162 protein-coding genes, 4 tRNA genes, 1 pseudogene and 2 riboswitches (2 of these 169 only partly in view) are annotated in these 230,686 nt (G+C 62.3%); of the genes and pseudogenes, 88 read left to right on the forward strand and 79 right to left on the reverse strand.

Annotated elements, in window-relative coordinates:
- The 10 genes from J4862_RS00240 to J4862_RS00285 form a co-directional block, all read left to right on the forward strand.
- Window positions 1–2,037, forward strand: partial view of a polysaccharide biosynthesis tyrosine autokinase gene (locus tag J4862_RS00240; RefSeq protein WP_211788749.1) — the 3' portion only. It extends 369 nt beyond the left edge of the window; 2,037 of the gene's 2,406 nt are visible here — the last part of the coding sequence; the start codon falls outside the window, past its left edge; its stop codon occupies window positions 2,035–2,037.
- Between the two features lie 30 nt (window positions 2,038–2,067).
- Window positions 2,068–3,048, forward strand: coding sequence for a glycosyltransferase family 2 protein (locus J4862_RS00245; RefSeq protein ID WP_211788750.1), 981 nt, complete (start codon window positions 2,068–2,070; stop codon window positions 3,046–3,048).
- 16 nt (window positions 3,049–3,064) lie between these two features.
- Window positions 3,065–3,946: a hypothetical protein gene (locus J4862_RS00250; RefSeq protein ID WP_211788751.1), complete on the forward strand. Its 882-nt coding sequence runs from the start codon at window positions 3,065–3,067 to the stop codon at window positions 3,944–3,946.
- A complete protein-coding gene (locus J4862_RS00255) occupies window positions 3,947–4,441 on the forward strand; it encodes a S24/S26 family peptidase (RefSeq protein WP_211788752.1) in 495 nt (164 codons plus the stop codon). It begins immediately after the preceding gene.
- Window positions 4,442–4,975: 534 nt separating this feature from the next.
- Window positions 4,976–5,194, forward strand: a complete 219-nt coding sequence (gene xseB, locus J4862_RS00260) for an exodeoxyribonuclease VII small subunit (protein ID WP_211788753.1) — start codon at window positions 4,976–4,978, stop codon at window positions 5,192–5,194.
- Window positions 5,187–5,864: a 2-C-methyl-D-erythritol 4-phosphate cytidylyltransferase gene (locus tag J4862_RS00265; RefSeq protein WP_211788754.1), complete on the forward strand. Its 678-nt coding sequence runs from the start codon at window positions 5,187–5,189 to the stop codon at window positions 5,862–5,864. The genes xseB and J4862_RS00265 overlap by 8 nt, the downstream gene beginning before the upstream one ends.
- A 24-nt stretch (window positions 5,865–5,888) precedes the next feature.
- A complete protein-coding gene (gene recG, locus J4862_RS00270; protein ID WP_211788755.1) occupies window positions 5,889–7,982 on the forward strand; it encodes an ATP-dependent DNA helicase RecG in 2,094 nt (697 codons plus the stop codon).
- A 218-nt stretch (window positions 7,983–8,200) separates the two neighbouring features.
- Entirely contained in the window at window positions 8,201–10,003 is a 1,803-nt protein-coding gene (typA, locus tag J4862_RS00275; RefSeq protein ID WP_211788756.1) for a translational GTPase TypA, read from the forward strand.
- A 170-nt stretch (window positions 10,004–10,173) separates the two neighbouring features.
- On the forward strand, window positions 10,174–11,382 hold the full coding sequence (locus J4862_RS00280) for a dicarboxylate/amino acid:cation symporter (protein ID WP_211788757.1): 1,209 nt from the start codon (window positions 10,174–10,176) through the stop codon (window positions 11,380–11,382).
- Complete coding sequence (locus J4862_RS00285; RefSeq protein WP_211788758.1) at window positions 11,375–12,115, forward strand: HAD family phosphatase; 741 nt, start codon at window positions 11,375–11,377, stop codon at window positions 12,113–12,115. Before J4862_RS00280 ends, J4862_RS00285 begins: the two co-directional genes overlap by 8 nt.
- 91 nt (window positions 12,116–12,206) lie before the next feature.
- Here J4862_RS00285 and J4862_RS00290 read toward each other — a convergent pair whose 3' ends face one another.
- From J4862_RS00290 to J4862_RS00310, 5 genes are all read right to left on the reverse strand, one after another.
- Window positions 12,207–14,453 (reverse strand): nitric-oxide reductase large subunit, encoded by a 2,247-nt coding sequence (locus tag J4862_RS00290; RefSeq protein WP_211788759.1) that lies wholly within the window; start codon window positions 14,451–14,453, stop codon window positions 12,207–12,209.
- Between the two features lie 116 nt (window positions 14,454–14,569).
- Complete coding sequence (locus tag J4862_RS00295) at window positions 14,570–17,158, reverse strand: glycoside hydrolase family 2 protein (protein WP_211788760.1); 2,589 nt, start codon at window positions 17,156–17,158, stop codon at window positions 14,570–14,572.
- A 541-nt stretch (window positions 17,159–17,699) separates the two neighbouring features.
- Entirely contained in the window at window positions 17,700–19,277 is a 1,578-nt protein-coding gene (locus J4862_RS00300; RefSeq protein WP_211788761.1) for an NAD(P)/FAD-dependent oxidoreductase, read from the reverse strand.
- Complete coding sequence (locus J4862_RS00305) at window positions 19,277–19,906, reverse strand: DedA family protein (protein ID WP_211788762.1); 630 nt, start codon at window positions 19,904–19,906, stop codon at window positions 19,277–19,279. Before J4862_RS00305 ends, J4862_RS00300 begins: the two co-directional genes overlap by 1 nt.
- A gap of 9 nt (window positions 19,907–19,915) precedes the next feature.
- The gene (locus tag J4862_RS00310) at window positions 19,916–21,634 is read right to left on the reverse strand and encodes a glutamine--tRNA ligase/YqeY domain fusion protein (protein ID WP_211788763.1); all 1,719 of its coding nucleotides are present in this window, start codon (window positions 21,632–21,634) and stop codon (window positions 19,916–19,918) included.
- 487 nt (window positions 21,635–22,121) lie between these two features.
- Here J4862_RS00310 and J4862_RS00315 point away from each other — a divergent pair, with 487 nt between their 5' ends.
- From J4862_RS00315 to J4862_RS00385, 15 genes are all read left to right on the forward strand, one after another.
- Window positions 22,122–22,418, forward strand: coding sequence for a hypothetical protein (locus J4862_RS00315; protein WP_211788764.1), 297 nt, complete (start codon window positions 22,122–22,124; stop codon window positions 22,416–22,418).
- A gap of 62 nt (window positions 22,419–22,480) precedes the next feature.
- Window positions 22,481–22,822 carry a cell division protein ZapA gene (locus tag J4862_RS00320; RefSeq protein ID WP_211788765.1) on the forward strand — a complete coding sequence of 114 codons (342 nt, stop codon included), beginning with the start codon at window positions 22,481–22,483 and terminating at the stop codon, window positions 22,820–22,822.
- 169 nt (window positions 22,823–22,991) lie between these two features.
- The gene (gene rny / locus J4862_RS00325) at window positions 22,992–24,527 is read left to right on the forward strand and encodes a ribonuclease Y (protein WP_371742413.1); all 1,536 of its coding nucleotides are present in this window, start codon (window positions 22,992–22,994) and stop codon (window positions 24,525–24,527) included.
- Between the two features lie 112 nt (window positions 24,528–24,639).
- Complete coding sequence (sufB, locus tag J4862_RS00330; RefSeq protein WP_211788766.1) at window positions 24,640–26,085, forward strand: Fe-S cluster assembly protein SufB; 1,446 nt, start codon at window positions 24,640–24,642, stop codon at window positions 26,083–26,085.
- 44 nt (window positions 26,086–26,129) lie between these two features.
- A complete protein-coding gene (gene sufC / locus J4862_RS00335; protein WP_211788767.1) occupies window positions 26,130–26,891 on the forward strand; it encodes a Fe-S cluster assembly ATPase SufC in 762 nt (253 codons plus the stop codon).
- Window positions 26,892–26,901: 10 nt separating this feature from the next.
- Window positions 26,902–28,116 carry a SufD family Fe-S cluster assembly protein gene (locus J4862_RS00340; RefSeq protein ID WP_211788768.1) on the forward strand — a complete coding sequence of 405 codons (1,215 nt, stop codon included), beginning with the start codon at window positions 26,902–26,904 and terminating at the stop codon, window positions 28,114–28,116.
- Between the two features lie 593 nt (window positions 28,117–28,709).
- The gene (locus tag J4862_RS00345) at window positions 28,710–29,363 is read left to right on the forward strand and encodes a phosphatidylserine decarboxylase family protein (protein ID WP_211788769.1); all 654 of its coding nucleotides are present in this window, start codon (window positions 28,710–28,712) and stop codon (window positions 29,361–29,363) included.
- 12 nt (window positions 29,364–29,375) lie between these two features.
- Window positions 29,376–30,065: a phosphatidylcholine/phosphatidylserine synthase gene (locus J4862_RS00350; RefSeq protein WP_211788770.1), complete on the forward strand. Its 690-nt coding sequence runs from the start codon at window positions 29,376–29,378 to the stop codon at window positions 30,063–30,065.
- Between the two features lie 94 nt (window positions 30,066–30,159).
- Window positions 30,160–30,468: a DUF4834 family protein gene (locus tag J4862_RS00355; protein WP_211788771.1), complete on the forward strand. Its 309-nt coding sequence runs from the start codon at window positions 30,160–30,162 to the stop codon at window positions 30,466–30,468.
- A gap of 290 nt (window positions 30,469–30,758) precedes the next feature.
- A complete protein-coding gene (locus J4862_RS00360) occupies window positions 30,759–31,559 on the forward strand; it encodes a glycogen/starch synthase (protein WP_211788772.1) in 801 nt (266 codons plus the stop codon).
- 14 nt (window positions 31,560–31,573) lie between these two features.
- On the forward strand, window positions 31,574–33,004 hold the full coding sequence (locus J4862_RS00365) for a DUF4270 family protein (protein WP_211788773.1): 1,431 nt from the start codon (window positions 31,574–31,576) through the stop codon (window positions 33,002–33,004).
- 97 nt (window positions 33,005–33,101) lie between these two features.
- On the forward strand, window positions 33,102–34,373 hold the full coding sequence (locus J4862_RS00370) for an MFS transporter (protein ID WP_211788774.1): 1,272 nt from the start codon (window positions 33,102–33,104) through the stop codon (window positions 34,371–34,373).
- 39 nt (window positions 34,374–34,412) lie between these two features.
- Window positions 34,413–35,555: a glycosyltransferase family 1 protein gene (locus J4862_RS00375; protein ID WP_211788775.1), complete on the forward strand. Its 1,143-nt coding sequence runs from the start codon at window positions 34,413–34,415 to the stop codon at window positions 35,553–35,555.
- Window positions 35,556–35,627: 72 nt separating this feature from the next.
- Window positions 35,628–36,704: an acyltransferase gene (locus J4862_RS00380; protein ID WP_211788776.1), complete on the forward strand. Its 1,077-nt coding sequence runs from the start codon at window positions 35,628–35,630 to the stop codon at window positions 36,702–36,704.
- A gap of 234 nt (window positions 36,705–36,938) precedes the next feature.
- Window positions 36,939–38,060 carry a glycosyltransferase family 4 protein gene (locus J4862_RS00385; protein WP_211788777.1) on the forward strand — a complete coding sequence of 374 codons (1,122 nt, stop codon included), beginning with the start codon at window positions 36,939–36,941 and terminating at the stop codon, window positions 38,058–38,060.
- A 229-nt stretch (window positions 38,061–38,289) separates the two neighbouring features.
- On the opposite strand, the gene J4862_RS00390 is transcribed toward J4862_RS00385, so the two are convergent.
- Window positions 38,290–38,796 carry a hypothetical protein gene (locus J4862_RS00390; RefSeq protein ID WP_211788778.1) on the reverse strand — a complete coding sequence of 169 codons (507 nt, stop codon included), beginning with the start codon at window positions 38,794–38,796 and terminating at the stop codon, window positions 38,290–38,292.
- Window positions 38,797–39,083: 287 nt separating this feature from the next.
- Here J4862_RS00390 and J4862_RS00395 point away from each other — a divergent pair, with 287 nt between their 5' ends.
- From J4862_RS00395 to J4862_RS00520, 26 genes are all read left to right on the forward strand, one after another.
- Window positions 39,084–40,421, forward strand: coding sequence for an FAD-dependent oxidoreductase (locus J4862_RS00395; RefSeq protein ID WP_211788779.1), 1,338 nt, complete (start codon window positions 39,084–39,086; stop codon window positions 40,419–40,421).
- Window positions 40,422–40,996: 575 nt separating this feature from the next.
- Window positions 40,997–41,893, forward strand: a complete 897-nt coding sequence (locus J4862_RS00400) for a hypothetical protein (protein WP_211788780.1) — start codon at window positions 40,997–40,999, stop codon at window positions 41,891–41,893.
- A gap of 40 nt (window positions 41,894–41,933) precedes the next feature.
- The gene (locus tag J4862_RS00405; RefSeq protein ID WP_211788781.1) at window positions 41,934–42,290 is read left to right on the forward strand and encodes a hypothetical protein; all 357 of its coding nucleotides are present in this window, start codon (window positions 41,934–41,936) and stop codon (window positions 42,288–42,290) included.
- 15 nt (window positions 42,291–42,305) lie between these two features.
- Window positions 42,306–43,010, forward strand: coding sequence for a PQQ-like beta-propeller repeat protein (locus tag J4862_RS00410; RefSeq protein WP_211788782.1), 705 nt, complete (start codon window positions 42,306–42,308; stop codon window positions 43,008–43,010).
- A gap of 151 nt (window positions 43,011–43,161) precedes the next feature.
- Window positions 43,162–43,373: riboswitch (cobalamin riboswitch) on the forward strand.
- A gap of 206 nt (window positions 43,374–43,579) precedes the next feature.
- Window positions 43,580–44,752 (forward strand): ABC transporter substrate-binding protein, encoded by a 1,173-nt coding sequence (locus J4862_RS00415; protein WP_211788783.1) that lies wholly within the window; start codon window positions 43,580–43,582, stop codon window positions 44,750–44,752.
- Complete coding sequence (locus J4862_RS00420) at window positions 44,721–45,788, forward strand: iron ABC transporter permease (RefSeq protein WP_211788784.1); 1,068 nt, start codon at window positions 44,721–44,723, stop codon at window positions 45,786–45,788. Before J4862_RS00415 ends, J4862_RS00420 begins: the two co-directional genes overlap by 32 nt.
- A 12-nt stretch (window positions 45,789–45,800) precedes the next feature.
- Complete coding sequence (locus tag J4862_RS00425; protein ID WP_211788785.1) at window positions 45,801–46,829, forward strand: ABC transporter ATP-binding protein; 1,029 nt, start codon at window positions 45,801–45,803, stop codon at window positions 46,827–46,829.
- A complete protein-coding gene (locus J4862_RS00430) occupies window positions 46,826–50,563 on the forward strand; it encodes a cobaltochelatase subunit CobN (protein ID WP_211788786.1) in 3,738 nt (1,245 codons plus the stop codon). Before J4862_RS00425 ends, J4862_RS00430 begins: the two co-directional genes overlap by 4 nt.
- Window positions 50,564–50,673: 110 nt before the next feature.
- Window positions 50,674–51,645, forward strand: coding sequence for an ATP-binding protein (locus J4862_RS00435; RefSeq protein ID WP_211788787.1), 972 nt, complete (start codon window positions 50,674–50,676; stop codon window positions 51,643–51,645).
- Window positions 51,646–51,661: 16 nt separating this feature from the next.
- Complete coding sequence (locus J4862_RS00440; protein ID WP_211788788.1) at window positions 51,662–53,569, forward strand: VWA domain-containing protein; 1,908 nt, start codon at window positions 51,662–51,664, stop codon at window positions 53,567–53,569.
- Between the two features lie 13 nt (window positions 53,570–53,582).
- Window positions 53,583–54,743: an adenosylcobinamide amidohydrolase gene (locus J4862_RS00445; RefSeq protein WP_249107426.1), complete on the forward strand. Its 1,161-nt coding sequence runs from the start codon at window positions 53,583–53,585 to the stop codon at window positions 54,741–54,743.
- A 57-nt stretch (window positions 54,744–54,800) separates the two neighbouring features.
- Window positions 54,801–56,975 carry a TonB-dependent receptor domain-containing protein gene (locus J4862_RS00450; protein WP_211788789.1) on the forward strand — a complete coding sequence of 725 codons (2,175 nt, stop codon included), beginning with the start codon at window positions 54,801–54,803 and terminating at the stop codon, window positions 56,973–56,975.
- Between the two features lie 1,617 nt (window positions 56,976–58,592).
- A complete protein-coding gene (locus J4862_RS00455; RefSeq protein ID WP_211788790.1) occupies window positions 58,593–59,261 on the forward strand; it encodes a hypothetical protein in 669 nt (222 codons plus the stop codon).
- A 98-nt stretch (window positions 59,262–59,359) separates the two neighbouring features.
- On the forward strand, window positions 59,360–59,947 hold the full coding sequence (locus J4862_RS00460) for a hypothetical protein (protein WP_211788791.1): 588 nt from the start codon (window positions 59,360–59,362) through the stop codon (window positions 59,945–59,947).
- Window positions 59,948–59,974: 27 nt separating this feature from the next.
- Complete coding sequence (locus tag J4862_RS00465) at window positions 59,975–60,925, forward strand: hypothetical protein (RefSeq protein ID WP_211788792.1); 951 nt, start codon at window positions 59,975–59,977, stop codon at window positions 60,923–60,925.
- A 507-nt stretch (window positions 60,926–61,432) separates the two neighbouring features.
- Window positions 61,433–61,822: a hypothetical protein gene (locus J4862_RS00470; RefSeq protein ID WP_211788793.1), complete on the forward strand. Its 390-nt coding sequence runs from the start codon at window positions 61,433–61,435 to the stop codon at window positions 61,820–61,822.
- A gap of 145 nt (window positions 61,823–61,967) precedes the next feature.
- Window positions 61,968–62,441 carry a hypothetical protein gene (locus J4862_RS00475; RefSeq protein ID WP_211788794.1) on the forward strand — a complete coding sequence of 158 codons (474 nt, stop codon included), beginning with the start codon at window positions 61,968–61,970 and terminating at the stop codon, window positions 62,439–62,441.
- Window positions 62,442–62,957: 516 nt separating this feature from the next.
- A tRNA-Thr gene (locus tag J4862_RS00480) sits at window positions 62,958–63,034 on the forward strand.
- A 108-nt stretch (window positions 63,035–63,142) separates the two neighbouring features.
- A complete protein-coding gene (locus J4862_RS00485; protein WP_211788795.1) occupies window positions 63,143–63,481 on the forward strand; it encodes a DUF4286 family protein in 339 nt (112 codons plus the stop codon).
- Entirely contained in the window at window positions 63,481–64,053 is a 573-nt protein-coding gene (gene ruvC / locus J4862_RS00490) for a crossover junction endodeoxyribonuclease RuvC (RefSeq protein WP_211788796.1), read from the forward strand. The genes J4862_RS00485 and ruvC overlap by 1 nt, the downstream gene beginning before the upstream one ends.
- Before the next feature lie 498 nt (window positions 64,054–64,551).
- Window positions 64,552–65,907: a DUF4105 domain-containing protein gene (locus J4862_RS00495; protein WP_211788797.1), complete on the forward strand. Its 1,356-nt coding sequence runs from the start codon at window positions 64,552–64,554 to the stop codon at window positions 65,905–65,907.
- A gap of 3 nt (window positions 65,908–65,910) precedes the next feature.
- A complete protein-coding gene (locus J4862_RS00500) occupies window positions 65,911–67,494 on the forward strand; it encodes an alkaline phosphatase family protein (protein ID WP_211788798.1) in 1,584 nt (527 codons plus the stop codon).
- 138 nt (window positions 67,495–67,632) lie between these two features.
- Window positions 67,633–70,935 (forward strand): preprotein translocase subunit SecA, encoded by a 3,303-nt coding sequence (gene secA, locus J4862_RS00505; RefSeq protein WP_211788799.1) that lies wholly within the window; start codon window positions 67,633–67,635, stop codon window positions 70,933–70,935.
- Window positions 70,936–71,699: 764 nt separating this feature from the next.
- Window positions 71,700–72,437 carry a (Fe-S)-binding protein gene (locus tag J4862_RS00510; RefSeq protein ID WP_211788800.1) on the forward strand — a complete coding sequence of 246 codons (738 nt, stop codon included), beginning with the start codon at window positions 71,700–71,702 and terminating at the stop codon, window positions 72,435–72,437.
- Window positions 72,434–73,807 carry a lactate utilization protein B gene (locus tag J4862_RS00515; protein WP_211788801.1) on the forward strand — a complete coding sequence of 458 codons (1,374 nt, stop codon included), beginning with the start codon at window positions 72,434–72,436 and terminating at the stop codon, window positions 73,805–73,807. The genes J4862_RS00510 and J4862_RS00515 overlap by 4 nt, the downstream gene beginning before the upstream one ends.
- A gap of 5 nt (window positions 73,808–73,812) precedes the next feature.
- On the forward strand, window positions 73,813–74,403 hold the full coding sequence (locus tag J4862_RS00520; RefSeq protein WP_211788802.1) for an LUD domain-containing protein: 591 nt from the start codon (window positions 73,813–73,815) through the stop codon (window positions 74,401–74,403).
- Window positions 74,404–74,665: 262 nt separating this feature from the next.
- Here the strand turns inward: J4862_RS00520 and J4862_RS00525 are convergent, their stop codons facing one another.
- The 11 genes from J4862_RS00525 to J4862_RS00575 form a co-directional block, all read right to left on the reverse strand.
- Window positions 74,666–75,715 (reverse strand): YeiH family protein, encoded by a 1,050-nt coding sequence (locus J4862_RS00525; protein ID WP_211788803.1) that lies wholly within the window; start codon window positions 75,713–75,715, stop codon window positions 74,666–74,668.
- An 11-nt stretch (window positions 75,716–75,726) separates the two neighbouring features.
- On the reverse strand, window positions 75,727–78,132 hold the full coding sequence (locus J4862_RS00530) for a TonB-dependent receptor domain-containing protein (protein ID WP_211788804.1): 2,406 nt from the start codon (window positions 78,130–78,132) through the stop codon (window positions 75,727–75,729).
- 722 nt (window positions 78,133–78,854) lie between these two features.
- On the reverse strand, window positions 78,855–80,135 hold the full coding sequence (locus tag J4862_RS00535) for a replication-associated recombination protein A (protein WP_211788805.1): 1,281 nt from the start codon (window positions 80,133–80,135) through the stop codon (window positions 78,855–78,857).
- Window positions 80,136–80,159: 24 nt separating this feature from the next.
- Window positions 80,160–81,191, reverse strand: coding sequence for a glycosyltransferase family 2 protein (locus J4862_RS00540; RefSeq protein WP_211788806.1), 1,032 nt, complete (start codon window positions 81,189–81,191; stop codon window positions 80,160–80,162).
- A 90-nt stretch (window positions 81,192–81,281) separates the two neighbouring features.
- Window positions 81,282–82,595, reverse strand: coding sequence for a tRNA (N(6)-L-threonylcarbamoyladenosine(37)-C(2))-methylthiotransferase MtaB (mtaB, locus tag J4862_RS00545; RefSeq protein WP_211788807.1), 1,314 nt, complete (start codon window positions 82,593–82,595; stop codon window positions 81,282–81,284).
- Complete coding sequence (locus tag J4862_RS00550) at window positions 82,592–82,999, reverse strand: hypothetical protein (RefSeq protein ID WP_211788808.1); 408 nt, start codon at window positions 82,997–82,999, stop codon at window positions 82,592–82,594. Before J4862_RS00550 ends, mtaB begins: the two co-directional genes overlap by 4 nt.
- Window positions 82,989–83,441 (reverse strand): DUF3276 family protein, encoded by a 453-nt coding sequence (locus J4862_RS00555; RefSeq protein WP_211788809.1) that lies wholly within the window; start codon window positions 83,439–83,441, stop codon window positions 82,989–82,991. The genes J4862_RS00550 and J4862_RS00555 overlap by 11 nt, the downstream gene beginning before the upstream one ends.
- A gap of 694 nt (window positions 83,442–84,135) precedes the next feature.
- Complete coding sequence (locus tag J4862_RS00560) at window positions 84,136–84,429, reverse strand: PG0541 family transporter-associated protein (RefSeq protein WP_211788810.1); 294 nt, start codon at window positions 84,427–84,429, stop codon at window positions 84,136–84,138.
- A gap of 16 nt (window positions 84,430–84,445) precedes the next feature.
- Window positions 84,446–87,532 (reverse strand): efflux RND transporter permease subunit, encoded by a 3,087-nt coding sequence (locus J4862_RS00565; protein WP_211788811.1) that lies wholly within the window; start codon window positions 87,530–87,532, stop codon window positions 84,446–84,448.
- 5 nt (window positions 87,533–87,537) lie between these two features.
- The gene (locus tag J4862_RS00570) at window positions 87,538–88,569 is read right to left on the reverse strand and encodes an efflux RND transporter periplasmic adaptor subunit (RefSeq protein ID WP_211788812.1); all 1,032 of its coding nucleotides are present in this window, start codon (window positions 88,567–88,569) and stop codon (window positions 87,538–87,540) included.
- A 26-nt stretch (window positions 88,570–88,595) separates the two neighbouring features.
- Window positions 88,596–90,020, reverse strand: a complete 1,425-nt coding sequence (locus tag J4862_RS00575) for a TolC family protein (RefSeq protein WP_211788813.1) — start codon at window positions 90,018–90,020, stop codon at window positions 88,596–88,598.
- Window positions 90,021–90,537: 517 nt separating this feature from the next.
- Between J4862_RS00575 and J4862_RS00580 the strand changes: the two genes are divergently transcribed.
- The 8 genes from J4862_RS00580 to mnmG all read left to right on the forward strand — a co-directional run bounded on the left by J4862_RS00580 (window position 90,538) and on the right by mnmG (window position 101,467).
- Window positions 90,538–92,700: a peptidylprolyl isomerase gene (locus J4862_RS00580; RefSeq protein WP_211788814.1), complete on the forward strand. Its 2,163-nt coding sequence runs from the start codon at window positions 90,538–90,540 to the stop codon at window positions 92,698–92,700.
- Window positions 92,701–92,806: 106 nt separating this feature from the next.
- Window positions 92,807–93,862, forward strand: coding sequence for a 23S rRNA (adenine(2503)-C(2))-methyltransferase RlmN (gene rlmN / locus J4862_RS00585; protein ID WP_211788815.1), 1,056 nt, complete (start codon window positions 92,807–92,809; stop codon window positions 93,860–93,862).
- Window positions 93,863–93,998: 136 nt separating this feature from the next.
- Window positions 93,999–95,117, forward strand: coding sequence for a DNA replication/repair protein RecF (locus tag J4862_RS00590; protein ID WP_211788816.1), 1,119 nt, complete (start codon window positions 93,999–94,001; stop codon window positions 95,115–95,117).
- Window positions 95,104–95,394: a DciA family protein gene (locus tag J4862_RS00595; RefSeq protein ID WP_211788817.1), complete on the forward strand. Its 291-nt coding sequence runs from the start codon at window positions 95,104–95,106 to the stop codon at window positions 95,392–95,394. The genes J4862_RS00590 and J4862_RS00595 overlap by 14 nt, the downstream gene beginning before the upstream one ends.
- A 118-nt stretch (window positions 95,395–95,512) precedes the next feature.
- Window positions 95,513–96,208, forward strand: a complete 696-nt coding sequence (locus J4862_RS00600) for a DUF421 domain-containing protein (RefSeq protein WP_211788818.1) — start codon at window positions 95,513–95,515, stop codon at window positions 96,206–96,208.
- A gap of 122 nt (window positions 96,209–96,330) precedes the next feature.
- Window positions 96,331–97,836, forward strand: a complete 1,506-nt coding sequence (locus tag J4862_RS00605; protein ID WP_211788819.1) for a Do family serine endopeptidase — start codon at window positions 96,331–96,333, stop codon at window positions 97,834–97,836.
- A gap of 653 nt (window positions 97,837–98,489) precedes the next feature.
- Entirely contained in the window at window positions 98,490–99,593 is a 1,104-nt protein-coding gene (gene ychF, locus J4862_RS00610; protein WP_211788820.1) for a redox-regulated ATPase YchF, read from the forward strand.
- Complete coding sequence (gene mnmG, locus J4862_RS00615) at window positions 99,590–101,467, forward strand: tRNA uridine-5-carboxymethylaminomethyl(34) synthesis enzyme MnmG (RefSeq protein WP_211789516.1); 1,878 nt, start codon at window positions 99,590–99,592, stop codon at window positions 101,465–101,467. Before ychF ends, mnmG begins: the two co-directional genes overlap by 4 nt.
- Before the next feature lie 318 nt (window positions 101,468–101,785).
- Here the strand turns inward: mnmG and J4862_RS00620 are convergent, their stop codons facing one another.
- The 34 genes from J4862_RS00620 to J4862_RS00785 all read right to left on the reverse strand — a co-directional run bounded on the left by J4862_RS00620 (window position 101,786) and on the right by J4862_RS00785 (window position 144,540).
- A complete protein-coding gene (locus J4862_RS00620) occupies window positions 101,786–102,352 on the reverse strand; it encodes an OmpH family outer membrane protein (protein ID WP_211788821.1) in 567 nt (188 codons plus the stop codon).
- 52 nt (window positions 102,353–102,404) lie between these two features.
- On the reverse strand, window positions 102,405–102,914 hold the full coding sequence (locus J4862_RS00625; protein ID WP_211788822.1) for an OmpH family outer membrane protein: 510 nt from the start codon (window positions 102,912–102,914) through the stop codon (window positions 102,405–102,407).
- 44 nt (window positions 102,915–102,958) lie between these two features.
- Complete coding sequence (locus J4862_RS00630; protein ID WP_211788823.1) at window positions 102,959–105,700, reverse strand: outer membrane protein assembly factor; 2,742 nt, start codon at window positions 105,698–105,700, stop codon at window positions 102,959–102,961.
- Window positions 105,701–105,736: 36 nt separating this feature from the next.
- Window positions 105,737–106,495 carry an isoprenyl transferase gene (locus tag J4862_RS00635; RefSeq protein ID WP_211788824.1) on the reverse strand — a complete coding sequence of 253 codons (759 nt, stop codon included), beginning with the start codon at window positions 106,493–106,495 and terminating at the stop codon, window positions 105,737–105,739.
- 70 nt (window positions 106,496–106,565) lie between these two features.
- Window positions 106,566–107,249 carry a hypothetical protein gene (locus J4862_RS00640; protein ID WP_211788825.1) on the reverse strand — a complete coding sequence of 228 codons (684 nt, stop codon included), beginning with the start codon at window positions 107,247–107,249 and terminating at the stop codon, window positions 106,566–106,568.
- A 24-nt stretch (window positions 107,250–107,273) separates the two neighbouring features.
- Window positions 107,274–108,629 carry a DUF6242 domain-containing protein gene (locus J4862_RS00645; protein WP_211788826.1) on the reverse strand — a complete coding sequence of 452 codons (1,356 nt, stop codon included), beginning with the start codon at window positions 108,627–108,629 and terminating at the stop codon, window positions 107,274–107,276.
- A 753-nt stretch (window positions 108,630–109,382) separates the two neighbouring features.
- On the reverse strand, window positions 109,383–109,808 hold the full coding sequence (locus J4862_RS00650; protein ID WP_211788827.1) for an energy transducer TonB: 426 nt from the start codon (window positions 109,806–109,808) through the stop codon (window positions 109,383–109,385).
- A 150-nt stretch (window positions 109,809–109,958) separates the two neighbouring features.
- Complete coding sequence (locus J4862_RS00655; RefSeq protein WP_211788828.1) at window positions 109,959–111,026, reverse strand: acyltransferase; 1,068 nt, start codon at window positions 111,024–111,026, stop codon at window positions 109,959–109,961.
- A gap of 97 nt (window positions 111,027–111,123) precedes the next feature.
- Window positions 111,124–112,236 carry a glycosyltransferase family 1 protein gene (locus J4862_RS00660; RefSeq protein WP_211788829.1) on the reverse strand — a complete coding sequence of 371 codons (1,113 nt, stop codon included), beginning with the start codon at window positions 112,234–112,236 and terminating at the stop codon, window positions 111,124–111,126.
- A 6-nt stretch (window positions 112,237–112,242) separates the two neighbouring features.
- Window positions 112,243–113,343 (reverse strand): glycosyltransferase family 4 protein, encoded by a 1,101-nt coding sequence (locus J4862_RS00665; protein ID WP_249107427.1) that lies wholly within the window; start codon window positions 113,341–113,343, stop codon window positions 112,243–112,245.
- A gap of 139 nt (window positions 113,344–113,482) precedes the next feature.
- Window positions 113,483–114,616, reverse strand: coding sequence for a glycosyltransferase family 4 protein (locus J4862_RS00670; protein WP_211788831.1), 1,134 nt, complete (start codon window positions 114,614–114,616; stop codon window positions 113,483–113,485).
- The gene (locus J4862_RS00675) at window positions 114,613–115,884 is read right to left on the reverse strand and encodes a hypothetical protein (RefSeq protein ID WP_211788832.1); all 1,272 of its coding nucleotides are present in this window, start codon (window positions 115,882–115,884) and stop codon (window positions 114,613–114,615) included. The genes J4862_RS00670 and J4862_RS00675 overlap by 4 nt, the downstream gene beginning before the upstream one ends.
- A gap of 15 nt (window positions 115,885–115,899) precedes the next feature.
- Window positions 115,900–116,889: a glycosyltransferase family 2 protein gene (locus tag J4862_RS00680; protein ID WP_211788833.1), complete on the reverse strand. Its 990-nt coding sequence runs from the start codon at window positions 116,887–116,889 to the stop codon at window positions 115,900–115,902.
- A 248-nt stretch (window positions 116,890–117,137) separates the two neighbouring features.
- The gene (locus J4862_RS00685) at window positions 117,138–118,367 is read right to left on the reverse strand and encodes an OmpA family protein (protein ID WP_249107428.1); all 1,230 of its coding nucleotides are present in this window, start codon (window positions 118,365–118,367) and stop codon (window positions 117,138–117,140) included.
- 520 nt (window positions 118,368–118,887) lie between these two features.
- Window positions 118,888–119,343 carry a hypothetical protein gene (locus J4862_RS00690; protein WP_211788835.1) on the reverse strand — a complete coding sequence of 152 codons (456 nt, stop codon included), beginning with the start codon at window positions 119,341–119,343 and terminating at the stop codon, window positions 118,888–118,890.
- Window positions 119,344–119,581: 238 nt separating this feature from the next.
- Window positions 119,582–121,735 carry a methylmalonyl-CoA mutase gene (gene scpA / locus J4862_RS00695; protein WP_211788836.1) on the reverse strand — a complete coding sequence of 718 codons (2,154 nt, stop codon included), beginning with the start codon at window positions 121,733–121,735 and terminating at the stop codon, window positions 119,582–119,584.
- Window positions 121,736–121,753: 18 nt separating this feature from the next.
- On the reverse strand, window positions 121,754–123,613 hold the full coding sequence (gene mutA / locus J4862_RS00700) for a methylmalonyl-CoA mutase small subunit (protein WP_211788837.1): 1,860 nt from the start codon (window positions 123,611–123,613) through the stop codon (window positions 121,754–121,756).
- A gap of 312 nt (window positions 123,614–123,925) precedes the next feature.
- Window positions 123,926–124,120 (reverse strand): 30S ribosomal protein S21, encoded by a 195-nt coding sequence (gene rpsU / locus J4862_RS00705; RefSeq protein WP_211788838.1) that lies wholly within the window; start codon window positions 124,118–124,120, stop codon window positions 123,926–123,928.
- A gap of 636 nt (window positions 124,121–124,756) precedes the next feature.
- The gene (locus tag J4862_RS00710; RefSeq protein WP_211788839.1) at window positions 124,757–125,515 is read right to left on the reverse strand and encodes a hypothetical protein; all 759 of its coding nucleotides are present in this window, start codon (window positions 125,513–125,515) and stop codon (window positions 124,757–124,759) included.
- A 327-nt stretch (window positions 125,516–125,842) separates the two neighbouring features.
- Window positions 125,843–127,072 carry a restriction endonuclease gene (locus tag J4862_RS00715; protein WP_211788840.1) on the reverse strand — a complete coding sequence of 410 codons (1,230 nt, stop codon included), beginning with the start codon at window positions 127,070–127,072 and terminating at the stop codon, window positions 125,843–125,845.
- Window positions 127,072–128,082 carry an McrB family protein gene (locus tag J4862_RS00720; protein ID WP_249107429.1) on the reverse strand — a complete coding sequence of 337 codons (1,011 nt, stop codon included), beginning with the start codon at window positions 128,080–128,082 and terminating at the stop codon, window positions 127,072–127,074. Before J4862_RS00720 ends, J4862_RS00715 begins: the two co-directional genes overlap by 1 nt.
- 956 nt (window positions 128,083–129,038) lie before the next feature.
- Entirely contained in the window at window positions 129,039–131,894 is a 2,856-nt protein-coding gene (locus tag J4862_RS00725) for a pitrilysin family protein (protein WP_211788842.1), read from the reverse strand.
- A 260-nt stretch (window positions 131,895–132,154) separates the two neighbouring features.
- Window positions 132,155–133,456, reverse strand: a complete 1,302-nt coding sequence (locus J4862_RS00730; protein ID WP_211788843.1) for an NCS2 family permease — start codon at window positions 133,454–133,456, stop codon at window positions 132,155–132,157.
- Window positions 133,457–133,525: 69 nt separating this feature from the next.
- The gene (locus J4862_RS00735) at window positions 133,526–134,233 is read right to left on the reverse strand and encodes a DUF5020 family protein (protein ID WP_211788844.1); all 708 of its coding nucleotides are present in this window, start codon (window positions 134,231–134,233) and stop codon (window positions 133,526–133,528) included.
- Window positions 134,234–134,288: 55 nt separating this feature from the next.
- Entirely contained in the window at window positions 134,289–135,500 is a 1,212-nt protein-coding gene (locus tag J4862_RS00740; RefSeq protein WP_211788845.1) for a uracil-xanthine permease family protein, read from the reverse strand.
- A gap of 600 nt (window positions 135,501–136,100) precedes the next feature.
- Window positions 136,101–137,009, reverse strand: a complete 909-nt coding sequence (locus J4862_RS00745) for a hypothetical protein (RefSeq protein ID WP_211788846.1) — start codon at window positions 137,007–137,009, stop codon at window positions 136,101–136,103.
- Between the two features lie 16 nt (window positions 137,010–137,025).
- Window positions 137,026–137,676 (reverse strand): DUF3256 family protein, encoded by a 651-nt coding sequence (locus J4862_RS00750; RefSeq protein WP_211788847.1) that lies wholly within the window; start codon window positions 137,674–137,676, stop codon window positions 137,026–137,028.
- A gap of 24 nt (window positions 137,677–137,700) precedes the next feature.
- The gene (kdsA, locus tag J4862_RS00755; RefSeq protein WP_211788848.1) at window positions 137,701–138,504 is read right to left on the reverse strand and encodes a 3-deoxy-8-phosphooctulonate synthase; all 804 of its coding nucleotides are present in this window, start codon (window positions 138,502–138,504) and stop codon (window positions 137,701–137,703) included.
- A 7-nt stretch (window positions 138,505–138,511) separates the two neighbouring features.
- On the reverse strand, window positions 138,512–139,447 hold the full coding sequence (gene miaA, locus J4862_RS00760) for a tRNA (adenosine(37)-N6)-dimethylallyltransferase MiaA (protein WP_211788849.1): 936 nt from the start codon (window positions 139,445–139,447) through the stop codon (window positions 138,512–138,514).
- A 2-nt stretch (window positions 139,448–139,449) separates the two neighbouring features.
- Entirely contained in the window at window positions 139,450–140,946 is a 1,497-nt protein-coding gene (locus J4862_RS00765; RefSeq protein WP_211788850.1) for an IMP dehydrogenase, read from the reverse strand.
- Window positions 140,947–140,973: 27 nt separating this feature from the next.
- The gene (locus tag J4862_RS00770; RefSeq protein ID WP_211788851.1) at window positions 140,974–142,191 is read right to left on the reverse strand and encodes a bifunctional 3,4-dihydroxy-2-butanone-4-phosphate synthase/GTP cyclohydrolase II; all 1,218 of its coding nucleotides are present in this window, start codon (window positions 142,189–142,191) and stop codon (window positions 140,974–140,976) included.
- Complete coding sequence (locus tag J4862_RS00775) at window positions 142,188–144,200, reverse strand: LptF/LptG family permease (protein WP_211788852.1); 2,013 nt, start codon at window positions 144,198–144,200, stop codon at window positions 142,188–142,190. The genes J4862_RS00770 and J4862_RS00775 overlap by 4 nt, the downstream gene beginning before the upstream one ends.
- Before the next feature lie 153 nt (window positions 144,201–144,353).
- Window positions 144,354–144,428, reverse strand: a tRNA-Val gene (locus J4862_RS00780).
- A 34-nt stretch (window positions 144,429–144,462) separates the two neighbouring features.
- Window positions 144,463–144,540, reverse strand: a tRNA-Val gene (locus J4862_RS00785).
- A 1,132-nt stretch (window positions 144,541–145,672) separates the two neighbouring features.
- Here J4862_RS00785 and J4862_RS00790 point away from each other — a divergent pair.
- The 3 genes from J4862_RS00790 to J4862_RS00800 all read left to right on the forward strand — a co-directional run bounded on the left by J4862_RS00790 (window position 145,673) and on the right by J4862_RS00800 (window position 147,632).
- The gene (locus J4862_RS00790) at window positions 145,673–145,924 is read left to right on the forward strand and encodes a type B 50S ribosomal protein L31 (protein ID WP_211788853.1); all 252 of its coding nucleotides are present in this window, start codon (window positions 145,673–145,675) and stop codon (window positions 145,922–145,924) included.
- Between the two features lie 207 nt (window positions 145,925–146,131).
- Entirely contained in the window at window positions 146,132–147,058 is a 927-nt protein-coding gene (locus J4862_RS00795; RefSeq protein ID WP_211788854.1) for a dimethylarginine dimethylaminohydrolase family protein, read from the forward strand.
- Between the two features lie 70 nt (window positions 147,059–147,128).
- Window positions 147,129–147,632 carry a thioredoxin domain-containing protein gene (locus tag J4862_RS00800; RefSeq protein WP_211788855.1) on the forward strand — a complete coding sequence of 168 codons (504 nt, stop codon included), beginning with the start codon at window positions 147,129–147,131 and terminating at the stop codon, window positions 147,630–147,632.
- 116 nt (window positions 147,633–147,748) lie between these two features.
- Here the strand turns inward: J4862_RS00800 and J4862_RS00805 are convergent, their stop codons facing one another.
- From J4862_RS00805 to J4862_RS00825, 5 genes are read right to left on the reverse strand one after another with little or no spacing between them, the layout of a single operon-like run.
- Window positions 147,749–148,573 carry a Rossmann-like and DUF2520 domain-containing protein gene (locus J4862_RS00805; RefSeq protein ID WP_211788856.1) on the reverse strand — a complete coding sequence of 275 codons (825 nt, stop codon included), beginning with the start codon at window positions 148,571–148,573 and terminating at the stop codon, window positions 147,749–147,751.
- A complete protein-coding gene (locus tag J4862_RS00810) occupies window positions 148,574–149,356 on the reverse strand; it encodes a nitroreductase family protein (protein WP_249107430.1) in 783 nt (260 codons plus the stop codon).
- 38 nt (window positions 149,357–149,394) lie between these two features.
- A complete protein-coding gene (locus J4862_RS00815) occupies window positions 149,395–150,180 on the reverse strand; it encodes a transporter substrate-binding domain-containing protein (protein ID WP_211788857.1) in 786 nt (261 codons plus the stop codon).
- A gap of 8 nt (window positions 150,181–150,188) precedes the next feature.
- Window positions 150,189–152,270, reverse strand: a complete 2,082-nt coding sequence (locus J4862_RS00820; protein WP_211788858.1) for a putative porin — start codon at window positions 152,268–152,270, stop codon at window positions 150,189–150,191.
- Window positions 152,271–152,308: 38 nt separating this feature from the next.
- Entirely contained in the window at window positions 152,309–153,457 is a 1,149-nt protein-coding gene (locus J4862_RS00825) for a cation diffusion facilitator family transporter (protein ID WP_211788859.1), read from the reverse strand.
- 385 nt (window positions 153,458–153,842) lie between these two features.
- Here J4862_RS00825 and J4862_RS00830 point away from each other — a divergent pair, with 385 nt between their 5' ends.
- Window positions 153,843–154,277: a GTPase gene (locus J4862_RS00830; protein ID WP_211788860.1), complete on the forward strand. Its 435-nt coding sequence runs from the start codon at window positions 153,843–153,845 to the stop codon at window positions 154,275–154,277.
- Window positions 154,278–154,945: 668 nt separating this feature from the next.
- On the forward strand, window positions 154,946–156,436 hold the full coding sequence (locus tag J4862_RS00835; RefSeq protein ID WP_211788861.1) for a carboxylesterase family protein: 1,491 nt from the start codon (window positions 154,946–154,948) through the stop codon (window positions 156,434–156,436).
- Between the two features lie 108 nt (window positions 156,437–156,544).
- On the opposite strand, the gene polA is transcribed toward J4862_RS00835, so the two are convergent.
- The 4 genes from polA to J4862_RS00855 form a co-directional block, all read right to left on the reverse strand.
- The gene (gene polA / locus J4862_RS00840) at window positions 156,545–159,301 is read right to left on the reverse strand and encodes a DNA polymerase I (protein ID WP_211788862.1); all 2,757 of its coding nucleotides are present in this window, start codon (window positions 159,299–159,301) and stop codon (window positions 156,545–156,547) included.
- A 178-nt stretch (window positions 159,302–159,479) separates the two neighbouring features.
- Window positions 159,480–162,644 carry a PD-(D/E)XK nuclease family protein gene (locus tag J4862_RS00845; protein ID WP_211788863.1) on the reverse strand — a complete coding sequence of 1,055 codons (3,165 nt, stop codon included), beginning with the start codon at window positions 162,642–162,644 and terminating at the stop codon, window positions 159,480–159,482.
- Window positions 162,645–162,697: 53 nt separating this feature from the next.
- Entirely contained in the window at window positions 162,698–163,549 is an 852-nt protein-coding gene (locus J4862_RS00850; RefSeq protein ID WP_211788864.1) for a lipopolysaccharide assembly protein LapB, read from the reverse strand.
- A 351-nt stretch (window positions 163,550–163,900) separates the two neighbouring features.
- A complete protein-coding gene (locus J4862_RS00855; RefSeq protein ID WP_211788865.1) occupies window positions 163,901–165,061 on the reverse strand; it encodes an MFS transporter in 1,161 nt (386 codons plus the stop codon).
- 589 nt (window positions 165,062–165,650) lie between these two features.
- On the opposite strand from J4862_RS00855, the gene J4862_RS00860 reads away from it, so the two are divergent.
- The 4 genes from J4862_RS00860 (at window position 165,651) to J4862_RS00875 (ending at window position 170,932) form a co-directional block, all read left to right on the forward strand.
- A complete protein-coding gene (locus J4862_RS00860) occupies window positions 165,651–166,550 on the forward strand; it encodes a DUF4919 domain-containing protein (protein WP_211788866.1) in 900 nt (299 codons plus the stop codon).
- Window positions 166,547–168,316, forward strand: coding sequence for a single-stranded-DNA-specific exonuclease RecJ (gene recJ / locus J4862_RS00865; protein WP_249107431.1), 1,770 nt, complete (start codon window positions 166,547–166,549; stop codon window positions 168,314–168,316). The genes J4862_RS00860 and recJ overlap by 4 nt, the downstream gene beginning before the upstream one ends.
- 8 nt (window positions 168,317–168,324) lie before the next feature.
- Window positions 168,325–170,400, forward strand: a complete 2,076-nt coding sequence (locus J4862_RS00870; protein ID WP_211788867.1) for an ATP-dependent DNA helicase RecQ — start codon at window positions 168,325–168,327, stop codon at window positions 170,398–170,400.
- Window positions 170,401–170,848: 448 nt separating this feature from the next.
- Window positions 170,849–170,932, forward strand: a tRNA-Leu gene (locus J4862_RS00875).
- 94 nt (window positions 170,933–171,026) lie between these two features.
- On the opposite strand, the gene J4862_RS00880 is transcribed toward J4862_RS00875, so the two are convergent.
- The 4 genes and pseudogenes from J4862_RS00880 to J4862_RS00895 form a co-directional block, all read right to left on the reverse strand.
- Window positions 171,027–173,051, reverse strand: a complete 2,025-nt coding sequence (locus J4862_RS00880) for an OmpA family protein (RefSeq protein ID WP_211788868.1) — start codon at window positions 173,049–173,051, stop codon at window positions 171,027–171,029.
- A gap of 4 nt (window positions 173,052–173,055) precedes the next feature.
- Window positions 173,056–173,649 (reverse strand): 7-carboxy-7-deazaguanine synthase QueE, encoded by a 594-nt coding sequence (locus tag J4862_RS00885; RefSeq protein ID WP_211788869.1) that lies wholly within the window; start codon window positions 173,647–173,649, stop codon window positions 173,056–173,058.
- Window positions 173,650–173,796: 147 nt separating this feature from the next.
- A complete protein-coding gene (locus J4862_RS00890) occupies window positions 173,797–175,461 on the reverse strand; it encodes a formate--tetrahydrofolate ligase (protein WP_211788870.1) in 1,665 nt (554 codons plus the stop codon).
- 58 nt (window positions 175,462–175,519) lie between these two features.
- Window positions 175,520–176,137, reverse strand: a pseudogene (locus tag J4862_RS00895) (formate--tetrahydrofolate ligase); the annotation flags it as partial.
- Between the two features lie 799 nt (window positions 176,138–176,936).
- Here J4862_RS00895 and J4862_RS00900 point away from each other — a divergent pair.
- The 4 genes from J4862_RS00900 (at window position 176,937) to J4862_RS00915 (ending at window position 181,652) form a co-directional block, all read left to right on the forward strand.
- Entirely contained in the window at window positions 176,937–177,203 is a 267-nt protein-coding gene (locus J4862_RS00900) for a DUF2946 family protein (protein WP_211788871.1), read from the forward strand.
- 179 nt (window positions 177,204–177,382) lie between these two features.
- Window positions 177,383–179,671 carry a TonB-dependent receptor gene (locus J4862_RS00905; protein WP_211788872.1) on the forward strand — a complete coding sequence of 763 codons (2,289 nt, stop codon included), beginning with the start codon at window positions 177,383–177,385 and terminating at the stop codon, window positions 179,669–179,671.
- A 31-nt stretch (window positions 179,672–179,702) separates the two neighbouring features.
- Window positions 179,703–180,530, forward strand: a complete 828-nt coding sequence (locus tag J4862_RS00910) for a hypothetical protein (protein WP_211788873.1) — start codon at window positions 179,703–179,705, stop codon at window positions 180,528–180,530.
- 21 nt (window positions 180,531–180,551) lie between these two features.
- On the forward strand, window positions 180,552–181,652 hold the full coding sequence (locus J4862_RS00915) for a hypothetical protein (protein ID WP_211788874.1): 1,101 nt from the start codon (window positions 180,552–180,554) through the stop codon (window positions 181,650–181,652).
- Between the two features lie 124 nt (window positions 181,653–181,776).
- On the opposite strand, the gene J4862_RS00920 is transcribed toward J4862_RS00915, so the two are convergent.
- Together J4862_RS00920 and J4862_RS00925 are read right to left on the reverse strand one after the other, a co-directional pair.
- The gene (locus J4862_RS00920; RefSeq protein WP_211788875.1) at window positions 181,777–183,069 is read right to left on the reverse strand and encodes a M64 family metallopeptidase; all 1,293 of its coding nucleotides are present in this window, start codon (window positions 183,067–183,069) and stop codon (window positions 181,777–181,779) included.
- 44 nt (window positions 183,070–183,113) lie between these two features.
- The gene (locus J4862_RS00925) at window positions 183,114–184,040 is read right to left on the reverse strand and encodes a ketopantoate reductase family protein (protein ID WP_211788876.1); all 927 of its coding nucleotides are present in this window, start codon (window positions 184,038–184,040) and stop codon (window positions 183,114–183,116) included.
- A gap of 467 nt (window positions 184,041–184,507) precedes the next feature.
- Between J4862_RS00925 and J4862_RS00930 the strand changes: the two genes are divergently transcribed.
- A complete protein-coding gene (locus J4862_RS00930) occupies window positions 184,508–185,551 on the forward strand; it encodes an NAD(P)-dependent alcohol dehydrogenase (RefSeq protein WP_211788877.1) in 1,044 nt (347 codons plus the stop codon).
- A gap of 130 nt (window positions 185,552–185,681) precedes the next feature.
- Here the strand turns inward: J4862_RS00930 and J4862_RS00935 are convergent, their stop codons facing one another.
- Together J4862_RS00935 and J4862_RS00940 are read right to left on the reverse strand one after the other, a co-directional pair.
- A complete protein-coding gene (locus J4862_RS00935) occupies window positions 185,682–187,415 on the reverse strand; it encodes a RagB/SusD family nutrient uptake outer membrane protein (protein ID WP_211788878.1) in 1,734 nt (577 codons plus the stop codon).
- A gap of 20 nt (window positions 187,416–187,435) precedes the next feature.
- The gene (locus tag J4862_RS00940) at window positions 187,436–190,504 is read right to left on the reverse strand and encodes a TonB-dependent receptor (protein WP_211788879.1); all 3,069 of its coding nucleotides are present in this window, start codon (window positions 190,502–190,504) and stop codon (window positions 187,436–187,438) included.
- Window positions 190,505–190,952: 448 nt separating this feature from the next.
- On the opposite strand from J4862_RS00940, the gene J4862_RS00945 reads away from it, so the two are divergent.
- The gene (locus tag J4862_RS00945) at window positions 190,953–193,319 is read left to right on the forward strand and encodes a TonB-dependent siderophore receptor (protein ID WP_211788880.1); all 2,367 of its coding nucleotides are present in this window, start codon (window positions 190,953–190,955) and stop codon (window positions 193,317–193,319) included.
- A 161-nt stretch (window positions 193,320–193,480) separates the two neighbouring features.
- Here the strand turns inward: J4862_RS00945 and pafA are convergent, their stop codons facing one another.
- The 5 genes from pafA to radA all read right to left on the reverse strand — a co-directional run bounded on the left by pafA (window position 193,481) and on the right by radA (window position 201,273).
- Entirely contained in the window at window positions 193,481–195,190 is a 1,710-nt protein-coding gene (pafA, locus tag J4862_RS00950; protein WP_211788881.1) for an alkaline phosphatase PafA, read from the reverse strand.
- Window positions 195,191–195,263: 73 nt separating this feature from the next.
- A complete protein-coding gene (prmA, locus tag J4862_RS00955) occupies window positions 195,264–196,133 on the reverse strand; it encodes a 50S ribosomal protein L11 methyltransferase (RefSeq protein ID WP_211788882.1) in 870 nt (289 codons plus the stop codon).
- A gap of 35 nt (window positions 196,134–196,168) precedes the next feature.
- Window positions 196,169–197,467: a glutamate-1-semialdehyde 2,1-aminomutase gene (gene hemL, locus J4862_RS00960; protein ID WP_211788883.1), complete on the reverse strand. Its 1,299-nt coding sequence runs from the start codon at window positions 197,465–197,467 to the stop codon at window positions 196,169–196,171.
- 110 nt (window positions 197,468–197,577) lie between these two features.
- Entirely contained in the window at window positions 197,578–199,839 is a 2,262-nt protein-coding gene (locus tag J4862_RS00965) for a family 20 glycosylhydrolase (RefSeq protein ID WP_211788884.1), read from the reverse strand.
- Window positions 199,840–199,872: 33 nt separating this feature from the next.
- Window positions 199,873–201,273: a DNA repair protein RadA gene (radA, locus tag J4862_RS00970; RefSeq protein ID WP_211788885.1), complete on the reverse strand. Its 1,401-nt coding sequence runs from the start codon at window positions 201,271–201,273 to the stop codon at window positions 199,873–199,875.
- 1,241 nt (window positions 201,274–202,514) lie between these two features.
- On the opposite strand from radA, the gene J4862_RS00975 reads away from it, so the two are divergent.
- Genes J4862_RS00975 through nqrF form a run of 6 tightly spaced genes read left to right on the forward strand, consistent with a single transcriptional unit; the run spans window position 202,515 to window position 208,417 of the window.
- Complete coding sequence (locus tag J4862_RS00975; protein ID WP_211788886.1) at window positions 202,515–203,867, forward strand: Na(+)-translocating NADH-quinone reductase subunit A; 1,353 nt, start codon at window positions 202,515–202,517, stop codon at window positions 203,865–203,867.
- A 33-nt stretch (window positions 203,868–203,900) separates the two neighbouring features.
- Window positions 203,901–205,109, forward strand: a complete 1,209-nt coding sequence (locus tag J4862_RS00980) for an NADH:ubiquinone reductase (Na(+)-transporting) subunit B (RefSeq protein WP_211788887.1) — start codon at window positions 203,901–203,903, stop codon at window positions 205,107–205,109.
- A 17-nt stretch (window positions 205,110–205,126) separates the two neighbouring features.
- Window positions 205,127–205,861, forward strand: coding sequence for an NADH:ubiquinone reductase (Na(+)-transporting) subunit C (gene nqrC / locus J4862_RS00985; RefSeq protein ID WP_211788888.1), 735 nt, complete (start codon window positions 205,127–205,129; stop codon window positions 205,859–205,861).
- A 2-nt stretch (window positions 205,862–205,863) separates the two neighbouring features.
- Entirely contained in the window at window positions 205,864–206,505 is a 642-nt protein-coding gene (gene nqrD, locus J4862_RS00990; RefSeq protein WP_211788889.1) for an NADH:ubiquinone reductase (Na(+)-transporting) subunit D, read from the forward strand.
- 34 nt (window positions 206,506–206,539) lie between these two features.
- The gene (nqrE, locus tag J4862_RS00995; RefSeq protein WP_211788890.1) at window positions 206,540–207,157 is read left to right on the forward strand and encodes an NADH:ubiquinone reductase (Na(+)-transporting) subunit E; all 618 of its coding nucleotides are present in this window, start codon (window positions 206,540–206,542) and stop codon (window positions 207,155–207,157) included.
- 18 nt (window positions 207,158–207,175) lie between these two features.
- Window positions 207,176–208,417: an NADH:ubiquinone reductase (Na(+)-transporting) subunit F gene (nqrF, locus tag J4862_RS01000; protein WP_211788891.1), complete on the forward strand. Its 1,242-nt coding sequence runs from the start codon at window positions 207,176–207,178 to the stop codon at window positions 208,415–208,417.
- Between the two features lie 334 nt (window positions 208,418–208,751).
- On the opposite strand, the gene rsmA is transcribed toward nqrF, so the two are convergent.
- Window positions 208,752–209,540 carry a 16S rRNA (adenine(1518)-N(6)/adenine(1519)-N(6))-dimethyltransferase RsmA gene (rsmA, locus tag J4862_RS01005; RefSeq protein WP_211788892.1) on the reverse strand — a complete coding sequence of 263 codons (789 nt, stop codon included), beginning with the start codon at window positions 209,538–209,540 and terminating at the stop codon, window positions 208,752–208,754.
- Between the two features lie 877 nt (window positions 209,541–210,417).
- Here rsmA and J4862_RS01010 point away from each other — a divergent pair.
- The 6 genes from J4862_RS01010 (at window position 210,418) to J4862_RS01035 (ending at window position 219,646) form a co-directional block, all read left to right on the forward strand.
- Complete coding sequence (locus J4862_RS01010) at window positions 210,418–211,449, forward strand: lysylphosphatidylglycerol synthase transmembrane domain-containing protein (RefSeq protein WP_211788893.1); 1,032 nt, start codon at window positions 210,418–210,420, stop codon at window positions 211,447–211,449.
- 12 nt (window positions 211,450–211,461) lie between these two features.
- On the forward strand, window positions 211,462–212,916 hold the full coding sequence (locus tag J4862_RS01015) for an aminoacyl-histidine dipeptidase (RefSeq protein ID WP_211788894.1): 1,455 nt from the start codon (window positions 211,462–211,464) through the stop codon (window positions 212,914–212,916).
- A 34-nt stretch (window positions 212,917–212,950) separates the two neighbouring features.
- The gene (fabD, locus tag J4862_RS01020) at window positions 212,951–213,838 is read left to right on the forward strand and encodes an ACP S-malonyltransferase (RefSeq protein ID WP_211788895.1); all 888 of its coding nucleotides are present in this window, start codon (window positions 212,951–212,953) and stop codon (window positions 213,836–213,838) included.
- 271 nt (window positions 213,839–214,109) lie between these two features.
- Entirely contained in the window at window positions 214,110–214,928 is an 819-nt protein-coding gene (locus J4862_RS01025) for a polysaccharide biosynthesis/export family protein (protein WP_211788896.1), read from the forward strand.
- A 12-nt stretch (window positions 214,929–214,940) separates the two neighbouring features.
- Window positions 214,941–217,337, forward strand: coding sequence for a polysaccharide biosynthesis tyrosine autokinase (locus tag J4862_RS01030; protein ID WP_211788897.1), 2,397 nt, complete (start codon window positions 214,941–214,943; stop codon window positions 217,335–217,337).
- Between the two features lie 248 nt (window positions 217,338–217,585).
- Window positions 217,586–219,646 carry a family 20 glycosylhydrolase gene (locus J4862_RS01035; protein WP_211788898.1) on the forward strand — a complete coding sequence of 687 codons (2,061 nt, stop codon included), beginning with the start codon at window positions 217,586–217,588 and terminating at the stop codon, window positions 219,644–219,646.
- A gap of 394 nt (window positions 219,647–220,040) precedes the next feature.
- Window positions 220,041–220,259: riboswitch (cobalamin riboswitch) on the reverse strand.
- Between the two features lie 120 nt (window positions 220,260–220,379).
- On the opposite strand, the gene J4862_RS01040 is transcribed toward J4862_RS01035, so the two are convergent.
- Complete coding sequence (locus tag J4862_RS01040; RefSeq protein ID WP_211788899.1) at window positions 220,380–222,659, reverse strand: TonB-dependent siderophore receptor; 2,280 nt, start codon at window positions 222,657–222,659, stop codon at window positions 220,380–220,382.
- Window positions 222,660–223,219: 560 nt separating this feature from the next.
- Here J4862_RS01040 and J4862_RS01045 point away from each other — a divergent pair.
- Together J4862_RS01045 and J4862_RS01050 are read left to right on the forward strand one after the other, a co-directional pair.
- Window positions 223,220–223,642 (forward strand): histidinol phosphate phosphatase, encoded by a 423-nt coding sequence (locus J4862_RS01045; protein WP_211788900.1) that lies wholly within the window; start codon window positions 223,220–223,222, stop codon window positions 223,640–223,642.
- Between the two features lie 98 nt (window positions 223,643–223,740).
- Window positions 223,741–226,050 (forward strand): outer membrane beta-barrel protein, encoded by a 2,310-nt coding sequence (locus tag J4862_RS01050; RefSeq protein WP_211788901.1) that lies wholly within the window; start codon window positions 223,741–223,743, stop codon window positions 226,048–226,050.
- 146 nt (window positions 226,051–226,196) lie between these two features.
- On the opposite strand, the gene J4862_RS01055 is transcribed toward J4862_RS01050, so the two are convergent.
- The 4 genes from J4862_RS01055 to J4862_RS01070 all read right to left on the reverse strand — a co-directional run.
- On the reverse strand, window positions 226,197–227,393 hold the full coding sequence (locus J4862_RS01055) for a hypothetical protein (protein WP_211788902.1): 1,197 nt from the start codon (window positions 227,391–227,393) through the stop codon (window positions 226,197–226,199).
- A gap of 481 nt (window positions 227,394–227,874) precedes the next feature.
- Window positions 227,875–230,169 carry a GH92 family glycosyl hydrolase gene (locus J4862_RS01060; RefSeq protein ID WP_211788903.1) on the reverse strand — a complete coding sequence of 765 codons (2,295 nt, stop codon included), beginning with the start codon at window positions 230,167–230,169 and terminating at the stop codon, window positions 227,875–227,877.
- Window positions 230,170–230,181: 12 nt separating this feature from the next.
- Window positions 230,182–230,604: a SufE family protein gene (locus J4862_RS01065; RefSeq protein ID WP_211788904.1), complete on the reverse strand. Its 423-nt coding sequence runs from the start codon at window positions 230,602–230,604 to the stop codon at window positions 230,182–230,184.
- Between the two features lie 20 nt (window positions 230,605–230,624).
- Window positions 230,625–230,686: the 3' portion of a M28 family peptidase gene (locus tag J4862_RS01070; protein ID WP_211788905.1), read on the reverse strand. Its footprint extends 928 nt past the window's final position; the window shows 62 of its 990 coding nt (coding positions 929–990); its start codon lies beyond the right edge, outside the window; its stop codon occupies window positions 230,625–230,627.

Raw genomic sequence — 230,686 nt, forward strand, 5'->3', positions numbered from 1 at the left:
GTAGAGCTCTACGATCGTGCTCCCTTCTCGATGCGCTTCCTCGACAGCCTGGACAATACCTCCTCCTGGGAAGTGACCTACCAAGACGCTGGGCATGTAGGCATCCGCCGTGTGGGGAGCGATCAGGTACAGAAGGTGCCCCTCAATGTCCCTGTACGCCTTGGCAAGGAGCAGTTCATCGTCGAGCCCCGCTCCAACTTCAATAGCCCCTGGGACCACAAGGAGATCAAGGTTGACCGCATGTCCTTCAGCAACACCGTACGCTACTACCAGCATGCTGTCGTTGTCTCACAGCCTCTGGAACGCTCTTCGACACTGAGTATCACGCTCCAGGACCGCTCCAAGCGCAAGGCCCTCGATATCCTCCTGGCGCAGGTCGCTGCCTACAACCGTGAGGACGAAGAGGTGCGCAACCAGATCTCTAAGAATACCGCAGACTTCGTCAACGAGCGTATCGCTGCCCTCAGCGAAGAACTCGGGATCGTCGAGGAGGACATGGAGCACTTCATGGTCAAGACCCGTACCATCGACTACGATGGTAAGGTGATGCGCTACAATGCTCGTTCGGCTGAGACAGAAGTCGAGGCCTACGAACTCGAGACGCAGCTCAAGCTCGTCTCCTTCATGCTCTCGCAGCTCAGCAGTCCCTCCAAGGCCAATGACTTCATGCCGCTGAATATCGGTATCAATGCCCCTGGTCTGGACGAACTCATCGCTCAGTACAACCAGCTGCAGCTGCAGCGCAACAAGCTCGTCGAGGCCTCTGGTGGTAGCGTCGCTAACCCCGTCATCACCAACTACGACCAGGCCCTCAAGGAGCAGCGTGCCGCCACCATCGAGGCGCTCAACCGCTATGCCTCGGTCCTCCGCGTACGTCTGCAGAACTCCAACGGGCAGCAGTCTACCCTCGCCGGTGCCCTCCCCGACGTCTCGAGCAAGGGCCGTGAGAAGGCTGAGATCGAGCGCCGCCTGGCCATCCGTGAGCGCCTCTACACCGAGCTGCTCAACAAGCGCGAGGAGTATGCCCTGCGCCAGGCCATGACCCAGGATAGCGCCTATGTCCTCGATATGGACGACGCTCCCTCTGGCCCCGTCAGCCCGAATAACTTCCGCACCTTCATGATCGCCTTCCTGCTGGGGCTCGTCGTGCCTAGCATCTTCTTGATCATCCGCCTTGTGGTCGACACCAAGATCCACACGCGTAAGGATATAATGGACCGCGTCACGATCCCCTTCCTCGGGGACGTGCCCCGTGCAGAGAAGAGCAAGGAAGGGCTCGGCCGTGTCGTCAGTGCTCAGGGTACCGATAGTGTGAGCGAAGCCTTCCGCGTCCTGCGTGAGAACCTCCGCTTCATGATCGGGACCAATGACAATAGCCCCAAGCGCATCATCTTCACCTCCTTCGGTGAGTCCGCGGGTAAGAGCTACGTGTCCTACAACCTTGCCCTCACGCTCATGGCCTCGGGTAAGCGCGTGGTGCTCGTCGACCTTGACCTGCGTAAGGGGACGATCTCCCGCCGTCTCGGCCTCCGTGGCGCTGGCGTCAGTGAGTTCCTCGCCAATCCGCAGATGAAGCTCAGCGACATCCTGCGCAAGGATCCCGCACATCCCGAGCTCGCTGTCATCGTCTCTGGTGCCGTACCGCCCAATCCTACCGAGCTGCTCCTGCACCAGCGCTTCGATGACCTGGCTGAGATGCTGACCGAGCAGTTCGACTACGTCCTCTACGACAACGTGCCCTTCGGTAGCGTCGCCGATGCTGCTATCGCCAACCGTGTCGCTGACCTCACGCTCTTCGTGCTGCGTGCTGGTAAGTTTGACCGCCGCGCTATGCCTGACCTGCAGCGTATCTACGATGATCAGGTGCTGACCAATATGGCCATCATCCTCAACGATGCTCAGGGCAGTGGCCACGGCTATGGTTACGGCTATGGCTACGGTTATGGCTACGGCTACGGCTATGGCTACGGCTATGGTCACAAGAAGCGTACTCTGCGTCAGCGCATCATGCACCGCCTAGGCTTCAAGGTGAAGTAGCCTTGTGCTACTAAGCCTGCCTCCGAGCTTATGATCCCTTCTGCACCTCAGCCTCGGCTCACGGTCATCGTACCGGCGTACAACGTCGCCCCTTGGCTCGAGCAGTGCATCCAGTCCATCCGTCAGCAGAGCCTCACCGACCTCGAGATCATCGTGGTCGATGACGGCTCGACTGATGCGACGGGCGAGCTCCTAGAGGCCTGGGTCGCTGAGGAGTCTCGGCTCAAGGTCCTACACCAGCCCAATGCGGGGCAGTCAGCGGCACGCAACCGAGCCCTCGAGCTCGTCCGCAGCCCCTACTTCACCTTTGTTGACGGAGATGATTACCTCAGTCCCGACGTGCTCGAGGAGGCAGTCGCTCTGCTGGAGTCCGAGCCTGAGCTCGGGCTGGTAGAGTTTGGCTTCGTCGAGGAGTATCCCGACGGACGGTGCCAGCCGCAGCTCCACAGCTCACTACGCTATACCTCGCTCGAGGCCGTGCGTAGCCTCGCCCTGTCGGCAGAGGTCTCCGGTATGCCCTGGGGGAAGGTCTACCGCAGCTCTGTGGCCTCTGACCTACGCTTCCCCGAGGGGCGGATCTTCGAGGATACCCCCTTCGTGCTGGAGGTGCTCATGAGGAGTACGGCCTACGCCTACCTCCCGAGCTGTGGCTACCACTACCGCGTCATGCGCTCGGGTAGCTCCACTGAGCGCTGGGATGGGCGCCTTTGCCACCTCTTCGAGAACGTCCTAGAGCTCCGCGATCGGCTCATCGATCGTGATTCGCCCTACCGCCCGCTGGTCAATGAGCTCCTCCTCAGACGGCTCATCATCTTTGTCCTCTGGGCCGACCGCCATCGCTCCGAGCAGCCTGGCCTGCTGGCTCTGCTGCTGCCCTATACACGCTCCCTGCGAGGAGAGCCCCTTGCCCCAGGAGGCTGGGGCATACGGCTGAGGAATCAGCTCTTCCTCAGAGCTCCTCGCCTCTTCCTCGGGATCAAGCGACTCCTCCCTACACCTCAATATAGTTAGTCCCTCCACTCTGCCCATGTACGAGCAACTCATCTATTGCATAGCCAAAGAGTATATCGTCCTCAACACATCCTCAGCCCAGGCCACGCGAGCGCTCCTGCCGAACTATGAGCCCTTCCGTGTCGATGCGCTGCCTGAGGGGCAGCGGCCGCTCTTTACCTTCACGGGCGATGTGGACCTCAGTGGATACAAGCGCCTTGACCTCCTAGAGGACAAGCCCAGCGAAGCCACCCATGCCCGCGTCTATCGCACGACGGGGGAGCGGCTGATCCTAGAGCTGCAGATCTTCCGCCAGTCGCAGAGCATGCTCATAGGGGAGGACTGGCGCGAGCTGCAGTCCGACGTACAGATGGATGACCTCTCCTCGGCAGAGCACCTCAATCGGCTTCTGCTCATCGGCTATGCCGCGGCCATCGCTCCGCATCGTATGCTCAAGGTGCATGCCTCGGTGACGGTGCTACGAGGCCGCGCGCTCCTCTTCCTCGGGGTCAGCGGTACGGGCAAGAGTACGCACAGCCGTCTGTGGCGCCGCTATGTACCCGGTGCCGAGCTGCTCAATGACGACGAGCCTATGGTGCGTGTGGAGGATGACGGCTCCGTCCGTGTCTATGGCTGCCCCTGGAGTGGTAGCACACCTTGCTACCGCAATGAGTCGGCCGAGGTCGTGGCCTTTGTCCATCTCCACCAGTCGCCCGAGAACAAGCTGACGAAGCTGCACGGGCGTGCTAGCTTCGACTCCCTCTACTCGTCCTCGGCCTTCCTGCACTCGGACAAGGTGCGCCACTTGGCGATCTTCAACACCGTGGCCGATGTCCTGGAGCGCATCCCCGTCTATCGCCTCGACTGCCGTCCCGACGAGGAGGCGGTCTCCTGCACACGTCCCTTACTCGAAGACTAGATGAACGACGAGCGTAGACCTAGTACGCGGCGGGGAGCACCGTCGCGCATCACGCTGGAGGATGCCTTCGATGATGTCCTGAGCCGTATAGCTGAGGGCTATCGGGTGGATATTATCGCCAAGGGGCGCAGTATGCTCCCCTTCATCCGCAGCCAGCGGGATGCGATCACGCTCTCGCCGCTGACCGAGGAGTCCATCCAGCCCGGGCGCGTTGTCCTGGCACGTATCTCGCGTGGCTACGCTATTCATCGTATCGAGACCATCTACCCAGGCGGACGCATCATCCTCCGCGGTGATGGCAACCCCTATCAGCGCGAGGCCTGCATCCCGCGTCAGATCCTAGCGGAGGCTACCTGCGTGCGTCGTGGCCGCTTCCTCATTACCCAGGGCAGCTGTCTCTGGTGGTGTGCCGAGTATCTGTGGCCGAGTATGCCCTTCTTGCGCCGCGCCCTGCTCTTCGTCTATCGCCGCACGCTGCTGCGCTGGGGCTGCTAGCTAAGCCTATCCCACTGCGAAGGCTACCGCACCAATAGGGGTGCGGTAGCCTTTTTTGTTTCGCGAGCGGAGCCCGCCCCGAGCAGCTTTTGGCCTCGGGAGTGGGCTCCTTGTGCTACGTTTGGTGTCGCTCTTTATCTTAGGGATAAGCCAAGGAGCTGCGAAGCCTCGATCTCCTTCGGCGAAGCTGGGGTACATGCTGTGGGGCTGTCTCGGCTAAGGGGGAGGGTAGGTGAGGGATATCCGTCAGCGCCGTGAGGGACGTCCGTCTGCCTCGCGGGGGATATCCCTCAGAGGGCCGAGGGATATCCCTCAGGGACGCTCCCGCAGGAGGGGCGCCTTACTTCTCCGTCTAAGGCCCGTGGCTGAGTGAAGTGGGGGGCTTTACTGGGCTGCTTCGGGGGCAAGACGTCTCTAGGTGTGCGGATAGCTGCGCGGGGGGCAGGTGCTGCCTTCGCCCGACTTCGCGCTTGTCTCGGCGGTGGCTCTTGTGCCAAATCCCTGTATCTTTGCACTATCTAGATAAGACAAGGTATGAAGGAGACCCTAAGCTATAAGGAGGCCACAGCGCGCCTCGAGCAGATCGTCCGCTACATAGAGCAGGACAGCCCCGATGTCGATGAGCTCACCAAGCTCGTAGAGGAGGCGGTGCAGCTCTCGAAGTACTGCCGCCGCAAGCTCACCGAGGCCGATAAGCAGCTGACGAGCCTCATGGCGCAGCTCAGCGAGGATAATGAGGAGGCCCATGGCTAGCCCTCATGAGGGGCGCTATGCCCTACTCGTGGCAGGCGGCAGTGGCCTACGCATGGGCGCAGCGCTGCCCAAGCAGTTCCTCCCTTTAGGGGGGCGACCCGTCCTGATGCACACGCTGGAGCGCTTCGCCCCGCTGGTGGAGCGCCTCATCCTCGTACTTCCCGAGGAGCAGCGCGGCTACTGGGCAGAGCTCTGCGCGCAGCATCGCTTCACCCTCCCGCACGAGGTGACCGCGGGCGGCGAGACGCGTTTCCTTTCTGTCTCGGCAGGCCTCGGCCTCCTGCCCGAGGAAGGGCTGGTGGCAGTGCATGACGGGGTACGCCCGCTGCTGAGCGCTGGGCTCATCGAGGCTTGCTTCGAGGCCGCAGCACGCGCTGGCGCAGCCCTGCCTGCCCTCCCCGTCACCGACAGCCTACGCCAGCTGCAGGAGGGGAGCAGCCGCGCTGTCGACCGTGCCGACTACGTCGCCGTACAGACGCCGCAGACCTTCCAGCTGCGCCAGCTGCACGCCGCCTACCGTCAGCCCTACCGCCCGAGCTTCACCGATGACGCCTCCGTCTGGGAGGCGGCGGGCTTCGCAGCCCCCGAGCTAGTGCCTGGTGAGGCGCGCAATATCAAGCTCACCCAGCCGCTGGACCTCAAGCTCGCCGAGCTCCTCCTGAAGGAATAAGCCCACCCCTAAGCCCGCCCCACGATGTCCCTCCTCGAGACTGCGCTGACCTACCTGCCTGGTGTAGGGCCGAAGCGAGCCGCCGTGCTGGCCTCGGAGCTGGGGCTCTATACCTACCAGGACCTCCTGCTCTACTTCCCCACCAAGTACGTCGACCGCTCGCGCACCTACCAGATCCGCGAGCTGCGCGGCGAGCTCCCGAGTATCCAGCTGCGCGGCTACATCCGTGACTACAAGGAGCTGGGGGAGGGGCGCAAGAAGCGCCTCGTGGCCTACTTCACCGACGGCACGGGGACGATCGAGCTGACGTGGTTCCGTTCGCTGGCGACCATCCGCAGGCTCTATCCCGAGGGGCGTATGTTCCTCGTCTTTGGCAAGCCCGTAGCCTTCGCGGGCGGCTACAGCATCACGCATCCCGAGCTGGATGATGCGGAGAAGGAGCAGGCTGTAGGCTCGGGGCTCATGCCTGTCTATCCCCTCACGGAGGCTGTGAGGCGCGTCGGGCTGGCGAGCCGACAGATGCGCCAGCTGCTCTACACGCTCAAGGAGCTGCTGCGCGGACAGCTCACCGAGCCCCTGCCCACCTCGCTCCTGAGGAGCGCCCAGCTCATGCCCTACGCCGAGGCGCTGGAGCAGATCCACTTCCCCGAGACGAAGGAGCTGCTGGAGGCAGCACGCAGGCGGCTGAAGTTCGACGAACTCCTCTTCATCCAGCTACGCCTGCTGGGGATGAAGCTCGAGCGTAAGAAGACTAGCCCTGGGCTCCTGCTGCCGCGCGTCGGCGAGCACTTCCGTAGCCTCTACGCGAGCCTACCCTTTGACCTTACGGAGGCGCAGAAGCGCGTCCTCAGAGAGATCCAGGCCGACGTTGTCTCGGGGCGGCAGATGAACCGCCTCGTGCAGGGCGATGTGGGTAGCGGCAAGACGCTGGTCGCCCTCTTCGCGATGCTCCTGGCGGTGGACAACGGCCACCAAGCCTGCCTGATGGCGCCGACCGAGATCCTCGCGCGTCAGCACCACGCCTCGCTGGCGGAGCTGCTCGAGCCCTTGGGGCTAGAGGTCGGGCTCCTCATCGGCAGCACACGCCGCCGCGAGCGCACCCGTCTGCACGCAGCTCTGGCCTCGGGTGAGCTGCCCATCCTCGTCGGGACGCATGCCCTCATCGAGCCCAGCGTACACTTCCACTCCCTAGCCCTCTGCATCATCGACGAGCAGCACCGCTTCGGCGTCGTGCAGCGCTCGGGGCTGTGGGCGAAGAACGCCTCCTGGTACCCCCATATCCTCACCATGAGCGCCACGCCCATCCCGCGGACGCTGGCCATGACCCTCTACGGCGACCTCGATATCTCCGTCATCGACGAGCTGCCCCCGGGGCGCAAGCCGATACAGACCTACCACGTCAGTGAGGGCGAGCTCTTCCGCGTCTACCGCTTCCTCGAGCAGCAGATCGCCGAGGGGCGGCAGGCCTATGTCGTCTTCCCCATGATCGAGGAGCAGGAGCAGTCCGAGCTGCGCGCGCTGCAGGAGGGGATGATGCGCTATCGCGAGCGCTTCCCCGAGCTCGAGGTGGTGATGGTGCATGGCAAGATGAAGCCCGAGGAGAAGGATGCCCAGATGCAGCGCTTCGTCTCGGGAGAGGCGCAGATCCTCCTGGCGACGACCGTCATCGAGGTCGGGGTCAACGTGCCCAATGCCTCCGTGATGGTCATCGAGGGGGCCAATCGCTTCGGGCTGGCGCAGCTCCATCAGCTCCGCGGGCGCGTAGGCCGTGGGGCGAGTCAGAGCTATTGCATCCTCGTCACGGGCAGCAAGCTCGGCGAGGAGGCGCAGCGTCGCCTGCAGCTGATGGTGGAGACCAACGATGGCTTCGAGATCGCGGAGGCCGATATGCGCTTCCGCGGCTTCGGGGAGATCGACGGCACGCGGCAGAGCGGTCAGCTGCTGAGCCTGCGTATCGCCAATCCCGCCACCGATGGCGCTATGGTGCAGTACACGCGGGAGCTAGCCGAGCGCATCCTAGAGGCTGACCCCGAGCTGAGCCAGCCCGAGCACGCTCCGCTGCGTCGGCGTCTAGACGAGCTCTTCCGCGAGCGCCCGAGCTGGAGCCAGATCTCCTAGCGCCCTTGCCCCGCGTGCCGCGCTCGCTTGCTCCTCCCTCTTTCCCGCCCTTAGATGACCTTAGCCAAGGCCCTTCGCAGCCCACATCCCCGCCCCTCCACGAGGGGGATGAGCTGCCCTGGACGCTACTTCCCGAGACCGAATCCGCGTCCTTGGGGTGAGCACTGCACAGATTTTAACTACCTTTGCAGCCGTATATAAGAAGACATTAAGAACAGATGCAGGACATTCGCAACGTAGCGATTATCGCGCACGTCGACCACGGTAAGACGACGCTCGTAGATAAGATGCTACTCGCCGGTAAGCTCTTCAGAGATGATAAGGCTGCCGAAGTAGACACCTACCTAGATAATAATGATCTCGAGCGGGAGCGCGGGATCACCATCCTCTCCAAGAACGTAAGCATACGCTACAAGGACGTCAAGATCAACATCATCGACACGCCTGGGCACGCCGACTTCGGCGGTGAGGTAGAGCGCGTGCTCAACCTCGCCGATGGCTGTCTGCTGCTCGTCGACGCCTTCGAGGGCCCCATGCCGCAGACGCGCTTCGTCCTGCAGAAGGCCATCGAGATGGGGCTCAAGCCCATCGTCGTCATCAACAAGGTGGACAAGCCCAACTGCCGTCCCGAGGAGGTGCAGGACATGGTCTTCGACCTGATGTTTAGCCTCAACGCGAGCGAGGAGCAGCTGGACTTCGAGACCATCTATGGCTCGGCCAAGCAGGGCTGGATGAGCAAGGACTACAAGACCCCCACGGAGGACATCTCCATCCTCCTCGATACCATCATCGAGCAGATCCCCGCGCCCAAGCAGATCGAGGGTCCCGCACAGATGCTCATCACCTCGCTCGACTACTCGAGCTACGTGGGGCGTATCGCCGTGGGGCGCGTGCACCGCGGTACCTTCCGCGAGGGGCAGGACGTCGCCCTCTGCAAGCGCGATGGCTCGGTAGCGAAGATGCGCATCAAGGAGGTCAATATCTTCGAGGGCCTCGGCCGTGCCAAGGTCGAGAGCGTCTCCTCGGGCGACATCTGTGCGCTCATTGGGATTGAGGGCTTCGAGATCGGTGAGACGCTCACCGACGTCTCCACGCCCGAGCCGCTGGATACCATCGCGGTGGACGAGCCCACGATGAGCATGCTCTTCACGATCAATAACTCGCCCTTCTACGGCAAGGAGGGTAAGTTCGTCACCTCGCGCCACATCCACGACCGCCTGATGAAGGAGCTGGACAAGAACCTTGCGCTGCGCGTCGAGCCCGCCGAGACGGCCGATAGCTGGATCGTCTACGGGCGTGGTGTGCTGCACCTCTCCGTCCTCATCGAGACGATGCGCCGTGAGGGCTACGAGCTGCAGGTAGGGCAGCCCCAGGTGATCATCCACGAGATCGACGGCGTCAAGCACGAGCCCGTCGAGCACCTCACGGTCAACCTCCCCGAGGAGTACGCCAGCAAGATCATCGACGTCGTCACCCGTCGCAAGGGCGAGATGACGATGATGGACAACAAGAACGGCCGCACCTTCCTCGAGTTCACCATCCCCTCGCGCGGTATCATTGGGCTCAACAACTACGTCCTCACCGCTTCGGCAGGGGAGGCCGTCATGGCCCACCGCTTCCTCGAGTACCAGCCCTGGAAGGGCGACATCGAGCGCCGCAGCAACGGCTCCATCATCGCCCTGGAGACGGGTACGGCCTATGCCTACGCCCTCAACAACCTCCAGAGCCGTGGCCGCTTCTTCATCTCCCCGCAGGAGGAGGTCTACGCCGGTCAGGTCGTAGGCGAGCACACCAAGGAGGGCGACCTCGCGGTGAACGTATGCAAGAGCAAGAAGCTGACGAATATGCGTGCCTCTGGCAGCGACGACAAGGTCTCGCTGGCGCCGCCCGTCGTCTTCAGCCTCGAGGATGCGCTGGAGTACATCCGCCCCGACGAGTACGTGGAGATCACGCCGCACTCGATGCGTATGCGTAAGATCATCCTCGACGAGACGGAGCGCAAGCGCCAGAGCCGCGGCTAGCCGCCCCCAGCGCTAGCCTCTGCCGCTACAGCTAGCGGGGCCTGCCAGCAGGATGCGCCCCCAAGAGGGTGCTCCCGACTGGCAGGCCCCGCTGCCTTGCGATTGAGGCGAAAAGCCTAAATTTGTCCTATCACTTAGTCCGCTCAGCAACTCCTCGCTACTACTACACTATGCTATCACGACTACGTATAGGACTCCTGCCCCGCATCCTGCTGGCGCTCGTCCTGGGGATTAGCCTCGGAGGCTTCGTGCCTGAGGCCTTTGTGCGCTTCTTCCTCACCCTCAATGGGCTCTTCGCCCACTTCCTTGACTTCATCATCCCGCTGATCATCCTGGCGCTGGTGGCCGAGGCCATCGGCAGCATCGGCCATCAGGCGGGACGTATGCTCCTCCTGACGGTAGCTATCGCCTACGGCTCGACGATCTTCTCGGGCTACCTGGCTTACTTTACGGGTGTGAGCATCTTCCCGCGGCTCATCGAGGGGGCAGAGACTTCAGCGATCGCAGCGCCTGCCGAGGGACTGCAGCCCTACTTCAGCCTCGAGCTGCCACCCGTCATGGGCGTGATGACCGCGCTGGTGCTGGCCTTCGTCCTGGGACTGGCGAGCGCACACCTCTCGGTGCCGACGCTGCGCGGCCTCATCGTGGATATGAAGGAGGTGGTCACTAAGGTCATCGAGACGGTCATTGTGCCGCTCCTGCCGCTGTACATCTTCGGTATCTTCCTCGACATGGCCTCCAGCGGCAAGGTGCTGGGCGTGCTGTTGGTCTTCATCAAGATCATAGGCGTGATCTTCGTCCTGCATATCGGGCTGCTGCTCCTGCAGTACACGGTGGCGGGGCTCGTGACGCGGCGCAACCCGCTGAAGCTCCTCCTGACGATGATGCCTGCCTACTTCACCGCCCTCGGGACCTCCTCCTCGGCAGCGACCATCCCCGTGACGCTGGCCGGGGCGCGACGCAATGGCGTCAGTGAGGGCATCAGTGCCTTCGTCATCCCGCTCTGCGCTACCATCCACCTCTCGGGCAGCATGCTCAAGATCGTCTCCTGTGCCTTGGCCCTGATCCTGGTGAGCGGCGGGGCCTACGACCTCGGGCTTTTCACGCAGTTCATCCTGCTGCTGGGGATCACGATGGTCGCCGCCCCTGGCGTCCCTGGCGGGGCGATCATGGCCGCGCTGGCGGTGCTGGCCTCGGTGCTGGGCTTCACGGCGGAGCAGCAGGCCCTGATGATCTCACTCTACATCACGATGGACAGCTTCGGCACGGCCTGCAATGTCACGGGCGACGGAGCTATAGCCCTCGTCATTGATCGCCTGATCGCGACGCCCAGTGAGGCGCCTGCGGCAGGCCCGACTACAGACAGTATAGATGGATAGATATTCGCTTGCGCTCGCGCGCTACCGTCAGGAGCGTGGCCTCACGGCCGCGCTGCCTGCACTCCGTGCCGTCCTCTTCGATATGGACGGCGTCCTCTTCGACTCCATGCCCGCGCATAGCCGCTCCTGGGTGGAGGCCGCTCACAGTGTCGGCCTCGAGATGCAGCCCGAGGATGCCTACTGGTACGAGGGGCAGACGGGCAGCTATACGATACAGCTACTCTACGAGCGTTGCCTGGGGCGCAAGCCCAGTGCCGAGGAGACCAAGTACCTCTATGAGCTGAAGACCGAGCTCTTCGTCCGCTACGACGGAGGCGGTATCCTCGAGGGTGTCCCCGAGGTGCTGGCAGCGGTGTCGGACCTCGGGCGCCTCGTCGTCACGGGCTCCTCCCAGCCCACGCTGCTCTCACGTCTCGAGACGGCCTTCCCTGGGGTCTTCTCCCGTCCGCTGATGGTCACGGGCAAGGACGTCAAGCAGGGCAAGCCCTTCCCCGAGCCCTACCTGATGGGGCTGGAGAAGGCTGGGGTTGCCCCTGAGGAGGCGCTGGTGGTGGAGAATGCACCCATGGGCGTAGAGGCCGCCGTCGCTGCGGGCATCTTCACCATAGCGGTGAATACGGGCCTGCTGCCCGATAGCGCCCTCAGCGATCGCGGTGCGCACCTTGTCTTCCCCTCGATGAAGGCGCTGGCGGAGGCCCTACCCGAGCTGCGCCGCCGCTGGACGATGGAGTAGCACCCGCCTCCTGTAGATACAAAGTAAGCCCCACATCACCTCCCTAAGCCTGAGGTGATGTGGGGCTTTCCTTTGCTTGCTCGCTAGGGGACTAGCGCTTCTCCTTACGTGACCAACCGAAGTGGAGGCCGAAGATGAAGACGACAAGCAGTACCTCGCCGAGGCCGAGCAGGATATCCCCTGGCATGCGCATCCAGCGGATCACCTGCATGAAGTCCTGCTGTAGGAAGTCTGCCGAGCGTGCCGACCAGTAGGCCTTGGTGATAGACTCGTGCGCCTGGAGGATCCCGATCGGCAGTACGCTGATGGTCACCATCAGGAAGAGCCCGATGTTGATCGACCAGAAGGCCGTGCCGATGAGCTTATCGTTCCACTTGTAGTCGGGGTAGAGCCCACGCAGGCAGAAGAGCATCAGTCCGATCCCTAGGATACCATAGACCCCGAAGAGCGCTGCGTGCCCGTGCACCGCAGTGGTATTGAGCCCCTGCAGGTAGTAGAGCGCGATAGGAGGATTGATGGCGAAGCCGAAGATCCCTGCGCCGAGGAAGTTCCAGAAGCACATGGCGATGAAGCAGTAGATCGGCCACTTGTAGTCCTCGAGCCACTGGCTAGCCTTGGAGAGGCGGTAGTTGTGGTAGGCCTCCATACCGATGAGTACCAGGGGCACGATCTCCAGTGCGCTGAAGGTCGCCCCGAGGGCAAGCACCCCAGTAGGCGTAGCGCTGAAGTAGAGGTGGTGGCAGGTCCCGAGGATCCCTCCCGAGAGGAAGATGATCGTAGAGAAGAGCACCGAGGTCGTTGCCGACTGGATGCGCAGCAGCCCCAGGCGGCAGAAGAGGAAGGCAGCCACCACCGTAGCGAAGACCTCGAAGAAGCCTTCTACCCAGAGGTGCACGACCCACCAGCGCCAGTACTCCGCTATGGCCATGTGGGTCTGGCGGCCGTACATCAGCCCTGCGGCGTAGAAGAAGGCGATCGCCAGCGAGGCAATGATGAAGAGCGTCAGCAGGTGGCGGTTCTCATCCTTACGCTTGAGCGCGGGGATAAGGGCGCGGATCATGAGGAAGAGCCATAGCACGAGGCCGACCAGCAGCAGGATCTGCCAGATGCGCCCCAGCTCGACGTACTCGTAGCCCTGATGGCCGAGCCAGAAGTTCTCGATGAGGCCGAGCTTCTGCATGACCCCCATCCACTGACCGATGAGCGAGCCTACGACGACGAAGACGAGGGCGCCGAAGAGGACATTCACGCCGAGGGCCTGATACTTAGGCTCTGTGCCCGATACGGCAGGGGCGATATAGAGGCCTGTAGCGAGCCAGGAGGTCGCGATCCACAGGATGGCGAGCTGTACGTGCCAGCTGCGCGAGACGGCCTGAGGGAGGAAGTCCTGGATCGGTAGGCCGAAGAGGGCATCCCCCTCCACGCCGTAGTGGGCCGTGATGGCCCCCAGCGTCATCTGCACGAGCATCAGCGCGGAGACGATCCAGAAGTACTTGAGGCTGGCGCGCATCGAGGCCGTGGGCTTCATCCCGCGTAGGGGATCGCTGCTGGGGATGGGGCCTTCCTCGTCTTCCTTAGCCTGCGCGTAGTAGTAGACGAGTATCCCTACGGCGAAGAGCAGGATCAGGACGCTGAAGCCTGACCATAGGTGTAGGGAGGTCGGGGCGATATTGCCAATGGTGGGGTCATGAGGCCAGTTGTTGGTGTAGCTGACGTCATCCCCTGGGCGGTTGGTGACGCAGACCCAGGAGGACCAGGCGAAGAAGGCGTTCATCTGCTCCATACGTGCGCTGTCCTCGATCGAGTGCTCACGCAGGGCGTAGGCGGTGCGGAGCTTGGTGTACTCGGGGCTTTGGTCGCCGAGGAAGAGCTTAGCGTAGTGCTGCCCTACCTCCTTGGCTACCGCTGCGCGTAGCGGGGTGTAGGTGATGATGCCGGTCTTCGGGTCGTAGGTATTCCGACGGAGTTCCTCGCGTAGGAGCACCTGGTACTTGGCCTGTTCGGCTTCAGAAAGGGTGCTGTATTCTAGCCCGTCTTGCGCGGCCAGCTTCTCGAGCATTAGTTCAGACTCACGGTGTAGATAGTCCGCATTCCAGTCTGGAGCGATGTAGGCTCCATGTCCCCAGATGCTACCGACGGTCTGGCCGCCGATGGACTGCCACACGTTTTGCCCGTCCTTGATGTCCTGTCCTTCGTAGAGTACCGTACCGTCTGTCGTCACGATCCTGGTAGGAAAGGGCGGCATGGTGCGGAAGATCTCCATTCCGAAGAAGCCTAGGACGCCGAAGGACAGTACAAGGACTGCCGCTAATGCATACCACAGTTTCTTTGGTGTCATATATATAGAGGTATTGGTGAGAGATGCCTCCTAGGAGGACTCGCTTAGTAAGTCCGAGGAGGTAGCTACAAAAATAAAGGAATGCTCGAATTTCTGCAAGTCCTCTCTAGTGCCCGCTAGCGCTGCGGGTTGAGGGCCTTGAGCTTGAGCGGGAGGGGCGGGGGAAGGGGCGTCGCAGCACCCGCGCGAGGCAGGATGCGGATGCGGTACTGGCGCTGCGGTAGGAGGTCGAGGAAGTTCTCCTCGGGCTGTAGCTCGGGGCTGCCCGTGTCGATATAGACGTCGCGGAGCAGCCGGTCAGAGCGCAGCAGCAGCGTGTAGTGGCTGCCGTCTGTAGCACGCTCGAGGGTGCAGCGCTCGGGCTGGGCGAAGGTGGGGAGCTCCAGCTCCTTGGGCGGGAGGGCGTAGTAGAGCTCCTCGGTGAGCAGCTCGGAGCCCGTGCTGAGGCGGTAGTAGATGCCGTGCTGGCGCTTCGTGGCCTCATCGGGGAGGAAGTCCTCCAGCGGGACGTCCAGCTCGAGGACGCCGCTGCGCCCCGAGAGCGTCAGCTCTCGCGACCAAGGGCGGCCAGTCGCTCCGGGTCTGTCGAAGGCAAAGCGCTCGGCCTCGAGGTGTACACGGCGCTCGCCCTCGGGCTGCTCGTCCCACACGATGGAGAGGCGCTGCCCATCGCGGCTGGGGAGGATGGTGTAGGGGGCGAAGGCGCGGGCGGCCTGGTACTGCAGCCCCTTCCACGCGCCCCAGTAGTCGATCCCCGACCAAGAGATGGCGGGCCAAGCGTCATTGAGCTGCCAGTAGAGACTGCCCATGCAGCGCGGGGCAGCGGCGCGCTGCGCCTTGATGCCGAGGGCGATGCCGCGCCCCTGCATGACCTGGGAGGCGTAGACGAAGTCCTCGAAGTCCCGCGGCTCGGGGTATTCCTGGCGGATGTAGTGGAGGATGACGTCGTTGCCTATGCTGCTCTTCTGATGGCTGCGCATCACGGGGCTCTCGAGGTCGTAGTCCTCCTCGCGGGCGAAGCGGCGGATACTGGAGGGCATGGGGAAGGACTGTACGCCGAACTCACTCATGAAGCGCGGCACACGCTCGCGCAGGATCTCGAAGGGCTCGCGGCCGTACCACACGCCCCAGTAGTGACTCTCGCCGAGGCCAAGGCTCTCGGGGCGCCCCCAGTTCGCCGTGTCGGGGCTGCTCTCGATGTAGGGGCGTAGGGGATCATGCTCGCCGAGGAGCTCGGGGATGAGCTGGCGGAAGAGGCGGGTATAGTCGCGCTCGAAGCGCTCGAAGGTCTCCTTGGGATACTTGCGCTGCCAGCCCCAGTACTTCAGCGCCTCGGCGATCTCATTATTCCCGCACCAGGTGGCGATCGAGGGATGCTGTCTGAGGCGCTGCACGTTCTGCACGACCTCCTGCCGCACCTCCTCGAGGAAGGTGCTGTCGGCGGGGTAAGGGGTGCAGGCAAACATGAAGTCCTGCCAGATGAGGATGCCGTAGCGGTCGGCCAGCTCATAGAAGCGGTCGCTCTCATAGACGCCGCCGCCCCAGACGCGCAGCATGTTGAAGTGGCTGCGACGCATGTCCTCGAAGAGCTGCACCAGCTGCTCGTCGCTCCGTGTGGGTAGCAGGAGCGTCCCTGGGATGTAGTTGGCACCCTTGGCGAAGAAGGGGACGCTATTGACGACGAAGGTGAAGCTACGCCCGAGACTGTCGGCCTCACGCCTTAGCTCCAGCGTGCGCAGCCCGACGCGTGTGGTGTAGCTGTCGAGCGGCTGCCGCTCGCCGCGGCGACGTAGCTCGAGGCGCATCGTGTAGCGTGCCTGCTCCCCCATACCGCGTGGCCACCAAAGCTGGGGATCAGGGAGGCTGTGGGCGAAGGGCTGCCCCGCCTGGGGGAGGAAGTCCGTGACCCGTCCTTCCCGACGATAGACTTCGCGCCCCTGAGGATCGAGGAGCGTGTAGCTGAGGTGCGTGTCCGCAGGTGCGGCGATATCCTCGGGACGGAGCCGTAGCTGAAGCTCGCGCCCCTTCGCCTCGGGATGGTAGCTCAGGTAGGGACGCCCTGCGAAGTGCTCCTTAGCCCCGAGGCGAAGCTGCACCGCCCGCCAAGGGCCTAGCGTCAGCAGGCGCTCGCCCCAGTCCCAGCCGTAGTGGTAGGGAGCCTTGCGGGTGAAGACGCTGAGGTGTATGGGTGCGTGGTCGTTGTCCGCGGGGTAGTTGATGCCCGAGGCCTCATAGCGCGGCAGCGCGGCTCGGGTGGGGGAGGCGAAGTGCAGTTCCAGCACGTTGTCCCGCCTCAAGAGTCCCTTGACCTCTAGCTCATGCTCGAGGTACATGTTGCTGCTGGTGAGGATGCGCTGCCCGTTGAGCCACACCTCGGCGAAGGTGTCGAGGCCGCCGAAGTAGAGGCGCTGAGAGGGCTGGGCGAGCTGGCGGGCCGAGAGGGCGAAGCGGAGTCGGTAGGTCCAGTCCAGTTCGCTGACCCACTGCACGCTATCCTCGTTCGTCCTGTAGCCGGGGTCGGGGAGCAGCCCTTGGCGGATGAGATCCTGCTGGACGACGCCGGGGACGGTGGCGGGGATCCAGCGCTGGAGCTTGGGGTGATAGAGCTGCCAGCCCGTGTGGAGGTCTAGGGAGTCATGCGCTGCGGCGTCGCTGCAAGGGCTACACATAAGGCATAGGAGGAGGCCAAGGATGAGTCGGTACATAGTGCTGAGGCAGGCTGCTGGCGCCTGCTGCACAAAGGTAAGCAAAGCCCCTCAGAGCGCTCACGGCCTGCTGTCCCCGAGCCCGCATAATACCCTTAGCGAGCGAACTGACTGATGTGGGCAAGCAAAGTAATATAAGAATCGGAGAAAAGTAATATAACTTTCGGCGAAATATTATATAATAATCCGCAGAAAATTATATAATATTTGGAGAAAAGTTATATAATATTCTGAGAGAAGTAATATAAGAATGCGCCGAAAGTAATATAAGAACCGCCGCGAACTTATATTATTTTGCCCGCGAACTGCCTGATGTGCGCTCAGGAAAGGCCTGATGTACGGGCGGCAAAGGACTGATATGCGCGCGGGGAGCGCCTTAGGTCAGCGCGGCAAGCCGAAGAGACAGCGCGCCCCCAGAGCTGCGGTGAGCTCTGGGGGCGCGCTGTGTGGCTTGGCCGATAATTGGGGGAGGAGGGAGGCCTCGGGCGGTAGGTGTCTTTGCCTAAGCGGGCGGTGGGACGAGCCGAAGGCGGCGGCTGGCTTAGCCCTCGCCCCGCAGCCAGACGGCTAGTGCCGTGGCGGCATTCTCCCCGTCAATGGCTGCCGAGACGATCCCGCCTGCGTAGCCCGCACCTTCGCCTGCAGGGTAGAGCCCCTCGTAGGTGAGGTGGCGGTAGTCCTTGTCGCGGGGGATGCGCACGGGCGAGGAGGTGCGGCTCTCGAGGGCGATCAGCTGGGCCTCCTCGCTGAGGAAGCCGCGCGTCGAGCGGTCGAAGGCGCGGAAGCCCTCCTTGAGGCGCTCGGTGAGGAAGCTCGGCATCCAGTCGCTGAGCTGGCTGCTGGTCAGTCCCATCGAGTAGGAGCTCGAGGGTAGGCTCGTGGACAGACGTCCGCGCAGGAAGTCCGTCATACGCTGCGCAGGAGCGCGGAGGCTCTGCTGGGCGGCGGCATAGCAGCGACGCTCCAGCTCCTCGCACCACTCCATCAGCGCCAGCGGGCTCTCGAGGTGCTCGACCATGATGCCCGTGGCAGGGATGTCGGAGGGGTGTAGCTCGACGACCATGCCCGAGTTGGCCCAGCGGGAGCCGCGGTTGGCGGGCGACATCCCATTGACGACGGTCTCCCCTGGGGCGGTGGAGGCGGGGACGACGAAGCCGCCTGGGCACATGCAGAAGCTGTAGACGCCGCGCCCCGAGGCCTGCGCCTTGTAGACGTATTCGGCCGCGGGCAGCCACTTGCCACGTCCCTCGGGACTGTGGTAGCGGATCTGGTCGATGAGCTGCTGCGGGTGCTCGAGGCGTACGCCCACGGCGATGGGCTTGGCCTCGACGAAGATATCCGCGGCGTGTAGGTAGCTGTAGACATCGCGCGCCGAGTGGCCTGTGGCCAGCACGACGGGGCCCTCGAAGCTCCGTCCGTCGGCACTCACCGCGCCGCGCACCCGTCCGCGCTCTAGGATCAGCTCGTCCATACGGCAGCCGAAGTGTACCTCACCGCCCGAGGCGATGATCTGCTCGCGCATGCGGCGGATGATGATGGGGAGCTTGTCTGTACCGATGTGCGGATGGGCATCGACAAGGATCTTGGGGTCGGCACCGAAGCGGCAGAAGATACGCAGCGTCTTCTCGACGCTCCCGCGCTTCTTGCTGCGGGTGTAGAGCTTGCCGTCGGAGAAGGCGCCCGCCCCGCCTTCGCCGTAGCTGTAGTTGGACTCGGGGTCGACGATCCCCGTGCGCTCCAGCTGGACGATGTCGCGGCGGCGCTGCATCACGTCCTGCCCGCGCTCCAGTACGATGGGCCTTAGCCCGAGCTCGATGAGGCGTAGGGCAGCGAAGAGTCCACAGGGGCCCGCCCCGACCACCACCACCGAGGGCGCGGCCGAGACATCGGGGTAGACGAGGTCGCTGAAGTCATCCGTCACGGGCTGCTCGCCCTCGAGGTAGACCTCTACGCTCAGCCCTACGCGGATGCGGCGCTGGCGGGCGTCGATATTGCGGCGGCGGATCTGCACGCTCGTGATGGCCTCGGGGGCGAGGTGCAGCTCACGGGCGACGGCGCTGCGGATGGACGCGTCGGAGGCAGCCTCCTCGGGGGAGAGGTTGAGCTGGAGGGTTGTCACTACTTCTTGCGGTGCTTGAGGAGGTAGTACGCCAGGCCGCCGACGATGAGGACGCCAGCGATCACCAGACCGATCGTGGAGCTGTAGCTCTGGATGGTCTCGGCGAAGCGCTCGGGCGGCACGGTACGGCCGATGACCCAGCCGAGGACGGCCAGGACGATGTTCCACGCCCCTGCCCCCAGCGTCGTATAGAGGAGGAAGCGGCCGAGCGGCATGCCTGCCAGCCCCGCGGGGATGGAGATCAGCTGACGCACGGCGGGGATGAGACGGCCGATGAGGGTGGAGGTAGCGCCGTTGCGATTGAAGTACTGCTCGGCCTGCTCGACCTTCTCCGGGCTCAGGAGACAGAGGCGTCCGAGGCGGCTCCCTGCGAAGCGATAGATCACGGGGCGACCGAGGTAGCGTGCTAGATAGTAGTTCACGAGCCCGCCGATATTGGACCCTAGGGTCGCGAAGAGGACGACGAGGATGATGTTCAGCTCCCCATTGGCCGCGCGGTAGGCAGCAGGGGGGACGACCACCTCACTGGGGAAGGGGATGAAGGAGGACTCGACGGCCATGAGCACCGTGACCCAGAAGTAGTCGAGGTGCTGCAGGATGTCCTGGAGGAAACTGAAGTGCTCTACCATAGCTGAGGCTTACTTATTGACCTTCTTCCACGTGTCCTTGAGCGAGACCGTGCGGTTGAAGACGAGGTGATCGGGACGGCTGTCGGGGTCGAGGCAGAAGTAGCCTACGCGCTGGAACTGGTAGTACTCCCCGAGCTTAGCCTCAGCGAGGAAGGGCTCGATACGTGCGCCCTGGACGACGGTCAGGGACGCGGGGTTGAGCAGCTCGGCTAGCTCCTTATCCTTGACCTCACTGGGGTTCTCGTCCGTGAAGAGTCGGTCGTAGAGGCGTACCTCGGCCTCTACGCTGTCGGCAGCAGAGACCCAGTGGATGGTGCCCTTGACCTTGCGGCCCGCTTCGGGGCGGCCGCTGAGCGTCTCGGGGTCGTAGGTGGCGTAGACCTCGGTGATGTTACCCGCCGCGTCCTTAGCACAGCCCGTGCAGCGGACGATGTAGGCACTCTTGAGGCGCACCTCCTGCCCAGGGGTCATGCGGAAGTACTTCTTCGGCGCATCCTCCATGAAGTCCTCGCGCTCGATGTAGAGCTCGCGGGCGAAGCGGATGCTGTGGCTGTCGCTCTCGGGATCCTCGGGGTTGTTGAGGAAGGGCATATCCTCGGTCTGCCCCTCGGGGTAATTGGTGATGATGAGCTTGACGGGGTCGAGGACGGCCGAGCCACGTAGGGCGTGCCTATTCAGATCCTCGCGTACGGCGTGCTCCAGCAGCGCCATGTCGATCATACCGTCGTACTTGGTGTAGCCGATCTTATCGACGAAGCTGCGGATGGACTCGGGCGTATAGCCGCGGCGACGTAGGCCGCAGATGGTCGGCATACGGGGATCGTCCCAGCCTGCCACGAGGCCGTCCTTGACGAGCTGCAGCAGCTTGCGCTTGCTCATCATGGTGTAGGTGAGGTTCAGGCGGTTGAACTCGTACTGGTGTGGAGCGTAGTCGTCGGGCTGACCCTCTACCTGCTTCAGCAGCTCGATGAAGTAGTCATAGAGCGGACGGTGTACCTCGAACTCCAGCGTACAGATCGAGTGCGTCACGCCCTCGAAGTAGTCGCTCTGCCCGTGGGCAAAGTCGTACATCGGGTACACATTCCACTGGGTGCCCGTACGGTGGTGGGGCACCTTGATGATGCGGTAGATGATGGGGTCGCGGAAGTGCATGTTGGGCGAGGCCATATCGATCTTGGCGCGCAGGATCATCGCCCCCTCGGGGAACTCCCCAGCGTTCATGCGGCGGAAGAGGTCGAGGCTCTCCTCAGCGGGACGGTCGCGGTAGGGGCTAGCGACCCCTGGGGTCGTAGGCGTACCCTTCTGCTGGGCGATCTCCTCGGCCGTCTGCTCGTCGACGTAGGCGTGGCCTGCCAGGATCAGCTCCTCGGCGAAGCGATACAGGCGCTCGAAGTAGTCCGAGGCGTAGTACTCAGCGCCCCAGTGGAAGCCCAGCCACTCGATGTCCTCGCGGATAGCGTCGACGTACTCCACATCCTCCTTGGTGGGGTTGGTGTCGTCGAAGCGGAGGTTGCACACGCCGCCATAGCGCTGGGCGATGCCGAAGTCCATGCAGATGGCCTTGGCGTGGCCGATGTGCAGGTAGCCGTTGGGCTCGGGTGGGAAGCGGGTCTGCAGGCGTCCGCCGTTCTTGCCTGCCGCTAGGTCGCTAGCGACGATCTGCTCGATGAAGTTGAGGCTCTTCTTTGCTTCGCCCTCGCCAGAGAGGGGGGTGAGTTCTTCAGCCATGATGCTCGTTTGCGCTTATGATACTTGTCGTTGTTGAGTTCCTTGTGATCTGAGGCCTAGCTAGGAGGCCTCTATGAGGGACAAAAATAGCGCTTTTGAGGCAGATAGCGAGCCCGAGGGGCTCGGGCTGGGTGAGGGGGATAGGGGCGGGGCGACTTGGGTCGGGGCGGCGTACGGCTCTAGGGGGAGGGGGCGTGAGGGATATCCGTCAACTCCGTGAGGGGCGTCCATGCGGCGCGTGATGGATAGCAGTCAGCGCCGTGATGGATATCGGTCAGGCGGCTGGAGGATAGGGCTTAGGCGATCGGGTAGGGGGGAGGGCTTCGCTGTGGAACTCCTGGGCCTGCTCCGTCCCTGGGCTGTGCGTCGGGGCGCGTCGGGCGGTGGATGAGGCCCGCGGGGTACCTGCGTGCGCATCGCGGGCGGTAGCCCAGCCCTCTGCCTAAATTGTTGTACCTTTGCTTCTAAGGTAAGGTAAGACCACGCTATGACAGAGAACGAAGACCTAGAGCTCCGACGCCTAGAGGTAAATATAGGTCGTCTGGTGCAGCTCGTGAGCGCTCAGGATGAGCGCATTAGGCAGCTGCAGGAGCGTCTCAGTCTACAGGATAGCGAGCTACAGAGCCTACGCACCGCCCTCTCGGAGGAGCAGGCACAGCATGCCACCAGCATCCTGTCGCAGGCACTCGTCGAGGGCGCGGGGGAGCGTGCTGCCGCACGGCAGCTCCTGGATGGACTCATTCAGGAGGTCGAGCGCTGCATCCAGCAGCTCGAGCACGAGTGATCCCCCGGTTGGCTCTACAGACCTAGCGATACAGACCCCGCTCCCGCGGGGCTCTATATATAATGAGTGAGGACGGACGTGACTATAGCCTACAGCGCATCACCATCGCCATCGAGGGGCAGCGCCTCAGCCTGCGTGTACCACGCGAGCAAGAGCAGCGCTACCGCCTAGCTGGTGAGGAGCTGGTGCGTACCAGTCAGAGCTACCACGCCCGCTACCCCAATGTCTCCGAGGTGGGTCGACAGACCTATCTGGCGATGTCGGCCCTAGATGTGGCGACGCGCTACCGCGAGCTCCTCGAGGAGCGCGAGGCGCGTAGCCGTCACTTCGCGCCGCGCCTCAGCCAGCTCAACGAGACGCTGGAGGCGCTCCTCACTCAGGCTACTGCTACACTGCAGCCCTAGCAGGCTAGGCCCCTCGAGGCGCTTGGCCGCGGGCTCTGCTCCTACATGGCGCGCTTGTCCCCTCCTTACCTCCTTAGCATAGAGAAGACTAACAAATAAGTAAGGAATGGGAACATCTACCATCATTATCATCTGTCTGCTCCTGGTCATCCTAGCCGCGCTGGCCTGGATGCTCCTCGTCTACATCCCTCGCCAGCGCGAGCATGCCAAGGCCCAGGCCGCAGGCATCCTCTCCGAGGCCGAGCGTGAAGCCGAGGTGCTCAAGCAGAAGAAGCTCCTTGAGGTCAAGGAGAAGTTCCTCCAGCTCAAGGGCGAGCTGGAGCAGCAGGTGGCACAGCGTAACGAGAAGCTCAAGCAGATCGAGAACAAGCTCAAGGGTCGCGAGCAGTCGCTCAACCAGCGTCAGTCCGACCTGGAGAAGCGCAACAGCGAGATCGACGTCCTCAAGGAGAAGCTCGCCCTACAGAGTGAGGGCATCGAGCTCAAGAAGGAGGAGTACGAGGTCAAGAAGGTCGAGTACGAGCAGAAGAAGCAGGAGCTCGAGGAGCTCCGCCGCAGCGAGCAGCAGCGCCTCGAGCAGCTCGGCGGCCTCTCCGCAGGCGAGGCCCGTGAGCGCCTCATCGAGAGCCTGCGCGCCGAGGCCAAGGACCAGGCACAGGTCTACATCAATGAGATCGTCGAGGAGGCTAAGATGACGGCCAGCAAGGAGGCTAAGAAGATCGTCATCCAGTCCATCCAGCGCGTCGCTACCGAGACGGCGATCGAGAACTCCGTCACCGTCTTCCACATCGACAGCGACGAGATCAAGGGCCGCATCATCGGGCGCGAAGGGCGCAACATCCGTGCTCTGGAGGCCGCCACGGGTATAGAGATCATCGTCGACGATACGCCCGAGGCTATCGTCCTCTCTAGCTTCGACCCCGTACGCCGCGAGGTAGCGCGTCTGGCGCTGCACCAGCTCGTGCAGGACGGCCGTATCCACCCCGCCCGCATCGAGGAGGTCGTCTCCAAGGTGCGCAAGCAGATCGAGGAGGAGATCATCGAGACGGGGAAGCGTACCGTCATCGACCTCGGGATCCATGGCATGCACCCCGAGCTTATTCGCCTCATCGGTAAGATGAAGTACCGCTCCTCCTACGGGCAGAACCTCCTACAGCACTCCCGTGAAACGGCCAACCTCTGTGCCGTCATGGCCTCCGAGCTGGGACTCAACCCCAAGCACGCCAAGCGCGCTGGCCTCCTCCACGATATAGGTAAGGTGCCCGACGACGAGCCCGAGCTGCCACACGCCCTCCTCGGGATGAAGCTCTGTGAGAAGTACAAGGAGAAGCTCAACATCTGCAATGCCGTCGGCGCCCACCACGACGAGGTCGAGATGGAGAGCCTTATCGCTCCCATCGTACAGGTCTGTGACGCCATCAGCGGCGCCCGTCCCGGTGCTCGCCGTGAGATCGTAGAGGCCTACATCAAGCGTCTCAATGACCTCGAGACCCTTGCCGCCTCTTACCCCGGCGTCGTCAAGACCTACGCCATCCAGGCAGGGCGCGAGCTGCGCGTCATCGTCGGGGCAGAGAACACCGATGATAGCACCATCGCGACACTCTCCGAGGAGATCGCTCGCCGCATCCAGGACGAGATGACCTACCCCGGTCAGGTCAAGATCACCGTCATCCGCGAGACCCGCAGCGTCAGCTACGCCAAGTAGCCCCGACCCGCAAGGGAGCACGCTGCTCACCTCATCCGATCGCGGAGAAACAATCCCCGCGAGGCCTCTGTTAGCATGCTAGGAGAGGACAAAGCCTCTAACGAGACATTACATGCAAGATAACGATCAGATCATAGACGAGGTCACCAGTGGTGACTACAAATACGGCTTTACGACCGAGATCGAGACCGAGACGATAGGCAAGGGCCTTAGCGAAGAGACTGTGCGCCTTATCTCGGCCAAGAAGGGCGAGCCGGAGTGGCTGCTGGAGTTCCGCCTCCAGGCCTACCGCCACTGGCTGACACTGGAGCAGCCCGACTGGGCGCTCCTTCAGATCCCACCCATCGACTATCAGGACATCATCTACTACGCAGCACCGAAGAAGAAGGAGGGGCCCAAGAGCCTCGACGAGGTAGACCCCGAGCTACTCCGTACCTTCGAGAAGCTGGGTATTCCCCTCGAGGAGCAGAAGGTGCTCTCGGGGGTGGCGGTGGATGCCGTCATGGACTCCGTGTCGGTCAAGACGACCTTCCGTGAGACACTGGCCGAGAAGGGGATCATCTTCTGCTCCTTCAGCGAGGCAGTACGGGAGTACCCCGAGCTGGTGCGCCAGTATCTCGGCGTCGTCGTCCCCTATACAGATAATTACTTCGCAGCGCTTAATAGCGCCGTCTTTAGCGATGGCTCCTTCGTCTACATCCCTAAGGGCACGCGCTGCCCGATGGAGCTCTCGACCTACTTCCGCATCAACGCGATGAATACGGGGCAGTTCGAGCGTACGCTCATCGTCGCCGACGAGGGCGCCTACGTCAGCTACCTCGAGGGCTGCACCGCTCCGCAGCGCGACGAGAACCAGCTGCATGCCGCTATCGTCGAGATCATCGTCGAGCAGGACGCCGAGGTCAAGTACTCCACCGTGCAGAACTGGTACCCTGGCGACAAGGACGGCAAGGGCGGTGTCTATAACTTCGTGACCAAGCGAGGCCTCTGTCGTGGGGCGCGTGCCAAGCTCTCCTGGACGCAGGTAGAGACGGGCTCGGCCATCACGTGGAAGTACCCCAGCTGCGTCCTCGAGGGCGACGAATCCGTGGCCGAGTTCTACTCCGTGGCGGTGACCAACCACCACCAGCAGGCTGACACGGGGACGAAGATGATTCACCTCGGGAAGAATACCCGCAGCCGCATTGTCTCCAAGGGCATCAGCGCAGGCCGCAGCCAGAATAGCTACCGTGGCCTCGTCTACGCGGGACCTGGGGCAGAGAACGCCCGCAACCACTCGCAGTGCGACAGCCTCCTGCTGAGCGACCGCTGCGGCGCCCACACCTTCCCCTACGTACACGTAGATAATGACAGCGCCATCGTCGAGCATGAGGCTACGACGAGCAAGATCAGCGAGGACCAGATCTTCTACTGCCAGCAGCGTGGCATCGGCGTCGAGGAGGCTGTCGGGCTTATCGTCGGCGGCTATGCCAAGGAGGTGATGAACCAGCTCCCCATGGAGTTCGCCGTCGAGGCGCAGAAGCTCCTCTCCATTTCCCTCGAGGGCTCGGTCGGCTAGGCCTCCCCTTATCCCTCACCCACATCATACATCAACGATAGAATATGCTTAAGATAGAGAACCTCCATGCTAGCATAGGAGATAAGGAAATACTCAAGGGGATCAGCCTCACCGTCAATAAGGGCGAGATCCACGCCATCATGGGACCCAACGGCTCGGGCAAGAGTACGCTCTCCTCCGTCCTCGTCGGGAACCCCAACTATGAGGTCACGGGCGGTAGCGTCACCTTCGAGGGCGAAGACCTGCTGGAGCTCGAGCCTGAGGAGCGCGCCCATCAGGGGCTCTTCATGAGCTTCCAGTACCCCGTCGAGATACCTGGGGTCAGCATGGTCAACTTCATGCGTGCCGCCCTCAACGAGCGTCGCAAGGCGCAGGGCCTCGACCCTATCCCCGCCCCCGAGTTCCTCAAGCTGATGAAGCAGAAGCGTGAGCTCGTCGAGCTGGATAGCAAGCTCGCCAGCCGCTCCGTCAATGAGGGCTTCTCCGGCGGAGAGAAGAAGCGCAACGAGATCTTCCAGATGGCGATGCTCGAGCCCAAGCTCGCCATCCTCGACGAGACGGACAGTGGCCTCGACATCGACGCGCTGCGCATCGTAGCCAAGGGCGTCAATGAGCTGCGCAGCCCAGAGAACGCCACCATCGTCATCACCCACTATCAGCGTCTGCTGGACTATATCAAGCCCGACTTCGTCCACGTCCTCTACAAGGGACGCATCGTGCGTAGTGGTGGCCCTGAGCTCGCCCTCGAGCTGGAGCGCCGTGGCTACGATTGGATCAAGGATGAGGTAGACGCCCAGGAGGCCTAAGACAGGAGCGATGGAAGCAATCACCAAGCAGTACCTCGACCTCTACGGGCAGTACAGTCAGCAGCTCCGAGGTCGCTCCCCGCTGGTAGAGCACTACCGCGAGGAGGCCTTCGATGCCTTCGCCCGTCTCGGTCTACCGCGCTTCAAGAGCGAGGACTACCAGCGCACCGACCTCCCCACGCTGCTCAGCGGCGCCCAGTGGCAGCTCGCTACCGAGGCTCTGCCGCTTGCCTGGGAGGCTACGGAGCTCCCCGAGGGTGCCTTCGTCGGCACGCTGGCGGACTTCTACCAGCAGCAGCCCGAGATCGCCCAGGAGCACTACGCTCGCCTTGCACCTCTCGCGACGGATGGGCTTGTGGCGCTCAATAGTCTCCTCGCCGCGGAGGCCTTCGTCCTCTACCTGCCTAAGGGCGCCAAGCTCCGTGCGCCGCTCTCGGTGCGTAGCCTAGGCCGCGCCCTCTCTGGACAGCTCTCCGCCGAGCGCCTACTCGTCATCCTAGAGGATGCCACGGAGGCTGCGCTCGTCCTCGATGAGCCCGCCGCTGAGGTGACGAACCTCGTCCTGCGCACCCTCGAGATCTATGTCGGCCGCACGGCGCACTTCACCCTCATCGATCGTGAGGAGAGTGCTGCAGGGCAGCTGCGCATCAGTTCGCTCTACGTCCGTCAGCTGGGGGCCAGCCACGTCGACCTCTCCGCCGTGACGCTCGCCCGGGGCGTGACGCGCAATAACTACTACATCTCGCTGGCGGAGGAAGAAGCCGACCTCAAGGTCTCGGGCTTCGCGCTGAGCAAGGATAAGGGGCACGCGGACAACTTCTCCTACATCGAGCACGCCGTGCCACACTGTACGAGCGACGAGCTCTTCAAGTACATCCTCCTCGGCGATAGCCGCGGTGTCTTCACGGGCCGCATCCTCGTGGCGCAGGACGCGCAGAAGACGCAGGCCTATCAGAACAACCGCAACCTGCTACTCTCACCTACGGCGCGCATGCAGTCCAAGCCGCAGCTGGAGATCTATGCCGACGATGTCAAGTGCTCGCACGGCATGACGACGGGCCAGCTGAGCCCCGAGGCGCTCTTCTATATGCAGCAGCGCGGGATCCCGCGTGAGGAGGCTAAGCTGATGTTGAGCCACGCCTTCGCCGAAGACGTCCTAGAGCGCATACCGCTGGACGAGGAGGCTGAGGCTATCCGCGAGCATATTGCGGAGCAGCTTCGCTAGCCTTTCCTAACTCATCTACCAAGCAGCCCGATTCCTCCCCGAGGAGTCGGGCTGCTTGCTTTTGTCCCTTACCCAAGCTCCCTCTGCCTCGCCTCACGCCCTAGCCACCCTTACTCCCCCGTCCAGCCTCCTCGCCGTGTCGCGCACCGTCGCGATAAAGACGCCCTCCTCGAGGGATATCCCTCACGGCGCTGAGGGACGTCCGTCAGCCCCGTGAGGGACGTCCGTCGGGCAGCTGAGGGATATCAGTGCGGGGAGGTGGGCTAGGGCAGTGGGCTCCATGCTAGCTTGGGCGGGAGGGCTTGAGAGAGGCTTCGTAAGGCTTAGGAGACTTGCCTCGCGGCTGAGGGTAGACTTACTTTGCGCCTGAGGGTAGGCTTGCCTCGCGGTGGGGTGGGGGTGGCTTCGACTGCCACTTTGGCGGGTCAAGCAGCGCCTTGAGTAGGGCGCGAGGGGTGCGAGGAGAGGCGGCCTAAGGGAGGGGCGGAGCCTGCCTCTCGAGGGCGCTGGGAGCCTGCGGTGCGGTGGCTTGGGCATGATTTAGTATCTTTGCGCATTATTGAATTCACAAAAGCTCTTAATACATAGACTAGATGCGACTACATAGAGAGGGACGAGGTCCCTTGGTGGGCTTCGCCATCATGCTACTAGGGGTCAATGCCCTTATCTACCTCTTCCTCGGGGCGTTCACGGTGATCCCCGTGCTTTTCTCGCTGGCCTTCTACGCGGCGGTGGTCAATTTCTTCAGATACACCGAGCGCAAGCATACGGACGGCGATCGCGAGGTCGTGTGCCCTGCCGATGGGCGTGTCGTGGTCATCGAGGAGACGGACGAAGTGCAGATCCTCGGGCGCCGCTGCCTGCAGGTATCGGTCTTCATGAACGTCTTTGACATGCATGTCAACTGGATCCCCTGCAATGGTGTGGTAGAGCACGTCTCGCACACCCCAGGGCGCTTCCTCTCGGCGCACCTGCCCAAGAGCAGCACCGACAATGAGCGCTCGGCAGTCGTCATCCGCACCGCTGGCGGTGACCAGGTGCTGGTACGTCAGGTCGCTGGCGCCATCGCACGCCGTATCGTGACCTATTCGGAGGTCGGGCAGCAGGTGGCGATCAATGAGAACCTCGGCTTCATCAAGTTCGGCTCCCGCGTAGACCTCTACCTGCCTCTGGGTACCGAGGTACACGTACGTGTAGGGGACCGCGTCAAGGGGAACATTACCGACATCGCCACCCTTCCCCGCTAAGCCCGCCTCCTCATGCAGCTCAAGAAACATATCCCTAACGCCATCACCTGCTGCAACCTCCTCTCGGGGGCGGCGGCACTGGTGCTGACGCTACGCTACGATGAGCCCCAGTGGGCCGCGTGCTGTGTCGTCCTGGCAGCAGTCTTCGACTTCTTCGACGGGCTCGTGGCTCGCGCCCTCGGGGTGTCCTCGCCGATAGGTAAGGATCTGGATTCGCTGGCGGACGTGATTAGCTTCGGCCTCGCCCCCAGCGTACTCGTCTGGTCGGCGCTGGAGGCTGTGGCTCCAGGCAATCCCTACAGCTATGGGGTCTTCATCCTCGCTCCCTTTGCAGCACTGCGCCTGGCGAAGTTCAATAACGACACGCGTCAGACGACCTCCTTCCGTGGGCTGCCCGTACCGTCCAACGCTCTCTTCTGGCTCGGGATGAGCCCAGCAGTGGCAGGGATGGCAGCCTTGCTGGGCGTGGAGCTCACGATCGCGCTGTATCTGCTCCTGAGCCTTGCGCTCTCCTTCCTGATGGTGAGCGAGCTGCCGATGTTCTCCTTCAAGCTCAAGCCCGCGCCGCTACGTAGCCTCTGGCCGCAGCTGACGCTCATCGTCGTCAGCCTTGCTGCGATCCTTGCCCTCGGCTGGCTCGGCTGTAGTGTCGCCATCGCTTGCTACCTGCTCCTCTCGCTCTTCGCCCCTCACGAAGGCTAGGCGGGAGTCGCCGCTCGATCCCTGTACTGCTATCTTGGCACGCTCTTTGCAAGGCAAGGAGGTATGTCGAACAAGTTAAAGAAGTATTAGACCTATGACATTCTTCCTGATCCTCCTGGTGATCTGCCTGATATATCTCTTCCGTGCTCCCCTGCAGGCCTGGCTGGCGATGCAGCTGGTACGTCGCGTGCAGCGCCGTATGGAGGAGACTATGGGTGCGCAGCAGCGGCCTCAGGGCGGACAGCGCAGCTATCGCAGGGAGGAGGGCTTCGCCGAAGGAGCCCAAGAGTCTCAGGATGAGCGCGGGAGTCGCTCGCAGAAGGAGCAGCTGGACGCCATCGAGGCACGCAAGTTCGCCCGCAGCTCCAGCGATGAGTATGTAGACTTCGAGGAGCTGCCCTAGGCTAAGGACAGCCTCAGCTAAGGCTCGGATAAGGGCTAAGCATCAGCGCCCACAGTCGCCGCTAGGACGGAGACTGTGGGCGCTGCCTCTTTGTCGCGGGATGGACTAGGGGCGTGGAGCGCTGTCCGTGATGGGGCTGCGGGACGTGTGATCTGGCTGGGGAATGTACTATTTTCCGTATCTTTGCGTATATAAATCAAGGATATAGACGGCTCCTTGGGCGCTGGCGACAGAGCCTGAGGCGGGCTTTAACGCGTAGGCCTATAGCCCTCTAGCTCATCGATCGACGAATGAAATCAAGACGAATACTGTACATCTCCCAGGAGATCGCCCCCTATCTAGACGAGTCTGACATCTCGCTGACCGCACGACACCTAGCGCAGGAAATCCAAGAACAAGGCAATGAGATCCGCGTCTTCATGCCGCGCTTCGGTCTGATCAATGAGCGCCGCAATCAGCTCCACGAGGTGATACGCCTCTCGGGGCTCAACATGATCCTCAACAACAACGACCATCCCCTCATCATCAAGGTAGCCTCGCTGCCCGCTGCCAAGCTGCAGGTCTACTTCATCGACAACGATGACTTCTTCAAGCGCAAGAGCCTCTATGGCCCTGACCCCAAAGGGGTGAATGACAACGATGAGCGCTCCGTCTTCTTCGTACGTGGCGCCCTCGAGACGGTCAAGAAGCTCAAGTGGATCCCCGATGTCATCCATTGCCACGGTACCTTCGTAGCCCTGGGGATGCTCTACCTCAAGAAGTACTACCACGATGATCCCTGCCTGAAGAAGGCCAAGCTCGTCTTCAGCCTCTACGATGAGGCGGAGCCCGTGGAAATGACGGATCGCCTCTTCGAGACGCTGAAGTTCGACAAGTTCAAGCCCTCCGCCCTCACGCCCCTCGGCGGCAAGACGGACTACGAGGCGCTGAGCCGCCTGGCGATCCACTACGCACATGGCGTCGTACAGGGCAGCGAGCAGATCAAGCCCGAGCTCCTCTCCTACATTCAGGAGACGGGCGTCCCCTTCCTGCCCTATCAGGGTGTCAAGGGTGGGGGAGCCGCCTACGAGGAGTTCTATAACCAACTCTAAAGCAAAAGACAAAGATGAAGCAGCTCAAGTCGCTCCGCTGGGGGCTCGGTGCCCTCGTGGCCCTGCCCCTCCTGGCGTCCTGCTCCGATAGCCTCTCCGACATCGGGGAGAGCGTACAGCCTGGTCAGGATAAGGTCACGGGGCAGATCACCTACGTGCAGTTTGCTGCCTCCACCGTGGCCTCGCCCGAGGTCAATAGTACCTCTCAGGAGGCGCTCCTAGGCGAACTCGTAGACGCACAGTATGGTACCGTGCGCGGTGAGTACATCACCCAGGTGCGTACGGCTGCGGGATTCAAGATCGACTCGCTACCCGCTGGGGGCGGCATCGACTCGGTGAGCCTGCGCCTCTTCTACCAGCAGCGTGCCGGTAACGCCCTTGCCCCGATCAATATCGAGGTCTACGAGGTCGCTAAGGGCTTCACGGGCAGCAGCGTCTCGGTCAAGGACCTAGAGAACTACCGCAAGACGGCTCAGCTGCTTACCTCCAAGACCATAGTCCCAGGGCGTGATGCCATCAAGCTCAAGGACGGGACGGACTCGGCCTTCTACATCAACATCCCGCTACGCAATGCCTCGGGCGTCTACTCCGACCTCGGGCAGCGTATCCTCGACCTCTCGCGCTCCAATCCCGAGTACTTCCTCACGCAGGAGAGCTTCGGGAAGAACGTCCTCGGAGGCCTCCTGGTGACGCCTGCTACGGGGAGTGGCTACCTGCTGGAGATCGCTCAGACCGAGCTCATCCTGCACTACCACCATCCTGCACGCCTCAAGCCCGACAGCATCGTCAAGGCCCAGCAGCCTATGGTCAGCACGCTGCTGACGCCGCGCCTCAATGGCATATCTGCCACCGACCTCAGTGCCCTCACCGCTCCGAGTAGCGACCATACCTATATTAAGGGTCCTGCTGGGGTGACCACCGAGCTGACGCTCTCGGCTGCTGACCTACAGCGTCTGGCGCGCAAGGCTCCAGCACCTGCCTCGGGGATGACGGCTCGCGACTTCTTCGGCCGCGTGTGGATGCTGGCCGACGCTCCGCTGTCGCTGCGCGTGGACAATCCCGCTCAGCTGACGCTCAACCCCTCGGCCTTCATGGTGCTACTGGAGTCAGACTCGGTGCGTAGCTTCTTCGGCTCTGCTACGCCCTCCGTGCGCGCGGGCTACTCCTACATCTCGGATCGCTACCAGGTGGAGCGCCCCGTGTACAACTTCCGCAACGTCGCCCAGCTGATCATGCGGCACCTGGCGGCACATGCCAAGTACACCACGGACGGCTGGACGGTCACCGAGCCGCTCAAGGTGCAGATCTACCCCGTGAGCTACAATACGAGTCAGGGCGTGACGCTGACGCTGCAGCCCAATCTCTTCCCCAACTTCGTACGCCTCTCCAAGAAGCCCGAGACGCTGCGCGTCGGCTTCGTCTCCTCGCTCATCCAGCAGCAGTAGACCTTTAGTCAGGCAGGCAATAGACCCCGATGCACGAGCGCATCAGGTCTATTGCCTGCCTCGCTTATAAGACCACCATACGCTAGCACTACTACCTATGCAGACCTCACACATCAAGCTCCGCCTGACGGCGATGAACTTCCTCCAGTTCGCCGTCTGGGGTGCCTACCTTACCTCCATGGGGCGCTACCTCGCCTCGGCTGGCTTCGCCGAGCATATCGGCTCTTTCTATGCCATGCAGGGGATCGTCTCGCTCTTCATGCCTGCCCTAATGGGGATCGTGGCCGACCGCTGGGTGCCCGCCCAGCGCCTGCTCGGGATCTGCCATCTGCTGGCAGGGGGCTTGATGTTCGTCCTTTACTTCTATACGCAGAGCGGCAGCACGCTGGACTACGGCACGCTCTTTGCCCTCTACACGCTGAGTGTCGCCTTCTACATGCCCACGCTAGCGCTGAGCAATTCGGTGGCCTATACCTCGCTGGAGCAGGCCGGGATGGATCTGGTGAAGAGCTTCCCGCCGATACGCGTCTTCGGGACGGTGGGCTTCATCTGTACGATGATCTCGGTGAGCCTGCTCGGGGTCGAGTCCACGAGTGGGCAGTTCGCCGTCTCTGCGATGCTCGGGCTGATTCAGGCGCTCTACTCGTGGACGCTGCCGCACTGCCCGACGGCTCCCAAGGGGGAGAGCAAGGGACTGGTGGAGGCGCTCGGGCTGCGTGCCTTCGTCCTCTTCCGCCAGCGCAAGATGGCGCTCTTCTTCGTCTTCTCTATGCTCCTGGGGGTAAGCCTGCAGATTACCAATGGCTTTGCGAACCCCTTCATCAATACCTTCGGCGAGATCCCTGCCTATGCGGAGACCTTCGGAGTCAAGTATGCCAACATCCTCATCTCCCTGAGCCAGCTCTCTGAGACGCTCTGCATCCTCCTTATCCCCTTTGCGCTGCGCCGCTTCGGGATCAAGAATGTGATGCTCATCGCGATGGTGGCCTGGGTACTGCGCTTCGGTCTCCTGGGTCTTGGGGACCCTGGCTCGGGCGTATGGCTCTTCCTGCTGAGCATGATCGTCTATGGGGTCGCCTTTGACTTCTTCAACGTCTCGGGCTCGCTCTTCGTGGATAAGGAGACCGACCCCTCGATCCGCTCCAGCGCGCAGGGTCTCTTCATGATCATGACCAATGGGATAGGTGCCACGCTGGGCTCCCTCGGGGCGCAGGCTGTCGTCAATCACTACGTCTATAGCGAGCACGATGCCCATGCGATGCTCGTGGGCTGGAGTGTCAGCTGGTATATCTTCGCAGCCTACGCGGCTGTGGTGGCGCTGCTCTTCGCCCTGCTCTTCCGCTACAAGGGGGATGTGGCTAAGGCTTAGGCCGCTCGTCTCCACGCCGCTCTCAAGACCTACGCAGCGATGAACATAGCCTTCGATGCTAAGCGCATCACCAACAACGCTACGGGCCTCGGCAACTACAGCCGCTTCGTCCTTGAGGCGCTCATGGAGTATCGACCGGAGAACCGCTATCTGCTCTACTCGCCCTCCATCGGGCGCCCCGAGCTCTATCGGGAGCTGCTCGAGCACCGCTCGGTACAGCTGCATACGCCGCACCGAGCACTGGCCTTCCTCGGCGGGAGCCTTTGGCGGAACTACTCCATCCCTCGTCTGGTGCGTGAGGCTAAGGTCGATCTCTTTCACGGGCTCTCCAATGAGCTGCCCCTCGGACTGTACCGCGCCCAGCGTGTCGGGACGGTGGTGACGATCCACGACCTGGCCTTCATCCGCTACCCGCAGTACTACAAGCCCATCGACCGCCTGCTCTACCGCCGCAAGTACGGGGCCTCGGCACGTGCCGCCGACCACGTGATCACGGTGAGCGAGCAGACGCGCTGCGACGTGATCGACATCTTCGGCGTGGAGGAGGAGCGTGTGACGACGGTCTACCAAGGCTGCTCCGAGCGCTTCGCCCAGATCCAGCCCGAGGAGGTCGCCGCTGCCCGTCAGGCACTTCGACTGCCGCAGCGCTATATGCTCTTCGTCGGGAGCATCGAGGAGCGGAAGAACCTCCTACTGGCTGTCGAGGCGCTGGCGCAGCTGCAGGACAAGGAGCTCCACCTGGTCGCCGTAGGCCGCCGCACGCCTTACGCCCAGCAGGTGCTGGATCGTGCGCGTCGCCTCGGGGTGACGTCGCGCCTACATCTGCTGCATCAGGTGGGGGCGACCTATCTCCCTGGGATCTATGGCGGGGCGGAGGTCTTCGTCTATCCCTCGCGCTTCGAGGGCTTCGGCATCCCGATCATCGAGGCGCTCAATGCGGGGATCCCCGTTATCGGAGCTACGGGCTCCTGCCTCGAGGAGGCTGGGGGGCCGACGAGTCTCTATACTGATCCCGACAATGCCGATATGCTCGCCTCGCTCATCGACCGCGTGCTGATCGATATCTCCCTGCGCCGCCTCATGATCGATGAGGGCCGCAGCTACGTAGAGCGCTTCACGCCCAAGCGTATCGCCCGTGACCTCTCCCAGGTCTACGAGCAGGTGATGCTGACCTACGAGTAGAGCTAGCCCAGACTGCGCTTTACGTTTTTCGCTTCTCCTAATGATAGAGTACTTCTTGATTAGTCCTTGATTATGATCTCGTCTTTACAAGCTCTGCGATTTATCTTCGCCCTTTTTATCTTCGCATCCCACTATCCTCTTCAGGATGGTCAGCCGGAAGCACTCATTGATGGGTCGGGGCCCATGGGTGTCTCCTTCTTCCTTGTCTTAAGTGGCTTCGTGATGTGTCTAGGGTATGCTGATAAGGTTAAGCTACCGACTTTTAGTTGGAGAGACTTTATGAAGAAGCGTATCATTCGCTTATGGCCGCTTCATATCCTTTGTCTTTTAGTCTGGATCGTCGCAGCAGGGGTTCATAGTACTTTCCGCCTTGCTCCTCTTCCCTTGCTAGGGAACTTCTTTATGCTGCAGAGTTGGATCCCGATGGTTGAGGCTAAGGGTAATTCTGTGGCTTGGTGCCTTTCGGACCTGGTCTTCTTCTATGCTCTTTTCCCCTATTTGATGCGCTTACGTGCTAAGCAGCTTATGGTAGGGGTGCTCGTATACTTTGGAGTGATTCTAGCGGTTGGGACTTCCCTCCCCATACATACTAGTTCAGGCTTTATCCTGCGCGACTGGTTCTTCTACTTTAATCCTCTGCCACGACTGATTGAGTTCTGCCTTGGGATTCTGGTGTATCATGCGTATTGCCAGGCTGAGACTTGGGGACATGTGGCCTGGTGGCAGCGTTTGTCTGCACGATCGAGAGCCTTTGTAGAACTCCTCCCCGTAGTGTTCTATGCTGTTGTACTCTTCCTAGTTAGATACACAGGTACTCCTGGTGTTAATGTCTATTCGTATTACCTGCCGAGCTGTGTTATGATTTATATCTATGCTCTTGCGTATAAGAGTGGAGCTCCAGGGTTGGTTTCCAATGGACTATCCCGTCCATGGCTGATTTATCTTGGGCAGGTTAGCTTCAGCTTCTACATGATACACTACCTCGTCATCCTGATCGTGAACCGAGTCTTCAGCTGGGTCTATCCAGATAACCACTGGGCACTACGCCTTGTGATTACCCTAGGCATTACGACTATAGGCAGTATTCTCGTCAATAAGTATTTCGAGCAGCCGATTGCACGACTCTTATCGCGTCGCTCTAAGAAGTAGAGGAGGCCTCTGATCCTCTCTAGTCCCTCCAGGGTAGTTCCTCCTCGGTATCCTGCCCTCGTCTTCTAATCGTCCCTTTCTACGTAGGAGATGGATTTATCGCACAATAATAAGCTTTATCTTTGTGGACGTTGGGAGGCAGACGGAGAGTCAAAGGAGGAAGGCTTAGGGCTCAAGAGCAAGATGAGCTTCCGTATGCCTCAGCTTTGATATAGTAGTATAATAACAACAGGTATGAGAATCGCTTATGTCATCCTGAATACGTGGTATGCAGGTGGACAGACGAGGGTCCTTACCAATAAGGTAAATTATTGGGCCAGCAAGGGACATGAGGTTTATATTGTTACCTCCGATCAGGATGGAAGGTCTTCCTTCTATCCGACGGATAGTCGAGTACACATTGAGGATCTAGGGATCAACTATTTTCAGCTAGATGCGTACTCACTGAGGCAAAAGCTAACTCTACTTCCTCGTCTATTCCTTCGGCATAGGGCGCGCATGCAGGCTCTCTTCGACAGGATACAGCCAGATATTGTCGTATCCATGTTTGGTAAGGACGTCTATGTGCTGCCCTTTGTGCGGACTAAAGCGGCTACCATACTAGAGGCTCACGGTGCTCGCTCAGCTTGGGTCTTTTCACGACCAGGTCTGAAAGGGGCCATCCAGAACTGGGTCGACGAGCATTTGATTAGACGGTTCGATCAATTCGTTGTGCTGACGAAGGAGGACCTTCCTAATTGGGATGTGCCCAATAGGGTATGCATTCCCAATGGCAACTCATTCTCTTCTCCAGAGGCGGCCGCTCTCGAAGCCAAGGTCGCCATTGCTTCAGGCCGCCATACCGTGGAGAAGAATTTTGAGAGCCTAGTCCGAGCCTGGGCTATCGTCCATGCAGCCCATCCAGACTGGCTTCTGAGGATATGCGGTCAGTTCTTGGATGGCCTTGATCCGATCATTAATGAATTAGGCCTGTCAGATTGCATTGAGCGTAAGGAATCCAACGACATGCAGCAGGAGTATATGGCTGCGTCTATATCCGTCGTGAGCTCGATCCATGAAGGCTTCTCGATGGCTCTCTCGGAGGCTAACTCTTGCGGGGTACCCAATGTCTCCTATGCCTGTCAGTGTGGCCCGCGTGACCTCATCATAGATGGGGAGACGGGCTTCCTTATTGAGGAGGTGGGCAATCATGAGCTTTTGGCCGCCGCGATCATTCGTCTGATCGAGGACGAGCCCCTTCGTAAGCAGATGGGGAAGAAAGCAAAGGAATACTCCCAACTCTTCTCTCAGGAGGCTGTGATGGCTCGCTGGGAGGAGCTCTTCACCCAGCTGATAGCTAAGAAGCGAAAGGGCTAGCTCGGTCCTCCCGTCAGAACGCCGTGCTCGTGCTGTGGCCAAGGACTGGGCCAGGTAGCTGAGCGTCCTGCACCGAAAGCTCTACGAGTAGGGCTGGCCATAAGGGAGCCAATAGCCGCGCGAGCCAGCGCGGCAGACATATAGCGGGATAGCAAGAGCGGCACGCTAGGACCGGGAGGTCCAGGCGTGCCGCTCTTGTTTGTGCCTGTGGGGAGGCTTTAATTAGGGTTTACTTGATGTACTCGGTGAGCTCCTGTGGAGTCGGGTCTACGGCGCGTACCACACCCTGTGCATCGACAAGGTAGGTATGCAGACCCTGCTGTAGCCCGAGTGAGCGAATGAGCTCACTGCGCTGGCCCTCGGGGGCACAGCTCTGGGCTAGGACATCCACTTGGTCTAAGGCGATCGTACGATGGTACACAGCGCTATCGGTGTCGAGCGAGAGCGCTCGGTAGCTGATCTGTGTACTTGGTCGGGCACTGAAGTACTGGTCCCAGACTACGTTCTCTGCACGGCTCTCGGCGTCATAGGCGGCCCAGAGGTGGAGGAGGGTGTAGTGCTGGCGGGGTGCTTCGGTGAGGGACCTACGTCCGCCCACGTCCAGAGACTTCATTTTCGGCAGCACATCACCCACGGTGAGTCCATCGGCGGAGGCACGGTGGGGCGTACTCGCTGCGCTCACCAGCAGGGTCAGGCAGCAGGCACATGCGCCGAAAAGAATTCCTTTCAACGTCATAAAAGAGTGTTTGGATTCAACATACCTACACCAGGATTCGGCATCGTCGGGCTCGCTCGCGCTGTGCCTCGAGGTCAGCCTAGGCTCGGCATAGGCTCCCGGCTTTCGGGGCTGTAGGTACGACCTTCGAGAGCCGCTTGCTCTACCTAGTCGGACGTACAAAGATACGCAATTCTCCCTACAGCGCCTTCCTAGGGCTGCGAAGTTCTAGCTAGGCCGCGGCTCGAGGCGGAACCAAAAAGCGGCTAAAGCGCTTACCTTTGTACACACATTCATCACGATACATCATGGAACAGATCCAAGTCACCAACCTCATCATAGGCTTCGGCAAGGCGGGTAAGACCCTTGCCGCAGACCTAGCTCGTGCGGGCGAGTCCGTGCTCCTCGTCGAGCGTGATGCCGCTATGTACGGCGGCACCTGCATCAATGTCGGCTGCATCCCCTCCAAGACGCTCCTGGTCGAGGGCGAGCTCAGTGCCCGCCTCGAGGATAAGGACGCAGCCTATCAGGCCGCGATAGCGCGCAAGACGAAGCTCGTCACCGCGCTACGTGCGGCCAACTACGACAAGCTCGTCAGCATCCCCGGCCTCCGTGTGCTCACGGCTGAGGCCTACTTCGTCGGGCCGCATCGCCTGCACCTCGAGGGGGCCGAAGGGCGCTACGAGGTCACCGCTGCACGCATCTTCATCAATACGGGCACGCGCAGCCGTCGCCTCGAGCTGCCTGGAGCTGCGGACGCGCGTATCTACGATAGCCGCGCGCTGCTCAGTCTCGCGGAGCGTCCCGAGCGGCTCGTCATCGTGGGCGCAGGCTATATCGCCCTCGAGTTCGCCTGCATGTACCAGGCCTTCGGCACGGCGGTGACCTTGCTCGAGCAGGGCGATCGCTTCCTCGCGCGTGAGGATAGAGACGTCGCCGAGGAGATGCAGCGCCTGCTGGAGGCTAAGGGGATTAAGATCGTGTTGGGAGCGGCCGTCGAGGGCTTCGAGTCGCGCCCCAAGGCCGTGACGACGCTGACGACGGCGGGACGCTTCGACAGTGAAGCCGTACTGCTGGCTGTGGGACGCGTGCCCAATACCGAGGCCCTCGACCTCGATCGCGCGGGTATACGTACCGATGAGCGTGGCTTCATCGTGACGGACGAGCAGCTCCGTGCTGGCGAGGACGTCTGGGCGATGGGCGACGTTGCGGGGAGCCCACAGTTCACCTACGTCTCGCTGGATGACTACCGCATCGTGCGCGATCAGCTCCTCGGGGCGGGGCAGCGCACGATACACAACCGCGGCGTCCTGCCGACCTGCGTCTTCACTACGCCACCGCTGGCGCAGATCGGGCTGACGGAGCAGGAGGCCGAGCGCCGCGGGATCAAGTACCGCCTGCACAAGCTCCCCGCCAGCGCCATCCCCAAGGCGAAGGTCCTCACCCAGACCGATGGCCTGCTGAAGGCACTGGTCGACCCCGAGACCGACCTCATCCTCGGGGCTACGCTCCTCTGTGCCGAGGCGCACGAGCTGGCCAACCTCATCAAGATGGCCATCGACAACGATATCCCCGCCAGCTACCTCCGCTCGCAGATCTTCACCCACCCGACGATCGCCGAGGGGCTCAACGATCTCTTCGCTTAGCCTCCCGAGCCACGGCCTCTCTTTGTTCTAAGGGGAGCGCCGAAGCCCTAATGCAGCTCGCCCCGCCGTGTACGCACGGTGGGGCGAGCTGCTTTTGGAGGCAGAGGACGCGTGCTGTGCCTAGGGTGGGGGAGGGCTAAGGCGAGGGGCGCCGCCCTCTGATCCTGCTGGGGCGAAGATGAGAGATAAGGGGGAGAGAGAAAAGTAATATAATAATAGCGGGAATATGATATAATAATCCACCGAAAGTAATATAATAATCCGCTGAAAGTAATATAAGAATTGCTGCAAACTTATATTACTTTTCTCGCTGCCCCTTATCCTTCGCCTCGCCGTCCCTTATCTCTCGCTACTCCTCCCCCTCGCTGGCGCTTCGTCGCTCCTTGCTCGAGGCTGCCCGCTTGGGATAAATTTTAGCCTGCTTGTCACGCCGCGGCAGTGCAGCGCTACGGGTACCCTAAGGCTTGCCCTGCTGGGACTGCTCTCCCCGTCTGAGTGAGGCATGAGGCATTGGGGCAAAGGGTGTATCTTTGCCTTGGTTACAAGGGATGTACCCACTTCAATAGCCCTACAAGATGAACGGAATGAAACGACGCAGCCTCGCTGCTCTGCTCCTCGTGGTCCTTGCCTTACCGCTGGTGGCGCGCAGCCTAGGCACGACGCGCCCGCTAGCTCAGATCCCCCTCACGCCATCGCGCGCGCAGCGCTACGTCTTCGAGCCGTGGACCGAGGAGGAGCGCGCCTTCTATCAGACCTTCCAGATCGCCTATGCCTTGAGGGGCTTAGCCCCCTTGGAGCGCTGGGAGCAGGAGCTCCTCTCGGCCGATTCGCTGCTCAAGGCGGCACAGACCGAGCTGGCAGACAGTATCTCCGTCCTTCGAGGCACCGTCCGAGCCTTCGAGGAGGAGCAGATGGCCGCGTCGGAGGAGGGGCCTTCCCCCGAGCTCAGTGCGGCTCTGACGCGTCTCGAGGGCTTGCTCGAGAGTCTGGGGCAGCTGCAGAGCCGTCTGTGGGACGAGGAGCGCGAGCTGCAGCGTCTGCTCTACGTCGACGATGCGGCCGTGGCGCGCAGGGACTCGATGCAGCGCTGGCGGGATATGATCGTCCGGGCGCTGATGCCCTACTACGGCAGCTGGCAGGACGCAGGGCGGAAGACCAAGTTCGAGATACGCTATGAGGCCAACCCCGACCGCATCGAGATGAAGAGCCAGTTCTGGCAGCGGAGCTTCGTCCTGACGAACCGTCCCGTACCGCCCACCTTGCGCTGGGGTGGGGTGACGGATGCCACGACGACGCGGATCGCGGAGCTCCAGCTGCAGGGGGACGAGTTGCGCGCCAGCCTCCTCTTCCCCAACGGCAAGGAGCTGCGTATGGATGAGGAGCTACTCGTCCTCAGGCGTGGCGCGAGCCCCGACCGCCTCAGGGCGCACTTCTGCGGGCAGGACTACGAACTGCAGCGCGTGGGGCCTTAGCCTCGCGGGCCTTAGGCTATCTATTCCCTACCTAGTGACTATGACCGAGTATATACTGACGGACAAGATCAGGAACGTGTGGGCCGTCAATCCCGCCACGGGTGACTATTCCTACGAGCAGGACGGCCGTGGCTATCTCTACCTCGATGGCGTACTCCTCGAGCAGGAGGAGGCGGCCCTCGATATCGTCTCCGTAGGCGACTATGTCTACGTATGGGATGCTGGCTGTGACACCCTAGCGGTCTATTCGGGGCATAGCCTCATCCAGGTCTTCGACAAGGTCTATATCCCAAAGAGAAGTGTAGGCCCGTATGCCGTGCATTATGTACGAGGTGAGGACTTCGTGGCGTATGAGAATCTCCTCTCGCTCTCCGATGGGCAGCCACTCTTAGCTTAAGGCGTACCCTATCGCTTGTATGCAAGGGAGGGGATGGCCTTCGGTCATGATCCCTATAGGCAGGTGATCTGTCCTCTGGATCACTCGGGGCAGCCGCTGTGGAGCTACCGCATCATGAGGCTGGGTGGAGCCTCCTATAGCCCCAATGCAAAGGATCAGCTCGAGAGCCTACTGGGGGTGGCTGCTGGGCTGCTGTGGATCTACACAGACTTTGGGCGACTGGTAGCCTTCGACCTTAGTACGGGGGAGCTGGTTCATCGGCTCTCGTCCAATCCCTACGACAGCACGAATCCCCGCTATAGGATGGTCGAGAGCTTGGAGGACTGCTTCTTCCGCGAGGAGGATAAGGCCATCGTGAGCATCAATAGCCTCGGGGTACGCATCTTCGACGCTGCTACGGCTGCGTGTCTCGAGAGCTACCGCTTCGCCGATGTAGATCCTGATGGGATCCCTGCCTTTAAGTACTTCGCCATCGCTCAGTTCCAAGGGGACTACTTTACCTTCAGGGCAGAGCGGGACGGAGCGAGCTATAGCTGGGGGTGGGCTGGGGTCTTTGACCTCAAGGCGCGCAGCCTGCTGTGGGCTGGCGAGGTCATCCCCAGCCAGGAGCGAGAGCGGACGGGGAATGGCCTAGTCGCGAGCCGTCCCCTATACTATGCGGGGGATAAGCTCTACCTGCTGGATGCCAAGCACACCCTGCACATCTACCAGCGTAGCTAGCCGCCGCGAGCACCCGCTGCAGCACGCCTTAGCCTAGGGCGCTAGCCGCTGCCCTAGGGGGACGGGCGAGCTGCTCGGGCGGCTTGATCCTCCGATGATTTCGGTCTTTTCCTTAACTTTGCGTCCGTATCTAGGGAGGGGATAGCCCCGCCTAGGTACGGACGCTGAAGGTTCTACCCCCCGCGAGCAGGATGCTGCGTGCGCTGGGGTGGATTAAAAGGGAAGCTGGTGCGATGCCAGCGCTATCCCCGTAGCCGTAAGGCCATCATGGTGCTACCTTAGGCCACTGCCCCGACACAGAGGGTGGGAAGGCGTAGCACTTCGGGCCAAGCCGGAAGACCTGCCTCCAGCGCCATCAGCTTGCCAGAGCCGCGGCTGTCAGCACGCCCTGCTGCGCCCTCCGCTTCCTCTGGTAGACAGCTCTCGGGTAGAAGAGCAGGAGCTAGGTACATATATTACCATGAGGGTGATGACGCGTCTCGGGCCAGCAGCCCAGCGCACTCCCTACCCCGATCTCTATGCCTCCGACCCGAGACCAATGCTAATTCGGCTCGTAATCAAGACATAGTATGAAGCTCAATGTCCCCCTTTCTCTAGGAGCGCTTGCCCTAGTCCTTAGCCTCTCCGCCTGCGGTGGAGGCCAGCAGCGCAGTCAGCAGTCTGGCGTCGCCCTCGGCGGTGACTCCATAGACTTCGCCTTCCCCGTCACCGTCGAGCATGCCCATGGCTTCACCGTGACCAATCACCCTGAGTATAAGGAGCTGGTGATGTACCAGCCCGGCACGCGCGATACCGCGGCCTACTACATCCTCTACCCACGCGGTAAGGAGCAGCCGCAGGTGGCGAGTCGTCTAGCGACCTACCTCGCCGTACCCGCACGCACCCTCGCCGTCAGCTCTTCGCCTCACGTCGGGGCGGTGGCGGTGCTGGGGCTGCAGGAGCAGCTCGTCGCGATCTCCGACCCCGAGAAGGTCAACGACAGCATCACCCGCCAGCGCATTCAGGAGGGCAAGGTGCAGCGCATCGGCCGCGGCATGAGCAAGGACATCGAGGGCCTCATCGCCCTACGCCCCGAGATCTACCTGCAGGACCTCTACAGCGGTACGGAGAAGGATGAGGACCTCATCGCCTCGGGGATCAAGATCGTCTACTTCAACAACTGGAAGGAGCAGGACCTCCTCGGGCGCGCCGAGTGGCTCAAGGTCGTAGCCCTCTTCTACGGGCGCAATGCCGTGGCGGACTCGGCCTTCCGCGCCATGCAGACCAACTACCTCGCCGCTGCCGAGCTGGCCAAGGGTGCCCGTGAGGTGACGCCCGTCATGTACGGCCTCGACTACAAGGGGGTATGGTACGTGCCTGGCGAGCACTCCTACATCGTCAAGGCCTTCGCCGATGCGCGCGTCAGCTGCGACTTCATCCCAGGGCAGATCGACAGCCGCCCCAGCAGCTTCGAGTACGTCTTCGGGCGCAATAGACACAAGAAGATCTGGCTCTGCCTGATGACGGGCAAGCTGGAGAAGCTCTCCGACTTCCTCCGCCTCAACGAGCGCTACATCCACTTCGACGCTGCCCGTGAGGGTCAGGTGTGGGTCGACCGCAAGCAGCTCAACCGCGAGGGCGGCAATGACTTCTGGGAGAGCGGCCCCTATCACCCCGACCTTGTCCTCAAGGACTTCATCAAGATCGCTCACCCCGAGCTACTCCCCGGCTATGAGACGCGCTACTGGATGCTCCTCCGCTAGCTGGGCGGCGCTACGCCCGCAGCTACTCTTCCTGCTGCTGGTGCTGGGGATCGTCGTGGCCTTCTTCCTCGACATCATGTGGGGGGCGACCTCGCTCTCGGTGGGCGAGGTGTGGGATGCGCTCTGGACGGGCGATGACAGCGTGACGGGTACCTACGTGGTGCGGCACTTCCGCCTGCCCAAGGCCTTGACGGCGCTCTTCGCAGGGGCGGGCGTAGCGGTGGCTGGGCTGCAGATGCAAAGCCTCTTCCGCAATCCGCTGGCCGATACCTCCATCCTCGGGATCAATAGCGGGGCAGGTGTCGGGGTCGCCATCTACACGATGGCCTACGCCTTCTTCCCCACGGTGGCGCTCTTCAATTCGGGCGTCTCCTCCTGGGGGATCATCCTCGCGGCCTGTATCGGGGCGGCCGTCGTGCTGCTGCTGATCACGGGTGTGGCGAGCCGTGTGCGCAGCGTCGTCTCCGTCCTCATCGTGGGCGTGATGGTCGGCTTCCTCGCTAGCTCCATCATCTCCATCCTGCAGTACTTCAGTGACGAGGAGACGCTGAAGACCTACCTCTTGTGGTCCTTCGGGAGCGTCGCGGGGACGACTTGGCGCCAGCTGCATCTGCTGATGCCCGTGGTGGCGCTGGGCCTGGGCCTGGCGCTGCTGATGCCCAAGCCTATGAACGCCCTAGCCCTCGGCGAGGGCTATGCTCGCTCGGTGGGGACGAATGTACCCCGCGTGCGCTTTGCCCTCATCGCCATCACCAGCCTCTTGGCGGGGAGTATCACAGCCTTCACGGGGCCGATTGCCTTCCTTGGGATGGCGGTGCCGCACTTTGTCCGTACGCTCTTCCGCACCAGCGATCACCGCATCCTCCTGCCTGCGACGATGCTCTCGGGGGCGCTGCTGCTGCTCGTCTGCGACCTGCTGACGCAGCTGCCAGGGCGCGGCCTCACGCTGCCGATCAATGCCCTGACTTCGCTCATCGGTGCCCCTGTGGTGATCTTCGTCGTCCTGCGCAGCCAGCGCGGGAGCTTCTCGCTTTAGCCTCCTCTATATATGAAGACAGAACTAGGACTAGAGCTCCGCGGCCTCACCACAGGCTACAGGGAGCGCCGCGGACAGGAGCAGCGCATCTCCGAGGGACTCGACCTCAGCATAGCGCCAGGCGAACTGGTGCTCTTCATGGGGCCCAACGGCAGCGGCAAGTCCACCCTTATGCACACCATCGCGGGGCTCATCCCGCCGCTGGCGGGCGAGGTCTCCATCGCGGGCGAAGCGCTCCAGGGGCGCTCCCTCTCGGAGACCGCCCGCCTCCTGAGCCTCGTGCTCACCGAGCGCATCACCAGCACCACGATGACGGTGCGGGACGTGGTGCGCATCGGGCGCTACCCTCATATCGGCTACCTCGGGCGTCTGAGTGCCTCGGACGAGGCGATCGTCGAGGACGCGCTCGGCCTCTGCCATCTTGAGGAGCTCCAGGCACGTCCGCTGAGTGCGCTCAGCGACGGCGAGCGGCAGCGCACGATGATCGCCCGTGCGCTGGCGCAGCAGACACCACTCATCCTGCTGGACGAGCCGACGGCACACCTCGACCTGCCCTCACGCCTGGAGGTCATCCTTATGCTGCGACGCCTAGCACACGAGACGGGGCGCAGCATCCTCATCTCGACGCACGAGCTGGAGCTAGCGCTCTCCTGGGCGGACACGGTATGGCTACTGGATGGCTCGGGGCAGATCACGACGGGTACGCCCGAGGATCTGGTGCTGAGCGGAGCCTTCGAGCGCACCTTCGGCGGTGCAGGGCTGAGCTACGACCGGCAGACGGGTGAGTTCACCGCCCTACAGCAGCATACCCAGCCCATTGCCCTGGTGGGCGAAGGCCTCGAGGCGCTCTGGACGCGCCGCGCGCTGAGCCGTCTCGGCTACGAGGTGCTGGACAGCTCCGACTTTCTCCCCCGCGTGACCATAGAAAAGGGCTGCTGGTGGCTCACGACCTCCTCCAGCAGCCCCCGTAGTGCGAGCTCGATAGGCGAGCTCCTAGCACTGCTCGCTTCCTCTTCTCCCTCTAGTCCCTCTAGACCATGACGCCCCAGCCCTACCGCATCCTCTATATCCTAGATGCGCACACCGCGGTCGCTCCCTCCGAGGACGAGGCGCAGCTGCAGGTCGATCGTGTCGCCATCTCTCGACTCAACGCGCAGGATGCTGCTGCCTGGCAGCTCACCGAGCAGGCGCACTTCATCCTCGTGCTGACGCATGGCTCGGTCTCCTGCTTCCGAGGACTGCAGCGCCTCATCGCAGGGCTGAGGATGGAGCAGACGCTCTTCGTGCACAACAATATGGAGGACGAGTGCGCTGCCCTCATGCCGCAGCTACGCCTCAGTGCCGCCGACTACCTGACGATACAGCGCTACGTCAAGTGCTACGATAGGGCGAACGCTACCCAGCTGCACCGCTTCCTCGCCTCCCGCTTCGGGGGGCTGGAGCTTGACTACGCCCCTGCGCGCTATCCCCGCTGGTATGGCCTCTACGGGTACAGTGAGGACGAGGAGGCGGCACGCCTCACGGAGCTAGGCGAGGCACGGCGGCGAGGGCGCAGCATCATCGGGATCATCATCCCCTTCTACCTCTACCGCTCGGACAACCTCCGTCATGTGGATGCGCTGCTAGCGGCGCTGCGCCGCCTCGGAGGTGAGCCCCATGCCCTCTTCTCCACGGGAGCGGAGGATGCCGTGACCGGCGAGCGGGGTATCAGCTACGCGCTGGACCGCTACTTCCGTCCCGAGGGCGAGGTGCTGCCGCACTGCATCATCAACCTTATGCCCTATGCGCTGGGGATCTTCGAGCAGAGTGGGGCGATCTATACCCAGCCCGAGGACAGCAGTGCGGGCATCGTGCAGCAGCTGGCGCTACCCATCCTGCAGACCTATGCGACGGGCTACAGCGCAGAGGAGTACCACCGCCGCGTGGACGGCCTCGACACCATAGGGCTGATCTCCAATGTCTGCTATCCCGAGCTGGACGGGCAGGTCGACGCCTATCCCATAGCCACGCGCGAGCTCAATGGCGAGGGGCTCCCTTACTTCGCCCCGCTGGAGGCGGAGCTCGGCTGGGTGGCGCGGCTCGCCATGCGCTGGGCCGAGCTGCAGCGCAAGCCCCAGTCAGAGAAGCGCATCGCGATCATCTTCCACAACATGCCCCCGCGCAACGATAGTATCGGCTGCGCCGCGGGGCTCGATAGTCCCGCCTCCGTCCATCACCTCATCAATAGGCTACGCGAGGAGGGCATAGAGCTGCCCGAGCACTATGCCGACGGCGACGCTATCATCCAGCAGATCATCCGTGCGGTGACCAACGACAGCTCTTGGCTCGAGCCGAGCGAAGTGATGCGGCGTGCCGTGGATCGCATCCCCGTGAAGCGCTACCAGGAGTGGTACGAGGCGCTGACGCCCGAGGTGCAGCAGCGCCTTGTGGCCAGCTGGGGTAAGGCGCCGGGGACCTTCAAGGTCGTCGAGGGGGCTATGCCTGTGCCGGGGATCATCAACGGCAAGGTCTTCATCGGCCTGCAGCCACCGCGCGGCTACGAGGAGCACGCCGAGGCGATCTACCACAGCACGGACATCGTCTGCCCGCACTACTACATCGCCTTCTACCGCTGGGTGCGCTACGTCTTCGGCGCCGACCTCTTCATCCATGTCGGGACGCACGGCTCGCTGGAGTGGCTCCCCGGGAAGGAGAAGGCCCTTTCCTACTCCTGCTTCCCCCAGCTCAACACGCTGGACATGCCGCACCTCTACATCTACCATACCGCTGTCATCGGGGAGGCTATTCAGGCCAAGCGCCGCTCGGCCGCCGTGCTCCTGCATCATATGGAGCCCGCGATGCGTGAGGGGGGGACCTACGGCGGACTGGCGGACTTCGACGCGCGGCTCAATAGCTACATCAGCGGTGCGGTGGCCGAGAGCCAGCGCCCCGTGCTGCGTGAGGCGCTCCTTGAGGAGGCCCGCGCCCTAGAGCTACATCAGGACCTCGGCTACCCTGCGTCAGGGGAGGTCGAGGAGGCCTTCTTCGTCACCCTGCATAACTGGCTCGCCGAGCTCAAGGCCTCCATGGTACGCGATGGCCTGCACATCTTCGGTCAGGTACCTGCCGAGGAGCGTATGGAGGCGAGCATACGGATGCTCCTTCGCCTGCCCCACGGCTCGGTGACGACGCTGCTGGACGCCCTCGCACGCTACTACGGCTATACCGAGGAGGGCCTCCTCTCCCAGCTGGAGGCCAAGGTCAGCCCCACGCAGACGGCCTCGATGCTGATCGACGAGCTGACCGAGCGCGGTCGCCAGCTCATCACCGCGATGTTGGCAGAGGGCTTCGGCGCACAGCCGACCGAAGGCCAGCTACAGGCCGTCCTCGGGCCTTGCACGGGGGAGACGGACGCGCTGCGCGACGTCCTACAGCTGGCGCTGGATGAGGTCTACCCCCGTCTCTGCGGCATCACGCAGGAGCTCGACCACTGCGCCCTCGGGGTGCGTGGGGGCTTCGTCCCGCCCTCCAAGGGGGGCAGCCCGAGCCGCGGCCAGCTGGAGATCCTCCCCACGGGGCGCAATATGTACGCCATCGACCCGAGCGAGATCCCCTCGCACGCGGCCTATCAGATCGGGGTGAAGCTCGGGCAGCAGCTCCTGGAGAAGCACCTCGAGACGGCGGGCAGTCTGCCCGAGTCCACGGCCTTCGTCCTCTATTCGGGCGACCAGATGCGGACGCAGGGCGAGGACATCGCCGAGATCCTCTGGCTGATGGGGCTGCGCCCCCAGTGGCTCAGCGACCACTCCGACAAGGTCGTAGGGCTGGAGGTCATCCCGCTTAGCGAACTAGGACGACCGCGTCTGGACGTCGTCTCGCGCATCTCCGGCCTGCTGCGAGACACCTTCCCCACACTGATCACGCTGCTGGATGAGGCCGTGCGCCTCGTCCTCTCCCTCGACGAGTCGCCCGAGGACAACTGGGTGAAGAAGCACTATGAGGAGGAGCTCGAGCAGCTGCAGGCTGAGGGGATAGACCCCGAGACGGCACGACAGGAGGCTGCGCTTCGCGTCTTCGGTTGCCCCCCAGGGACCTATGGTGGAGGCGTGGCCATCCTCGTGGAGACCAAGCAGTGGCAGAGCAGCGACGACCTCGGCGAGACGGCCATCACCTGGGGTTGCCATGCCTACAGTCAGGAGCTGCATGGGCATGTGTCCCGCGGCGCCTTCGAGCGCAAGCTCTCCCGCGTCGAGGCGACGGTCAAGAATCAGAACATCATCGGCTTCGACCTCTACGATATCGACGACGAGTACATCTACCACGGCGGGATCATCGCGGCGGTGAAGAAGCTCCGCGGTGAGGCGCCGAAGTCCTACTACGGCAATACCTCCGACCCGCGGCACAGCGTCGTGCGCAGCCTCGCGGAGGAGTCGGCACGCGTCCTCCGCTCGCGCCTGCTGAATCCGCTGTGGATCGAGGGCCTCAAGCGTCACGGCTACCGCGGCGCCTATGACGTGGCCTATAATATGGATAACGTCTTCGGCTGGGATGCCACCGCGGACAGCGTCCTGGACTGGAACTACGAGGCGCTGGCGGAGCACTTCCTCGGTGATGCGTCCAATAGGGAGTGGCTCGAGTCGGCCAATCCCTGGGCGCTCTACGAGATCGCGCAGCGCCTCCTGGAGGCCGCCCAGCGCGGCATGTGGCAGGCGCGCCCCGAGACCCTGGAGATGATCACTGAGGTCTACCTCTCCTGCGAGGGCGCGTTGGAGGAAGGTGCTGCAGCGCAGTCCTAGCCTCCCGCCTCCCTCCACCTTTGGCTATGCTCCCCCCTGTGCTCTTCCCCGCCCACTAGCTCCAGCTCCTTAGCTCCTCAGCCCAGTCCGCCCCACTAGACCTTTAAGTAATGAGTACTTCTTCCAGCCCCAAGACCCCAGGCTCCAGCACGCAGCCTCGATACTTCCCCTTCAGCGCCATCGTAGGCCAGGAGAAGATGAAGCGTGCCCTGCTGCTCAACCTCGTAGACCCCAGCCTCGGCGGCGTCCTCATCCTCGGGGAGAAGGGCACGGCCAAGTCCACCATCGTGCGCGCCCTCAGCCAGCTCCTCGAGGGGCTCTCTGTCGTCGAGCTCCCCATAGCCACAACGGAGGACAAGCTCGTCGGCTCCATCGACGTGGAGCATGCCTTGGCGACGGGTGAGCTGCGCTTCGCCCCCGGCATCCTCGCCCGTGCCCATGGGCAGATCCTCTACGTCGATGAGGTCAACCTCCTCGAGGACTACCTCGTCGATATCCTCCTAGACGTGGCGGCTATGGGCGTCAATCATATCGAGCGTGAGGGCATCTCGCATAGCCACCCCGCGCGCTTCACCCTCGTCGGGACGATGAACCCCGAGGAGGGCCACCTGCGCCCCCAGCTCCTCGACCGCTTCGCCCTCTCTGTAGAGGTGCGCGGGGAGCGCAGTGTCGCCGCTCGGCGCGAGGTGCTGCAGCGCCGTCTGGACTACGAGCGTGACCCCGAGGCCTTCTGTGCCCGCTACCGAGAGGAGGAAGAGCAGCTCGGCGAGCGCCTCCGTCAGGCGCGCCTTCGCCTGCATCAGCTACGCTACTCCGAGCCGCTGGTGGAGCTTGTCGCGCGCCTCGGGATCGAGCTGCAGGTGGACGGGCACCGCTCGGACATCATGCTGCTCAAGGCCGCCCTCGCTACCGCCGCCCTCGAGGGGGCAGAGGAGCTCAGCCCCGAGCACGTCTATACGGCGGCCGAACTGGTGCTGCCGCATCGCCTGAGACGCCTACCCTTCGAGGAGCGCTACTTCGCCGCCGAGGATATCCGTCAGCTCTGTGAGCGTCTCTTCGCCGAGAGCCTTAATAAGGAGTAGACGGCTGGTGGGCACGATGCATCGTTTCTCTCAGTGGATCGGGGCGGAGGCCGCCCGGCAGGCGCTCATCCTGACCCTGCTGCGGAGGCAGGGGGCGAGCCTGCTGCTCAGTGGCACGAGTGGCAGCGGCAAGTCGATGCTCCTCTCCTGTGTGGCGGCGATGTACCCCGATGAGGTGAGCTACCTGCCGCTGAGCCTCAGCCCTGAGATGCTCTACCCGAGCTATACGCTGGGTGCTGAGGGCGGGCTGCGCTGGCGCTCGGGTCTGCTGGAGCGCCTCGAGGGGCGTATCCTGCTGGTGGAGCAACTGCCGCTGCATAGCCGCGAGCTCCTCAGTCAGCTGCTGGCGTACCAGGAGCAGCTGCCCGAGGAGCGACGCTGTACGCTCATCGCCACGACCAATCCCGAGGAGGGGGCGGTAGCCTCGGCGCTGCTGGATAAGTTCGACCTCTTCGTCGAGCTCCAGCCCACAGAGGACCTCGCCCTGCGCAAGCGTATCCTCAGCGAGGCCCTCCGCGAGCCTAAGGCGGGGGAGGATGCGACCTTCCTCAGCCTGCTGGAGGCCGCACGTGAGCGCCTCGAGCGGATGACGCTGGGGGCGGAGCTGCTGCACTACGTGGCGCAGGTCTGTGCCGAGCCGCTGACGCTGGGACATAGGGCGGAGCTCGCCCTAGCACGCAGCGCCCTAGGGTGGGCCGCATGGCAGAGCAAGCCGCGTGCCGAGCGGAGCGATGTCGACGCCGTGCGGCAGCTGGCGCTGGCGCATCGCTGGCTCGAGACGCAGCCCGAGCCCCCTGCCGCCGAGCCTCCCAGCGAGGGGGCGGAGGACGAGGAGCAGCAGGAAGCGCCCGAGGACAGTCCACAGAGCCCCGAGGAGGAGCAGGACAAGTCGGTACCTGAGCCCGACAAGGTGCCCGAGGATAAGGGCAAGGACGAAGACGAGGGTGAGGCGCCGCCGCCCCCTACCTCTGACGAGGATGCGGCAGGAGGCGAGGCACGCGAGGCCACAAGCGATCAGCCCGCTCCGCGTCCCCCGCACGAGACGGAGCCCACGGATAGCCCCGCGCCGCCCTCCGAGGTGCGTCTACAGCGGGCTGCGGAGGCCTGCCTCCTGCACGATCCGCTGGGCAGAGAGGTGCAGCGCCTCAGGGAGCTCCTCGGCTCGGGGCGCCGCCTCTACAGCGAGCAGCCCAGCCGCCGAGGCCGTCTAGGGCGTGTGCGCCCCTACAGCAGTCAGGCAGCCCAGCTCTCGCTCCCTGCGACCATCCGTGCCGCCATCCCCTATCAGCGCCTCCGTGCTGGGGCGGAGGGCAGCGCCCCCGCGCGGCTCTCGATCCGCCCCGAGGACTACCGCAGCAGGCAGTACCGCCACCGCGGCGGCTACCATATCCTCTTCGTGCTTGATGTCTCGGGCTCTATGGGCGTGCGGGAGCGGATGAGCCTCGTCAAGGGCACGATCCTCGAGCTGCTCAAGGAGGCCTACGCCAAGCGTGATCAGGTCGGCCTCATCACCTTCGCCCAGGACGAGGCGGAGCTGCGCCTGCCCTTCACCCACAGTGCCGAGCGTGCGGCGCAGCTGATGCAGGATATACGTACGGGCGGGCGCACGCCGCTGTGGCTGGCCATAGAGCGTGCGGCGCAGTACCTCGATGCCGAGCGGCGTCGCGTGGCCGAGTGCCTCCCTGTGGTACTCCTCCTGACCGACGGACGTGCCACCTCCTCGCAGCGCAGTGAGAACCAAGCTGCCCGCATCGCCGAGGCCGCTCGGCTGCTGCAGCAGCGCTGCCACCGCTGCCTCGTCATCGATACCGAGAGCGGCTTCGTCCGCCTCGGCAAGGCACGCCAGCTCGCTGAGCGCCTCGAGGCCGAATACTATCACCTGGACGAACTGGCGCAGCTACGTAGCCTCCTTCGTCCGCACTAGATCTTAGCTCCTGATGACCAAGACCTTAGCTCCGTCCCCCAGCCTCAGCCCCGAGCAGCTGCTCTTCCACACGCCTCTAGGCGACGCGGTGTACTTCGCCCAGGAGGCGATGATCGTCTGCTTCGGCGGGCGGCGCGGCGTCGTCAGTAGCTCCAACCTCAATGGGGGCTACCGCGCTGACCTACGCTACGCCTTCAACCACAGCGTAGGCCGCGACCCCAATATCCTGCAGAAGCGCTGCCCAGGGCTCAAGGGTGCCAATATCATCGAGCACTACGCCGCCATCGCCACCGAGCTGGGCCTCGACCCCGCCTGTACGACGGGCATGGGTACGGCGGCGCTCATCGAGAACCATGCCCGCGCCGAGCGTAGCTACCACGGGGTGACCGTCCAGGCCGTAGCCACGGCGGGCATCGACGTCAACGGCGGGCGTGCGGGGGACAAGGCCAGCTACGACGAGTTCGAGCGTCGCAGCCTCCTGCTCCCCCCTGGGACGATCAATATCTTCCTCTTCATCAACGCGCGCCTCGACGCAGGAGCGCTCACCCGCGCTATGATCACCGCCACCGAGGCCAAGACGGCCGCCCTGCAGGAACTGATGGCCCCGAGCCGCTACTCCGAGGGCCTAGCCACAGGCTCGGGTACGGATAGCCTCATCGCTGTGTGCAATGAGGAGTCCGAGACGGTCCTCTATGGGGCGGGCAAGCATGTCCTCCTCGGGGAGATGATCGGGCAGTCGGTCAAGGAGGCTGTCACGCGCGCCCTGGAGCTACAGTCGGGCATGAATGCCCAGCGACAGAGCTCCTTCCTCCAGCAGGGCCTGCGCTACGGTCTCGGCACTGAGGCGCTGCTGGCGCACTACCGTGCCGAGCACCCCGAGGCGCGGCAGAGCGAGGAGGCGCGGCGGGAGGCGCTGGAGCGTCTGGCCGCTGATGGGCACCTCTCGGCGCAGATCGCCTCGCTGCTCCACCTGGTGGACCAGTGGCGCTGGGGGCTCATCAGCTGGGCTAGCCTCGTGGCGCTGGCGCAGCTGGGCCTCGTCTACATCGCGCGCCGCTACCAGCTGGGGGCCTACATCGGCACGCTGGGGCAGACGGAGGAGCAGCGGCACGAACTGCTGCTCACCGAGCTCCGCCAGCTGCTCGTGCGCATCCTCTACAAGCAGCTCAACTAGCCCCGACCCCTATATCCCTAGCACGATACAAGTATTAGTTATTAACCAATAGTAATTATGAAGAAAACTTTGCTTCTCCTCTCTGCTCTGGCGCCAGTAACGCTGCTGGCTCAGAGCACGAGTGCCGACAGCATCTCCACGCATCAGCTGGATGCCGTCATGGTCTACTCCACGCGTACGCCTGTCCCCCTCAAGCGTGTCCCCGGCAAGATCGAGGTCATCCGCCCCGAGGCCATCGAGGCCGCTGGGCTGAGGGATCTGACCGACGTGCTCAAGAATAAGAGCTCCGTCGACGTCATCCAGTACCCAGGCTTCCTCTCCAATGTCGGTATCCGCGGCTTCATCCCCGACTTCTCCCGCTCCCGCTATGTGGCAGTGCTGATCAATGGCATCCCCTCCGGTACGTCCAACCTCTCCACGCTCACCCTCGGCGGCATCGAGCAGATCGAGGTGCTCAAGGGGCCCTTCTCCTCCATCTATGGGACGAATGCTATGGGCGGTGTGATCAACGTCATCACCAAGCGCCACACGGGCCCGATCTCGGGGGTATTCACGACCTCGGCAGGCTCCTTCGGCACGGGGCGCGGGGCGGTGAGCTTCGGTGGCAGCATCACCGAGCGTCTCTCCTTCGATGTCAATGCCTCCTATGAGTCGCAGGCGCGTAGCTACACGGTAGGTAAGCATAACTTCCTCAAGACGACCAAGCTCGAGGACGCCATCCTAGACCCCACGAAGAAGGGAGCGGTAATGCCGGGCTCCACCTTCGGTGTGATCAAGGCCAATGCCCGCCTAGGCTATCAGTTCAACGACGACTGGTCGCTGAACATCTTCGAGGACCTCTTCCGCGGCGATGGCATCATGAACGGCGGCTCCATCTGGGGCGTCTACGGCACGAGCAAGAAGGACCTCAACCGCTCCATGACCTCAGCCGAGCTGCGTGGACGTCTCGGGGCGCACCTCCTGACCTTCACCCCCTACTACTCGCGCGAGCAGAGTGACAACTATAAGGTGGGTACGGGTGCAGACTACCGCAATAGCTCCTCGATCAACAGCAGCTGGGGTGCCATCCTGCAGGACGAGCTGCGTCTCGGCGCGCATCGCCTGGTGCTGGGGCTCGACACGCGTAATCAGGACACCGATACGCGTAGCTTCAAGGCCGACGGCTCGGCCGCTGTGCCCTATCAGCCCAATGTCTCTACGCGCGGGCTGGGCCTCTTCGCACAGGGCCATGCCAGCTTGCTGGACGATGCTCTGAGCGTGTCGGCAGGGCTGCGCGCCGACTTCATGGGCCTCTCGCTCAAGGACAATGCCGACCTGCGCAGTAAGGCCACGACCGAGTCCTTCAGCATCCTCAGCCCCAACCTCGGCCTCAAGTACGAGATCTCCAAGGGGCTGATGGCGCACGCTAGCATCGGCTCGGCCTTCTCTGCCCCCTCGGCCTACGAGAAGGCAGGGGAGTACCAGACGGCCTACGGCGTCACGCGTGGTAATGCCTCCCTCCGCCCCGAGACCTCGCTGACCTATGACCTCGGGCTGAGCTATACCAACCGCGAGCTCGGCGTGCAGCTGGATGCTACCTACTTCGACACGCAGCACCGACAGAAGATCGTGAAGGTGCCTGCGGGCAAGCAGGCCGCACTCGATGCGCAGGGCAAGCCCATCCTGGACAACAACGGACAGCCCAAGCAGCTCACGGTGACGAGCTTCGACAACGCCGACAAGGCGCACATGAGCGGGCTGGAGCTCGTAGCCTCCTACGACTTCGGTAGCCTCGTGGCCTATCGCTACTCGCTGCGCACCTATGTCAACGCGACCTTCATGTTCGACAGCCGCTACAAGGCTAAGGGCGCCAGTGACTGGACACAGCTGGAGTCGATCCGCAAGCAGAATGTCACCTTCGGCATCGAGTATAAGGCGCCCTACGGGCTTGACCTTGGTCTGACGGGGCGCTACCTCGGCAAGCGCTACGAGCACAACTGGTACGGCTACTACTCGGATGTACGCCCTGGTCTCTCGGCGCTGAACAAGGCTGAGATGCCCGAGCTAGAGAAGGCGGGTCAGCTGCTGCACCCTGCTGCCCTCATCTGGTCGGCCTCCGCGCACTACAACCTGACCAAGCAGCTGCGCATCGGGGCCAATGTCCACAACATCTTCTCGGAGTACTACACGGAGAAGGACGGCTACCACATGCCCGGCCGCTCGCTGCAGTTCACCGCTTCCTATCGCTTCTAGTCTCGACTAGCGAGCAGCCTCCTCAAGTGCCAGGGGCGGCGTAGACCGATCGGTCTACGCCGCCCCTGGCTGTATCTAGCCCCTGCACTCTTGCCGTGGTCGCCTCTCTTCGAGAGCCAAGGGCCAAGGCAAGGTATCATCAGCGCTGGCTATAGGTAGTGCATCCTTGAGCTCCGCTAAGGGGCGCCAAGCTATCATGCCCCAGCCTGGTGTATGCCATGCTTCTACGCGTAGGATAAGCCCCAGCGGGGCGCCAAGCTATAAGTCTCCAGCCTGGTGTATGCCATGCTTCTACCCTTAGGATAAGCCCCAGCGGGGCGATCCGCCCAGAGCCCAGGGTGCGCAGCCCTGTAAGGGCGACCAAACCCTGGGTAGGCCAAACGGATAAGAGACAAAGCCCTACAGGGGCGACCCTCGAAGTGGTATTGCTGTCGTAGTCCTGCTCCTTCGACTTCGCGCTTACTCGTTTTGAGGGTCGCCCCTGTAGGGCTCTTAGGGTATATGTATGCCTGAACCCAGGGTTCCGTCACGCCTGCAGCGTTCCCTCACCCTGGGCTTTGAATGGGTCGCCCCGCTGGGGCTTGCGTGGCCGTTAGCTCTTTGCTAAGGGCTGGGTATAGCTTGGGGAACGCTCTATGAACCAGCCCTCCGCGGGGCGAGGGGCAAGGCAAGGTATCATCAGCACTGACTAGAGGTGGGGTATCCTTGAGCTCCGCTAAGGGGCGCCAAGCTATCATGCCCCAGCCTGGTGTATGCCATGCTTCTACGCGTAGGATAAGCCCCAGCGGGGCGCCCCATCCAGAGCCCAGGGTGCGCAGCCCTGTAAGGGCGACCAAACCCTGGGTAGGCCAAACGGATAAGAGACAAAGCCCTACAGGGGCGACCCTCAAAGTGGTATTGCTGTCGTAGTCCTGCTCCTTCGACTTCGCGCTTACTCGTTTTGAGGGTCGCCCCTGTAGGGCTCTTAGGTTATATGTATGCCTGAACCCAGGGTTCCGTCACGCCTGCAGCGTTCCCTCATCCTGGGCTTTGAATGGGTCGCCCCGCTGGGGCTTGCCTGGCCGTTGGCTCTTTGCTAAGGGCTGGGTATAGCTTGGGGGACGCTCTATGAACCAGCCCTCTGCGGGGCGAGGCCGCGCTTTCGGCTAGCATGGCCTCCCCCTCGGGAGGGCTTGCGCTTGGCTGTCGTGAGGGATATCCCTCACGGCACTGAGGGACGTCCCTCAGCTCCGTGACTGCCGTCCCTCAGCACGCTGAGGGATATCGGTCAGCAGCCCTCCCCCTTCACCCCCAGCTCGGGTAGGGGGGCGGTGGGGTTCGCTCGGGGCTCCTTGGGACGCTCTGGATGGAGCTGTCTCTCCTCCCGCTGCCCCCGCTCCTAGCTCCCGAGGTCGGGGCAAGTAAGCTGCACAGATATCGCTCTGGGTGGGGCGCTTCGGAGGGCTCAGCTCAGCCTCAAGCAGCGCGCTGCGCCGCCGTGTCCCGCAGCCTATAGATGGGCTCCCGAGGGGGGGCTGTGCGGCGCTTTGTTGTGTCCCACCTTTTGCTTAGCTTCGCCCTCAGAAACCCATGGGAAAGACCCTTGGGGACTTAGGTAACTAGACATACACAAGCCCTATGCAGCCCATCAGTACGCGCAAGGACATCCGCCACGAGGGCGATGCCGTACGAGGAAAATCCCTAGCCCGTGCGCTCAGCGCTGGGCTCCTATCCCTGCTCCTTCTCGGTAGCAGCAGCTCCCTCGGAGCCCAGCAGCCGAAGGAGACAGGCCGCCAGCAGCTGGAGCGCGCCTTCGCGGAGCTACGCGCCCAGCCTACCGACAGCCTCAAGCAGCGCGCTTTCTTCCAGGCCTACCCCGAGACTTTCGCTGAGCTGCAGGAGTGCTTTGTCAGCAACCGCTTCAAGCCCGAGGAGCTGGACTACGTTGCGTATATTGGGGCCTTTGAAGGCATGACCTACGTGACGGATGCGGAGAAGATGGAGCGCCTGTTCTCCCTGATGGTCTGTGGCTATTGGCAGGCAGATGCACCCAACTTCCATGTAGACCTGATGCAACGGATGATGCGCAAGCAACCCCAGCTTGCCTTCTCCATACTCAAGAAGGAGCGTAGAGTGCGGCAGATCCTCTTCTGGCAGTACTATTGGCAGAACCCAGTTAAGGATCCCTCGCAGGAGCAAGACCTGAAGCTGTACACGCAGGTCAAGGGCTATGACGCAGAGAAGCGTATCATGCGTGCCGCCTATGAGGACTTCCGTGGCGAGCTGCCCGTGCTTGATCATATCTAAGTTCGCGCCTCTGCCTGGAGTTAAGCTCCTTCGCTCTAGGCCTCGCCGAGTCTTGCTCCTCTCTATCCTGCATACCCACTATAATACCCTAATAATCGATGCGTACCATCCTACTATCCCTGCTCCTCCTCGGGAGCAGCAGCGTCCTCGGAGCCCAGCAGCAGGAGCTCACACCTCGCCAACAGCTGGAGCGCGCCTACGCGGAGCTACGCGCCCAGCCTACCGACAGCCTCAAGCAGCGCGCCTTCTTCCAGGCCTACCCCGAGACCTTCACGGAGCTTCAGGAGTGCTTTGCCTTCAACCGCTTCAAGCCCGAGGAACTGGACTACACCGCTTACCTCGATTTGTTCCGGAAGATGAACTTCGTCTCTGTTGAGGAGAAGATGGAGCGCCTCTTCTCCCTGATGGTCTGTGGCTATTGGCAGGCAGATGCTACGTGCATGCACTTTGACCTGATGCGTGAGCTGATGCTGGAGGATCCGGAGCGTACCTTCGCCCTCGTATCCAAGGAGAACAAGGCTCGGCAGATTCTTTTCTGGCAGTGCTTCTGGCAGGAACCTGAGGTCACGGGGTATCAAGCGCAGCGCATGCTCACCCTTCGCCAGGCCAAGGGCTATGAGGCGGAGAAGCGTATTATGCTCGCCGCCTATGAGGACTTCCGTGGGGTGCTGCCTGTCGTAGACTGAGTACCTTCTGATCGGGGCCAAACTAGTATGATGAGACGAACGAATATCCTCTGGGGCGCGCTCCTCGGCTGCTCCCTCCTCTGCCTCGGGATGCGGCCGCGCCCCTTCACGACAGAGTCCATCCCCCAGCGCAGTAGGGTGAAGATCCAGGCGCAGCCGTGGAAGGCCCGCCTCTTCTACCGCCTTCAGCGGGATAGCACGGGGCAGTACGCGATCTATGACTACTGTGAGGCTCGTGCTGCGAGCTATCAGTTCAAGGGGACGAAGCTCTACCATGATTGGGGGATGGAGGATGAGACTTTGCTGATCCGTAGGACGGAGACCGAGGGCCGCAGCTACATCTTTGTGGTCTCCCCAGAGGGTAGCCCAGAGCATATAGAGCGCATCCGCTTCACGCCCCTGGATAGCCTTGGCATCGAGTGGCAGGTGGGGGAGCAGCGCTTCGTGGACGCTCGCTTCCGTGCCCGCTTCCCCTTCAAGCACTATCCCTGCTACCATGACGCAGAGGATAGCACCGAGCACTGTGGCCGTCGCCCTGCCTCGTGGCAGGAGTATGACGAGGTCCCTGAGCCCGAGCCGCAGGGCGTGGCGACCAAGGTGCTGGCCGGCGACTGGACGCATAAGACCTTCCTCTTCGTCGAGTGGGAGGAGGTCGGGCAGTACGCCCTGCGTTACTATGAGGGCGAGTTTCGTATTCCTGGCTACAGGTTCGAGGGTGATACCTTATTCTATGATTTCTTGACGATCAGTCGTCGCTATGTTATACTGAAGAGCGAGGTCGTAGGGCCGAGCCGTGTCTTCACCGTCTACAACAAGGCGGATACGACAAGGCAGCCGAAGCGCATCACCTTTAGCTCTCGGGACTCCCTTGGGGTGATCTGGGACGTCAATGGCGAGCGCTATGTGGATAGCCTGCACCTCGCTAAGGTCTACGTCAAGCGCTACGTCCTTCCCCACCAGTACGAGCTCCGCGACTAAGGGCATGCGGCCGCAGGCCTCCGCCCCTCTAATCTCCGAAGAGGGCCTGGGCTAGGTCGCCCGCTCGGGAAGCCTTGTGCTTGGCTGTCGTGAGGGATAGCCCTCACGGTGCTGACGGGCGTCCCTCAGCTCCGCGACTGCCGTTCCTCAGCGCGCTGAGGGATATCGGTCAGCAGCACGCTTGCTTCGCCCCCCGCTCAGGCTTAAGCAGCACGCTGCGCCGCCGTGTCCCGCAGCCTACGGCTGGGCTTCCGAGGGGGGGGGGATGTGCGGAGCTTTGCTGTGTCCCGCCTTTTACTTAGCTTCGCCCTCAGAATCCCTTGGGAAGGACCCTCGGGAACTTAGTAACTACCTAGCGAGCAGCCCCTGGCAATGAACCCTCTGCTGTCCCTCTGGATGAATGTCTACTATCAATCCTTGCGCTTGCATGCAAAGCTGCAGGGTGCTCCAATAGTTCCCTATGAACTGAGCTACCTCTGGTATAGGCTGTGTCCAGCGCATAGACGGATGAGCTATGATGCCTTCATGTACGAGCGGCAGGACTTGATGAACTGCTTCGTTATGTACCTAGCTAAGAGGGGTAGTTCTCGTATCTCTGGACTCTGCTCTATCCTACTGGTCTTAGCCTTTACAAATATCCTTCAGTGGCTCTTGGGGGTAAACCTATGGCTCTACTTGGGTAAGTCGTGGCAGGCGGTCATTGCCTTCCCTTTGACGATTGTTGGCCTCTCCATACTCTTCGATCACTATGTCGTCCGATACAAAGGACGCTACATTCCCTACTTTGAGCACTATGCCCAGGAGCCCCCTGCAAAGCAGTGCCAGCGCCGCTGGGTGGCTATCCTGCTTATGATCCTTATCCTCCTTGGAGCCTTTCCCATGATCGCTCTCCTCTAGTGTCAAGCCTTGATGGAAGCACTGTCGGGGCCCTTTTCTCTAGTTATCCATCCGCATACGTCTTGCCCGAGCTAAAGGCCCAGCATGGTCGCACGAGGAGCATGACGAGTACCCTTATAGCCCCTCATCGGGGCACCAAGCTAGTATGATGAATCGAACGAATATCCTCTGGGGCACGCTCCTCGCCTGCTCCCTCCTCTGCCTCGGGATGAAGCCCCAGCCCGTGGAGCCCCAAGGGGCACGGCCTCAGGCTGGGGTGAGCAAAGTGCAGCAGCGGTCGTGGGAGCGGCGTACCTTCCTCCGTGTCAAGCGGGACCGCCAGGGGCGCTACTCCTTCCGTAAGTACGGTACGATGGTCCCGAGCTATCGGATCGACGGTAAGAGCTTCGTCTACACGCGAGGGAAGGAGGTCGAGTCCTTCCTCATCCGCAGCAGTGAGGACCGCGGGGCGAACCGTATCTTCTCGCTCTACTACGAGCGTGACCCCGAGGGGGTGAACTTGTACTGCTTCGTCCCCTTGGATAGCCTCGGGATGCTGTGGGAAATAGATGGTCAGCGCTTTGTCGACAGCGTCTACCTCGATCGGCTCCTAGCCCAGCCCGACACGGTGAAGAAGTAGCCCTCGATCTGGATGCTGGAGCGCCCCTCACTGGCGGCTACGGGGCGCTAGCGCTCCTTTGCACCCCCGCTCCCTTAGCGCGCCCAGCGCCCCAGCGCCCTTACGAGCGTCCTGCTCCCCCACTGCGACAGCACGGGGCGGCAGGACGCTTGCTTTGTTTGGGCTAAGCCCCTAGCTCATGCGGCGAAGTGCTCGCAGCCTGCCGAGTGCCTTGCCCGAGCTTCGTGACTGATAGCCCTAACGGCGCTGACTGCCGGCCCTCAGCTCCGTCACTGGCGTCCCTCGGTGTGCTGAGGGGTATCAGTTAGCGCCCCTCTTCCGATTACGAGCGCTACTGACATCAGGCAGCTGCTCCCCTGATGGAGGCGGCGGAGCGCGGTCTTGGCGGTATGGGGGATTTGCGCTATCTTTGCGGTGGGTAAGTCCTATACGACCAGCTCCCTTTGACTCCCCCAGGGCTTGATCGCAGCAAGGGTATTAGGTCGTAGCGGTGCGATATAGGGTGCTTACCCACCTGCCTCTTTAGCTCAGCTGGCCAGAGCACGTGATTTGTAATCTCGGGGTCGTTGGTTCGAATCCGACAAGAGGCTCCACCAGACGCAGCGCTATCGATCCCCGAGGTCGGTAGCGCTGCGTCCTTTAGGGCACTTGGGCTAGTGGGGGACGAACTTATCTCCCTGGCCCTTAGTTATACGAGCATTATGGTACTCTACAATACGACCTTCGTCATGGCGCCCTCCACGGTGGGCGAGTTCATCGAGTTTATGCGTACGCACTACCTGCCCGTGCTGGAGCGCGCGGGGGGGGTGGAGGGGCTGCGCCTGCACCGCGTCCTCAGTGAGGACGGCGATGTGGATAGTGAGAGCTATGCCCTGCACTTCTACGTGCCGAGCGGCTACCACCTCCAGGAGCTGCTCTCGGATCATGGCTTGGGGCTAGCGCAGCGCCTGGTGGATACCTTCGGCGAGCGTGTCCTGGGCTTCAGCACCATCCTTGAGGAGGTCTCCCTCGAGCTGACCACTTCGCCTCTAGTGCACTGATGCCCCAGCACGAACGCATCATCATGGGCATTGACCCAGGTACCATCGTGATGGGCTACGGCCTGATCGTGGTGCGTGGGCAGGAGGCGCGGCTGCTGGCCATGGGCGTCATCAAGCTCGACAAGTACGAGGATCACTACCTGCGTCTCAAGCGGATCTACGACCGTGTGCTCTCGCTCGTGGATGAGTTCCACCCCGATGAGCTCGCCATCGAAGCCCCCTTCTTCGGGAAGAACGTGCAGAGTATGCTCAAGCTCGGCCGTGCGCAGGGCGTAGCTATGGCCGCGGCGCTGGCGCGTGACCTCCCGATCACCGAGTACGTCCCGATGCGTATCAAGCAGGCCATCACGGGCCGCGGTGCGGCCTCCAAGGAGCAGGTGGCCGGCATGCTGCAGCGCTACCTCAAGATCCCCCAGGCCGATATGCCGCGCGAGCTTGATGCCACGGACGGCCTCGCGGCTGCCCTTTGCCATCACTTCCTCACCTCCTCGCCGCTGCAGCGCGCCTCGGCGGGTGCGGCCAAGAACTGGGCGGACTTCGTCAAGCAGAACCCTGAGCGCGTCAAGCGCTAAGCGATACGACAAGCGCCCTGCTCCCTAAGCCACGACGGCCCTCGGGAGCAGGGCGCTTGCTTTATTGGGGCTAGGGGAAGCGTGCTGCCTGCAGCCTGCTAGAGGAGGGCGAAGGGGAGGCGAAGGAGCTCCGCCTCATTCCCCGAGGCGCAGCTTAAGGCGCGGCGCTGCGGCGACGGCCTTAGCCGAGCGCGCTGAGGGCTATCCCTCACTCGGCTGATGGCTATCCCTCACGGCGCTGACTGCCGTCCCTCAGCCGCCTGACTGATATCCCTCAGAGTCTTCGCCCCTTGTCCCTCGCGCTCCCTACCCCTATGCTGCGCGCTCCCTGCTGGCTTGTTCGGGGCTGCACGCTTGCCCCTCGACCCTGCATTCGGAGGCAAGGTGGGGAAGGGCGGAGGCGAGGCGGGACTTGCCTTTTGAGTAGGGGAGGGCAGGGCGTTTGATGCCTCGCGGGCTATTTCGTATCTTTGTCATAGCGTGAAAGATCTAGAAGCTATGCATCGATTATACAAGGGGCGCGCCGAGGGGCGCGGCTTGGGCTACCAGCGCGTACTGCTGCAGGTGGCCCTATCGCTGTATCTAGTGCTCAGCCTGCTGCTCCCTGCCTCGGCTCAGAGCCTAGGGACCAGCAGCACGCAGGGACTGCCCGCGCAGCTGAGCTCAGAGGCTCAGGTGAGCTTCCTAGCCGCCGCACCGAGTGCCGAGGCCTCCTATACGCTCTACGGCCATGCTGGCCTGCGCGTGCTGGACGCCGTGCAGGGGCTGGATGTGACCTTCAACTACGGGATCTTCAACTTCGACGACGACTTCACCATCCGCTTTACCCAGGGTAAGACGGACTACCTCGTCGTCCCCATGCCCACCGAGGCCTATCTAGCGGAATACCTCAGCCGCGGCGCCGTGCGCGAGGTGACACTCCTCACCGATAGCCTGCAGCGTGCCCAGCTGTGGGCGCGCCTTCTGGATAACATCCGTCCCGAGAACGCTACCTATCGCTACAATGCCTTCCGCAACAACTGCAGCACCCGCCCCATAGATCTCTATCTGGAGACGCTCCCCGGCTATGACCCGAAGCAGGGAGCCCCCTCCTTCTACTACGTCGATCCCGCCGATAGCGTGCCGCCCCGCAGCTGGCGCAGCGTGATCAACGAGCTGGAGGCCCCTTCGCCCTGGCTCGTCTTCGGCACGGACCTAGCGATGGGACGTGAGCTGGATGAGCTGATGACGCTGCGGGATCAGTTCTTCATCCCGCTGACGGCTGCCGAGCTGCTGACCAAGCTCTTCGTCTGCTACCCTACGGCCGAGGGTCCGCGCAAGATCCGCCCCGTGCTCTCAGCCCGCTGGCTGGAGGCGCCCGAGGGGGTGACTCCGCCGCCTGCGCCCGCCGAGGACTCCTTCTGGTCGGAGCTCCTAGCACCGCTGCCCGTCTTCAGTCTTCTGCTCATCGCCTCGCTGGGGCACTTCATCCTACGCTTTCAGCGTCGTCGTCTCCCTGGGATCACGGAGGGGCTGATCTTCCTCCTAGCAGGCCTTGCGGGTACGCTCCTTTGCTTCATCGTCTTCGTCTCGGAGCATCCGATGACCTCCCCCAATGTGGCGGTACTGGCGCTGAATCCCCTTTATCTTGCCTCTTTCGTCCTGCAGCTAGGCGGGGGGCGCTGGATGTGGCTGCGGCGCATGATCTATCGCGCGGAGCTTGTCCTGCTCCTGCTCTGCCCGCTGCTGGCCTACCTCACGGGGCAGACGCTCCACCCCGCTATGTACCTCCTCATCGCGGCCCTCGCGCTGTGGATCCTGGCGCGCCTGCTGTACCTCATGCCTCGCCCACGCCTCGAGGTGGACCCTAGATAAGTAATGAGTAAGTTCCTCTCTCCCCTAGAGCAGCGCAGCATGCGCTACCTGATGACCTCGCTGCTGGCGCTCGTGGCCCTGCAGCAGGGACTGCGTGCCGAGGAGCTCCCTCGGCTCGTGGTCTACATCACGGTAGAGGATCTACGCACCGACTACCTCGAGCAGCTGCAGCCGCTGCTGGGCTCGGGCGGCCTGGGGCGCCTCATGCACGAGGGCAAGGTCTATCCCCGCCTCAGCTATCCGCTAGCGGAGCTCAATAGAGCCTCCGCCACCGCCACGCTCCATACGGGAGCCTACCCCGCCACGCACGGGGTGGAGCGCCCTGTCGTCTGGCTGCCGCACGCTGGCCGCGTGCAGGAGCTCTTCCACGACACCAATTATCAGGGGAACTACACACGCGACAGCTATTCGCCTAAGGCGCTCTTGGTGCAGACGCTGGGCGACCGCATGAAGGAGGCTTCGGGCGGCTCGAGCATCGTCTACAGCCTCTCCGCCGATGCCGCCACGGCCATCGCTGCGGGCGGCTGGACGGCCAATGGAGCCTACTGGCTGGATGGCCGCATGGCGGCCTGGTCCAGCAGCAGCTACTACGAGCGTATGCCCGCCACGCTGGAGGCCTACAATCGCAGCAGCGACGGCCCCAATAAGCGCCTCGTCTCGGGACAACTCGCTTGGTCGCCCCTCAGCCGCTATACGAGCCCCGCAGAGAGCTGGTCGGACTGGGGGCGTAGCTTCACGCACCGCTATCCCAGCGGGGATGCCCAGGCCTTCAAGCGCAGTGCGCTGGCCAACGAAGAGGTCACGCGCCTGGCGCTCAAGCTCATCGATCAGGGTGGCTATGCCGAGAGCAAGACCCCAGGTCTCCTAGCCCTCTCCTACAGCCTCGACGTAGCCCCCGAGGGGCAGACGAGCGAGCTGAGCAGCGAGGAGGTCGATGCCTACGTGCGCCTCGACCGAGATCTGGCGAGCATCGTCAGCGAGCTGGAGCGCAAGCTCGGCCGTGGGCGCTGCCTCATCGCCCTGACAGGTACAGGCTACAGTCACTACCGCAGGCCACGACCCAAGGCGCTGGAGGCGCATTCGGGGCGCTTCAGTGCCAAGAAGGGCGCGGCGCTGCTGAACCTCTATCTCTCCGCCCTGCATGGTCAGGGCAGCTGGGTAGAGCGCTGCGCCGATGGCCGCCTCTACCTGAATAAGAAGCTCGCTGAGAGCCGCAAGCTCAGCCTCACCTCGCTGCAGGACGAGTCCGCTGCCTTCCTCGCCGAGATGGAGGGCGTAGGCTCGGCCGTCGCTGGCGCGCGCCTCATGCAGGGTGCTGCAGGCGAGCGGGCTCTAGCGCTTCGCCGTGCCGTCCACACCCGCTATCAGGCAGATGTCTACTGGAGTCTGCTGCCCGGCTGGGAGGTCGAGGAGAGCGCCGACAGCCCCAATCTATGGCTGCAGGCCCTCAGTGTCGACACCCCCTGCATCCTCTGGGGAGCAGGGCTCACGCCTAAGACCTTCGACTATCCTATCCTCGCGGCGCCCGACGTCGTCAAGGCCATCGCCCGCGTCCTGAGGATACGCCCGCCCAACGCCGCCTACTAGCCGAGAGGCTCGTAGACCCTACTGCGCCCTCCTCGGAGTGCGCGCCGAGCCCCTCTGAGGCCTAGCCTAGGCCACGGGCTCCCCCTGTCTTTGGGGGAGCTTCCTCACCCTTTCCAAGCAACAAACACAAGATACATAATGGGATTTACAGACTTTCTGTCGAAGCTCTTCGGCAACAAATCACAGCGTGACCTCAAGGAGATCACCCCTTGGGTGGAGCGCGTCAAAGTTATTTACCCCGAGATCGACGCCCTCAGCCACGATGAGCTGCGTGCGCGCACGGCGGCCCTTCGCCAGCGCATCCAGGACTATGTCGCCGCCGAGCGTGCCGAGGTAGAGGCGCTCAAGGCCAGCGTCGAGGGCAAGGACCTCGATGCTCGTGAGGAGATCTGGGGCAAGGTAGACAAGCTCGAGAAGGAGATCCTCGACAAGCTGGAGCTCGTCCTCGACGAGATCCACCCCGAGGCCTTCGCCATCGTCAAGAGCACGGGGCGCCGCTTCGCGGAGGCTCCTGAGCTACGTGTAGCGGCTACGGACTTCGACCGCGAGCTCAGCGTGACGCACGACTTCGTCCGTATTGAGGGCGACACGGCCGTCTATCAGAACCACTGGCTCGCTGGGGGCAACGAGATCACCTGGGACATGGTGCACTACGATGTGCAGCTCTTCGGGGGGACGGTACTGCACCGTGGCAAGATCGCCGAGATGGCTACGGGTGAGGGTAAGACGCTGGTGGCGACGCTGCCTGTCTTCCTCAACGCCCTCACGGGGAACGGTGTGCACGTCGTCACCGTCAACGACTACCTCTCCAAGCGCGACTCGGAGTGGATGGGCCCCCTATACATGTTCCACGGTCTTAGCGTCGACTGCATCGACAAGCACCGACCCAATACGCCCGAGCGCCGCGCGGCCTACAACGCTGACATCACCTTCGGGACGAACAATGAGTTCGGCTTCGACTACCTGCGCGACAATATGGCGACCAGCCCCGAGGACCTCGTCCAGCGCAAGCACAACTATGCTATCGTGGACGAAGTGGACTCTGTGCTCATCGACGACGCCCGTACGCCACTGATCATCTCGGGCCCTGTGCCCAAGGGTGACGACCAGCTCTTCGAGCAGTTCCTGCCCAATGTGGAGACCGTCGTCGAGGCGCAGCGCCGCCTCTGCCAGCAGCTCCTCATCGATGCCAAGAAGAAGATCGGGAGCGACGACAAGAAGGAGCAGGAGGAGGGCTACTTCCTACTCTTCCGCTCCTACAAGGGTATGCCCAAGAGCAAGCCCCTCATCAAGTACCTCAGCGAGCCTGGTATCAAGACCGGTATGCTCAAGGTCGAGGAGGAGTACATGGCTGATAACATGCGCCAGATGCATATCGTCACCGATGAGCTCTACTTCGTCATCGACGAGAAGCAGAATAGCATCGAGCTCTCGGACAAGGGGATCGACCTCCTCACGCAGGGCACCGATGACAGCCGCTTCTTCATCCTTCCCGACATCGCTTCGCTGCTGGCCGAGCTCGCTGCCGAGGGCCTCACGCCCGAGGAGCACGCTGCTCGCAAGGAGGCGCTGCTCGCCGACTACGCCGTCAAGAGCGAGCGCGTACACACGGTCAACCAGCTCCTCAAGGCCTACACCCTCTTTGAGAAGGACGACCAGTACGTCGTCATGGACGGCAAGGTGATGATCGTCGACGAGCAGACGGGCCGTATCATGGACGGTCGTCGCTACTCCGACGGGCTGCACCAGGCCATCGAGGCCAAGGAGCGCGTCCACGTGGAGGCCGCCACGCAGACCTTCGCCACGATCACGCTGCAGAACTACTTCCGCATGTATCACAAGCTCTCTGGGATGACCGGGACGGCCGAGACCGAGGCTGGCGAGCTGTGGGACATCTACAAGCTGGACGTCGTCGTCATCCCCACCAACCGCCCCATCGCACGCCACGACCTCAACGATCGTATCTACAAGACGGCTCGTGAGAAGTACGCCGCCGTCATCGAGGAGATCGTCCGCCTCGTAGAAGGTGGACGCCCCGTGCTGGTAGGTACGACCTCGGTCGAGATCTCGCAGCTGCTGAGCAAGATGCTCACCCTGCGCAAGATCCCCCACAATGTCCTCAACGCTAAGCTCCACCAGAAGGAGGCCGAGATCGTCGCCCAGGCAGGTAAGCCCGGCGTGGTGACCATCGCTACCAACATGGCAGGGCGTGGTACCGACATCAAGCTCACGCCCGAGGTCAAGGCCGCAGGTGGGCTGGCGATCCTCGGTACCGAGCGTCACGAGTCGCGCCGTGTAGACCGCCAGCTGCGTGGTCGTGCAGGGCGTCAGGGTGACCCCGGGTCGTCCGTCTTCTTCGTCTCGCTGGAGGACCACCTGATGCGTCTCTTCGCCTCCGACCGTCTCTCGGCGATGATGGACAAGATGGGCTTCCAGGAGGGCGAAGTACTGGAGCACAGCATGCTCAATAAGGCCGTAGAGCGCGCGCAGAAGAAGGTCGAGGAGAATAACTTCGGCATCCGCAAGCGTCTCCTCGAGTACGATGACGTGATGAACTCCCAGCGTGAGGTCATCTACAAGCGTCGTCGCCACGCCCTCATGGGTGAGCGTATCGAGATGGACGTCATGAATACGCTCTACGATGCTGGGCGTATCCTCGTGGACGCACACCGCGAGGCCGAGGACTTCGACAGCTTCAGCGTGGACGTCATGCGTACCTTCGCCATCGAGGCGCCCTTTGACGCGGATACCTTCCGCAGGACCAAGGCCGATCAGCTAGCAGACCTGCTCTACGACGCCGTCGAGGCCGCCTTCCAGCGCCGCGCCGCTCAGATCGCCGAGCAGGCCTACCCTGTGCTCCATCAGGTCTATCAGGAGCAGGGCCAGGTATATGAGCGCATCATGGTACCCCTGACCGATGGCCGCCTCGTCTACAATGTCAGCTGCAACCTCCGCGACGCCGATGCCAGCGAGGGTCGCACGATCATGAAGGAGTTCGAGAAGTCCGTCGTCCTGCACCACATCGATGAGGCGTGGAAGGAGCATCTGCGTGAGATGGACGAGCTGCGCAACTCGGTGCAGAACGCTAGCTATGAGAACAAGGATCCTCTGCTGGTCTACAAGCTCGAGTCCTACGAGCTCTTCCGCCAGATGATCGAGGAGATGAACCGCAAGACGGCCTCCGTGCTGATGCGTGTCCACCTCAACATCGCGCCGCCTAGTGACCAGGAGCTCCGCGAGCTCGAGATCCAGGCAGCGGAGGCCCAGCGACAGATCGCCGAGCAGCAGTACCGCGAGGGACGCGATGAGGTCGGCAGCGAAGCCGAGCAGGAGGCTCAGCGCCGTACGCCTGCCCGCGCTACGCACAGCGTCGGTCGCAATGACCTCTGCCCCTGCGGCAGCGGCAAGAAGTTCAAGCACTGCCACGGTCGTGGCCTCTAGGCCCGAGCCCTCAGCGAGCGCAGGCTCGCTCCTAAAGTAAGCGCAGCGCCTCGACGTCCTCGTGACGTCGGGGCGCTGCCTTTTTTGAAGGCCTGCCGTGAGCGGTGCTGCGGTAGCGCCTGGGACGCCCGTGAGGGATATCAGTGCGCCCCCGCGAGGGATATCCCTAAGACGGCTGACGGACGTCCTTCAGCGCCCTGACTGGTATCCCTCGCGCACCTTCCCCCTAGGCCCGCGTGCTGCTCAGACGGAGTGCTAAGCCCCTATAGGGGCGACCCCAACAAAGCCCAGGGTGCGCAGCCCTGAAAGGGCGACCAAACCCTGGGTAGGCCAGCGTTATAAGAAACAGAGCCCTACAGGGGCGACCCTCCGAGCCGTCGTGCTGCCGTCGCCCTAGGACCTCGACTTCATGCTGACTCGCCTTGCGGGTGCGCCCCGCAGGGGCTTGTGGCGCCCTTTGCCCTTCCCTCCAGTATGGGTATGCGCGCCGCTTCCCTTGAGGGCTAGCTCTCGGAATAGCGGCTGGTGCTAGCCTCGCGGCTAAGGGGGGCGGCGCTGGCCTTAGGCTTAGGATTGCGGGTGAACTCGGAAAGGAGGGGAGCGCGTGCGGGCGGGGAGCGGCAGCTGGGCTAGTCGGCTGAGCCTGTGTACACAAGGCTTGGCGGGCGGTATTTGGTATTGTCCCCAAGAGGTTTTACCTTAGCAGTGGACGAAGCGCATGGAGGAACAGCTTCGCCTCATCACTCTAAACGGTATTATAGTATATGAGAGTAGGACTATTCATCCCCTGCTACGTCAATGCTATCTACCCCCACGTCGGGATAGCGACCTATCGGCTACTGACAGCTCTAGGCCATGACGTAGTGTATCCGCTGAACCAGACCTGCTGTGGCCAGCCCATGGCCAATGCGGGCTATCAGTACCAAGCCAAGCACCTTGCGCGACGCTTCGAGGAGCTCTTTGAGGACTTCGAGGTCATCGTCGGCCCCTCGGCCAGCTGTGTCGCCTTCGTCAAGGAGAACTATGGCCATATCCTCGCCGGGGAGCACCGCTGCCAGACCCCTGGCCGCGTGCGCGACGTCATCGAGTTCCTGCACGATGACCTCAAGATCCGCTCCCTGCCCAGCCACTTCCCTCACCGCGTCAGCATCCACAACAGCTGCCACGGGGTACGCGAGCTTCACCTCTCTACGCCCAGTGAGCGCAACCTCCCCTACATGAACAAGATCCGTAACCTCCTCGAGCTCGTCGACGGCATCGAGGTCGTCGAGCCTGAGCGTATCGATGAGTGCTGCGGCTTCGGGGGGATGTACTCGATCGAGGAGCCCGAGGTCAGTGTCTGCATGGGTCGGGACAAGGTCAAGGACCACATGAGTACGGGTGCTGCCTACATCACGGGCAGCGACAGCAGCTGCCTGATGCATATGCAGGGCGTCATTGACCGTGAGCACTATCCTATACAGACCATTCACGCCATCGAAATCCTAGCAGCCAACCTATGAGTACCTCACATGCAGCGGCAGCAGCCCGCTTTATCGAGAATATGGAGCGTACGAGCTGGCACAATCAGGCCCTATGGTTCGTACGGCAGAAGCGTGACCGCGTGAGCAAGCAGCTCCCCGAGTGGGAGGAGCTCCGCCAGCTAGCGCACGACATCAAGCGCTACAACGTCACCCACCTGGATAGTCTGCTGGAGCGCTTCGAGGCTAAGGCTCAGGCCAACGGCGTCACTGTCCACTGGGCTGTAGATGCCGAGGAGCACAATCGTATCGTCCATGGCCTACTCGAGCAGCACGGCGTCAAGAGCCTGGTGAAGAGTAAGTCCATGCTCAGCGAGGAGTGCGAGCTGAACGCCTACCTCATGGCACGCGGCATCGACGTCATCGAGAGTGACCTCGGCGAGCGCATCCTCCAGCTGATGCACCAGCGTCCTAGCCACATCGTCATGCCGGCCATCCACATCAAGCGCGAGGAGGTGGCCGAGCTCTTCGCCCGTGAGATGGGCACCGAGCCAGGCAATAGCGACCCGACCTACCTGACGCATGCGGCGCGTGCCAACCTACGTCGCCACTTCCTCGAGGCCGATGCCGCGATGACCGGGGGCAACTTTGCCATCGCGGAGACAGGCGAGGTGGTGGTCTGCACCAACGAGGGCAACGCCGATATGGGCATGGCCTGCCAGAAGCTCAATATCTGCTCCTTCGGCATCGAGAAGGTTATCGAGAGCCTCGACCAGCTAGCCGTCTTCCAGCGTCTACTGGCTCGTAGCGCCACGGGGCAGGCCTCTACGACCTACACCTCCTCCTTCCGCAAGCCGCAGGAGGGCGGGGAGCTGCACTTCGTCATCGTAGACAATGGGCGCTCCAGCATCATCGCCAACAAGGAGCACGACAAGCTGCTGAACTGCATCCGCTGCGGCGCCTGCATGAATACCTGCCCCGTCTATCGACGCTCGGGCGGCTACAGCTACAGCTACTTCATCCCTGGGCCCATCGGCATCAACCTTGGCATGGTGCACGACCCCGTGCGCTATGCGGGCAATGTCTCGGCCTGCACGCTCTGCCTCTCCTGCTCCAATGTCTGCCCCGTCAAGATCGACCTCGGCGAGCAGATCTACCGCTGGCGCCAGCAGCTCGACAAGCTGGGGCAGGCCAATAAGGAGAAGAAGCTGATGAGCTACGGCATGAAGTTCCTGATGGAGCGCCCAGGGCTCTTCAACACCGCCCTACGCTGTGCGCCTGTGGCCAACCACCTCCCGCGCTTCCTCCTCTATAATAGCCTGAACGCCTGGGGTAAGGGCCGTGAGCTCCCGCACTTTGCCTCCCAGAGCTTCAATGACTGGTGGATCAAGACGCAAGAAAAGAAGAAGTAAGGCCTATGTCACACGCTAAGCAAGGCGTCCTGGAGAACATCCGACGCTATACCACCCATCGCGAGGCTCACCCCGACCTAGAGGGCTTCGCAGCGATTACCTACCCGGACCGCGTCCAGCAGTTCGAGCGCATCATGACGGAGGTCGGCGGTCGCGTCGTCCTGCTGCAGCCTGGGGATGATCTGGCGGCCATCATCCGCGAGCTCTACCCCGAGGCCCAGCGCTTCATCAGCGACCTTGAGCTGCCTGGCCTAGGGAGCCTGCGCCCCAGTGAGGCAGGCGACCCGACGGCCATGAACGGTACGGATGTCACCATCGTCGAGACACCCCTCGGCGTCTGCGAGAACGGCTGCTGCTGGGTCGAGCAGCGGGACGAGTGGCGGGCGGAGTTCTTCATCGCGGAGAACCTCGTCTTTGTCCTGAACCGCTCCGACCTCGTGGACAACATGCATCAGGCGATGCGCCGCGTGCGCCAGCTCAATCCTCAGAGCCCCTTCTCGGGCTTCATCAGTGGGCCCAGCAAGACGGCTGACATCGAGCAGGCTCTCGTGATGGGCGCTCACGGCGCCCGTGGGGTGACCGTCCTCCTTCGCTAGCTCACAGCTTCCCTAGAGCTAAGACCAAAGGCACGCGGGGCTCATCCATCGACTGATGGGTGAGCCCCGCGTGACGTATCGGGCGACTGGAAGGAAGGACTTCGGAGCTGCCTCAGACGAAGCGCTTAGGCCTCTTGGGACAGCCCTCGGGCTACTCGTCTGGAGGGGCGCCGCTACCATTGCGGGCGCTGGGGGCTTTGCTCTTAGAGGCCTTTAGAGCGCGTCGGGAGCGGGGCGGAAGACCCCTCGCGCCGTGCTCTGCCTAGGCTAGGAAGCGTACCAGGAGGTAGCCGCCACCGACGAGCCAGAGGTAGAGGCCGAGGGCCAGCAGGAAGGGCTTCACACCCGACTGACGGAACTTAGCCAGCCGCGCCTCCATCCCAATCGCCGTCATGGCCATCGTTAGGACGAAGGTGTCGGCCGTCTGTATCCAGTCCGTCACCGTCCTGTAGCTCTCCGCCCAGCCGCCTGCGCTGGCCAAGTGAGCCAAGAGGGAATTGGCCAGCACCACGAGGATGAAGTAGCAGGCGAACCAGGGGATCTGCACCCGCCCCTTGCCCGAGGCACTGCCGCCAGCCTGCCGCTCGCGCATCAGGAAGCTCAGCCCGAGGAGCACCGGGGCCAGCAGCAGGACGCGTATCATCTTGGTCAGGGTCGCCAGCGCAGCGATCTCGGGACTCATCGCCGCCCCTGCCCCGACGACGTGCGCCACCTCGTGAACCGTGGCGCCCGTATAGATGCCGACGCCGCGCAGGCCGAGGGCCTCCAGCGCGCCCCAGCGGTAGAGGAGCGGGTAGACGAACATCGAGAGCGTTCCGAAGAGTACCACCGTACCCACTGCCACCACCGTGCTGTGCGAGCGCGCTCGTACTACGGGCTCCGTGGCGAGCACGGCTGCGGCGCCGCAGATGGCGCTCCCCGAGGCGATGAGGAGCCGCTCGCTACGCTCTAGCCCCAGGGCGCGGCCGAGGAGCTCCCCGAGGAGGAGCGTCCCTAGGACAACGATCGTGTCGATGAGGATGGCCTCGGGGCCTAGCTCGGTGAGCGCCTCCAGCGTCAGGCGGCAGCCGTAGAAGACGATCCCCGCGCGCAGCAGCTGCTTGCCCGCGATGCGGAAGGCGCCGTCCCAGGACTCAGGTAGCTGCGGGCGCAGCGTATCGGCCAGCAGCATACCCAGCACGACCCCCAGCACCATGGGGCTGAGGCGCAGCTGCTGCGCCCAGCTGCACTGGGCTAGCAGCGTGACGCTGAGGGCCAGTAGCGCGATGAGGCTGAGGCCGAGGGCACGGCCGCGGGTCGTGGAGCTATCCATATAGGGCAGGGCTACATGCGAGAACGCAGCTCCTGAGCGCTGCCTCTAGCCTCCTTACCCTTGATGGGCGCCCCGAAGTGGTAGCTGAGGCCGATCTTGAAGTTGTTGGCCGTAGCCGTATTGACGACGCGCATCTGGTAGTCGGCATTGCCCAGACGTATGACCATATCCTTGGCGAATAGGTTGGAGAGCCCTGTGGTGAGGCGGAGCTTGCCCTGAAGGAGGCTGTAGGAGAGCCCTAGCCCCCCGTTGAGGATGTGGCCTATCCTAAGGCCTGCCTCATACATGGGCGCTGTGTAGTAGAGGGAGACCGTCCCCTGGAGCGTCTTGCTGGGGTTGAGGAAGAGCGTGTTGTTGATGTTGAAGTTGTAGCTGAGGCCTGAGCTGCTGTAGAGCTTGCTCCCCTGGTAGAGCGCGTACGAGTCGGTGTAGCTTACCTGCTGGCTAATGTAGCTCTGCAGGAAGCTCCAGCTGTTGAAGACGTAGCTCATATCCAGCGCCAGGCGTGTCTCGCTTGCGGCGTTGTCGTGCGTGTAGTAGCCCTGGTTGGTCGCGGGATCGAGGCGGATGACCTGGTTGATACCGTCCCAGAGGTGACTCCCCGAGAGCTGGATATTCAGCTTCCCGCCGAGGGTATAGCCGAGGCTTAGGTTGGCCTGCTGTGCAGCACGGAGGTCTTCCTTGCCCTGCAGCGTGTTGTAGCGGTTCTCATACCTGGGGAAGGGGGAGAGCTGACCGAAGGAGGGGCGGTGTAGGCGTATGCTCCCGTTGAGGCTGAAGGCGTGGCGCTCGCTGGGCGTATAGCCGACGAAGACCGTGGGGAAGAGGTTGAGGTAGTCCCGTGTCTTGAGGCGGCGCTGCCCGTTGACCTGGCCATCGGTATGCGTGTACTCTAGGCGCAGCCCACCGCGTAGACTCCACTGAGCCGAGAGGGGGCGTGCTAGGTCGGCGTAGAGGGCGTAGATATGCTCGTCGAAGCGTAGCTGGTCGTGGCGCTCCCCGAGGGTGCTGCTGGCGGCGTAGTCATTGACGTTGCTCGTGCGCGTCCAGCTGCCCTTAGCCCCGAAGTTCAGCTGCATCGCCCCTAGGGGATGGCTGTAGTCGATGCTGCCTATATAGGAGCGGGTCTGCTGATGGGTCTCGGAGTCGAAGCGGAAGTCCTGCCCGGGCAGCAGTGCCCCCGTGCTGCTGTAGCTCTTAGAGTCAAAGTTGCGCTCCTCCCTGCTCTCGAAGCCCACGTAGTCGACGTCCCAGCTGAGGCGGCGTCCGGCGTGTCCTGCGAAGCTCTTCTCTAGGTGGACGTTGGCCGAGGTGTAGCTCGAGCGGTTGGTCTCATCGGCCGTCCCAGGCATACGCAGCTGGAGCTGCCGCTCTCCTGAGGGGAGGGTCAGGTAGTCCTCGGTGAGGTTCTCTCGGCGGGGCTTCTCTGTGCTGGGAGAGAAGGAGAGGCTGCCGCCGAGGCTCAGCTCAGGGCTCAGCTGGTAGTCGAGTGAGGCACGCAGCCCCGCCCACTTATCGACGTTCTCGAACTTAGACTCGCTACTGGAGTAGAGCGGCCGCTGGGTGTAGCTGCGGTAGGTGGCGAAGCCTCCGCGGTAGGTGCCTTGGCCGGCGTTGAGCTGCAGGGAGGAGCTGATGCGGTCCTTCTTGTAGTTGAGCCCCGTGGAGGCATAGTAGCCCCAGCGTTCGTCTCGATAGTTGAAGTCGGTGCTGATGTTCCCGCCGAAGAAGTCATTCTTGGCCTTCTTCAGCACGATGTTCAGCACGCCCGCATTGCCCTCGGCCTCGTACTTGGCAGGAGGTGTGGTGAGGATCTGCACCTCGCTGAGGTCGGCCTTGGAGTAGCTGCGTAGGAGATTGGCGAGCGCTGATCCCGAGAGGCGCACGCGCTTGTCATTGATCAGGACGATGACCTGCCCCTTGCCGATGAGGCTGATCCCCTGGTCGGTGACATTGAGGCCAGGGGTCTCGCGTAGGAGGTCTAGAGCGGTAGAGCCCGAGGGGGCGAGCTGCTCGGGGTCGAAGACCATGCGGTCGGCCTTGCGCTGCATGATGGGGCGCTTGGCGGCGATCTGTACCTCTCCGAGCTGCTTAGCGTCTTCACTCAGGAGGATCTTGCCTAGGTCGGTAGCGCTGGTGAGGGTGAGCTGTCGGTGCCAGGTCTTGTAGCCTAGGGCACGTACCTCGAGGATGTAGCTACCGTGGGGGGCCTCGAAGCGGAAGGAGCCGTCGGCCTTACTCTGGGACCCCGTCACGAGGGTGCTGTCCTTGGGACTACGGAGCAGCAGGCTGGCGAAGTCCACGGGGCGCTGCGTGCTCCCGCCGAGGAGCGTCCCCTTGATGGGGCTCTTGCTCGTCTGTGCCGCGAGGCTGCTGGCAGCGGCGACGATGCAGATGAGGTTAGTTGTGATTCTCATAAGGTGCTGTTCTAATTAAGTGGTACGCAAAGTTACTCATTTACCTAATATCTTGCATCACCTAGTTGGTGAAGCCCCTGCCTAGGGATCACGCCGCTGCCGAGGATGGTGGCTCAGCGGCGCTGGATCTAGCCTCGGCGGGGTGCTCAGGCTAGGGTGTCCAGCTGCTGTGTCTCCCTTGGGCGCTCGCTCTATGCCCCTCGTGCGTTCGCTGTGCAGCCCTTGTCGCAGCCTCCCGCCGCACCCTTGGATGGAGGCCGCACAGGGCTCGAACGGCCGCGAGGGCTAAGGCGCGCCGCGCTCCCCCTTAGGCCTCGCCGCCGATTCTTATATCACTTTGTGGCAATTCTTATATTACTTCTAGCGGAATATTATATAATATCTGGGCGAAAGTAATATAATATCTGTCGCATTCTTATATTATTTTTCCCGCTCCCCCTTATCCTTCCGCTCGCCGCGCCTTATCCCTCAGCTCGCCTTCCCTTATCCTTTCGCTCGTTGCCCCCTAGCTCGGAGCGCCGCACTTCCCTGCTTTGCCTCCCGCGCTGCCTGCCTTCTAGCTTTGTCCCAGCTCTAGCCTAGCAGCACTCGTGGGGGAGGGTGGCGCTGGCCTTAGTCCCTAGAAAAGCAGAGCCCCCGCCTACTCGCGAGGAGTAGACGGGGCCTTGAGGACGGAGCGCCCAGTGGGGGAGCGGGGAGTCGAAGCGTAAGGAGGCCTGCCGCTAGCGACGCCAGCGCTTACGCTGCCGCTCGTCGAGCTGCTGCTCGGCGGCGCTGTGGGGCTGCGGCTCCCAGAGCACTTGGCCGCGAAGCGTATCGGGCAGGTACTGCTGCTCGAGGAAGTGCCCTGGGGCATCGTGCGGATAGCGGTAGTCGCTGCCGTAGCCGAGGTCCTTCATCAGCGAGGTCGGGGCATTGCGCAGGTGCAGCGGTACGGGCTGATTGCCCGTCTGGCGAACGAGAGCGAGGGCGCGATCTATGGCGAGGTAGGCGGAGTTGCTCTTCTCGCTGCAGGCCAGATAGATGACCGTCTCGGCCAGCGGGATGCGTCCCTCGGGCCAGCCGATACGCTCGAGGCTGGCGGCGCAGGCCTCGGCCAGCAGCAGCGCATTGGGGTTCGCCAGGCCGATGTCTTCGGCGGCGGATATCATCAGGCGTCGGGCGATGAAGCTGGGGTCTTCGCCCCCCTCGATGAGGCGCGCCAGCCAGTAGATGGCGGCGTCGGGGTCGCTGCCGCGTATGCTCTTGATCAAGGCGGAGGCGATGTCGTAGTGCAGCTCGCCGCCCTTGTCGAAGGCCAGCGGATTGGTCTGCACGAGGCTGGAGATGAGGGCGTCGGTCACCACCAGCGGATCGGCCGTGGAGGAGAGGGTGACGAGCTCGAGGATGTTGAGCGCGCGGCGGGCATCGCCGCCCGAGAGGTGCAGCAGGGCGGCCGTCTCCCTTAGCTCGATGTGCCGCGTGCGTAGCTGCTCGTCCGTGGTGAGGGCGTGCTCTAGGAGCCCCAAGAGCTCCTCGGCCCCCAGCGGCTCGAGGGTGTAGACCTGGCAGCGCGAGAGCAGGGGGCGGATGACCTCGAAGCTGGGGTTCTCCGTCGTGGCGCCGATGAGCGTCACCAGCCCCTGCTCGACGGCGCCCAGCAGCGAGTCCTGCTGGCTCTTGCTGAAGCGGTGGATCTCATCGATGAAGAGGATGGGACGGATGCTGCGCCCGAAGAGTCCCGCCTGCTCCCCTGCGATACGCTCCAGCACCTCGCGTACCTCCTTGACGCCCGAGTGTACGGCGCTGAGGCTGTGGAAGCTGGTGTCGAGGCTGCGGGCGATGATCTCCGCCAGCGTCGTCTTGCCCACGCCTGGTGGCCCCCAGAAGATGAGCGAGGGCAGGCGCTGCTGCTCGATCATCCGCCTGAGGACGCCCTCGGGGCCCACGAGGTGGCGCTGACCGAAGTAGCCCTCTAGGCTTGTGGGGCGCATGCGCTCGGCTAGTGGCTTGAGTAGAGTCATAGGTGAGGAGATGGGGACAAGGGGCTAGGGCAGCTGGCTGTAGCGCCTGTGCCCGAGGAGATAATAGTGGAGGAGGAGGCTGTAGGGCTTGAGCGGGAGGGGGAGGTCCGTGCGCCGAGCACGCATATTATTGCCTCGCGGCAGCTCGTAGTGCGGGCGCAGGATGAGGAAGCCCCGCCAGGCGCGCAGCACCGCCACCGCGTGGCGTCCTCGTCCCTGCAGGAGGTAGACGAGCGCTGCCAGCGCATCCAGCATGAGGCGCAGTAGGAGGACGAGGTAGAGGCGCGGCGTGGGGAGGTTCTTGTAGAGCATGAGGAGGTTGTTGCGGAAGTTGAGGAAGACCTTCCTCGGGCTCTCTGCCGAGAGGCTTCCGCCGCCGAGGTGATAGACGACGCCACTAGGGGCGAGGCGGATGCGCCAGCCGCGGCTGACCATGCGCCAGCATAGGTCGATCTCCTCCTGATGGGCGAAGAAGCGCGTGTCCAGCCCCCCGAGCTCGAGGTACACACTGCGGCGTACGATGAGGCAGGCCCCCGAGGCCCAGAGCAGCTCGCTAGGCTCGTCGTACTGCCCTCTGTCGACCTCCACCGTGTCCAGGAGCCGCCCGCGGCAGAAGGGATAGCCGAGGGCGTCGATGTAGCCGCCTGCTGCGCCCGCGTACTCGAAGGCCTCGGGCGCCCTCAGGGCACGGATCTTGGGCTGGACGGCGCCTAGCTCGGGCTCCGTCTCCAGCAGCTGGAGCGCTTCGTCCAGCCAGCCCTCGCTCAGGGCAGCGTCACTATTGAGCAGCACGACGTAGGGGTAGTCGAGGGCGGCGATGGCACGGTTGTAGCCCTCCGCGAAGCCGTAGTTCTCCTCGAAGGCGAGGACCTTAACCTCGGGATAGGCGCTCTGGAGGAAGCTGAGGGACTCATCGGTCGAGCCGTTGTCGATGATGACGAGCTCGGCATAGTCTGGTGTGTGCGCGACCCAGGAGGGGGCGAAGTCCTCCAGCAGCTGTCGGCCGTTCCAGTTCAGCACCAGGACGCCGACCTTGGGGGTAGTAGCAGATGACATAGCAGTGGTATATCGTATAGGGGTAGTATGTAGTGTCGGTCGTGCTTGGCTGCCTTGTCTTCGCTTCGTCCGCGAGGGCTGTGCGCTTCCTTAGCGGAGGTAGAGCCCCTGCTCGCCCTCCAGCAGCTGGTGTGGGGTGACACACGAGCGGGTGCCCACGGCAGCCGCGTCGTAGGGCTGCGCCACACGCAGGTAGTACTCGCTGTGACCTAGCATGAGGCCCTCGTAGCAGCCTTGCTCCCAGATGACCTCCTGCGGGCGGCCTAGGTGGCGCTCGTAGTAGCGGCGGAGCTTGGCCTCGGAGAGGCGCATCAGCCGCTGGCTGCGCCTGTGCTTCTCCTGCGGGCTCACCGTGTACTGGATCTGTAGGGCGCTGGTGCCTGAGCGCTCGGAGTAGGAGAAGACATGCAGCTGGGAGAAGTCCAGTCCCTCGAGGAAGTGATAGCAGTCCTCGAAGTACTCGGGCCGCTCGCCGCGCGTGCCGACGATGACGTCGATGCCGATGAAGGCCTCGGGCAGCACACGCCGTATATGCTCCACGTGCTGGCGGAAGAGGGCGCTGTCGTAGCGGCGGCGCATCAGTCGGAGCACCTCGTCGCTGCCGCTCTGTAGGGGGATGTGGAAGTGGGGCGCTACGCGCTGGCTGGTGGCGCAGTAGTCGATGAGCTCATCGCTGAGGAGGTTGGGCTCGATGCTGCTGATACGTAGGCGGTCGAGGCCCTCGATCTGGTCGAGGGCGCGCACCAGGTCGATGAAGCGCTCGCCCGTGCTGCGGCCGAAGTCCCCGATATTGACGCCCGTCAGGACGATCTCGCGTCCGCCCGCGGCGACGATACGCTCGGCCTCCTCGACGAGCGAGGCGATGGAGCCATTGCGGCTACGTCCGCGCGCCTTGGGGATGGTGCAGTAGCTGCAGTGATAGTCGCATCCGTCCTGCACCTTGAGGAAGTGGCGGGTACGCTCGTCGCTGGAGGAGCTGAGGTGGAAGCTATGGATGTCCCGCGTGCGGCCGTGTACCAGACGTGCCTCGGCCGTGGGGCGACCGATGGCCTCGAGGTAGGGGGCGATGTCGAGCTTCTGCTCGGCGCCCACCACCAGGCCTACGCCGTCCATACGCGCCACCTCCTCGGGGCTCAGCTGAGCATAGCATCCCGTGACGATGACGAAGGAGTCGGGGTGCTCGCGCCGAGCCTTGCGGATCATGTAGCGGCAGCGGCGGTCGGCCTGCTCGGTGACGGAGCAGGTGTTGATGACGCAGATGTCGGCACGCTCCCCAGGACGCACGCTACGTATGCCCTCGGCCAAGAGCTGCCGCCCTATGGTGGAGGTCTCGGCGAAGTTCAGCTTGCAGCCTAGGGTATAGTAGGCCGCCTTCTTGTCCTCAAACTGTGTGCGGTCGGTCATCCTCGTTGCCAGCCCTTGCGTAGATAGGGAAGTGCGGCCAGCAGCAGGGCGCTACTCAGACCGCAGTAGAAGCCCGCGATGAAGCTATCGGGGGCTAGCCCTAGGCTGCGTATGCTCACGCCTAGGGCGATCATGAAGGCCATGATGAGCCAGGAGCGGGGGCTGAAGCACTGCCACAGATAGGGCGCCTCGAGCCCAGCGACATAGTCTAGATTGCGCCGTGAGACGCGGGGGAAGATGAAGAGGGCGAAGAAGGCGAAGCTCGCCGCGAGCCACAGCAGGGGAGCGACGAGGCTCCCCTCGTAGCGCAGCCAGCTCAGGACGCCGAGGCGCAGGACATTGCCCCCTGCGATGATCCACAGTAGGGCGGCCGTCCGGTAGGCATGTCGGTGGCTAGGCTTCATCGGTCCATTCGATATTGATCGTCTCGAGGCTCAGATCTTCATCATCCTCGTCCTCGGGTGTGTCGGGAGTAGGCTCTAGCGCGGCGCTGGGGACGAACTCGTCCTCACCCGCGGGGGAGGCTTCGGCGCCTACGAGCGGCTGGGCCTGTGTGCTGCTCACGGCACTCAGCGCGGGGATGGCCTCGGCGAGGGCCTGCTCTCCAGAGAGGCTGAGGATGGTCTCGGCTAGAGCGCGGGTGAGCTTAGCAAAGTCCTCCTCGTAGACGAAGATACGGTGGCGCTCGGGCTTGGCCTCGCCCTCCTTGAGCTTGGTCTCGGAGAGTACGATGTACTTATTGCCCTTGCTGTCGAGCTTAGCGTCTATGTAGTAGTAGCGTGTGCCAGCCTTGATGCGCTGCGAGGAGACAAGTGTCGCCTTGCCCCAATCCTTCTCTTGACTCATTATCGTGATCTATCGTATTCGTTCCTTACGAAGGTACGCAATCTCCCTCTGACTATCAAACGGCTAGCACCCCACGGGGCCGAAGGCAAAGCGCCTAGTGGCCTCACGCACCTATCCTTAGCCTAGGACGAGGGGGATGGAGGGCGCTCGGCTGCCTGCAGGGATAGGGGTGGGGCTGCTGAGGGATATCTGTGAGGCGGCTGAGGGACATCCGTCAGCCGTCTCACGGATATCAGTTACGGTGTCTCAGGGATATCCCTCGCAGCGCTTGCCTGAGGCTGTCGCCTCGCTCCGCCGCCTCGCAGCTCGAGCAGAGACCGAGAAGTAGCTGCAGGTATGCCTAGCCCTCGGGTAAGGACAAACGGCCGAGCAAGCCCCAGCGGGTCGACCGGCCAAAGGCCTAAGCGCGAAGTCGAAGGAGTGCGACTACGGGACAATACCATTTTGAGGGTCGCCCCTGCAGGGCTTTGTCCTCTTTGCTTGGGTTTACCCAGGGTTTGGTCGCCCTTACAGGGCTGCGCACCCTGGGCTTTGATGGGGTCGCCCCCTTGGGGCTTCTCCTCCCTTGGGGTGGGCGCGGCCTTAGGTGGGGATTGCCTTCCTCCCCTATACTTCTAGATACAGCACGAGCGGCCTGCAGAGGATGCAGACCGCTCGTGAGGACTCTTGTGAGCCGAGGAGGAGGGTGGGGCGCCTAGATGGAGGCCTCGACCGCCCAGACGAAGGCACGCAGGCCCTGGGCAGGCGTCTCCTCGTCCATGGCCTTGAGGCGCTCCAGGAGCGTGGGCACCTTGTCGGCGGGCGCGATGACCAAGAGGGACGAATTGAGTGTAGGCCAGGCGTGCGAGCCGAGGTGAGGATCGCCTGTGGCGCTTCCGCGTCCCTGGGTGACCTCCCAGTAGGTATAGCCGCGGAGGCTGAGCTTGCCGAGGAGCTCTATGATCTCCTCGTGGTAGGCCTGATTGTAGGAGATGAATACACTTTTCATATCAGTAGGCTAGGGGCTAGATGCGTCGGCGCTTCAGACGGCGTGCCTCGAGGGCCGCGTAGAGCGTGGGGATGAGTACGAGGGTGACGAGGGTCGAGATGGAGAGCCCCCAGGCGACGGTGATCCCCATAGCCTGCCACATCTCCGAGCCCTCACCGATGCCGAGCGCCATGGGGAGCATCCCCAGGACGGTGGTCATCGTGGTCATGAGGACGGGGCGGAGGCGGGACTTACCCGAGGCGACGACCGCCCGCGAGATGATCATACCGCGCTCGCGGCACAGGCGTATGTAGTCGATGAGCACGATCCCGTTCTTCACCACGATGCCGATGAGCATGATCATACCGATGAAGGTCATCGTATCCATAGGCACCTGCGTCACTAGGAGGCCGATGAAGACCCCCGTGAAGGCGAAGGGCACGGAGAACATGATGACGAAGGGGTCGACGAGGCTCTCGAACTGCGCCGCCATGACGATGAAGACCAGCAGCACGATCAGGGCCATCAGCACTCCCAGGTCGCCGAAGGTCTCCTGCTGACTCTCGTAGGCCCCCGTCAGCTTGTAGCTCATGCCCTCGGGCAGCGGGTGGGCGTCGAGGATCTGCTGGGCGTCGGCGACGACCTCACTGAGCTGCGAGCCTGGGGCGGCATTGACCGTCAGCGCCACGTAGCGCGAGCGGTCCTTGCGCTCGATGGTCGGCGGGGTGAAGGACTCGTCTAGGCGGCCGAGCTCGGAGAGGCGTACGGCCTTGCCCTGGGGCGTATAGACGAGGATGTTCATCAGGTCCTGGACGCTCTGGCGTGCCTCCGGGGCGAGGCTCACGCGGATGTCGTACTCGCTACCCTCCTCACGGAAGTAGGAGCTGACCGTCCCATTGACCGCGCTGCGCAGATAGCCGGAGGCAGTGGCGAGGTTGAGCCCCTGCTCGGCGAGCTTGGTGCGGTCGAAGACGAAGCGCAGCTCAGGCGTATAGTCCTTGCGGCTGATGGTGATGCCCGAGACGCTGGCCTTGTCCTTGAGCTGCTCGCTGAGGAGGCGGGCGTAGCTGTCCGAGCGCTGGAAGTCCTGCCCGTAGAGCTCGATGACGAGGCCCGAGCTAGAGTTGGGGTTGCCGTCGCCACTGGAGACCTTGAAGGAGGTCACCTCGGGCGTCTTGGCGAAGAGGGAGCGGAGCCCCGCGGCGACCTCATCCTGCGTCATGCTGCGCTCCTTCTGTGGGCGCAGGCCGATGAACATGGAGGCGACGTTGGAGCCGTTCTCCTGCGTCGAGGCGTAGGCATTGCTGGCGTCGGCCTGCCCCACGGACATGGAGATCGTCTGTATGGCAGGGAAGGTCTGGCGCATACGTGCCTCGAGGTCGAGGGCGAACTGCCGTGTCTCCTCCACACGTGTGCCGACGGGCAGCTCCACCGAGGCGTCGATGAAGCCCACGTCCTGCTTCGGCATGAAGGAGCTCTTGATGAACTGCAGCCCCAGAAGGCTCAGGACGAAGATCCCTAGGGCGGAGAGGATCGTCGAGCGGCGGTGGCGTACCGTCCACCCTAGGAGGCGAGCGTAGAGGAGGTCGAGCTTCCCGAGGACCGCCTCAATGGGGGCGAAGAAGCGCGTCAGTACCTTACCGCGGCTCACGCCCTTGCGCAGCAGCTGCGAGGAGAGCATGGGCGTCAGGCTCAGTGCCGCTGCCGTCGAGACGATCATCACGATGCTGATACTCCAGCCCAGCTGGCGGAACATCACCCCAGCATCCCCCGGCGTCATCGTCAGCGGGAGGAAGACGGCGAGCATCGTCAGTGTCGAGGCGATGACCGAGATCCCTACCTCGTTCGTGCCATGGATGGCAGCTTGCCTGGGGGCGCTGCCGCGCTCGATGTGGGTGGTCACATTCTCCAGCACCACGATAGCATCATCCACGACCATACCTATGGCGATGGAGAGCGAGGAGAGGGAGATGACGTTGAGCGAATTGCCTGAGACGAGCAGGTAGATGAAGGAGGCGACGAGCGATATAGGGATCGTCAGCACGATGATGAAGGTGGCGCGCCAGCGTCCGAGGAAGATGAAGACCACCAGCATCACGATGACGAAGGTGATGTAGATCGTCTCCTGGAGCGAGTTGATCGTATTGACGATGAAGGACGAGGTGTCGATCAGGTAGTCGAGCTTGACGTCGGAGGGCAGCGACTGCTGGATCTGAGGCAGCATGCGACGTACCTGCTCGGAGATCTTCACCGAGTTGGAGCCCGCCTGCTTGCTGATCATGACCATCGCCCCGGTCATACCATTGATATAGTTCTCCTGCTGGCGCTCGGCGACGGTATCCTTGACGGTGGCCACGTCTGAGAGGCGTACGTCCTTGCCGCCGACACTAGCGACGATGATGCTCGAGAGCTGTGCGGGATCGGTGAACTCGCCCTGCACTCGGAGGCTATTCGTACGGGATCCGAGGTCGATCTGCCCTGCGGGGATATTGGTGTTCTCCGCCCCGATGATCTGTGCGATCTGCTGGGTCGTCAGGTGGTAGGCCTCGAGCTTGGAGGGGGCGCAGTAGACCTGGATGACGCGCTTGGTGGCGCCGAGGACGCTCACCGAGCCTACGCCGTCGATGCGCTGCAGTGGGTTGGTGACCTTGTCCTCGAGGATCTTGGCCAGCGCTGGGGCACTCTCCTTGGACTGCACGGAGAGCATCGCTACGGGGATGCTGGCGTTGTCGAACTTGAAGATCGTCGGCTTCTTAGCCCCCGTGGGGAGGAGCTCGGAGGTCGCGTCGAGCTTATCGCGGATGTCGTTGGTGGCTTCTGCGATGGGCGTCCCGGCGCGGAACTGCATGGTGATGATGGACGAGTTCTCCTGGCTCTTGGAGCTGATGTGCTTGAGCTTGTCGATCCCGTTGAGGCTGTTCTCGAGCACCTTCGTGACGTTGGACTCGATGTCCTCCGCGCTGGCGCCCGGGTAGGCGGTGATGATCATCACGGTCGTGGTGTCCGTGTTGGGCATCAGCTCGATGGCCAGTCGCGTCAGGGCGAAGAGCCCGAGGATAGCGATGGCTACGTAGATGAGCGCCGTGGTGATCGGCTTCTTGACCGAGGTTTCGTAGATACTCATAGGGGCTACTTAGCTAGCTTGACAGCGGTGCCGTTCTTCAGGCGCGAGGGGGCGGAGATGATCAGCTGCTCACCGGGCTCGATGCCGCGGAGGGCCTCGTAGCGGCCGTCCTGCAGCTCTCCTAGCTCGACCTCGCGGTAGACGGCCTTGCCCTCCTTCAGGACGTAGACATAGCGGATGCCACTACCTGCCTGGCGGACGATGGCCTTGTCCGAGATCGTCAGGGCCTGGCGCGTGCCGAAGTCCAGACCGAGGCGGGCGTACATCCCAGGGCGTAGGCGCTGATCCTTGTTGGCTACCTCGATCTCGACGCCGACGGTGTGCGTCGTGGCGTCGACGGTGGGGTAGACCTTGGTGATACGGCCGCTGAAGGTCTGCTCGCCGAGGGCCTCGACGCTAAGGCTGGACTCGAGGCCGGGCTTGAGGCGGGTGTAGTACTGCTCGGAGACGTTGACGACGACCTTGAGCGGGCTTACCTGCTGGATGACGAGGATGGGCTGTGCGGGCGAGGTGACGTCGCCATTGTCGTAGTTCTTGGCGGTGACGAAGCCCGAGATGGGGCTACGCAGTAGGGTGTTCTCCGAGGCGTTGCCGTAGCTCAGCTTGGCCTGCTCGAGGGCGCTCTTGGCCTGCTCCCACTGGGCCTTGGAGATACCGCCGACCTTGTAGAGCTCGTCCATGCGGGCGAAGTTGGTCTTGGCATCCGCCAGCTGGATCTGTGCGGCAGAGGCCTGCGTGGCCTCCATGCGGGCGACGACCTGCCCAGCGGCGACGCGGTCCCCTACGGCGACGAGGATCTGCTTGACACGTCCGCCAGCCTGCGCGGTGATGTTATTGAGCGTCTTGGCCTCGAGCTGCGCCGTGTACTGCTGGCGGCTGCCGAAGTCGGTGAGGCGTGCTGCGTCGACCGTGACGACCTGGGTGCTATCGGTGCTCTGAGCCGTCTCTTGCTTCGAGGAGCTCGAGCTGCTGCAGGCGGTGCTAAGGCTGAGGGAGGCTGCTGAGAGGAGCAGCAGGAGCGAAGTCTGTGGCTTCATATTGTGAGTCTATATTAGGGTGCGGGCTAGGGGAGCTGGTCGAGGCCCTGCAGCTCATCGAGGCTGAAGACCGAGATCATATACTGGTGGATGGCTTGGCTGAGGGCAAGGCGCGCCTGCAGCAGTGCTAGCTCGGCGTCGTTGAGCTCCAGCAGGGTGCTGGCGCCACTGCTGTAGCGTACGCGAGCGATCTCGTGGCCGCGGCTGGCGCTGGCGACGGCATCACGTGCGGCGACAAAGGTCGCCAGGGCATTGCGCTGCTCGGTGCGGGCGTTCTCCAGCCCGAGCTCGAGCTGCCGCTGGGTGGCTAGGCGCTGCAGCTGTAGCTGCTGGATCTGCACGCGGCTGGCACGTAGGTCATTATAGCGCGCCCCCCCATTATAAAGCGGTACGTTGAGGCTCAGACCGAGGGTGGAGAAGGGACTCCAGCGCTTGCTATTGTCTAGGCGCAGCTGGTCGGCAGCGTAGTTGTACTGGTAGGTGAAGCTAAGGGCGAGGGTGGGGAGGAAGGCGGCCTTCTTCACCTTGAGCGCGGCCTCGAGCTGGCGCTGCTGTAGGCCGAGGCTCCTGAGGTCGCTGTTGCGCTCGAGGCTGAGGGAGGTGGCGGCGCGCTCGCCCGACTCGGGCAGGAGGCCGAAGATCTGCTCCTCGTAGGCGGGCAGCGCCTCGCTGAGGCTGATGCTATCACTGAGGGGGAGCCCCATGACGACCTTGAGCTTGGCCTCCGCCAGGCGCTCGGTGTTGCGTGCCGAGAGGAGCTGAGGCAGGAGATTCTTGAGCTGCGTCTCCATGCGGATCTTGTCGTACTCGGCCACGAGCCCGTGCTCGTACTTCTGGGTGATCTGCTGGTAGTTCTGCTGCGTGTTGTCGTAGCTGCTCTGTAGGGTGCGTGCCGACTCGCGTGCCAGCAGTACCCCGAGGTAGGCCTTGCGCACCTCGCTGATGAGGGCCACGCGGGAGCCGCGGGCCTTCTCCTCTGCTAGCTCTACAGCTCGCTGGTCGAGCTGGAGGGAGGCCCAGAGCTGGGGGGCGATGAGGGGCATCCCTGCGTTGATGCCGCCCTGCAGGCTGTGGCGCTCACCCATCTCAATCCCGTCGCCGCCGAAGAGGTTACCGAAGGGAGAGGAAGCGCCGCCAGGCATGGAGCCGCCGCTATCGCCGCCGCCGAAGTAGACCTTCTGCTTCTTGAGCATGAGGCTATAGGAGCCCGAGAGGTTGATCTCGGGGAAGAGCTTGCCTCGATTCTTGCGCTGGTCGAGCTCGGCGCCCTTGATGCCGAGCTCGCTGGCGGCGAGGGCGGGGTTGAGCCTAAGGGCGCTGTCTACCGCCCCGCGTAGGGTGAGCGGTGGGCGAGTCGTCGCGGACTGCTGTCCCGAGGCTTCTGTGCCGCTGAGGGTGAGGAGCCCGAGGAGGGCGTAGCCGAGGGTACGGGCTATGTTCTTTTGTTGCATTGCTGTCTTGACACTTGTATACACGTGCACCTACTCTTAACAAGGAGAAGCAGAAAAGGTTCATATCCGTACTATCTCCCCTTATCATTCCTTTTCTGCGCTCGTCCTTTGAGGCTGCTTGGTGCTTTGCTTCAGAGGGTGCTAGAGCTTGGCTATGAGTGTGCTAGCTCCTTAGTCTAAGGTTGGCTTTCCCTTCGCTTAGTCGCGCTGCGGAGCAAGTCCGACGAGTGCCAACCAAGCCTCCCGCTGCGCTCGTCCTTAGCCCTCGCTGCGCTGAGGGATATCCGTCAGCTCGCTGAGGGTCGTCCGTCACACGCCTGAGGGATATCCGTCGGCGTGCCGATGGATATCAGTGAGGAAGGCTGGGGATAAGGCTCGGGAGGCTTGGGGAAGGGTGGGGGCAGGCTAAGGCACTGCACCCAGCGGCGCTAGCGCCTAGATCGGAATACTTTTGTATCTTTGTGACCCAAAGTATTGTAGCAATAAACAACACTCAATAATACGGTAAGAACAGATAATGGCAGTATTAGACAAGATCCGGAGTCACTCCGTGCTGCTCGTGGTCGTGATCGGGGTAGCACTCGCTGGCTTCGTGATCGGAGACCTCTTCACCAGTGGACGCACCTTTTGGGATAAGAGCGAGCGCGTAGCCCTCTCCATCGACGGCAAGGACATCTCCATCGAGGAGTACAGCGCCCGCCTCGAGCAGCTACAGCAGCAGGCTGAGCGTCAGGGACAGAAGATAGGCGACGAGCAGCGTATGATGCTCAATAATCAGCTCGCGCAGCAGTATATATCGGAGTACGCGCTGACCAAGATCGCCGACAAGGCTGGCGTACAGGTCACCGACGATGAGCTCTATGCGCTGCTCACCGGCAAGGGGATCTCGCCCTCGCCACTGGCTGTCCAGTTCTTCGGCTCGGCCGATGAGAAGCAGGTCAACGAGTTTATCCGCCAGCTCTCCGACAAGCAGATCGCTGCTGCTCCCGCAGACCAGCGTGACCAGCTCAAGGGGCTGCAGCAGCAGTTCGTCGCCCTGCAGCAGCAGGTGCGCGTACAGCGTCTGCAGGAGAAGATCGGTACGCTGCTCTCGCGTAGCTTCAAGATCAACGACCTCGACCGCGAGCTCGCCCTCGGGGGCGCCTCTCGTAGCGTAGCGCTGGTACGTAGCGCGGCGAGCATGATCACCGACGCCGCTGCCAAGCCCAGCGATGAGGAGGTACAGAAGTACTACGACGGGCACAAGGACTTCTTCCGTATGCAGAGCCCGATGGCTGAGGTCAGCTACATCAGCGTGCAGGTCGTGCCCTCGCAGGCCGACTACCAGGCAGCTGCCGAGGAGAAGGCTAAGGCTGTAGCCGAGCTACGTGCCGCTAGCACCATCCCCGCCGTCGAGTCTGCCCTGCGTGCCTACGCTTCGTCCAATAAGTTCTTCGATAAGAGCTACCTCACCGGTGAGGAGCTCGACCAGCTCGGCCTCGGTGCCGATCAGGTAGCCTTCGTCAAGGCTGCTGCCGTAGGTGAGGTCAGCGATCCTCAGCTCGTCAACGACCGCTACGACATCGTCAAGCTCGTAGGCAAGAAGGCCGCTCCCTCGGCCCTCGGCCTGCGCATGATCGTCCTCAACGACAGCGTCAAGGGCCGTGCCGATAGCCTCGTGGCTCAGCTCGGCTCGGGCGCTAGCTTCGCCGACCTGGCGCGCAAGTACAGCCTCGACCAGCAGTCGGCAGCTCAGGGCGGGCTCATCACGATGCCCAACCGCATGGGCCTGGTCGATAGCACCTTCTCCGAATTTACCCTCAGCCAGCTCGGCGCTCAGTCGGGCCTTGCTCTGGATACCCTCTACAAGGTGCCCGTCGGTACCGTGGTATGCCTCGGTCAGGCTCCTATGACCATCCTGCTGCGCGCTGAGAACGCTCAGCCCGCGGTCGAGAAGTACCAGCTGGCCTACGTCTCCCTGGAGGCTACCTTCTCCACCGATACCTACAATGCCAAGTACGCGGCGATGAACAAGATCCTCGGCGCAGGCGGTGGCTTCGACGCCATGGCACAGCGCGCACAGAAGGAAGGCTTCAGCGTCGCTCGTGGGGTAGCCGTCGAGACGGGTTCGCCCATGCTCGGCCAGATCCCCAGCTCGCGCCCCATCGTCACCTGGGCCCTCGGTGCCAAGGATGGTGAGGTGAGCCCCAAGCTCTATACCTGCGGCACGGACTACCTCGTGATCCCCGCCGTCGGCAAGCACACGCCTGCAGGCTTCGCTCCCCTCTCCGTCGTCAAGGAGCAGATCGTGGCTAAGCTGATGAGCGAGAAGAAGGCTGAGCAGCTCGTCAAGCAGCTCGAGGCCAAGAAGCTCAGCACGCTGGAGGCCTACGCCGAGGCGATGCAGAGCAAGGTCGACACCCTCGTGGACGTCAACTATATCGTACGTGGCAGCGAGCCTGCAGCCTTCAACGGCTATGCGATGACCACCGCCCTGGGTAAGCTCTCCAAGCCCTTCGCAGGCTCCAATAGCGAGGTCTTCGTCCTGCAGCCCATCAGCGCTACGCCCGTCGACAAGGCAGCTTCGGCCGCCGCCCTCAAGCAGCAGGAGCTCGGCCAGGCTCGCCAGTACAGCTATCAGGCCTTCGCTGACTTCATCCAGCGCCTCAAGGTCAAGGATAATCGCGCCCGCTTCTACTAGCCTTGGGAGCGAACCTATAGGCCCTAGCTAGTTACTATAAAGGCTGCCCGCGGCGTCCTATCGCCCCGGGCAGCCTTCCTCATTGATCCTCCCTGAACCTCCCCCTATGACGCCCACCACAGGCAAGAAAATACTCCTAGGACTGAGCCTCGAGCAGCTGACGCAGCTGGCCGAGGAGCTCGGTATGCCCCGCTTCACTGGCAAGCAGCTCGCAGGCTGGCTCTATGACAAGCGCGTCACGAGCATCGAGGAGATGAGCAACATCTCCAAGGCCAACCGTGAGCGCCTCAGCGAGCACTACGAGGTGGGGCGCAGTGCCCCCGTCACCAGCGAACTCTCCAAGGACGGCACGCGCAAGTACCTCTTCCGTGTCCGCTCGGGCGGACTCGTCGAGGCCGTCTTCATCCCCGACGGCGACCGCGCGACCCTCTGCATCTCCTCGCAGGTGGGCTGTAAGATGGACTGCCTCTTCTGCATGACGGGTAAGCAGGGCTTCAAGGGCAACCTCTCCGCGGGCGAGATCATCAACCAGGTGCTCTCGGTCGAGGAGTCAGCCGAGCTCACCAACATAGTATATATGGGTATGGGCGAGCCGCTGGATAATGCCACGAACGTGCTGGAGAGCATCGCCGTGATGACCTCTAGCTGGGGGCTGGCTTGGTCGCCCAAGCGCATCACCCTCTCTACCGTCGGGGTGCGCCGCGGACTGGAGCGCTTCCTCAGCGAGACGAGCTGCCACCTGGCGGTATCGCTGCACAACCCCTTCCACGAGGGACGCCTGGAGCTGATGCCCGCCGAAGGGGGCCTGCCGCTGGAGCAGACGCTGGAGATGATCCGCCAGGCGGACTTCACGGGGCAGCGTCGTGTGTCCTTCGAGTACATCGTCTTCGAGGGCGTCAACGATAGCCGCGCCCACGCCGAGGAGCTGGCGCGCCTCCTGCGCGGCATCCCTTGTCGCATCAACCTCATCCCCTTCCACCAGATCCCCAACGTGCCGCTGCGCCCGCTGGCAGCCGCCGGCATGGAGCAGTTCAAGCGCTGGCTGGAGGCTCGTGGCTACACTACGACCATCCGCACCTCCCGCGGCGAGGACATCTCCGCCGCCTGCGGCATGCTCTCCACCAAGGAACAGATGGCCGAGGCCTCTGCCTCTGCCTCCTAGCCTTGGCCCAAGTATTGGAGTAGCCTCGCCGTAACTTCGCCGAGTCCGCTGCTGGGCTGTAGGTTCTGTCCATTGAGTCCTGCTCTCTGCTTCTCATTAGCTCCTCTTGCTTCTCTAGACTTATCACCCGCTTGCGATGATCCTACGACGGCTTCACCTCGTCAACTTTAAGAGCATAGCGGCGGCCAGCTGCACCTTCTCCCCCAAGGTTAACTGCCTTATTGGGCTCAACGGCATGGGGAAGACCAACCTGCTGGACGCCCTGCACTACCTGGCCTTCACGAAGAGCCACCTCCCCATCACGGACAGCCTGGCGGTACGGCGTGGGGCGGAGTCCGCCGTGCTGGAGGGGAGCTACGAGAGCGACCACGGCGACGAGCGACAGCTGCTCCTGCAGATCCGTCCTGGGCAGCGTAAGATCCTCAAGCGCAACCGCAAGGAGTACGGTCGCCTCAGTGAGCATATCGGTGCCTTCCCCCTGGTCATCATCTCCCCGCAAGACTATCAGCTGATCCTCGGGGGCAGCGAAGAGCGTCGCCGCTTCCTCGACCGACAGCTCGGGCAGCAGGACAGCGTCTACATGGCAGCACTCACGCAGTATCACCGCGTGCTGGAGCAGCGCAATAGCCTGTTGAAGGCGCGCACAGCTTCGCCCTCCGTCCTGGAGGTGCTCGACCTACAGCTCGACCAAGTCGCCCCCATCCTCTACGAGCGCCGTCAGCGCTTCGTGGAGGACTTCGTCCCCCTCTTCCAGCAGTACTATAGCACCATCAGCGGCGAGCAGGAGGAGGTGCGTCTCAGCTATCAGACGACGCTGCACAGCTCAGGCGGGCAGCTCCTGGAGGCACTGCGGGCGGCGCGTCAGATCGACCAGGCACTGGGTCACAGCTCGGTAGGGCTGCACCGCGACGACCTCCTGATGGAGCTCGAGGGCGAGCTTATCCGCAAGGTGGGCTCGGAGGGGCAGCGTAAGACCTACCTCATCGCCCTGAAGTTCGCCCAGTACACCCTCCTCTCCCGATCCAATCCCGAGCGGCCGCTGCTGCTGCTGGACGACATCTTCGACAAGCTGGATGCCGCCCGTGTGGAGCGTATCATCGGGCTTGTGGGTGGCAGTGACTTCGGTCAGATCTTCATCACCGACACCAATCGCAAGTACCTCGACGAGATCATCGAGAGCTGGGGGGAGGACTACCGCCTCTTTGAGGTCGAGGAGGGCGTCATCACACAGACTGCAGGCGATGCGACGGAGTGAGACCCTCAGCCTGCAGGCAGCACTGGCGCAGCTCTGGGATGAGGACCCTGAGCTCTATGAGCACATGCTGGAGCGCCAGCTCCTCGATCAGCTCCCCACGCTGCTGGGGGTGCTGGGGCGCTACCTGCAGGAGGCAAGCATTGACGATGGTGTGCTGCGCCTCAAGATGACTTCGGCTGCCGCGAGGCAGGAACTCAATATGCGACTCAATCCGCTGCGGGAGCAGCTCAACCGCGCCGTGCGTGCCGAGCTGGTACGCATCATCCAAGTCTTCTAAGGGGAGCGCCCTCAGGCGGCCAGTCCTTAGCGCTAAGTCTTAGCGCAGCGCTTCGCCTTTGCTTCGACGAAGCTCCCCTTCCCTAAGTATTCCCTTAACCCATAATTCTCCCTACACTATGCAGCAGTATGTAGATATCGCACTCAAGCTCATCGTGGGCATGATCGGCATCCTGGCCTTCCTCCGCATCACGGGCAAGGCACAGATGGCACAGATCACTCCGCTGGATACCGTCAGTGCCTTCGTCATCGGTGCCCTTGTCGGGGGTGTGCTCTACAATCCCGATATGAAGGCACTGCACATCCTCTTTGCCCTAGCGGTGTGGACGGTCTTCAATATGTTCACCCGCTTCTGTATGCGCTCGGCCCTCCTACGTCGCCTCATCAAGGGCGAGAGCGTATACCTGGTCAAGGGCGGCCTACTGAACTTCAAGGCCTTCAAGCGCCACAGCCTTGAGATGGAGCAGTTCCGTGTCCTGCTACGCGAGAAGGGCATCTTCTCCCTCTTTGACCTAGAGGATGTACGCTTCGAGACCAACGGCTCGATTACGGTCTCGGAGATCGGTCGTGGCCGTGAGTCTTTCCTCATCGTGAATAATGGGGCGATCGTCGACTCCACCCTTACGGCGCTGGGCAAGAATAAGGAATGGGCGCTGCGCAATATCCAGCGCAACGGCTTCCAGACGCCCTCTGAGCTCTTCTGCATGGAGTGGACGCCGCACCGTGGCTTCTACCTCGTGGCCAAGAGCGGGGATGTCAAGCGCGGGGACGAAGAGATCGCTGCGGAGGACATCCCAGACGAGGTACTCAACTAGTGTGAGGCTGGGGCGATATACGACAGCACCGCTCTAAGCCGTTCCTTAAACATGCGGCGCTTCTCAAGCCCGCTAGCCAAGTAATCAATATGTCTTATACCTAACATCCAGTATCAGCAGGTATGAAGAAGATCCTCAAGAATAGTGTGCTTGTCCTGGGGCTCGCGGCGCTCAGTGTCGTCGCCTCGGCCACCACAGTACATGTCCTAGCGCGTCAGGCGCAGCCCTCCTCGTCCGTCCTAGCAGACGGCACTACCTACACGGGTAGCGATGCCCCGAACTACGGCTTCCAGAATGCAGCCCTCACGCCCCGCACCGTGGGCTCTGCTCCCGACCTCGTCCCCGCGGCTGAGTCCTCGGTCAAGGCCGTCGTGCACATCAAGGTACAGCAGGCCCAGCAGCAGGAGCAGCGTCAGATGCTCGATCCCTTCGAATTCTTCTTCGGCGGAGATCCCCGTAGCCAGGCGCGCCAAGCCCGCATAGCCTTCGGCTCGGGCGTCATCATCAGCCAGGATGGCTACATCATGACCAATAACCACGTGGTCGCTGGCAGCGAGGAGATCACCGTCACGCTCAACGATAACCGTACCTTCAAGGCCAAGCTCATCGGCCGTGACCCAGGTAGCGACATCGCCCTGATCAAGATCGAGGGTAAGGATCTACCCACCATCCCCTTTGGGGACTCGGACAAGCTCCGCCTCGGCGAATGGGTGCTCGCCGTGGGGAATCCCTTCAACCTCACCAGCACCGTCACCGCGGGGATCGTCAGCGCCAAGAGCCGCTCCACGGCCGCTGCAGGCGACCAGCTCGAGGTCAGCGCCTTCATCCAGACCGATGCGGCTGTCAATAGTGGTAATAGCGGCGGCGCCCTCGTCAATGCCGCAGGCGAACTCGTCGGGATCAACACGATGATCTACTCCCAGACGGGCAACTATGCCGGCTACTCCTTCGCTGTACCCATCAACATCGCGGCCAAGGTCGTCTCCGACATCAAGAACTACGGCACCGTGCAGCGCGGCGTCCTTGGGGTCGCAGGCTCCGAGATCACCGAGGAGCTCATCAAGAAGGAAGGGCTCAAGGTCAACTCCGGCTTCTACGTCGCGGACTTCGCCGAGATCAGTGGCGCGCTGGCCGCAGGGATAGAGAAGGGCGACGTCATCGTCGCCATCGAGGGGCACAAGATCACGGGCTTCGGGCAGCTGCAGGAGCAGGTCTCCCGCTTCCGTCCAGGGGATACGATCAAGGTCACCGTCAACCGCAAGGGCGCAGAGAAGACCTTCGCCGTCAAGCTGCGTAACAAGGAGGGCGGCGCGAGCATCCTCAAGCAGAATAGCTCCAGCGTCGATGCACGCCTCGGGGCCAAGATCCGCCAGCTCGAGACGGCTCAGCTGCGCAACTACGGCCTCTCCTACGGCCTCGTCGTCGAGAGCCTCTCGGCAGGTGCGCTCAAGCGTGCTGGCGTCCGTGAAGGCTTCGTCCTACTCACGGCCAACGATAGCCCGCTGCGCAGCATCGCCGACCTCAACCGCGCCTTTGGCTCCTCGGGGCAGGCTCGCCGCACGCGTGGCGTCGTCCTACGCGGCTTCTATCCCGAGTCGGGCGACATCGTCAGCTACGTCGTTGAATAGCCACACCTCAGGGCACTAAGCCCTTCGTTAGCTCCCTAGCTTCGCGCGGTAGTCAGCGCCCGCAGCTCTCCAGCTAAGCACGTCTACCACTAGCAAGGAAGCGCGTCTACCTCCTCTAGGAAGCACCTCCATAGCGCCCCGCGGCAAGCTCTCTACGATCTTGCCGCGGGGCGCTGCTTTTCCCGTCCGTCCGGTCCCTGCCTCCTCCCGTCCCCCTTCCCTCCTAGGTCTAGCCTAGCTCTCCTTAGCCTCTTCCGCCTGGTCTCCCTTACCTTTCGCCAGCATCCTCCTTGCCGCTCAGCGGCGCCTCCCTTAGCCCTCATCGGACTGGCCCTTAGCCCTGCCTCGGATTTCTTATATTACTTTCGCCCAATTCTTATATCACTTTCGGAGAAATGTTATATAACTTCTCGTCAATTCTTATATAACTTTCTGCACATTCTTATATTACTTTTCCCGCTCCTCCTTATCCCTCAACTTCGCCCGCCTTATACCTCCGCCTCGCCCGCCTTATCCCTTCGCCTCGCCATATGCCGCTGGTGCGGCTGCCTCGTACTGGGGCACAGGGGGCTAGCGGGCTTTTGCGTATCTTTGTATAATAGAGCTTGGCCGAAAGGCTAAGCGTAGATAGCGTATAACAAGAACAAAGCAATATGGCCCTACAATGTGGTATCGTCGGCTTGCCCAACGTCGGTAAGTCTACCCTCTTCAACTGCCTGTCCAACGCCAAGGCACAGTCCGCCAACTTCCCCTTCTGCACCATCGAGCCCAACGTGGGCGTCATCACCGTCCCCGATGAGCGCCTCAACAAGCTCGCCGAGATCGTCCAGCCACAGCGCATCGTCCCCACGACAGTCGAGATCGTCGACATCGCTGGCCTCGTCAAGGGCGCCAGCAAGGGCGAGGGGCTGGGGAATAAGTTCCTGGCCAACATCCGTGAGACCGATGCCATCCTGCACGTGCTGCGCTGCTTCGACGATGACAACATCACCCACGTGGACGGCAGTGTCGATCCCCTGCGTGATAAGTCCATCATCGATACCGAGCTGCAGCTGAAGGACCTCGAGACTGTCGAGGCACGCCTGCAGAAGGTCTACAAGCAGGCGCAGACGGGCGGCGACAAGGCGGCTAAGCTCGCCTATGAGGTGCTCTCGCGCTATAAGGAAGCGCTGGAGCAGGGCCTTAACGCCCGCACCGTGAGCTTCGAGACGAAGGATGAGCAGAAGGTCGCCCGTGAGCTCTACCTGCTGACGAGTAAGCCCGTCCTCTACGTCTGCAATGTCGATGAGGGCTCCGCCGTCTCGGGCAACGAGTACGTAGAGCGCGTGCGCGAGGCCGTAGCTGCCGAGGGCGCCGATCTGCTGGTCGTCGCGGCCAAGATCGAGAGCGAGATCGCCGAGCTGGAGACCTACGAGGAGCGTCAGCTCTTCCTCGGTGAGATCGGCCTGGAGGAGTCGGGCGTGGCGCGCCTGATCAAGGCGGCCTACAAGCTGCTTGACCTCGAGACCTACTTCACCGCTGGGGTGCAGGAGGTGCGTGCCTGGACCTATACCAAAGGCAGCAAGGCACCCCGTGCCGCAGCGGCTATCCATACCGACTTCGAGAAAGGTTTCATCCGCGCCGAGGTCATCAAGTATGAGGACTTCGTCCACTACGGCAGCGAGGCTGCTGTCAAGGAGGCGGGTAAGATGGCCGTCGAGGGCAAGGACTACGTCGTGCAGGATGGCGACATCATGCACTTCCGCTTCAATGTCTGATGCAGCGCTACGACATCATCGTCATTGGTGCGGGGCATGCGGGCTGTGAGGCCGCGGCTGCCGCAGCGCGCCTAGGGTCGCACACGCTCCTCATCACGCCCGACATGAACAAGATCGGGCAGATGAGCTGCAACCCCGCTGTCGGCGGCATCGCCAAGGGGCAGATCGTGCGCGAGATCGACGCCCTCGGCGGGCGCATGGGGCTGGTGACGGACCGTACGGCCATTCAGTTCCGCACGCTCAACCGCAGTAAGGGCCCCGCCATGTGGAGCCCGCGTGCGCAGAGCGACCGCATGCGCTTCATGGAGGCCTGGCGCCAGGAGCTCGATAGTGAGCCGCTGCTGGACATCTGGCAGGATACGGTCACGAGTCTCGACCTTAGAGCGGGTAGGGTACATGGTGTCTTCACGGGGCTCGGGGTGCACTTCGAGAGCGAGGCGGTCATCCTCACCGCAGGGACCTTCCTCTCGGGGCTCATGCACTTCGGCGAGCTCCAGATAGCAGGCGGCCGCATCTCCGAGCCCGCGAGCTACGGGATCACCGAGCAGCTCCGCGCAGCGGGGCTACGCAGCGATCGTATGAAGACGGGGACGCCCCCACGCATCGACGCCCGCAGCCTGCACCTGGAGGAGCTGACCATCCAGGAGGGGGAGCTAGACCATCATAAGTTCTCCTTCATGGACACGCCCGCCCGCTCCTCGCTCAAGCAGCGCCCTTGCTACGGGCTCTTTACCAATGAGGCCTGCCACCGCGTGCTGCGTGAGGCCCTCGACCGCTCGCCGCTCTACAATGGACAGATCCAGAGTATCGGCCCGCGCTACTGCCCGAGCATAGAGACGAAGATCGTCACCTTCGCCGACAAGGACAGGCATCAGCTCTTCCTCGAGCCCGAGGGAGAGGACACGAACGAGTACTACATCAACGGCTTCTCCAGTTCGCTTCCGCTCGAGGTGCAGCTCGAGGCACTGCGGCAGATCCCCGAGCTGCGCGACGTGCGGCTCTACCGCCCTGGCTATGCCATCGAGTATGACTTCTTCGACCCGACGCAGCTGCACCATACGCTGGAGAGCAAGGTCGTCAGCCACCTCTACCTAGCAGGCCAGGTCAATGGCACCACGGGCTACGAGGAGGCTGCGGGGCAGGGGCTCATCGCGGGGATCAATGCGCACCAGCAGGTCCACGAGCTAGCGCCCTTCACCCTGAGCCGCAGTGAGGCCTATATCGGCGTCCTGATCGATGACCTAGTGACCAAGGGCGTGGATGAGCCCTACCGTATGTTCACCTCGCGCGCTGAGTACCGCATCCTGCTGCGTCAAGACGATGCCGATATGCGTCTGACGCCGCGTGCTGCCGCGCTAGGACTAGCTACGCCCGAGCGTGTCGCCCTGCTGGAGGAAAAGATCCGTGAGCGGGATGCGCTCATCGCCTTCATCGAGGGCTATTCCATCCGCCCCGACAAGATCAATCCCCAGCTGGAGGCTGCGGGGCTGGCTACGCTCCGGCAGGGCTGCAAACTCATAGACCTCGTGCTACGCCCGCAGCTCAGCATCCTACAGCTGGCCCAGTGGGTCCCTGCGCTGGAGCGCCAGCTGGCACGCATCCCTTCGCGTCGGGAGGAGCTCATCGAGTGCGCCGAGATCCTCATCAAGTACAGCGGCTATATCGAGCGGGAGCGCCAGCAGGCGGAGAAACTGGAGCGTCTGGAGCACGTCTTCATCCCCGAGACGCTCGACTATAGCAGCATCCAGGCGCTGAGCACGGAGGCGCGGCAGAAGCTCGAGCGCATCCGTCCGACGACCATAGGGCAGGCCTCGCGCATCCCCGGTATCTCACCCCACGATGTGAGCGTGCTGCTGGTGCTCGCTGGCCGCTAGGCGAGAGCTGCGCTCTCGCTCCCTCAAGCGCTCTGCGTCCAGCCCCGAGAGAAACTATGTGTAGGGGCTCTTAGGGTAGCGTTCCACAGCAGGCCGACTCCTCCTTCCATCCCAAGCCCCTCCCTTTCACTGCGGAGCTTGGGGGCTCCGACAGCGAGGAGGGTAGAGGGTCTCGACCTAGCAGAGGTCTCTGTAAGACCAAGCATGGCCCCTCCTCTGAGAGGAGTAGAGAATAGAAAAGGAGCGCCCCCCGAAGCACGACGGCTTCGGGGGGCGCTCCTTTTAGCTTAGCCTAGCGTGTAGGCTGGGCTCGTGACCTTACTTCTTGGCAGCGGGCTTGGCAGGCGCAGCCACGGCAGGGGCGGGCTTAGCAGCAGCGGCACCAGCCTTGATGCCGAGGGCGTCCTTGACGGCCTGTGTCAGGTCGAGCGCGGTGCTGCCCGTGGCGAGCAGGACGCTGGACTCAAAGATGTAGGCGCAGCCCTGAGCTTCGCATACCTTGTTGATGGCGTTGGTTACCTTGGTGCGGATGGGAGCCATGAGCTTCTCCTGCTCCTTCTGGAGCTCTTCCTGCATCGTCTGGTAGCTGTTCTGCGTGCGGGCATCCATCTCCTGGAGCTCCTGCTGGCGCTTCTTCTTGATCAGGTCAGACATGGTAGCCTCTTCCTTCTGGTAGGCTTCGGCCTTAGCTCTGAACTCGTCCTGCATGCGCTTGATCTCAGCGTCGAAGCTCTTGGCGAGCTCCTGTACACGGGTCGTAGCAGCCTTGACATCAGGCAGAGCCTCCATGACAGCAGCGGTGTTGACGACACCGATCTTCTGCTGGGCCTGTGCTGCGAAGCTGAGCGGGAGCATGAGGAGGAGAGAAATCAGAAACTTCTTCATTGTAGCTTGTCTATTACGTTATTTGTGGTTGAATCTTAGTAGGGGGTGTGGGCTAGCGTAGGCCGAGCTGAGCGGCGAGCGTGTCGCTGATATCGAGGCTGGGGTCTGCGTAGACGATCTTGGAGCTGGTTCGGTCGATGATGAGTTGGTAGCCCTGCGTGCGTGCCAGCGTCTTCATCGCCTGCCATACCTTGTCCTGGATGGGCTTCATCTGCGTCTCGCGGCGCTTGACGAGCTCACCCTCGGGACCGAAGTAGCGGCGCTTCAGTTCGTAGGCCTGCTTCTCAGCCGAGACGATGGCCTCCTCGCGAGCTTTCTTCTGCTCGGCGGAGAGGAAGGCGATGTCCGTCTGGTAGCTCTTGTAGGCAGCCTGTGCCTTGGTCTCCAGAGTGGAGACCTCGCTCTGCCAGCGCTTGGATAGCTCCTCGAGCTGCTTGTTCATCAGCTCGTAGGCGGGATCCTTCTTGAGGATGTAGTCCATATCGACGAGGGCGAGCTTCTGCGCTGCGGCGCTGAATACTCCCATGCACATCAGGCAGAGGAGGAAGAGCATCTTCTTCATTGCTGATACGAGTTCTTAGTGGTGAGGTAATGATCCCAGGGGGCCTAGAGGTCGCGCCCGAGGACGAAGTGGATATTGCTTCCGCCACGCTCCTGGTAGCCTGCTGGACGGTCGAAGCCATAGCCCCAGTCGAGCCCGAGGAGGCCGATCATAGGCATCATGACGCGTACGCCGAGGCCTGCCGAGCGCTTGAGGTCAAAGGGATTGTAGCGGCTGATGTCGCGCCAGGCGTTCCCCGCCTCGGCGAAGGCCAGCACCCATACGGTGGTGCTCTGCTCGAAGATCAGCGGGTAGCGGAGCTCGAGGGCAGCCTTCATGTAGCTGTAGGCGTAGTCGTAGTTCGCCCCAGCGATCGAGCCGTTCTTGTAGCCGCGTAGGCCGATGGTCTCGTTCATATAGCTCATCGAGCCCGACATCATGTCGCCACCCATATAGAACGTCCCGAAGGGCGATCTCTTATACTTGTTGTAGCTGTTGATGATGCCCCCTTCCATACGAGCCATCAGGACGGGCGTGCGCTTGACGGTCGTGGGGTTCATCAGCGGGATGAAGAGCTTGCCAGAGTACTTCCACTTGTGGTACTCGATGAAGCGGTAGCGGTCGGCCGACGGCAGATTGGGGTCGGAGTAGTCCTTCTTGTCAAAGAGGGAGTAGGGGGGCGTGAGGCTCACCGAGAGGGAGAACTCGGATCCGCGGCGCGTGTAGACGGGGTTGTCCACGGAGTTGCGGTCGATGCGCAGCTCGAGGTTGATGTCGTTGGCCGAGCCGTGGTGGAAGTTCTCGAAGGTGTTGTACGACCAGTTGTTGAGGCGGTAGTGGGTGTAGTTGAGGGAGGCGGTGAGCTGGAACCAGTTGTCGGGCCAGTTCAGTCGGCGCCCATTAGCTACCGAGAAGCCGATGAGGCTGAGGCTGCGGTCGGAGTCGTAGGCGTTCTCGTAGAGCGTCGAGCTATTGCCGTAGCCATAGTCGCTGCCATAGCCATAGCCACCGTAGCCGTAGCCTCGGCCATAGCCCCCACCGTAGTAGTTGTAGGGATTGTTGTAGCCATAGCCGTAGCCGGAGTTCTGCAGCTGCCCTGAGTAGTAGCGCTGGTCGATGGCCGTGGTGCGGGAGTAGAAGGCACTTACCGAGAGGAGGTTGGGGCGCTTCTTGCCGAACCAGGGGTCACTGAAGGAGACGCTGAGCTGGTTGTAGTAGCGCGCATTGGTCTGCCCCGTGATGGAGAGCTTCTGCCCATCGCCCTGCGGGATGATCCCTCGGTACATGCTCGGACGGAAGAGGTTCTCGATCGAGAAGTTGGTGAAGGTGAAGCCCACCGAGCCGATGATCCCCGTTTGGCTCCAGCCGATGGAGAGGTTCAGCTGGTCATTGCTCTTGGGTGTCAGGTCGTACTCGATGTCCACCGTCCCAGCCTGGGGATTGGGTACGGGCTTGGGGATGGACTTCTCCGCGTCGAAGTGCCCGAGCTGATTGAGCATGCGGAAGGAGTTCATCAGGTCCTCGCGGCTGAAGAGCATACCGGGCTTGGTGTAGAGCTCGCGGCGTACGACGTCCTCGTAGACGATATCATTACCACGGATCTTCACCTTGTCGATGGTGGCCTGAGGTCCCTCGGAGATGCGGATGTCAAGCGATACGGAGTCGCCCTCGATGTTGGTCTCGACGGGGTCTACGCCTGCGAAGATGTAGCCATTATTATAGTAGAGGTTGCTCACAGCGTCCTCATCGGTGGAGAGGCGGCTCTCTAGGCGCTTCTGGTCGTAGACGTCGCCTGGGCGGATGCCGAGGACCTGCTCCAGCACCTGGCTGGGGTACTTAGTGTTCCCGACGAAGCGTACATCCTTGATGTAGTACTTCTGCCCTTCGCTGAGACGCAGGTAGATGTCCACCTTGCGCTCGCCTGGGACGGGGACGATGCTATCGGAGAGGAGCTCGGCGTCGCGGTAGCCGTAGGACTGGTACTTCTTGATGAGGTTCTGTAGGTCCTGCTTGTAGTCGGCGTCGACGAACTTCTTCTGGCTGAAGATCTTCAGGAGGGAGGACAGTGCGCGCCCTCCGCTTAGAGAGAAGCCCTCATTGGTCTTGCTCAGGGCCATACGCAGCTGGTGGGGCGTCAGCGCTAGGTTGCCATCGAAGTAGATGTTGCGCACCTTGGTCTTGCCACTACGGTCGATGTCGATCGTCAGGTCTACGTAGCCAGGCTGTCCCTGGGTATCGGTCTGCTCTATGTCCAGGCGCATGTCGCGGTAGCCCTTCTCGTCGTAGTACTTCTTGACGAGCTGGCGGGTGCGGTTGAGCACGTTGGGGGAGACCTGTACGCCCTTGCGTAGGCCGGTGCGCTTCTCCAGCTCCTCACGGTCGCTCTTGGAGATGCCCGTGAAGTTGACCTCGTTGATGCGAGGGCGCTCGGTCAGCTGGATCTCCAGGTAGACCTTGTCGCCGACGTACTTCGTCACGAGGATGCGTGCATTGGAGAAGTAGCCCGCCTGGAGGTAGCGGTTGACCGCCGAGGTCAGGGCAGCGCCAGGGATCTGGATCTCGTCCCCGACGTTGAGCCCCGAGAGGTTCGCCAGGACGAAGTCGTCATAGCTGGTCGAGCCCGTGATCTTGACCTCTGCGATGGTCTTGGTCACGGGGTGCTCGTAGGAGATACGTGGGGCGAGGACGGAGTCTGCAACAGCCTGTGGAGCGCTGACTACGAGGGTGCGAGGGGCACGCGGTGCAGCGGTCGCCGCACCAGCCGTGAGTAGACAGCCTAGGAGGAGTGCAGGGAGTCTCTTGTGCATAGAGTCGTATTATCGTCGGTCGGGCTAGCCCCTAGGCTAGTCCTCGAGTTGTATTTGTTCGCTTGTCTTGCCGAAGCGGCGTTCGCGGCTCGCATAGGCTGCGAGGGCCTCGTCGAGTGCCTCCTGCCCGAAGTCCGGCCAGTAGGTCTCAGAGAAGTAGAGCTCGGAGTAGGCGGACTGCCAGAGCAGGTAGTTGCTGATGCGCTCCTCGCCGCCCGTCCGGATCACCAGGTCGGGGTCGGGGTACTCAGCGGTGTCGAGGTAGCTGCTGATGAGCTCCTCGGTGATCTCCTCGGGACGGAGGCGACCAGCGGCAGCCTCACAGGCGAGGCGCTGGGAGGCGCGGCGGATCTCGTCACGCGAGGAGTAGCTGAGCGCTAGGATGAGGGTGATCTGTGCCCCGTCCTTGGTCAGCTCGATGCTCTCGGCCAGGGAGTCCTGAGCCTGCTGTGGCAGGCGGGAGAGGTCGCCTATGGCGCGCATGCGTACGCCCTCGGCGATGAGCTGGGGGGTCTCGGCGTGGATGGCCGAGACGAGGATGCTCATCAGGGCATCCACTTCCTCCTGAGGGCGAGACCAGTTCTCTGTGCTGAAGGTATATACCGTCAGGTACTTGATCCCGCGCCTGGCGGCTGCACGGAGGGTAGTCCGTAGTGCATCCTGCCCGCGTATATGTCCCTCAGTACGAGGGAGGCCACGCTGCTTGGCCCAGCGTCCGTTGCCATCCATGATGATAGCTACGTGGCTCGGTATGTGTGAGGCCGAGAGCACTTCGTCTTGGGTCTGTGTCGCCATCGTCTGCGCGTCTTTGCTTGCTTATATGTTACCTAACGTAGGAATACCTCCTACAAATATACTTATATCTTTAGTTACAGCCCGTGCAGGGCGCCTTCCCGAGGCGCCAGGCTAGGGCTATGCTCCAGGCGCCGTAGCTGTCCTGGGCCTTGATCCCGTGTGGGCCGCCTGCGCCTCGTGGGTAATCGGCCCAAGCAGGGCCTGTATCCTCCAGGCGGCTGGAGAGGCAGCGGTGCACCGACCAGTCGAGCGTGAGGCTCAGGCGATCGCTGAGGAGCGCCTTGACTCCGAGCCCTAGGTAGAGGCTGGGCAGCAGGAGCTCGCGGCTGGTGGAGGAGCGTCCGCCTAGGGCTAAGCCAAGGCCTAGACCGAGGTAGGGGCTCCAGGGGCGTGTCCTAAGGTAGGACTGCTCCCTACTGAGGGGGAGGAAGTGGTAGCGTCCGCCGAGGCGAAGCTCCACTAGGCGGCGGCTGAAGTCCTCCTGGGCTCCCAGCCGTGCCAGCGCCTCATCGACCCTACGTGCGCTGATCTGTCGCAGCCCGAGCTCCCCCGTCCAGCTCCAGTGTAGCTGCGGCTGGTAGCTCATGCTGAGGCTAAGCCCTGGGCGGTGTCGCCCAAGTAGGCCTCGTGGGTCCAGCTCGCCTAGGTAGTAGCTCGAGTGGAGCGCGAGTCCGAGCTCGTAGGGCCGCTCCTCGGCGCTGAGCTCAAGGGCGGAGAGGCCGCACAGTAAGAGGAGCGCTAGGCGGCGAATCATCCTCGAGGCTGGCTGCCCTCAGGGCTAGTTGTGCTCGCTGCGGCGGATGAGCCCCTCGAAGAGTCGGGGCTGGGCGCCTCCCATCAGGAGGTAGATGTGGGTCGCATCAGCCCCCTTGAGGGCGAGGATACGCTTGGAGGCGAAGTCGCTCGGCGTCAGCCCCGTGAGGGCAATGTCGCGTCCCCGCTCCCAGCTCTGGCCACCGTCGCGGGAGAAGTACATCTCCAGCCCCGTGGCGGTAGCGACGAAGCGGAAGCTCTCGCTCGTGGAGGCGAGGTGGGTCACCGTCTCGTAGAGCGGGCGAGCGCCGTAGGAGAGGCTGTCTCTATCCTGGGCCCACTGGACGCCGTTGGTCGTCCACCAGCGCGTAGGGTAGTGCTTGCCCGCGAGCTCCTGGCTGCCGAAGAGGTAGAGTGTCGTACGTCCCACGAGCTTGTCGTTGGAGCTATAGCTGTAGCTGCCTGCCGCGGGGAAGTCGCTCGGGACGCTGTAGCTGCGGCTCTCCACCTGGCTGCCATCGTAGAGACCGAACTGCTGGCTGCCGCCCTCGGTCTTGATGACGGCTAGGCGTGGCTCGCCCTGCGTGCTCGTCAGCGGGCCGATGAGGCGCGTGATACCCGTGCCAGAGACCTCGATCCAGCTGCCCGACTGCTCGCGGTAGAGCTTGGCTGCGCTGGTCGTGATGTAGCGTACCGAGCCGAGGCTGGCGATGGAGGTGACGCGCTCTGTGCTGGGGATGCCGCTGAGGGGCTCACTGCTCCAGCTGGTGGGCGTGCTGGCGTAGCTCGTTAGCTGATTTGCGTTGGCGCTTCTCCAGAGGAGGGCTGCACCCTTAGCCTGCTCTAGGAGGCCTAGAGCGCCCCCCTCGAGTGTGGGGAGCTGGCTCGCGCTGACCTCGCTCCACTGGAAGGTCTGCGGGTCGTTGACGTAGCTAGCGAGGTGCACACGGTAGACGTACTGCTCACGCTGGTTCGTCCCCGCCACAGGGGTACTCACGCGAATGCGTAGGTCCTTGGTCGAGGAGAGGTCGTAGGTCTTGGTAGCGGTCCAGGACTCGAAGTTGCCCGTACCGAGGGCGACCTCGACCTGTGCAGCCGCAGCTGCTGCGGTGATGCGCAGGCGTACCTTGTCTAGGGCCTGGCCATAGGGCAGCGGCTCGGGGTTGGTGATCTGCCCCTCGGTGCTGTTGCGTATAGAGAACTGTACCCTCTCGAGGGCGCTGGCTACCGTCTTCTCGGAGGAGGAGATGGAGAAGGCGCTCAGCTGGTTACTCCCGAGGTGTATGTCTTGCAGCTCCGTCTTCTTGCTGTTGCAGGCGCTGGATAGCAGGAGTGTGCCTGCTGCCAGGGCTGGTAGGAGGAGGGATGCGATACGTCTCATGCGGCTATTCTATCTGTTGATGATCTACTCTTGGTGTACGGGCTTAGGATGGGAAGCTCGTGTCGAGCCCAGCTGGAGCCTCTTCCCATGCTCTATCCACTAAGCCACAAAGGTATAAAGAATTCCCCACGCGGCAGTACCTGGGACGTGCTGGGCGCCTGTCGCTGGGGCTGGCTCCTTAGACGTCTGGGCAAGGGGCGCCTCGTGGCTGGGCTTGCTTGGGCACAGCCCACGGGGAGTCGTCGCCTTTGCCGGGGGACACGATCAGCGCGTAGGAGCAGCCCTACTCGGTTGGTGTCGCTCTCGGGAGTGGGCAGAGTGGACGACGCTCAAGCCCAGGGGAGGCCGCCCGAGAGCCAGGCAAAGGCGAGCCCATAAAAGGAACGCGCGCACGTCCCGTCCTAGTCTCGTGGAGGGCACAGCCAAGGCGGAGGAAGTTCCGACCTAAGGGGGACGGAACTTTATTATATAAGTTCTTGGAAAAAGTAATATAACTTCTGGTGTGATATAATATAACTTTTGGCTGATTATTATATTACTTTCCTCGCATTATTATATTACTTTCTCCCCTCTCCCTATTTCTGCGGCTTCCCTCCTTATTATAATGGAGCTCCGTCCGACTAGAGGCTCGGGCTCCTGAGGCTGGGTGCTGCGCCTTGCCTCTATCCCAGCTCCACCCCCAAACGAAGAGCGCCCAGCAGAGTCGATGCACTCTGCTGGGCGCTCTCGTAGGGAGGGCCTCAGGGGCTTGGCTTACTTGAGACGGTAGACGACGGGAAGCACGTAACGCGTGCGGACGACCTTACCCTGATGGCGTCCAGGTTCCCACTTGGGCATGGCACGGACTACGCGTAGAGCCTCCTTGTTGAGTTCGGCAGAGATACCTCTGGCGACCTTAGCGTGCGAGATCGATCCGTCGGCCTCGACGACGAAGCTGACCATGACGCGTCCCTGCTTACCTGCCTTGACGGCTGCCTCGGGGTAGCGAATGTTCTCCGCGAGGTACTTCATCATGGCGCTCATACCTCCAGGGAAGCCGGGCTCGGTGTCGACGACCTCGTAGATCTTTTGGTCTTCCTGCTGTAGGTGGCTGGATGGCTGCTGACCCTGTGCGTCAGGGCTGAGGCCAGGGAGTGCCAGGAGGCAGAGGCCCAGGCCTAGGAAAAGAGCTTTCTTCATAGAGTTAGTGTAGCATTAAAGGGTTAATAACGAAAGCGACAGGATGCGTGTAGCATCCTGTCACAAAAGTAGTATTTATTTCGTTATGATGTCCCCGAGGCTGCGCTTAGGCGGACTCTATGTTTCTTTTTCGAGGCGGGAGGCCTTCGTCTAGCCCTTCTTGAGTCTATCCTTCTCCCCGAAGAGCAAGAAGTCTAGGTAGGGATTGAACTTGAGGCAGTAGATGACGGCGAGCGTCGGGAGCAGCGTCACGAGGGCCCCAGCGAAGTAGAGGAGCAGCTCCAGCGGCAGGCGTGCCGAGGGCTCCAGGGCAGGGAGCAGCGTGTCCAGCGGCGGCAGGATGGGGATGAAGAAGTAGTGCACGAGGTAGATCGGCAGCGACCAGTTCCCGAGGAAGACGAAGGCCTTGCCGACCTTGCTGCTGCCCTCCGTCATGAGGCCGAAGGTATAGACGAGGAAGGCGAAGAAGGAGAGGGCCATCAGGCGATCGTTGTGCCACAGCCCGTAGGATAGGTAGGGCGTATCGTAGCTGTAGTAGCGCAGGAGGCCGATGCTGACCACGAGGAGGGCAAAGGAAACGAGCCCCGCGCTATGGCTACGCAGGCGGGGCAGCAGCTCGAGCCGCCCGATGAGAAAGCCGATGACCACGTAGGGATAGAGGCAGGCCATCGTCACCCGAAGGCGCTCTAGGTCTAGGGAGCATAAGCTGGAGCGATAGAGCGGTAGCTTCGTGAGTGTGTAGCAGAGTGCGATCGTCGCCGCTCCGTGTAGGCCTAGCTCTAGCGCCTTGCTTGCCTTAGCGCCTAGACGCTCTACGATCTGATCAATCCCCCAGCGCTGTAGGAGAAAGACGAGGAAGTAGATGAAGAGGGCGGGGGTGAACCAATAGTGCGCCTCCAAGAGCTCCTTCGGGCTCAGGTCTATGGTGCCTCTATTCCATAGTGTCAAGAGGCCGAGGAATAGGAGGGCAGGGGTGATGAGGCGAATGGTCTTATCCTTGAGATATCGCCCCAGCTGAGGTAGCGTGCTGACGGGACGCTGCGAGAAGTAACCTGCGATGAGGAAGAAGAGGGGCATGTGCACGGCCTTGATGAAGGCCATGAAGTAGCTATACATGGGGTGCTCCGCCCGAGCGGCAAAGATATGAATGTGCCCCATGATGACCAGTAGGATGGCAAGGCCCTTGATAGCGTCTAGGTGGAGCAGGCGGTGCTGCATATAATAATAGGCATATAAAGACGCGAGCGCTGGAGGCTAGCGTATGCCCCAGCGCTCGCGTCTGATGGTGGAGTATTAGTTGTAAGGAGAGTAGAGGCTAAAGCCCGGCGAGTAGCAGGTCGAAGAGCTCAGCCCAAGAGGCCGCTGTCGGCTCGCCCTTACTGCGAACGGGGACGGGGTGGAGCTCGCGGGTATCCCCCTCGAGCATCTCCTGCATCAGCTGCGAGAGACGTGTGGCATTCTCCGGCGGGAAGAAGGCCACAGCCTTAGCCCCCGAGGTCGTCTCGTGGGCAAAGGGCAGGTCGCTGACCAGCATGGGACGCTCGTAGCCCTTAAATTCGGAGAGGGGTAGCCCCCAGGTCTCGATACGTGAGGGGAAGACCATGCAGTCCGTGTCGGCATACTGCTGGCGTAGCTCCTCGCGGGAGAGGAAGCCACGGAAGACGATGCTCTCGCAGCTCCCCCAGCGCTCGTAGAGGCTCTCGGCGTACTTATTCTCCTTGCCTGAGATGGTCAGCACGGTGCGGAAGCGTCTCTTCCCGACGTGCTTCTCCAGAAGCGCCGAGGCGTGGCAGAGGGTCTCAAAGTTCTTGTGCGCATCGGGCGTCGCCGCGTAGAGGAAGGTGTAGGGCGTCGCTTCGTCGTGCGTCACTCGATCCTGTAGCTCCAGTACAGGGGCGGCGGGTGGCGCTACGATGAAGCGCTCTGGAGCCACGCCGAGGAGCTTGCTCAGTCCCTCGCGTAGCCACTCCTGCTGTACGATGAGGTAGCGATTGTGATGCACGCGATAGCGGTACACCAGGCGCGTGAAGAGGGCGAAGAGGGGAATCTTGGGGTCGTAGCGGAAGTCTCTGAAGCGCCAGCGCATGAAGGGGAAGGAGGTCTGGCAGTAGACGGCCTGGCGGCGTGCCTTGATGCGTGGGGTAGTGTCGTGCATCGACAGCCACAGGTCTACGGGTGCGAGTTCCTCAGAGATCGGCAGTAGCTTGCGGTACTCGTAGCTGAGGCGGCTTCCCCAGCTAGAAATGGCTTCGGGGAGCTCGATGTAGCGGATGTTGGGATAATCACAAAGGTCTCGGCGGTGTACGAGGGCTATGATCTCGTCTCCGGTCTGAGCACTGCGCTGGGAGAGGTACTCGAGGCACTGACGCAGGATGGTGAGGGTACCGCCCTTGCGTAGGCTGATGGCAGAGATGACGATGCGACTCATGATTTGTTAGGATTGCTTGGAATGGACGAGCTCGTCGAAGAGTGCTAACCAGCTCTTCATAATGTGCTCTAGGTCGTAGCGCTCGGAGGCGATGCGTGCTGCGGCGCCCATACGCTGGCGCTCGGCTTCGCTATCCATGAGGCGACGTAGTGCTTGGATGAAGCCTGCGTGGTCGCCGACCTCCAGGAGGTAGCCGTCGACACCATCGGTGATCACATCACGTGGGCCACAGGGGCAGGCAAAGGAAACAATGGGTAGGCCCATCTGCTGGGCCTCGATCAGTACCATGGGGAGCCCCTCGTAGCGTGAGGTCATCGTGTAGATAGAGGAGGCACGATATAGCTCCTGCACCTGATGCGTGGGGCGCATGAGCTCGACGCTCTTAAGGCCAAGGCGCTCGACTTGAGCGGTGAGCTCAGGGCGTAGCTTGCCATCCCCTGCGATTACGAGGCGCCAGTCAGGGTACTCGGGCGCTAGCTGCGCCCACAGGTCAATCAAGAGGTCGAAGTGCTTTTGCTCATCGTAGCGTCCCATCGCGAGCAATTGATGGGCACTGCAATCTGAGGGGCTATCTGAATAGAAGGGTAGGGGGTTGGGGATGACCCTAAGATTGGGTAGTGCGCCCCATAAAGTAGCGTCCTCCTCAGTGAGTACGACAAAACGATCAAAAGGTCGAACGATACGCTCATCCTTTTTTGCCCGCAGCTCATCAATGAGCCTCCATATGCCGCGACGAAGGTCCTTAAGGCCATTGTGCTTGGAGAAATGGAACTCTAGGATCTTATGGCTCCCGTCTTGTATGGAGGGGAGGAAGGATGCTTCCTCATTGAACATCGATACGACGATGTCGGCTTTGAGCTTGAGTAGTAATTGCTCAAGACGCTTACGGTGTAGGCGGTGCAGCTGGGGTAGGCGGACATATAATGCGAGCCTATTGAGGATCCCCCCTTTTTGATATTGCTCGTAGGGAATTGCGAGGTCATAGCAGGTGACGCTCGGGTGGAGCTCAAAGAACGGTTTGCGTCCCTGCTGATTGAAGGTGATGATGGATACCTCATGACCAGCCTGAGCCAGGTAGTTAACTTTGCGAGAGAGTACGCGTTCCATACCTCCCGAGTTGTGCGTGCCTTGAATACAATAGACGATCTTCATATGCGGAGCAAAGTGGTGGGGAGGCAGAAATCCCTCCCGAGTATTTAGGATGTAATTATGCTGATGAACCTGAGTGAAGGCTGAAGTGTAGATTCTATGACTTGGCCGTGACTAATTCATTGAAAAGGGTTAGCCAGCTCTTCATAATGTGCTCTAGATCGTAGCGCTCGGAGGCGATGCGTGCCGCGGCGCCCATACGCTGGCGCTCGGCTTCGCTATCTATGAGGCGACGTAATGCTTGGATGAAGCCTGCGTGGTCGCCGACCTCCAGGAGGTAGCCGTCGACACCATCGGTGATCACATCACGCGGACCACAGGGGCAGGCAAAGGATACGATGGGTAGGCCCATCTGCTGGGCTTCGATCAATACCATGGGGAGCCCCTCGTAGCGTGAGGTCATCACGTAGATAGAAGAGGCGCGATACAGCTCCTGCACCTGATGGGTAGGGCGCATGAGCTCGACGCTCTTGAGGCCAAGGTGCTCGACTTGGGCGGTGAGCTCAGGGCGTAGCTTGCCATCGCCTGCGATTACGAGGTGCCAGTCGGGGTACTCGGGCGCTAGCTGCGCCCAGAGGTCGATCAAGAGATCAAAGTGCTTCTGATCGTCGCAGCGCCCCATCGCCAGCAATTGATGGGCACTGCAGTCTGAGGGACTATCCGAATAGAAAGGTAGGGGGTTGGGAATGACCCTAAGGTTAGGCAGCGCACCCCATGCGGCGGCATCCTCTTCGGTGAGCACGACGAAGCTGTCGAAGGGGCGTACGGTGCGCTCATCCCACTTCGTGCGCAGCTGGTCAATGAGCCGCCACAGCCCGCGGCGTCCATACTGCAGACGCTTGTACTTGGCGAAGTGGTACTCGAGAACCTTATGGCTCCCATCCTTGATCGAGGGGAGGAAGGAGGCGTCGTCGCCAAACATGGAGATGACGATGTCCGCCTTGAGCTTCAGTAGCAGCTCCGTGAGGCGCTGGCGATGCAGGCGGTGCTTGCGTGGGTACTGGGTCAGCTTGCTCAGCAGTCCCGATCCGTTGTTGGCATCGTAGTCAATCCCTAGGTCATAGGAGACGATACTCGGGTGGAGCTCAAAGAAAGGCGGGCGTCCACGCTGGTCGGTCGTGATGAAAATGAGCTCATGCCCCAGCTTCGCTAGGTAATTGGCCTTGCGTGCTAGGACACGCTCCATTCCTCCTGAGTTGCACGTGGCGGGGATACAATAGACGATCTTCATGCGACAGAGGGAGCAATGCTATGAGAGTGAATGTAGTCTTCCTCCTCGGGTGTGAGCCATAGGAAGAAAGAATAGATCATGAGGATATCCGTAGAGACCTTGATCCAGATGATGAAGGTCATCGCTCCGAAGGCAAGGAACATCAAACGATACTCAGGGTACTTCTCCATAAACCCATAGGCAAGAAAGACGAACATGAGGGCAAATATGGAGAAACCTACCACTCCTGAGTACAGGATCAAACGGCAGTATCCAATGTCGGACCCGTAGACCCAGTTCTCGTAGAGGCCTGTACCTATTATCCAGCCAAAGTTATCCTTAGGCCATACCCACATCGTCTGAAGAATGTCTGATGATGAGGTGGAGAATTCTCCCTTCTCAGCCAGGTTGAAGAAGCCTTCGAAGGCAAAGCGGAAGATCTCGTGGTAATAAGGATCGGTATTATAGAGGTAGGTCCCTAGGCCGAATCCAATGACCGCGAAGGCTACAAAGATTCCCATAATACGACTCATGCCTTGTGTGCTGGATCCGTGACCACTTCGCATGCTATATAAGACTAATAGGAGTAGACTAATGGCTGTCCCAGTAGATGTCGTTCGAGATATCATACTTCCTAGAGCTGTGATTAGGAAGAATGAGGCTATGAGGAAATAGAGCTCTTTGGGCCGTTCCTTGATCTCCTTGTCGACGGCCATTGCCGCCATCATCATAATTAAGACTAGAGCAAAGCGAGCGCCCGCAGGGTCAAGAGCCGTACTGAAGCCGTTGAGGCGGTCGGACTCCTGTGTGAGCTTGGCATCCCAGGCGACGATCGAGCTGACGAATTCGTCGATGGAGGGGTTCTGGTCAATGAGGATAGCACTTACGCATTGGAAGAGGGTTGCTCCCGCAAGGTATAGGACAAGGAGTCTCACAGATACTTGTCCATGCTCCATTCGTATTAATGCTACTGCGGGGTAGGCACTGAAAACCCAAGTGAAAAAGGAGATCAGATAGCTGGCATAGGAATAGTCACTGGTGTTATTCAGGTCTACTGCAATAAGGTTAACTATAGAGTAGAGCAATGCTAGGAGCGTACTCCCCAGGAGAAGAGGGGAGAAGGGAATCCCTTTCCTCGCCCTAAAGGTGTCGAAGATATACCACAAAAAGCCAATCCCAGCCAAGAGGATCTTGGTGTTAGGAATAGATGGGGCAAATGCGAGTTCGAAGGAATAGTACGAGCCCGTAAGAACGACGCCAATGAGAAATACTCTAAGTGCCTTCCACATAGTGTCTGTGATAGATTATCGGTATAGGAGGGAGTAAAGTCCCTTGAGAACGACGCGGTAGTAGAGCCATACATACCAGTACTGACCGAGCCCAGCCATGCGCTGAAGCATACGGGTGTGGATCCCGCCGCCTACGTGAGCTATGGCCTTGTTGGCCTCTGGGTAGAGCTGCTGCCAGCGATCGTAGTCATCACGACGTCCGCTGACCAGCAGCGGCAGCTTCAGCTGGAGCTTGAGGAAGGCTAGATCAGAGGCTGCCTCGTGGAGCTGGTGCTGCTGGATGTAGTCCTCGAGGGACTGGAGATTGGCCCGCAGCTGCTGCCAGTGGAGCTCGCTGTAGTGATTGGTCTGCTGCCCTTCGTTGCGTACATAGGCATAGAGGTGCTCTGGGATCATCTCTACACGCCCGGCCTTGAGGAAGAGCTTCCCCATGAGTCCTAGGTCTTCACCCATATTCATCGAGGGAATGAAGCGGAGCTCTCCTCCGTTTTCTTGGAGCAAGCTGCGGCGGAAGGCCCACAGCCATAGGTTCCACCTTAGGCTCCCATGGCAGAGCGCCTGCCAAGCCTCCTGCCCCGTCGTGACGGCGGCCTGGTACATGGGGCGCTTGCTCTCTCCCTGCTGAAGGATCCAGTTGCAACCGATGAGGTCTGCTCCTGTCTGCTCAATGCGCTGCTCGATGAGCTCCAGCGTCTGGGGGACGAATAGGTCGTCGGCATCCAGAGCATAGATATACTCCCCGCGGGCGGCATCGATCCCCGTGTTGCGTGCTACGGCAACCCCGCCGTTCACCTCATGGCGTAGTAGCGTGACGGTGTAGCCACGGGCCTCGAGCTGTGGCCGTGCCTCATTAAGCAGCGTCCAGCAGCCGTCGGGGCTGCAGTCGTCGACGAAGACGAGCTGGGCCTGGCTGCGCGTCTGCGCTAGGAGCTGCTCGATACATGCCGAGAGGGTGCTCTCAGCTCGGTAGAGCGGGATGATGACCGAGAGTAAGGGAGAGGGCATACTGGTCTGTTTCAGAGGGAGTAGAGGGGAAGGGGCCTTTATCCTTTGCGGTGCGAATGATCGGTGTGAGGGAGGGAGCGCTAGCTTAGCCTCGTCCTAAGTAATTCGTTAGAAAAAGGGAAGACCTCCCTCAGGCCTGAGATATAGGGTGTATATCCGAGGCGAGAGGGAGGTCTCTATGACAATATCGGGAAGGTGGCTCTGGTCGATCTAGCTAGAGGTGCCGAGCATAGCCTGCCCGATCAGCCTTATTCAGCGATCTTCGTCAGTACCGAGCGGCTGCAACGAGGATCGTTGTAGTACATATTCCCTACGCCACCCAGAGACTCACGCTTGAGCTGAGCCGCAGGTACGCCGAATTCATTGACGAGGCAGTCGTAGACGACCTGGGCACGCTTCTCAGCGAGGAACTGATTGCGCTTGGCGCGACCCGTGCCTCTGTCAGCATAGCCCGTGATCGAGTAGACCATCTTGGGGTTAGCCTTCAGGACGTCAGCCAGGAAGCCGAGGTTCACACGATCCTTGTGCGTCAGAGTGTAGCGGTTGATGGTGAAGGTGATCAGCAGCGGCATAGCAGCCACGTTCTCGGCCGTGACCTTGCGGTTGAGGGCCTCTTCCAGCTGGCGCGTCAGCTCCTTGTTTTCGTTCTCGAGGTTGCCGATGCGGTTACGCAGGCCCTGGAGGACGTTCTCATTGACACGGATGGTCGTCACCGTGCTACGATCCCAGCCGCGACGGGGGAAGTTGTAGCTCAGACCGAGCGTAGCCGTCAGGAGGCCTTCAGCCTGCTTCCCGGCGATGACTGCAGGACGATTCTTCTGGGGGTCGATAGATGCATCTTCCTGGTCGAAGTGCTCACCCGTATAGGTAGCACGGATATCCAGATTGAGGTCCCATGCGCTGCTCAGACGGAAGCGGTTCAGGATACCCCCGCCACCAACGAGCTCGTTGGAGCGGCGTCCCGTGACGCTCGACTTGTTGAGGCTCCCAGCATAGCCGACGCTAGCGTAGGGGATGAAGGAGTAGAAGCGGTCCTCGCGATAGCCGCAGATCAGCTGCGACAGGTTGAGCATGACGTCAGCATGCGCGTGGATGTACTCCATCTCCGTCTCATAGAGAGGATAGCCTACGTTGGCATGAGGGTATACCTTGAGGGGCTCCTTGATGAAGCCACCGTAGTTCCCGTAGTTAGCGCTAGGATTGGCGAGCGAATGGTTGTCCCAGCCTGCTACGCCCTTGATCTTGTAGCCGTTTGCCCCGAGGCGAATCCCGATGCCTGGCGTGAACCACTTACCGAAGTTTACTTCGAAGTTAGGTGTCAGGCGATCACCGAAGCGCATCTGCTTGTCGTGGTCCCCAAAATAAATCTGTGCTCCGACGCCAGCTCCGAGGAACCAGTTCGAGCCAAATCTATTCGTCTGGACGAGGTGACGATCAGTGGTCTTAGTTTCTACCGTGTAGACGGAGTCCGATGCCATTTCCTGTGCCGATACAGCCTGGGCGGAAAGGAGGCAAAGTACTGCCGCAGTTAAAGTACTTCTTACCATACGTTGTGTAATTAGTAATTTCTATGAAAAGATAATATCCTGCACAAAGAGAGCTCCTAATGTGGAGTTACTTATGCTGTCACAAAGATAATACTTTTCTCAAATTTATACACTCTCTGGCCTAGAGGCGTGTGTTCCTAGCGATAGATAGAATCTATGAGGTGACTTGCTGGCAGGAGAAATCAGCCTTAAGCTCTAAGTCTAAAAGCTAGCCTGGCAGGTGCGCTGCCGAGACTCGAGGGCTCACGTGAACCCAGGTGACAAAGGGACAGCGCGAGGCGATACTTAGCTCCGGGTGCTGCGAGGGGTATCCCTCAGCCAGCTGACTGCCGTCCCTCAAGCTCGTGACTGGTGTCCTTCAGTGCTTCCACTGATATCCCTCAGGAGCCCTTCTCCTAGGCGCTTGCTTCAGCCGCTTCTAGTAGGGGGGGCGCTAAAGGCGGAAGAGGGCTTACTTGCGGGTGAAGATGACACCCTTCAGCTGGATATCGACGAAGCTGGGATGCCCGCCGTTGGGGTTCGGCTGTGGATCGACGCTGGTGAAGTCGGCGTGGATCTCCCTGGAGGAGAGACGCCCCTTGAAGCCCTTGAGGATGGTCACGCTCCCCATGGGGCTGATCTTGCTGTAGTCCTCGATGAAGATGCTGTCACCCTCGATGCGGTAGTCGAGGTCCTCCTGCAGCTTCATAGGGGCGCCCGATGGGGCATAGGTGAAGTGCAGCTCCTCGGCGGAGGTGAAGTGGAGGCTGATCTGCCCCGTGCCCTCGGTCCATTCACTGCCAAGCAGGTGAAGACTGTCGGCGGCGGCTTGGGTCGCAGCCTGCTGCTCGTGGCTGGTCTGAGAGCAGGAGCTAAGGCTGAGGCCTCCGAGGAGGAGCAGCCCGAGTAGGCTAAGCGTAGTGCGCATAGTGCTTGTTCTTGATTTGTTCCTATTAAGTGGGACAAAGGAAAGGCGAATAGAGCTCGCTCGCAATCCCTAATAGTTGGTACTTTGGCTGTAGAGCTCCCTAGTCTCAGGTAGTCTTTGAGGTTAGTTCAAGTCCTAGAGAGGTGAAGCCGAGGCTTACTCTTAGAATTAGGGCCAAAAAAAGCCGCCCCTACCCTCAGCTGAGGATAGGGGCGGCCTTCTTATAGGGTAGAGGCTACTAAGCGTCCTCCCCGAGGAGGATCTCAAGCACCTTGGCGGCGGAGTAAGCCACAGGAGTACCAGGGCCGAAGATAGCGGCAACGCCAGCGTTGTAGAGGAACTCGTAGTCCTGAGCAGGGATCACACCACCAGCGGTGATAAGGATGTCGGGACGGCCGAGCTTCTTCAGCTCTTCGATCACCTGAGGGATGAGCGTCTTGTGCCCTGCTGCGAGCGAGGAGACACCCATGACGTGTACGTCGTTCTCGACAGCCTGGCGGGCTGCTTCCTCTGGCGTCTGGAAGAGGGGACCCATGTCGACGTCGAAGCCGCAGTCAGCGTAGCCAGTAGCTACCACCTTAGCACCACGGTCGTGCCCGTCCTGACCCATCTTGGCGATCATGATACGAGGCTGACGCCCTTCCTTCTCGGCGAACTTCTTCGCCAGTTCTTTAGCACGTGCGAAGTCTTTGTCTTCGCCAGATTCTGATGAGTACACGCCTGAGATCGTACGGATGATAGCCTTGTAGCGACCGACGACCTTCTCGCAGGCGTCGGAGATCTCACCGAGCGAAGCGCGCAGCGCTGCAGCCTTGACGGCGAGGTCGAGGAGGTTGCCTTCCTTGGTCTCTACGCAGTGCGTGATGGCCTCGAGGGCAGCCTTGACCGCAGCCTCATCGCGGTTCTTGCGCAGCTCGTTGAGGCGCTCGATCTGCTGGAGGCGTACAGCCGTATTGTCGATCTCGAGGATGTCGATCGGGTCTTCCTTCTCGAGACGATACTTATTGATCCCGACGATGACCTGCTGGCGGGAGTCGATACGAGCCTGTGTGCGGGCAGCAGCCTCCTCGATACGCATCTTCGGTAGACCCGTCTCGATAGCCTTAGCCATACCGCCCATGCTCTCGACTTCCTTGATGTGCTCCCAGGCCTTGTGCATTAGCTCGTTGGTCAGGCTCTCCACGTAGTAGGAGCCAGCCCATGGGTCGATCTCCTTACAGATCATGGTTTCCTCCTGGATGTAGATCTGGGTGTTACGAGCGATACGAGCGGAGAAGTCCGTAGGCAGAGCAATGGCTTCGTCCAGGGCGTTGGTGTGGAGCGACTGCGTGTGCCCAAGGGCTGCACCCATGGCCTCGATACAGGTACGACCTACGTTGTTGAAGGGGTCCTGCTCGGTGAGCGACCAGCCAGAGGTCTGGCTGTGGGTACGCAGTGCGAGGCTCTTGGGGTTCTCGGGGTTGAACTGCTTGACGATCTTGGACCAGAGGCAGCGTGCAGCACGCATCTTGGCGATCTCCATGAAGTGGTTCATCCCGATGGCCCAGAAGAAGGACAGACGTGGGGCGAACTTGTCCACGGGGATACCAGCGGCGATCCCAGCCTTGAGGTACTCGAGCCCGTCGGCCAGCGTGTAGGCCATCTCGATATCCGCCGTAGCACCGGCCTCCTGCATGTGGTAGCCGGAGATGGAGATCGAGTTGAACTTAGGCATGTTCTGCGACGTGTACTCGAAGATGTCGGCGATGATACGCATCGAGAATTCGGGTGGGTAGATGTAGGTGTTACGCACCATGAATTCCTTGAGGATGTCGTTCTGGATCGTCCCAGCCATCTCATCGAGCTTAGCGCCCTGCTCGAGCCCAGCGTTGATGTAGAAGGCCATGACGGGCAGCACGGCACCGTTCATCGTCATCGAGACGGACATCTTGTTGAGGGGGATCCCGTCGAAGAGGACCTTCATATCCTCCAGCGAGCAGATGGATACCCCAGCCTTCCCGACGTCACCGACGACACGCGAGTGGTCGGCGTCGTAGCCACGGTGGGTCGCCAGGTCAAAGGCTACGGACAGCCCCTTCTGACCTGCGGCGAGGTTACGACGGTAGAAGGCATTGGACTCCTCAGCCGTGGAGAAGCCAGCGTACTGACGGATCGTCCAGGGACGCATCGCGTACATGCCGCTATAGGGGCCACGGAGGTAAGGGGGCAGACCAGAGGCGTAGTCCAGGTGCTCCATGCCCTCGAGGTCGTGGGCCGTATAGACGGGCTTGACGAGGATCTGCTCGGCCGTACGCCATACGGCGTCGTTGCTCTGCTTCGCAGCCCACTCCACGGGGCAGGTCTGTGCGAAGCCTGCAGACTTGATATCAATATTCTTGAATTGTGGTTTCATTTCTTTCGTCCTTCCCTATTAGTTAATACCCAGCTTGTGGTTGAACTGGCGGAGCGTCTCTAGGACGTTGCTCTTGACGTTGATGAAGTGCTCGATGCCCACTGCCTTGAGGTCGTCCATGCAGGCTGGAGCACCAGCTACGACGAACTCTGCGCGACCTGCGAGGTACTTGTAGGCCTCGGGCGCGAACTCGGCGTACTCATCATCGCTCGAGCAGAGGACGACGATGGAGGCGCCTGCTGCGAGTGCTGCGTCTACGCCCTCCTGGACGGTAGCAAAGCCGAGGTTGTCCTGGACCTTGTAGCCAGCGCAGGCGAAGAAGTTACTGGAGAACTGCGAGCGGGCTAGGCGCATGGCCAGGTTCCCGATCGTCAGCATGAAGACCTTGACGTCCTTGCCGCTGCGCTCGGTAGCCAGACGCAGTGCCTCGAACTCGGAGGCGCCGCGATCGAAGTTCAGCGCCTCGATGGTCGCCGTGCCGCAGCCACAGCTGTGCGCGGCGGGAGCTGCGGCGGGGAGCTTCTGCGCTGCCGTCTCGGTAAAGTTGGGGAACTGGTTCGTCCCGAGGAAGATCTCCTTACGCGCAGCTACAGCAGCATGGCGCTTAGCGTTGCTGGCGTTGACGGCCTTCTGGACTTCACCAGCCTCAGCAGCTACGGCGAAGCCGCCTTCCTCCTCTACGGAGAGGAAGAGCTTCCAGGCCTGGTCGGCGATCGAGTTTGTCAGGTGTTCTACATAGTAGGAGCCTGCAGCGGGGTCGATGACCTTGTCGAAGTGACATTCCTCCTTGAGGAGCAGCTGCTGGTTGCGTGCGATACGCTCGGAGAAGCTGTCGGACTCCTGGTAGGTGACGTCGAAGGGCTGTACCGTGATGGAGTCTACACCGCCCAGCGAAGCCGACATAGCCTCGGTCTGCGTGCGGAGCAGGTTGACGTGTGCGTCGTAGATGGTCTTGTTCCAGGTGGAGGTGACGGCCTGCATGTGGATCTTGGCCGCCTCGCCCTTGTACTGGTCGCCGTAGGCGCCGATGATCTCGGCCCAGAGCCAGCGTGCTGCGCGGAACTTTGCCAGCTCCATGAAGTAGTTGGACCCGACGCCGAAGACGAACTTGATGCGGCTCGTCAGCTCCTCGATCGAGAAGCCGCGCTCGGTGAGCTTGTCGATGAGCTCAGCACCGATGGCGAGGGCGTAGCCCAGCTCCTGGTAGATATAGGCACCAGCGTTGTTGAGGCTGAGGGCGTTGACCGTCAGCACGCGGTAGCCGGGGAGGGGACGGATAGCCTCGAGGATCCTCGCTGCAGCGTCTGCCCACTGGGGGTTGGAGATACCCTTGACGAGCTGCTTCTTGAAGGGGTCGAAGTTGATCGAGCCCTTGCACTGCTTGACATCCGCTCCTGTGCTAGCGAAGTAAGCAGCGAGCTCGCCAGCCAGCTGGCTAGCTACGGAGATGCAGCAGGAGAAATTCAGCTCAATCGCCTCGGGCATGATACCCTTGAGCAGTACGCTGAGCGTCTCCTTGTTTACCTGGTCGCGCTGTAGCTTGAAGCCCAGGGAGGTCACACCCTTGTTGAGGATGTCGAGCGCCTTGGTATTAGCCTCACCGGCGTCGTGTACCGTGATGTCCTGACGCACGAGCCACTCATTATCCATACGCGTGGAGCGTACGTAGGGGTACTCGCCAGGCATTACCTTGGGGGTGGAGAGCCCTTCGATGTCCTCGCGGCGGTAGAAGGGGTTCACGTTAAACCCTTCGTTGGTACGCCAGACGAGCTTGCGGTCGAAGTCTGCTCCCTTCAAGTCGGCTACGATCTTGTCCTTCCATTCCTGTGTGCTAATGGCAGGGAATTCGCTTAGTAACCGTTCTTTGTCAGTTGCCATAATAGTTCAATTTAGTGAATTGATTATTTATATCCACAAAGGTAACGTAAAAGGATGAAAGATCCTCACGCCCCTGCCTGCTCGGCTACCGGGGTCTACCTACCAGGGAGATAAAAGGAATGTTCGCCGATCGTCCTCCATGCTTGGAGGCTGATCAGCGAACATTCCTTTTTGCTATTCTGTGGAGTCTTGGGCTGCACTTGTCGCCGTGCTGCTGCTCCATCTGTCGCCTCCTCCAGGGAGGGCTATACATGCACCCCTACCTTATATATAGGGCTGCGGTGAGGCGCTCTGGCCTCGGGCTCTGGCGACCTACTGCTCTTCAGCCTGATGGAGCTGCTTGACGTAGATGGCCTTCTCCATCTTCTTGCGTCGAGCCACCGAAGGCTTGATGAAGGCCTGACGTGCACGCAGGGCGCGCATCGTGCCCGTCTTCTCAAACTTTCTCTTGAAGCGTCTCAGAGCTCTTTCGATGTTTTCGCCCTCTTTTACTGGAACTACGATCATAATTCTTTTAGCTTATCTTGTTGTTATAGTTTATTCTTGCGTGGTCAAAGTACACTCTTATTGGTGCGCAAATTTACGAAGACTTTGCCTAATAAGCAAATAGCAAGCTCCGCGCTCGCTCCCGCTGTGCTCCCCTTTTGCTGGGATCGTAGGGGGAGGGGCGCTGACTAGCCCGCCTAGCAGCGGTAGGCCAAGCGTTCGGAGGCCTTAGACCCTTATCCCGAGTCTCTTGAGCTGTCTCTGCTGGCGCCCTCGCGCAACACACGGAGGGTGGGATGCTCCTGCTCCGAGTGCCCCTGCTCCGAGCTGGTGGATAGGCTCAGAGTACCGAGCTAAACGCACCTGCTGCTCGCTCTTGTCCTAGGCGGGCTAGGCTCGTCAGGGCCTCGTCAGCAACTGCTGGGGAGCTCCGATGCTCGGGGCGGGCTGTCTGAGTGATATCCCTGAGCGAGCTGAGGGACATCACTTGCGGCCGTGAGGGACGTCAGTCGGGAGGCTGAGGGATATGCCTCAGTACGCCCTTCTGCGGGCTGTCCCCTTGCTCTGACTTTGCCTGGGTCTCATCCGCTGCGGAGGGCGGCGCTGCCCATTGGCTGCCTAGGCTACCAGCCCTGTCTAGTGCGTCACGCGGCCACGTCAATCATAGGACCCGTCTAGAGCGAGCAGTCGCTCCTTGAGCTTCTGGTAGCTGACACGCCAAGCGTCGTCAGGGACCATATCCCTATTCTCTAGGATAGCATCGCTCTCCTCTAGGCGCTCGTCCATTAGCTCTGGGTCGACGAGCTGATAGAAGATGAGCCCTCTGAATAGGCCTTCTATAGGAGAGCCGTTGAACTCGATAGCCCAGAAGTCGCTCAGCTCCAGCTCCTCGATCCGGTTGCTCGGGATGGCGTATTCCACCTCGAAGTCATCTAGCTCCTCCTCTATGTACTTGAAGGTCTCCAGACCCAGTAGCCTGGCTGTGTCGACGGTAGGATCGGCCTTCATTGCCCTCTGGGCCTTGATGAGCTCTGTGGGTAGTTCGGCTGAGCATGTGCCCTTAGCGATGCTCTGGGGCTCCTTATCAGGGTAGTCTAGCTCCTGCAGTACTCGCTCTACGGTAAGATATACTACCTGGGGAGGCTTTACCTCGATGACGCCCTCCCGACTTATACTGAAGGCGAAGCAGAGGCGCCCGTAGGCGAAGGGCTTAAAGAAGCAGCAGGTGTAGCCCTCCGATTCCTGCTCTGTGTATCCATGGCGATCGAGGGCCTGCTCGATGAACATGTAGAAGGCTCCGAAGTGCTCATTCATTTTATCTATGACTGCCTTATCCAGCTCTGTGTGGCCAGGTCGCTTGAGGGCCTTCTTGATGAACCCGTAGCATGCTCCGAGGAGCTTCTTGATTCTATTCATGCTGTACTATCTTATGTTGCTTGATCTAGGGCTTAGCTGGGCTGTCCCTAGGGGATGGTTCTTGCTGCGAGGCTGCTTCGGGGGTGCGGCAGGCGTCTTGTTGGCGAAGGCCTTGGCTCCTCGGAGCGCTCTGATCTTATGGAGGACGGCGGTGGGTAGCCTATGTATATAGCTCATCTTATGGCTTATGGAGTTGTGGCGTAGCACCTGTCGCACGCCTCTGCAAACTTATACGAATCGCGGCAGCCGACCAAATAGACGGAGGGGGGAGCATCCGACTAGTCGGGGCTCCTCCCTCCGCTGCTGTGTTGTCCTCTCTCTCGGGCGCTATTGGACAGAGAGCGTGGGTAGTGGTACCGCTAGGCGATAGAAGCCCCAAAGATCCTTGTCCTCTCGCTCTGGGCAAAGGAAGTCCTCAAGCGGATGTGCTGCAAAGGGATTCGGCTCCGCCTCCTCGGTCGTTGGGTAGATCACAAGGCAGGGAATAGGCGCCGTGGGGGCTTCGCTGAATAGCCTACGGTCTCTCGCGTAGCCCGCCAGCTGCCTCACGATGTCCATATCTAGCTTGCCACCTGCTAGGTGAGGCTTGTACTTGGTGTCCATCACAAGTCGAGGCTGATAGCAGACGAAGTCGGGGCGTCCTGTCGCGCCCTCCTTTTGGTACTCGATACGATCTCCGTAGGCCTCCTTCAGGAGCCCGAGGACGTAGTGCTCGTAGAGTAGCGGCATGTCTAGCCAGAATACAGGACACAGCTCTTCCCTAGCCGTGACCTTCGTGAGACTATAGTCGTAGAGGCGGAGGATGGTCTGTGCTAGCCGAATGGCCACGGGGTACTCCTGGTACAGCTTCTGCGTCTTGAACTGCTTCAGCTCCCAGACCTCGATCTCATCTCCTACCCGAGCAAAGGAGGAGAGACAGCGGCTGATCGCTTCCTGTAGCGGCCGTAGGCCTGCGCTCTCGAGGGTGTAGAGGACCTGCTGCGCGAAGCGTAGTGCCTTCTTCAGGATCCTATTCTCAGGGATGTCCTCGGAGTATTCCTGATACCTGCAGTAGAACTTGTCGAGTCGCTTGCGCTGGATGTTGCAGCGCTCGTTGAGCGAGATGGCCAGGCGTCCTTTGACCTTCTTGAGGTTCTCCTCCCGCGGTACATAGCCTCGCTTGAGCCCCCGCTGGAGGAGCTCCTGGATCACAGAGAGGAAGTGGGCGAGGATGAGGGGGCTCAGTACGCTCTGCAGTTGCGGAGCCTTGATACGGGGCTGCTCTAGATCTAGGCTGTAGATCTGAGCTAAGGCCTTGGACTCTATGCCCGAGGCAAGACAGCGGCCGAACATCTGGAGGAAGTCTATTCGCGCGCAGCCTTGCTTAGGGCTGACCACTAAGGACAGCCCTCGCGCTTGATCAAGCCATTGTGCTCCGAGGACGTAGGAGGCACGGTAGCCAGCCGAGCCCTCCCAGCGGAAGAACCAGCGCTCGTATCCCTCCGGTGCAGGGAGGTGCATCCCCTCGCCCCATAATCTCTCGAGCGAGGGGATGAACTCATGTTCCTGAACCTGCATTATCCCTGCTGGCTATCCGTGGGCTGTTCCGTAAAGGGCTTGGCCTCCCTCCAGCAGGCGAAGTACTGCTCATCATCGGGGAGCTGGCGAAGGATACCATCCTTGATGTACTCCTGCAGCAGGGGTATGACCTCGTAGCGCATCTTCAGCTGGAGGGCTTCGAGACTCTCTGCCATGAAGTAGCTATGCCCGACCTTGAGGTCCTCGAGGTCGAAGTCCATAGCCTTATGCTTAGCAATAAAGGACTCTCTTCCCTCGGTCGTGCCATTGATCTCGTCGAAGAGGGCCAAGGCTGCGTCTTGTACCTCAGTAGGGATGGCTCGCGAAGGCTGGGCATAGTACTCCCTGAGCGCAGCCGCCCGAGGCTCTAGGGTGACGAAGGCGAAGCGGCGGCGTACGGCGTAGTCGATCGAGCCCGTAGAGCGGTCGGTGGTATTCATCGTCCCTATGATATATAGGTTGGAGGGCACGGAGAAGTCGTCCTTGGAATAGGGCAGCTTGACGTGCAGGCTGTGCTCCCCTCCTCCGCTGCGCTTGTCTGCCTCTAGTAGGGTGATGAGCTCCCCGAAGATCTTCGAGATGTTGCCTCGGTTGATCTCATCAATGATCAGGACGTAGGAGGGGGCGCGGCGCTCCTCCGATACGGCCTCCTGGTAGGCTAATGTAGCTTCCCTGCAGATTGACTTGAAGATCCCGGGCTCGATGCGATAGCTGATGTGCCCGCTCTCTAGCTGCGGTTTCAGTCCCTCTACAAAGTCCTCGTAGTCCAGCGACTGGTGGAAGGTGCAGAAGCTGATCCGCCCGCTTGCTCGTAAGTGCTCGTACTCCTCCATGAGCCTAGCGCGCTTGTCGAAATCCGTGAAGGACTCATTACAGATCCCGACTGCGAGGGCTGCCGTAGTATAGGTCTTCCCTGTCCCAGGAGCACCTTGTAAAATGATATTCTTCTTGCTCTTGAGGAGCTCTGTATAAGCTCTGAGCGCTGTGCTCTCTTCTCTCCCTGTGGTCATGCTAGTGTATAGTCTGTTGATGTATTGCCACTGTCTTGTATGGCTGCCACAAGAGGTAAAGGTTTTTTGACTGAATAGACCAGGGTCAGGCTGCTCATCATCAGAGATAAAGCCAAGGACCTCGACATCTCTGTAGTGGATGGAGTGGTATTTCCTCTCTAAGGCCTCGTCGCTACGGCTGGGGCCAGTGATTCTACATAAGGCAATGGCTCTCTTGCCTTCGCGTACTAGGACGATCGAGCCTTCGGGGATATGCTTAAAGTCTTCGCATTGTTTGCTATCCCATTCACTTGTCCCAATGACGGGCTGTGGCTCTTCGAGTAGATCTCTCGACCGAATGATAAACGCGGATTCGGGCCCATCGGGCTTGTGCATCTGTATATGCCAGTACTTGTCGTGTTCGCTTCCCATATTCAGAAGAGATGTATATGTAATCCATGGACAAAGGTAAGGATAATTGCTTGTTCCCTTCAGAGGATATAAGGAGGGTGTATGATGCTGCGCTCTGAGCCTGCTGCGTCTTGAGGCAAAAGGAGAGGCGAAGGCGCTTGAGCGGAGTGCAAGCATAGGGGCGCGGCGTGAGGGATATCGGTGGGGCGGCTGAGGGACATCCGTGGCGGCCGTGAGTGACGTCAGTCGGGCGGCTGAGGGATATCCCTCAGAAAGGCTCAGTGATAAGGGGGAGCTAGCTTCGCGGCAAGGTGTAGCCAGCTCAGAGACTAGGGGCGGCGAGCTTAGCACTTGGAGGCCGCGAGTTTAGTGCTTGGAGGGCAGCTAGCTTCGCGCCTTGGGGGAGGGGGCGGGGAGCTAAGGCCCAGCGGCGGGGTGGAAAGGTCTAGCGGCGACAAGGGGACTAAAGGACGAGCGCCCCTCCAGCATCGGGCTGGAGGGGCGCTCGCGTCGGAAGTGCTGTGCGGCGTGGGCCTAGGGGCTAGGCTGCGGCGCTAGAGGGAAGGCTACTTCTTAGGCTCGATGGACTTGAAGTAGATGGTGATGCGGTCCTTAGCCTCTATGAGCTGCTTGGCCAGAGCCTGCACCTCGGCGGGCGTGATGCTCTTGCGCACCTGGTCGAAGTCCGTCACGAGGTCCAGTCCTTGGCCGTAGTAGTGGTTGAGCTGACTGAGCCAGTAGCCATTGCGGCGCAGGCTCTCGCTGTGCTCCTTCTCCATGTTCTTGATCGCCTTGTCGAAGTAGTCCTGGCTGGGACCGTTCTTGGCGATGTCCTCAAGCCCGTGGAAGACGAGCGCGTTGAGCTTCTCTACCTTGGTGGGCTCGGTCTGGAACTGGACCGTCATCGAGTAGTAGGGCTGAGGGTAGCGGCCTAGCGAGACATTGGCGCTGACGCCGTAGGTGCCGCCCTCGTCCTCGCGGATCGTCTTCGTGTAGAGCTGGTCGAGGATAGAGGAGAGCGTGGAGGCGATGAGGATACCCTTATGGCTGTAGGTGCTGGGCGCCGAGAGGGAGTTCACCGCGATGCCCGTGGGGGTAGCCATCTCCTTACTGTAGAGCTTGGTGTGCGTGCCGGGGATCGCTCTGACGACCTTATCGTAGGGCGCCTTGTGCTGCACCCCCTTCTTGACGGGGAGCGAAGCGATGTAGCGCTCTACCAGCGGACGGAGGGTAGCCTCGTCGATATTCCCTATAAAGTAGTAGGTGAAGCCCTCAGCCGTAGCGAAGCGGCTGTGGTGGAGCTTGAGCACACGCTCGTAGTTGGCCTCCTTGACCTCTGCCTCGGTGAGCGGATAGCGCTCGGGGCTCTTGGGATAGAGGAAGCGGGAGATGGAGTCACCGAGGGAGGAGAGGGGATTGGCCTTAGCTGCCTGCAGGCCTGCGAGGGTCTGCTCCTGCCAGGTCTTGAAGGCCTCCTGATCGGCGCGAGGTGCGGTGATCGAGAGGTAGAGCAGCTGGAGCATGGTCTCGAGGTCCTCCTTGGAGCTGGAGCCACTGATGTCGTCGTAGAGGTTGGAGACGTTCGTCGAGACGGAGGCGATGCGGCCGGCCAGAGCCTTGCCGAGGGCCGTGACGTCGAACTTCCCAAGGCCTCCGAGGTCGGAGAGCTGGTTCAGCAGCTTCTTGTCCAGCGGGCTGGCCGTCATCGAGAGGCTACCGCCACCGCGCTGGGCGCTCATCAGGATCTCGTCCTCCTTATAGTCGGTCTTCTTCAGGACGACGCGTACGCCATTGCTCAGCGTCCAGATGGTGGAGCCGTACTTCTGGTCCTTCAGCTCCTTGACGACCTTGCCCTTCATCGGTAGCTTATCGAGGAGCTTCTCGTTGCTGACGGCTTCCTTGAGGGGCTCGACCTGCTGACGGATGCCCGTCTCGTAGGCGGCGAGGAACTCCGCCTCGGTGGGGATCTTGACGCCGTCCTTCTTGACGCTCGAGAGCATGAGCACGAGGTTGTCCTCCGTCAGGAGCTCGGCCAGCGCGCCATTGATCTGCTCGAGCGTTATCTGCTCGCTCATCTTGCTGATGAGGTCGTAGTAGGTGGGGATGTCCAGCAGGGTGCCACCGTCGGTGAAGTAGCTGACGTACTCCTCTGCCCAAGCCTTGTTCTTGCGCTTGTTGCGCTCGTTATAGAGCTTCTTCACGTTGACGAGGTATTCCTTGCGGGCACGCTCGTACTCGCTCTTGTTGAAGCCGTACTTCTTGATGCGGACCATCTCGGCCGTCAGCGCCTTGAGGGCGGGCTCCCAGGCACCTTCCTTGAAGGCAGCGCCGAAGCCTGTGGCGTCCTTGGTCTTAGCCAGGCCGAAGAGCGGGCCTATATCCATCGAGGCACCGAGGAAGGGTGCGTTAGGCTTCTGCGTGATGTCGCCGAAGCGCTCGTTGGCCATGGCGGTGATCATGTGCTTGACATAGCGCATAGCCACGCCGAGGATGCTGGCGCGGATCTCGGGGGGCGTCACCTCCTGCTTGTACGTGATGCTCAGGAGGTTCTGCGTAGCCTCGGGGTCGGAGGCTATGGCCACGATGGGCTTGTCGTTGTTCTCTACGGGGACGTAGACGCGCTCAGCAGCTCCCACGGGGGCGGGGATATCGGCGAAGAGGCGCTTGATGGAGGCCTCGACCTCGTCTACATTGATGTCCCCGACGATGACCAGCGCCTGCTGGTCGGGGCGGTACCACTTCTTGTAGTAGTCGCGCAGCACCTGGTAGGGGAAGTTACGGACGATGTCCATCTTACCGATAGGCATGCGCTGGCCGTACTTGTTGCCAGGGAAGGTGAGCTCGAGGAGGCGCTCCTGATTGCGCGCGTCCCCGCTGTCACGGCTGCGCCACTCCTCCTCGATGACGCCGCGCTCGGCGTCGATCTCCTTGTCCTCTAGGCTGAGGCTATTGCTCCAGTCGTGGAGGATGAGGATGCAGCTATCCACGACGCTCTTGCGTGGGACGGGGATGTTCATCAGCGTGTAGACGGTCTCGTCGAAGCTGGTATAGGCGTTGATGTTGCTTCCGAAGCTGGCGCCGATGCCTTCGAGGAAGTGGTCAATGCCCTTGCCGGGGAAGTGCTTCGTCCCGTTGAAGGCAATGTGCTCGAGGAAGTGCGCCAGTCCGCGCTGGCTATCCTCCTCCTGCATCGAGCCGACGCGCTGGACGATGTAGAACTCCGCGCGCGCCTGGGGCTCGGCATTATGGCGGATGAAGTAGCTCAAGCCGTTGGGGAGCTTACCCATGCGCACGGCCGTATCAAGGGGCAGGGCAGGGATGCTCTGGGGGGCTTGCGCTCTGAGGGGAGTGACCCCGCTGAAGGTGGCGACTCCGAGGGAGACCACCGCGAGGAAGGTCAGAATGCGCTGTTGTAGCTTCATCTTCTCTCTGTTCTTAGATTAGGTGATTACTAGGATGCTTTAGCTGAATTATACCAGCAAATGTAGTGCAAATTTCGCTCTCCTGCACTGCCTTAGGCCTTGGGCGGTGGCGCGCCTCGGGTGCGGGCCTCGGCCCGAGGCTGTCTCCGCCTCGAAGGTGGCTTGCGAAGAGGAGCTAAGGGGCTCTAAATAAGAGGCCTCCTCACCTAGGGCTATGCCCGTGGCGAGGAGGCCTCACTGCGCTAGACGCTAGGGGGCGGCTACATCATGATGTAGCGCAGCACCAGCAGCGTCGAGACGATGTAGAGGGTGAGGGACACCTGACGCCACTGCCCACTCAGGAGCTTGACCAGCGTGTAGCTGATCAGTCCGAGGGACATGCCCTCGGCGATGTTGTAGGTCAGCACCATCGTCAGCACGGTGATGAAGCTAGGCATCGCCTCCGAGATATCCATGAGGTCGATGTCCTGAATGGAGCTCAGCATCAGTACCCCCACCAGCACCAGCGCGCCCGTAGTGGCGGCCGAGGGAATGAGCAGGAAGAGCGGAGCTAGGAAGAGGGATACGACGAAGAGCCCTGCTGTGGCCAGCGCGGTCATCCCCGTACGGCCGCCCTCGGCGATCCCCGCACTGCTCTCGACGAAGGTCGTCACCGTCGAGGTGCCGCAGACAGCCCCCACGGAGGTCGCTACGGCGTCGGCCAGCATGGCCTCCTTGATGTGGCGCACGTTGCCCTCGCTGTCCATCATCTCCGTCTTGGCAGCCGCTCCGATGAGCGTCCCGACGGTGTTGAAGATGTCCATGAAGACCAGGGCGAAGATCGTCAGCGCCATATCCAGATTGAGCAGCGCAGCGAAGTCGAACTGCAGGAAGGTCGGGGCAATCGACTTCGGCAGCGATACGGGCACGAAGCCCTCGGGGATCTGAGTCACGCCCATAGGGATACCGATGAGCGTGCAGAGGATGATGCTGTAGAAGAGCGCCCCACGGACGCGCAGCACCATCAGCACCGCGCTGAGGATGATCCCGATGACGGCCAGCGTAGCCACGGGGGTGAAGGCGCCGAGGGTGACGAAGGTCGCCTCGCTGGCGACGATGATACCTGCATTCTTGAGCCCGATGAAGGCGATGAAGAAGCCTATCCCCGCCGAGATGGCGAAGCGGAGGTTCTTCGGGATGCAGCGCACGATCTGCTCGCGGATGTTGAAGACGGTGAGGAGGATGAAGATGATCCCCTCGACGAAGACCGCCGCCAGTGCGGCCTGCCAGCTGTAGCCCATGCCCATGACGAGGGTGAAGGCGAAGAAGGCGTTGATCCCCATGCTGGGGGCCTGGGCGAAGGGCAGCTTGGCGAGGAAGGCGATGAGCAGCGTCCCGATGGCCGACGCCAGAGCTGTGGCCGTGAAGACAGCCCCCTTGTCCATTCCCGTAGAGCTAAGGATGTCGGGGTTGACGGCTAGGATATAGCTCATCGTGAGGAAGGTCGTCAGACCTGCCATGAGCTCCGTGCGGAGCTTATACTTCGTGGGGTCGAAGCCCACGAGGCGGTAGAGTGCTTGCATGTACTGCTGGTGTGTGCTAGATAGGATAGGGCTCCTAGCGGCTTAGCCCCCGTGGGGCGATCCGCTAGGCTAGAAGGTCCACTTGAGCGCTAGGGTAGGATTGATGATGGTCTTGTCCATAGCGGCGAAGTTGCTGCTGATCTCTACCTCGGTGCCGACGCTGAGGCGGAAGGCAGGGTCTACGCCTGGGAGCTTATTGAGGTTGAGCCAGAGCTGGGGCTCGGTGATGAAGATGGTGGTATTCTTCCCCGTGACGAAGTGGCGATCCCCCCAGAGGTCGGCGAAGCCATTGAAGGTGCAGAGGCCGCCTGCTAGATGGAGGTACCAGGTGCCCGTCAGCTGCCAGGAGTCGGGTCTGTCCTGACGTGCCAGATACTTGTACATAGGCGTCAGGGTGAAGCCTGCCGAGTAGTCGCGGCGGTTGTAGGCATAGGTCAGCCCCGCCAGATAGGCATTCTTGTAGCTGAAGCTATTGCTTAGCCCGCCGTTGTACTCCAGATGCAGATTGAGGGGGAGCTTGCCGAGGCGGAACTCACGTGAGATCTCCCAGTAGGCCGAGGTCACCCCCTCGCGGCGGTAGTCCATATCGACGAAGAAGAAAGTGTTCCCCCACTTGTCGGCGCGGAAGAGTTCGACGGTTGTCGTCAGCTGGGGGCGCTCGGCCTGATCCTGGCCGTTGAGCTTGCGACCGAGGTCGTAGTGTAGCTGTACATTCTGTGCCGAGAGGCTCCCGAGGGAGAGGAGCGAGGCGGCGGCGAGCAGGTAGTGCTTGATCATACTATTGCTTGATTAGTTAGTTGATGCGTCCGTATATATTATGGAGTACTGTCCCCTAGGCCTCGGCTCTGTCCTCGGCGCGCTCGGGGAGGATGAGGTTCAGCAGGACGGCGATGATGGCCGAGAGGCCTATGCCGGCCATGGAGAAGCTGCTGAAGTGCAGCGCCGCACCGCCGATCCCCGTGGTCAGGGTCACGGAGATGATGACGACATTGCGTGCCGAGTCGAGCTTGACCTTGCTGTGCAGGAGGCTGGAGATGCCTGCCCCAGCGATCGTACCGAAGAGTAGCAGCATGATGCCCCCGAGGATGGCCTGGTCGATGCTACGCAGCAGCGCGCTGACCTTCCCGATGAGGGAGAAGATGATCCCCGTCAGCGCGGCGATGCGGAAGACCACGGGATCCGTCACCTTCGTCAGCGACATGGCGCCCGTGACCTCCGAATAGGTCGTCACAGGAGGCCCTCCGATGAGCGAGGCGAAGAGGCAGGCCAGCCCATCGCCCAGCATCGTGCGGTGCAGGCCGGGGTCCTTGACGAAGTTGTGCCCCGCTACATTATTCACCACATAGACGTCGCCGATGTGCTCGATGACGGGGGCGATCGCCACGGGGATCATATAGAGGATGGGGCGCCACTCGAAGCCCGCGGGCAGGATGAACTGCGGCAGGCCGAACCATGCCGCCTCCCGCACGGGCTGCAGATCTACCTCGAAGAAGAGCAGATCCACCACGTAGCCTACCACGATCCCGAGGAAGATCGGGATCAGCTTGACGATGCCACGCGTGTAGAGGGTGATGATGATGGCCGTGACGAGCGAGACGACCGCGAGTGTCCAGTTGGTCTCGGCCATCTTGACCGCGGCCGAGGAGAGCGATAGCCCGATGAGCATGATGATGGGCCCAATGACCACGGGAGGGAAGAGCCGCGTGATGAAGCGTGTGCCGAAGGCGCGGATCAGGGCTGACATGAGGAAGTAGACGAAGCTCACCCCGATGCAGCCGAAGAGCGCCCCAGGCAGTCCGTAGAGCTCTGTCGCGCTGATGATGGGCGCGATGAAGGCAAAGCTACTGCCGAGGAAGATGGGTACCTTACCCTTGGTCACCAGATGGAAGAGGAGCGTGCCGACACCGGCGGAGAAGAGCGCAGCCGAGGGGTCGAGGCCGATGAGTAGCGGTACGAGCACCGTAGCGCCGAAGGCTACGAAGAGGTACTGCACGCCCACGACGCCCTTACGCATAGGGCTGAGGCTCGTAGTGCTTGGGTTCATGCTATGATGATGTGATGGGGTTACACTGGCAAAAGTACGGCAAATCCCTCTATCCCAAGCACGCCCCCGCACTGCTGCCCCCCTGCTGTCCGCCGCGGCTATCCTCGCCGTACAGCCCCCCGCACCCTTGTCCTAGCGCAGGCTTCTAGGGGGGAGGCGGAGCGCTACCTGCTGAGGTGCCCTGCCCCAGCGGGGCGTAAGGGGGCTAAGGCGGACAGCCTGCCCGCACCGAGCTCCGACGGGTGGGGCGGCGAGCCGACGTAGACGCCTTCCCGAGCCACCACAAGAGCCTCGGTCAGCTGTAACAAGAGGCTTGGCGAGCTGCCGCAGGGCGCGCGCTGGGTAAAGTTATATTACTTCTTGGGAAAAGTAATATAAGTTCTCGGCAATTCTTATATAACTTCCCGCAGAAAGTTATATAACTTTTCCCCAAATATGATATTACTTTTCCCAGCGCCCCTTATCCCTCAGCTCGGCGAGGGACGGCACCCAGCTCGGCGCCCCTTAGCAGAGGCGGCAGCCCGAGGGGTAAAAGAAGAGCGGCCGCCCAAGCCTAAGGCTCGGGCGGCCGCTGTATGTAGGGCCTATTCAGCGTAGGGTCTAGAGGACGAAGGCCGAGTGTCCGATGAGGTTGCCATCGGCGAAGAAGCGGATCTGATAGGTGCCGCTCTGCAGGCTCTCCTCTACCGTCCAGTACATGCTGAGGGTCGTCTCCTCGCCGTTGTACTCGATCTCGCGGCGGATGGAGTAGGGGATCTGCTTGCCCTCGAAGGCGAAGCTGCCTGCGCCGGGCTTCACCAGGAGCTCATCGTTGGGCTGCATGATGCGGCAGTAGATGGTCTTGTTGCCGACGGCTGCGGTGACGTTCTTGGCGATGGTGAACTGGATGCTGAGCGTCGTGATCTTTCCGATGTGCTTCGTCCGCTTATTGCGCTTGTCGAGGGGCGTGACGCTGATGGCCGTAGCATCGAGCTTGGCGGCGAGCTTCACGCGACTGGTCAGCTCCTCCTTCTCGCCCGCCAGCTGCTGGGCGTGGCTGGTGGCGCGCTCGTAGTTGGCCTTGACCTCGCTGTTCTCAGCGCGTAGTCGGGCGTTGGTGGCCTGTAGGGAGTCGATCTGCACGACGTAGGTGCGCAGGACATTGCGGAGGGTCGAGACCTCGCCCTCGAGCTGGGAGATGCGCTTGGCACTGGTAGCCTTATTGCTCTTGAGTTCCTTCTGTAGCTGCTCTACCTTGGCACGCTCGGCCAGGATCTGACTGATCAGCGAGTCGGTCGCCAGCGAGAAGCGCTGCTCACCGCTCTGGCCAGAGGAGAGCTTCTGATACTGGATGTCGTACTCGGCGGCGAGCTTCGTCAGCTCCTCCTGCATACGGTCCTTGGACTCCTGCGCTAGGATCTCGGTCTGCTCGGTGAAGGTGGCACGCTCGCGGCGTAGGATGAAGACGAAGCTGACGATCAGGGCGATGATGACGACGGCGGCGCCTATGATGACGGTCTTTACTTTCATTGAATGGCGTGAAGAATTAGGGATGCTGGAAGGGAGCGAAGTCCTTCCCCGACCAGCGGGCTAGGAGCAGAGGGAGGCGATCGATGAGTGCCTGTAGCCCCGGGAGCTTGCTGTCCTCAGGCTGCAGCAGGAGTGAGGGCCGCGCGCAGAGGCAGCTCACCATATCGTCCCAAGTGAGCTCGAGGTGCAGGGGGCTGAGGAGCTCCCTAAGGCGCACCGTAGCGGTCGAATTCGGGTCGAGGCGGAGTCTCTGGATGAAATCCTCTGCTGTGGGGAGCGTGAGGAAGGGACGTGCGACGACCTGACCCGCCGAGTCCAGCAGGCTCACCCGGCTGTCGGTCTGCGGCGAGCTGACCTGCTCGACCACGAGCACATACCTCCCCTGACCCATCAGAGGCATGAGCTGGAGGCTGGCGCGTGAGACTGGGCTCGTCTGCAGGCTGAGGCTGCGCCCGTCGTAGCGGAGGAGCTGGATGCTGTCGCCGAGCTGTAGGGGCAGGCGTAGGGCACTATCGGCAAGGGCCTTGTCGAGGGCCTCGAGCTGAGAGACCTCCAGCAGCTGCGTGGTCTCCAGCGCGCTACGCAGCTCCTTACGTAGAGGTTCGGCGCTGAGGCCTGCGTAGCCGAGGAGCAGCAGGCAGAGGATATAGAGGCTGCGCTTGATCATATCTTTAGAGTAAGGGGTGGGGAACTAGAGGGCTTGACGAAGACGGATGAGGCGCTCGAGGAGTGGGCCGAAGAGCTCCAGCGGGAGCATGTTCGCCCCGTCGCTCTTGGCACGCGCGGGGTCGGGGTGCGTCTCGAAGAAGAGCCCGTCGACGCCGACAGCGACCGCTGCCTTGGCGATGGTCTCGATGAGTTGGGGCTTGCCGCCTGTGACGCCCGAGGCCTGATTGGGGCGCTGCAGCGAGTGCGTGACGTCCATCACGACGGGGAAGCCCGAGTGCTGCATCGCAGGGATGTTGGTGAAGTCCACGACGAGGTCGGAGTAGCCGAAGCTATTGCCGCGCTCGGTGAGGATGACCTGCTCATTGCCGCACTCGGTGACCTTGTGCGCGGCGTGCTCCATGCCTGAGGCGGCCAGGAACTGCCCCTTCTTGATGTTCACCATCTTGCCCGTGCGTGCCGCCGCAGCGATGAGGTCGGTCTGGCGGCAGAGGAAGGCGGGGATCTGTAGGACGTCGACGTCGTAGCTGGCTGCTAGCTCCGCCTCCTGCGTCTCGTGGATGTCGGTGACGACAGGGATGTCGAAGGTCTCACGCACGCGGCGCAGTACCTTCAGCGCACGCTCGTCGCCGATGCCGGTGAAGCTATCCACGCGGGAGCGATTGGCCTTGCGGTACGAGCCCTTGAAGATATAAGGGATGCCGAGGCGATGCGTTAGCTCGACGATGCGCTCTGCGATGTAGAGGGGCGTCTCCTCGTCCTCGATGGCACAGGGGCCAGCCATGAGGAAGAAGTTGGGGCTGGCCGTGAGGTCTTTGTAGTGGATCATATCTTGTCTAGTCTCGAGTGTGCTGCTGCCAGCGCTCCCAGAGGCTGAGGGCCTCGGCGAGCTGTGCTGAGCGCGGCTGTGTGGCATCTATATAGTGTAGGGTGAAGCCGCGGCGCTCCATGCCTCTGAACCACGTCATCTGCCGCTTGGCGAACTGATGGATGGCCGTCTCGAGGCCGCGGTACATCTCCTCGTAGCTGAGCTCGCCCGTGAGGTGCAGCGTGAGGAAGCGGTACTCCAGCCCGTAGCGGAGGAGCGTCTCGGGGGCTATGCCTGCCTCCAGCAGCCCTCTGACCTCGCCGAGCATGTCCTGCTCCTCGAGGCGCTGTCTGAGGCGGCGTGAGATCCGCCTGCGGCGCTCCTCGCGCTCGCGCTCGAGGCAGAGGATGCAGCTGTCGATGGGCGGGTAGCAGCTGTGCGCGAGGCCCGCGCTGCGCTGCTGGGCGATGTAGTCGGCGATCTCTATGGCGCGGATGGCGCGGGCGGGGGAGTCGAGGTCGGTGACGTTGTGCAGCGGGCCGTAGCTCGCCAGCCGCTCGCGCAGCTCCTCCATCGTAGCGCCCTGCAGCGAGGCGCGTAGGGCTTCGTCGGGCGCCACGTCGGGCAGCTGGTAGCCGCCCAGTACGCTCTCGGCATAGAGCCCCGTCCCCCCGCAGAGGATGGGCAGGGCGCCGCGCGCCACGATCCCGGCATAGGCCTCGTGGAAAGCCTGCTGCCAGGCGAAGAGGTTGTACTGCTCGCCTGCGGGGACGATGTCTATGAGGTGGTAGGGGATGCGCTTGCCCTCGAGCTGGTACTCGGATAGGTCCTTGCCCGTGCCGATGTCCATCCCGCGATAGACCTGGCGGGAGTCTGCACTGAGCAGCTCTCCGCCGAGGTGATCCGCGAGCTGGACAGCCAGAGCCGTCTTACCCGAGGCGGTAGGCCCGAGGAGGCTCAGCATGCCTAGCCTCTATCCTTGAGGATGACGTCGTGTGCCCCGCCCTCGACGATGGAGGTACTGGAGACGAGCGTGATCTTGGCCGTGCGCTGGAACTGCTGCAGCGTCGTCGACCCGCAGCTGCACATCGTGGCCTTCATCTTGCCGAGCGTTACCGCTAGGTTGTCCTTCAGCTTCCCAGCATAGGGGACATAGCTATCGACGCCCTCCTCGAACTTGAGGCCGTCGGTGCCGCCACTGTCGTAGCGCTGCCAGTTCTGAGCGCGGTTCGAGCCTTCGCCCCAGTACTCCTTGACGATGTTGTTCCCGATCTTGAGCTTGCGCGTGGGCGACTCGTCGAAGCGGGCGAAGTAGCGGCCCATCATCAGGAAGTCCGCACCCATAGCGATGGCCAGCGTCATGTGGTAGTCGTGTACCAGCCCGCCGTCGCTACAGATGGGGATGTACTGGCCCGTCTCCTCGAAGTAGCGGTCACGAGCCTGAGCCACGTCGATGATGGCCGTAGCCTGACCGCGGCCAATCCCCTTCTGCTCGCGGGTGATGCAGATGGAGCCACCGCCGATACCGACCTTGACGAAGTCCGCACCAGCGTCCGCCAGGTAGCGGAAGCCCTCCTCATCGACCACGTTCCCCGCACCGACGAGCACCTGGTCACCATAGGTGTCCTTGATCCAGCGCAGCGTGTCATATTGCCACTCTGAGTAGCCGTCCGAGGAGTCGATGCACAGCACGTCGGCACCTGCCTCGACGAGCGCTGGGACGCGCTCACGGAAGTCACGGGTGTTGATCCCGGCACCGACCAGCAGCTCCTTGGTGTGCTTATTGGATAGCTCCACGGGGTTCTCCTTGTGGTCGTCGTAGTCCTTACGGAAGACGAGGTAGACGAGCTTGTCGTGCTCGTCGATGATGGGCAGGGTATTGAGCTTATGCTCCCAGATGATGTTGTTGGCCTCCTTGAGCGAGATGCCGAGGCGGCCGACCTTGAGCTTGGCGAAGGGTGTCATGAAGTCCTCGACGCGGGCATCCTCGGGCGTCGTCCCGAGGCGATAGTCGCGGCTGGTGACGATGCCGAGGAGACGGCCGTTGGGGCTGCCGTCCTCGGTGACACCTATGGTGGAGTGTCCCGTCTGGCGGCGTAGGGCGAGCACCTCACGTAGGGTAGCATCGGGGCGGATATTGGAGTCGCTGGAGACGAAGCCCGCCTTGAACTTCTTGACGCGGCGTACCATCTCGGCCTGCTCTGCGATGGGCTGCGAGCCGAAGATGAAGGAGAGCCCCCCGTTGCGTGCCAGCTCTATGGCCAGCGTGTCATTGGATACCGACTGCATGATCGCCGAGACGAAGGGGATGTTGAGTCGGATGCGTGACTCCTGGCCACGGGCGAAGCGCACGAGCGGGGTCTGTAGCGAGACGTTCTGCGGCGTGCATTCGCGCGTCGTGAGCCCAGGGATGAGGAGGTACTCCCCGAAGGTACGAGATACTTCGTTTACGAGTATAGCCATGATGCTTATGGGATTAGGGTTGTGCTCTTATTTGACCTTGTGCAGGATGTGCCCCATGCGGTCCTTCTTGGTCTGCATGTAGAAGGCGTTGTGTTCGTTGGGCTGGACCTCGAGCGGGACGCTCTCCACGACCTGAAGGCCGTAGCCCTCGAGGCCGACGCGCTTGATGGGGTTATTGCTCATCAGGCGCATCTGGCGGACGCCGAGCTGCTGGAGGATTTGCGCCCCGACGCCGTAGTCACGTTCGTCGGCTTTGTGCCCGAGGTGGAGGTTGGCATCGACGGTGTCGAGGCCCTCCTCCTGGAGCTTGTAGGCGCGTATCTTTTCCATCAGACCGATGCCACGGCCCTCTTGGTTGAGGTAGACGACGATGCCGCGGCCCTCCTTCTCGATGAGCTCCATGGCCTTGTGCAGCTGCTCGCCGCACTCGCAGCGCATAGAGCCGAAGATATCCCCTGTGGCGCAGCTGGAGTGGACGCGCACCAGTACGGGCTCGCCACTAGCGATGTCGCCCTTCAGCAGGGCGATGTGCTCGAGGCCGTTGCTCTTCTGTCGGAAGGGGATGAGGTGGAACTGTCCCCACTGTGTGGGCATCAGTACCTCCTCGCCACGCTCTACGATGCTCTCGGTGCGCAGGCGGTAGGCGATGAGGTCCTTGATGGTGATGATCTTCAGGCCGAAGCGCTGGGCGATCTCCCAGAGCTGGGGCAGGCGCGCCATCGTCCCATCGTCGTTGATGATCTCGATGAGGGCTGCGGCGGGCTGTAGCCCCGCTAGGCGCGCTAGGTCCACGGCGGCCTCGGTGTGCCCCGCGCGGCGTAGGACGCCCTTGCTGCGGGCGCGTAGCGGACAGACGTGCCCGGGGCGAGCCAGGTCCCCTGGCGTGATCGTGGGGTCGGCTAGAGCCAGGATGGTCTGGGCGCGGTCATACATAGAGACGCCCGTGGTGCAACCCTTGCCGAGGCGATCGACGGTGACGGTGAAGGGGGTCTCATGCACGGAGGTATTGTTCGGGACCTGCATCTCGAGCTCGAGCTCTGCGGCGCGCTCCTCGGTGATGGGGGCGCAGAGGACGCCTCGGCCGTAGCGCATCATGAAGTTGACCTTCTCGGGCGTGACCTTCTCGGCCGCGATGATGAAGTCGCCTTCGTTCTCTCGATCCTCGTCATCGACGACGATGACGAACTGGCCGTTACGGAAGTCCTCGAGGGCCTCCTCTATCGTGTTTAGCTTGATGTCACTCATTGCATACTATATATATGGTCCTCCGTGGTGGGGGATGGTTCGTCTTGGACTGGGGGGAGCTTGGCCTCAGCCTCGCGCGAAGCGGCCTTCGCCGTCAGTTCGCTGAGGGTCTGCAGGCTGTAGTAGGTGGTGTCGAGGTCGCCCTTGAGGTGGCGTCTATTGCTGCGTATCAGTAGGGATAGCGGCAGGGATAGCGGGAGCAAGGCTCCTAGGATACGGGCGTAGAGCTGACGCCTGGGGAGGAAGCGCGAGATCCTGTCGGGCAGTAGGGGCAGGTCATTGAGCTTGCCCACGAGGAGGCGATCACGGGAGTGATGCAGCCCCTCGACGATCTGGTCGAGCTGCTGGCTGAGTTGCTCCAGCTCGGGGAAGCGCCCGCCCTGGAGCCACAGCTTGGGTGTCGGGGCGCTTAGCTGAGGCGACTGGCGTAGCTCCTTCGTCAGTGCGAGCGCCTTGGTGATGTGCCGCATGCCTTCCTTGTAGTCCGTCTCCTCGAGGGTGAGGTCCTGATAGACGACCTGGCGCACGCCGAGGGTACCCATGAGGCGGCGGAAGAAGATGAGGTAGGCCTCGGCATTGAGCGCGGCGGAGTCGCGGTTGGCCTGATAGCTGAGGTAGATCCCGACGGGGAGCAGGACGATGTTGCTCAGCCACATCCCTAGCCATACGGGCAGGTCACCGCTGCGCAGCATGTTCGTCCCCAGCGAGTCGATACTGTAGTAGATGATAAAGAAGAAGATCGAGACGATCACGGGCATCCCGATGCCGCCACGGCGCACGATGGCCCCCAGTGGCGCTCCGATGAGGAAGAAGATCAGGCAGGCCACGCAGGTGGTGAACTTGCGGTGCCACTCCTGGCGGAAGGTACGGTAGGCGTAGAAGGTCGCCTCGTCGTCGTCGCGGAAGTAGCTCGCCTGCCCCTGCTGCTGCTCCAGTCGGTTCAGCGCCCCCGTCACGATACGCAGGCTGTCGCCGAGGGTCGTGAGCTCCAGGAGACTATCCCCGTTGATCGTGCTGCCCGCCATGCGCTCGCTGAGGCGCTGCAGCTCCTCGTGGCGGCGCCGCTCATCGGCGCTGTCGAGGGCTGGGTAGCTGAAGCCCTGATAGTGTGCTGCCGCTAGATCGCGCGTCACGGCTGTAGCGTAGTAGCTGCGGGTGCTGTCGATGACTAAGGCTGTCGAGTCGATGGCCTTGCTGAGCTGGGCGAGGTTCTTCGTGATGTAGAGCCCGCCGAGCTGCTTCTCGTCCTGGACGCTGAAGTTGGCATTGTAGGGGATGAAGGTCTCGCTGTAGGCGAAGTGCGGGAGCATGTAGGGCACAGGCTCCGTCGAGGTATTATAGGTCTGGGCGCGGAGGTTCTCATAGCTCTGTCCATTGTAGAGCTTGAGGACGAGGAACTTCTTACTCTTGTCCATCACCAGACGCCCTGAGTCGGCACGTATGATACGCGGGTTGAGGTAGCCCTTGCTCATGTCGTAGACCATCAGCTGGCGCAGCTGCCCGTTCTCGGGGAGGCGTTCCTTGGCGTAGAGGCTATAGCCTGGGATGCCGGTATAGAAGATGCCAGGCGGGATCTCGAGCTCGGGGGCGGCCGTCTTGGCCGAGAGCACGAGGTTCCACATCTGCACCTGGGCGTTGATCATGAAGTCGTTCTGGAAGAAGAAGAGCCCCGCCGACATCGCCGCCACCAGCAGGAAGAGGGGGCGCATGATGCGGTAGAGAGGCATGCCCGCAGCCTTCATTGAGAGCAGCTCGAGGCGCTCACCGAGGTTGCCGAAGGTCATGAGTGAGGCCAGTAGGATGCCCAGCGGCATGGCCATCGGGAGGAAGGTGAAGGCGGCGTAGAAGATAATCTTGCCGAGTACGAACATACCCATGCCCTTGCCCACGAGCTCGTCCACATAGCGCCACAGGAACTGCATGACGACGAGGAACCAGCATACCACCAGGCTCATCGCGAAGAGGGGCAGGAAGGTCTTGTATATGTATCGGTCTAATATCTTGAACACGTCTACTACTACCTCTAATTTAGTTCACAAAGATACGTCTTTGCTCCGAAGCCCCCAAAAGGAAAAAGGAGAGGGAGTAGCGACCATTCTGATCACTACTCCCTCCCTTGTGGATGGCTTGCGCTCGCTCTCTAGGCGAAGTGCGCTGAGGTGTGGGCCCAATAGGATTCGAACCTATGACCCCCTGCTTGTAAGGCAGGTGCTCTAAACCAGCTGAGCTATAGGCCCTCGTTTGTCTTGTGTCTTGCATCCGTTCACGCTGTGGTGGGCCCAATAGGATTCGAACCTATGACCCCCTGCTTGTAAGGCAGGTGCTCTAAACCAGCTGAGCTATAGGCCCCAGTGTGCGGCCATGACGGCCTCCGTTTGCGCTTGCAAAGGTACGAAGACTTTTCTACTCCTGCAAGTACGCCCCTCATCCCCGTTGTGGACGGCCTCCCGCCTCCCTCGCCGCTCCTCCCTTCCCTTGTAGAAGAAGAACCGTCGTGCAAGCCCCAGCGGGGCGACCCGCTCAGAGCCCAGGGTCGTAGCCCTGTAAGGGCGACCAAACCCTGGGTCAGTCGCCCCTCTATGCAAATGAGCCCTACAGGGGCGACCCATCGAGGTGACCAGGGTGGGGGTGCCCTTGCGCTGGCGTGCTAGGGCCGATTGAAGGATCGCCCCTGCAGGGCTCTATCTTTGTTTGACCCAAGTTACCCAGGGTTTGGTCGCCCTTACAGGGCTACGCACCCTGAGCTTTGGATAGGTCGCCCCGTTGGGGCTTAAGGCCTCGGATCTAGGTGGTGATAGGTGTGCGAAGTGTGTCTTACGATGCGTCGCCCCGCTGGGGCTGAAGGCCGCTAGTCTAAGAGGCTAGGTGTGTGCGAAGCGTATCTTGTCATCTTGTGAGCCGAGAAGCAGTGTGCTGCGGCCTAGCTAGCAGCACGCTGAGGGATATCCGTCAGCTCCTTGATGGATATCGGTAAGCTCCTTGATGGGTATCCGTCAGCACCGTCAGGGATATCCGTCAGCACCTTGAGGGATAAGGGGGGAGCTTGCCCTCGTGCTGAAAGCAGCGAGTGTAGGGCGATGGGGGCGCCCGTGGGGAAGGCCTCGCGCGCGTTCCTATTATAGTGGCTGGGTATTGGGGCTGGCTAGGGCTGAGGATTGAGGCTGGATAGCGGGGGCTTGGCTCGAAGAGGCTGGGGCTTGTGGCTTAGGCTCGCCTGGAGGCGCGGCGCGGTAGGGTACGGCTGCGGTGCGAATTGTGGAGGGGCGGGCCTCAGACTTGTAGCGGCTTGAGCTCCGAGGCGTGGGGGGACTTAGCCTCGAGCGGTGGGGGCGTAGGGGCGGAGACTAGAGGGAGCGCGCTCGGACAAGGTATGGGGGTGTGAGATATTATTGCTACCTTTGTAGTCCATTAACGCTCATTATACGGTTACCAACCAACAGAGACTAAAGGCAAAAAGAACTTATTATAACGTTATAAGATAATGAAGAAAGGAATTCATCCTGAGAACTACCGTCCTGTAGTATTTAAGGACATGTCTAACGAAGACATCTTCATCACGCGCTCTACGATGGCTGCCAAGGAAACCATCGTGGTCGACGGCGTAGAGTATCCCCTGATCAAGGTCGAAATCTCCAGCACCTCGCACCCCTTCTTCACGGGTAAGGCAAAGCTGGTCGACACGGCTGGTCGCGTAGACAAGTTCATGAGCCGCTACGGCAACCGCAAGAAGTAGGAAGACAATTCCTTAGCTCCCGAGGGCTGCGAAGTACAAGCGTCCTCATCGGAGTCCCTTATAGGCGGTCATCTATCCCACGGGATGGATGACCGCTCTTTCTTTACCCCGAGTGAGCTGGACGGAGGCTGTGTAGACTGCAGGGGAATGAGTATCTTTGTCTTAGCCGCCCCGCTGTGGGGCTGGCTACTCATACACTCAGCTGTTATGGAACGTATACTTCCACACGTGACCAACGAGACGGGACGACTCAAGACCGTCGTCCTCGGTCTCCCCTATAACATAGGGCCCATCCCCACCCTCCAAGAGACTTACGATGCCAAGAGCTACGAGGCGGTGCAGCTCGGCTGCTTCCCCAGCCAGGCGGATATCATCCACGAGATGGATGCTGTGCTGGCAGTCCTCGAGCGCTACGGCGTCGAGGTCCTTCGCCCCGCGCCGCTAGAGGACTACAATCAAGTCTTCGCCCGCGACGTCGCCTTCACCATCGAGGACACGCTCTTCATCTCCAATCTCATCCCCGATCGCGGGCTCGAGACCGAGGCCTTCGGGCGCTCTGTCTTCCCCCGCATCGCTGAGGGACACCTCGAGACCCTGCCCGAGCGGGTACACACCGAGGGGGGGGACATCCTGCTCTACGATGACATCATCTTCGTCGGCACCTACCTCGGGGAGGACTACTCGAGCTACAAGACGGCACGCACCAATCACTATGCGCTGGACTGGTTCCGCGAGCGCTTCCCGCACAAGCAGATCATCCCCATCGAGCTGCGTAAGCATGACCACGATCCCCGCCAGTCTGTGCTGCATCTGGACTGCGCCTTCCAGCCCATCTCCCGAGGACGTGCGCTGATCTATCCCGAGGGCTTCATGCACCAGCGCGACGTGGCGCTGATGGAGGAGATCTTCGGCAAGGACCAGCTCTTCCGCGTGACGCCCGACGAGGCCTACCACATGAGTACCAACGTCGTATCCCTGAGCCCCGAGGCACTGATCAGTGACCGCTCCTTCGTCCGCCTCAACGAGCATCTGCGCTCCGCCTGGGGGATGACGGTCGAGGAGGTACCCTATCAGGAGATCTCCAAGATGGGTGGGCTGCTGCGCTGCTCTACGATGCCCCTTCGCCGCGAATAGGCCCTCGATATGAACAATCTGCCCTCTTGAGGGCTTCTATAGCCAAGTAGAACGCTAATTGACTACAGAGATGAAAAGAACGATCCTAGCATTCGGGCTCGCTGCCCTCAGCCTGGTGAGCGCCTCGGCCTGCACGGCTCAGGCCTCCAGCACGGAGCAGAAGGCGAAGCCCGAGGCGCAGGCTGGCCAGCCTGCCGAGGCCAAGAAGGAGCTCGTCAAGCACATTGACGCCGCCTTCATGCGCGCCAACATATACGACTATAAGGCTAATCCCACGAAGTTCGTCTTCAAGGGCAAGCGCCCCGCCGTCGTGGACTTCTACGCTACCTGGTGCGGCCCCTGCCGTAGCCTCGGCCCTAAGCTCGAGGCCGTAGCCAAGAAGTACGAGGGCAAGATCGACTTCTATAAGGTCGACGTGGATAAGAATGCCGAGCTCTCCCAGATCTTCCGCGTGCAGAGCATCCCCATGGTGCTCTTCATCCCTATGGAGGGTATCCCGACGCAGACGCTCGGTAACCTCAGCCCCGAGGAGATCCAGCAGAGCCTCGACCTCATCTATAAGGCGGCTAAGTAGCTCGCCCGCGTAGGCCGCCTCACCCCGAGGGGGAGCCGCCTACCCTGATAGGAGACAGCCCCCTGTCCCACACTCGGTGGGACAGGGGGCTGTGCTGTATGGTGGCGTGGCGGGCGCTAGGAGCGGAGGCGCTGCTGGATGCGCTCGGAGAGCAGGCGGTAGAGCTGCTGCAGCTCGGGCTCGCCGGTGAGGAGCTGCTCGTGGCGCTGCATCGTAGCCTCGTCCCCCCGAGCGGCAGGCCCCGTGAGGGCCTCGCGGGCGGGGAGCGTGTGCAGCTTCATGAGGAGCTCATCCAGTAGCGGCAGCAGCGCCTTGGGCGGTAGTCCCTCACGCTCCAGCAGGCGCTCGGCCTCGAGGACGAGGTAGTTGGAGAAGTTGCAGGCCAGCACAGCACCGAGGTGGAGGTAGAGGCGCTGTTGGCTCGTAGCCTCGTGCACTTCATCGCCCAGCAGCTCCGCGAGCTGTCGTACCTTCGCTAGGCTCTCTGCGTCACTGGCCTCGATGTAGAAGGGAAGGTAGCTCCCCGCGGCGGCGCGCTCACGGCTGAAGGTCTGCAGCGGATAGAGCACGGCGCCCTGAGTGTGGTGCTCCAGGAGGCGTTCCAGGGGGGTAGCACCCGAGCAGTGTACCCATAGGCCACACGTCAGCCCCTCGAGCTGACGCCACAGCTCGGGCAGGGCGTCGTCGCTCAGGACGAAGAGGTAGATATCCGCCTCGGGCAGTAGCTCCGTGAGCTCCGTGGTGCGGGCGAGCCCGCGCGTGTCGTACAGCTCGGCGAGCTCGGAGGCTAGGCGCTCCACGGAGGTGCGGCTACGGCTGTAGAGCTGTACGAGCGTCCCTGCCTCGGGATGGCGTAGCAGGGCGTGCGCTAGGTGGCTCGCCAGCCGTCCCGCACCGAGGAGGACGATGCGCGGGGGCTGCTCTGGGCTTCGTGCCTCCATCTAGGCTTCGGCGACTTCGCTAGGCTCCTCGGGGGCTACGTAGCGGCCGATGTGTATCTTCTCCCACTTGAGGCTCTCGGTAGGACGAGGCTCGGGGGTGCGCTCGCGGTGGCCGACGGCGATGATGCAGAGCACCTCGAGCTGGTAGGGGATGCCGAGGACATTGCGCACATACTCGGTGGACTCCTGTCCCGCCCCCGTGTAGCAGCCGTAGGCATCCGCCCAGCAGCTGCCTAGACCCATAGCCTCGGCCTGCAGCTGGATGAAGCCTGCCGCCAGCGAGGCATCGGCGATCCAGCGCTCGCACTCCATGGGCGAGCCGAGGACGACGATGCCCAGGGGCACCTGTCTCAGGAAGCCCGCACCGCCCTCACGCATGTAGCTCAGCTCCTCGAGGGTAGCCTTGTCCTCGACGAGGACGAACTGTGTGGTGTGCTTGTTCTTGGACGAGGGCGCGCGTAGGGCGGCCTCTAGTAGCAGCTGTACCTCTTCGCCCGTGAGCGGCGTGCCTACATAGCGGCGGGCCGAGCGGCGCGTCTCGATGGCGGGCAGCAGGCGGGGGGCGGCCTCCTTGGCTGGGGTAAGCGGGAGGGCGGCAGCGGGCTCGTCGGACTCCTTGAGCAGCTCGCCAGCCAGGCTAGCGATCATGCTGCGGTAGCTGGCATCGGTGCCCTCGCCGTGGCGGTGCTTGCCCTCGGCCTCCTCGAGGAGCTTGTAGAGGTAGTCGGAGATGCGCTTGGTGAACTCCTGGGGTAGGCTTGCTTTGCTTGTCTTCGTATCCATAGGGTTTTGGGAATAAATAGGGTCAGGGATGGGAGGGGCTAGGGGAGCCAGCGGCTGAGGCTATCGGCCAGCTGCGGCGCGTCACGCCTCAGGAGCCAGGCCTCGCGTATGGTGTAGCTCAGTGGGAGGCTGCAGTCGAGCTCGGGGAGGATCTGGCGATAGCGCTCCGCCTCGCGGCCTGTAGCCAGCGTATAGTCTATGCTGCCCGCAGCCACACGCATCGCGAGCTGTTCGCTCGGGTAGAGGGAGTCGTAGCTGAGGTGTATGGGCTCGCCGATCTCCTCGCTCAGGTGCTGGACGAAGAGCGTGTAGGGCGAGCCCTCGGGCAGGACAAGGGTCTTGCCGCCGAGGGCCAGCTGCTGGCGGATCAGCTGGGCGCTGTCGCGGCGCTGCACCAGGTACAGGGGCGCGGCGCTGTGGGCACGCCAGGGACGGAAGGAGAGGGTGTCGACCTCGGAGGTATGGGCCAGTGGACGCGCTATGAGGTCGACCTCGCCGCGGCGTAGTGCCGCGAGGGCGCGCGTCCAGTCGTTCTCCAGGACGACCTCCACGCGGAGGCCGCTGCGGTCGGAGAGCTGTCTAGCGAGCTCGTAGATCGCCCCCGTACGCAGGCCGTCCTTGATCTCGATGGCGCCGTCTGTATAGGCCGAGAGGATGCGCAGTACGCCCTCGCGCTGGATCTCGGGCCAGTCGCGCTGCGCTATGGCCTCCTCGCTGGCTTGGCTAGTGCCCGCGCTGGGACGCAGGTAGTACATCAGTCCGAGGGCCAGCAGCAGCGCCAGGAGGTAGCCGAGGAGGCGTGGAGTGAGCTTGGGGAGCGTCATAGGCGGGGCTAGTTATTAAGGTCCACGACGACGCCAGCCTGCAGGTGCATGGGGGCGTAGGGGTACTTGTGCATGGAGAGGCGTGGGTTGGAGAAGAGCGCCTCGCCGACGTTGTACATCTCGAGGAAGAAGCGGGCGCGCTTGAGACGGAAGTTGGCATAGGCGTTCACCAGGGCGGTCTTCCCCCCGACATAGCCCTCGGTCTGCAGTGCGAACTGCTGCGTCGTGGGCTGATAGTAAGGTGCGTGGTAGCTGCTGTGCCAGTAGCCCTTGACCCCGAGGTCAATGCGCATGACGCTCGCTACGAGGAAGCGCAGGTAGACATCCGCCGCCGCCGAGAGCTCGGGCAGGGGCAGGATGCTCTCTACGGAGCTCTTCTGATAGGCGGCGTCCAGCTCCCAGTTCAGCATGCCCCAGCGGCTGGCGTGGCGTAGACGCAGGGCTAGCACCTGGATCAGGGGCCCGTACTGCTGCGTCTCGCCCTTGCTGTCGAAGTAGAGATAGTTCTGCAGCGAGCTGGTGCGCAGCTCTGCGCTGGTGCCCCAGGAGGCTAGGTGCAGGCGGGCGCCGAGCTCTACGCGGCGGGTGAACTCCAGCTCCTTGTCCCACCAGCCATAGGTGCCGTGGTGGTGCGCGGCGAAGAAGGAGGGGGCGCCGTTCTCCAGTAGTCCGTCAGCCTCGAGGGCAAAGCGGCGTCCCAGGAGGCGGAAGGCGGTACGCACATCCCCCTCGAGTCGCAGCGCGCCGAGGTCTCGGCCGAGGACACCCAGCTCGGCACGTGCCGAGAAGTTGAGCCCCTCCCCCTCACGGCGCTCGATGAGGCCGCCGACGAAGGTCGAGGAGAAGCGCTCGCGCTGGTAGCGGTGCGTCGTGCGGTCGGGCAGATCAGCCCAGTTGTTCTCCTGCCTCAGGTAGGCCGAGAGGCCGAACTTGACCCAGGGACGGAAGCCCTCCAGTAGCGAGAGCGCCAGCGTGGTGCGCAGCGTGGCGAGCTGGGCACTATCGTTCGGCATCGTCAGGTCCGTCTCCGTGCCGTCGGCAGCCTTTACCTTGTGCGACACGACGGGCGTGCCGAAGGCCTTGGTGAAGGCTTCGGAAGGGCTCTCGGCCTTGAACTGACGGCTGTGCTTGGTGTAGTAGTTGGTCAGCGAGAGGCCTGCGACGGGGACGAAGACGAGGCTGTCCACCTGCAGACTGTCGCTCCCGACCACCATCCCCGGTGTGCTGGGGGCGGGGACGCGTACTGTGCGGCGCTGGTAGCTCCCGAAGCGGTAGGTCTGCGCGAGGAAGGCGTGCCCGAGGCGCTGCAGGTTGTGCAGGTTGCGATCCAGCAGCACGGGGACGTCCTTGGCACTGATGCGCGTGCGTCCGTTGGTATAGCGCTCGGGGTTGTTGATGTAGTCGGCATTGGTGATCCCACCGTTCTCCTCCTGCTTGTAGTAGTCGTTGGCTACGTAGGCGTAGAGCTCGTAGCGGTCACCGCGGTAGCTGGTGAAGACGCGGTAGCGGGCGTCCTTGCTCCTATTATAGGTATAGTAGCCGAGGGCGTTGCGGTAGTCGAAGTTCACGCCGAGGTTGAGCCTGCGACCGAGGTTGACGCCGAAGTCAGCTGCCAGCACGTCCTCGGCCTCGTTGGTGGCGAAGTTCTTCTGATAGCGCACGAGGGTAAAGGGCGTCTTGGTGTCGTAGAAGCGCACCTGGCTCGGCGTGTAGAGCATGCCGTGGTAGCCATCGACGTAGAAGAAGTCGCTGACGCCCTGCGGGCGGGCGAAGAAGTACTTGCTCTGCCAGAGCGAACTCATATTCCCCTGATAGCTTACCCCTAGGCTGCGGTACTCGGGACTGATATACTCGTAGGTGTAGTGCGTCAGGGTGTCGGGCATCTGCACGCGGGCGGTGCGTCCCACCTCGGGGATGAGGCGGTAGGCGCGGAGCTTGTCACCGCGTACCATCTTGATCTCGTCGGGGATCGTCTCGACCTCCCGTACGGCGTAGGGGTCTAGGGCCTTGGACTGGGGCTGCTGCGCCAGTGCAGGCGCTGGGAGCCCTAGCACCAGGAGCGCTAGGGGTAGATATAGCTTGGGATTCATTTGGGGGATATATCGCGTCGTTGTCTAGGGGCGGAGCCTCAGCACTGCTCCAGGCCGCAGCTGCAGCCCTTGGGGTCGAGCTCGATCGTCAGGTGGCTCACTAGGCGCGCCGTCGCCAGCTGGCGCACGGCCTCCTTGAGCTCGGCGAGCTGGCGCGGCTTGGTCAGGCGCTCGCAGTCGTAGACGAGGTGTAGCGTGCCGATGTGCTGCTCGCCGTTGAGCGTCCAGAGGTGCACGTCGTGCACGGACAGCACGCCCTCCAGGCGCAGCACCTCCTCGACGAGCTCCTCGCTATCGACGTCCTCGGGCACCCCTTGGAGGAAGATGCGGAGGTTGTCCCTGAGATTGAAGTACACATTGTACAGTACCCAGCCCGTGATGCAGAGCGAGAGGAGGGGGTCAAGGATGGGCAGGTCGACGAAGTACATGACGGCGCTGACGACGAGTACCGCCACCCAGCCCAGCACGTCCTCCATCAGATGCAAGCGCATGGCACGCTCGTTGAGCGAGCTACCGCCCATCATACGCCAGGCCGCATAGCCATTGACCGCGAGGCCGAAGAGGGAGAGGACGAACATCCCCCCCGCGTGTGGCTCACTCGGGGTGATGATGCGCTCGATGGACTCGGCGATGACGAAGATCGAGCCCACCAGTAGGATGATGGAGATGAGCAAGGCGCCCAGCAGGGAGAAGCGCTTGTAGCCGTAGCTGAAGTTCTGGTCTCGACCCTTCTTGGAGAGACGCTCCAGATACCAGGCTACGCCCAGCGAACAGGAGTCACCGAAGTCGTGCAGCGCATCCGATAGGATAGCCACGCTCCCCGTGTAGAGCCCACCGATGAGCTCCACGAGGGCAAAGAAGAGGTTCAGCACGAAGCCCAGGAAGATATTCCCCTCCGCCTCGTGATGATGGTGATGGTGGTGATGGCCGTGCCCGTGATGACGATGGCTGTGTCCCTGCCCTGCCTCATGCTCGTGGCTCTGCTGCAGGCTAGGGCACTGCCCGCCCGCGTGCTGGTGGCTATGCTGCTGGCTGGGACAGTGCTCGCCCGCGTGCTGAGGACCGTGCTGGTGCCCGTGACAGTGCTCCGCCTCATGCGCGTGGCTATGCTGCTGGCTAGGACAAAGCTCGTCCCCGTGCTCGTGATGCTGCGCCTCGGCGGCCTCTTCGCTGATCGTGTGGCTCATAATGCTCCTATGCTTGATGCCTGCTGCTATGCTTCTTTATACTAACTAACGTCCTTATGAGTACAAAAGTACGGCTTTTTGGGGGCATCGATCGCGGCTCCCCGCCCCGCTGCTTTGCGCGCATCCTCGTCCTACTCGCCGTCCTCCCTCCCCTTTGCTCTCCCTGCCGCTGGATCGTACGCCTTAGCCCTGCCTATCCAGCCCCGTAAAGACTTGGCATCGTGCTCGGCCTTGGCTCCAAATAAGGGAAGCCTACTTGGTGCTAGTATGGTACGGAAAGTTTTGTACCTTTGAGGCATAGCTAGCCCCTAGCACTCGCCATACCCAGAGGAGTGCGGCGGAGAGCTAGGATACTCATGTAACTAATTCTAAACACAATGTGACTATGAATTCAAGCACTACGAAGCAGAAGCTTGTAATTGTTCTCCAGGGAGTTTATAATTCCGGGAAGACAACGACGCTTAACCTTCTAATCCAGCTCTTGCAGGGGGTAGAAGCCCCTTCGCCTTTGACTAAGGATCGAAGGGTACTTATCTCTTACCAAGGTAAGACGGTTTATGTGGCTACCCCTGGGGATCTTGAAGAGGTGACAGAGGAGAGTGTTAGGCATTTTCAAGAGAAAGACTATGATATTCTTGTGACCGCGGCTCGGTCAAGGGGGAAGACGCATGCACCAATCAAAAAATATGTTCTGGAGCACAGTGTGCAGGTAGTATGGGTAGAGAAAAGAAGGGTCAAGGAGCGTAGAGACGAGGTAAACAGAGCGCAAGCACAGGAGCTCAAGGACAGAATAGATGCCTTTATCAAGGCGCACCCATAGCAGCGTCTCGCGAAGGCTCTCTTTAGTTCGGCTACTCCTTCTCTGTTACCTTTCGCTAGGCTAGCTTGCCACCTGCTTTGCAGCGTGGAATGGCCCTCAGCTCCGTGAGGGATAGGTGTCGGCTGCGTTTAGGGATATCAGTCAACGCGCTGAGGGGTACCAGTCAGCGCCATCACTGATAGGTCGGACGGCTGTGAGGGATATCCCTCAGCCTCGCCCCAGTAGTAGGCGGGCGGAGCTGCGGGTGTAAGGCGACGAGGCAAGCCATCCCGCTCGGAGCGGGGGTGCGACTCCTTGAGACAAGAAGCAGATGGGGCTTGCGCTCGCGCCAGCTAAGGACAGAACAGACACAAAAAGCCCGAGGGGGCACTCCGCAGCTGCGGTGTGCCCCCTCGGGCGTATTCGGGTGGAGGAGCTGGCGGACGGGGGACAGCGGGTGGCTTAGTGCGCCTCCAGCCAGTTGGCCCCCGTGCCGATGCTTAGCTCCAGCGGGATACCGAGCTCGGGGAAGAGGGCCTTGAGAGGCGGCTCGATGTTTTTTGGAGGACTTTTGTACCTTTAGGGCATCGCGAGCCCTCGATGCTCCGACTGTGCTCTAGCCGTAGAGACTAGGGTGGCGAGCGCGTGTGTGGGCAGAGGGAATGCATCATCAGACAAGGTATCAGATAATGAAGAGAGAAAGCATCCTAGCGCTGCTGGGCGCTGCCTGCATGGTCTCGGCGCAGGCCAAGCCTCAGGCCCCACTGAAATTCGACGCCAGTCAGCGCACTAAGTCCAGCCTGACGATGCCCGACGGGCGCATCGTGCACTATACGGCCTACACGAAGCAGTACTTCGTCTCCCAGGTGGAGGACTCCACCTATCAGTATCTCAACGTCTTCGTCCCCGAGGGGGCGACAGAGCAGACGCCCATCTTCGTCCGCACCTACATCGGCGGGTATATGGAGAGCGCGGCGGGCTATCCTCAGGCTGCCGATGCCAGCGGCCGCGCCTTGGCAGAGGGCTACGTCCTGGTCATCCCCGGGAGCCGCGGCCGTCGCTCTACCGTCAAGCAGGGGAAGCAGACCCTCTATACGGGGCGTGCACCCAAGGGGCTGCTCGACCTCAAGGCCGCCGTGCGCTACCTCCGCCACTTCGACCGAGAGCTCCCAGGAGACACGGAGAAGATCATCATCGACGGCACGAGCGCGGGAGGGGCGATGTCCGCCCTCGTAGGTGCCACGGGCAATCATCCTGCCTACGCTCCGCTCCTGAAGGCTATGGGCGCCGCCGAGGAGCGGGACGATGTCTTCGCCAGTGTCTGCTTCTGCCCCATTACCGACCTAGAGCATGCCGATATGGCCTACGAATGGCTCTACGGGGGGACGGCCAGCCGCCAGGCGTTGCCCGAGGCGCAGCGACAGCTAGCCCAGGAGCTGGCGGCACAGTTCCCCGCCTACCTCAACTCGCTGGGCCTAGCCAGACCCGACGGCAGGGCGCTGACCGCAGATAACTACCGAGACTACATCAAGGAGCTCCTCATCGAGAGCGCTCAGGCAGCGAAGGATGCTGGGGCGAGCATCGCCGATACGCTGGGCTTCAGCTTCTCGGCGCAGGCGGCCTTTCAGGCGCCGATCAATGGCGGTGTGGGGCAGCCCCCAGCTCCAGCGGGGCTACCGTTCGCCCCTCGGGGGATGCGTCGCGGTGCGCCTCAGCAAGGGGAGTACATCACGGGACTTGACCTAGAGAAGTACCTGAACTATGTCGTGACCACGCAGCCGCTCAAGGGCGTCCCCGCCTTCGATAGCTATCAGGTGGATGGCGCTGAGGCAAGCGGCGAGAATGGCCTCTTCGGCGACGCCCGCGGATCGGATGCCAACTTCACCTCATGGGCGGCAGGCAAGACGGGGGCTAAGCTCAGCGCCGAGCTCCTGGAGCGTGTGCGCCTGATGAACCCTATGGGCTTCATCGGGGATGCCCAGGCGACGAATGCCCCCTACTGGTATCTCCGCCATGGAGCTCGGGACCGAGACACGGCCTTCTCCATCGTGATCAACCTCGCGGCTCAGCTCCGTAAGCATGGGCGAGCCGTGGACTTCAAGCTCCCGTGGAACCGTCCCCACAGCGGCGACTATGCCCTGAACGAGCTCTTTGCCTGGCTCAAGGCCATCACCCGCTAAGGACGCGGGACAGACCCAAAACGCCCGAGGGGGCACACCGCAGCTGCGGTGTGCCCCCTCGGGCCTTTTTAGGGTGAAGGTGCTGGAGGATGGGTGGCAGCGGGTAGCTTAGTGCGCCTCCAGCCAGTTGGCTCCCGTGCCGATGCTTACCTCGAGCGGGACACGCAGCTCGGGGTAGACGGCCTCCATCGTCGTGCGTACGAGGTGGGTGACTTCGTCGAGTTCGTCGAGGGGGACGTTGAGATTGAGTTCGTCATGCACCTGCAGCAGGATCTCGGAGCGTAGGCCACGGCTGCGCAGCTCCTCCTCGAGGCGTATCATGGCGATCTTGATGAGGTCGGCGGCCGAGCCCTGCAGCGGGGCGTTGATGGCGTTGCGCTCGGCATAGCCGCGTACGACGGCGTTGGCGCTGTTGATGTCGGGCAGGGAGCGTCGGCGGCCTAGGAGGGTGGAGACATAGCCCTGCCGCTTGGCCTGCTCGACCACCTCGTGCATGTAGCGGGCGACGCCGGGGTAGGAGGCGAAGTAGCCATCGATGAGCTCCTTGGCCTCCTTGCGCGAGATGGAGAGGCGCTCACTGAGGCCGAAGGCCGAGATGCCGTAGATGATGCCGAAGTTGGCCGTCTTGGCTCTGCGGCGCATGTCGCTAGTGACCTCCTCGAGGCTGAGGCCGTAGATCTTGGCCGCAGTGGCCTGATGGACGTCCTGCCCCGAACGGAAGGCCTCGATCAGAGCCTCGTCCTGGCTGAAGTGCGCCATCAGTCGGAGCTCGATCTGCGAGTAGTCAGCCGAGAGGAAGGTGCAGCCCGGCTCGGGGACGAAGGCCTCGCGGATGGCGCGTCCCTCGGGGGTGCGGATGGGGATGTTCTGTATGTTGGGGTTGCTGCTGGAGAGGCGTCCTGTGGCGGCGATCGTTTGGTTGAAGGTCGTGTGGATCTTGCCGTCGGGGTAGGTCTGCTCGGGCAGGGTGTCGATGTAGGTACTGAGCAGCTTCTTCACCCCGCGGTAGTCGAGGATCTTCTCCACGACGGGATGCTTGTCGCGGAGCTTCTCCAGTACCTCTTCGCTCGTGGTGTAGCCGCCGGTCTTCGTCTTCTTGGGCTTCTCCACGATCTGCAGCTCGTCGAAGAGCGCCTCGCCTACCTGCTTGCTGCTATTGATGTTGATCGGGTGGCCGATGAGGGTGTTGATCTCCTCTTCCAGTTCGCTGAGGCGCTTCTCGAGGGCGGCTCCCTGACGGGCGAGGCAGTCCTTGTCGAGGCGTACCCCCGTGCGCTCTATGCGTAGCAGCACGCGTAGCAGTGGCATCTCCACCTCGCGGAAGAGGTCTGTGAGCTGGGCGGCCTCGAGGCGCTCACGTAGGTAGCGGTAGAGCTGATAGGTGATGTGCGTATCCTCCGAGGCGTAGTACTGCAGGCGCTCGGGGGCTACTTGGCGTAGGTCGAAGTGCTTAGTACTCTGCGGCGCGATCAGCTCCTCGAAGCTCATCATCTGGTAGCCGAGGAACTTATCCGCCAGCTCATCCAGCCCGTGACGCATGTCGGGATAGAGCAGATAGTGGGCGATCATGGTGTCGAAGAGCTCGCCCGAGACCTCGATGCCGTAGCTGAGCAGCACCTGTAGGTCGTACTTGAGGTTCTGCCCGACCTTGAGCGAGCACGTGGAGGCAAAGAGCGGACGTAGGCGCTCGAGGAGCGCAAGGGCGGCGCTACGCTCGGCGGGGATGTCGAGGTAATAGGTGCAACTGTCGTCCAGGGCGAAGGTCAGGGCGACGAGCTCGGCCGTCAGCGGGTCTACGCTCGTGGTCTCGCTGTCGAAGGTGAGGACACTGGCCCCAGCGGCGCGCTGGACGAAGGCCTCCAGCGTCTCCTCCGTCAGTAGCTCGATGCGTAGGGGCGCCAGCTCGGTGGGGGCAGGGGTCGCGGCCTCCTCCGTCTCCTCGAGGCTGGCGAAGAGATCCTCCGCGGGTAGGGCGGGAGCCTTGGGGGCGGGGGCGGGCTTCGAGCCGAGGACACGGCTAAGGAGCGTGCGGAACTCTAGTTCCTCGAAGAGCGCACGTACCGCCTCCTCATCCTTGGGCTGCAGGCTCCAGGCCCCCGGCTCGTAGTGGATAGGCACGTCGCGGCGGATGGTCGCTAGGTAGTAGGAGAGGCGGATGTCGTCGGCGCCCTCTAGGAGCTTGCGCCCTGTGGCACCCTTGATGTCCTGGGCGTGGGCCAGCAGCTCCTCGACGCTGCCGTACTCGGCGAGGAGCTTCTGCGCGCCCTTCTCCCCTATGCCCTTACAGCCGGGGATGTTATCCACTTTGTCCCCCAGCAGGGCGAGGTAGTCGATGACCTGGCTGGGGTGCTGTAGGCCGTACTTCTCCTTGATCTCCTCCTCGCCCCAAAGCTCGTAGCCGCCGCCCGTGGCAGGGCGGTACATCCATACCTGGGGGCCGACGAGCTGCCCGTAGTCCTTGTCGGGGGTGACCATATAGACCTCCTGCCCTGCGGCGGCGGCCTGCTGGCTGAGCGTGCCGATGACGTCGTCCGCCTCGAAGTCCTCCACCTCGACAGCGGGGATGCGGTAGGCCTCCAGCAGCTGGCGGATCAGCGGCACGGCGATACGTATGCCCTCGGGCGTCTCCTCGCGCTGCGCCTTGTACTCGGGGTACTCGCGGTGGCGGAAGGTGCCACCCTTGGGGTCGAAGACGACCGCCAGTTCGTCGGGCTGTGCCTTACCCAGCAGATCCTCCAGCATGAGGACGAAGCCGAAGACAGCGGAGGTATTGCGTCCCGAGCTATCGATGCGCGGGTTCTTGATGAAGGCGTAGTAGGCGCGGTAGATCAGCGCGTAGGCGTCGAGGAGGAAGAGGCGTGACATCTATGAGGGCTTGTAGTGAGGGCTGTGAGCCGAGTGTGGGGGTGGAGCATCGGGGCTGGGGACGAAGCTCAAGGGCCGTGCACCCCGTCCGTCCCGAGCGAGGGGGCGTGGCGGTCAGCGTGCGGCTCGTCGCCTTAGTCCCTAGGTCCTCGGGGCTCCGTGCAAAGGTAGCGCTATTCTAGCGACCGCATAGGCTGCGGAAGCTGCAGTGCTCGCAGGACTTAGCGTCCTCAGTCTGGACAAAGGGGACGGCAGGGTCGAAGAGTTCGCTAAGTTGCTGCCGCAGGAAGGCCTCGAAGGGTGTCTGCACGGCGCCGTAGGAGAGGGGCGTAGCGGAGCGCTTAGCCTTGCCCTTGCCCTTGGCAGGCTTGTCTGCCTCCTCGCTGTCTTCTGCGGCCGCGCTGGAAGCGGTGAGGAGGCGCTCCAGCCCCTTGATGCGCCCGTCGTACTGGGCGCCCCTCTTGACGAGGCCAGCGTCCCCGCGCAGGAGGTAGATGACAGGGTAGAGCCGTGTGGCATCGTAGCTGTCGGGGCGGTCATGCAGGACGAGGAGGCAGTAGAAGAGCGTCTGCAGGATGGCCTTGTTGTCCGCTAGCATGAGGCTCTCTATCCCTTCGCCCTTGAGGCTGAGCCTATCCTGGCCCGTCTTATAGTCTACGACGCGGTAGTGGCGCGGCGCGCCGAGGCTATCCTCCCCCGCGGCACAGCTGTCGATGCGGTCGATACGTCCCTTGAGCCCCACACAGCGTCCTGCCGTCCCGAGCTCTAGGGGGTAGCTGATCGAGAGCTCGGCCTCGCCCGCCTCGATTTGTAGCTGGGGCGTGCTGCCGTCCACCTCGAGGCTGCGCTGTACGTAGCGCTTGATCATGTGGACATAGAGCTGGTCGAGGGGGCTGAGCTGCTGCGTGTCCTTCAGCTCATAGAGCTTCGCGTAGCTCTCCTCTACGAGGCGGTCGAGCTCCTGCCGTGCGCTGGCGAAGTCCTGAGCGTCTAGGAGATGTCCGCGGCGCTTCTCGTAGATGCACTCCATGACCTCGTGGTAGACGGTGCCGAAGTCATTGGCCCGCATCATCAGCTCGGGCTCGTCCTCCTCCGAGATGCTGAGCACGCTCTTATAGTAGAAGGAGAGGGGGCAGAGGAGGTAGTCCTTGAGGCGCGAGGGGGATAGGTGCTGGCTCGGCGGTGTGCTCTCGTCGCCGAGGTACTTCGCTAGCTCCGCCATTACCTGAGGCGTCTTGGGCTGGACGATGAGCCTCGGCGGCTGACGGCGACTCCGCAGCTGCAGCTGCAGCGTCTCTATGGGGCAGTCGTAGACATAGCGGAGGAGCTTGATGTAGCGGCTCTCCTCGCTCTGGCTGCCCATCGGGTCACTGGGCGAGGCGATGAAGACCAGTCGGCGCGCCCGCGCTATGGTCTGGAAGAAGGTATAGTCGCTCCCGGGATCATCGGCGCTGCCTGTCGGTAGGCCGAAGGCTCGGCGTAGGCTCACGGGGATCAGGCTGTGCGTGTACTGATCCCGCGGCAGCACATCGTCCTGAGCCGAGAGGTAGATCATGTGCTCCAGCTGGATGCCGCGCGTCTCCATAAGTCCCATCACCTGGATGCCTCGCAGTGGGTTGCCTTCGAAGGGGATCGTCACCAGCCGTACCAGTTCGTCCAGCAGCCCGATCGTCGTCTGTACGCTCAGCGCCACGCGCTCGGCCTTGCTCTTGATGAGGTCACTGAGGCGCGTCAAGAGGCGCTGGTAGTGGTAGACGAACTCTAGGTCGAAGGCTTCGCTGGCCTCCTCTGACGCCTCGGCCTCCAGCCCTTCACCCCCTTCTGCTTCTTCTTCCCGACGTGCTAGCTCACGGCTCAGCAGCTCCTCCTGCAGGAGCTGTAGGATGCGCTCGAGGCGCTCCAGCAGCTCCAGCGGGCTATCGATGGGGTCGAAGAGCAGGTGCAGCAGCTGGATCTGGCGCTCGGTGTCGGTGGCCTCCTCGCTAGGCAGCTGGGCGGCCAGCTCCCCGCTGAGAGCGAAGAGCCGCTGCGTCGTGATGTGGAAGCGCCCACGGCGGAGCCTGCCGATGAGTGCCGCCATGAGGGGCGCGGACTGTGAGATGAGGCGCAGGCCGATGAGGCTGAGGACGCGGTCGGCAGGGTAGGAGCCGCGCGTCTGCTGCAGCTGGGCATAGTCGTGCAGCTGCATCCAGCGCTGCAGGAGCAGCGCGATCGGGGTGCGCTCCAGAGGGAAGCCAAGGGTGATGTTGATCTGCTGGAAGCTCTCGGGCAAGGCGTTCGCTACCGCCAGCAGCTGCCCTTCGTCCGGGAGGATGATGGCGGTGTCGAGGGCGCCCTCCTCGGGGGAGAGCCCTAGGTGCTCGGTGAGGAGACTGGGTAGCACCTTGGTCTCGGCGATGCGTCCCGAGGTGATGAGGCGGGTGATCTGCTGGGGGAGGAGCGGCACGTCGGGGTCGTTCCACCGCCCCTTGACCTCGGCTCCGAGGCGCTCACTGAGGCGGGCGAGGTAGCGGTGCGCGGGGTGCTCCTTGTCCGCCACGATCTGTACCCTGCGGTCCCAGCAGAAGGCTGCCTGCCCGCGCTCGGCTAGGTGACGCAGGATGCGCCGCTCAGCCCGCGGCACGGTGAAGAGCCCTACGAAGACGCATTGCTTCTCTCCATCCAATAGCTCCAGACGTTCCTCCAGCTCGTGATTCGCCAGGCGATAGCGGTAGCCGTCCGTCGTGTAGCCCGCCGCCTCGAGCCGCTCGGCAAAGCGGTAGTATAGGGGTGCCAGGCAGCGCCAGAAGGCGAGGAAGCGCTCCGAGACCTCCTCCTCGGAGGCGGCCTTGCCCTTGTGAGGACTGCCGAAGATCTGCCAGAAGGCCTCGCAGAGTGCCTGGAGCTCCTCCAGCGTCTCTTCCTCCTCAGCCGCCTCCCAATAGTCGAAGAAGTTCCCCTCCAAAGCCTTCAGATCACTGATATTACGGTATAGACTCGTCGGATCCACGAGGTAGCGGTCGATGAGGTCAAAGTCCTGCAGGATGATGTTGCCCCAGTAGACGAAGTCATCGAAGGACTCGACCTCCTCGGCAGGGCGTACCTCGCGGTAGGCCTCGTAGAGCTCGAAGAGCTGCGCCGTCCTATCCAGCACACGGCGCTCGGGTACGAGGCGACCGACGAACTCGCTCATCGTGCAGAGCTCGGGGGCGAAGATCGGCCGCTCGCTTGAGAGCTGTCCGAGGTAGTGACGGAAGAAGCTCTGGGCGCGCTTGGACGGGAAGACGAAGAGGTAACGGTCGAGGTCCTCGGCGAGGAAGTGTGCGGCGACCTGCTCTAGGAAGGGGGCTTGGGGGGAGCTCATGGAGGCGGGAGGGCTTGGGCGGGGCTAAGGTCGGAGGGTGGTGTGCTAGGTGCTTAGAGGCCGCTGCGCTCTAGCTCCTCGGCGCGGCGGAGCGACTCGGCAGCCAGGCGCATATTGCCCTCGACCTGAGCCAGCTCGGCACGTAGCCTGTAGAGCGTGCTGGAGGGCTTCGCCCCCGAGTGCTCTAGGGCGAGGTTGATGTCGCGCTGGGCGAAGCCGCGCATGCCGCGCGCCAGATACATACGGGCTCGGCCCTCGTAGACCTCGGCATTGCGCGGCAGCTTGTCCACGAGGTAGGCGTAGAGGCGCTCGGCCTCGCTGTAGTTGCCCCGCATGGTCTCTAGGAGCGCGTAGCCGATGCGGGCCTTGAGGCTGGCGGCGTTCTGCTCGATGATGCCCTTGAGGTCGAGCTCAGCAGCGGCGTAGTCCTGCTGCAGGAGGTAGAGCATGGCGCGCTGGTAGCGGTAGAGCTCGTTCTTGGGCTCCTGGGCGATAAGAAGGGCGAAGTCGGTGAGGGCGGCCTTGGGGCGCTTCATGCGGACGAAGAGCTTGGCGCGGTTGAAGCGCGTGGTCGCCTCCTGCGGGTCTTGCTCGAGGGCCGCGGTGTAGGAGAGGAGGGCGGCGGCGGTGTCGCCCTGGAGCTGCTGCAGGCCGCCGAGGTTGTTGAGCAGCATGGGGCTCATCGCCGTGCGGGGGTAGAGACGCAGGGCCTCGCGCAGCTGTCGGCTGGCCAGCGCATAGTCCCCACGGCCGCCAGCGACGAAGCTAGAGTCGATGAGAGCCAGGTACTGGGCCTGACGCTGCTGCTCGGCGAGACTGTCGCGCTCGTGGCTCTGACCGAGGAGCCCTAGGGGGGCGAGGATGAGGAGGGCGAGGCTATAGAGCCAGCGGCGGTATCGGGTCATAGGGGACGGGGGCTATACATTATATATGTAGGGGTGATCAAGGGAGGAACGCACAGCGGGGCTCGGGACGTGTATTGCCCCCTCACCCTCGCGCTCCTCCCTCGGGGAGGCCTCGGGACAAAGATAGGGATAATCCCGAGGAGCCTAGGGCCTCTGAGTGCTGCCCCATAGGCCTCTTTCCCGTAGGCTAAGGCACCCAGCGCCCCATGGCGCTAGGCTAGCTCAAGCTAAGACAGGGCCCCGCGCTTTATCCTCACCCTCGTGGGGCTGGAGCGCGGGGCCCTGTCCTTTAGCGCTTAGTGCGGGAGGCGATGCGGCGCGGCCTCGGCTGGGCGTGCTGCTGCCTGCGGGCTACTTCTTCATCTTCGTCGTCAGGAAGAGGAGGTAGAGCACGCCGAGGAGCTTGACCAGGACGGCGCCCATCTGCCCCATCCAGTCGCTGGCATAGCCCATGAGGAGGGGGAAGACTGTCCCTCCGAAGACCCCCATGATCATCAGCCCACTGACCTCATTCTTGTGCTCGGGCTCCCTGCCGAGGGCCTCCGCGAAGACGATGGAGAAGACGTTGCTATTGCCCAGGCCTACCAGCGCTATGGCGATGTAGAGTAGCATCGCTTGGTGTGAGAGTGCGAGGATCCCCATCGCCACGAGCATCATCAGGGCGCTGAGCCCGAGGAGGCTACGGCTCGAGGTGCGGCGCAGCAGGATGGAGCCCGTCAGGCAGCCCGCTGTGCGGAAGATGAAGTAGAGCATCGTGGCGAAGGCGGCCTCGTTGAGGCTCAGCCCGAGGCGCTCCATGAGGATCTTGGGCGCTACGGTATTCGTCCCCACGTCTATCCCCACGTGGCACATGATCCCCAGGAAGCAGAGGAGGATGCTGGGGCGGCCCAGCAGGCGCAGACAGTTCGCGAGGCTTACCGAGGCACTGGGGCTCTCGTGCTCGAGGCGCGTGGCGTTCAGCGCCAGCACGCTGAGGATGCCGATAGTGGCATAGATGGGGAAGAGGATGCGCCAGCCTAGCCCGAGCTCGGGGAGGACCTGCGTCGCGCCCCAGGAGGCGATAAGCGGAGCGAGGAAGGAGGCTATGGCCTTGACGAACTGCCCGAAGGTCAGGCTGCTGGCCAGCTTGTCGGGGCTGATGAGGTCACTCAGCAGTGGGTTGAGCGAGGTCTGCATGATGGCATTGCCTATCCCCAGGAGCGAGAAGGCTAGGAGCATCACCCAGTAGCTTTCCCCGAGGAGGGGGATGAAGAGCGAGAGCACCGTCAGGACGAGGCTCACGAGGACGGTATTCTTGCGCCCGATCCTATTCATCACCATGCTCGTCGGGACGGAGCAGAGGAGGAACCAGAAGAAGACGAGCGAGGGAAAGAGGTTGGCCTCGCTGTCGCTGAGGCCTAGGTCCTTCTGGACGTAGTTGGAGGCAATGCCCACTAGGTCCACGAAGCCCATGGCAAAGAAGCTCAGCATCACCGCCGAGAGGGTGAAGAGGCTGGTCGTGCGCTGTGTCATAGGGGTTGTGATCTGATGATGTCTTGCTCGGTGTAGTCCTTAGCCTAGCAAAGATAGCCAAAGGGCAGCGGACTGCGTGCCCGTCGGAGCCAGGCTACTCCCCCTCCTGCGTCGTGAGGCGCTCGGGCTCCCCGCGCGCTGAGGGCTACCCCTCAAGAGGCTGACGGCTATCCCTCACGCTCGCCATCGACGTCCCTCAGCGCGCCCACTGATATCCCTCAGCGCCCCTCCCCCTTGGGCGGCGCTTTGCTCTGACCTTGTCTGGCCCTTCGTCCCGATCTCAGAGAGGTGAGGTGCAGCGCGCTTCTTGGAGCCCCTTCCTGAGGCTGGGGCAGCCCACCTCGGGCTGCGGTGGGGGAGCCTCGAGGGCGAGGGGCTAAGTCGCTCGGGCTGAGCTTGGCGCGCTCGGTGCGCTTGCGCCCACGTCGCGAGGCTGTGGGAGTGCTCGGTGCGATATTCGTATCTTTGTATAGCGAAGTAGGGGTCTGAGGCCCCTTGAGCCTTCGCCCTCACGAGGGATACGAGTAGCGGGCACTGCGCCGTTATCTAGCTGGTATCCCGTCGCATCATTAAATAGACTACATCGCATATGCACCTCATACGTCGCTTCCTCACCGCACTCCTAGCGCTCCTGACGCTCACGCTATCCCTGCCCGATGCCACGGCCGCACGCCGCAGCAAGCCTAAGACCAGCGCGAGTGCCAAGAAGAGCAGCCGCAGCCAGACTCCTAAGAAGTCCAAGAGCAAAAGCTCAAGCAAGAGCTCCAGCAAGTCTAAGAGCAAATCCAAGGGTAGGGGCAAGCACTCCTCCCGCGGCCGCAGCTACGTACGCAGCTATGCCCCCAGCGAGGAGCAGCTCGAGCAGATGCGCCAGGATAGCCTCCGTCTGCGTACGGGTGGCGACCGCCCCATGCAGCAGGTCAGTGACCTCGGCGTGCAGGCCTCCGAGCTGCTGACGACGCGCTTCCGACGTGCCGACACGACGCTCACCACGAGCGAGCTCCACGAGCTTTACTTTGCCGTCTCGGACCGCAAGGATACGGGCTCCTTCCTCGAGCACATAGAGCGCGAGGCGGACTCGCTGATCGATCGCAGCCGCTTTGCTGAGGCGCTCAAGGTCGTCCAGCAGGGCCTGTGGCGTACGCCGACTTACCTCCCCCTGATCAAGCGTGCCTGCGACCTCTCGCTGCACCTCAAGGATGGGAAGTTCAACACCTACATGTACCAGCTGGTCGAGCTGATGAGCATGATCAGCCATACGGGTACGGGTGAGAGCTGGGACAAGGCCATCCAGGTGCGCTCAGCCTCGGATGCCCTGCTGGTGGAGCAGCACTGGCATGAGACGGCACGTGAGGCTATCCTCTCCTCCCGCGAGCAGCAGCACGCGGGCAAGACCTATCAGGTGCTGCGCATCAAGGACTCCGTGGGCGCCAAGGAGCGTGAGCGCTACTACCTCCTCCGTCCTACGAACAACTCCAGCGACAAGTGAGGCCTACCGAGCATCGCTGGCAGCTATGCGCCCTGAGCGACGAGGACGAGGAGCTAGGGCGTAGCCTCGCCCATAGCCTCGGGCTCTATCCCGCGATGGGGCGCCTCCTGGTCGAGCGCGGCGTGCGCTCGGTGGAGGAGGCGGAGCGCTTCTTCCATCCGCGCCTCGAGGAGCTGCACGATCCCTTCCTCATGCAGGACATGCAGGCCGCTGTGGCGCGCCTCAGCCTCGCGCTGGAGCGTCGGGACAAGATTCTCATCTACGGCGACTACGATGTCGACGGCACCACGGCCGTGGCGCTGCTCTATCGCTATCTCCGTGCTTACTGTGCCCCCGACCAGCTGCGCTACCATATCCCCGACCGCTATGACGAGGGCTACGGCGTCACCTCGGCGCGCGTGGCTGAGGCCGCCGAGGCAGGTGTCCAGCTCATCATCGCCGTAGATACGGGTACTAAGGCCGTCGAGGAGGTAGCCTACGCCCGCACGCTCGGCGTCGACTTCATCATCTGCGATCACCATAAGCCCGACGAGACGCTGCCGCAGGCTGTGGCGCTCCTCAATCCCAAGCGAGCTGACAATACCTATCCCTTCACCGAGCTCTCGGGATGCGGACTGGCCTTCAAGCTCCTGCAGGGACTGGCTCAGCAGCTCGGGCATCCGCTGAGTCAGCTTTTCGCCCACCTAGAGCTCCTCGTGCTGAGCATTGCCCAGGATCGCGTGTCCATCCTCGGGGAGAACCGCATCCTCTGCTACCATGGCCTGCGCCAGCTCAATACCTCCCCCTCGGTCGGCATCTCCTATCTCATGCGTCGTGGCAAGGTGCGCCTGGGGCATGTGGATATGGCCAGCATCTACTACGAGCTAGGCCCGCGCATCAATGCCGCAGGGCGCATGGCGCACGGGGCTGAGTCCGTCAAGCTCCTCATCGCCGAGGACGCCCGCACGGCCGAGGCTCAGAGCCAGATCCTCGACGACTACAATCGCCAGCGTCAGGACCTCGATCAGGAGGTCACGCGCCAGGCGCTGGCGCTGGTGGAGAGCCAGCCCGCCCTCTTGGAGCGCAAGATCCTCGTCCTCTACCACCCCGAGTGGAACAAGGGCGTCATGGGTATTGTGGCGGCACGCCTAGCGGACCGACTGCACCGCCCCGTCATCATCCTCGCGCGCTCGGGCGACTGGCTCGCGGGCTCGGCGCGTAGCTCGGGAGGCTTCGACCTCTATGCTGCGATACAGGCCTGTGAGGACTGTCTGGAGAACTTCGGCGGGCATACCTTCGCCGCGGGAATGACCGTTCACCCCGACCGTCTCGAGCTCTTCGCCGAGCGCATCGAGGCCTATGCCCATACGGCGGGTGAGCAGGCGCGCTTCCTGCCCACCCTCGAGGTCGACGCCGAGCTCCAGCCGCAGGAGATTACCAAGACGCTGCTGAGGCAGCTGGACATGCTCTATCCCTTCGGTACGAACAATGAGCGCCCGCTCTTCATGACACACCGCCTGAGGGACGCGGGCGGCTCGCGCGCGGTCGGCCGCAGCCTGCAGCACCTCAACCTCCGCCTGACGGACTACTACCAGCGCATACGTCCGCTGCACGGCTTCGCCCTCGGTGGCGCTCGCTACGCAGGGGCCTTGGCGCGCCACGAGGCCTTCGCGCTGTGCTACGAGCTCGAGGAGAACAACTTCTACGCCCAGAGCTTCCTGCAGCTGCGCGTCAAGGATATCTGCCTCGAGGGTGAGCTGGAGCAGCGCCTCCTCCCTAGCCGCTAGCGATCGCCATGGCCGAGGATCCTACGCTGCTGGACGAGCTGCTCGATACCGAGGGCCTAGCCGAGAGCTTGGAGCCAGCCGAGCGGCTGCTTTGGCCCGCCGAGCTCTTCGATCAGCTCGTAGAGCTTCCGCCCACTCCTATCCTACGACATGACCCCCGCCCAGGAGTACCCGACAGCGAGCTCACGAGCGTCGAGGTACTGCAGCGCTATTGGGGCTACGAGCACTTCCGCCCGCTGCAGCAGGAGATCGTGGAGGCGGTGCTGGCAGGGCGTGATACCCTTGGGCTGATGCCTACAGGCGGCGGCAAGAGCATTACCTTCCAGGTGCCGGGGCTGATGCTGCCGGGTCTGACGCTCGTCGTCACGCCGCTCATCTCCCTCATGAAGGACCAGGTAGACCGCCTGCGCGCGCAGGGCATACGTGCCGCCGCCATCCACTCGGGCATGGGCCCCGAGCAGATGCAGCACACGCTGGACAACTGTCTGTGGGGAGGGTACAAGTTCCTCTACATCTCCCCTGAGCGTCTGGCGTCGGCCAGCTTCCTCTCGTGGCTGCAGGAGGCGCGCATCTCGCTGCTGGCCGTCGACGAGTGTCACTGCATCAGCCAGTGGGGCTATGACTTCCGTCCCTCCTATCTCAATATCCTCGAGCTCAGGCGCCTCTATCCCGAGCTGCCCATCCTAGCCCTCACCGCTACCGCTACCGAGGAGACGATAGGGGAGATCCTCGGCGTGCTGGACTTCCGCCCTGGCTATGCGCTCCTCCGCAAGAGCTTCCTCCGCCCCCAGCTCTCCTACTCCATACGCCGCTGCGAGGATAAGTCCGCCATGATGCTGCATATCCTCAGACGTGTCCCCGGTCCCGCCATCCTCTACTGCCGCAATAGGGAGCTGACGCGCCAGCTGGCCGAGGAGCTCGATGCTGCGGGTATCAGCGCCACCTACTACCATGCGGGGCTCAGCTATAAGGATAGGGAGCTACGCCAAGCGCGCTGGATGCGGGGCGAGGTGCGCGTCATGGTCGCGACCAATGCCTTCGGTATGGGCATTGATAAGCCCGACGTGCGTCTGGTGCTGCATCTCACCATGCCCTCCTCGCTGGAGGAATACTTCCAGGAGGCAGGCCGTGCGGGGCGTGATGGCGAGCGCGCCTATGCCGTGGCGATCGTCTCCAGGCGCGACAGCCAGCTGCTGCAGCGCCGTCTCGAGGACAGCTTCCCCCCCAAGGACTACATCCGCCACTGCTATGACCAGCTGTGCAACTATCTCGAGATCGGCGAGGGCGAAGGGCTGGGACGCAGCTATAGCGTGGATGTGGAGCACTTCATCCGCCTCTTCCACATGCGCCCCGTGCAGACCTACCACGCACTGGAGATCATGCAGCTGGCACGCTGGCTACGCTACGAGGAGGATGGGGGACGCTCGCGCCTGATGTTCCTCATCCCCAGCAGCCAGCTCTACCAGCCGCATATCGGCCCCGACAAGCTCATCCGTGCCATCCTGCGCAGCTATACGGGGCTCTTCTCCAGCTACGTCAGTATCTACGAGCCTGACCTGGCGGAGGCTACGGGCTATACGGTGGAGGAGATCTACGAGCATCTAGCGCGCCTGGGGCGCATCGGGGTGCTGCACTATATCCCCCAGCGGCAGGTGCCACGTGTCACCTTCCTCGTGCGGCGTGAGGAGTCGCGCCTCTTGCAGATCGCCCCCGAGGCCTATGAGGAGCGCCGCCGCCGTATGGCCGACCGTATCGCCTGCGTGCGCAGCTATATCGAGGCGGAGGAAACCTGCCGCTCGCGTATGCTGCTGGCTTACTTCGGTGAGGAGGAGGCTGTGCCCTGCGGCTGCTGCGACGTCTGCCTCACCCGCCATTCCTCGGGGCTGCATCAGTATGTCATCGACGCCTGCCGTGAGGCGCTGGAGCGGCTCTTCCTCGCCACGGAGCGCCCCAGCCTCCCCGTCGCGGAGCTCGTGGCGAGCCTGCCTTACCCCGAGCTGGAGGTCTACGAGGCCCTACGCTACTGGGCGGCTGAGCTGGACGGCCTTGTCCTCGATGGCGCGCACCTGAGACGTGAGGTCTAGGGTCTTCCCTCTGTCAAGGGCGAGGAGCTTTGCCTAAGCCTGCCCCCTGCGCTCGTGCAGCGTGATAGCCCAAGTAGCTTCGCAGCGCGCTCCCTCCCTGCTCCCAGCTCCCTGACTGATACCCCTCAGCTCCCCCACTGCTATCCCTCAGACCTCGGACTGCCGTCCCTCAGCACGCTGACTGATACCCCTCACGAGCCCTCCCCCTAGCTTCGTGCTTGCTCCTCGCCTTGATCTAAGCCCAAGCGGAGCCTTGTCTTAGGAGCGCTTTGCTTCCCGCTTGCTGCGGCACAGAGGACGGGTAAGGAGCTTGGTGGCAAGCCCTCCCCTAGCTGTGTCTCGTGTAGGCGGAGCGGTCGAAGCCACCCCGTAGCCCCGCCCTCAAGGCCTCGGGGCGTATTGTGGAGGAGGCGAAATTGTCTTATCTTTGCGCTGCCGACAGACCTATGCCCAGATGGCGGAATCGGTAGACGCGTTGGTCTCAAACACCAATGGACGCAAGTTCGTGCCGGTTCGAGCCCGGCTCTGGGTACAGCATATAAGGGAGCGCCCCACCACACAGCAGATCGTGTGGCAGGGCGCTCCTTTTTGTCTTGGCTCGAGGAGAATAGGATGGGGCTGCGGCCTTAGTTCGTCGGCGTCTCGAGGCTCAGCGTGCACTCGGTGCGCCTATTCAGGGCATCACAGACGGCCTGCTGCTCGGCAGGGAGCGTGGCGACGAAGCTCGGGCTGAGCTCCTGCCCTAGGGGGAGGAAGGGGTAGCGGCGCTGCTGGCGAGGGCTCACACGGCAGGGGCGGCGGCTCCCATAGCCTGCGACCTGGAGCCGCTCGGGGGCGATGCCGCGCGAGACAAGGTAGCTGCGCACAGCTGCTGCGCGCTTTCGGGCAAGCGCTTCATTATGCGCTGCCGTGCCCTGCCTATCGGTATGCGCCTCCACGAGGAGCCTGAGGCGGGGCTGCTCCTCCAGCTGGCGCACGAGGCCGTCCAGCACGGGATAGCTCTCGGGGAGGATCGTCACGCTGTCCAGCGCGTAGTGCAGCGCCTCGAGACGTGCGGGCTGGCCCAGCTGGCTCAGCCAGTAGCGGATGCTGTAGCGCTCGCTCACTCGACTGGGATCGGTATGGAGGCGGAGGTGCTGGCTGAGGTAGCCGGGGTGGCTGACGTGCATGACGTAGTCGAGGTCGGGGTGCGCGCTGAGGCGGTAGTAGCCGAGGCTGTCGCTGGTGCAGCACTGCTCCTGCTGCTGGGGGCTGCGTGCCACGAGGCGGATCTCGGCCCCTGGGATCGCTTCCTCCTCGAGGTCGTAGACATGCCCCTCGAGGATGAGCTCCACCCGAGGGCGGCTGTAGCGGTAGATGTGGGGATAGCCGCGGCTGTCTCCACGGCTGGATACGAGGAGCCCCACCTCCTCGAGGGACTGGTCTTCACGCCAGAGCTCGGGCTGTGGGGCAGGGAGGAGGTCGTAGTCGTCGGCCTCGCTGTTGAGGGGTCGAGGAAGGTGCTCGACGCGGTAGCTGCCGTCGCTCTGGAGGTGCGCGCGGTAGAGGTCGAGGCCTCCGTAGCCTGGGTGTCCGTCGGAGGCGAAGGTAAAGAGGCTATCGCTGAGGGCTCGGGGGAAGCATTCCTTGCCTAGGGTGTTGATCTCCTCCCCGAGGTGGCTGAGCGCGACGACGCGCGTCCCCTCGAGCTCTGCACGGTAGAGGTCGAGGCCCCGTCCCGCGCGGGGCGAGGCGAAAAGCAGAGTTTGTCCCGAGGGGCTCAGCGAGGGCTGCTGTATGCTCGGTAGGCTGTCGGCCGAGCTCAGCAGTAGGCCGCGGCGTGCCCAGCTACCGTCCCTGAGGCGCTCGGCGAGCTCGAGGCGGGCGGTGATACGCCCCGCCTTGGAGCGCTGCTCACTGCTCAGTAGCAGCTGTCCCGAGGCGAGGAGCTGGGGACTTAGGAGCTGCTCCTCAGGCTGCTCCACGAGGCCGCACAGGAGCTCGGGACGCTGTCCCCACCCGAGCTGCGGGCTGTACTGGAGCTGGTAGATGCGGGAGGGGAAGTCCCCCGTGCGTGGGTCGAGCCTTGGCGCTCCCTTGGCTCCCGCTGCGCTCTGACGCCTGCTGCTGGCGAAGAGCAGGCTGCGGCCGTCGCGCGAGAAGCTCGGGGTGAGTTCGCTGTGCGCACTGCTGAGCTGCGCTAGGGGCTTGATCTGATAGCTGCTGTCGGGGGCGGTGCGCGTGGCTAGCTGGCTGGAGGCAAGGAGGCGCTGCGCCTTAGCATCCGACTTATCCACCGCTAGAAGCAGCTGTCCCCAGCGGGTGGCCTCCTCGTAGCGGGCTGTGGATAAGGCGGCCTGACCAAGCTCGGCGGCGAGGCTGAGGCTGTCGCGCTCGAGGCGCAGCGCTGTGGACAAGAGGCTATAGGCCCGCTCGTACTGCCCCAGCGCGAGTGCGAGGCGACCCTGCGCCCTAGCGTAGCGCGCTCTGAGGGCTCGCTCCCGAGGGGATAGCCTCTGGTAGAGCTGCTTGTAGTGCTCGAGGGCTGCGGCGTAGTCCCCCCGCTGCTCGGCGCGCTCAGCCTCCCGTAGGCGCAGCGCTCGGCAGCTGGTGAGGCAGAGCCCCACGAGTAGCGCAAGCAGCAGGAGGGAGCGTCGAGACGCTGCGGACATAAGGCTAGGGGATGTGGATAAGCTTGTGCATCTGCAGGCTCAGCTGCCACTCGGGATGCGCTAGGATATAGCGCACGCAGAGCTCGACGGCCGCTTTATCCACCTCCTGCTGCGTCTCGCCGACGAAGATGGGGCTAAGGAGATAGGCACCTGCAGGCGGGAGGTCCTCCACTGAGGGCGGGAGGTCGAGGTCGGTGCCGACGGGGAAGCGGAATTCGCCCACGCCCTCGGGGAAGTTGCGCAGGAGTAGTCCCATCGCCTCCTTCTTGGGGCTGCAGGTGATGTAGTCCAGTCCGCGGGGCGGGCGGCGCGTGCCGTTGGTCTCGATCGACTGATGGTAGCCGAGGGCCTTGAAGTAGGCGACGACCTCGTCCGTGAGCTGGAGGGTAGGCTCGCCCCCCGTCCAGATGATGCGGCGGCAGGGCCACTGCTTGATCGCCTCGTGGATCGCCTCGAGGCTCATCTCATGCCCGCTGTCGAACTCCGTGTCGCAAAAGCTGCACCGCAGGTTGCACTTACTGAGGCGGATGAAGATCGAGGGCTTGCCCATGTGCACGCCCTCGCCCTGAAGACTGTAGAATATCTCGTTGATGATCATGTCTGTCTATATACAATGCGCTTGGGGCTCGTCCCTCAGGCTCGCCCACACTTGTATAGATATAACCCCCGACGTAGACGCTGGTTCTACGCCAGGGGCTTGGTGTGGGGCGGGCGGCCTCGGGGATACCGCGGTGCGGGTCTCGGGCTAGCTCAGTCCCTCGATATGGCCGTCGACTAGATCGATATGCAGGGCCTGCGGGCTCTTGGGGAGGCCAGGCATGCGCAGCAGTGTCCCCAGCACGAGCACGATCATCTCGGCGCCCGTATTGATGACGATGTCGCGTACCTCGAGGTCGAAGTCGCGCACGCTGCCGTAGGCCTTGGGGTCTTCGCTGAAGGAGTACTGCGTCTTGGCCACACAGATGGGGAAGCGGTCCCAGCCGTGGCGGCTGATGCGCTCCAGCTGGCGACGTGCCTTGGCGGAGAAGTTGATACTACGCGCGCCGTAGATCTGCTTCGATAGGCGCTCGGCCTTCTCCTGGATGCTGAGCTCCAGTGGGTAGGTGAAGCGCAGGGGCTCGGAGGGCTGGCGCTCGATGGTGTCGATGACCAGGCGCGCGAGCTCCTCGGCGCCCTTGCCCCCCTCGCCGAAGGCCGTGTTGACAGCGAAGCCTACGCCCTGCTCTGCGCAGTGCTCGGCTACGAGCGCGATCTCCTCGTCCGTGTCGGTGGCAAAGCGGTTGAAGGCGACGACGACCGTCTGGCCGAAGCTGCGGAGGTTCTCGATGTGGCGGTCTAGGTTCGCCAGCCCGCGACGCACACCCTCGATGTTGGGCTCCTTGAGTACGTCCTCAGCAACCCCACCGTGCATCTTCAGCCCGCCGAGGGTCGCCACCAGCACCGTCAGCGCAGGGCTTAGCCCCGCGGCACGGCACTTGATGTTGTAGAACTTCTCCGCGCCGAGATCCGCGCCGAAGCCCGCCTCTGTGATCGTGTACTCGGAGTGTGCGAGTGCTAGGCGTGTGGCCAGGATGGAGTTGCAGCCGTGGGCGATGTTGGCGAAGGGGCCGCCGTGGATGAAGGCTGGGGTATGCTCGGTGGTCTGTGCGAGGTTGGGCTTGATGGCGTCCAGCAGCAGCACGGTGATGGCGCCAGCGACGCCCAGATCCCGTACGGTGAAGGGCTCGCCGCTCTTGGTGTAGCCCAGAAGGATGTTCTCGATGCGGCGCCTGAGATCCTCTAGGCTCGTGGAGAGGCAGAGGATGGCCATGATCTCGGAGGCCGGGGTGATGTCAAAGCCCGACTCTGCGGGGATGCCGTTGGCCGAGCCCCCGAGTCCGGTGACGACCTGGCGCAGGGCACGGTCATTGACGTCGAGGACGCGCTTCCATAGGACTTCGCTGAGACCCTCGGGATCGTTGCGGTGCTGGTAGATATAGTTGTCCAGCAGGGCGGTGATCATGTTGTGCGCTGAGGTGATGGCGTGGAAGTCTCCCGTGAAGTGGAGGTTGATCTTCTCCATGGGGAGCACCTGGGCGTAGCCTCCGCCCGCGGCGCCCCCCTTCTGGCCGAAGCAGGGGCCCAGCGAGGGCTCGCGCAGGGCGACGACGGCGCGGCGCCCGAGGCGGTTCATCCCGAGGGAGAGCCCTATAGATACGGTAGTCTTGCCGATGCCGGCCTTGGTGGGGGTGATGGCGGTGACGAGGATGAGCTTACCTTCGCCCTTGGCCTCCTCTAGGGCCTTGAGGTCTACCTTAGCTAGGTAGCGCCCGTAGTGCTCCAGCTGCTCTAGCGGCAGCCCGACCTGCTGCGCGATGCTGTCTATAGGCTGTAGCGCGATGCTACGAGCGATCTCGATATCCGTCTTCATTGGGTCTGTTTCTTAGCTATTGGGGGGCAATCAATGTAGTCTCAAAATTAGCTAAATCTAGGCAATCGATGGCCATGATCTCGGAGGCCGGGGTGATGTCAAAGCCCGACTCTGCGGGGATGCCGTTGGCCGAGCCCCCGAGTCCGGTGACGACCTGGCGCAGGGCACGGTCATTGACGTCGAGGACGCGCTTCCATAGGACTTCGCTGAGACCCTCGGGATCGTTGCGGTGCTGGTAGATATAGTTGTCCAGCAGGGCGGTGATCATGTTGTGCGCTGAGGTGATGGCGTGGAAGTCTCCCGTGAAGTGGAGGTTGATCTTCTCCATGGGGAGCACCTGGGCGTAGCCTCCGCCCGCGGCGCCCCCCTTCTGGCCGAAGCAGGGGCCCAGCGAGGGCTCGCGCAGGGCGACGACGGCGCGGCGCCCGAGGCGGTTCATCCCGAGGGAGAGCCCTATAGATACGGTAGTCTTGCCGATGCCGGCCTTGGTGGGGGTGATGGCGGTGACGAGGATGAGCTTACCTTCGCCCTTGGCCTCCTCTAGGGCCTTGAGGTCTACCTTAGCTAGGTAGCGCCCGTAGTGCTCCAGCTGCTCTAGCGGCAGCCCGACCTGCTGCGCGATGCTGTCTATAGGCTGTAGCGCGATGCTACGAGCGATCTCGATATCCGTCTTCATTGGGTCTGTTTCTTAGCTATTGGGGGGCAATCAATGTAGTCTCAAAATTAGCTAAATCTAGGCAATCCCTCCTGTCGTCCTCGCTGCCCCTTGGCTAGCAGTGCCCTTCGCCTTTCCTCGCGGGCAAGTTCGACTGCTGCCTCCGCCTCTGCTTGGGCTGGGGTGGGGGAGGCGGCCTAAGCTACTCCTTAGCTTGCTCCTCACTCGCTCCCGCCTCGCTCGGGGCTAGGGCGGCGCTCTCGGACGCGTCTAGGAGAAGTCCGCGGCGGGGCGCTCCTCCCCGCCGCGGGTGCTAAGTCGTGCAAGGACGCCCTGCAGCTGGGACGGGTGTATATAATAAGGTAGGAGGCTCGGCGAAGCAGCCCCTCAGCGCAGCCCCATAAGGCTCGGGGCGAGCTGACTGCCGTCCCTCGGCGCGGGCACAGCCTAGGGGAAGGGAGATTTATTATATAAGAATGCGCCGAAAGTAATATAACTTTCCCTGAGAAGTAATATAACTTTCGGCGCATTCTTATATTACTTTGCTCGGGATATGATATTACTTTTTTCGCTCCCCCTAGGCTCGGACTTCGGCCACAGCCGTGTCGCCGATCGGTGAGGGGCTGGGATGGGCGTTGCGACAGCCTCGGGGGGACGAGCTAAGGGGTTGAGGTAGACCTTAGTCCCCCTACTGTAGGGGCTTTCTCAAAGCGGATGATCGGGGTACGAAGAATTTGCATACCTTTGCCTTATGATCCGACAAAGGAGAAGGCAACGTATCGCTACCATGCTCTTGACGCTCTTTGTGAGTCTCCTGGCTATGGTAACCCTGCATGAGGTCAGCCACACGAGTGACCGCGTGCAGCAGACTGCCTTGTCTCATGTCCTGCATGATGACCTCCCCCATGTGGATCAACCCGAGTGTAGCCTTTGCCAGCTCATTCACACCCCCTTCCTATCCCTTACGACGCTCCCCACACTGGTAGCCGTCCTCCTCGTGGTGACGCTGCTCCTGGAGCGTGAGCTAGGGCATAGGCTGCGCTTCGCGAGGCTGTGCCAGCAGCTGCGGGCGCCGCCTGTCTACTAGTTAGCCAATAATCTGACTCCCCGCAAGGAGTCGCCATAGTACCCCTCCCAGGTGTAGTACGCTCCAGCCCTGCCTTAGGCTGTGCCGCGTCGCTGCTCTGCTCGCTGGGGGTACAAGACCTTAACCAATTCATTTTCTTCACTATGTATCATGCTTCTAGAGTGAGGTGTGGTCGGGCGATGCTTGCGGCACTCGTGCTCCTGCTCGCCGTGCACCTCCCCCTATCAGCTCAGGGACGTAGACTGCTGATCCGTGTGCTGGATGAGCGTAACCGCCAGCCGGTGGTAGCGGCCGTCCTGCAGCTGGGCAAGCAGTTCGCCCAGACCGACGCCGCTGGTACGGCGTCCGTGCCCCTGCCCTCCGACGGCAAGGGCGCCCTCCACATCCATGCCGTAGGCTACCACGATGAGCATCTGTCGATGAGCCGCCTCCAGGCTGCGGGCGACAGCTGCCTCGTGTATCTGCGTCGCGAGGAGCGCCTCCTCTCGGGGGTCGTCGTCTCGGGAGCGCGCCGTGTCGTCTCTAATAACAGCGTCTCGGCTAAGGTCTCGGGCGAGGCCATCGAGCGCAACCTAGGGCGCAACCTCGCCCAGCTCCTCACCGAGGTTAGCGGGGTCTCCACCCTACAGACGGGTACGACGACGGCCAAGCCCATCATCCACGGGATGTACGGCACACGCGTGCTCATCGTCAACAACGGGGTACGTCAGTCGGGCCAACAGTGGGGGGAGGACCACGCCCCCGAGGTGAGCGTGGATGCCAACGATGAAGTGCACGTGCTCAAGGGCGCCGAAGCCGTATCCTACGGCTCCGAGGCCATCGCTGGGGTCGTCGTACTCGGGCAGAAGCCCTTGCCCTATGGTGGGGGGACGCTGCAGGGCTCGCTGGCGGGGAGCTTCGCCACTAATGGACGCCGCTACGCTAGCCTTCTGAAGCTGCAGGGCGCTCTCCCGAGCTACCCTCAGCTGGCCTGGCGTGCACAGGTCTCCTATAATCAAGGGGGGGACCGCAGCACGGCCCGCTACCTGCTGGAGAATACGGGTACCAGGGAGTTCAACTACTCCCTCTCCCTCGGCTGGCGCCGTGAGGCCTGGCAGCTGGAGGGCTACTTCAGCCAGTATCAGAACAAGACGGGCCTGCTGCCCTCGGGGCACCTCAAGAACAGCAATGACATCCAGACGCTCATTGACCTCGGGCAGCCGCAGACCTTCCGCCCCTTCTCCTACCACATCGACTACCCGCATCACGACGTCGTCCACCGCCTCTACCTGGTGAAGGGACGCTATACCGACGACCAGCTGGGGAACTTCTCCCTCAACGCCTCCGTGCAGACGGACAACAGAGAGGAGTACAACATCCGCCGCAACGACCGCTCCTCCTTCCCTTCGCTCGCCCTTACCCTCACCAGCTATCAGGTGGATGGGCTCTGGCGCAAGCACTATAGCCGCTGGGACACCGAGCTGGGCCTGCACCTCAGGGGCACGGATAACTACAACCGCCCCGGTACAGGCATCGTACCCATCATCCCCAACTACACGGAGCTCAACTACGCCGCCCACGTGATCCAGAAGTACCAGACCGATCGCTGGGGCGCGGAGCTAGGGCTGCGCGTCGACCGCCTAGCCATGGCCGTCGACGGCTACAATATCTTCCGGGAGCACCTCTCTGAGCGGCGCTCCTTCACTAACCTCACCTACAGCCTCGGCGGGCACTATCACCTCGGTCACGGCTGGCAGCTGACGAGCCAGCTGGGCCTTGCCTTCCGCGCGCCCCACGTCCACGAGCTCTACAGTGCGGGCAATCAGCACGGCGCCGCCATCTTCATCAAGGGCGACCGCACCCTGCGTACCGAGCAGGGCTACAAGTGGGTGAGCTCCGTGGCCTATAAGGGAGAGCGCCTGCGCCTCACGCTCGACGGCTACCTCCAGCTGATCGATGGCTACATCTACGAGGCGCCTGACCACAAGTACTTCCAGACGATCTCGGGGAGCTACCCCTCCTTCAGCTGGCGCCAGCAGGACGCCTTCTTCCGTGGCCTCGACCTAGAGGCCAGCTACGGCCTGCCCTTGGGGCTGCGCTACGATGCCAAGGTCTCGCTGGTCTGGGCCAATGCGCTGAAGACGGGCGCCCTCTTCCCCTACATCCCCGCTCCCCGCGTCAATCAGGGCCTCTCCTGGGAGCGCAAGCTCTCCTCCAGCCTTGACCTCTCGCTCGGCCTACACCACCTGTACGTGGCACGACAGACGCGCTTCGACAGCGAGATCGACATCGCCGACGCTCCGCCCGCCTACGATCTCTGGGGGCTGGAGCTTAGCCTGACGAAGCAGCTCGCCTCGGGGAGCCTGCGCTTCCTCTTCTCTGGGGACAACATCCTCAACCGATCCTACAAGGAGTACACCAACCGTGCGCGCTACTATTCGCACGACGCGGGGCGTGACCTCCGTGCCAGCTTGATCTGGCAGTTCTAGCCGTATCTACAAATACTAATCCCTATACATCATGACAAGAAAAGCAATGCTACGCAGCGCCCTCGTGCTGCTAGGGGCGGGCTTCCTCCTCGCCAGCTGCTCGCCCTCCGAGCCTAAGAAGGCCAAGGACGAGACCGAGCACAAGCTCCACGACGATCCCGCGATCGTGCGCTTCCGCTTCACTAAGGCTACGCTCAAGGACCTCGGCAAGTGGGCCGAGCAGCCTACGCTGGCCGACATCGAGACCACGACAGAGCAGCAGGAGATGAGCCTCTCGCTGACGCGCGACGGCTTCCTGGCGCATAAGGACAAGGGCGTCGAGGAGTTCAAGGTCGAGAGCACGACCAGCTCGCCCAGCACCGTCTACCTCCTGGAGGTCTTCTACACCGACGCTCAGGGCCGTCCGATGAACCATCAGTTCATTGACAATGGGCAGGACCGCATCCACCAGCACTTCTTCCGCCGCTATACCGAGCGCGAGCTCGGGGGTAAGGCGCGCATCTACCCTATCAATAAGCTCGAGGAGCTGGGCTACGACTATCGCTATGCCGACATCACGCCCTGGGATAAGCCCTACACCTCGCCCGAGAGCCGCTTCACGGGCGTGAGCAATCCTATGGGCTTCAAGGGACTGATCCGCTTCACGGAGGCAGACCTGCGCTTCCACCTGACGATCCTGCTCATGCACGCCCATGAGCCCAAGTACCGCATCGACCCCAAGACGCAGCGCTCGCTCTTCATGCCCTTCTACAACAACGACGCCTTCGCCATCAGCCAGGAGGCAGACATCTCCATCGACGTGCCTATCACCGTGGACAAAGGTAGCAAGGACGAGCGCCTCGCCAAGTATCGTAAGTAACTAACCCAAGCAATAAAGACTATGAACAAGTATCTTCGTGCCGCCTCGCAGCTCTTCGCTGCCGCCGCCCTCATCCTCGCTCTAGCTAGCTGCCGCAAGGATGAGCCCAACACCCCCACGCCTCCCGCACCACAGCCCCCCGCACAGGAGGAGGCGCTGGTCTCTAAGATCGTCCTCCGCTTCCAGATCGGTCACCTCCACGGCGTCAAGAGCTTCCACCACCTCCCCAGCACGGCCGACCTCGACAACAAGAACCTACAGGACGACCAGATGCTGACCTTCGAGCTCCGTGACAAGAAGTGGGCGCTGGTGCCCAGCATCACCGTCAAGGGCTCTGCCGGGGACACGACGCTCCACGGCCTGGACAAGCTGCTGGCCTACCGCTGGCGTGACACCAGCCGTCCCAATCCCCTGACGGGTGAGCTGCAGGGCGGTGCCTACCCCCAGTATGGTATCCTCCTCGAGGCCTACAATGCTAAGGGTGAGCTGCTCAACCTCGGGGAGCTGGCACGCAAGGACGCCTACCAGTTCTTCCTCTACCCCTCCAATGCCAAGGACTACGACACGGGTAAGGCCATCACGCCTAAGGCCGACTACAGCGACCTGATGAGCTACGTATGCCTTGACTCTGAGGTCTACAACAAGTCCGCGCACCGTGGGCAGACGAAGTTCCGTCCCGCCACCGACCCCATCAACTACAAGGGCTATGCCATCTTCCCCACGCTGGGATCGGCCTTCGACCTCAATATCGACCTCTATGCTACCACTAAGGGGAAGCTTGAGGGCGGTAAGGCGTCGCCCTCCTACGCTCCTAATGCGACGGTCAAGGCAGGGAAGCTCCTGGCACACCTCACGGTGCCTACCTACGTCTTCGCTCCCTACTCGATGAGACAGTATGCGGCTACCAGCGACGCCGAGAAGCCCCTGCGTGCCATCGAGGACATCAAGGCAGGACAGGCAGAGGATGACGACCTCGAGGGCGAAGAAGTAGTGCTCGTCAAGGCTGCTGCCCGTCGTCTGGAGAAGATCCTCGGCAAGAGCTGGGACAAGATCGGCCCTGACTTCACCTACAATCAGCTGGCTCCCCGCGCCAACGAGCGCACGGGTGGTAACTTCTACTAGTCCCTAGCTCCGCTAGCTAGGACAAGCCTCGAGGCTCCCTCCTAGTAAATAAGGCGCTCCCCCCGACTCACGTGTCACCGCGTGAGCTGGGGGGAGCGCCTTTGCTTTGCCTAGGCTCGGGCCGCTACTTGTCGAGGTAGTAGCGGAGCAGCTTGTCTAGGGCTAGGTGGCAGGCAGGGCAGAAGTCCTTGGTGCGGTTGGTACGCATGCGGCAGTCGTAGCTAGCGCGGTACATGCCCTTGCTGCTGTAGGCCGCGCCCTCATAGAGCCCGACGGGGTACTTCTTCGCCTGAGCGGCGGGCGTGGGGCGAGGCGTCTTCTTGGGGATCAGCGCCGACCACTTCGTGCCCTCGAAGGCCTTGAGGTTCGTCACGTTCTGCTCCCAGGGCTCGATGGCGGAGGAATAGGTGTCGCTCATCGTGTCCTGCTCGTAGAAGTACTCATCCGCGAGCCCCCCGAAGCTGTGACCGAACTCGTGGACGATCACCGGCAGGTACTCCTTGTGGTGCGTCGAGCTCAGCAGGTAGGAGTTGTAGAAGCCGCCCCCGCCGTAGACGTCCGTATTGGCCAGGATGATGATATGCTCGTAGGGGATACCCGCTAGGGCATCGTGCACCGTCTTGAGGCGGCGCGTCGTCAGGTAGCGCTCGCTGTAGAAGGTGTCGAAGTGCGAGCCGAAGGCCGTGCGCGGCCACTGCCCGAGGCGGGGCACAGCCACGCCCGTCTGCTCGGAGGGCGTGAGGACAGCCACGACGTTGAAGCGCTGGCGGTGGCTCTTAAAGGGCTCGTAGGAGAAGATGGCCTCGGTGGCTGCCTTGGCATCCTCGAGGAAGGTAGGCAGCTCAGCCTCCGTGTAGCCCTCGGCGAGGATCGCCAGGTCGATGCAGTCCGCCGCCGAGCCCGAGTGGATGAGGTACTGCTGGGGGTACTTGGACTGGGCGCTGTGCTTGTGGATAAGTATATCCTTGGGGTCGATGCGCTGCGTCTGCTGGGCGATCAGCTCATTGTGCGCGCCGCTCAGCTCGAGGGTCACGAGGACGGGGCGCTGGGGCCAGGGCACGAGGACGACCTCCTGATAGGAGCTGTGCTTGCCCTTGGCCTCATCCGTCAGGCGCCACTCCTGGTAGAGCGTGTTGAAGGAGGTGCAGTAGATCAGGCGCCCTGTGGCCTCATCGCGCACCCAGAGGCGGGCGTTGCCCTGTAGGGCGAGGCTGTCGAGGTGATGACGGCGTCCCGCCCATACGGGCATGAGGTGCGCCTCCTCGGGCGTGACCTTGGTCTCGGTCTGCGTGCCTGCGAGGATGTAGTCCAGACGTAGCGTGCTGTCGGCAAAGTACTGCTTGAAGTCCTGTGCCGAGGCACTGCCAGCCGTGAGCAGCGCCGCGATGAGGACCAGGAGTCTAGTGTAGTAGTGCATAGTGTGGATATGGTGGATAAGTATGGGGAATAGCTGGGTCGCGCCTAGCGCTCCCGTAGGGCGCCGTACATACGCTCGTAGAGGGGGAGCTCCAGCCCGAGGGCGCGTGCCGTATGCACGACATAGCCCGTGAGGTTCTCCAGCTCGGTGGGGCGCCCGTGCATGAAGTCCACGTGCATCGAGCTCGTACTGGAGGGGATCATGAAGGTCTGCCGCTCGAGGGTGCGCTCTACGGCGTCTTCGCCTAGGTCATGCCCTAGGGCGGTGAAGAGCTGGCAGAGCTCCTCGATGAGCCCGCGCATCTCCTCGGGGTGCTGGCTGAGGGCCTCGCCGACGGTCATATCATAGTAGCTGGTGCCTGTGGCGGTGGCGGAGATCATGAGGAACTTCTTGCGGATGAGCTCGCTGATGTCCTCGGGGTTGGTCGCCTGCACCCCGACCGACTCCAGCAGCTCCAGTAGCTCGGCCTCCTCGGCGCTGCGCTCGGGCTGTGCGTTGCCGAAGACGAAGCGCTCCCGCTCGGCCTCGAGGAGGATCTCCCCCGCGGCGGGCTTGCGCGCCGAGATGTAGACGCAGCCGTCCCAGACCTCGATGCCGGGGAGCAGCTCGCGGAGCTGATCGCTGATGTTGGCGCCGTTGAGCAGCGGCAGCACGATGGTCTCGGGCCCGATGATGGGGCGGAGCTGCTCGACGTTGGCCGCGAGGTCATAGCTCTTGGTCGCTAGGATCAGTAGATCTGTGACGGGGAGCTCGCGGGGATCCTCCGCGAGGGCGTCCGGATAGACGGTGAAGTCGCGCTCGGGCGTATGAATGTGTAGGCCGCGCTCGGCGATGGCGGCACGGTGTGCTCCTCGGGCGACGAAGTGGATCTGTCGGCCCTGTCCTTCCTGGGCGGCAGCGAGCAGCAGCATAGCGCCGTAGTAGCCGCCGACACCGCCCAGCCCTGATATGATGATGGTCTTGAATCGCATGTATTTATCCTGAGGTAGTCTATAGAGCAAATGTAGTCAAAAAGGCCGAGAGCCCCCCTCCGTCCTTCGGCCTCCTACCTCCGCTGCTGCGCCCCTCCTCGGGGGTAAGTCTTGGTCGTGTCCTCGTCCTCCCTTCCGCGCGCTGAGGGATATCAGTCAGCTCCGTGAGGGGTGTCAGTCAGTGCGCTGAGGGATAGCAGTCAGAGGCGTGAGGGATATCCCTCACGGAGCTCAGATAGGGCTCGGTGGGCAGGGCTTGGCTGGCTAGGGGCGCCTCCGTGGCTTGGCTTGGGCAGGCTGTCCCCTCTAGGGCGCTGCGCCTTCGGCCGTCCTCGGCGGGCTGTCCTTCAGCCCCTTAGCCTAGCCCGAAGGCTCGTGCTCCGACGGATCGCTCGGCTGCGGGCTGGGAGTGGAGCGAAAGGGCTACCTTTGCCCCCATAAGTCACCCTACATTGCTTCGACTCGCTATGAAAGATGTTAAGGCCTATGGTGCGCGGGCTATAGACGCACCCCTGGAGCTCATGACGATACAGCGTCGCGAGCTCCGTCCGCAGGATGTGGAGTTCGAGATCCTCTACTGCGGTATCTGTCACTCCGACCTGCACCGCCTCAAGGGAGAGTTCGGCCGCTCCCATTACCCCCTTGTCCCAGGGCATGAGATCCTGGGGCGGGTGACGGCGCTGGGTTCGGCGGTCAAGGACTTCAAGCTAGGCGAACTGGTCGGTGTCGGCTGCATCGTCGACAGCTGCGGGCACTGTAGCTGCTGCCAGGAGGGTCTGGAGCAGTTCTGCACCGAGGGCGTCTCCTTCTCCTTCAATGGGATCGACCGCGTCTCGGGGGGCTACACCTACGGCGGCTTCTCCAAGAGCTACGTCTGCGAGGATAAGTATGTGCTGCATATGCCGCCCTTCGAGCAGCTCGCTATGGCTGCACCGCTACTCTGCGCAGGGATTACGGTCTACTCGCCTCTGAGGCACTGGCAGGCGGGCCCAGGCAAGCATGTCGGCATCCTCGGGATCGGGGGGCTGGGGCATCTGGCGGTGCGCATCGCCAAGGCTATGGGTGCTGAGGTCACCGTCTTCACCTCCTCGCCCGCCAAGGTCGCCGACGCCGAGCGCCTCGGCGCCGACCGTGCCGTACTCTCCTCAGACGAGGAGGCGATGAAGGCCCTACGTGGGCAGCTCGATCTCATCATCGACACCGTATCGGCGGGACACGAGGTCAACGCCTACCTCACACAGCTCAGCGTCGATGGCAGCGTGGTGGTCGTAGGCCTGCCCGCCGAGCCCCTCAAGGTCTCGGCAGGCCTGCTCGTACACGGCCGCCGCAGCCTCTCGGGCTCCAATATTGGGGGGATCGCCGAGACGCAGGAGATGCTGGACTTCTGCTACCAGCACGGCATCGTCGCCGAGGGCGAGGTGCTGCCCGTGAGCCAGGTCAATGAGGCGCTGGCGCGCCTGGAGCGCGGGGACATCCACTACCGCTTCGTCCTCGACATGCAGGAGCTCTAGGCAGGGCCTCTTCGCCCAAGGAAGACAAAAGCAAGGCCCCCAGCGACAGAGCTCTGTCGCTGGGGGCCTATTCATTGGGTCAGCCTCGGGGGGCAGCGGGGGGACTGCCCTCGAGCGGGAGGGGGTGCGGCTAGTTGTGCGTAGCGTTCTGCGTCAGCTTGCCCGGGTAGGAGTTGATAGCTCCCTGTGGAATGAAGTAGACGACGCGGTAGTCCGTGGCGGGGATATCCTCGAGCTGGTGGTGGGCTCCTGGATAGCGGCGGGTCAGGGCGCGGCCGTTGCGGAAGACGTCGTAGCTACGCTCGGCCTGGAAGGCGAGCTCCAGCTGGCGCTCCTTGTCGATGCGGTCGGGGGCGTTGGCCGCGCTCAGATCACTGTACTTAGCCCCAGGGATGGAGCGGGTACGGATGAGGTTGAGGTCGGTCTGCGCCTCGCCGTAGCGCCCGAGCTTGGCCAGGGCCTCAGCGCGGTTGAGGTAGACTTCCCCAAGGCGCGAGATGAGGGGAGAGTGCAGGTGGCTCTCCTCACCCTCGCGGGAGCACTTGGTGATGTAGAACATTGGGTAGGCTCTATTGAGGGCGATCTTGTAGTCCAGCAGACCTGTGTACACCTTGCCATCGCTGTAGGTGATGCGGTAGCGCCCTTCGGAGGCATTGACGGGCGTGAGCTCGTAGCTCTTGGTCTGCTTGGCGCCGCCGACGGTGACCTCCTCGGTCGCGGTGATCTTACTACCTGTGCGCTGGATCGGGAGCTGGAGGTAGTTTTGGTCGCCGCTCTGCTCGGTCTTGATGAAGCGCAGTACCTCGACATTGCCCTCCTCATAGACGGGCTCGATGAAGGCGGCGCGGGCGTCTACGATGCGACGGTTGTGGTCGGGTCGGTAGTCGTTGCGCCCCGTCTCGTCGAGCATCTGGAGGTACTTGGCACTGGCGTACATCTCACCCCAGCCCATGCCGCCGATATTGGCGTACATCCCCCCGACGCCGTAGTAGTGATCGTAGCCTGAGTACTCGGATGCGAGGCGACGGATGACGAAGATGGACTCCTTGTTGGACTGCGGGAGGATCCTCGGGTAGCGCATGAAGTCCTCACGTGAGAGGAGCTGGTACTGGCCGCTGGCGATGACCTTGGTGGCGTAGTCGACCGCTAGCTGGGCGTACTGCGCGTTCGGCTGCTCCCAGGTGCCGCTCATGTAGAGGTAGACGCGGGAGAGGATCGCCTGGGCAGCGCCCTTGGAGGCATAGCTGGGGTCGCCCTCGCTGACGGGCAGCAGTTCCTCAGCCTTCGTAAGGTCGGCGATGATCTGCTTGTAGCTCTCGGCCACGGTAGCACGGTCGGGGAGGGTGAACTTGCCGAAGACATTATCGGGCGTGCCATTGACTAGCGGTACGCCGAGGTTCTTCTCGGGATCCTGGTAGTAGGGACGTCCATAGGCGCGCACTAGGTAGTAGTAGAGCAGGCCGCGTACGAAGTAGCACTCGCCGACGCGTGCCTTGACGGCGGCATCGGTGGAGGCCTCGTAGAGCTTGATCGTATTGGAGGCCTGGGCTATGGCCTTGTAGCTATTGTCCCAGAAGGACTGCAGGCGGTAGTTATTGGGCGTACGGTTGAAGGTGATGAACTCGAAGAAGGCGTCGGTCGAGGCCCCACGTATCATGATGTTGTCACCCGCGTACTCGCCGCAGCGGTGCATGGGGTCGCTCCAGGCCTTGAGCTGGGCGTAGACCCCGCGTACCATACCGTCGATGGCCTCTTCGGGGGACTCGGTGATACGCGAGGAGGACATGTGTCCCTTGGGCTCGCGGTCTATGGAGCAGGCTACGAGCAGCCCTGAGGCTAGCAGGAGCGTGAGTATCTTATTCATATCGTAGGATGCAGACTAGGTTAGAGGGAAAGGTTGAGCCCGAAGACGACCTTGCGTACAGGAGGGTAGACCCCAGGCAAAGTCGTGCCCATGACGGTACCCGAGGAGGAGGGCAGCTCGGGGTCGACGCCGGAGTACTTGGTGAAGGTCAGGAGGTTCTCGGCGTTGACGTACAGGCGCAGCGACTGGATCTTGAGCTGCGGCAGGGAGAAGTTGTAGCCGAGGGATAGGCTGCGGAGCTTGAGGAAGGAGGCGTCCTCGAGGTAGCGAGAGGAGGCCTTGTTGCCGCCATCCTTATTGTTGTAGAGGGCGCGGGGGTGGGTGGCCTCATCGCCTGCCTTCTGCCAGCGCGACCAGCCTGGGCGCAGGACCATCTGATTGCGGTCAGCGTAGGCAAGATCGGAGTCGTACTCCTGGCGCGAGTAGTTGTAGATCTGTCCGCCGAGGGAGTAGCCGAAGGCCAGTGCGAAGTCGAGCTGACGCCAGCGCAGGTTGGTCGAGAAGCCCCCGAAGAGCTTGGGGGCAGCGTTGCCGAGCTTGTAGTAGTCAGCCTCGGCGTAGTTCTTGGTCACGACCTTGCCGCCCTTGCCATCGTCCTTGTACCACTGGGGGCGTCCGTCCTCCTTGTTGACGCCTGCCCACTCCTTCATATAGTAGGTGTCGATGGGCGAGCCGATCTCCAGGATGCGGGAGGCCGTACCCGAGATGCCCGTACCGTCACCGATGATCACGGGCTTGGCTACGAACTGACCTGTCGTGGCGTCGTACTGGCGGAAGATGTCGGTCAGCTTGTTGGCGTTGTGCCCGAGGTTGGCGTCGAGGCTCCAGGTAAAGTCCTTGCTACGGATGACGTCGCCGCCGATGGCGAATTCGACCCCACGATTGTCCATCTTCCCGATGTTGCGGTAGATGTTGGTGACGCCGATGAGGCCCGTTACGGGGACGTTGTAGAGGATGTTGTCGGTCTTCTTGGAGTAGAGGTCGAGGTTGAAGTGCAGGCGGTTATCCCAGAGCGAAGCATCGATCCCGAAGCCCGTCGTATAGGTGCGCTCCCAGGTGAGGTCGGGGTTGCCGAGCTGGGAGATGAGCATCCCGGGGCGGCCGTCGTAGTTGGCCGAGACGGAGTAGAGGTCGTACTGGGGATAGAGGGCCTCGGGGCGGTTCCCAGCCGAGCCGTAGGAGAGACGGAGCTTGAGCTGGTCGACACCCTGGAGGTGGAACCACGACTCGCGGTGGACGTTCCACCCGCCACTGATGGAGAAGAGCGTGCCGTACTTGGCATTGGAGCCGAGGTTGGAGGCGCCGTCACGACGGATCGAGCCCTCGAGGAGGTAGCGCCCGTCGTAGCTGTAGCGGGCGTTGGCGAAGACGGACTGCACGGCCCACTCCGCGATGCCGCCGCGGGCACGCTCGGGCTTGGCCGTGATGTCCAGCACCTCGAAGCCAGGGATGAAGCCTATGCCGTAGGCGTCGAGTGTCTTGCCCCAGTAGTCGTTGTACTCATAGGCCAGCAGCCCGTTGAGGCTGTGCTTGTCCCAGCTGTTGCTGGTCAGTAGCTTCTGGTTGGTGTACTTGCGCAGCACCTCAGCGCGGTACTCGGTGATACGTCCGTTGACGCTCTCGCCCGCGCTGGAGCGTGGGTCGGAGTAGCTGCGGCTAGCGTGGTGCACGTACTTGAGGTTGTTGACCGAGGAGAAGGTGAGCCAGGGCGTGAGGCGCAGGTCGAGGTCGAGGCTGCCCATGAACTCGTAGTTGCGCGCGTCGCCATGGTTCCACTGCAGGTCACGGATGTAGTTGGTGCCCGTACGGTTCACCCAGCCGCTGTAGCGGTGCGGTACGGGCTTGCCGTCCTTGTCGTAGGGGCTATCCCAGGGGAGCATGGAGTACATGGCCGTGACGGAGTACTGGCGGTCGTCCGTCGTCTGCATTGCCCCGCTGATGGAGGGGCGTATCGTCAGGGCCTCGAAGGGTCGGTAGTTGGTCTTGGAGCGGAAGTTGAAGCGCTGGTAGTCGAAGCCCTTGACGGCGCCCTGCTCCTTGTAGTAGCCGATGGAGAAGAAGGAGTTGAGGCTCTCGCTACCGCCCTGCATGGAGAGGCTGTAGTCCTGGGTCACGCCGGTGCGTGTGGCGAGCTTCCACCAGTCGAAGTTATCGTTGCGGAGCTCGGGCTTCCAGCGGTCGAACTTCAGTGCCTCGGGGTTCTGCACCGAGGCGAAGTAGTCGTAGAGCTCTGCGCCCGTCATCATGCGCTGATTGCCATTGTGCAGCATGCTGACGCCCGCACGTAGGGCGGCCGATACCTTGACCTTGCCCGAGCGGCTGCTCTTGGTCGTGACGACGACGACCCCATTGGCCCCAGCCGATCCGTAGATGGCGGTGGAGGCGGCGTCCTTGAGGACGGTCACGGCCTCGATGTCCTGTGGACTGAGCTGGCCGGGGTCGTCCCCGACGATGACGCCATCGATGACCCAGAGGGGGCGCGTATTCCCGTTGAGCGTGGCCTGCCCACGGATGACGACGGCGGCGCTGGAGCCTGGCTGTGCCGAGCCTGGGGCGACATAGACGCCTGGAGCCTTACCATTGAGGAGGTTGGCCACAGAGGGCGTGGTGAGGTCCTTGAGCTTGGAGTCCTTGAGGCTGATCATCGCCCCGGTGAGGCTCTCCTTGCGCTGGGTGGTGTAGCCGAGCACGACCAGCTCGCCGAGGGTACGGGCGTTCTCCTTGAGCTTGATCGTCTGCGACCCGCTGGTGGCGCTCACCTCGATCGTCTGGTAGCCGATGCAGGAGATGACGAGCACGCTGCCCGGGGCTGCGGCGAGGCTGTAGCGCCCCTGCACGTCGGTGACGGTGCCGAGGTGCCTATTGCCCTTGACGGTGATGCTGGCGCCGATGATGGCTTCACCACTCTGGGCGTCTACGACCTGGCCGCGTAGCTTGGCGCTGTTGGTGCTCTGCTGCTCGGGCTGAGCGGAGCTGCCGCTGCTCGGGGAGGCCTGTAGCCCCAGAGGGAGGAGTCCCGGGAGGAGCAGGGCTAGGACGAGGCTCTTGCGCAGGCTCGCTCTAGCGAAGGGAAGTAATTGGTTCTTCATCGTTTGTTCTAGCCGTTAGTGTTAGTGTAGGACTTAGATAGAGCAAATGTAGAGTCTTTGCCGCAGCCTCACAAGGCTCTTTTCCTTAGAATCTTAAGGAAGCACCCGCCCACTGGCGAAGCCCTTCGCCGCAGCCCTTCCCCGCCCCTGAAGGATATCCCTCACGGCGCTGACTGACGTCCCTCAGCGCCGCGACTGGCGCCCCTCAGCGGACTGACTGATATCCCTCACGGAGCTGGGGGCTAGCGCCCAGCCCGCTGGCGCCTCGGGCGGGGTAGATCGAGGCTCAGGCGAGGGCTACAGCAGCGCCCTTCGGCAAAGGCGCTCTGAGCCCTAGGCTCGTGGGCTCGACTATGTTTCGTATCTTTGTAGCCGCTAGGGCAGGACAGACGCTGCCTTGGTGATAACCAAAGCCTTAAATAGGCATTAACTCATTATTACTTCCTCTATGAAAAGTCTTACGACTTCGCTCCTGCTCTTTGTGGGGGCAACGGGTGTGGCCTCTGCTGCAGGGCATCCCACCTTCGCAGACTCCATTCGCCACATCGATAGCGTGCTCATCACGGCACGTGCGCGCCAGGAGATCAGCATCAACCCGCTGGGCGTGCCCGAGCGCAAGGTGCCGATGACGATCAATAAGGTCTCGGGCGTGACGCTCCAGCAGCGTGCCATCACGCAGCTCGGGGACGCCCTGCGCTTCACCCCCGCGGTGCAGAACCGCAAGACCTATGGCGCCTTCAACGAGATCGCCGTCCGTGGCTTCAACCGCGCCGTCTATATGGTCGACGGCGTGCGTGACGAGCGCTCCATGGTCAACTCCAATCCCTTCATCAACCTCTACAACGTAGAGCGCATCGAGGTCCTCAAGGGCCCCGCCTCTGTCCTCTATGGCTATGCCAATGCTGGGGGGATCATCAACGTCGTGCGTCGCGCTCCGAGCGATAGCCTCACCCTCGGGGCTCACCTGCGCTACGGCAGCCTCGGCTACTACGACCTCGGCGTGCACGCAGGCGGCCAGCTGGCGCGCGGGCTCAACATCTACGCAGGGGGCTTCCACGCGGGCGGCGACCAGTGGCGTCATACCCAGGATACGCAGAATAGCCTCTTCACGGCGCTGAGCTACACCAAGGGCGCGCATAGCTTCGTCCTCCGCCTTGAGGGCTTCTACGACTACTTCGGTACGGAGACGGGGCTGCCCGCACTGATGCCTGCCGATATGTACCGCGTCAGTGATGACCAGCTCTTCGCTCGTAAGGACGAGCTGCGTCCTGGCCTCGACCGCAGCTGGCGCTACAATGACCAGTCGGACTTCATGTACCACAGCGGCGCTAATGCCTCGCTCAAGTGGACCTACAACTTCGGCTCGGGCTGGCGTCTCTCCGACTACCTCTCCGGTAGCTACGACGACATCGACTACTTCAGCACCGAGACCATGAGCTGGCCTACGAGCCGCACGGCAGGGGCTAAGTACGGCTACTACAGCAAGGCCGCCGACGGGACGAAGACCTACTACGACCTGGATCACCTCATCTACGACAGCAACCTGCGCTTCTCCCACATCACGCAGATCATGCAGAACACGCTGGACCTGACGGGCAGCTTCGCCCTCGGCTCTATCGTCAACAACCTGCGTCTGGGCTACAGCACGACCTACATGCACCGCACGAGCTACTCGGGCTACAACGATGATGACATCTGGGGCCCAAGCCGTAGCATCGACGCTGCTGGTGAGGTCGTCTACCCCCAGGGACGCGTCCTCAACCCCGACTTCAACGGTGGGCTAATGAGCAAGTTCAGCCAGGCCAGCCCCAACCGCACCTGGGTGCACGGCTTCTCGCTGAGCGACGTCGTCGAGCTGACGCCGCAGCTCAAGGCGATGCTCGCCCTGCGCTACGACCTCTATAGCTACAAGAGCACCAAGAGCCGCGTGGCGACCATCAACGGCGAGCGCCGTCATGACACCGTCAAGGACGACCAGTGGCTCTCGGTGAGCCCTCAGGAGCTGAGCTATCGTGGCGGGCTCGTATGGCTGCCTACGGAGTCGCTGAGCTTCTACGGCTCGATCGGTAGCTTCTTCGCTCCCGACCAGACGCTGAGCCTCAACCCCGCTACGCAGCGCTTCTATGACAAGGACGGCCAGGCCGTCACCGAGCGTCGCAATGGCTACTACTTCGAGCCTCGCCGCGGCTATCAGGCCGAGCTGGGCGCCAAGTACACCCTCGGCGAGCTCCTTGACCTAAGCCTCTCGGGCTACTTCATCCGCCAGCAGAACGAGGTCGTCCGCACGACGCAGACCGAGCAGGTGGGTGGGGCTACGAAGAGCTACAGCGTCTCGGCACAGATCGGTGCGACCGAGAGCAAGGGCTTCGAGGCCGAGGCTACGCTGCGTCCCGCCGCTGGTCTCAGCCTCAGCGCAGGCTACGGCTACACGGATGCCGCCATCGCCGACGTCAATGAGACGCCCGTCAGCAAGCTCTTCAACATCAAGAAGGGCACGCCGCTGGCTTGGGTGCCCAAGCATACCCTCTACACCTATGGGGGCTATGAGCTGCAGCGCGGCGCCCTGCGTGGCCTCGGGCTCAACTATAGCCTGACCTACCGCAGCGAGATGTACTACAACGTTGGCGCGGGCCGTACGTTCGACCCCACGACGCAGCTCGACCTCGGTGCTAGCTACCGTCTGCCCTACGGCATCAGCCTCGAGCTGCAGGTGCGCAACGTCCTCGGGACGAAGTCCTGGGCCTCTACGCTGGGCACGCAGCTGATGCCTGCCGAGCCTACCAACGCGCTCGTGACGCTTCGCTACCAGCTCTAGTCGGGTAAGCGCTGCCGCTAGACCTTAGCCCGCCTGGGCAAGGCTAGCGGCGGAGCTCTTCCCCTAGATAGACCAAAAGCGCTGCGGCTGACCGCTCCCCTCTCGTAGGGGGCAGTCAGCCGCAGCGCTTTTATGTGTACTAGGGTGGGGCTAGCCTCGGGCTAGTGTCCCGCGAAGGCCTCCGTGATGGGATGACCGATGCAGCCCGAGGGGTACTGCGTCTTGAGCAGCGCCGCCAGCGTAGCGGCGATGTCGGTGATGTAGGTCTCGCGGTAGAGGTGCCCTGGGCGGATGCCGCGGCCCATGAAGATCAGGGGGATGTGCGTGTCGTAGGGCGACCAGACGCCGTGGCTGGTGCCGAGGGCGCGCTTGCCACTGCTGCGGCCGTACCAGCCTGGGTCAGCGACGATGAAGATCTCTCCGCTGCGTCCCTTGCGGTAGCCGTTGATGATGCGCTCGCGGATGGCCTGTGGGGCGGTCGCCAGCTGCGCCTCCTCGGCGGGGATGACGAAGGCTGCCCCCGGCAGACGCTCACGCAGGGAGGCGCTGACGGCACGGATGAGGGCCATGCGGTCGATGCCGAGGGAGTCGATGCGGGGATTGTTGAAGAAGACCTGATAGTTCGCCACGCGGGTGACCAGTGCTAGATTCTGCCCCGTGAAGGCACGTGCCGTAGAGTCGGCGATCTTCAGGGCGCGGTCGGTGCGCAGGCCGCTGCCGGGGAGCTTATGCTCCTGCTCGAAGGTGAGGTTGTGCCCCGCGGCGTGGTCTGCCGTCAGGACGAAGATGTAGCCGTCCTTGCCCACGCGCTGGTCCAGATAGCTGAGGAAGTCCGCCAGGTCGCGGTCCAGACGCAGGTAGGTGTCCTCCGTCTCGATGGCGAAGGTACCGTAGTGGTGCCCTACGTAGTCGGTCGCGGAGTGGCTCATGGCGAGGAAGTCCGTCTCCTCAGGACGGCTGCCCAGCTGCTCGCCCTCGATGGCAGCCTTAGCCATCTCGAAGGTCAGCGTATTGCCAAAGGGTGTGGTGCGGATGACGCCCTTGCCGAGCTCCTGCAGCAGCCTTGCCGTGGGCAGCGGTAGGGTAGGGGGCACCTCGCCCTTCTTACCCCAGGGGTTCTCGTAGTTGTTTTGGTCGGGCGAGCTCTCCTTATAGCTGTCGATGGGGAAGAGTGGGTGCCAGTTGTCCTTCAAGAGGGCGGTGATGCGGTCGCGCTCGTTGAAGCGCTTGACCCACTCGGGCAGCTCCTGCATGTAGTAGCTGCTGGTGATGAAGTGCCCCGTAGCATCGTCGAGCCAGTAGGCCCCGTTGGTCGTGTGGCCTGCGGGCAGGATGGAGGCGCGGTCCTTGATGGCTACACCTATGGTCTTGCTGCGGAAGTTGGAGGCGATGCGCAGCTCGTCGGCGATGGTCGTCGAGAGAAGGTTGCGGGGCGACATCTGCCCGCTCTTGCCGTTGGGCGCGCCGACGGTGGTCACGCTACGATCCTCCGTGCAGTAGATGGGGGCGTGGTCCTTGACGAAGTCATTGCCCGCGATGCCGTGGATGGCAGGTACGCTGCCCGTGTGTACGGAGCTATGCCCGATGGCGGTGACGCTGGGCAGGTAGTTGATGCGGGTGTTCTCGCAGTTGAAGCCCTGGGTAAGCAGGCGCTTGAAGCCGCCCTCGACGAAGCGCGCTTGATAGCGGTAGAGATAGTCCCAGGTCATCTGGTCGACCATCATCGTCACCACCAGGCGCGGGCGGCCGTGCTGTGGGGTGACCTGGTGCGTGGCCTGCTTCGTGCTGGCCTTGCGCTGTGCCTGGGCGGTGCTGCCTAGGGCAAGGAGCCCTAGGGCTAGGGTGCAGAGTCGGTAGTACTGATGTGTCATAGCTGTCGTGTGGCTATAGGGGTGAGCGAGTCCCGAGGGCAGGCGCTGAGTGGCTCCGCCCTAGGGCTAGGGGTTAGGCAAGCTGGAGCTCCAGCGAGGTCCAGCGCTGGCGGCTACGCTGGGAGATGAGGCTGAGGCCGAGCTCCGCGCCGCGGGCGATGAGCTGCGGGGCATCCTCCTCGTAGAAGCCGCTGAGGACGAGGCGTGCCCCCGGAGCCATGACGGCACGGTAGCGGGGCATATCCTCCAGGAGGATGTTGCGGGTGATGTTCGCCAGGATCAGGTCGTAGGGCGCCTTGCCCTCGAGGCTGGAGGCGTCGCCGCAGATCATCTCCTGGATGGTGACACCACTGAGCTGGGCGTTCTCCTGGACGTTGTCGTAGGCCCAGGGATCGATGTCGATGGCGGTGAGGTGACGGGCGCCGCGCTTCAGGGCGATGATGCCGAGGATGCCGGTGCCGCAGCCCATGTCCAGCACGCGCAGCCCGGTGAGGTCGTGCTCCAGCAGCCAGCTCCCGACCAGCGCAGTGGTCTCGTGGTTGCCTGTGCCGAAGGCCATCTTGGGCTCGATGATGACCTCCAGCGGGATCTCAGGACGGGGTGCGTGGAAGGGGGCACGTACGAGGCAGGCCTCCTCGCCCAAGACGATGGGCTGGAAGTAGTGCTTCTCCCACTCCTCATTCCAGTTGATGTCGGGCATCTGCTCGCTGCTGTAGCTGAGCTCCACGCCCTCAAGAATAGGTGTCGAGAGCAGCTCCGTGAGCGCCTCGTTGCCCTCGATGAGCTCGGTGGGAATATAGGCCAGCAGGTGCTCGCCGTCCTGGCTGTCGAAGCTGTCGAAGCCTACGGAGGCGAGCTCCGAGGCTAGGAGGTCAAAGAGGACCTCCGTCTCGAGCGTCTCCGGGCGACGGACGACGCTGAGGGTATAGCAGGTGTATTGCATCCTTGAGATCTAAGTGTCGGGGTGATGTCTCTTGGCTAGCCCAGCACCTCGCGTAGCACTTCGTCCATGGCCGAGGCCGTGCGGTCGAAGTCCTCAGCACTGTGCGCCATCGAGAGGAAGATACATTCGTACTGGGAGGGCGGTAGGTAGATGCCGCGGGCGATCATGCCACGGAAGTAGCGCGCATAGGTCTCGGTGTCGCTCTCACGCGCCTCGGCGTTGCTTCGGACGCCGCCAGGACGGAAGAAGATGGTCGAGAGCGAGCCCACGCGATTGTAGCTCAGCCGATCGCTGTAGTGCTCGAGGATGGGGCGGATGCGGGCTTCGAAGGCAAGGCCCTGCGCCTCCAGACGCTCGTAGAAGTCGGGGGCGGCGAGCTCACGTAGCATCGTGATACCAGCTGCCAGAGCCAGTGGGTTGCCCGAGAGCGTCCCTGCCTGATAGACATTGCCCAGCGGGGCAAGCCTATCCATAATGTCGGCGCGACCTCCGAAGGCGCCCACAGGCAGCCCACCGCCGATGATCTTCCCCAGGCAAGTCAGGTCGGGGCGTATGCCGTAGAGCTCCTGCGCCCCGCCGCGTGCTGCGCGGAAGCCGCTGATGACCTCGTCGAAGATCAGCAGGATGCCCTCCTCCTCGGTGAGCTGACGTAGCCCCTGGAGGAAGCCCGGCTGGGGAGGGATGAGCCCCATGTTCCCCATGATGGGCTCGAGGATGACCGCGGCGACCTCCCCGCGGTGTGCCTCGAGCACTGCTCTGACGCTCTCGAGATCATTGTACTGAGCGACCAGTGTGTCCTCTGCTGTACGGGCGGTGACGCCTGCGCTGGAGGTCTGTCCGAAGGTCGCCAGCCCCGAGCCCGCCGAGATGAGGAAGCTGTCGGCATGCCCATGATAGCAGCCCTCGAACTTCAGGATCTTGTCCCTGCCCGTGAAGCCACGCGCTAGACGCACGGCGCTCATCGTAGCCTCGGTCCCCGAGTTCACCATGCGTACGCGCTCCACGGAGGGGAAGAACTGCGTGCAGATCAGCTCGGCCATCTCGACCTCGCGGGCATTGCAGGCGCCGTAGCTGGTGCCGCGATGCAGCTCGCGCTCGATCGCCTCGAGGATGGGCGGATAGGCGTGCCCGAGGAGTAGGGGCCCCCAGGAGGAGATGTAGTCGATATACTCGTTGCCATCGACGTCGTAGATGTGTGCCCCCTTGCCGTGCTCTATGTAGCGCGGCGTCAGGCCTACCGAGCGGAAGGCGCGCACGGGGCTATTGACCCCGCCGGGGATATACTGTGAGGCGCGCTCGAAGAGGGCCTCGGAGAGCTCTGTCCTTTGTGTCATTAGTCTCGGATGAAGAAGGAGGCAGGCTGAGGCGTTGACCTCGACCTGCCTCCACTCGAATACCTATGTATAGGGCAAAATTAGGCTAAAAAGCCCACATAGCCCTGGGGCTACTGTATGACCAGCTCATCGAGGAAGATGAAGTGCCCCGCGGAGCGCTGGTTAGCGGCCTTGACGCGTACGTAGCGAGCCCGCTCGGCGATGGGGAAGGAGAAGGTCTCGAAGCTCGGGAGGAAGTCCCCGTCGTCGGTCGTCGTCACGCGCTGGCCGAGGCTGCGCCAGTTCGTCCCGTCATCGCTGAGGAGCAGCTCGACGTGGTGCGGCATATAGACCCACTGCATCTTCTCCTGCATGAACTTGGCGAAGACATGCCGTAGCGCCTTCGTCTCCCCAAGGTCGACGGTCACGTCCAGCGGCATGGTGAAGCCCTGCCAGAGGCCATCGAGGTAGGTCGGTGTGCCACGTAGGCCGTCTACGAGAGCGCGGGCGCCGCCTGCGGGATACTTGGGATTCCACTGGCAGCCCTCATTGTAGTAGATAGGTCGGCCGATACCGAGGTGGTAGTCCGTGCGGTAGCTGACCTCGGGGAAGTCCAGTGCCTTGCCGTCACGGAAGAGGCGTGCCACCAGCAGGATGGAGTCGCGCGAGCTGATGCGCTCGCCCGTATAGAGGCGCGAGGAGGCCGTGGGCATCGTGCCGTCGGTGGTGTAGCGGATCTCGGCCGAGGGCTGCTCGCTGGAGAGGCACAGCGCTACCTCACGGCGTGCCGTGTCGATCTCGCTGTAGACGGCGATACGCTTGAGCGGGTAGCTATTGATGCCTCGAGCCTTCAGCCCAGGCAGCTGGGCGGCTACGCGGCGTAGGAAGTCGGGGTAGCTGCGTTCCGCCTGAGGCGTCCAGCCGATCTCGGCGATAGCCAGCAGACGAGGGAAGAGCATGTAGGCGGCGTGCTGCTCGTCCTCTACGTACTCCGTCCAGAGGTTGCCCTGCACGCCGAGGATGTACTGCTGCTCGGCGGGGCTGAGGACGGCGGGGGTGGGGTTGTAGGAATAGGTCTTCTCCAGTGGGGTGAAGCCGCCGATAGCGCGGGGCTCGCCCTTGCTCTCACGCTGGTAGAAGTCGAGATAGACGTAGTTGCCTGGGGTCATGACGACCTTGTGCCCTGCCTTGGCCGCGGTGATACCGCCCTCCTCACCGCGCCAGCTCATCACGGCGGCGTTGGGGGCGAGGCCGCCCATCAGGATCTCATCCCAGCCGATGAGCTGGCGGCCCTTGCCGTTGAGGTAGCGCTCGATGCGGCGGATCATGTAGCTCTGCAGCTCGTGCTCGTCCTTGAGGCCCTCCTGCTTCATGCGGGCGCGGCAGTCGGGGCAGCTGCCCCAGTGGTTCATCGCGGCCTCGTCGCCACCGATGTGGATGTAGTAGGAGGGGAAGAGCTCCAGCACCTCGCCGAGGATGTCCTCGAAGAAGCGGAAGGTACTCTCCCGCCCGATGCAGACGTCCGTAGCGTCGAAGGTCCACTTGCCCTTACAGGTCAGCTCGGGGTAGGCGGCAGGCAGCTCATTGCTGTGCCCCGGGAGCTCGATCTCGGGCACGATGGTGATGCCGAGGCGGGCGGCATGGGCTACGACGCGGCGGATGTCGTCCTTGGTGTAGGCGCCGCCGTAGGCTCCGGGCGTGCCCTCATCGACGAAGCGGCGATCGTGCTGCCACCAGCTGTCCCAGTCGGCGATGGTGCGCCAGGCGGCCTTCTTCGTCAGCAGGGGGTACTTCTCCGAGGGGAAGCGCCAGCCGCCGCCATCGACCAGGTGCCAGTGGAAGCGGTTCATCTTGTAGCGCGCCATCTCGTCCAGCAGCTGGATGATGAAGTCGGCGGACATGAAGTGGCGCGATACGTCGAGCATGATCCCGCGCCAGGCGAAGCGTGCCGAGTCCGTGATGGAGAGCTGCGGCAGGCGGCGTCCGTACTGCCCGACGAGCTGCAGCAGCGTCTGCCCGCCCTGCAGGAGGGCGCTGCTGTCTTTGGCTAGGAGCTGCATGCCGCGCGGGCCGACGCTGAGGCGGTAGGCCTCGCGTCCCGCGAGGCGCCGATCCAGGCGCACAGAGAGCAGAGGAGCCTTGGTCGTGGCCTTGACCTTGATCCCCGCCTGCTGGCTGAGCTGGGTCTGGATGACCTGAGGCAGGAGCGGCGAGACCGTCAGGGTCGTGGGGAGCTGAGCGTGCCCTGCGCCCCAGGTGATGGAGGCGGGACGTGGGATCAGACGGAGGCTGTCGGCAGGAGCCGCCGTGAGGGGCGCTGTGCCGAGGAGGAGGCCAAGAGCACCGAGGGCGATGCCCGCGGCTCGTCTGAGGCTAGAGGTCTGTATCTTCATCTTCGTATATAATAGGTGATGTGTCTATAGGGTCTAGGGGGCATCGGTCTCGGTGGGCTGTCGACGGAAGAGCAGGCGGAAGGCCTCCTCCACGGTCTTGACCCCTACGAGGCGGATCTTGCGCCCTGGGGCGTCGGCGATGTGGCTGAGGTTGCCCTCGGGCAGGAGGATGGCGCGGAAGCCGATACGCTCGGCCTCGAGGATACGCTGCTCGATGCGCGCCACGGGACGTACCTCGCCCGATAGCCCGACCTCGCCCGTGAGGCAGACGCCCTCGGGGAGTGCTAGGTCGAGGCTAGAGGAGAGGACGGCCGTGATGACGGCCAGGTCGCTGGCGGGGTCGCTGAGGCGGATGCCGCCAGCGATGTTGAGGAAGACGTCCTTCTGTATGAGCTTGAAGCCTGCACGCTTCTCTAGCACCGCCAGCAGCATGTTCATACGCTTGGTATCGAAGCCCGTGGAGGAGCGCTGCGGGGTGGCGTAGACGGCCGAGCTGACCAGGGCCTGCGTCTCGATGAGGAAGGGGCGCACGCCCTCCATGGCGGCGGCTACAGCCACGCCACTGAGGCGCATGTCGGAGCTGGTCATCAGGTGCTCGGAGGGATTCTCCACGGGGCGCAGACCCGTCTGACGCATCTCGTAGATGCCCAGCTCGGCAGTGCTGCCGAAGCGGTTCTTCTGTCCGCGCAGGATGCGGTACATGTAGTGTTTGTCGCCGTCGAACTGCAGCACCACGTCCACCGTGTGCTCCAGCACCTTGGGCCCTGCGATGCTGCCCTCCTTGGTGATATGGCCGATGACGATGACGGGCACGCCCTCGGTCTTGCAGTATTTGAGCAGGGCCGTGGCGCACTCGCGTATCTGCGAGACGCTGCCTGGGGAGCTCTCGCTGAGCTCGGTCTGTATGGTCTGTATGGAGTCTATGACGAGGAGGTCGGGCTGCAGCTCCTCGGCGGTGTGGAGGATCTTCTCTAGGCTCGTCTCGGCATAGATCATCATGTCGTCGCCGCTACCGCCGCCGATACGGTCGGCGCGCATCTTGAGCTGGTTGAGGCTCTCCTCGCCCGAGACGTAGAGCGTGCGTAGCGGCAGCCTGAGGACGGTCTGCAGCACCAGCGTAGACTTGCCGATGCCGGGCTCGCCCCCGATGAGGACGAAGGCGCCCTCGACGAGCCCGCCGCCGAGGACGCGGTTGAGCTCGGGATCGCCCATGTCGATGCGCAGCTCCTCGCGGTGCTGGATGTCCGCTAGACGCACGGGGCGCGCGCTGGGAGCTGCCTTGGGGCTGTAGCCAGGGGTCGTTTCCTTCTTGCTGACGACGATCTCTTCCTCCTCTATGCTGTTCCACGTGCCGCACTGCGAGCAGTAGCCCTGCCACTTGGGGTACTGGGCTCCGCACTCTGCGCAGTGGTAAATGGTCTTTTTCTTCGCCATAACGCAAAGGTAGTGAGGATATCGCAAAGCGCCGCCGAGCGCCCCGCCCCGCCTCTGCTGTGCGCCTGGTGGTACTCAGGCTGGAATACTCCCTTGACCCAGTGTCTGTGGGGAGCTCCTCTGTGCTAGCCTTAGAGGCAGGAGCTTAGGGGGAATAGCCTTGGCTCGGTGGCTGTGGGGGCTCCTCTATGCTAGCCTTGGGAGGCAAGAGTGTAGGGAGGTGCTTGTTCGGCTGCTTGCCTACGGCTCTCCGACGGTGCTAAGCCCCAATAGGGGCGACCCACTCAAAGCCCAGGGTGCGCAGCCCTGCAAGGGCGACCAAACCCTGGGTAAGCTGCAGCCACAAGGGCAGAGCCCTACAGGGGCGACCCTCAATAGGCTCGGAGCATCGTAGCACTAAGCTAGCCGTAGTCCTCGATCGTATTGTGGGTCGCCCCCGAGGGGCTTCTTGATAATATCAGACCTCTACCCAGGGTTCCGTCAGGCTTACAGCCTTCCCTCACCCTGGGCTTTGGATGGGTCGCCCCCGAGGGGCTTGCCTGTCTATTCGCAGCCTATTGAGGACGGGTGGGAGCTACGGGTAGCCCTGCATATCTGCCTCGGGGGGTATACTTTGTTCTTTGGTCTGCGCGTAGCGAGCTGCAGCGCCCGAGCCGCCTGCAACTTACCTTCCAGCGTGCGCCGCCAGGGCGCACGCTAGGACGAGGGATGTCCCCGAGCGGAGGCCGCCTAGGCTGCGGCGGGAGGCCGAGCTAAGGTGGGGCGGGAGAAGTTATATTACTTTGGGCGGATTGTTATATAACTTCTGCCCGAATATTATATAACTTTCTGCGCATTCTTATATTGCTTTCCCCGCAATATTATATTACTTTGCTCCCTCCCCCTAGGCTGTCGCTTCGCTGCCCCTTATCCTTCGGCTGGACGTGCTCTATCCCTCAGCTCGCTGGGGCGCTTCGCGGCAGAGGCTAGGCGAACTGTCGGCGGTGGCTCCGAGGCTCGGGGAAGCTCCCCTGAGGTGCGGCACTCGGCTACTCCTTATTTATATATAGGCTGGCGGAGGGCTGGGGTGGGGTAGCTGGGGGCTAAGATCGGAGCTCCAGCGCGACTAATCCGAGGGCGGCGCTTACCTAAAAGTGAGGACGCCTCGGCCCGAGCCCGTCCCTAGCTCTAGGTATATATGCTAAAGAATGCGTATTTTTGTATCCAAATAATTTAACTAAACAATTCATCATTCACGTGTTATGCCGAACATTATCACGATAAAGAAGGGGCTCACGCTCAATCTGAAAGGGAAGGCACCTGAGGAACAGCTCGCACCAGTGGCTGCAGCTAGCTCCTACGCTGTCGTCCCCGAGGACTATGTGGGCTTTGTCCCCAAGGTGATCGTTCAGCCAGGGATGCGCGTGCTGGCAGGGGAAGCTCTGCTGGCGCATAAGGCTCATCCCGAGCTCAAACTGACCTCCCCCGTCAGCGGTGAGGTCGTCGCCGTCCACAGAGGCGAGAAGCGCAAGGTACTCAGCGTAGAGGTACGCCCCGAGGCGACCATCGAGTACAAGGAGTACGCCACGGCTGACGCCCTCAGCATGGAGCGCAGCCAGCTGCTGTCGCTGCTGCTGGAGAGTGGTATGTTCAGCTTCTTCAAGCAGCGCCCCTACGACCGCATCGCCAACCCTCTGGATACGCCCCGTGATATCTTCGTCACGGCGAACCTGACGGCTCCGCTGGCGCCTAAGTTCGCCTACCTCGTCAAAGGACGTGAGCACGAGCTGCAGCTGGCACTCGATGCGCTCACGCGCCTGACCCCAGGTAAGGTCTACCTCGGCGTCGGGACGGGCGAGCTGACGGGCATCCGCACGGTAGAGCGCGTAGAGGTACGTGGCCCACACCCTGCAGGGCTGGTCGGCGTACTGATCAATCACACGGCACCTGTCAATAAGGGCGAGGTCGTCTGGACGCTCAAGGCTACGGACCTCCTCGTCATCGGCCGCTTCCTCAAGACGGGTCGCGTAGACTTCTCCCGCACCATTGCCCTGACGGGCTCGGAGGCTAAGGAGCTGGGCTACGTCAAGGTGCTGCCTGGGGCACGCTTCGAGGAGGTGCTCGCAGGGCGTCTAGCGAAGAAGGACAGCCACGAGCGTATCATCGAGGGTGATGTCTTCACTGGGGTGAAGGTAGATGAGGCCCACGAGCGCATGAGCTTCGGCATCGACCAGATCACCATCATCCCCGAGGGGGACGACCAGCACGAGGTGCTGGGCTGGGCACTGCCTCGCTTCAAGCAGTTCAGCATGAGCCGCACCTACTTCTCCTGGCTGATGCCAGGTAAGGAGTACGCGCTGGATGCGCGTATCAAGGGTGGACGTCGCGCCATGATCATGAGTGGTCAGTACGACAGCGTCTTCCCTATGGACATCTACCCTGAGTTCCTACTCAAGAGCCTCATCGCCTTCAATATCGATGATATGGAGGCACGTGGTATCTACGAGGTGGCGCCCGAGGACTTCTCGGTCTGCGAGTTCGTGGACACGTCCAAGATACCCCTGCAGCAGCTCGTGCGCCAGGGGCTGGATGAGCTCTACAAGGAAATGAACTAACCCCCAGGTTTCACTTATTAAAGGACAACGACCTTGAACGCTTTAAGAAAACAAATCGATAAGATCAAGCCAGCCTTCACTAAGGGTGGTCGCTTCGCGGCCTTGGAGTCTGTCTTCGATGGCTTCGAGACCTTCCTGTTCGTCCCGAACACGACCTCGAAGCGTCGTGGCGTGCATGTGCATGACGCCATAGACAGCAAGCGCACGATGAGCGTGGTGATCTTCGCCCTGCTACCTGCACTCCTCTTCGGGATGTACAACATCGGGCTGCAGCACAATATAGCCATCGGGCAGGAGTCCAGCTTCTGGGCTACCTTCCTCTACGGGCTCCTCTCGGTACTGCCACAGATCGTGGTTTCCTACGTCGTGGGTCTGGGGATCGAGTTCATCATCGCTCAGCTCAAGCATGAGGAGATCCAGGAGGGCTTCCTGGTGACGGGGATTCTGATCCCCATGATCATCCCTGTGGAGACGCCCCTGTGGATGATCGCTGTAGCTACGGCCTTCGCTGTGGTCTTCGCTAAGGAGGTCTTCGGTGGTACGGGCTACAATGTCTTCAACGTCGCGCTGGTGACGCGTGCCTTCCTCTTCTTCTCCTACCCCGCAGCTATGTCGGGCGACAGCGTCTGGGTACGCTTGGGCTCGAGCTTCGGCTTCGGTGGCGAGGGTAAGGTCGTGGACGGCTTCTCGGGCGCTACGCCTCTGGGGCAGATCGCTGCTGCCAAGGACGCACTGCCTGACATCCACAACACGCTCGGCGGTGCACTCACCGACTGGGATGCCTTCCTTGGCTTCCTCCCTGGCTCTGTAGGTGAGGTCTCCACGCTGGCTATCCTCATCGGCGCCCTTATCCTCATCTTCACGGGGATCGCTAGCTACAAGATCATGGTATCGGGCGTTGTAGGGGTCTTCGCTATGGCCTCGCTCTTCAACGCTATCGGCGCTACGCCTGCCATGCAGGTCTCGGCACTGCACCATCTCCTCTATGGGGGCTTCGCCTTCGGGATCGTCTTCATGGCTACCGACCCTGTGACGGCTGCACGCACCGAGGCGGGTAAGTGGGTCTATGGCTTCTTCGTTGGGGTCATGGTCGTCTTCATCCGTGTGCTCAATGCGGGCTACGCTGAGGGTATGATGCTCGCCATCCTGCTGATGAATACCTTCGCTCCCCTCATCGACTACATCGTCGTAGAGCGCAACGTCAACAAGCGTAAGGCACGTCTCGCAGTAGCTAAGAACTAAGACAGCAGCAACACACGATGGATACAAACAAGAACTCATACGTGATCATCTACGCATCCGTGATGGTCATCCTCGCCGCGGTCTTCCTAGCCGGGGCGAACATCCTGCTCAAGCCTTCGCAGGAGGAGAACGCTCGTATCGATAAGATGGAGCAGATCCTGCGCGCCCTCGGGCAGACGCCCTCCAAGGCCGATGTCATCTCGACCTACGAGGGGCTGATCAAGAAGGAACTCCTAGTCAACGCCGAGGGACAGGTCGTCCAGTCCTTCGAGGGCGGGGAGATCGGTAAGAGCGCAGCCTTCAACGCCAATACCGAGCTCGACTACAAGCTCATCGCCAAGGGCGAGCAGCGTGACCTGCCCGTCTGGGTCGCTCAGGTCGAGGGTAAGACCGTCTACGTCCTGCCGCTCAACGGCGCTGGGCTGTGGAATAAGATCTGGGGCTACATCGCGGTAGACGCCGCTGACCACTCTACGGTCACGGGAGCAGACTTCGGCAACGCAGGGGAGACCCCAGGGCTCGGTGCCGAGATCTCTACGCCGCACTTCTCTGCCGAATTCCAGGGCAAGCAGCTCTTCCGTGAAGGTAAGTTCACGGGCATCGCTGTCGTCAAGCCCGGGCAGAAGGTGGACGATAAGGACTATGTCGACGGCATCTCGGGCGGTACGCTCACCAGCAACGGCGTCCACGACATGCTGCACCATAGCCTCGCTCCCTTCCAAAAGTTCCTCGAAACCTATAACGCTCAGTAGCTATGTCTCTCTGGAATAAAAAGAATAAAGAAACCCTTCTCGGTCCGCTGAGCAAGAACAATCCCATCATGGTGCAGATGCTCGGCATCTGCTCCGCCCTTGCTGTGACCTCCAAGCTGGAGCCCGCCCTCGTCATGGGGCTGTCGGTGACCATCGTCGTGGCCTTCGCCAACGTGGTGATCTCGCTCCTGCGTAAGGGGATCCCCAACCGCATCCGCATCATCGTACAGCTGGTGGTCGCCGCTACGCTCGTGACGCTGGTCAGTGAGGTCCTCAAGGCCTACGCCTACGACGTCAGCAAGCAGCTCTCCGTCTTCGTCGGGCTGATCATCACCAACTGTATCCTCATGGGTCGTCTGGAGGCCTTCGCCCTTGGTAATGGTCCCTGGGAGTCCTTCCTCGATGGGGTCGGTAACGGCCTCGGCTACGCCATCGTGCTGGCTGTCGTCGGCTTCTTCCGTGAGCTACTGGGCTCGGGGACGCTGCTGGGCTTCCACGTCATCCCTCAGTCGCTCTACGCTACCGATGGTATCCATGGCTACGTCAATAATGGCCTGATGATCCTGCCCCCGATGGCACTCATCTCCGTGGCTGTCCTCATCTGGATCCACCGCTCCTACAACAAGGAGCTGCAGGAAAACTAACATCTCCCACGCCTACCAGTAGTATCAAGAAAGAATGGATACATTAGCCTTATTCTTCCGGTCGATCTTCGTCGACAATATGATCTTCGCCTACTACCTAGGGATGTGTTCGTTCCTGGCGGTATCGAAGAACGTAAAGACCTCCTTTGGTCTGGGACTAGCGGTCATCTTCATCCTCACCTTCACGCTGCCGATCAACTACCTTCTGGAGACCAAGGTCTTCAAGCAGGGAGCTCTCGACTGGCTGCTCGGTCCTGAGGCTGCGAGCATCGACCTCTCCTTCCTCTCCTTCATCATCTTCATCGCTGTCATCGCTGCCTTCACGCAGCTGGTAGAGATGCTCGTCGAGCGCTTCAGCCCTTCGCTCTATGCCTCGCTGGGGATCTTCCTCCCGCTGATCGCTGTGAACTGCGCTATCCTCGGGGGCTCGCTCTTCATGCAGCAGCGTGAGTTCCCCACTATCGGGGAGGCTACCGTCTATGGCTTCGGCTCCGGTATCGGCTGGATGCTGGCTATCGTCGGTATGGCAGCTATCCGTGAGAAGCTCCAGTACTCGGACGTACCCAAGCCCCTGCGTGGTCTAGGGATCACCTTCATCATCACGGCGCTGATGGGTATGGCCTTCCTCAGCTTCTCGGGTGTCAAGATGTAATAGCGAAGTCTCTAAGTAATGAATACAACCATCATACTCATCAGCGTAGCAGTCTTCCTGCTGCTGACGCTGCTGCTCGTCATCGTGCTGCTCGTCGCTAAGAGCAAGCTCGTCCCCTCGGGCAATGTCAAGCTCACCATCAACGGGGAGAAGGAGGCTGAGGTGCCCATCGGGGGTACCCTGCTGAACACCCTGCAGAGTGAGAATATCTACCTCTCCAGCGCCTGCGGTGGTAGTGGTTCCTGCGGTCAGTGCCGCTGCCGCGTCGTCGAGGGCGGCGGTGAGATCCTCCCCACGGAGAAGGGTTTCTTCTCCCGCAAGGAGCAGTCCGAGCACTGGCGCCTAGCCTGCCAGACCAAGGTCAAGGAGGACATGGAGGTCATCGTCCCCGAGGAGGTCTTCGGCGTCAAGGAATGGGAATGCGAGGTCATTTCCAACCGCAACGTTTCTACCTTCATCAAGGAGTTCGTCGTCAAGCTGCCTGAGGGCGAGGTCATGAACTTCAAGAGCGGTAGCTACGCACAGATCACCATCCCTCCCTACGATATCAAGTATTCGGACTATGATATCGATGAGAAGTTCCGCAGTGACTGGGATCACTTCGATATGTGGAGCCTGACGTGTAAGAACGACATGGAGACCATCCGTGCCTACTCTATGGCCAACTATCCTGCCGAAGGGAACATCATCACCCTCAACGTGCGTATCGCCACGCCTCCTATGGACCGCGCGACGCACAAGTGGATGAACGTCTCGCCAGGGATCTCCTCCTCCTACATCTTCTCCCTCAAGCCTGGGGACAAGGTGCGCATGAGTGGTCCTTACGGGGACTTCCATATCCAGGATACGGATGCTGAGATGCTCTACATCGGTGGTGGTGCAGGTATGGCACCGCTGCGCGCCCAGATCCTCCACCTCTTCCGCACGCTCCACACGAGCCGCAAGGTATCCTACTGGTACGGCGCGCGTAGCAAGAAGGAGATCTTCTACGAAGAGGACTTCCGCGAGATCGAGAAGCAGTTCCCCAACTTCAGCTTCCACATCGCCCTCTCCGATCCTCAGCCTGAGGACAACTGGACGGGCTACACCGGCTTCATCCACCAGGTCATCCTCGACAACTACCTCAAGGATCATGAGGCTCCCGAGGATATCGAGTACTACATGTGCGGCCCTGGCCCCATGGCCAATGCCGTCAAGGCGATGCTGGAGAACCTCGGCGTAGAGCGCTCGCAGCTCTTCTTCGACGACTTCGGCGGCTAGCCGTCCCTCGGCCCAGGTTTGGGCTAGAGAAACAGAACTTGCCCTCGGGCAATGCACAGCGCCCCCTGCAGTCTCGCACTGCAGGGGGCGCTGTCTTTAGGGCTGGCCTTGGGGGATTGGGGTCGTGCGGCCGCTTTAGCCTGGGGCACCTCGTATACAGCTCCGTCCTTGCCCCCGCCCTTCTTCTCGGAGCGCTCTCGAGGGGAGGGAGCGCGGGCTAAGGCAAGGGAGAAGGATAAAGTCTAGGGGGAGCAGCCGTGCGCCGTGCTAGACGCTGGGCTGCTCCCCCTAGAGCTTGAGCGGATGTGTGTGGATGGGCGGCGGGGCTGAGGTGCTAGCCGCGGGCAGCCTGCAGGGCCTCGAGGCGTAGCGTCAGGTCGATGAAGGACTCCACGCCCAGCTGCTCGGGGCGCTTGCCGAAGATCGGGTCGCTGTAGTCGTAGTCGGGCCCGAAGAGTCCCTTGAGCGAATTGCGTAGCGTCTTGCGTCGCTGGTTGAAGCCCGTCTTGACGACCGTCTTGAAGAGGCTCTCCGAGCAGCCGAGGCTCTGGCGCTGATTGCGGATGAGGCGGATGACGCCGCTCTTGACCTTGGGGGGCGGATTGAAGACGTGCTCGTCGACGGTGAAGAGGTACTCGACGTCGTACCAGGCCTGCAGCAGCACGCTCAGGATGCCGTAGTCCTTGTTGCCCGGAGGGGAGGCCAGGCGCTGGGCGACCTCGCGCTGCAGCATCCCCGCGCAGTAGGGGATGCGCTCGCGGTAGTCGAGCAGGCGGAAGAAGATCTGAGAGGAGATATTGTAGGGGTAGTTGCCGATCAGGCTGAAGGGTCCATTGGGCATATAGTCCTCTATGGAGAGCTGGAGGAAGTCGCCCGAGATGATGCGCCCCTCGAGCTGAGGGAAGTGCTCCCCGAGGTAGGCCACGGACTCCTGGTCGAGCTCGATGACGCGCGTGTCGAAGCCTAGGGCGAGGAGGTACTGGGTGAGGACGCCCATCCCAGGGCCTATCTCGAGGATAGGTAGCTCACGGTAGTCCTCGAGGGAGCGGGCGATGCGCTCGGCGATGCTGAGGTCGGTGAGGAAGTGCTGCCCGAGGGCTTTCTTTGCTTTTACTTGCTGCATGTATCGTGGTGAATGCTTAGTCCTGTTGTAGAGCGCTAAAATACCACAATTAGACGATAGTCAGCACCTAGCAGCTTGAGGGTCAAGCTCGAGGGGCGCTGCGAAGCGCTCCTTTTCGCTGCTCGCCTTGGGCCTTCTGCAGGGGACGAAGTAGCTCCCAAGCGCCCCCAATGCAACCCAAGACGAAGCATGTCGCTAGACGAGACGGGAGGCTTAGCTCAGGTATGCTCGCCGCCTAAGGAGCTCTCATCTGCGCCTCGTCAAGCCAAGCAAAGCGTGCTGCTCCTGCCGCTGCTTCCTGCGACTATAGGAGGAGGCCTCGGGAGGGATACCAGTGGGCGCTCTGAGGGGCGTCAGTGACGGGCGTGAGGGACGTCAGTCAGCACGCCCACTGATATCCCTCACGGAGCAGGGGGCGGGTGCTTGGGTTCCTTGCCTGATAGCGGGAGGCTTGCCTTGGGTAGGGGAGGGCGAAGAGCTTGGTCTAGGATGGGATGGCTGCACCGCGTCTTATGAGCGCTTCTGCATTCGACTGTAAGGGTAAAAGGCCGTCCAATCGGGGCGGCATTACTGATACGCTAGGCCTGCTCCCTACCTGCGTATCCTAGCTTGGTAGGTTAGGGGAGGGCTTCGGTCGAACGAGCTTGAGGTGGCGGCTCGGGGGCGGCCTGGTCGGCTGTCTTGTCTTGGGGGCTGAGGCGCTGGGTCGTGGCTGCTGGAGGAGCCGCTCGTAGGAGGCCGCGGCAGGGCGCTGCGGGGTGAATGGCGAAAACTTAGTACATTTGCCTCTGCCAAGGCATATATATAATAGCATAAGGAGCTGTGTGCCCGCCGCCTCGGTGCAGACCCCAGCGCGGCAGAGAGCACATACACAGATATGAAGACCAATCCTACGACAAAGGCCGTCCTCTGGGTCGTCATCCCGCTGCTCATCGGCGGGCTGGGCTTTTGGGGACTCTACCGAGAGACCGACTGGCGCGAGCTGGGGCAGACGCTGAGCAGCGAGGTACGCTACCCAGTACTCCTCTTCAGCCTCCTCTTCGGCCTGATGAGCAACCTCTGTCGTGGTCTGCGCTGGGAGCTGCTCGTGGCTCCACTGGCGACGGACGGCGCGCCGCCGCGGCGTATCAATACCATCTGCACCGTCCTCGGCTCCTACACCGTGAACATGGGCATCCCTCGCTCGGGCGAGGTGTGGCGCTGCGTCGAGCTGGAGCGTAGGGAGCAGATCCCCTTCGCGCAGCTCTTCGGTACGCTCATCGTAGACCGTCTGGTGGATGTCCTCATGCTGGGGCTGATCCTCGTGGGGATCGTGGCCTCGAGCACGGATTTCTTTAGAGATTACTTCGCTCAGCACCCCGAGGTGCTCGAGGCGCTGGTGGGCTTTGCCCACAGCCCCTGGATGCTCGTCCTCATCGCCCTCGGGCTGGGGAGCGTGGCGCTGGTGGCGTGGCTGCTGCGCTATCGCCCCGAGGGGCGCGTGGCGCACTTCCTCCGCCAGCTGTGGCAGGGCGGGATGAGTATACGCCAGATGCCCCACCGCGGGCGCTTCCTGCTGCTGACGGTGCTCATCTGGATTGGCTACTTCTGCTACTTCTACTTTGCCCTCTTCGCCTTCCCCGCCACGGAGCACCTGCCCCTCTCGGTCGCTGGCATCGCCTTTGCCCTGAGCAGCATGTCGGTGATCGTACCCGTGCAGGCAGGGATGGGCGCCTGGCATGCGGCCGTCATCGCGACCTTCACCACCTTCGGCATGGCCCTGCAGCCCGCGCAGGACTTCGCCTTCATCGTCCACACGGCACAGACCCTGTGGATCACGCTCTGCGGGCTCATCGCTATCCTTGCGCTCCCGATCATCAACAGGCACTACGTGCGCCAGCGCTTCGCCACGGAGCATACTACACCTTAATAATGAATGACTATGGCAACAGAGATTAAGACCCTAGCGCCCGCCGCCGTGTGGGGCTACTTCTACGATCTGACGCAGATCCCTCGCCCCACGGGGCATACCCTCGCCGCTCAGGACTATGTCCTAGCGCTGGCCGCCCGTCTAGGGCTCAAGGCCGAGCGGCATGCTGTGGGGAATGTACTGGTGCACAAGCCCGCTACGGCAGGCCTGGAGCAGCGCCCCGTCGTGACGCTACAGGCGCACCTCGACATGGTGCCACAGAAGAATAGTCACGTGCAGCACGACTTCGTCACCGACCCCATAGACGCCTATATCGACGGCGAGTGGGTCACGGCACGCGATACGACCCTCGGCGCGGATAACGGCATCGGGGTAGCCTACATGATGGCAGTCCTCGCGGATAACACGCTCCGCCACGGCCCGATCGAGGCCCTCTTCACCATCGACGAGGAGGTCGGCATGGTCGGGGCGCACGGCCTGCAGCCCGGCTTCTCCAAGGGGCAGATCCTCATCAACCTCGATAGCGAGGACGAGGGGCAGCTCTTCGTAGGCTGTGCAGGTGCCGTGGATGTCAAGGTCTCGCTCGAGTACAAGGATCAGGAGCCGACCCCCGAGGGCGACATCGCTGTACGCATCGCCTTGACGGGACTCAAGGGTGGGCACTCGGGGACGGATATCATCCTCGGCCGTGCTAATGCCAATAAGCAGCTGGCGCGCTTCCTCAAGGAGGCCATCGCTAGCTATGGTGCCCGCCTCGTCAGCTTCGACGGCGGCTCGCTGCGCAATGCCATCCCACGTGAGGCCTTCGCCGTGGTCACGATCCCCGAGGCTGAGGCCGATGGGCTGTGGGAGTTCGCCTCCGACTTCGCCGACCAGTTGCGGGTAGAGTTCCGCGGCGTCGAGGAGACGATCAGCCTCACACTGGAGCGCACCGAGCTCCCCGCCACAGTCGTCCCCGAGGAGATACAGGATGCACTGATCAATGCTGTGGTGGCCTGCGTCAACGGCCCCCAGAGCATGCTCACCGAGTTCCCCGGTATCGTCGAGTCCTCGACCAATATGGCGCGCGTGCTGCTGGAGGCAGGGCACTTCTCGGCTACCTTCCTCGTGCGCAGCTCTTCGGATAGCCGCAAGATGGAGGTAGCTGGTGCCATCGAGAGCGCCTTCAACCTCGCAGGCGCCGAGGTGGACTATTCGGCAGGCTACGGTGGCTGGGCGCCCAACGCCTCCTCGCCCATCCTCGGGACGCTGCGAAAGGCCTACGAGGAGGTGACGGGCCAGACGCCCGAGGTCACCATCATCCATGCTGGGCTGGAGTGCGGCATCCTGCAGGGCGTCATGCCCGAGGCCGATATGATCTCCTTCGGCCCCGATATCCGCGCTCCGCATTCGCCCGACGAGCGCGTCTCCATAGCTTCGGTAGAGCGCTGCTGGCATATCCTTACCAAGGCGCTGGAGCAGGTCTAAGCACAATCATCAAGGTATATAGATATAGAAGTAAATGAGTAAAACAGCTTATGTATTCCCCGGTCAGGGCGCACAGTTCGTCGGCATGGGGAAGGAGCTCTACGAGAGCCACCCCCTAGCGAAGGAACTCTTCGAGAAGGCCAACGAGATCCTCGGCTTCCGCATCACGGACATCATGTTCGACGGGACGGACGAGGAGCTGAAGCAGACCAAGGTCACGCAGCCCGCCGTCTTCCTCCACTCCGTCATCCGTGCGCTCTGCCTCGGCGACGAGTTCCAGCCCGATATGGTCGCTGGTCACTCGCTGGGTGAGTTCTCCGCGCTGGTGGCTGCTGGAGCCCTGAGCTTCGAGGACGGTCTGCGCCTCGTGTCCAAGCGTGCGCTGGCGATGCAGGCAGCCTGTGAGCTGCAGCCCAGCACGATGGCAGCCGTCCTTGGCCTGCCCGACGAGCGCGTCACGGAGATCGTGGCGAGCATTCAGGATGAGGTCGTCGTCGCGGCGAACTTCAACTGCCCTGGTCAGCTCGTCATCTCGGGGACTGTCGCAGGTGTCGATAAGGCCTGCGAGCTCCTCAAGGAGGCCGGTGCTAAGCGCGCCCTCAAGCTCAATGTCGGGGGTGCCTTCCACTCCCCACTGATGGAGCCTGCACGCCTCGAGCTGCAGCGCGCCATCGAGGGCACCGAGTTCCACAAGCCCCGCTGCCCCATCTATCAGAATGTCCCCGCTAGCGCAGTCAACTGCACCCATGGCATCAAGAAGAACCTCATCGCTCAGCTCACAGCGCCCGTACGCTGGACGGAGAGCGTCCGTGCCATGGTCGCTGACGGTGCTACGACCTTCATCGAGGTAGGCCCAGGTGCCGTCCTGCAGGGGCTCGTCAAAAAGATCGCTCCAGAGGTCGCTACCGAGGGATGCCAGTAGCTTGATGAGGCCGTGAGCCTTGTGCTAGCTTACCCGTCGCACGAGGTCTCAGCCCGCCCGCTAGGCTCTTAGACAAAGGGACTTAGCCCATCTAAGTGGGCTAAGTCCCTTTTTTTTCTTTTCTTAGTAGCCGAATTGAGTCTTTATGCAGCTCTGTGCGTAGCGCTTTACCCTGCTGCTGGGGCTGCTTCCTTGGGCTCTATGGTAGACCTCTTGGGCTCGGGTAATTAGCCTCTGTCCCTCGGCTCCCGCATAATTTGAAAGTGTACAAATGAGAACGTTGATCTACGCCCTAGCCTTGATGGGCGGCCTCCTTTTGACCTCCTGTGGTAGCGCCCGCGAGGTGCTCTACATGCAGGACTTGACCCAAGTCGATCAGGATAGCATGACGGTGATTGAACTGGCGCAGCGTGCCCCCGCACTCCGCGTCGCCCCCGATGACCGCATCTCCATCGTCGTCAGCAGTAAGGACCCCGAGCTTGCTACGCAGTTCAACCTCCCCGTGGTGACCAACCGCGTGGGGATGGAGAGTGGCTTTGGCAGTACTAATCCTTCGGTGTCGACCTATGTTGTAGCTCCTGATGGTACGATTGACTTCCCCGTGCTGGGACGTATTAAGGTAGCGGGTAAGGATAGACATGGGATAGCCACCGACATCAAGCAGCGCATCATCGCGGGTGGACTACTCAAGGACCCCGTGGTGACGGTAGAGATGACCAACCTCTACGTGTCCATCCTGGGTGAGGTACAGCGTCCAGGGCGTTACGCCTTCGACCGTGATAAGATGACCATCTTGGATGCCTTCAGCCTCGCGGGGGACCTCACGATCTACGGACGTCGTGACCGCATCCTGCTCCTGCGCCAGGAGGGGGATCAGCAGGTGGCCTACCGCCTCGACCTGCGCTCGGCGAGTAATCTCATGGCCTCCCCAGCCTACTACCTCAAAGCGGGTGACGTCATCTATGTCGACCCTAATAACTATCGTGCGCGCCAGGCCACGGTCAATGGAAACAATGTCCTCTCGACGTCCTTCTGGATCTCGCTGGCTTCGCTCGCTACCAGCGTAGCACTGCTCATCATCCGTCGTTAATACTAGCTCTACATGAATACCGACCAAATGCAGCAGCCGGAGTCGCTGGAGTCCTCCATTAGTCTCCCCGATCTCCTTAAGCTCTTCCTCTCGCACTGGCGCTGGTTCCTGCTCTCACTGGTGATCTTCCTGTCGCTGGGGATGCTGTACCTCAGCATCACGCAGCCAGTCTACACACGCTCCACCTCTATCCTGATCAAGGAGGATAAGGAAAACAGTGCCTCCACTGGGGATCTTAGCGCCTTCCAGAACCTCGGCCTCTTCCAGGGCTCGTCGAAGGTGCAGAATGAGCTGATCACCATCCAGTCGCCCGTCATCATCACCGAGGTCGTACGTCGCCTTGGACTGAATGTCAACTACAGTGTCCGCACGGGTCTACGCTCCCATACGCTCTATGGTACCGAGCTACCGCTGCGCCTGCAGCTCCTCGACCATGATCCCGAGGAGGGGAGTAGCCTCGTCCTCAGCCCCTCTACGGATGGGGGGCTGGTGCTGGATCAGTTCGTCTCCGCAGGGGAGAAGCTCCAGCAGGCACCTATCAAGGCGCGCTATGGCGACACCATCAAGAGCCCTATTGGTCGACTCCTCGTCCTCCCCGTGCAGGGCGTCTCCGCTCAGCTCCCTCAGGAGGTCAAGGTCTCCATCGCTCGCATCGACGATACCGCCAATGGGGTGCTTTCAGGATTGAAGGGAACCTTGGTCGATGATAAGTCTACCGTCATCCAGCTGACCTACAACGACGTCTCCGCCCAGCGTGCCGAGGACATCCTCTCTACCATCGTCTCGGTCTACAACGAGCTGTGGGTGGAGGACAAGAACCAGGTCGCGGTCTCGACCTCACGATTCATCGATGAGCGTCTCGATGTCATCCAGCGTGACCTGGGTGCAGTCGACGGGGATATCTCTAAGTTCAAGAGCCGTAACCTCCTGCCCAACGTCGATGAGGTCACCCGCCTCGTCCTCGATAAGAGCAAGGACGCCGAAGCGCAGCTTCTCCTACTGAGCAACCAGATCTCTATGGCGCGCTACATCCGCTCCTACATCCTCGACGAGCGTAACCAGTGGCGCGTGCTGCCTGCCAACTCTGGCATCGGTAGCGATCATGTAGAGAGCCTCATTGGCGAGTACAACAAGAACCTCATCCTCTACAACCGTCTCAAGGCCAATAGTAGTGAGGCGAACCCCCGCGTGCTGGACCTCGAGCATACGCTCACCGAGCTCCGTAGCGCAGTGTCCAAGAGCCTGGATAACGTCATCGTCTCCCTCTCCACGCAGATCAACAGCCTTCAGGCGAGCGAGCAGCGCAATACCTCCCGCATTGCCTCTAGCCCCGAGCAGGCCAAGTATCTGATCTCCATCGAGCGTCAGCAGAAGATTAAGGAGGCCCTCTACCTCTACCTGCTGCAGAAGCGTGAGGAGACGCAGCTCAAGCAGTCCTTCGCTGCCTACAATACGCGCGTCATCACGCCCCCTATGGGTTCGCGTAAGCCCTCCTCGCCCATCACGCGCAACATCCTCCTGGCGAGCTTCGTGCTCGGTCTTATCCTGCCTGCTGTCGCCATCTTCGCTATTGACGCCTTCGATACAAAGCTCCGCGGCCGTAAGGATGCTGAGGTCCTCTCGATACCCTACCTCGGGCAGATCCCCGACATGAATAAGTATCGTAGCCTGAGGACGCGCCTGGCACAGCGCTTTGGCCGCCTGCCCCACGACTCCAATAGAGTGCGTCCCGTGGTGGTCACGGCAGCGGGTGGAGACCAGATGAACGAGGCCTTCCGCATCCTCCGTACGAATATCCAGTACATGCTCCCGAAGGATCGTGCCCAGGTCGTCATGCTCAGCTCCATCAATCCAGCCAGCGGTAAGACCTTCATCACGCTGAACCTCGCCAATAGCTTTGCGCTCAAGGGCAAGCGTGTCGCTGTCCTGGACCTTGACCTACGCCGAGCGCTGCTCTCGCTCTACATCAACCGCCCCAAGCCCGGGCTCTCCTCCTTCCTCAATGGGGAGATCAGTAAGATCTCGGAGCTGCGCTACACGCATCCCGATATGCCGGGGCTGGATATCTATCCTGTAGGGATCATCCCGCCTAACCCCGCTGAGCTGCTCTCGACCGAGCGCCTCTCCGAGCTCCTTGATCAGCTGCGCCCGCACTACGACCTCATCCTGATCGACTGCCCGCCTGCAGAGATCGTGGCCGATGCCAGCATCATCACCGAGGTGGTGGATATGACGCTCTTCGTCCTACGTGTCGGCGTACTGGATAAGCGCCTGCTCCCCGAGCTGGAGCGCTTCTACCGCGAGAACAAGTATCGCCAGATGACCTACGTCGTCAACGGCGTCGACCAGCTCAGCAGCAAGTACGGCTACAACTACGGCTATGGTGACTACTATGCCAAGAGCAAGTAGCCGCGCGCTCCACTGATCCGCATACCCTAGTGAGCCTACGACTTCCCCTCTCGGGGGGGCGGTCGCAGGCTCGCTCTCTTTATACCTCTTACCCGAGTCCCTCGCAGCCCATCGTACGGGTGTGAGGCTCTAGTCCCTCAGGGCTTGGGCTGGCAAGCGTGCCGCCTGCAGCTGAGCCTGCCTAAGTCTAGAGGACAAGGAGCGCTGCTACGCTGAGCGGCAGGTGACTCTACCTTATCTCCTTCCTAATGAAGATCAAGTACTACACGCTATCTCTTCTTGCGGCGGCTGCACTCCTGCCGCTGCAGGCTCTGGCACAGAATGCCAAGCCCTTCGTCGTCCCCGAGCTCACCAGCTGGCAGGGGGGCGAGGGTAAGTTCAGCCCCTCGGGACGTATCGTCCTCGCCTCGAAGTCCAAGGCGCTCCGCTCTGCTGCCGAGGCGCTCGCCGCCGACTACCAACAGATGTTTGGCCAGCGCCTGCAGCTCGTCTCGGGACGGGCACAGGCTGGGGACATCGTCTTTGCCCTCAGCAGCGATAGCTCCCTCGGAGAGGAGGGCTACCAGCTGGATATCCGTCAGCAGACGACCGTCCGTGCCCGCACCGCGCAGGGCGCCTACTGGGCGACGCGTACGCTGCTCCAGCTCTCGGAGCAGGATGCTCAGCGTCAGCTCCCCCAGGGCAGCACGACCGACATCCCGCAGTATGCGCTGCGTGGCTTTATGCTGGACGTAGGGCGCAAGTACATCCCCATCGACTACCTGCGTCAGCTGGTCAAGGTGCTCGCCTATTACAAGATGAATACGCTGCAGCTGCACCTCAATGACAATGGCTTCAAGCAGTACTTCGGCAACGACTGGGCGAAGACCTCCGCAGCCTTCCGCCTCGAGAGCACGACCTTCCCTGGGCTAGCACCTAAGGGCGCCTCCTACTCTAAGCGCGAGTTCATCGACCTGCAGCTGCAGGCCGAGGCGCAGCACGTGGACATCATCCCTGAGATCGACGTCCCCGCCCATACGCTGGCCTTCGCACACTACCGTCCCGAGCTTGCGTCCAAGGATCAGGGGGATGACCACCTGGACATCTTCAATCCGAAGACCTACGAGTTCATCGATGCGCTCTTCCGCGAGTACCTCGCGGGCCCCAATCCCGTCTTCCGCAGCAAGCACTTCAATATCGGTACCGACGAGTATAGCAATGCTACCGAGGAGCTGCGTGAGAAGTTCCGTGCCTTCACCGACCGCTATGTGCGCTACGTGGAGAGCTTCGGCAAGCAGGCCTACCTCTGGGGGTCGCTGAAGCACGCCTACGGCAAGACGCCCGTCAAGCTGGATAAGGCTGTCGTCCTGGCTTGGTCGCGCGACTTCCTCGATGCCTCGGCAGCGCGCAAGGAGGGACAGCGCCTGGTCAGCATTCCCGACGGCTATACCTATATCGTCCCTGCGGCGGGCTACTACTATGACTACCTAGACACCAAGCTGCTCTACGATAAGTACACCCCAGCGTTGATGGATCGCAGCACGCGCTTCGAGGAGCAGGACAGCTGCATCCTCGGGGGGATGTTCGCCGTGTGGAATGACCACTACGGCAATGGGATCTCGGTCAAGGATATCCACCATCGCATCATGCACGCCCTGCCCTATATGGCGCTCAAGACCTGGACGGCAGGCAAGACCGCTGTACCCTACGAGACTATGCAGCGCCTGAGCCCCACGCTCAGCGAGGCCCCCGGCGTGCATGAGCTCGGCCTGTGGGCTAAGGGCGAGCAGCGTGAGGTGCTGCATCTGGAACGCCTGCAGCCAGGGGCGAAGCTCGGCACTAAGCTCCCCGAGATCGGCTACGACTACTCGGTGAGCTTCACCGTCGAGCCCCGTGAGGAGGCTAAGGGCACGGTGCTCCTCTCGAGCCCCACGGCTAAGGTCTACCTCTCGGATCCGCGTCAGGGCCTTCTAGGCTTCGCGCGTGATGGCTATCTCAATACCTTCCGCTACCGCCTGCCTCAGTCGGGTAGCAAGGTGACGATCACCATCGAGGGCGACAATGAGGGTACGAGCCTCTACGTCGATGGCCGCCTGCGTGAGCGCCTCAGCCGTCAGACGCTCTACGCGCAGCCTGTCGGGGGAGATCCCGCACTTCGTCTCGACCAGCAGTACGAGGCGCCTGACAAGTTTGCCCCCGAGGTCTACCAGGTGCCCCAGCGTGGCCGTATGTTCTATGTACGTACGCTGGTCTTCCCCCTTGAGGAGGCTGGGCAGTTCAAGAGCACGGTGACGGATCTACGAGTGCTGAACTATAAGCCTAAGCGCTAGCCTGCGCGTCCTAAGGCCCAAGGAGGGGTGCCCGCTCTATACTGTAGAGCGGGCACCCCTCCTTACTTATATATAGGATGGTGGTGTGGAATGATAGGCTGTAGGTCTCGGGTAGGGGAGGAGCCCAGTCGAGGACTTGGGCTAAGGGCGGCGAGTAGTCGTGCGGATCGTAGCTGTCGCCCGCACTGGATAGAATGAATAAGCCTCAGGAAGGAGCCCACGCGTAGGCCGAGCGATGCCCGTCCACCATGACACTCCACCTGAGGCGTATCCACTAAATTATACGGCAAGAACCGACTTGCTCCCTTGATTTGAAAGAGTGAGCACCCTCTTTGGGGAATCAATTCCAGCGCGCCGCCCCCTTGCGGGCTCGGTCACAGCTGTAGCTTTCCTCGAAGCATAAGATAGGCCTTGCAGGTCTTCTGGCTCGCATACCTTGTCTCAGCCCCTACCTTCCCAGTGACACAGAACCACCAGTGGCGCTCCCCAGCCTCATCAGCCTCGGAGCTCGGAGCTAAGCTGTATGATATGCACACAGCAGCGGGACTGCTCGAGATTCACACTCGATTCCCTTTTAAGCCCACCACACGGCACACAGAATGTGTGGTGAGCACAAAGCCTTCACAAAGATAAGAAAAGTACACAGATATCCCCCCACCGCCTATCCCAAATCTTCGCAAAGATCGGGGGCAGCGGTGGGGGGATAGTCTTTAGAGCGCTCGGGCGGAGGCCGCTAGAGGCTCAGCGAGGTGGTGAACTGCACGTTGCGCCCCTCGGCAGGGATGAACTGTGTGCTATTGATCACCGTGCGGTAGTAGCTCTCGTTGAAGAGGTTATTCACATTGAGCTGCATGCGTACCCCCTCCATCGCCTCGAAGGTCAGCACCATGTGGGCGACGGTGTAGCTGGGTACCTTGATGAGGTTGGTGTCATCCGAATAGTAGTCGCCGTTGTACTCCAGTCCGAAGCCCAGACGCATCGAGCCTGGGCTATGGCGGTGTGCCCCTAGCGTGTTGAAGAAGGCCCAGCTCGTGAGCTTGCTGCGGGGGACGCGCGTCAGGCGGTTGCCTGCCATGACCTCTCGGGTGAAGTGACTGGAGGTGAACTCAGCGATGCGTGCGTCCGTCAATGAGTAGCCGAGGCTGAAGTCGAAGAAGTGCGAGGGTACGTAGCTCAGATCGAGCTCTACGCCCTTGCTGACGGAGGCTCCGACGGCACCCCCGATCTTGCGACCATCGGCTGCGACGCCGAGGTTGGTACGCACGAGGTTCTCCAGGCGGATGTGGTAGGCTGCGGCGCTGAGCGAGAGCTGAGAGCCTAGGTCGAGGTGCAGCCCCACCTCCCACTGACGGCCCTGCATGGGCTTGAAGCTCTTGAGCTCCTCGGGGCTCATCTCCTTCCCGTCGGGATTCATATAGACGACCTCGGGAGAGAGGGAGATCAGCTGAGGCTTGAAGAAGCTCGAGAGCGAGGCATAGACGTTGAAGCTCTTGGTGAAGTTGTACACCGCACCGAGGCGATAGGTCAGGGCGGTATTGGTCAGCTTCTGATCCGTCGTGCGGTCGAGGCGCTCACGGTCGTTGGTGTTGTAGATGCCGTAGTCGCGGTAGAAGTTGTCCAGGCGCAGCCCTGCTAGCAGCGAGAGCTTATCCCAGGTCATGAAGTCCTGTACCGAGAGGCTATTGACTACGTCCTTGAAGACCTGCATACGGCTGTACTTCGTGTAGATAGGTCCCTGATCAAGGACAGGATCCGTCAGTGTGACGATGGAGCCGACGCCTGGCCCCGTGTAGGTGGCACGGTCGAGGCGGCGTAGGTCGAGGAAGGAGAAGTTATAGGCTGCCAGTAGGGCATGATGTGTGGCGCCGAGCTCGGCGCGCCCTGTCAGCTCCAGTTGGTTCTGTGCCGTTAGGGTCCCGTAGGCGAAGGCAAAGCCGTCACGGCGTACACGGTCGATCAGGATGGGTACCTTCGTCGTGCCGTCTAGGTAGTAGTGCTTGGCCCCCGTAGCCTCGCTGCCCGTCAGGTAGTTCAGCCCGTCGGTGGAGTAGTAGTTGAGGCTGTCGTAGGAGAAGAAGGAGCGGTTCGTCAGCTGCCAGCTCTTATCGATCTTGTACTGATACTTGGCCTGGAGCTTCACCGTCTTGTTGGAGAGGAACTCGTTGGGATCGGTGTAGGCACGTGAATGGGGCTCGCTGCTGGGGAAGCTGCCCATCTTGTAGGCGAGCTGGTCGGTGGCGCTGTCGTAGACGTCCCACGCCAGATGAGGCTGCCCGTAGTCGCCGCGGAAGCGATCGCGACTGAGGATAAGCGATAGACCGAGGCGGTGCTTGGGGTGGATGCGGTAGTCGATGGCGGCGTAGGCATTGGCCTGCTTAGTGTAGTTGCCACGCCAGCCGTCGCTGTCGAGATACTCGACGTCGGCGCGTGCGTTGAGCTTCTTGCTTAGGGCACCCGTTGCGCCCGCTGTCACGCGATTCGTCCCCCAGCTGCCCCTGGTGTAGCTCGCCTCGTAGCTGGCTCGGGATCTGGGCTGCTTATTGATGATGTTGACGACGCCACCGAGGGCCGAGTGGCCTACGCTCATGGAGGCGGCACCCTTGAGCACCTCGATGTGGTCTACTGCGGCCATCCCCGTCAGGGGGGCGGACTGCCAGAGGGCATGCCGCTCATCGCGCATCCCGTCTGTCAGGACGACGGACTCGTAGAAGCCACGTAGGAAGAACATGTGGAAGCCTCCGTAGTCCTTGATCGCGTTGACGCCAGGGATGTCACGCATGGCCTGCGCAGGGTCGGTGAAGCCCATCAGCTGGATCTTCTCCAGAGGAAGGATGTTGGTCGTCAGGGGCACCTCGCGCTGCGCTGCAGGGATCTTGAGGACGGCGTTGGGGGCGTAGACACGTGCCCCGTGTACGATGACCTCGCCCAGCATCTGTGTGCTGTCGAAGGGGCCTTTTGACTGAGCCTGCACGGTCAGGGGCAGCGCAAGCAAGAGAAGTAGCGACTTCTTCATACTCAATTAAGGTCTTGGGTTAGATAAATGTCTTGGCGCTGTGAGGAGGATCGAAGCATGCTCTATAGCCCTCCGAGCGCAGTGCAAAGGTAAGGAATCCGGCTCGTCTAGAGTGCTTTCCGTCTGCTGACTGCTTGTGTGCTGCCCCCTGCTCTCCTAGGCAGGCGCGGCGATTTGGCTGCTCGGGCGGAGCGAAGGGACTAAGGTGGACGAAGGAAGTGCCTGATGGAGCCGAGAAAAGTAATATAATAATCGGAGAAAAGTAATATAACTTTTGGCGAAAAGTTATATAATATTCTGCGGAAAGTTATATAATATTTTTCCGAAAGTTATATAATAATTCCCGAGAAGTTATATAATATTCCGAGCGAAGTAATATAAGATCTTGGCCGAAGTAATATAACTTCGGTGAGGAACTTATACTACTTAGCGCGCCAAATTATATGGTTTCTCCCGCCAAGATCAGTACCTTTGCTCCAGGTAACGCTTATGTCTCCTCGCGAGGCCTAGCCTCCGCCCGCGCCGAGATCCGTATCGGAGGCCCTAATCTATACGATATCATGGCAAGCAAAGCTATGCAGTACGTCCTGACCGAGCGTAAGTTCGTCCTCGGCAAGCACGCAGGGAAGGTCATGCAGGTGGCTAAGCCCACGGGCCGCCGCTGCGTGGACTTCGAGCGTTTCTGCGAACTCGTCGCCCGCGGCACTACCCTCAACTACGTCGAAGTACAGGCCGTGCTCAACCTCGCTGCCGATATGGCACGCGAACTGGTAGCGCAGGGCGAGATCGTCGACTATGGTCGCCTCGGACGACTCAAGCCCACCTTCAAGAGCAAGGCCGTAGAGCTCGGTCAGCCCTTCAACCCCAATGTCCACATCGAGCGCCCCGCCGTCACGCTCCTTCCTTCCAAGCAGTACTTCTCCCTCCACGACGTCAGCTACGAGCGTGTGGATCACGCGGGGCACAAGCAGCCTAAGAAATAGCCGCCCGCGCCTCGGCGAGGCTCACCACGCTCCTTGGGCGAAGGGGCGCAGCTGCTCGAGGCAAGCTAGCATACCTACACTGAATACACAGAGCTACTATGAAGCGATTCCTTACCCTCTTCTTGCTCCTCTTCACGCTAGGGCTCTCGGCCCAGCAGTCCGAGCTCATCGAGCTACGCGGCCGCCTCGTGGAGCGCGGCACGGAGCGCCCCATCGTCTCGGCCATCCTGAGCCTCGAGCCCAGCACGCCGCTGCCCGAGTATAGCGCGCTGCAGGCCGTCAGCGATGACAAGGGCTACTTCGTCCTCGCCGCTCCGCGTGGGCAGTACGCGCTCCTCCTGCAGTATCAGGGGCAGCGGCAGACGCTGCTCAAGGCGCTCGAGCTCACCGCGCCCCGCGACCTCGGGGTGCTGCATCCCGAGATCACACGCCAGCTGAGCGCCGTCGAGGTGACGGCCCAGGCGCCTACCTTCCGCTATCAGGGCAGCCGTGTGGTCATCTCCGGCTCCCAGTGGAAGCAGGCCGCAGGCGGTACCGCGCTGACGATGCTACGGCAGCTGCCCGGCATCACCCAGCACGGAGACCAGCTGCCGCTGCTCTATGGCTTCACCGAGATGGCTATCTATATAGATGGCCGCAGCACCAGTCACGCGCCGGTCGGCTCCGTCCTTGCCTTCCTCCAGAACCTGCCGATGGAGCAGGTCGAGAGCATTGAGCTGATCCTGCAGCCTATGGGGAGCTTCGACCGCGCCCCTGGGATCAACATACGCCGCCGCCGTCAGCTCAAGGACATGATGCTGCTCTTTGGACAAGGGAGGCTCGCCCAGCAGCACTACCTCTCGGGGCACCTCGCCCTGCGCCTCGACCTAGAGCGCGGGCGGCACAGAGGCTACGGCTACTACAGCTTCAGCTCCCGTCACCGCCTGGAGACGCTGGATCTCACGCTCCGCGGGCGCGACTATCAGGACCGTCAGGAGCAGCGTCCGCTCCAGGTGCATCAGCTGGGGCTGGGCGATGAGCTGCAGCTGACCCAGGAGCAGCACCTAGGGCTGCAGCTGCTCTACACGCGGACAGGAGACAAGCTTTACCACGGGAGCACGCTGCGCCAGCTCCAGGCGCAGCAGCTCTACTCGACGCTCTACCATCAGCTGCAGCGGGAACACTTCATCTGGGAGACCTCCACGGAGCTCAGTCTGCACGGGGACGAACTGTCCTACCCAGGGCGTCAGCTCGATGGCGCCCCAGCAGGTATGGGAGATAATTCCCTCGAGCGGTGCGAGCGCAGCACGCTCTATCAGTTCAAGTCAGCCATAGGCGCGATGCTTACCGAGAGCCTGCAGCTCAGCACTGGGGTCGAGCTCCAGGGGCTCGGGCACCGTCATCGCTACCAGCGCCAGAGCGAGGAGGGACGCGCCTCCGAGCACTATCTGCGTGGCTTCGCTACGCTCAATCAGACGGTCGGCGCCTTCTCCTGGGAGCTGAGCCTGAGCCTGCTGACGGAGCGCCGACGCATCGAGCCCGCCGCGCCCTCAGGCACTCCCGTCCTCGACTACAAGCAGGACAAGGTCTACTTCACCCCCTCCTTCTTCCTCGCCTATCAGCTCGCGCCACGCCATCGCCTGGAGCTGCAGCTCCTCAGCGACAAGGAGCGTCCCCAGCTCGGGAAGCTCATGCCCTATGAGGGCTCAGTGAGCTCGCACCTCACCCGCACGGGGAACCCCGAGCTGCGCACTGCCCTCTGGCATCAGCTGCAGCTGGCCTATAGCTACCGCCGCGCCGCACGCCTCGAGCTCAGCTATCGCGATATGCGCCATCCGCTGGTGGAGGCGCTGGACGGGCTGACCCTTCGCCCGACGAACCTCGACTACACGCGCTACCTGCGTGCCCTCATCGCTCTGCCCCTACCCCTGTATCAGTCCAAGGGCTTCAGCTGGTGGGCACAGACCTACCTCGTCGGGCAGCGTCAGTGGGATGCGGGCTCGGTGCTGGGGACGCCCTTCTCCGCTGTGACGAATGCCGGCTACCTCATGCACAAGCATCAGCTGGGCCTCGCCGATAGCTGGTACCTAGATCTGAGCTTCACCTACTACAGTGCGCTACGCTACCAGCTCTTCGCCATGCAGCCGCAGTACTTTGTCGATGGCAGCCTCAGCCACGTGCGTGGGCCGCTGCGCATCGAGCTCGCGACGCATGACCTCTTCGGGACGAACAAGGCTCGCGGCCGCTATGATGTCGGCGCCACCCAGCTGGACTTCGTCAATAAGTGGTATACGCCACAGGTCTCCCTGAGCCTCTACTACAGCTTTGGCTCGCGTAAGCTGAAGGAGAACAAGCTGCGCCAGGAAGAGCAAGCAGACCGTCTCCGCAGCGGCGCCGAGGATGGCCTCCAGGTGACGACAGGCCGCTAGCCCCGTCCTCCGCCTTTCCCTTTGCCTCACGCGCCCTAGCGTAGGGCCTCAACAAAGCATCGCCGCCGCACTACTCCGAGAGCAGTACGGCGGCGATGTTTTTAGGGGGGCAGGCGGCGGAGTGCCGTCCGCGTATGGGGCGCTCCTTAGCGCTCGGGGCGGAAGCCGATGACCGTCAGCGGTAGCACGGGAGCTGCATCGCCGAAGGCTAGGTCCCCGACGGAGACGAGTGCGATCTTGAGGTAGAGCTTCGTCCCCTCCTGCTTGGCGGAGCGCAGCTCGAAGCGGGGGCGCTTCAGCCACAGGTCACGGGCAGCTCCGCGCTGCTCATTGCCGCCGTAGATCACTTGCGCCTTCTCGTCCCAAGTGAGGTCGACGAGGCTGCGGCTGACCTTGAGGCCGAACTGTAGGTACTCCTCGCGCAGCCAGCTCCCTTGGCGCTGCTTGAGACGCTGCAGTAGGCTGGCCTCGTCCGTAGCGCCCTTGGCTAGGCTGTAGAGCTTCGTTCCTAGCTCCGACTTGTGGACGACGGTGAGCTCCGAGCCGAGGCCGCTGAGGGCCTTGAAACCCGAGGCCTCGTAGCTCAGTACGGCTAGGATGTCGTCGCCCGTCGTACCGATGCGCGTCACCTGCACGCGGAAGCTGAGGCTGCGGCTCGTCTCGGACTGCTGCTTGCTCCCCGAGATGAGCTGCACGGCATACTTGCTGCGGTCGTAGCTGAGGAGCTCGCCCATGTAGACATCTAGGTACTCATAGACGCCAGCTAGGTAATGCTTGGGGGCGAAGTCCGACTGCAGCTGGACGAACTGGCCGAAGTAGGCGTGGCGGTCGAAGGGCAGGTAGAGCTGCTCACTCGGTACGCCCTTGTAGCTCAGGACGAGGGCGAACTGACCTCTGCTCCCCTCCGTGGGCTGGTAGCTGAGGGACTGGAGCTTGAGCTCCTTGCGCTCTGCCTCCGTGAGGGTGTAGGTCTTACCCTCGACGCTGGAGCTCGTGAGCTTCAGTAGGGGTAGGAGCTGCTCGAGACCGATGGCCTCCTTCTTGCCCTCGGCGTAGTAGGCGTCGAAGGGCAGGGCCTTGAGGTACTGGGCGGCGGTCACCGACCAAGCTGCCTGCAGGCGCTTGGCTAGGGTGTAGTCACTGGGACGCTCCTGCTTGGGTTCGTTGGGCTTGGGGGTGTCGGGTTGCTTAGGCTCCGTGGGCTGCTCGGGCTTCTTCGGCTCTTCGGGCTTGGGCTGCTCTTTCTTCGGGTCCTCGGGCTTAGGCTGAGGAGTGGGCTCGTCCTTGCGGCAGCTTGCTAGGAGCGTTAGGGCGGCAAGTCCGTACACTAGATGCTTCTTCATACTCATAATCAACGTACAAAGGTAAAGAATTGTTATAAAAGGAGCGCTGCCGTGGTCATGAAGCCACAGCAGCGCTCCTTGCCTTTCCTCGGGCTAAGGCCTCAGTCCGCTGGGGTGTTTGTCGGCTAGGCTCTAGCTCCCGAGGGCAGGTGAAGCCCTAGCAAGTGGGCGGACTGTCTCGTGCAGGGAGCCCAGCGGCGTGCGGGAAGTCCAGTGCCGCTCCGTATGCCTTGTTCTAGCTCTCTGAAGGATATCCCTCAGCCTTCTGACTGATATCCCTCAGCGGCGTCACGGACGTCGCTCAGCGCGCTGACTGATATCCCTTACGAGCCCTCTGCCTTAGTTCGCCCCTAGATGCAGCGAGCCCTACAGAGGCGATAGCTCGGGCGAGCGGCTGATCCCGCTGCTCTGGCTATCGCCTCTGTAGGGCTCTTGGCTTGGGCGCTAGAGAAGGCGCCTAGATCGCGCTACCCTTAGGGGACTAGCGACGCGGCTGCGTCCCCATCTGGATCTCGAGCTTGCCGCCAGCCTTCAGCTCAGCATGGCCGAAGCGCAGCTCGCGCGTGATGTCGCGGCCGTTGATCTTGGCCGACTGGACGTACTTGGCCTCTTTGCTATTGCCCTTGACCTCGATGACGAACTTACCCCCAGACAGCTGGAGTGTCGCCTTATCCACCAGTGGGCGGCCGATGACGTACTCTGCCTTACCCGGGCATACCTGGTAGAAGCCGAGCGAGCTGAGGATATACCAGGCCGACATCTGCCCGCAGTCCTCGTTGCCGATGATGCCCTCGGGCGTCGGCTGGTAGAAGTGGCGGAGGACGGTGTCGAGGATGGCCTGGCCCTTATGCGGGCTGTCGGTATAGTTGTAGAGGTAGGCGATGTGGTGGCTGGGCTCATTGCCGTGGGCGTACTGCCCGATAAGGCCCGTGATGTCGCCCGACTGCTCGGCGCCGTCGATGCGCGAGGAGGTGGTGAAGAGGGTGTCGAGGTTGGTCTCCAGCACCTGCTTGCCGCCCATCAGCTTGAGGAAGCCCTCCATGTCGTGCGGCGCGTAGAAGCTCCACTGGTAGGCATTACCCTCGGTGTAGTCGCTCTTCTCGTGGGCGGAGAAGCGGGGATTGAAGGGCGTGCGGAAGCTGCCATCACCCATCACGGGGCGCATCAGGCGCGTCTCGTGGTCCCAGTAGCGTCTGTAGTAGAGGCCGCGCTTGTCGTACTCCTTGGCTACGTCCTTGAGGCCCGCTGCCTCGGCGATACGCGCGATGCACCAGTCGTCGTAGGCCATCTCGACGCCCCAGCTGACGCTCTCGGGTACGGAGTCGGCGGGCACGAAGCCGTAGCGCTCCTTGTAGTAGGGGTGACGGGTGATGAGGTCGAGCTCTCGGGTGCCGGCGAATTTGCGTGCCAGATCCTCGCGGTAGATGCTGCTGCGCTGGGCAGCCTCCGTCCACAGCTTAAGGTCTTCGCCCGAGGCCAGGCCCTTGGCCACGAGGTCCGCTAGGACGCTCACCGAGTGGTAGCCCGGCATGCAGCCCGTATAGTTGGAGGCCAGCGGCCAGCGCGGCAGGATCGTCCCCTCCTGGTAGTCACTGATGAGGCTGCGTCCGTAGCGTAGGGCGCGCTCGGGCTCGATGATCGTCAGCAGCGGGTGCAGCGCACGGTAGGTATCCCAGAGGGAGAAGACGGTATAGTGCCCGTCGGAGGGGTCGGCATTGCGGTGGAGCTGCTTGTCCATGCCACGGAAGGTGCCATCGACGTCCTGGTAATTATAGGGCGCGATGTGGGCATGGTATAGGGCGGTGTAGAAGTTGCGCAGCACGGAGCTATCCGCGGTCTCGATCTCGATCTTGCTGAGGACCTCGCTCCAGATGCGGCGGCTCTCCAGGTGCACGGCGTCGAAGTCCCAGTGGGGGAGCTCCGTGGCGAGGTTCTTCTCTGCCTGCTCGGGCGAGCTGGGGGAGATGCCGACCTTCACCAGCACGGGCTCGGAGCCCTGGGGGAGGTAGAGGTGCAGCTTGAGGTCGGCCGTGTCGCCGCTGGTGCTGTAGCCTGCCTGGATGTGGCTACGCTGGCCGTCGCGCCAGAGGGCGAGGCTATCTACGGGGCGACTGAGGTGCAGGGTGTAGCTCAGCTGGTGATGCTCCGCCCAGCCCTTGGTATAGTAGGTGCCGCGGATGGTGGAGTCATTGACCAGCTCGAGGTCATTGCCTACGACCTTATGCCCCCAGTTGGGCTGGAGGATATGCCCGAGGTCCAGGAGCAGCTTGCGGTCGGTGCTGTCGCTGTAGGTGGCGCGCATGAGGCCGACGCGCTCCGTGCTGGTGAGCTCGGTACGGATGCCGAAGTTCGCCAGCTCTACGGCATAGTAGCCAGGGCTGGCCTTCTCGTCCTTCTTGGCAAAGCGTGCTACGGGCTTGAGGCTATCTACGCCGCTGTAGGGCAGGACGGCGACGTCACCGAGGTCCCCCACGCCCGTACCTGAGAGATGGGTGAGGCTGAAGGCGTAGATGGTGCTGTCGGTCGCGTGGTAGCCGCTGCTGGCATCCCAGCCGATGAGGTGCGTGTCGGGGCTGAACTGCACCATCGCATTGGGGCGAGTAGCCCCAGGGAAGGTGTGCCCGTGCTCCCCCGTGCCGATGAAGGGATCGACGAAGGAGAGCAGACGGTCGCTAGGCCCGGGCTGCTGGCTCGAGGTGGAGCAGGCGCTGAGGCCGGCAAGGGCGAGGGCCAGCAGAGGGAGCTGGCGAAGTCTATGCTTGGTCTGTGGCTGCATGAGGATATGGGTTTAGCCTTGGGCGGCGAAGGTAGCGGCGAAGAGCCGCATCTGTCGGAGCATGGCGACGAGCCCGTTGGAGCGCGTCGGGGAGAGGTGCTCGGAGAGGCCGATCTCCTTGATGAAGTACAGCTCGCTATTGATGATATCCTCGGGGCGCTGGTCATCCAGCACGCGCAGCAGGAGGCTGACGATCCCCTTGACAATGAGGGCATCGCTCTCCCCGCGGTAGTGGACACGCTCGCCATCGTAGCTGGCGGTGATCCACACACGGCTCTGGCAGCCCTCGATGAGGTTGGTCGGCGTCTTGTCCGTCTCGGGTAGCGGCGCTAGCTCGCCCCCGAGGTCGATGAGCAGCGCATAGCGATCCATCCAGTCATCGAGTGCTGCGAAGTCCTCGATGATCTCGTCCTGTAGTTCCTTGATTGTTGGCATTGCCTAGTTCTTACTTGCGTTTAGAGTTCGTCCCTTAGGGTCGTGGCTACGGTCTCACCTACGGTACGCAGGGTCTCGATCG

This window comes from Porphyromonas sp. oral taxon 275 (assembly GCF_018127745.1).
Lineage (GTDB): Bacteria > Bacteroidota > Bacteroidia > Bacteroidales > Porphyromonadaceae > Porphyromonas.

What these genes read in the sequence shown, in the direction of transcription:
- J4862_RS00475 (WP_211788794.1), top strand. Translation starts at nt 61,968, where the DNA reads ATGATGAATCGAACGAATATCCTCTGGGGCACGCTCCTCGCCTGCTCC.
- J4862_RS00860 (WP_211788866.1), top strand. Translation starts at nt 165,651, where the DNA reads ATGCACCTCATACGTCGCTTCCTCACCGCACTCCTAGCGCTCCTGACG.
- J4862_RS00500 (WP_211788798.1), top strand. Translation starts at nt 65,911, where the DNA reads ATGAGTAAGTTCCTCTCTCCCCTAGAGCAGCGCAGCATGCGCTACCTG.
- J4862_RS00565 (WP_211788811.1), bottom strand. Translation starts at nt 87,532, where the DNA reads ATGAGTATCTACGAAACCTCGGTCAAGAAGCCGATCACCACGGCGCTC.
- J4862_RS00770 (WP_211788851.1), bottom strand. Translation starts at nt 142,191, where the DNA reads ATGAGTGACATCAAGCTAAACACGATAGAGGAGGCCCTCGAGGACTTC.
- J4862_RS00650 (WP_211788827.1), bottom strand. Translation starts at nt 109,808, where the DNA reads ATGAAGAAAGCTCTTTTCCTAGGCCTGGGCCTCTGCCTCCTGGCACTC.
- nqrC (WP_211788888.1), top strand. Translation starts at nt 205,127, where the DNA reads ATGGATACAAACAAGAACTCATACGTGATCATCTACGCATCCGTGATG.
- J4862_RS00805 (WP_211788856.1), bottom strand. Translation starts at nt 148,573, where the DNA reads ATGGAGGCACGAAGCCCAGAGCAGCCCCCGCGCATCGTCCTCCTCGGT.
- J4862_RS00575 (WP_211788813.1), bottom strand. Translation starts at nt 90,020, where the DNA reads ATGCAACAAAAGAACATAGCCCGTACCCTCGGCTACGCCCTCCTCGGG.
- J4862_RS00790 (WP_211788853.1), top strand. Translation starts at nt 145,673, where the DNA reads ATGAAGAAAGGAATTCATCCTGAGAACTACCGTCCTGTAGTATTTAAG.
- J4862_RS00975 (WP_211788886.1), top strand. Translation starts at nt 202,515, where the DNA reads ATGCCGAACATTATCACGATAAAGAAGGGGCTCACGCTCAATCTGAAA.
- J4862_RS01015 (WP_211788894.1), top strand. Translation starts at nt 211,462, where the DNA reads ATGGCAACAGAGATTAAGACCCTAGCGCCCGCCGCCGTGTGGGGCTAC.
- secA (WP_211788799.1), top strand. Translation starts at nt 67,633, where the DNA reads ATGGGATTTACAGACTTTCTGTCGAAGCTCTTCGGCAACAAATCACAG.
- J4862_RS00935 (WP_211788878.1), bottom strand. Translation starts at nt 187,415, where the DNA reads ATGAATAAGATACTCACGCTCCTGCTAGCCTCAGGGCTGCTCGTAGCC.
- J4862_RS00385 (WP_211788777.1), top strand. Translation starts at nt 36,939, where the DNA reads ATGAGAATCGCTTATGTCATCCTGAATACGTGGTATGCAGGTGGACAG.
- J4862_RS00820 (WP_211788858.1), bottom strand. Translation starts at nt 152,270, where the DNA reads ATGAATCCCAAGCTATATCTACCCCTAGCGCTCCTGGTGCTAGGGCTC.
- J4862_RS00595 (WP_211788817.1), top strand. Translation starts at nt 95,104, where the DNA reads ATGCGACGGAGTGAGACCCTCAGCCTGCAGGCAGCACTGGCGCAGCTC.
- J4862_RS01055 (WP_211788902.1), bottom strand. Translation starts at nt 227,393, where the DNA reads ATGAAGAAGCATCTAGTGTACGGACTTGCCGCCCTAACGCTCCTAGCA.
- J4862_RS00940 (WP_211788879.1), bottom strand. Translation starts at nt 190,504, where the DNA reads ATGAAGAACCAATTACTTCCCTTCGCTAGAGCGAGCCTGCGCAAGAGC.
- J4862_RS00930 (WP_211788877.1), top strand. Translation starts at nt 184,508, where the DNA reads ATGAAAGATGTTAAGGCCTATGGTGCGCGGGCTATAGACGCACCCCTG.
- J4862_RS00830 (WP_211788860.1), top strand. Translation starts at nt 153,843, where the DNA reads ATGAATTCAAGCACTACGAAGCAGAAGCTTGTAATTGTTCTCCAGGGA.
- J4862_RS00920 (WP_211788875.1), bottom strand. Translation starts at nt 183,069, where the DNA reads ATGCACTACTACACTAGACTCCTGGTCCTCATCGCGGCGCTGCTCACG.
- nqrE (WP_211788890.1), top strand. Translation starts at nt 206,540, where the DNA reads ATGGATACATTAGCCTTATTCTTCCGGTCGATCTTCGTCGACAATATG.
- J4862_RS00455 (WP_211788790.1), top strand. Translation starts at nt 58,593, where the DNA reads ATGCAGCCCATCAGTACGCGCAAGGACATCCGCCACGAGGGCGATGCC.
- J4862_RS00715 (WP_211788840.1), bottom strand. Translation starts at nt 127,072, where the DNA reads ATGCAGGTTCAGGAACATGAGTTCATCCCCTCGCTCGAGAGATTATGG.
- J4862_RS00450 (WP_211788789.1), top strand. Translation starts at nt 54,801, where the DNA reads ATGAAGAAAACTTTGCTTCTCCTCTCTGCTCTGGCGCCAGTAACGCTG.
- J4862_RS00465 (WP_211788792.1), top strand. Translation starts at nt 59,975, where the DNA reads ATGATGAGACGAACGAATATCCTCTGGGGCGCGCTCCTCGGCTGCTCC.
- J4862_RS00880 (WP_211788868.1), bottom strand. Translation starts at nt 173,051, where the DNA reads ATGTCCGCAGCGTCTCGACGCTCCCTCCTGCTGCTTGCGCTACTCGTG.
- J4862_RS00810 (WP_249107430.1), bottom strand. Translation starts at nt 149,356, where the DNA reads ATGGATACGAAGACAAGCAAAGCAAGCCTACCCCAGGAGTTCACCAAG.
- J4862_RS00825 (WP_211788859.1), bottom strand. Translation starts at nt 153,457, where the DNA reads ATGAGCCACACGATCAGCGAAGAGGCCGCCGAGGCGCAGCATCACGAG.
- J4862_RS00470 (WP_211788793.1), top strand. Translation starts at nt 61,433, where the DNA reads ATGAGCTATGATGCCTTCATGTACGAGCGGCAGGACTTGATGAACTGC.
- J4862_RS00590 (WP_211788816.1), top strand. Translation starts at nt 93,999, where the DNA reads ATGATCCTACGACGGCTTCACCTCGTCAACTTTAAGAGCATAGCGGCG.
- pafA (WP_211788881.1), bottom strand. Translation starts at nt 195,190, where the DNA reads ATGACACATCAGTACTACCGACTCTGCACCCTAGCCCTAGGGCTCCTT.
- J4862_RS00415 (WP_211788783.1), top strand. Translation starts at nt 43,580, where the DNA reads ATGAAGCTCAATGTCCCCCTTTCTCTAGGAGCGCTTGCCCTAGTCCTT.
- J4862_RS00910 (WP_211788873.1), top strand. Translation starts at nt 179,703, where the DNA reads ATGACAAGAAAAGCAATGCTACGCAGCGCCCTCGTGCTGCTAGGGGCG.
- J4862_RS00440 (WP_211788788.1), top strand. Translation starts at nt 51,662, where the DNA reads ATGCATCGTTTCTCTCAGTGGATCGGGGCGGAGGCCGCCCGGCAGGCG.
- J4862_RS00675 (WP_211788832.1), bottom strand. Translation starts at nt 115,884, where the DNA reads ATGTGGAAGGCACTTAGAGTATTTCTCATTGGCGTCGTTCTTACGGGC.
- ruvC (WP_211788796.1), top strand. Translation starts at nt 63,481, where the DNA reads ATGCCCCAGCACGAACGCATCATCATGGGCATTGACCCAGGTACCATC.
- J4862_RS00835 (WP_211788861.1), top strand. Translation starts at nt 154,946, where the DNA reads ATGAAGAGAGAAAGCATCCTAGCGCTGCTGGGCGCTGCCTGCATGGTC.
- J4862_RS00355 (WP_211788771.1), top strand. Translation starts at nt 30,160, where the DNA reads ATGACATTCTTCCTGATCCTCCTGGTGATCTGCCTGATATATCTCTTC.
- J4862_RS00815 (WP_211788857.1), bottom strand. Translation starts at nt 150,180, where the DNA reads ATGACGCTCCCCAAGCTCACTCCACGCCTCCTCGGCTACCTCCTGGCG.
- J4862_RS00255 (WP_211788752.1), top strand. Translation starts at nt 3,947, where the DNA reads ATGAACGACGAGCGTAGACCTAGTACGCGGCGGGGAGCACCGTCGCGC.
- rlmN (WP_211788815.1), top strand. Translation starts at nt 92,807, where the DNA reads ATGACGCCCACCACAGGCAAGAAAATACTCCTAGGACTGAGCCTCGAG.
- J4862_RS00890 (WP_211788870.1), bottom strand. Translation starts at nt 175,461, where the DNA reads ATGAAGACGGATATCGAGATCGCTCGTAGCATCGCGCTACAGCCTATA.
- J4862_RS00735 (WP_211788844.1), bottom strand. Translation starts at nt 134,233, where the DNA reads ATGATCAAGCACTACCTGCTCGCCGCCGCCTCGCTCCTCTCCCTCGGG.
- J4862_RS00685 (WP_249107428.1), bottom strand. Translation starts at nt 118,367, where the DNA reads ATGGCATCGGACTCCGTCTACACGGTAGAAACTAAGACCACTGATCGT.
- J4862_RS00625 (WP_211788822.1), bottom strand. Translation starts at nt 102,914, where the DNA reads ATGAAGAAGATGCTCTTCCTCCTCTGCCTGATGTGCATGGGAGTATTC.
- J4862_RS00515 (WP_211788801.1), top strand. Translation starts at nt 72,434, where the DNA reads ATGAGTACCTCACATGCAGCGGCAGCAGCCCGCTTTATCGAGAATATG.
- ychF (WP_211788820.1), top strand. Translation starts at nt 98,490, where the DNA reads ATGGCCCTACAATGTGGTATCGTCGGCTTGCCCAACGTCGGTAAGTCT.
- J4862_RS00380 (WP_211788776.1), top strand. Translation starts at nt 35,628, where the DNA reads ATGATCTCGTCTTTACAAGCTCTGCGATTTATCTTCGCCCTTTTTATC.
- J4862_RS00690 (WP_211788835.1), bottom strand. Translation starts at nt 119,343, where the DNA reads ATGCGCACTACGCTTAGCCTACTCGGGCTGCTCCTCCTCGGAGGCCTC.
- J4862_RS00850 (WP_211788864.1), bottom strand. Translation starts at nt 163,549, where the DNA reads ATGACCCGATACCGCCGCTGGCTCTATAGCCTCGCCCTCCTCATCCTC.
- rny (WP_371742413.1), top strand. Translation starts at nt 22,992, where the DNA reads ATGCTCCTCGTCTACATCCCTCGCCAGCGCGAGCATGCCAAGGCCCAG.
- J4862_RS00430 (WP_211788786.1), top strand. Translation starts at nt 46,826, where the DNA reads ATGACGCCCCAGCCCTACCGCATCCTCTATATCCTAGATGCGCACACC.
- polA (WP_211788862.1), bottom strand. Translation starts at nt 159,301, where the DNA reads ATGTCACGCCTCTTCCTCCTCGACGCCTACGCGCTGATCTACCGCGCC.
- J4862_RS00915 (WP_211788874.1), top strand. Translation starts at nt 180,552, where the DNA reads ATGAACAAGTATCTTCGTGCCGCCTCGCAGCTCTTCGCTGCCGCCGCC.
- J4862_RS00740 (WP_211788845.1), bottom strand. Translation starts at nt 135,500, where the DNA reads ATGAACCCAAGCACTACGAGCCTCAGCCCTATGCGTAAGGGCGTCGTG.
- J4862_RS00640 (WP_211788825.1), bottom strand. Translation starts at nt 107,249, where the DNA reads ATGATTCGCCGCCTAGCGCTCCTCTTACTGTGCGGCCTCTCCGCCCTT.
- J4862_RS00265 (WP_211788754.1), top strand. Translation starts at nt 5,187, where the DNA reads ATGGCTAGCCCTCATGAGGGGCGCTATGCCCTACTCGTGGCAGGCGGC.
- nqrF (WP_211788891.1), top strand. Translation starts at nt 207,176, where the DNA reads ATGAATACAACCATCATACTCATCAGCGTAGCAGTCTTCCTGCTGCTG.
- J4862_RS00720 (WP_249107429.1), bottom strand. Translation starts at nt 128,082, where the DNA reads ATGACCACAGGGAGAGAAGAGAGCACAGCGCTCAGAGCTTATACAGAG.
- J4862_RS00285 (WP_211788758.1), top strand. Translation starts at nt 11,375, where the DNA reads ATGGATAGATATTCGCTTGCGCTCGCGCGCTACCGTCAGGAGCGTGGC.
- J4862_RS00425 (WP_211788785.1), top strand. Translation starts at nt 45,801, where the DNA reads ATGAAGACAGAACTAGGACTAGAGCTCCGCGGCCTCACCACAGGCTAC.
- J4862_RS00460 (WP_211788791.1), top strand. Translation starts at nt 59,360, where the DNA reads ATGCGTACCATCCTACTATCCCTGCTCCTCCTCGGGAGCAGCAGCGTC.
- J4862_RS00630 (WP_211788823.1), bottom strand. Translation starts at nt 105,700, where the DNA reads ATGCACAAGAGACTCCCTGCACTCCTCCTAGGCTGTCTACTCACGGCT.
- mtaB (WP_211788807.1), bottom strand. Translation starts at nt 82,595, where the DNA reads ATGACCGACCGCACACAGTTTGAGGACAAGAAGGCGGCCTACTATACC.
- sufB (WP_211788766.1), top strand. Translation starts at nt 24,640, where the DNA reads ATGCAAGATAACGATCAGATCATAGACGAGGTCACCAGTGGTGACTAC.
- J4862_RS00340 (WP_211788768.1), top strand. Translation starts at nt 26,902, where the DNA reads ATGGAAGCAATCACCAAGCAGTACCTCGACCTCTACGGGCAGTACAGT.
- J4862_RS00925 (WP_211788876.1), bottom strand. Translation starts at nt 184,040, where the DNA reads ATGCGATTCAAGACCATCATCATATCAGGGCTGGGCGGTGTCGGCGGC.
- J4862_RS00345 (WP_211788769.1), top strand. Translation starts at nt 28,710, where the DNA reads ATGCGACTACATAGAGAGGGACGAGGTCCCTTGGTGGGCTTCGCCATC.
- J4862_RS00555 (WP_211788809.1), bottom strand. Translation starts at nt 83,441, where the DNA reads ATGAGTCAAGAGAAGGATTGGGGCAAGGCGACACTTGTCTCCTCGCAG.
- rsmA (WP_211788892.1), bottom strand. Translation starts at nt 209,540, where the DNA reads ATGCAGCAAGTAAAAGCAAAGAAAGCCCTCGGGCAGCACTTCCTCACC.
- J4862_RS00365 (WP_211788773.1), top strand. Translation starts at nt 31,574, where the DNA reads ATGAAGCAGCTCAAGTCGCTCCGCTGGGGGCTCGGTGCCCTCGTGGCC.
- J4862_RS01035 (WP_211788898.1), top strand. Translation starts at nt 217,586, where the DNA reads ATGAAGATCAAGTACTACACGCTATCTCTTCTTGCGGCGGCTGCACTC.
- J4862_RS00900 (WP_211788871.1), top strand. Translation starts at nt 176,937, where the DNA reads ATGGTAACCCTGCATGAGGTCAGCCACACGAGTGACCGCGTGCAGCAG.
- J4862_RS00310 (WP_211788763.1), bottom strand. Translation starts at nt 21,634, where the DNA reads ATGGCTGAAGAACTCACCCCCCTCTCTGGCGAGGGCGAAGCAAAGAAG.
- mutA (WP_211788837.1), bottom strand. Translation starts at nt 123,613, where the DNA reads ATGGCAACTGACAAAGAACGGTTACTAAGCGAATTCCCTGCCATTAGC.
- J4862_RS00965 (WP_211788884.1), bottom strand. Translation starts at nt 199,839, where the DNA reads ATGAAGATACAGACCTCTAGCCTCAGACGAGCCGCGGGCATCGCCCTC.
- J4862_RS00580 (WP_211788814.1), top strand. Translation starts at nt 90,538, where the DNA reads ATGGCAGTATTAGACAAGATCCGGAGTCACTCCGTGCTGCTCGTGGTC.
- J4862_RS00560 (WP_211788810.1), bottom strand. Translation starts at nt 84,429, where the DNA reads ATGAAAAGTGTATTCATCTCCTACAATCAGGCCTACCACGAGGAGATC.
- J4862_RS00635 (WP_211788824.1), bottom strand. Translation starts at nt 106,495, where the DNA reads ATGGCGACACAGACCCAAGACGAAGTGCTCTCGGCCTCACACATACCG.
- J4862_RS00245 (WP_211788750.1), top strand. Translation starts at nt 2,068, where the DNA reads ATGATCCCTTCTGCACCTCAGCCTCGGCTCACGGTCATCGTACCGGCG.
- xseB (WP_211788753.1), top strand. Translation starts at nt 4,976, where the DNA reads ATGAAGGAGACCCTAAGCTATAAGGAGGCCACAGCGCGCCTCGAGCAG.
- J4862_RS00530 (WP_211788804.1), bottom strand. Translation starts at nt 78,132, where the DNA reads ATGAGAATCACAACTAACCTCATCTGCATCGTCGCCGCTGCCAGCAGC.
- J4862_RS00745 (WP_211788846.1), bottom strand. Translation starts at nt 137,009, where the DNA reads ATGAAAGTAAAGACCGTCATCATAGGCGCCGCCGTCGTCATCATCGCC.
- J4862_RS00540 (WP_211788806.1), bottom strand. Translation starts at nt 81,191, where the DNA reads ATGTCATCTGCTACTACCCCCAAGGTCGGCGTCCTGGTGCTGAACTGG.
- J4862_RS00765 (WP_211788850.1), bottom strand. Translation starts at nt 140,946, where the DNA reads ATGGCTATACTCGTAAACGAAGTATCTCGTACCTTCGGGGAGTACCTC.
- J4862_RS00375 (WP_211788775.1), top strand. Translation starts at nt 34,413, where the DNA reads ATGAACATAGCCTTCGATGCTAAGCGCATCACCAACAACGCTACGGGC.
- J4862_RS00600 (WP_211788818.1), top strand. Translation starts at nt 95,513, where the DNA reads ATGCAGCAGTATGTAGATATCGCACTCAAGCTCATCGTGGGCATGATC.
- J4862_RS01050 (WP_211788901.1), top strand. Translation starts at nt 223,741, where the DNA reads ATGAAGCGATTCCTTACCCTCTTCTTGCTCCTCTTCACGCTAGGGCTC.
- J4862_RS00400 (WP_211788780.1), top strand. Translation starts at nt 40,997, where the DNA reads ATGAACGGAATGAAACGACGCAGCCTCGCTGCTCTGCTCCTCGTGGTC.
- J4862_RS00570 (WP_211788812.1), bottom strand. Translation starts at nt 88,569, where the DNA reads ATGAAGCCACAGACTTCGCTCCTGCTGCTCCTCTCAGCAGCCTCCCTC.
- rpsU (WP_211788838.1), bottom strand. Translation starts at nt 124,120, where the DNA reads ATGATCGTAGTTCCAGTAAAAGAGGGCGAAAACATCGAAAGAGCTCTG.
- J4862_RS00360 (WP_211788772.1), top strand. Translation starts at nt 30,759, where the DNA reads ATGAAATCAAGACGAATACTGTACATCTCCCAGGAGATCGCCCCCTAT.
- J4862_RS00800 (WP_211788855.1), top strand. Translation starts at nt 147,129, where the DNA reads ATGAAAAGAACGATCCTAGCATTCGGGCTCGCTGCCCTCAGCCTGGTG.
- J4862_RS00315 (WP_211788764.1), top strand. Translation starts at nt 22,122, where the DNA reads ATGACAGAGAACGAAGACCTAGAGCTCCGACGCCTAGAGGTAAATATA.
- J4862_RS01010 (WP_211788893.1), top strand. Translation starts at nt 210,418, where the DNA reads ATGAAGACCAATCCTACGACAAAGGCCGTCCTCTGGGTCGTCATCCCG.
- J4862_RS00395 (WP_211788779.1), top strand. Translation starts at nt 39,084, where the DNA reads ATGGAACAGATCCAAGTCACCAACCTCATCATAGGCTTCGGCAAGGCG.
- J4862_RS01025 (WP_211788896.1), top strand. Translation starts at nt 214,110, where the DNA reads ATGAGAACGTTGATCTACGCCCTAGCCTTGATGGGCGGCCTCCTTTTG.
- J4862_RS01065 (WP_211788904.1), bottom strand. Translation starts at nt 230,604, where the DNA reads ATGCCAACAATCAAGGAACTACAGGACGAGATCATCGAGGACTTCGCA.
- J4862_RS01045 (WP_211788900.1), top strand. Translation starts at nt 223,220, where the DNA reads ATGGCAAGCAAAGCTATGCAGTACGTCCTGACCGAGCGTAAGTTCGTC.
- J4862_RS00250 (WP_211788751.1), top strand. Translation starts at nt 3,065, where the DNA reads ATGTACGAGCAACTCATCTATTGCATAGCCAAAGAGTATATCGTCCTC.
- J4862_RS00295 (WP_211788760.1), bottom strand. Translation starts at nt 17,158, where the DNA reads ATGTACCGACTCATCCTTGGCCTCCTCCTATGCCTTATGTGTAGCCCT.
- J4862_RS00535 (WP_211788805.1), bottom strand. Translation starts at nt 80,135, where the DNA reads ATGACTCTACTCAAGCCACTAGCCGAGCGCATGCGCCCCACAAGCCTA.
- J4862_RS00660 (WP_211788829.1), bottom strand. Translation starts at nt 112,236, where the DNA reads ATGAGTCGCATCGTCATCTCTGCCATCAGCCTACGCAAGGGCGGTACC.
- J4862_RS00730 (WP_211788843.1), bottom strand. Translation starts at nt 133,456, where the DNA reads ATGCAAGCACTCTACCGCCTCGTGGGCTTCGACCCCACGAAGTATAAG.
- J4862_RS00845 (WP_211788863.1), bottom strand. Translation starts at nt 162,644, where the DNA reads ATGAGCTCCCCCCAAGCCCCCTTCCTAGAGCAGGTCGCCGCACACTTC.
- J4862_RS00520 (WP_211788802.1), top strand. Translation starts at nt 73,813, where the DNA reads ATGTCACACGCTAAGCAAGGCGTCCTGGAGAACATCCGACGCTATACC.
- J4862_RS00855 (WP_211788865.1), bottom strand. Translation starts at nt 165,061, where the DNA reads ATGACACAGCGCACGACCAGCCTCTTCACCCTCTCGGCGGTGATGCTG.
- J4862_RS00280 (WP_211788757.1), top strand. Translation starts at nt 10,174, where the DNA reads ATGCTATCACGACTACGTATAGGACTCCTGCCCCGCATCCTGCTGGCG.
- J4862_RS00305 (WP_211788762.1), bottom strand. Translation starts at nt 19,906, where the DNA reads ATGGTAGAGCACTTCAGTTTCCTCCAGGACATCCTGCAGCACCTCGAC.
- J4862_RS01030 (WP_211788897.1), top strand. Translation starts at nt 214,941, where the DNA reads ATGAATACCGACCAAATGCAGCAGCCGGAGTCGCTGGAGTCCTCCATT.
- J4862_RS00370 (WP_211788774.1), top strand. Translation starts at nt 33,102, where the DNA reads ATGCAGACCTCACACATCAAGCTCCGCCTGACGGCGATGAACTTCCTC.
- scpA (WP_211788836.1), bottom strand. Translation starts at nt 121,735, where the DNA reads ATGAAACCACAATTCAAGAATATTGATATCAAGTCTGCAGGCTTCGCA.
- kdsA (WP_211788848.1), bottom strand. Translation starts at nt 138,504, where the DNA reads ATGATCCACTACAAAGACCTCACGGCCAGCCCCAACTTCTTCCTCATG.
- J4862_RS00655 (WP_211788828.1), bottom strand. Translation starts at nt 111,026, where the DNA reads ATGCAGCACCGCCTGCTCCACCTAGACGCTATCAAGGGCCTTGCCATC.
- J4862_RS00550 (WP_211788808.1), bottom strand. Translation starts at nt 82,999, where the DNA reads ATGAAGCCTAGCCACCGACATGCCTACCGGACGGCCGCCCTACTGTGG.
- J4862_RS00495 (WP_211788797.1), top strand. Translation starts at nt 64,552, where the DNA reads ATGCATCGATTATACAAGGGGCGCGCCGAGGGGCGCGGCTTGGGCTAC.
- J4862_RS01040 (WP_211788899.1), bottom strand. Translation starts at nt 222,659, where the DNA reads ATGAAGAAGTCGCTACTTCTCTTGCTTGCGCTGCCCCTGACCGTGCAG.
- J4862_RS00445 (WP_249107426.1), top strand. Translation starts at nt 53,583, where the DNA reads ATGACCAAGACCTTAGCTCCGTCCCCCAGCCTCAGCCCCGAGCAGCTG.
- nqrD (WP_211788889.1), top strand. Translation starts at nt 205,864, where the DNA reads ATGTCTCTCTGGAATAAAAAGAATAAAGAAACCCTTCTCGGTCCGCTG.
- J4862_RS00605 (WP_211788819.1), top strand. Translation starts at nt 96,331, where the DNA reads ATGAAGAAGATCCTCAAGAATAGTGTGCTTGTCCTGGGGCTCGCGGCG.
- J4862_RS00390 (WP_211788778.1), bottom strand. Translation starts at nt 38,796, where the DNA reads ATGACGTTGAAAGGAATTCTTTTCGGCGCATGTGCCTGCTGCCTGACC.
- J4862_RS00620 (WP_211788821.1), bottom strand. Translation starts at nt 102,352, where the DNA reads ATGAAGAAGTTTCTGATTTCTCTCCTCCTCATGCTCCCGCTCAGCTTC.
- J4862_RS00670 (WP_211788831.1), bottom strand. Translation starts at nt 114,616, where the DNA reads ATGAAGATCGTCTATTGTATCCCCGCCACGTGCAACTCAGGAGGAATG.
- J4862_RS00350 (WP_211788770.1), top strand. Translation starts at nt 29,376, where the DNA reads ATGCAGCTCAAGAAACATATCCCTAACGCCATCACCTGCTGCAACCTC.
- J4862_RS00945 (WP_211788880.1), top strand. Translation starts at nt 190,953, where the DNA reads ATGAAAAGTCTTACGACTTCGCTCCTGCTCTTTGTGGGGGCAACGGGT.
- J4862_RS00870 (WP_211788867.1), top strand. Translation starts at nt 168,325, where the DNA reads ATGGCCGAGGATCCTACGCTGCTGGACGAGCTGCTCGATACCGAGGGC.
- typA (WP_211788756.1), top strand. Translation starts at nt 8,201, where the DNA reads ATGCAGGACATTCGCAACGTAGCGATTATCGCGCACGTCGACCACGGT.
- miaA (WP_211788849.1), bottom strand. Translation starts at nt 139,447, where the DNA reads ATGCTGAGCCTCCTCGGGCCTACCGCCTCGGGTAAGACGGCTCTGGCT.
- recG (WP_211788755.1), top strand. Translation starts at nt 5,889, where the DNA reads ATGTCCCTCCTCGAGACTGCGCTGACCTACCTGCCTGGTGTAGGGCCG.
- J4862_RS00710 (WP_211788839.1), bottom strand. Translation starts at nt 125,515, where the DNA reads ATGAATAGAATCAAGAAGCTCCTCGGAGCATGCTACGGGTTCATCAAG.
- sufC (WP_211788767.1), top strand. Translation starts at nt 26,130, where the DNA reads ATGCTTAAGATAGAGAACCTCCATGCTAGCATAGGAGATAAGGAAATA.
- J4862_RS00680 (WP_211788833.1), bottom strand. Translation starts at nt 116,889, where the DNA reads ATGCCCTCTCCCTTACTCTCGGTCATCATCCCGCTCTACCGAGCTGAG.
- J4862_RS00905 (WP_211788872.1), top strand. Translation starts at nt 177,383, where the DNA reads ATGCTTGCGGCACTCGTGCTCCTGCTCGCCGTGCACCTCCCCCTATCA.
- J4862_RS01060 (WP_211788903.1), bottom strand. Translation starts at nt 230,169, where the DNA reads ATGCAGCCACAGACCAAGCATAGACTTCGCCAGCTCCCTCTGCTGGCC.
- J4862_RS00510 (WP_211788800.1), top strand. Translation starts at nt 71,700, where the DNA reads ATGAGAGTAGGACTATTCATCCCCTGCTACGTCAATGCTATCTACCCC.
- J4862_RS00665 (WP_249107427.1), bottom strand. Translation starts at nt 113,343, where the DNA reads ATGGAACGCGTACTCTCTCGCAAAGTTAACTACCTGGCTCAGGCTGGT.
- J4862_RS00485 (WP_211788795.1), top strand. Translation starts at nt 63,143, where the DNA reads ATGGTACTCTACAATACGACCTTCGTCATGGCGCCCTCCACGGTGGGC.
- J4862_RS00750 (WP_211788847.1), bottom strand. Translation starts at nt 137,676, where the DNA reads ATGATCAAGCGCAGCCTCTATATCCTCTGCCTGCTGCTCCTCGGCTAC.
- J4862_RS00290 (WP_211788759.1), bottom strand. Translation starts at nt 14,453, where the DNA reads ATGACACCAAAGAAACTGTGGTATGCATTAGCGGCAGTCCTTGTACTG.
- J4862_RS00725 (WP_211788842.1), bottom strand. Translation starts at nt 131,894, where the DNA reads ATGAAGCTACAACAGCGCATTCTGACCTTCCTCGCGGTGGTCTCCCTC.
- J4862_RS00405 (WP_211788781.1), top strand. Translation starts at nt 41,934, where the DNA reads ATGACCGAGTATATACTGACGGACAAGATCAGGAACGTGTGGGCCGTC.
- radA (WP_211788885.1), bottom strand. Translation starts at nt 201,273, where the DNA reads ATGGCGAAGAAAAAGACCATTTACCACTGCGCAGAGTGCGGAGCCCAG.
- prmA (WP_211788882.1), bottom strand. Translation starts at nt 196,133, where the DNA reads ATGCAATACACCTGCTATACCCTCAGCGTCGTCCGTCGCCCGGAGACG.
- J4862_RS00420 (WP_211788784.1), top strand. Translation starts at nt 44,721, where the DNA reads ATGAGACGCGCTACTGGATGCTCCTCCGCTAGCTGGGCGGCGCTACGC.
- J4862_RS00795 (WP_211788854.1), top strand. Translation starts at nt 146,132, where the DNA reads ATGGAACGTATACTTCCACACGTGACCAACGAGACGGGACGACTCAAG.
- hemL (WP_211788883.1), bottom strand. Translation starts at nt 197,467, where the DNA reads ATGACACAAAGGACAGAGCTCTCCGAGGCCCTCTTCGAGCGCGCCTCA.
- J4862_RS00320 (WP_211788765.1), top strand. Translation starts at nt 22,481, where the DNA reads ATGAGTGAGGACGGACGTGACTATAGCCTACAGCGCATCACCATCGCC.
- fabD (WP_211788895.1), top strand. Translation starts at nt 212,951, where the DNA reads ATGAGTAAAACAGCTTATGTATTCCCCGGTCAGGGCGCACAGTTCGTC.
- J4862_RS00525 (WP_211788803.1), bottom strand. Translation starts at nt 75,715, where the DNA reads ATGGATAGCTCCACGACCCGCGGCCGTGCCCTCGGCCTCAGCCTCATC.
- J4862_RS00885 (WP_211788869.1), bottom strand. Translation starts at nt 173,649, where the DNA reads ATGATCATCAACGAGATATTCTACAGTCTTCAGGGCGAGGGCGTGCAC.
- J4862_RS00645 (WP_211788826.1), bottom strand. Translation starts at nt 108,629, where the DNA reads ATGAGACGTATCGCATCCCTCCTCCTACCAGCCCTGGCAGCAGGCACA.
- J4862_RS00435 (WP_211788787.1), top strand. Translation starts at nt 50,674, where the DNA reads ATGAGTACTTCTTCCAGCCCCAAGACCCCAGGCTCCAGCACGCAGCCT.